At 71.1% G+C, this 230686-nt stretch carries 180 protein-coding genes, 20 pseudogenes and 1 riboswitch (2 of these 201 only partly in view); of the genes and pseudogenes, 114 read left to right on the top strand and 86 right to left on the bottom strand.

The window, feature by feature from the left end:
• Positions 1–529, bottom strand: the 5' portion of a protein-coding gene (locus ACQEV2_RS40260) for a glycosyl hydrolase family 95 catalytic domain-containing protein (RefSeq protein ID WP_433053496.1). The gene continues 1808 nt to the left of window position 1, outside the view; 529 of the gene's 2337 nt are visible here — the first part of the coding sequence; it begins with the start codon at positions 527–529; the stop codon falls past the left edge of the window.
• A gap of 289 nt (positions 530–818) precedes the next feature.
• Between ACQEV2_RS40260 and ACQEV2_RS40255 the strand changes: the two genes are divergently transcribed.
• Together ACQEV2_RS40255 and ACQEV2_RS40250 are read left to right on the top strand one after the other, a co-directional pair.
• Positions 819–1979 (top strand): S1 family peptidase, encoded by a 1161-nt coding sequence (locus tag ACQEV2_RS40255; protein ID WP_433053494.1) that lies wholly within the window; start codon positions 819–821, stop codon positions 1977–1979.
• A 106-nt stretch (positions 1980–2085) separates the two neighbouring features.
• The gene (locus ACQEV2_RS40250) at positions 2086–2415 is read left to right on the top strand and encodes an antibiotic biosynthesis monooxygenase family protein (protein WP_433053493.1); all 330 of its coding nucleotides are present in this window, start codon (positions 2086–2088) and stop codon (positions 2413–2415) included.
• A gap of 34 nt (positions 2416–2449) precedes the next feature.
• On the opposite strand, the gene ACQEV2_RS40245 is transcribed toward ACQEV2_RS40250, so the two are convergent.
• Both ACQEV2_RS40245 and ACQEV2_RS40240 read right to left on the bottom strand, forming a co-directional pair.
• Positions 2450–3232: a DUF817 domain-containing protein gene (locus ACQEV2_RS40245; RefSeq protein ID WP_433053491.1), complete on the bottom strand. Its 783-nt coding sequence runs from the start codon at positions 3230–3232 to the stop codon at positions 2450–2452.
• A 140-nt stretch (positions 3233–3372) separates the two neighbouring features.
• Positions 3373–3759, bottom strand: coding sequence for a hypothetical protein (locus ACQEV2_RS40240; protein ID WP_433055166.1), 387 nt, complete (start codon positions 3757–3759; stop codon positions 3373–3375).
• A gap of 307 nt (positions 3760–4066) precedes the next feature.
• Between ACQEV2_RS40240 and ACQEV2_RS40235 the strand changes: the two genes are divergently transcribed.
• Entirely contained in the window at positions 4067–5881 is a 1815-nt protein-coding gene (locus ACQEV2_RS40235) for an ABC transporter ATP-binding protein (RefSeq protein ID WP_433053488.1), read from the top strand.
• Between the two features lie 55 nt (positions 5882–5936).
• Here the strand turns inward: ACQEV2_RS40235 and ACQEV2_RS40230 are convergent.
• Together ACQEV2_RS40230 and ACQEV2_RS40225 are read right to left on the bottom strand one after the other, a co-directional pair.
• Positions 5937–7018 (bottom strand): annotated as a pseudogene (locus ACQEV2_RS40230) (sugar ABC transporter substrate-binding protein).
• Entirely contained in the window at positions 7015–9546 is a 2532-nt protein-coding gene (locus ACQEV2_RS40225; protein WP_433053485.1) for a SpoIIE family protein phosphatase, read from the bottom strand. Before ACQEV2_RS40225 ends, ACQEV2_RS40230 begins: the two are co-directional and overlap by 4 nt.
• Positions 9547–9796: 250 nt before the next feature.
• On the opposite strand from ACQEV2_RS40225, the pseudogene ACQEV2_RS40220 reads away from it, so the two are divergent.
• The 3 genes and pseudogenes from ACQEV2_RS40220 to ACQEV2_RS40210 all read left to right on the top strand — a co-directional run bounded on the left by ACQEV2_RS40220 (position 9797) and on the right by ACQEV2_RS40210 (position 12983).
• Positions 9797–10884: pseudogene (locus ACQEV2_RS40220) on the top strand (substrate-binding domain-containing protein).
• Between the two features lie 39 nt (positions 10885–10923).
• Positions 10924–11706 carry an ATP-binding cassette domain-containing protein gene (locus tag ACQEV2_RS40215; protein ID WP_433053482.1) on the top strand — a complete coding sequence of 261 codons (783 nt, stop codon included), beginning with the start codon at positions 10924–10926 and terminating at the stop codon, positions 11704–11706.
• A 5-nt stretch (positions 11707–11711) separates the two neighbouring features.
• Positions 11712–12983 carry a sugar ABC transporter permease gene (locus ACQEV2_RS40210; protein WP_433053479.1) on the top strand — a complete coding sequence of 424 codons (1272 nt, stop codon included), beginning with the start codon at positions 11712–11714 and terminating at the stop codon, positions 12981–12983.
• Between the two features lie 56 nt (positions 12984–13039).
• On the opposite strand, the gene ACQEV2_RS40205 is transcribed toward ACQEV2_RS40210, so the two are convergent.
• Positions 13040–14722 carry a tetratricopeptide repeat protein gene (locus ACQEV2_RS40205; RefSeq protein WP_433053476.1) on the bottom strand — a complete coding sequence of 561 codons (1683 nt, stop codon included), beginning with the start codon at positions 14720–14722 and terminating at the stop codon, positions 13040–13042.
• Positions 14723–15070: 348 nt separating this feature from the next.
• Here ACQEV2_RS40205 and ACQEV2_RS40200 point away from each other — a divergent pair, with 348 nt between their 5' ends.
• From ACQEV2_RS40200 to ACQEV2_RS40190, 3 genes are all read left to right on the top strand, one after another.
• Complete coding sequence (locus ACQEV2_RS40200) at positions 15071–17599, top strand: SpoIIE family protein phosphatase (RefSeq protein ID WP_433053473.1); 2529 nt, start codon at positions 15071–15073, stop codon at positions 17597–17599.
• Between the two features lie 189 nt (positions 17600–17788).
• Positions 17789–20566 (top strand): SpoIIE family protein phosphatase, encoded by a 2778-nt coding sequence (locus ACQEV2_RS40195; protein ID WP_433053470.1) that lies wholly within the window; start codon positions 17789–17791, stop codon positions 20564–20566.
• A 148-nt stretch (positions 20567–20714) separates the two neighbouring features.
• Entirely contained in the window at positions 20715–22079 is a 1365-nt protein-coding gene (locus tag ACQEV2_RS40190) for an FAD-dependent oxidoreductase (protein ID WP_433053467.1), read from the top strand.
• Between the two features lie 143 nt (positions 22080–22222).
• Here ACQEV2_RS40190 and ACQEV2_RS40185 read toward each other — a convergent pair whose 3' ends face one another.
• Entirely contained in the window at positions 22223–23095 is an 873-nt protein-coding gene (locus tag ACQEV2_RS40185; protein WP_433053464.1) for an alpha/beta fold hydrolase, read from the bottom strand.
• Positions 23096–23180: 85 nt separating this feature from the next.
• Between ACQEV2_RS40185 and ACQEV2_RS40180 the strand changes: the two genes are divergently transcribed.
• The 3 genes from ACQEV2_RS40180 (at position 23181) to ACQEV2_RS40170 (ending at position 26733) form a co-directional block, all read left to right on the top strand.
• A complete protein-coding gene (locus ACQEV2_RS40180; protein ID WP_433053461.1) occupies positions 23181–23738 on the top strand; it encodes a CGNR zinc finger domain-containing protein in 558 nt (185 codons plus the stop codon).
• A 27-nt stretch (positions 23739–23765) separates the two neighbouring features.
• Complete coding sequence (locus tag ACQEV2_RS40175) at positions 23766–23975, top strand: hypothetical protein (protein WP_433053458.1); 210 nt, start codon at positions 23766–23768, stop codon at positions 23973–23975.
• A 415-nt stretch (positions 23976–24390) separates the two neighbouring features.
• Positions 24391–26733: a hypothetical protein gene (locus ACQEV2_RS40170; RefSeq protein WP_433053456.1), complete on the top strand. Its 2343-nt coding sequence runs from the start codon at positions 24391–24393 to the stop codon at positions 26731–26733.
• 66 nt (positions 26734–26799) lie between these two features.
• Here the strand turns inward: ACQEV2_RS40170 and ACQEV2_RS40165 are convergent, their stop codons facing one another.
• Complete coding sequence (locus ACQEV2_RS40165; protein WP_433053453.1) at positions 26800–27543, bottom strand: methyltransferase domain-containing protein; 744 nt, start codon at positions 27541–27543, stop codon at positions 26800–26802.
• Positions 27544–27646: 103 nt separating this feature from the next.
• Here ACQEV2_RS40165 and ACQEV2_RS40160 point away from each other — a divergent pair.
• The 6 genes and pseudogenes from ACQEV2_RS40160 to tgmB all read left to right on the top strand — a co-directional run bounded on the left by ACQEV2_RS40160 (position 27647) and on the right by tgmB (position 32292).
• Positions 27647–28410, top strand: a pseudogene (locus ACQEV2_RS40160) (DUF1152 domain-containing protein).
• Positions 28411–28512: 102 nt separating this feature from the next.
• A complete protein-coding gene (locus ACQEV2_RS40155; protein ID WP_433053450.1) occupies positions 28513–29010 on the top strand; it encodes a lamin tail domain-containing protein in 498 nt (165 codons plus the stop codon).
• Positions 29011–29232: 222 nt separating this feature from the next.
• The gene (locus ACQEV2_RS40150) at positions 29233–30408 is read left to right on the top strand and encodes a hypothetical protein (RefSeq protein WP_433053447.1); all 1176 of its coding nucleotides are present in this window, start codon (positions 29233–29235) and stop codon (positions 30406–30408) included.
• Positions 30409–30694: 286 nt separating this feature from the next.
• Complete coding sequence (locus ACQEV2_RS40145; protein ID WP_433053444.1) at positions 30695–30991, top strand: DUF1232 domain-containing protein; 297 nt, start codon at positions 30695–30697, stop codon at positions 30989–30991.
• A gap of 118 nt (positions 30992–31109) precedes the next feature.
• On the top strand, positions 31110–31301 hold the full coding sequence (gene tgmA / locus ACQEV2_RS40140) for a putative ATP-grasp-modified RiPP (protein ID WP_433053441.1): 192 nt from the start codon (positions 31110–31112) through the stop codon (positions 31299–31301).
• 16 nt (positions 31302–31317) lie between these two features.
• Positions 31318–32292 (top strand): ATP-grasp ribosomal peptide maturase, encoded by a 975-nt coding sequence (gene tgmB / locus ACQEV2_RS40135; protein ID WP_433053438.1) that lies wholly within the window; start codon positions 31318–31320, stop codon positions 32290–32292.
• 6 nt (positions 32293–32298) lie between these two features.
• On the opposite strand, the gene ACQEV2_RS40130 is transcribed toward tgmB, so the two are convergent.
• Positions 32299–32526, bottom strand: a complete 228-nt coding sequence (locus tag ACQEV2_RS40130; RefSeq protein ID WP_433053436.1) for a hypothetical protein — start codon at positions 32524–32526, stop codon at positions 32299–32301.
• Positions 32527–32696: 170 nt separating this feature from the next.
• The gene (locus ACQEV2_RS40125; RefSeq protein ID WP_433053433.1) at positions 32697–33158 is read right to left on the bottom strand and encodes a DUF2269 family protein; all 462 of its coding nucleotides are present in this window, start codon (positions 33156–33158) and stop codon (positions 32697–32699) included.
• Positions 33159–33378: 220 nt separating this feature from the next.
• Here ACQEV2_RS40125 and ACQEV2_RS40120 point away from each other — a divergent pair, with 220 nt between their 5' ends.
• Together ACQEV2_RS40120 and ACQEV2_RS40115 are read left to right on the top strand one after the other, a co-directional pair.
• A complete protein-coding gene (locus ACQEV2_RS40120) occupies positions 33379–34347 on the top strand; it encodes a GlxA family transcriptional regulator (protein WP_433053430.1) in 969 nt (322 codons plus the stop codon).
• Positions 34348–34461: 114 nt separating this feature from the next.
• Positions 34462–34809, top strand: a complete 348-nt coding sequence (locus ACQEV2_RS40115; RefSeq protein WP_433053427.1) for a hypothetical protein — start codon at positions 34462–34464, stop codon at positions 34807–34809.
• A 111-nt stretch (positions 34810–34920) separates the two neighbouring features.
• On the opposite strand, the pseudogene ACQEV2_RS40110 reads toward ACQEV2_RS40115, so the two are convergent.
• Both ACQEV2_RS40110 and ACQEV2_RS40105 read right to left on the bottom strand, forming a co-directional pair.
• Positions 34921–35313: pseudogene (locus ACQEV2_RS40110) on the bottom strand (ATP-binding cassette domain-containing protein); the annotation flags it as partial.
• 14 nt (positions 35314–35327) lie between these two features.
• Positions 35328–36185 carry an aldo/keto reductase gene (locus ACQEV2_RS40105; RefSeq protein WP_433053424.1) on the bottom strand — a complete coding sequence of 286 codons (858 nt, stop codon included), beginning with the start codon at positions 36183–36185 and terminating at the stop codon, positions 35328–35330.
• Positions 36186–36419: 234 nt separating this feature from the next.
• On the opposite strand from ACQEV2_RS40105, the gene ACQEV2_RS40100 reads away from it, so the two are divergent.
• Positions 36420–37307: a Gfo/Idh/MocA family protein gene (locus ACQEV2_RS40100; RefSeq protein WP_433053421.1), complete on the top strand. Its 888-nt coding sequence runs from the start codon at positions 36420–36422 to the stop codon at positions 37305–37307.
• Positions 37308–37464: 157 nt separating this feature from the next.
• Here ACQEV2_RS40100 and ACQEV2_RS40095 read toward each other — a convergent pair whose 3' ends face one another.
• Positions 37465–38409 (bottom strand): RNA polymerase sigma-70 factor, encoded by a 945-nt coding sequence (locus ACQEV2_RS40095; protein WP_433053418.1) that lies wholly within the window; start codon positions 38407–38409, stop codon positions 37465–37467.
• A gap of 193 nt (positions 38410–38602) precedes the next feature.
• On the opposite strand from ACQEV2_RS40095, the gene ACQEV2_RS40090 reads away from it, so the two are divergent.
• The gene (locus ACQEV2_RS40090; protein ID WP_433053415.1) at positions 38603–39088 is read left to right on the top strand and encodes a carboxymuconolactone decarboxylase family protein; all 486 of its coding nucleotides are present in this window, start codon (positions 38603–38605) and stop codon (positions 39086–39088) included.
• Between the two features lie 20 nt (positions 39089–39108).
• On the opposite strand, the pseudogene ACQEV2_RS40085 reads toward ACQEV2_RS40090, so the two are convergent.
• Both ACQEV2_RS40085 and ACQEV2_RS40080 read right to left on the bottom strand, forming a co-directional pair.
• Positions 39109–39434: pseudogene (locus ACQEV2_RS40085) on the bottom strand (hypothetical protein).
• A 132-nt stretch (positions 39435–39566) separates the two neighbouring features.
• Positions 39567–40463 carry a GNAT family N-acetyltransferase gene (locus tag ACQEV2_RS40080; protein ID WP_433053412.1) on the bottom strand — a complete coding sequence of 299 codons (897 nt, stop codon included), beginning with the start codon at positions 40461–40463 and terminating at the stop codon, positions 39567–39569.
• Positions 40464–40985: 522 nt separating this feature from the next.
• Here ACQEV2_RS40080 and ACQEV2_RS40075 point away from each other — a divergent pair.
• A pseudogene (locus ACQEV2_RS40075) lies at positions 40986–42193 on the top strand (beta-1,3-glucanase family protein).
• A gap of 257 nt (positions 42194–42450) precedes the next feature.
• Positions 42451–42657, top strand: a complete 207-nt coding sequence (locus tag ACQEV2_RS40070) for a hypothetical protein (protein ID WP_433055163.1) — start codon at positions 42451–42453, stop codon at positions 42655–42657.
• Positions 42658–42848: 191 nt separating this feature from the next.
• Here the strand turns inward: ACQEV2_RS40070 and ACQEV2_RS40065 are convergent.
• Positions 42849–43990: pseudogene (locus ACQEV2_RS40065) on the bottom strand (sulfite oxidase).
• Positions 43991–44177: 187 nt separating this feature from the next.
• On the opposite strand from ACQEV2_RS40065, the gene sthA reads away from it, so the two are divergent.
• Entirely contained in the window at positions 44178–45581 is a 1404-nt protein-coding gene (sthA, locus tag ACQEV2_RS40060) for a Si-specific NAD(P)(+) transhydrogenase (RefSeq protein ID WP_433053409.1), read from the top strand.
• 10 nt (positions 45582–45591) lie between these two features.
• On the opposite strand, the gene ACQEV2_RS40055 is transcribed toward sthA, so the two are convergent.
• On the bottom strand, positions 45592–46095 hold the full coding sequence (locus tag ACQEV2_RS40055) for a DUF5709 domain-containing protein (RefSeq protein ID WP_433053406.1): 504 nt from the start codon (positions 46093–46095) through the stop codon (positions 45592–45594).
• A 313-nt stretch (positions 46096–46408) separates the two neighbouring features.
• On the opposite strand from ACQEV2_RS40055, the gene ACQEV2_RS40050 reads away from it, so the two are divergent.
• Positions 46409–47881, top strand: coding sequence for an APC family permease (locus tag ACQEV2_RS40050; RefSeq protein WP_433053403.1), 1473 nt, complete (start codon positions 46409–46411; stop codon positions 47879–47881).
• Between the two features lie 11 nt (positions 47882–47892).
• A pseudogene (locus tag ACQEV2_RS40045) lies at positions 47893–48840 on the top strand (hypothetical protein); the annotation flags it as partial.
• 118 nt (positions 48841–48958) lie between these two features.
• Here ACQEV2_RS40045 and prcB read toward each other — a convergent pair.
• The 3 genes from prcB to ACQEV2_RS40030 all read right to left on the bottom strand — a co-directional run bounded on the left by prcB (position 48959) and on the right by ACQEV2_RS40030 (position 52521).
• Positions 48959–49813, bottom strand: a complete 855-nt coding sequence (gene prcB / locus ACQEV2_RS40040; protein WP_433053400.1) for a proteasome subunit beta — start codon at positions 49811–49813, stop codon at positions 48959–48961.
• Positions 49814–49888: 75 nt separating this feature from the next.
• Positions 49889–51028, bottom strand: coding sequence for a lysylphosphatidylglycerol synthase domain-containing protein (locus ACQEV2_RS40035; RefSeq protein WP_433053397.1), 1140 nt, complete (start codon positions 51026–51028; stop codon positions 49889–49891).
• Entirely contained in the window at positions 51025–52521 is a 1497-nt protein-coding gene (locus ACQEV2_RS40030; protein WP_433053394.1) for a hypothetical protein, read from the bottom strand. The genes ACQEV2_RS40035 and ACQEV2_RS40030 overlap by 4 nt, the downstream gene beginning before the upstream one ends.
• Before the next feature lie 219 nt (positions 52522–52740).
• On the opposite strand from ACQEV2_RS40030, the gene ACQEV2_RS40025 reads away from it, so the two are divergent.
• The gene (locus tag ACQEV2_RS40025; RefSeq protein WP_433053391.1) at positions 52741–53418 is read left to right on the top strand and encodes a nucleoside/nucleotide kinase family protein; all 678 of its coding nucleotides are present in this window, start codon (positions 52741–52743) and stop codon (positions 53416–53418) included.
• A gap of 85 nt (positions 53419–53503) precedes the next feature.
• Here ACQEV2_RS40025 and ACQEV2_RS40020 read toward each other — a convergent pair whose 3' ends face one another.
• The 6 genes from ACQEV2_RS40020 to ACQEV2_RS39995 form a co-directional block, all read right to left on the bottom strand.
• Positions 53504–55336, bottom strand: a complete 1833-nt coding sequence (locus ACQEV2_RS40020; RefSeq protein WP_433053388.1) for a hypothetical protein — start codon at positions 55334–55336, stop codon at positions 53504–53506.
• Positions 55337–55406: 70 nt separating this feature from the next.
• On the bottom strand, positions 55407–57125 hold the full coding sequence (locus ACQEV2_RS40015) for a hypothetical protein (RefSeq protein ID WP_433053385.1): 1719 nt from the start codon (positions 57123–57125) through the stop codon (positions 55407–55409).
• A 2-nt stretch (positions 57126–57127) separates the two neighbouring features.
• A complete protein-coding gene (locus tag ACQEV2_RS40010) occupies positions 57128–58030 on the bottom strand; it encodes a carbohydrate ABC transporter permease (protein WP_433053382.1) in 903 nt (300 codons plus the stop codon).
• Complete coding sequence (locus ACQEV2_RS40005; protein WP_433053379.1) at positions 58027–58938, bottom strand: carbohydrate ABC transporter permease; 912 nt, start codon at positions 58936–58938, stop codon at positions 58027–58029. Before ACQEV2_RS40005 ends, ACQEV2_RS40010 begins: the two co-directional genes overlap by 4 nt.
• A gap of 124 nt (positions 58939–59062) precedes the next feature.
• Positions 59063–60385 (bottom strand): extracellular solute-binding protein, encoded by a 1323-nt coding sequence (locus ACQEV2_RS40000; RefSeq protein ID WP_433053376.1) that lies wholly within the window; start codon positions 60383–60385, stop codon positions 59063–59065.
• 274 nt (positions 60386–60659) lie between these two features.
• The gene (locus ACQEV2_RS39995) at positions 60660–61781 is read right to left on the bottom strand and encodes an ROK family transcriptional regulator (protein ID WP_433053374.1); all 1122 of its coding nucleotides are present in this window, start codon (positions 61779–61781) and stop codon (positions 60660–60662) included.
• 570 nt (positions 61782–62351) lie between these two features.
• Between ACQEV2_RS39995 and ACQEV2_RS39990 the strand changes: the two genes are divergently transcribed.
• The 5 genes and pseudogenes from ACQEV2_RS39990 to ACQEV2_RS39970 all read left to right on the top strand — a co-directional run bounded on the left by ACQEV2_RS39990 (position 62352) and on the right by ACQEV2_RS39970 (position 68977).
• Positions 62352–63251 (top strand): N-acetylglucosamine kinase, encoded by a 900-nt coding sequence (locus tag ACQEV2_RS39990; RefSeq protein ID WP_433053372.1) that lies wholly within the window; start codon positions 62352–62354, stop codon positions 63249–63251.
• Positions 63252–63451: 200 nt separating this feature from the next.
• Positions 63452–65373, top strand: a pseudogene (locus ACQEV2_RS39985) (phosphatase PAP2 family protein).
• 283 nt (positions 65374–65656) lie between these two features.
• Positions 65657–67207: a phospholipid carrier-dependent glycosyltransferase gene (locus ACQEV2_RS39980; protein ID WP_433055160.1), complete on the top strand. Its 1551-nt coding sequence runs from the start codon at positions 65657–65659 to the stop codon at positions 67205–67207.
• Between the two features lie 81 nt (positions 67208–67288).
• Entirely contained in the window at positions 67289–68212 is a 924-nt protein-coding gene (locus ACQEV2_RS39975; RefSeq protein WP_433053369.1) for a MurR/RpiR family transcriptional regulator, read from the top strand.
• Between the two features lie 390 nt (positions 68213–68602).
• Positions 68603–68977 carry a hypothetical protein gene (locus tag ACQEV2_RS39970; RefSeq protein WP_433053366.1) on the top strand — a complete coding sequence of 125 codons (375 nt, stop codon included), beginning with the start codon at positions 68603–68605 and terminating at the stop codon, positions 68975–68977.
• Between the two features lie 70 nt (positions 68978–69047).
• On the opposite strand, the gene ACQEV2_RS39965 is transcribed toward ACQEV2_RS39970, so the two are convergent.
• Positions 69048–69833: a cellulose binding domain-containing protein gene (locus ACQEV2_RS39965; protein WP_433053364.1), complete on the bottom strand. Its 786-nt coding sequence runs from the start codon at positions 69831–69833 to the stop codon at positions 69048–69050.
• Between the two features lie 197 nt (positions 69834–70030).
• On the opposite strand from ACQEV2_RS39965, the pseudogene ACQEV2_RS39960 reads away from it, so the two are divergent.
• A pseudogene (locus ACQEV2_RS39960) lies at positions 70031–71250 on the top strand (twin-arginine translocation signal domain-containing protein); the annotation flags it as partial.
• A 212-nt stretch (positions 71251–71462) separates the two neighbouring features.
• Here ACQEV2_RS39960 and ACQEV2_RS39955 read toward each other — a convergent pair.
• Positions 71463–71939: a hypothetical protein gene (locus ACQEV2_RS39955; protein WP_433053361.1), complete on the bottom strand. Its 477-nt coding sequence runs from the start codon at positions 71937–71939 to the stop codon at positions 71463–71465.
• Entirely contained in the window at positions 71936–80503 is an 8568-nt protein-coding gene (locus ACQEV2_RS39950) for a DNRLRE domain-containing protein (protein WP_433053358.1), read from the bottom strand. Before ACQEV2_RS39950 ends, ACQEV2_RS39955 begins: the two co-directional genes overlap by 4 nt.
• A 355-nt stretch (positions 80504–80858) precedes the next feature.
• On the opposite strand from ACQEV2_RS39950, the gene ACQEV2_RS39945 reads away from it, so the two are divergent.
• Positions 80859–81398, top strand: coding sequence for a hypothetical protein (locus ACQEV2_RS39945; protein WP_433053355.1), 540 nt, complete (start codon positions 80859–80861; stop codon positions 81396–81398).
• 137 nt (positions 81399–81535) lie between these two features.
• Here ACQEV2_RS39945 and ACQEV2_RS39940 read toward each other — a convergent pair.
• The 4 genes and pseudogenes from ACQEV2_RS39940 to ACQEV2_RS39925 all read right to left on the bottom strand — a co-directional run.
• A pseudogene (locus ACQEV2_RS39940) lies at positions 81536–81646 on the bottom strand (carbohydrate ABC transporter permease); the annotation flags it as partial.
• Positions 81647–81759: 113 nt separating this feature from the next.
• Positions 81760–82851 (bottom strand): substrate-binding domain-containing protein, encoded by a 1092-nt coding sequence (locus ACQEV2_RS39935; RefSeq protein ID WP_433053352.1) that lies wholly within the window; start codon positions 82849–82851, stop codon positions 81760–81762.
• 137 nt (positions 82852–82988) lie between these two features.
• Positions 82989–84215, bottom strand: coding sequence for a helix-turn-helix domain-containing protein (locus tag ACQEV2_RS39930; RefSeq protein ID WP_433055157.1), 1227 nt, complete (start codon positions 84213–84215; stop codon positions 82989–82991).
• 6 nt (positions 84216–84221) lie between these two features.
• Positions 84222–84410 carry a hypothetical protein gene (locus ACQEV2_RS39925; protein ID WP_433053349.1) on the bottom strand — a complete coding sequence of 63 codons (189 nt, stop codon included), beginning with the start codon at positions 84408–84410 and terminating at the stop codon, positions 84222–84224.
• A 222-nt stretch (positions 84411–84632) separates the two neighbouring features.
• Here ACQEV2_RS39925 and ACQEV2_RS39920 point away from each other — a divergent pair, with 222 nt between their 5' ends.
• From ACQEV2_RS39920 to ACQEV2_RS39875, 10 genes and pseudogenes are all read left to right on the top strand, one after another.
• Complete coding sequence (locus tag ACQEV2_RS39920; protein ID WP_433053347.1) at positions 84633–85628, top strand: DUF3068 domain-containing protein; 996 nt, start codon at positions 84633–84635, stop codon at positions 85626–85628.
• Between the two features lie 272 nt (positions 85629–85900).
• A pseudogene (locus ACQEV2_RS39915) lies at positions 85901–87222 on the top strand (glycosyltransferase family 4 protein).
• A complete protein-coding gene (locus ACQEV2_RS39910; protein ID WP_433053344.1) occupies positions 87215–87988 on the top strand; it encodes a class I SAM-dependent methyltransferase in 774 nt (257 codons plus the stop codon). Before ACQEV2_RS39915 ends, ACQEV2_RS39910 begins: the two are co-directional and overlap by 8 nt.
• Positions 87985–92280 (top strand): alpha-(1->3)-arabinofuranosyltransferase domain-containing protein, encoded by a 4296-nt coding sequence (locus ACQEV2_RS39905; protein WP_433053341.1) that lies wholly within the window; start codon positions 87985–87987, stop codon positions 92278–92280. The genes ACQEV2_RS39910 and ACQEV2_RS39905 overlap by 4 nt, the downstream gene beginning before the upstream one ends.
• A complete protein-coding gene (locus tag ACQEV2_RS39900) occupies positions 92277–93635 on the top strand; it encodes a condensation protein (protein WP_433053338.1) in 1359 nt (452 codons plus the stop codon). Before ACQEV2_RS39905 ends, ACQEV2_RS39900 begins: the two co-directional genes overlap by 4 nt.
• Positions 93632–94390 (top strand): class I SAM-dependent methyltransferase, encoded by a 759-nt coding sequence (locus tag ACQEV2_RS39895; RefSeq protein ID WP_433053336.1) that lies wholly within the window; start codon positions 93632–93634, stop codon positions 94388–94390. Before ACQEV2_RS39900 ends, ACQEV2_RS39895 begins: the two co-directional genes overlap by 4 nt.
• Positions 94391–94394: 4 nt before the next feature.
• A complete protein-coding gene (locus tag ACQEV2_RS39890) occupies positions 94395–95303 on the top strand; it encodes a DMT family transporter (protein ID WP_433053333.1) in 909 nt (302 codons plus the stop codon).
• Positions 95300–95512, top strand: a complete 213-nt coding sequence (locus tag ACQEV2_RS39885) for a Trm112 family protein (RefSeq protein ID WP_433053330.1) — start codon at positions 95300–95302, stop codon at positions 95510–95512. The genes ACQEV2_RS39890 and ACQEV2_RS39885 overlap by 4 nt, the downstream gene beginning before the upstream one ends.
• 37 nt (positions 95513–95549) lie before the next feature.
• The gene (locus ACQEV2_RS39880; RefSeq protein ID WP_433053327.1) at positions 95550–96290 is read left to right on the top strand and encodes a TetR family transcriptional regulator; all 741 of its coding nucleotides are present in this window, start codon (positions 95550–95552) and stop codon (positions 96288–96290) included.
• Between the two features lie 181 nt (positions 96291–96471).
• Positions 96472–96885: a Zn-ribbon domain-containing OB-fold protein gene (locus ACQEV2_RS39875; protein ID WP_433053324.1), complete on the top strand. Its 414-nt coding sequence runs from the start codon at positions 96472–96474 to the stop codon at positions 96883–96885.
• Here the strand turns inward: ACQEV2_RS39875 and ACQEV2_RS39870 are convergent.
• A pseudogene (locus ACQEV2_RS39870) lies at positions 96867–98267 on the bottom strand (Gfo/Idh/MocA family protein). The gene ACQEV2_RS39875 and the pseudogene ACQEV2_RS39870 overlap by 19 nt on opposite strands.
• A gap of 154 nt (positions 98268–98421) precedes the next feature.
• On the opposite strand from ACQEV2_RS39870, the gene ACQEV2_RS39865 reads away from it, so the two are divergent.
• The gene (locus ACQEV2_RS39865) at positions 98422–101187 is read left to right on the top strand and encodes an alpha/beta hydrolase family protein (RefSeq protein ID WP_433053321.1); all 2766 of its coding nucleotides are present in this window, start codon (positions 98422–98424) and stop codon (positions 101185–101187) included.
• Between the two features lie 27 nt (positions 101188–101214).
• Here ACQEV2_RS39865 and ACQEV2_RS39860 read toward each other — a convergent pair whose 3' ends face one another.
• Both ACQEV2_RS39860 and ACQEV2_RS39855 read right to left on the bottom strand, forming a co-directional pair.
• A complete protein-coding gene (locus ACQEV2_RS39860; RefSeq protein WP_433053318.1) occupies positions 101215–101601 on the bottom strand; it encodes a PPOX class F420-dependent oxidoreductase in 387 nt (128 codons plus the stop codon).
• 82 nt (positions 101602–101683) lie between these two features.
• A complete protein-coding gene (locus ACQEV2_RS39855) occupies positions 101684–102868 on the bottom strand; it encodes a MalY/PatB family protein (protein ID WP_433053315.1) in 1185 nt (394 codons plus the stop codon).
• 24 nt (positions 102869–102892) lie between these two features.
• Here ACQEV2_RS39855 and ACQEV2_RS39850 point away from each other — a divergent pair, with 24 nt between their 5' ends.
• Positions 102893–103918, top strand: coding sequence for a hypothetical protein (locus ACQEV2_RS39850; RefSeq protein WP_433053312.1), 1026 nt, complete (start codon positions 102893–102895; stop codon positions 103916–103918).
• A 96-nt stretch (positions 103919–104014) separates the two neighbouring features.
• On the top strand, positions 104015–105388 hold the full coding sequence (locus tag ACQEV2_RS39845; RefSeq protein WP_433053309.1) for a S1 family peptidase: 1374 nt from the start codon (positions 104015–104017) through the stop codon (positions 105386–105388).
• A 289-nt stretch (positions 105389–105677) separates the two neighbouring features.
• Here ACQEV2_RS39845 and ACQEV2_RS39840 read toward each other — a convergent pair whose 3' ends face one another.
• Positions 105678–105863, bottom strand: a complete 186-nt coding sequence (locus tag ACQEV2_RS39840; RefSeq protein WP_433053307.1) for a hypothetical protein — start codon at positions 105861–105863, stop codon at positions 105678–105680.
• Between the two features lie 100 nt (positions 105864–105963).
• Positions 105964–107124 (bottom strand): ROK family protein, encoded by a 1161-nt coding sequence (locus ACQEV2_RS39835; protein ID WP_433053304.1) that lies wholly within the window; start codon positions 107122–107124, stop codon positions 105964–105966.
• A gap of 170 nt (positions 107125–107294) precedes the next feature.
• On the opposite strand from ACQEV2_RS39835, the gene ACQEV2_RS39830 reads away from it, so the two are divergent.
• From ACQEV2_RS39830 to ACQEV2_RS39815, 4 genes are read left to right on the top strand one after another with little or no spacing between them, the layout of a single operon-like run.
• Entirely contained in the window at positions 107295–108260 is a 966-nt protein-coding gene (locus ACQEV2_RS39830) for a carbohydrate ABC transporter permease (protein ID WP_433053301.1), read from the top strand.
• Positions 108261–108278: 18 nt separating this feature from the next.
• Entirely contained in the window at positions 108279–109196 is a 918-nt protein-coding gene (locus tag ACQEV2_RS39825) for a carbohydrate ABC transporter permease (protein WP_433053298.1), read from the top strand.
• Between the two features lie 10 nt (positions 109197–109206).
• Positions 109207–110556 carry an ABC transporter substrate-binding protein gene (locus tag ACQEV2_RS39820; RefSeq protein ID WP_433053295.1) on the top strand — a complete coding sequence of 450 codons (1350 nt, stop codon included), beginning with the start codon at positions 109207–109209 and terminating at the stop codon, positions 110554–110556.
• A 29-nt stretch (positions 110557–110585) separates the two neighbouring features.
• Positions 110586–111788: a Gfo/Idh/MocA family protein gene (locus tag ACQEV2_RS39815; RefSeq protein WP_433053292.1), complete on the top strand. Its 1203-nt coding sequence runs from the start codon at positions 110586–110588 to the stop codon at positions 111786–111788.
• Between the two features lie 32 nt (positions 111789–111820).
• Here ACQEV2_RS39815 and ACQEV2_RS39810 read toward each other — a convergent pair whose 3' ends face one another.
• Positions 111821–112522, bottom strand: a complete 702-nt coding sequence (locus ACQEV2_RS39810) for a L,D-transpeptidase family protein (protein WP_433053289.1) — start codon at positions 112520–112522, stop codon at positions 111821–111823.
• Between the two features lie 149 nt (positions 112523–112671).
• Complete coding sequence (locus ACQEV2_RS39805) at positions 112672–113469, bottom strand: SDR family NAD(P)-dependent oxidoreductase (RefSeq protein WP_433053286.1); 798 nt, start codon at positions 113467–113469, stop codon at positions 112672–112674.
• Positions 113470–113519: 50 nt separating this feature from the next.
• Here ACQEV2_RS39805 and ACQEV2_RS39800 point away from each other — a divergent pair, with 50 nt between their 5' ends.
• A complete protein-coding gene (locus ACQEV2_RS39800; RefSeq protein ID WP_433053284.1) occupies positions 113520–114068 on the top strand; it encodes a hypothetical protein in 549 nt (182 codons plus the stop codon).
• Here the strand turns inward: ACQEV2_RS39800 and ACQEV2_RS39795 are convergent.
• The 4 genes from ACQEV2_RS39795 to ACQEV2_RS39780 all read right to left on the bottom strand — a co-directional run bounded on the left by ACQEV2_RS39795 (position 114059) and on the right by ACQEV2_RS39780 (position 117240).
• A complete protein-coding gene (locus ACQEV2_RS39795) occupies positions 114059–114973 on the bottom strand; it encodes an SDR family oxidoreductase (RefSeq protein ID WP_433053281.1) in 915 nt (304 codons plus the stop codon). The genes ACQEV2_RS39800 and ACQEV2_RS39795 overlap by 10 nt on opposite strands.
• Before the next feature lie 123 nt (positions 114974–115096).
• Positions 115097–115471 carry a DUF4180 domain-containing protein gene (locus tag ACQEV2_RS39790; RefSeq protein WP_433053278.1) on the bottom strand — a complete coding sequence of 125 codons (375 nt, stop codon included), beginning with the start codon at positions 115469–115471 and terminating at the stop codon, positions 115097–115099.
• Between the two features lie 51 nt (positions 115472–115522).
• Entirely contained in the window at positions 115523–116152 is a 630-nt protein-coding gene (locus tag ACQEV2_RS39785) for an MBL fold metallo-hydrolase (protein WP_433053275.1), read from the bottom strand.
• Positions 116152–117240 (bottom strand): S-(hydroxymethyl)mycothiol dehydrogenase, encoded by a 1089-nt coding sequence (locus ACQEV2_RS39780; RefSeq protein WP_433053272.1) that lies wholly within the window; start codon positions 117238–117240, stop codon positions 116152–116154. Before ACQEV2_RS39780 ends, ACQEV2_RS39785 begins: the two co-directional genes overlap by 1 nt.
• 240 nt (positions 117241–117480) lie before the next feature.
• Between ACQEV2_RS39780 and ACQEV2_RS39775 the strand changes: the two are divergent.
• From ACQEV2_RS39775 to ACQEV2_RS39765, 3 genes and pseudogenes are all read left to right on the top strand, one after another.
• Positions 117481–118818 (top strand): annotated as a pseudogene (locus tag ACQEV2_RS39775) (MBL fold metallo-hydrolase); the annotation flags it as partial.
• Between the two features lie 3 nt (positions 118819–118821).
• A complete protein-coding gene (locus tag ACQEV2_RS39770; RefSeq protein ID WP_433055154.1) occupies positions 118822–119154 on the top strand; it encodes a rhodanese-like domain-containing protein in 333 nt (110 codons plus the stop codon).
• 192 nt (positions 119155–119346) lie between these two features.
• On the top strand, positions 119347–120096 hold the full coding sequence (locus tag ACQEV2_RS39765; protein WP_433053269.1) for a sulfite exporter TauE/SafE family protein: 750 nt from the start codon (positions 119347–119349) through the stop codon (positions 120094–120096).
• A gap of 18 nt (positions 120097–120114) precedes the next feature.
• Here the strand turns inward: ACQEV2_RS39765 and ACQEV2_RS39760 are convergent, their stop codons facing one another.
• Entirely contained in the window at positions 120115–120402 is a 288-nt protein-coding gene (locus tag ACQEV2_RS39760; protein ID WP_433053266.1) for a metal-sensitive transcriptional regulator, read from the bottom strand.
• Between the two features lie 65 nt (positions 120403–120467).
• Here ACQEV2_RS39760 and ACQEV2_RS39755 point away from each other — a divergent pair, with 65 nt between their 5' ends.
• Both ACQEV2_RS39755 and ACQEV2_RS39750 read left to right on the top strand, forming a co-directional pair.
• Positions 120468–121061 (top strand): rhodanese-like domain-containing protein, encoded by a 594-nt coding sequence (locus ACQEV2_RS39755; RefSeq protein ID WP_433053263.1) that lies wholly within the window; start codon positions 120468–120470, stop codon positions 121059–121061.
• 338 nt (positions 121062–121399) lie between these two features.
• Positions 121400–123154, top strand: a complete 1755-nt coding sequence (locus tag ACQEV2_RS39750; RefSeq protein ID WP_433053260.1) for an ABC transporter ATP-binding protein — start codon at positions 121400–121402, stop codon at positions 123152–123154.
• A 245-nt stretch (positions 123155–123399) separates the two neighbouring features.
• On the opposite strand, the gene ACQEV2_RS39745 is transcribed toward ACQEV2_RS39750, so the two are convergent.
• Positions 123400–123657, bottom strand: a complete 258-nt coding sequence (locus ACQEV2_RS39745; protein ID WP_433053257.1) for a hypothetical protein — start codon at positions 123655–123657, stop codon at positions 123400–123402.
• 170 nt (positions 123658–123827) lie between these two features.
• Here ACQEV2_RS39745 and ACQEV2_RS39740 point away from each other — a divergent pair, with 170 nt between their 5' ends.
• Positions 123828–124193: a nuclear transport factor 2 family protein gene (locus tag ACQEV2_RS39740; RefSeq protein ID WP_433053254.1), complete on the top strand. Its 366-nt coding sequence runs from the start codon at positions 123828–123830 to the stop codon at positions 124191–124193.
• A gap of 81 nt (positions 124194–124274) precedes the next feature.
• Here the strand turns inward: ACQEV2_RS39740 and ACQEV2_RS39735 are convergent, their stop codons facing one another.
• The gene (locus tag ACQEV2_RS39735; RefSeq protein ID WP_433055151.1) at positions 124275–125447 is read right to left on the bottom strand and encodes an alanine--tRNA ligase-related protein; all 1173 of its coding nucleotides are present in this window, start codon (positions 125445–125447) and stop codon (positions 124275–124277) included.
• 373 nt (positions 125448–125820) lie between these two features.
• On the opposite strand from ACQEV2_RS39735, the gene ACQEV2_RS39730 reads away from it, so the two are divergent.
• From ACQEV2_RS39730 to ACQEV2_RS39720, 3 genes are all read left to right on the top strand, one after another.
• Positions 125821–126891 carry a YihY/virulence factor BrkB family protein gene (locus tag ACQEV2_RS39730; protein ID WP_433053251.1) on the top strand — a complete coding sequence of 357 codons (1071 nt, stop codon included), beginning with the start codon at positions 125821–125823 and terminating at the stop codon, positions 126889–126891.
• A gap of 181 nt (positions 126892–127072) precedes the next feature.
• On the top strand, positions 127073–127339 hold the full coding sequence (locus ACQEV2_RS39725; RefSeq protein ID WP_433053248.1) for a DUF4235 domain-containing protein: 267 nt from the start codon (positions 127073–127075) through the stop codon (positions 127337–127339).
• A gap of 63 nt (positions 127340–127402) precedes the next feature.
• Positions 127403–127486: riboswitch (ZMP/ZTP riboswitch) on the top strand.
• An 18-nt stretch (positions 127487–127504) separates the two neighbouring features.
• On the top strand, positions 127505–128353 hold the full coding sequence (locus ACQEV2_RS39720; protein ID WP_433053245.1) for a bifunctional 5,10-methylenetetrahydrofolate dehydrogenase/5,10-methenyltetrahydrofolate cyclohydrolase: 849 nt from the start codon (positions 127505–127507) through the stop codon (positions 128351–128353).
• 12 nt (positions 128354–128365) lie between these two features.
• Here the strand turns inward: ACQEV2_RS39720 and ACQEV2_RS39715 are convergent, their stop codons facing one another.
• Entirely contained in the window at positions 128366–129355 is a 990-nt protein-coding gene (locus ACQEV2_RS39715) for a CU044_5270 family protein (protein WP_433053242.1), read from the bottom strand.
• Positions 129348–129881 (bottom strand): RNA polymerase sigma factor, encoded by a 534-nt coding sequence (locus ACQEV2_RS39710; RefSeq protein WP_433053239.1) that lies wholly within the window; start codon positions 129879–129881, stop codon positions 129348–129350. The genes ACQEV2_RS39715 and ACQEV2_RS39710 overlap by 8 nt, the downstream gene beginning before the upstream one ends.
• Positions 129882–129987: 106 nt before the next feature.
• Here ACQEV2_RS39710 and ctaD point away from each other — a divergent pair, with 106 nt between their 5' ends.
• Entirely contained in the window at positions 129988–131634 is a 1647-nt protein-coding gene (gene ctaD, locus ACQEV2_RS39705; protein ID WP_433053236.1) for an aa3-type cytochrome oxidase subunit I, read from the top strand.
• Complete coding sequence (locus ACQEV2_RS39700) at positions 131631–131966, top strand: hypothetical protein (RefSeq protein WP_433053233.1); 336 nt, start codon at positions 131631–131633, stop codon at positions 131964–131966. Before ctaD ends, ACQEV2_RS39700 begins: the two co-directional genes overlap by 4 nt.
• Here ACQEV2_RS39700 and ACQEV2_RS39695 read toward each other — a convergent pair.
• On the bottom strand, positions 131963–133927 hold the full coding sequence (locus ACQEV2_RS39695; protein ID WP_433053230.1) for a ricin-type beta-trefoil lectin domain protein: 1965 nt from the start codon (positions 133925–133927) through the stop codon (positions 131963–131965). The two genes, ACQEV2_RS39700 and ACQEV2_RS39695, sit on opposite strands and share 4 nt — an antisense overlap.
• A gap of 198 nt (positions 133928–134125) precedes the next feature.
• Here ACQEV2_RS39695 and ACQEV2_RS39690 point away from each other — a divergent pair, with 198 nt between their 5' ends.
• Both ACQEV2_RS39690 and ACQEV2_RS39685 read left to right on the top strand, forming a co-directional pair.
• Complete coding sequence (locus ACQEV2_RS39690) at positions 134126–135334, top strand: glycosyltransferase (RefSeq protein WP_433055148.1); 1209 nt, start codon at positions 134126–134128, stop codon at positions 135332–135334.
• Between the two features lie 112 nt (positions 135335–135446).
• A complete protein-coding gene (locus tag ACQEV2_RS39685) occupies positions 135447–135776 on the top strand; it encodes a PepSY domain-containing protein (protein ID WP_433053227.1) in 330 nt (109 codons plus the stop codon).
• Positions 135777–135806: 30 nt separating this feature from the next.
• Here the strand turns inward: ACQEV2_RS39685 and ACQEV2_RS39680 are convergent, their stop codons facing one another.
• Positions 135807–136469 carry a TetR/AcrR family transcriptional regulator gene (locus ACQEV2_RS39680; RefSeq protein WP_433053224.1) on the bottom strand — a complete coding sequence of 221 codons (663 nt, stop codon included), beginning with the start codon at positions 136467–136469 and terminating at the stop codon, positions 135807–135809.
• A 182-nt stretch (positions 136470–136651) separates the two neighbouring features.
• Between ACQEV2_RS39680 and ACQEV2_RS39675 the strand changes: the two genes are divergently transcribed.
• Positions 136652–137911: a YncE family protein gene (locus ACQEV2_RS39675; protein WP_433053221.1), complete on the top strand. Its 1260-nt coding sequence runs from the start codon at positions 136652–136654 to the stop codon at positions 137909–137911.
• Here the strand turns inward: ACQEV2_RS39675 and ACQEV2_RS39670 are convergent.
• The 4 genes and pseudogenes from ACQEV2_RS39670 to ACQEV2_RS39655 all read right to left on the bottom strand — a co-directional run.
• A pseudogene (locus tag ACQEV2_RS39670) lies at positions 137912–138346 on the bottom strand (glycosyltransferase); the annotation flags it as partial.
• A gap of 218 nt (positions 138347–138564) precedes the next feature.
• Positions 138565–138711 (bottom strand): annotated as a pseudogene (locus ACQEV2_RS39665) (MerR family DNA-binding transcriptional regulator); the annotation flags it as partial.
• A 64-nt stretch (positions 138712–138775) separates the two neighbouring features.
• On the bottom strand, positions 138776–140635 hold the full coding sequence (locus ACQEV2_RS39660) for a cellulase family glycosylhydrolase (RefSeq protein WP_433053218.1): 1860 nt from the start codon (positions 140633–140635) through the stop codon (positions 138776–138778).
• Between the two features lie 72 nt (positions 140636–140707).
• Entirely contained in the window at positions 140708–142714 is a 2007-nt protein-coding gene (locus ACQEV2_RS39655; RefSeq protein WP_433053215.1) for a GTP-binding protein, read from the bottom strand.
• A 276-nt stretch (positions 142715–142990) separates the two neighbouring features.
• Between ACQEV2_RS39655 and ltnD the strand changes: the two genes are divergently transcribed.
• The 7 genes and pseudogenes from ltnD to ACQEV2_RS39620 all read left to right on the top strand — a co-directional run bounded on the left by ltnD (position 142991) and on the right by ACQEV2_RS39620 (position 149747).
• Positions 142991–143908: an L-threonate dehydrogenase gene (ltnD, locus tag ACQEV2_RS39650; protein ID WP_433053213.1), complete on the top strand. Its 918-nt coding sequence runs from the start codon at positions 142991–142993 to the stop codon at positions 143906–143908.
• Between the two features lies 1 nt (position 143909).
• The gene (gene otnK, locus ACQEV2_RS39645; protein ID WP_433053210.1) at positions 143910–145190 is read left to right on the top strand and encodes a 3-oxo-tetronate kinase; all 1281 of its coding nucleotides are present in this window, start codon (positions 143910–143912) and stop codon (positions 145188–145190) included.
• Complete coding sequence (locus tag ACQEV2_RS39640) at positions 145187–146008, top strand: class II aldolase/adducin family protein (RefSeq protein WP_433053208.1); 822 nt, start codon at positions 145187–145189, stop codon at positions 146006–146008. Before otnK ends, ACQEV2_RS39640 begins: the two co-directional genes overlap by 4 nt.
• A pseudogene (gene otnI / locus ACQEV2_RS39635) lies at positions 145978–146748 on the top strand (2-oxo-tetronate isomerase); the annotation flags it as partial. The gene ACQEV2_RS39640 and the pseudogene otnI, both read left to right, overlap by 31 nt.
• 29 nt (positions 146749–146777) lie before the next feature.
• On the top strand, positions 146778–147824 hold the full coding sequence (gene denD, locus ACQEV2_RS39630; protein ID WP_433053205.1) for a D-erythronate dehydrogenase: 1047 nt from the start codon (positions 146778–146780) through the stop codon (positions 147822–147824).
• Between the two features lie 10 nt (positions 147825–147834).
• Positions 147835–148587, top strand: a complete 753-nt coding sequence (locus ACQEV2_RS39625; protein WP_433053202.1) for a FadR/GntR family transcriptional regulator — start codon at positions 147835–147837, stop codon at positions 148585–148587.
• Between the two features lie 59 nt (positions 148588–148646).
• Positions 148647–149747, top strand: coding sequence for an XdhC family protein (locus ACQEV2_RS39620; RefSeq protein WP_433053200.1), 1101 nt, complete (start codon positions 148647–148649; stop codon positions 149745–149747).
• A gap of 438 nt (positions 149748–150185) precedes the next feature.
• Here ACQEV2_RS39620 and ACQEV2_RS39615 read toward each other — a convergent pair whose 3' ends face one another.
• Entirely contained in the window at positions 150186–150686 is a 501-nt protein-coding gene (locus ACQEV2_RS39615) for a metallophosphoesterase family protein (RefSeq protein ID WP_433053197.1), read from the bottom strand.
• A gap of 180 nt (positions 150687–150866) precedes the next feature.
• Here ACQEV2_RS39615 and ACQEV2_RS39610 point away from each other — a divergent pair, with 180 nt between their 5' ends.
• Both ACQEV2_RS39610 and rfbC read left to right on the top strand, forming a co-directional pair.
• Positions 150867–152831 carry a glycosyltransferase family 2 protein gene (locus ACQEV2_RS39610; RefSeq protein ID WP_433053194.1) on the top strand — a complete coding sequence of 655 codons (1965 nt, stop codon included), beginning with the start codon at positions 150867–150869 and terminating at the stop codon, positions 152829–152831.
• 4 nt (positions 152832–152835) lie between these two features.
• Positions 152836–153429 (top strand): dTDP-4-dehydrorhamnose 3,5-epimerase, encoded by a 594-nt coding sequence (rfbC, locus tag ACQEV2_RS39605; protein WP_433053191.1) that lies wholly within the window; start codon positions 152836–152838, stop codon positions 153427–153429.
• 75 nt (positions 153430–153504) lie between these two features.
• Here the strand turns inward: rfbC and ACQEV2_RS39600 are convergent, their stop codons facing one another.
• The 5 genes from ACQEV2_RS39600 to ACQEV2_RS39580 form a co-directional block, all read right to left on the bottom strand.
• Entirely contained in the window at positions 153505–154311 is an 807-nt protein-coding gene (locus ACQEV2_RS39600; RefSeq protein ID WP_433053188.1) for a class I SAM-dependent methyltransferase, read from the bottom strand.
• The gene (gene rfbD, locus ACQEV2_RS39595; protein ID WP_433053185.1) at positions 154298–155179 is read right to left on the bottom strand and encodes a dTDP-4-dehydrorhamnose reductase; all 882 of its coding nucleotides are present in this window, start codon (positions 155177–155179) and stop codon (positions 154298–154300) included. The genes ACQEV2_RS39600 and rfbD overlap by 14 nt, the downstream gene beginning before the upstream one ends.
• Positions 155176–156165 carry a dTDP-glucose 4,6-dehydratase gene (gene rfbB, locus ACQEV2_RS39590; protein WP_433053182.1) on the bottom strand — a complete coding sequence of 330 codons (990 nt, stop codon included), beginning with the start codon at positions 156163–156165 and terminating at the stop codon, positions 155176–155178. Before rfbB ends, rfbD begins: the two co-directional genes overlap by 4 nt.
• A complete protein-coding gene (locus ACQEV2_RS39585; protein ID WP_433055145.1) occupies positions 156162–157229 on the bottom strand; it encodes a glucose-1-phosphate thymidylyltransferase in 1068 nt (355 codons plus the stop codon). Before ACQEV2_RS39585 ends, rfbB begins: the two co-directional genes overlap by 4 nt.
• Positions 157230–157324: 95 nt before the next feature.
• A complete protein-coding gene (locus ACQEV2_RS39580; protein WP_433053179.1) occupies positions 157325–159778 on the bottom strand; it encodes a SpoIIE family protein phosphatase in 2454 nt (817 codons plus the stop codon).
• A gap of 187 nt (positions 159779–159965) precedes the next feature.
• On the opposite strand from ACQEV2_RS39580, the gene lanKC reads away from it, so the two are divergent.
• The 5 genes from lanKC to ACQEV2_RS39555 all read left to right on the top strand — a co-directional run bounded on the left by lanKC (position 159966) and on the right by ACQEV2_RS39555 (position 166574).
• Positions 159966–162572 (top strand): class III lanthionine synthetase LanKC, encoded by a 2607-nt coding sequence (lanKC, locus tag ACQEV2_RS39575; protein WP_433053176.1) that lies wholly within the window; start codon positions 159966–159968, stop codon positions 162570–162572.
• 61 nt (positions 162573–162633) lie between these two features.
• Positions 162634–162750, top strand: a complete 117-nt coding sequence (locus ACQEV2_RS39570) for a SapB/AmfS family lanthipeptide (RefSeq protein WP_433053173.1) — start codon at positions 162634–162636, stop codon at positions 162748–162750.
• A 118-nt stretch (positions 162751–162868) separates the two neighbouring features.
• Positions 162869–164560 (top strand): ABC transporter ATP-binding protein, encoded by a 1692-nt coding sequence (locus ACQEV2_RS39565; RefSeq protein ID WP_433053170.1) that lies wholly within the window; start codon positions 162869–162871, stop codon positions 164558–164560.
• Positions 164557–164700 carry a hypothetical protein gene (locus ACQEV2_RS39560; protein WP_433053167.1) on the top strand — a complete coding sequence of 48 codons (144 nt, stop codon included), beginning with the start codon at positions 164557–164559 and terminating at the stop codon, positions 164698–164700. The genes ACQEV2_RS39565 and ACQEV2_RS39560 overlap by 4 nt, the downstream gene beginning before the upstream one ends.
• Positions 164697–166574, top strand: coding sequence for an ATP-binding cassette domain-containing protein (locus ACQEV2_RS39555; protein ID WP_433053164.1), 1878 nt, complete (start codon positions 164697–164699; stop codon positions 166572–166574). The genes ACQEV2_RS39560 and ACQEV2_RS39555 overlap by 4 nt, the downstream gene beginning before the upstream one ends.
• A 203-nt stretch (positions 166575–166777) precedes the next feature.
• Here the strand turns inward: ACQEV2_RS39555 and ACQEV2_RS39550 are convergent, their stop codons facing one another.
• Positions 166778–167386, bottom strand: a complete 609-nt coding sequence (locus tag ACQEV2_RS39550) for a LuxR C-terminal-related transcriptional regulator (protein ID WP_433055142.1) — start codon at positions 167384–167386, stop codon at positions 166778–166780.
• A 359-nt stretch (positions 167387–167745) separates the two neighbouring features.
• Between ACQEV2_RS39550 and ACQEV2_RS39545 the strand changes: the two genes are divergently transcribed.
• A complete protein-coding gene (locus ACQEV2_RS39545; protein WP_433053161.1) occupies positions 167746–169896 on the top strand; it encodes a SpoIIE family protein phosphatase in 2151 nt (716 codons plus the stop codon).
• A 97-nt stretch (positions 169897–169993) separates the two neighbouring features.
• Here ACQEV2_RS39545 and ACQEV2_RS39540 read toward each other — a convergent pair whose 3' ends face one another.
• Entirely contained in the window at positions 169994–171355 is a 1362-nt protein-coding gene (locus tag ACQEV2_RS39540) for a S1 family peptidase (protein WP_433053158.1), read from the bottom strand.
• A 187-nt stretch (positions 171356–171542) separates the two neighbouring features.
• On the opposite strand from ACQEV2_RS39540, the gene ACQEV2_RS39535 reads away from it, so the two are divergent.
• From ACQEV2_RS39535 to ACQEV2_RS39515, 5 genes are all read left to right on the top strand, one after another.
• A complete protein-coding gene (locus ACQEV2_RS39535; RefSeq protein WP_433053155.1) occupies positions 171543–171956 on the top strand; it encodes a PaaI family thioesterase in 414 nt (137 codons plus the stop codon).
• Positions 171957–172431: 475 nt separating this feature from the next.
• A complete protein-coding gene (locus ACQEV2_RS39530; protein ID WP_215153194.1) occupies positions 172432–172647 on the top strand; it encodes a type A2 lantipeptide in 216 nt (71 codons plus the stop codon).
• A gap of 141 nt (positions 172648–172788) precedes the next feature.
• A complete protein-coding gene (locus ACQEV2_RS39525; RefSeq protein ID WP_433053152.1) occupies positions 172789–173595 on the top strand; it encodes an HlyD family efflux transporter periplasmic adaptor subunit in 807 nt (268 codons plus the stop codon).
• Positions 173592–175814: an NHLP family bacteriocin export ABC transporter peptidase/permease/ATPase subunit gene (locus ACQEV2_RS39520; RefSeq protein WP_433053149.1), complete on the top strand. Its 2223-nt coding sequence runs from the start codon at positions 173592–173594 to the stop codon at positions 175812–175814. Before ACQEV2_RS39525 ends, ACQEV2_RS39520 begins: the two co-directional genes overlap by 4 nt.
• A gap of 1 nt (position 175815) precedes the next feature.
• Complete coding sequence (locus tag ACQEV2_RS39515) at positions 175816–178635, top strand: NHLP bacteriocin export ABC transporter permease/ATPase subunit (protein WP_433053146.1); 2820 nt, start codon at positions 175816–175818, stop codon at positions 178633–178635.
• Positions 178636–178798: 163 nt separating this feature from the next.
• Here the strand turns inward: ACQEV2_RS39515 and ACQEV2_RS39510 are convergent, their stop codons facing one another.
• A complete protein-coding gene (locus ACQEV2_RS39510) occupies positions 178799–179329 on the bottom strand; it encodes an SRPBCC family protein (RefSeq protein WP_433053143.1) in 531 nt (176 codons plus the stop codon).
• A gap of 5 nt (positions 179330–179334) precedes the next feature.
• Positions 179335–179676 carry an ArsR/SmtB family transcription factor gene (locus ACQEV2_RS39505; protein WP_433053140.1) on the bottom strand — a complete coding sequence of 114 codons (342 nt, stop codon included), beginning with the start codon at positions 179674–179676 and terminating at the stop codon, positions 179335–179337.
• A gap of 168 nt (positions 179677–179844) precedes the next feature.
• On the opposite strand from ACQEV2_RS39505, the gene ACQEV2_RS39500 reads away from it, so the two are divergent.
• The 6 genes from ACQEV2_RS39500 (at position 179845) to ACQEV2_RS39475 (ending at position 184954) form a co-directional block, all read left to right on the top strand.
• The gene (locus tag ACQEV2_RS39500) at positions 179845–181347 is read left to right on the top strand and encodes an MFS transporter (protein ID WP_433053137.1); all 1503 of its coding nucleotides are present in this window, start codon (positions 179845–179847) and stop codon (positions 181345–181347) included.
• A gap of 190 nt (positions 181348–181537) precedes the next feature.
• Entirely contained in the window at positions 181538–182605 is a 1068-nt protein-coding gene (locus tag ACQEV2_RS39495; RefSeq protein WP_433053134.1) for a Ppx/GppA family phosphatase, read from the top strand.
• 19 nt (positions 182606–182624) lie between these two features.
• Positions 182625–182807 (top strand): hypothetical protein, encoded by a 183-nt coding sequence (locus ACQEV2_RS39490; protein ID WP_433053131.1) that lies wholly within the window; start codon positions 182625–182627, stop codon positions 182805–182807.
• A 244-nt stretch (positions 182808–183051) separates the two neighbouring features.
• Complete coding sequence (locus tag ACQEV2_RS39485) at positions 183052–184083, top strand: iron-containing redox enzyme family protein (RefSeq protein ID WP_433053128.1); 1032 nt, start codon at positions 183052–183054, stop codon at positions 184081–184083.
• On the top strand, positions 184084–184767 hold the full coding sequence (locus tag ACQEV2_RS39480) for a HemK2/MTQ2 family protein methyltransferase (RefSeq protein ID WP_433053125.1): 684 nt from the start codon (positions 184084–184086) through the stop codon (positions 184765–184767).
• A complete protein-coding gene (locus tag ACQEV2_RS39475; RefSeq protein WP_398809336.1) occupies positions 184748–184954 on the top strand; it encodes a CDGSH iron-sulfur domain-containing protein in 207 nt (68 codons plus the stop codon). The genes ACQEV2_RS39480 and ACQEV2_RS39475 overlap by 20 nt, the downstream gene beginning before the upstream one ends.
• A 24-nt stretch (positions 184955–184978) precedes the next feature.
• Here ACQEV2_RS39475 and ACQEV2_RS39470 read toward each other — a convergent pair whose 3' ends face one another.
• Complete coding sequence (locus ACQEV2_RS39470) at positions 184979–186067, bottom strand: amidinotransferase (protein WP_433053122.1); 1089 nt, start codon at positions 186065–186067, stop codon at positions 184979–184981.
• Positions 186068–186292: 225 nt separating this feature from the next.
• On the opposite strand from ACQEV2_RS39470, the gene ACQEV2_RS39465 reads away from it, so the two are divergent.
• Positions 186293–186715 (top strand): STAS domain-containing protein, encoded by a 423-nt coding sequence (locus ACQEV2_RS39465; RefSeq protein ID WP_433053119.1) that lies wholly within the window; start codon positions 186293–186295, stop codon positions 186713–186715.
• A 158-nt stretch (positions 186716–186873) separates the two neighbouring features.
• Here the strand turns inward: ACQEV2_RS39465 and ACQEV2_RS39460 are convergent, their stop codons facing one another.
• Positions 186874–187308, bottom strand: a complete 435-nt coding sequence (locus tag ACQEV2_RS39460) for a protease inhibitor (RefSeq protein WP_433053116.1) — start codon at positions 187306–187308, stop codon at positions 186874–186876.
• A 338-nt stretch (positions 187309–187646) separates the two neighbouring features.
• Here ACQEV2_RS39460 and ACQEV2_RS39455 point away from each other — a divergent pair, with 338 nt between their 5' ends.
• The 5 genes from ACQEV2_RS39455 to ACQEV2_RS39435 all read left to right on the top strand — a co-directional run bounded on the left by ACQEV2_RS39455 (position 187647) and on the right by ACQEV2_RS39435 (position 192938).
• Positions 187647–188198: a hypothetical protein gene (locus ACQEV2_RS39455; protein WP_433053113.1), complete on the top strand. Its 552-nt coding sequence runs from the start codon at positions 187647–187649 to the stop codon at positions 188196–188198.
• A 278-nt stretch (positions 188199–188476) separates the two neighbouring features.
• Positions 188477–190030 carry a purine-cytosine permease family protein gene (locus ACQEV2_RS39450; protein ID WP_433053110.1) on the top strand — a complete coding sequence of 518 codons (1554 nt, stop codon included), beginning with the start codon at positions 188477–188479 and terminating at the stop codon, positions 190028–190030.
• Positions 190027–190719 carry an alpha/beta fold hydrolase gene (locus ACQEV2_RS39445; RefSeq protein ID WP_433053107.1) on the top strand — a complete coding sequence of 231 codons (693 nt, stop codon included), beginning with the start codon at positions 190027–190029 and terminating at the stop codon, positions 190717–190719. Before ACQEV2_RS39450 ends, ACQEV2_RS39445 begins: the two co-directional genes overlap by 4 nt.
• A gap of 75 nt (positions 190720–190794) precedes the next feature.
• On the top strand, positions 190795–191964 hold the full coding sequence (locus ACQEV2_RS39440; RefSeq protein ID WP_433053104.1) for a lactate 2-monooxygenase: 1170 nt from the start codon (positions 190795–190797) through the stop codon (positions 191962–191964).
• A complete protein-coding gene (locus tag ACQEV2_RS39435) occupies positions 191961–192938 on the top strand; it encodes a 2-hydroxyacid dehydrogenase (protein WP_433053101.1) in 978 nt (325 codons plus the stop codon). Before ACQEV2_RS39440 ends, ACQEV2_RS39435 begins: the two co-directional genes overlap by 4 nt.
• A gap of 71 nt (positions 192939–193009) precedes the next feature.
• Here ACQEV2_RS39435 and ACQEV2_RS39430 read toward each other — a convergent pair whose 3' ends face one another.
• From ACQEV2_RS39430 to ACQEV2_RS39420, 3 genes are all read right to left on the bottom strand, one after another.
• Positions 193010–194620, bottom strand: a complete 1611-nt coding sequence (locus ACQEV2_RS39430; RefSeq protein WP_433053098.1) for an RICIN domain-containing protein — start codon at positions 194618–194620, stop codon at positions 193010–193012.
• Positions 194621–195145: 525 nt separating this feature from the next.
• Positions 195146–195523 (bottom strand): toxin Doc, encoded by a 378-nt coding sequence (locus ACQEV2_RS39425; protein ID WP_433053095.1) that lies wholly within the window; start codon positions 195521–195523, stop codon positions 195146–195148.
• Between the two features lie 3 nt (positions 195524–195526).
• Positions 195527–195772, bottom strand: coding sequence for a hypothetical protein (locus ACQEV2_RS39420; RefSeq protein WP_030845137.1), 246 nt, complete (start codon positions 195770–195772; stop codon positions 195527–195529).
• 207 nt (positions 195773–195979) lie between these two features.
• On the opposite strand from ACQEV2_RS39420, the gene ACQEV2_RS39415 reads away from it, so the two are divergent.
• The 3 genes from ACQEV2_RS39415 (at position 195980) to ACQEV2_RS39405 (ending at position 199298) form a co-directional block, all read left to right on the top strand.
• Complete coding sequence (locus ACQEV2_RS39415) at positions 195980–196909, top strand: sigma-70 family RNA polymerase sigma factor (protein ID WP_433053092.1); 930 nt, start codon at positions 195980–195982, stop codon at positions 196907–196909.
• Positions 196906–198378 carry a cytochrome bc1 complex cytochrome b subunit gene (qcrB, locus tag ACQEV2_RS39410; protein WP_433053089.1) on the top strand — a complete coding sequence of 491 codons (1473 nt, stop codon included), beginning with the start codon at positions 196906–196908 and terminating at the stop codon, positions 198376–198378. Before ACQEV2_RS39415 ends, qcrB begins: the two co-directional genes overlap by 4 nt.
• Positions 198379–198509: 131 nt before the next feature.
• On the top strand, positions 198510–199298 hold the full coding sequence (locus ACQEV2_RS39405) for a carboxypeptidase-like regulatory domain-containing protein (RefSeq protein ID WP_433053086.1): 789 nt from the start codon (positions 198510–198512) through the stop codon (positions 199296–199298).
• Positions 199299–199374: 76 nt separating this feature from the next.
• Here the strand turns inward: ACQEV2_RS39405 and ACQEV2_RS39400 are convergent, their stop codons facing one another.
• Both ACQEV2_RS39400 and ACQEV2_RS39395 read right to left on the bottom strand, forming a co-directional pair.
• Positions 199375–201618, bottom strand: coding sequence for a glycoside hydrolase family 9 protein (locus tag ACQEV2_RS39400; RefSeq protein WP_433053083.1), 2244 nt, complete (start codon positions 201616–201618; stop codon positions 199375–199377).
• Between the two features lie 143 nt (positions 201619–201761).
• Positions 201762–204865: pseudogene (locus tag ACQEV2_RS39395) on the bottom strand (glycoside hydrolase family 2 TIM barrel-domain containing protein).
• A gap of 190 nt (positions 204866–205055) precedes the next feature.
• Between ACQEV2_RS39395 and ACQEV2_RS39390 the strand changes: the two are divergent.
• Together ACQEV2_RS39390 and ACQEV2_RS39385 are read left to right on the top strand one after the other, a co-directional pair.
• Positions 205056–207449 (top strand): SpoIIE family protein phosphatase, encoded by a 2394-nt coding sequence (locus ACQEV2_RS39390; protein ID WP_433053080.1) that lies wholly within the window; start codon positions 205056–205058, stop codon positions 207447–207449.
• 34 nt (positions 207450–207483) lie between these two features.
• Complete coding sequence (locus ACQEV2_RS39385; protein WP_433053077.1) at positions 207484–208152, top strand: DUF4232 domain-containing protein; 669 nt, start codon at positions 207484–207486, stop codon at positions 208150–208152.
• Between the two features lie 7 nt (positions 208153–208159).
• Here ACQEV2_RS39385 and ACQEV2_RS39380 read toward each other — a convergent pair.
• Together ACQEV2_RS39380 and ACQEV2_RS39375 are read right to left on the bottom strand one after the other, a co-directional pair.
• Positions 208160–210381: pseudogene (locus ACQEV2_RS39380) on the bottom strand (ricin-type beta-trefoil lectin domain protein).
• Between the two features lie 322 nt (positions 210382–210703).
• Complete coding sequence (locus ACQEV2_RS39375; RefSeq protein WP_433053074.1) at positions 210704–211624, bottom strand: helix-turn-helix domain-containing protein; 921 nt, start codon at positions 211622–211624, stop codon at positions 210704–210706.
• 63 nt (positions 211625–211687) lie between these two features.
• Between ACQEV2_RS39375 and ACQEV2_RS39370 the strand changes: the two genes are divergently transcribed.
• Entirely contained in the window at positions 211688–212509 is an 822-nt protein-coding gene (locus tag ACQEV2_RS39370; RefSeq protein ID WP_433053071.1) for a phytanoyl-CoA dioxygenase family protein, read from the top strand.
• 15 nt (positions 212510–212524) lie between these two features.
• On the opposite strand, the gene ACQEV2_RS39365 is transcribed toward ACQEV2_RS39370, so the two are convergent.
• Complete coding sequence (locus ACQEV2_RS39365; protein ID WP_433053068.1) at positions 212525–213493, bottom strand: aldo/keto reductase; 969 nt, start codon at positions 213491–213493, stop codon at positions 212525–212527.
• A gap of 71 nt (positions 213494–213564) precedes the next feature.
• Entirely contained in the window at positions 213565–213801 is a 237-nt protein-coding gene (locus tag ACQEV2_RS39360; RefSeq protein ID WP_433053065.1) for a hypothetical protein, read from the bottom strand.
• 54 nt (positions 213802–213855) lie between these two features.
• Here ACQEV2_RS39360 and ACQEV2_RS39355 point away from each other — a divergent pair.
• Positions 213856–214086: pseudogene (locus tag ACQEV2_RS39355) on the top strand (hypothetical protein); the annotation flags it as partial.
• Between the two features lie 103 nt (positions 214087–214189).
• Here ACQEV2_RS39355 and ACQEV2_RS39350 read toward each other — a convergent pair.
• Complete coding sequence (locus ACQEV2_RS39350) at positions 214190–214708, bottom strand: flavoprotein (protein ID WP_433053062.1); 519 nt, start codon at positions 214706–214708, stop codon at positions 214190–214192.
• A 9-nt stretch (positions 214709–214717) separates the two neighbouring features.
• Positions 214718–215176, bottom strand: a complete 459-nt coding sequence (locus ACQEV2_RS39345; protein WP_433053059.1) for a nuclear transport factor 2 family protein — start codon at positions 215174–215176, stop codon at positions 214718–214720.
• A gap of 121 nt (positions 215177–215297) precedes the next feature.
• Here ACQEV2_RS39345 and ACQEV2_RS39340 point away from each other — a divergent pair, with 121 nt between their 5' ends.
• The gene (locus tag ACQEV2_RS39340) at positions 215298–215849 is read left to right on the top strand and encodes a TetR/AcrR family transcriptional regulator (RefSeq protein ID WP_433053056.1); all 552 of its coding nucleotides are present in this window, start codon (positions 215298–215300) and stop codon (positions 215847–215849) included.
• A 573-nt stretch (positions 215850–216422) separates the two neighbouring features.
• On the opposite strand, the gene ACQEV2_RS39335 is transcribed toward ACQEV2_RS39340, so the two are convergent.
• Both ACQEV2_RS39335 and ACQEV2_RS39330 read right to left on the bottom strand, forming a co-directional pair.
• A complete protein-coding gene (locus ACQEV2_RS39335; RefSeq protein ID WP_433053053.1) occupies positions 216423–216623 on the bottom strand; it encodes a ferredoxin in 201 nt (66 codons plus the stop codon).
• A 78-nt stretch (positions 216624–216701) separates the two neighbouring features.
• A complete protein-coding gene (locus ACQEV2_RS39330) occupies positions 216702–217916 on the bottom strand; it encodes a cytochrome P450 (RefSeq protein ID WP_433053050.1) in 1215 nt (404 codons plus the stop codon).
• A gap of 309 nt (positions 217917–218225) precedes the next feature.
• Here ACQEV2_RS39330 and ACQEV2_RS39325 point away from each other — a divergent pair, with 309 nt between their 5' ends.
• Both ACQEV2_RS39325 and ACQEV2_RS39320 read left to right on the top strand, forming a co-directional pair.
• The gene (locus tag ACQEV2_RS39325) at positions 218226–218864 is read left to right on the top strand and encodes a LysE family transporter (RefSeq protein ID WP_433053047.1); all 639 of its coding nucleotides are present in this window, start codon (positions 218226–218228) and stop codon (positions 218862–218864) included.
• Positions 218865–218930: 66 nt separating this feature from the next.
• Entirely contained in the window at positions 218931–219380 is a 450-nt protein-coding gene (locus tag ACQEV2_RS39320; RefSeq protein ID WP_433053044.1) for a nitroreductase family deazaflavin-dependent oxidoreductase, read from the top strand.
• A gap of 64 nt (positions 219381–219444) precedes the next feature.
• Here the strand turns inward: ACQEV2_RS39320 and ACQEV2_RS39315 are convergent, their stop codons facing one another.
• Positions 219445–220416 (bottom strand): cation diffusion facilitator family transporter, encoded by a 972-nt coding sequence (locus ACQEV2_RS39315; RefSeq protein WP_433053042.1) that lies wholly within the window; start codon positions 220414–220416, stop codon positions 219445–219447.
• A gap of 134 nt (positions 220417–220550) precedes the next feature.
• Between ACQEV2_RS39315 and ACQEV2_RS39310 the strand changes: the two genes are divergently transcribed.
• On the top strand, positions 220551–221564 hold the full coding sequence (locus ACQEV2_RS39310) for a glutathione S-transferase family protein (RefSeq protein WP_433053039.1): 1014 nt from the start codon (positions 220551–220553) through the stop codon (positions 221562–221564).
• 17 nt (positions 221565–221581) lie between these two features.
• Positions 221582–221887, top strand: coding sequence for a DUF4235 domain-containing protein (locus ACQEV2_RS39305; protein WP_433053036.1), 306 nt, complete (start codon positions 221582–221584; stop codon positions 221885–221887).
• 142 nt (positions 221888–222029) lie between these two features.
• On the opposite strand, the gene ACQEV2_RS39300 is transcribed toward ACQEV2_RS39305, so the two are convergent.
• From ACQEV2_RS39300 to ACQEV2_RS39290, 3 genes are all read right to left on the bottom strand, one after another.
• Positions 222030–222422 carry a VOC family protein gene (locus ACQEV2_RS39300; protein WP_433053033.1) on the bottom strand — a complete coding sequence of 131 codons (393 nt, stop codon included), beginning with the start codon at positions 222420–222422 and terminating at the stop codon, positions 222030–222032.
• Positions 222423–222502: 80 nt separating this feature from the next.
• A complete protein-coding gene (locus ACQEV2_RS39295) occupies positions 222503–222967 on the bottom strand; it encodes a pyridoxamine 5'-phosphate oxidase family protein (protein WP_433053030.1) in 465 nt (154 codons plus the stop codon).
• A gap of 15 nt (positions 222968–222982) precedes the next feature.
• The gene (locus ACQEV2_RS39290; protein WP_433053027.1) at positions 222983–223741 is read right to left on the bottom strand and encodes a TetR/AcrR family transcriptional regulator; all 759 of its coding nucleotides are present in this window, start codon (positions 223739–223741) and stop codon (positions 222983–222985) included.
• A gap of 125 nt (positions 223742–223866) precedes the next feature.
• Between ACQEV2_RS39290 and ACQEV2_RS39285 the strand changes: the two genes are divergently transcribed.
• The 3 genes from ACQEV2_RS39285 to ACQEV2_RS39275 all read left to right on the top strand — a co-directional run bounded on the left by ACQEV2_RS39285 (position 223867) and on the right by ACQEV2_RS39275 (position 229097).
• Positions 223867–225372, top strand: a complete 1506-nt coding sequence (locus ACQEV2_RS39285) for an APC family permease (protein WP_433053024.1) — start codon at positions 223867–223869, stop codon at positions 225370–225372.
• A 31-nt stretch (positions 225373–225403) separates the two neighbouring features.
• Positions 225404–227038 (top strand): amidohydrolase, encoded by a 1635-nt coding sequence (locus ACQEV2_RS39280; RefSeq protein WP_433053021.1) that lies wholly within the window; start codon positions 225404–225406, stop codon positions 227036–227038.
• A 328-nt stretch (positions 227039–227366) separates the two neighbouring features.
• The gene (locus ACQEV2_RS39275) at positions 227367–229097 is read left to right on the top strand and encodes a hypothetical protein (RefSeq protein WP_433053018.1); all 1731 of its coding nucleotides are present in this window, start codon (positions 227367–227369) and stop codon (positions 229095–229097) included.
• Positions 229098–229157: 60 nt separating this feature from the next.
• On the opposite strand, the gene ACQEV2_RS39270 is transcribed toward ACQEV2_RS39275, so the two are convergent.
• Positions 229158–230405 (bottom strand): cytochrome P450, encoded by a 1248-nt coding sequence (locus ACQEV2_RS39270; RefSeq protein WP_433053015.1) that lies wholly within the window; start codon positions 230403–230405, stop codon positions 229158–229160.
• A protein-coding gene (locus ACQEV2_RS39265) for a GTP-binding protein (RefSeq protein WP_433053012.1) crosses the window boundary here: on the bottom strand, positions 230402–230686 show its 3' end. The gene runs 321 nt beyond the window's last position; only the last 285 of its 606 coding nucleotides appear in the window; its start codon lies beyond the right edge, outside the window; its stop codon occupies positions 230402–230404. Before ACQEV2_RS39265 ends, ACQEV2_RS39270 begins: the two co-directional genes overlap by 4 nt.

The following is a 230686-nucleotide window of genomic DNA, read 5'->3' as shown; positions in this document are numbered from 1 at the left end:
GGGTGAGGGTGCCCGCGGTGGTGTTGATCGTGCCGGTGAGCTCGGCGTTCCACAGGCTCAGCCGCCAGTCGACAGCGGTGATGGTGCCGACCGGTGCGAGCGTCAAGTGCCCTACCGGCAGGCGGCAGGTGCCCCAGCCGCTGCCGAACTGCGGCCGGTGGTCCTGGACGCGGCCGTGCTGGACGGTGAAGCGGATGCGGTTCGCGCCCGGCTCTTGGTAGATCATGCTGCCCAGCAGGCCGTCGCCGAGGAAGGGGCCCTCGTACCAGCGGGTGGGCAGCCTGGTCCAGAGCAGGTCCTGGCCGTGCAGGAATCCTGCCCAGGCGCCGTCCGTGGCCATGGTGTCGCGGAGTCTCCACGGGGATCTGCGGGCGCCGGCCACGGGATCGCCGGCCGCGGCCGGCGCCGCCCGTAAGGATTCCTCCGCGTGGGCCGTCCCGGGCAGTGCCGCCGCTGCCACACCGCCCAGCGCGGTGCCGAGTGCGGCTCTGCGGGGTATCGGCAGGCGTTGCTCCGGCTGTGAGGTCATCGTCGCCCTCCAGACCTAACGGGTCCTCAATACATCGGGTGTATAGGGGAACGTAGGCACCGCTCGCGTACATGTCAATGGGCAGAGGGGCTGATGCATCCGATGTATGGGAGTGCCGCACACCCCCTCGGCTGCGGCGTCGGCAGCCACATCGGCCGGCAGTTCAGCCCCGCGCTGGTATGGACCTGACACGCCGTCACAGCTAAGCTCTGCCCAACCCCGAATGAGAGCGCTCTCAGATTGCGGTTGTTCCACCCCCACCTTGCTGGAACGACGAAGGGCAACTCCCTTGAGACGCATCAGACTCAAGCACGCAGGCCTCGCCGTGCTCCTCGTGCTCGGCGGCTGGACCGCGAGCGGAACCGGGCCCGCCGCGGCTAGCGACTCCGGCGCGGCGACCGGCTCCGAAGCGGCCTCCGCCGGGCTGCTCCAGGCGATGCAGCGGGACCTCGGCCTGTCGAAGCAGCAGGCCGAGGCGCGGCTGGCCGCGGAGCGCACGGCCATGGGCATCACGGCGAAGGCACGCAAGGCCGCCGGATCCGCCTACGGCGGCTCGTGGTTCGACGCGGAGAGCGAGCGGCTGACCGTGGCGGTCACCTCGGACGCTCCGCCCGCGACCGTACGGAAGGTCCGGGCCACCGGAGCGGCGGTGCGCACCGTCACGCACAGCGCACGCGAGCTCGACGCGGCCAAGGCCCGCATCGACCGCATCTCCGCGCCTTCGGGCGTGAGCAGCTGGCACGTCGATCCGGCGGCCAACACGGTCGTCGTGAACGTCGTCCGCGACAGTCAGGCTGACAACGATGTCCGGCGCTTCGTCTCCCGCGCCCGGGCTGCCGGGCCCGTCACCGTCGCGACGGTCTCCGCCGCCCCGCGCACGTTCGCGGCGGGAACGGTCGGCGGCGACCCCTACTACACGGGCAACGTCCGCTGTTCCATAGGCTTCTCGGTGCACGGCGGATTCGTCACCGCGGGACACTGCGGTCAGCCGGGGGCCGGTGTCCGGGGCTGGGACGGCAGCTATGTCGGCGCCTTCCAGGGCTCCTCGTTCCCGGGCAACGACTACGCATGGGTGAGTGTCGGCAGCGGCTGGTGGACCGTTCCGGTGGTCCTCGGCTGGGGCACGGTCCCGGACCGGCTCGTGCGCGGCTCGGCCGAGGCGCCCGTCGGTACCTCCGTGTGCCGCTCCGGCTCCACGACGCACTGGCACTGCGGGACCGTGCTGGCCAAGAACGAGACGGTCAACTACAGCCAGGGCGCGGTGCACCAGATGACCAAGACCAGCGTGTGCGCCGAACCCGGGGACTCCGGAGGCTCCTTCATCAGTGGTGACCAGGCACAAGGAGTCACCTCGGGAGGCTGGGGCAACTGCTCGGGCGGCGGGGAGACCTGGTTCCAGCCCGTCAACGAGATCCTCAACCGCTACGGGCTGACCCTGCACACGGCCTGATCACGTCGGCGCCCCCGGCGACGGGGGCGCCGGTCACCACCGACCCCGCCGCCTGACAGCCGAGTCGCTGTCGGGCGGCCGGTCGTCGTGCGGCAGGATGAGGGCCATGAGCGTAGTCAAGATCAACGTACTGACCGTCCCCGCCGAGCAGCGCGAGACGCTCGAGAAGCGGTTCGCCTCCCGTGCGCACGCCGTGGAGAACTCCGACGGGTTCGAGTGGTTCGAGCTCCTGCGGCCGGTCGAGGGCACCGACACCTACCTTGTCTACACGCGGTGGCGGGACGAGGAGTCCTTCCAGGCCTGGATGGAGGGCCCCATGAAGACGGCCCACCAGGGCGGCGGCGCGGAGAGCGGCGAGCGTCCCAAGCCGGCGGCCAGCGGGTCCACGCTGTGGTCCTTCGAGGTCGTGCAGCAGGCGGGGCCCACGAGCAAGTGAGCAGGGTGACCGGCCGGGGAGCCTCCCTGGCCGGTCACAGCCCTTGCCCGGCACGGGTACGGCCCCGTTGCCGCGGACGGGTCACCGCGGCGAGGACGAAGGTGACGCTGATCAGCAGGGACCAGGCGCCGAACTTGTCCACTCCCACCGGCTCCCAGCCGTGGAGCTGGTAGGGGTAGCGCCAGGCACCCAGGTAGGTGGCGAGGTTCTCCGCGACCCAGAGGAAGAACCCGATCAGGACGAACGACAGCGCCAGCGGCATCCGGCGGCGCACACCGCGGACCGTGTAGTGGACCCAACTGCCCGCGGTGACGGCCAGGAGCAGGCCGGCCAGGAGCCAGCGCACGTCGGGCAGCCAGTGGTGGCTGAAGAAGTTGATGTAGATGCCCGCGGCCACGACCGCGGTCGCACGTGGCCGGTAGCGGACCAGTTCCAGGTCGAACAGGTGCCAGGCGCGGCAGACGTAGCTGCCGACCGCCGCGTAGAGGAACCCGCCGTACAGCGGGACGCCCGCGAACTTCAGCACGGCGGGTTCCGGGTAGCTCCACGAGCCGAGGGACACCTTCACCACTTCGAACGCCAGGCCGATGACATGGCACAGGCCGATGACGGCGATGTCCCGGCCGTTCTCCCAGCCACGCAGCCAGAACACAAACGTGAGCAGCACACCGTAGGCGACGAGCAGGTCGTAGCGGGCCACGGGCAGGCCGGGCAGCAGCGTGGACGCGGCCACGCCGGACAGGAGGGCGATGGCGAAGGCGCAGGACCGGGTCTGTGTCCAGGCGAAGTCGAGCAGCTGACGGAGCGATGAGGCCATGGGGCGGGTGTTGGTTGTGGTGAGCATGATGTTCTGAAGGACGTGACCTTGGCCTGCTCGGTTCGTCGGTACGGCGGAGGAACCTGATCGTCCATGGCGCCGTCGGCATCTGGGATGCGGTCCTGCAGTGACCGCCGGGGTCAGCCGTCCGCGCGGGTGCGCTGCCGCTCGTGGCGGAGAGCCGCAGCCGTGGCCAGCGCGCCGAGCCCCTCCCACAGGCCCACGCCGAGGAATCCGGACGGGGCACGGCCGCCGATCACCGCGAGGGTGAAGACCGTGCAGGTCAGCAGGCGGAAGGGCACGGTCCAGCGGAAGAACGCCTTCCAGTCGGAGAGGGCGGCCAGGACGTAGTACACGCCCATGTTGAGCGCCGCCATGGAGGAAGCCGTCAGAAAGACGAGTGTGTGGTCGCCCTCCGCACGCCGGGAGTCCCCCACCCGGGTGAACCCCATGAGGGTGAGCAGGGCGTCCGGGGCGACGAGCCCGACCACCCCCGTCGCGGCGGCGAGGATGCCGAACACGGCCATGGTCCAGCCGGACGGCGAACGGGGCAGAAGTGGCACGAAGTCCTCCGCGAGCCTGGGGAGTTGGGGCTGTGGTGTCCCTGCATACCGTGCGCGACCGGTGCGGTGAAGGCAGGGGTGCGGGACCGGTGACCGAGACCGTGCCGGCCTGGTCCCGAGGCCGTTTCCCGGCCGGAAAACACTTGGACTGCGCGGTCGCCGTCGCGGGACACTTCCGCACTCGAACCCGAACTCACACGGCCGTCGCCGGCGATGCCCCCTGCCCGCGGTGACGCGTGGCGGGCTGCCGCAGAACACACACAGGGTTGGGATGGAAACGCCTCAATCGCGCAAGGTTCAGCCGGGCAAACGCTCGGTTCTTCTCGCACTTCGTTACTACGGACGGGAGTTGGCCCGACTCCGGTGGCTGACGTTACCCGCGATGCTGCTCTCGGCGGTGGGCAACATCGGCATCAACTACATCGCACCGCTGATCGTCGCCAAGCTCGTCGGCGACATCGCCGACGACAAGGACGTCACCGTCGGCTCGGCAATGCCGTACGTCATCGGCTTCGTCGGTGTCCTGCTGCTGGCGGAGACGCTGTGGCGCATCGCCCTGCACTGCCTGAACCGTCTCGACGCCCTCGGCATCGAGCACCTGTACGTGATCGGGATGGACGAGCTGTTCGCCAAGGACGCCGCGTTCTTCCACGACAACTTCGCCGGGTCGCTGACCAAGCGCGTCCTGAGCTTCGCCACCCGTTTCGAGCAGTTCGTCGACACGCTGACGTTCCAGATCGTGGGCAGCTTCGTGCCGCTGGCGTTCGGGACGGTGGTGCTGTGGCGCTACGAACCGCTGTTCGTGGTGGGGCTGCTGGTGATGATCGCCGTGACGGCGGTGTGCGTGGTGCCTCTCATCCGGCGCCGCCAGGCCCTCGTCGACGAGCGTGAGGAGGCGATCGCCCGGGTGTCGGGGCATGTCGCCGACAGCCTGATGAACATGGACACGGTGCGGGCGTTCGCCGCCGAGGGGCGTGAGGCCGCCGAGCACCGCTCCCGGGTCGCGGCCTCGCGGCGGCTGACGCTGCGGTCGTGGGACTACGGCAATCTGCGCATCGACACGCTGGTCGCGCCGATGTCGGTGCTGACCAACGCGCTGGGGCTGCTGCTCGCGGTCACGCTCGGCGGGGGCGCGCACGGCGTGGAGGCGATCGTGGTGGCCTTCACCTACTACTCCAACGCGACGCGGATCATGTTCGAGTTCAACCAGATCTACCGTCGGCTGGAGAGCTCGATGACGGAGGCCGCCCAGTTCACCGAACTGCTGCTGACGCCGCCGACCGTGGTCGACCCGCCGTCGCCGGAGCCGCTGCTGCCCGGGGCCGCCGACGTCCGTTTCGAGCAGGTGGTCTTCGCTCACGCCGGTGGCCGGCCCCTGTTCGAGGGCCTCGACCTGGACGTGCCCGCCGGGTCGAGGATCGGCCTCGTGGGCCGCTCCGGCGGCGGCAAGACCACCCTCACCAGGCTGTTGCTGCGGATGACGGACATCGACGCCGGGCGGATCCTGATCGGAGGTCAGGACATCAGCCGGCTGCGCCAGGCGGACCTGCGCAGTCTGATCGCCTATGTGCCGCAGGACCCGGCGATGTTCCACCGCACGCTGCGGGACAACATCGCGTTCGCCCGGCCGGACGCCACCGATGCCGAGATCCGGCGCGCGGCCGAGGCGGCGCACGTCACGGAGTTCGCCGACGCGCTGCCGCACGGCTTCGACACCATGGTGGGCGAGCGCGGCGTCAAGCTGTCCGGCGGTCAGCGCCAGCGGGTCGCCCTCGCCCGGGCGATCCTGCGGGACGCCCCGGTCCTGCTGCTCGACGAGGCGACCAGCGCGCTGGACTCCGAGAGCGAGATCCTCGTCCAGGAGGCACTGTGGCGGCTGATGGAGGGGCGGACGGCGCTCGTGGTGGCGCACCGGCTCAGCACGGTCGCCGGCATGGACCGGCTCGTGGTCCTGGACCGCGGGCGGATCGTCGAGCAGGGCACCCATGACGAACTGCTCGCGGCGGAGGGCGCCTACGCGAAGCTGTGGCAGCACCAGTCGGGCGGTTTCCTGGACGACAGCCCTGCGCAGGCCGAGTTGACCTGAACCGGGCTCCCCGGGCGGGCGGACGCGTTCGCCCGCCCGCCCAAGGGTCCGCCTGTCACGAGGAGAGTCCCGCCCGGGCGCAGGCCGGCCGGAGCTTGCGGGGGCAGATCTGCTCGACGGTGTACACACCGTCCTTGACGAGCGTCTCCTTGATGGTGCCGACCGTCACCGTTCTCGGAGTGAGCAGCACGGCCGGGATGTCCTCGGTGGTGGCGCTGTCGATCGTCGTCGTGGCCGTCGTGTCGCGGATGTCCTCGCCACGCCCCAGGGCGACGGCCATGTCGGCGGCTGCGGCGGCTTCCGCCGTGAACGGTTTGTACACCGTCATGTACTGCTCGCCGCTGACGAGGCGCCGCACGGCGTCGAGGTTGGCGTCCTGACCGGTGACGGGGGCAGGTTCCTGACACCGGCCTTCTTGAGAGCGGAAATGGCGCCTGCGGCGATGTCGTCGTTGGCTGCCAGGACGCCGTCGATCCGGTTCGGGCCCAGGGCCGCGATGGCGGCGGACATGTCGGCGCGGGCGTTGTCGGCGCTCCAGGCCTCGATGTCGTACGACCTGGCGATCTTCAGCTTGCCCGTGATGACGGACAGCGCGCCCCTGCGGAACCACCCGGCGTTGGCGCTGGTCGGGTCGCCGTTCATCATGACGACGTTTCCGCCGCTCGTCATGGCCTCGAGGAGCGCCTCGCCCTGGAGCCTGCCGACCTGCGCGCCGTCGAAACTGACATAGCCCGAGATCGGTCCTTCGGCGAGCCGGTCATAGGCGACGACCGAAGCACCCGCTCTGCGTGCCTCCTGGACCGAGGAGCGCATCGCCTTGCTGTCGGCGGGGTCGAGGATCAGGACCCTGGCCCCCTTGGTGATCATGGAGACCATCTGCTGTCGTTGCCTCGCCGCGTCGCCCTCGGCGTTGGCGTACTGGACGGTGCAGCGAGGACACAGCTCCTTCAGCCGCTGCTCGATCAGCGGCTTGTCCCACTTCTCCCAGCGAGGAGTCACCCGGTTCGGGAGCAGCAGGCCGATCGTGAAACCGTCCGAGCCCGTCTCGTCGCCTCCCCCGCAGGCAGTCAGGGAAACCGTCATGAGTCCCGCGACGAGCCCCGCGACGACGTGCCGCATCCGGGTGCGGGCCCTCATGGCGAGCCCTCCCGGTCCGTTCCGGGCGCCGAGCCCGCGAGGGCCGGCTCGCGGCGTGGCACGCGGATCTCGCTCCACACCTGCTTGCCGCCGGCCACCGGCACGGAGCCGAAGGACTCCGACATCGCCTCGACCAGCAGCAGGCCCCGCCCGCCGGTCGACTCCCAGTCGACGATCACCGGCTTGGCGGGCGCCCGCGGAGAGGCGTCGCTCACGCTGACGCGCACGCGATCCCCGCGGAGTATCAGGTCGAGGCGGACCGGGCCCTGCGTGTGCACCAGGGCGTTGGTGACCAGTTCGGACACGACCAGCAGCACCGCGTCGGCGGCCTCTCCGACCTGCCACCGGCGCAGCGTGCGCGAGGTGAACCGGCGGGCGTGCATGACGGCGTCGGGCAGCCGCCACACCACCCAGCCGGCCCGGATCGGACGGGCCGTCATGCCGTCGTAGCGCAGCAGCAGCAGCGCGACGTCGTCCTCACGACGGCCGGCGTCGCCGAGCAGTTGGTCGGCCATCCGCCCGGGGTCGGTCGGGTCGGCCGTGGCGAGCGCGGCGCGGGTGCGGTCCATCCCCTCGTCCAGGGGCAGGTCGGCGGCTTCGACCAGGCCGTCGGTGACCAGGGCGAGCACCGTGCCGGGGGCCAGGGCCACCGCGGTCATGGGGAACTCGGCCTCGGCGAGCACGCCGAGCGGGAGCCCTCCCTCGACCTGAATCTCCTCGGTGGTGCCGTCGGGGTGACGGAGCAGCGGAGAGAGGTGCCCGGCCCGGACGAACAAGGCGTTGCCCTCCTCCATGTCCAGTTCGACATAGCAGCAGGTGGCGAACAGATCGGTCTCCATGCCGACGAGCAGCCGGTTGGCGTGGGAGACGACCACGTCCGGCGGGTGTCCCTCCACCGCGTAGGCCCGCACCGCGGTGCGCATCTGTCCCATGATCGTCGCGGCTCCCGCGCTGTGCCCCTGTACGTCTCCGATGACCAGGGCCACCCGGTCCTCGGAGATGACGATGACGTCGTACCAGTCGCCGCCGACCTGGAGTCCGCGCCGGGCGGGCAGATAGCGGGCGACGGCCGTACCGCCGGGCAGTTCGGGCAGGCGCCGGGGCAGCAGGCTGCGCTGGAGCATCGTCGCGAGCTCCTGCTCGGCGTCGTAGGCGTGCGCACGCTCCAGGGCCTGCCCGATCAGCGCCGCGGTCGCGGTGAGCACGGACCGCTCCTCGGTGGCGAACTCGTGCGGCTGGTCCCAGCCGACCAGGCACACGCCGACGACCCCGCCCTTGGCGGGCAGCGGCAGGACGGCCAGGCCTCCGGCGCCGATGCCCGCGAGCCCCGGTTCGAAGGCCGTGCCGGCGGGCCACAGATCCATACGGCCGTCCCGCAGCGCCAGCTGGAGGGTGGGCAGGGCGCGGACGGGGGCGTCGGGCCATTCCGAGCGCCACTCGGAACGCCAGGTCTGCGGCCAGGCGGCGGGCTGCGGCGGATCGAGCACGATGACCACCAGCCGGTCCTCGCGCAGTTCGGCGAGCGCCACGCGGTCGGCGGCCAGCGGTTCGCGCAGCGCGGTGACCACCACTCGGCCGACGTCCTGGACCGTTGCGGCGTCGTCGAGTGCGGCGGTCAGCCACTGGATGCGGGACACGTCGTCGGAGCTCCGGCGCTGCACCGAGGTCGCCGTCACGACGCCCAGCACCTGCTGCGGCCGGTCGTCGGAGCCGGCCACCACCCGGCACGTCAGACTCAGCCAGCGCACCTCACCCGTGAGGTGGCGGACCCGGAACTCCAGCTCCCGGCGTGCGAACGCGGGCGTGGACGGCTCCAGGACCGACATCAGGGCGTGCATGTCCTCCGGGAGGGCGTTCGCCAGCAGGGTGTCCGCCTTGCCGTCGAAGTCGTCCGGTGTGATGCCGACCAGTTCGAGCAGCATCTCGTCCGCGTCGATCACGCCGGTGTCCGGCACCAGGACGAAGGAGCCGACGCGCAGCGCGCGCAGGGCGAGACCCAGCAGCGACGACGGTGCGGGGTGGTCGGTCCCGGCCCGGAGGAGGTCGGCGACCGCGTCGGCGTACCGCTCCAGGAAGCGCTGCTGGCCGGCCTCGAACCCGTCGGCGGAGACGCCCACGACGACGAGGCAGCCCAGCCGTCTGCCCTCCGCCCTGAGGGGCAACGCACCGAGGGACGTCTGTGCCGCCGGTGGTGCCGGCCCGTCTTCGAAGGAGGCGAGGGCCGCGGGGTTCAGCCACAGCGGCCGGTCGGTGCGGAAGGCCTGCGCGGCGGGTGAGCCGCCGGACAGGGGCAGTTGCTCCGGCAGGTCGTACCGGGAGACGGCGGCCCCGGCCGTCTCCACCAAACGCAGGTCCTCCTCCCCCGCCCCGGGCACATAGACAGCCGCCACCGCCGCTCCGGCGAACGTCAGGGCCCGCTCCCCCGGTGCGCCCTCTCGCGCCGGAGGCGGTGAACCGGTGCTCGCAGCCCCGGCCTCCGAGGCCGGGAGCTGCGAGACGCCGGCCCGGGCACGGCCGTCATGACGCATGTCCGCACCTTCCTCCTGCCCGGGCCACAGGTGCCGACAGACTGAGATCGGGGGGCTCAGCTACCAGCGTCTCATATGCGGGCAAAGCCGACAGATCAGCACTGTTTCCGCTCCAGCTGGACCCCGTGTCGGCCGAGTTCGCAGTTCACCGCGGCCGGTGTCACACTTACCGCATAGTCGTCTTGCCGCATTTCTTGCAGTATGTCCGGGCGGATGCCCGGCGCCGACATCGCGGCTGGAGGTCCCTCGCATGAAGGCCTGCGTACGGGGGGCGGTCGCCGCCGTGACCGCGGCCGCCACGGCCGCTGCGCTCGCTGCCTGCGGGGAGGACGGCGGCAACGACTCCGGCGGGGGCAACCAGACCAGGATCGGAGTGCTGCTTCCGGACTCCACCACGGCCCGCTGGGAGACGAACGACAGGCCGCTGCTCGACCGGCAGATCAAGAAGCTCTGCGCGGACTGCGAGGTCGACCACGCCAACGCCAAGAACGATGTGGCCATCCAGCAGGCCCAGATGGACTCGATGATCGCCGAGGGCGTCGACGCCATTCTGCTCGTCGCCGTCAACGCCAGGTCACTGCGCCCCACGGTCGCCAAGGCGGCGGAGGCGGGCATCCCCGTCATCGCCTACGACCGCCTCGCCGAGGGCCCCATCTCGGGTTACGCCTCCTTCGACGGCGAGGAGGTCGGCAGGCTCCAGGGCAGGGCGCTGCTGACGGCCATGGGCGCCGGGGCGGCCGGCGCCCGGATCGTGATGATGAACGGCGACCCCACCGACCCCAACGCGGTGTCGTTCAAGAAGGGCGCCCTGTCCGAGCTGGAGGGCAAGGTCGACATCGCCAAGGCGTACGACACCCGTCAGTGGAGGACGGAGATCGCCAACATGAACATGTCGGGCGCCATCTCCGCCCTCGGCGCCGACAGCATCGACGGGGTCTACGCCGCCAACGACGGCCTCGCGGCCGGCAGCATCACCGCTCTCAAGGCCAACAAGGTCGACCCGCTGCCCCCATAACCGGGCAGGACGCCGAACTCGGCGCCGTGCAGCGCATCCTCGCCGACGAGCAGTACATGACCGTCTACAAGCCCTTCGCTCCCGAGGCCTCCGCCGGAGCCGCACTCGCCGTGGCCGCGGCCCGCGGCGAGAACCTCGACCGGGTCGCCAAGGACCAGGTGAGGACCAGCACGGGGAGCACCGTCCCGGCCGTCCTGCTCACCCCGGTGTCGGTGACCGTCGACACCATCGAGGACACCGTGGTGAAGGACGGTGTGTACACGATCGAGCAGATCTGCACCCCGCAACTCGACGCCGCCTGCGCCAGGGCCGGACTCACCTGACCGGCCGGTTCCGGGCGCCGGACCGGTCGTGGGAAGGAGATGGTCTTCGTGCCGAGTCCCCCCTTGCTGACGCTGCGCGGCGTGTGCAAGCGCTTCGGGGCCGTCGAGGTCCTCACCGACATCGAGCTGGAGATCCGCGCGGGCCAGGTGGTCGCGCTGCTGGGCGACAACGGGGCCGGCAAGTCCACCCTGGTCAAGGTGATCTCCGGAGTCACCCCGGCGGACAAGGGCGTCATCGAGTGGGAGGGCCGGCCCGTCCACATCCGGCGCCCGCACGATGCCCGGGACCTCGGCATCGCCACCGTCTACCAGGACCTCGCGCTCTGCGGGAACCTCGACGTCGTGGGCAATCTCTTCCTCGGCCGGGAGATCCGCAGGTTCGGGTTCCTCGACGAGGTCGAGATGGAGCGCCGCACCAGTCACCTGCTGGAGCGTCTGACCAGGGGGGTCCCCGATCTGCGCGCGCCCGTCGTCTCCCTGTCCAGCGGGCAGCGGCAGACGGTCGCCATCGCCCGCTCGCTCCTCGGCGAACCGCGCGTCCTCCTCCTGGACGAACCGACCGCAGCGCTGGGATTCGAGCAGACCAGCGAGGTCCTGGACCTCGTGGACCAGCTGCGCGACCGGGGCCTGGGAGTGCTTCTCATCAGCCACAACATGGGCGATGTCAAGGCTCTCGCGGACCGCGCCGCCGTGCTGCGGCTCGGCCGCAACAACGGCTTCTTCGATGTGAACACCGCGTCGCAGGAACAGATCATCGCCTCCATCACCGGCGCCACGGAGAACGTGCCCCGCCGGATGGCCCATCGGGAGGCAGGGTGGTGAAAGGCATGCACAGCGGGGCGGACCGCACGCGAACCGCGCCCTCCGCGCCGACCGCCGAGGCCCGCCGACCGCCCCGCGCGGCGGCCCTCGCCCAGTTCGTGGAGAGCGGCATCGCCGTCCTGCGGCGCAAGCTGAGCGCCGGCGAACTGGGCTCGCTCCCGGTCGTCCTGGTCCTCGCCGCCGTCTGGATCACCTTCCAGTCCCTCAACGCCAGCTTCCTGTCACCGCGGAACCTGTCCAACCTCAGCGTGGACATCGTGGGCACGGGCCTGATCGCGGTCGGCATCGTCTTCGTCCTGCTGATCGGGGAGCTGGACCTGTCGGTCGGCTCCATCAGCGGCCTCGCCGCCGCGGTCTTCGCCGTGCTGAACGTGAACAACGGCGTGCCGGAATGGCTCGCCCTGATCATCGCGGTCCTCGCCGGCACCGTGGCGGGAACCGTCCAGGGCTATTCCGTCGCCAAGACCCGCGTGCCCGCCTTCGTCGTCACCCTGGCGGGGCTGCTGACCTGGAACGGCCTGATGCTGTACATCCTCGGGACCAGCGGCACCGTCAACCTCGACGAGAACGGGCTGGTCGCCAAACTGACCAGCCACTACTTCAGCCACGACGCCGCCGCCTACGGCCTGGCGGCGGTCGGCACGGGCCTGGTCTTCGTCGTGACCTACCAGGACAGGCTGCGGCGCAAGGCCGTGGGCATGCCGCACCGCACGCTCCGGGGCATCATCGTGCGTACGGCAGCCCTCGCGGCGGTCGCCTTCACCGCCGCATACCTGCTGAACCGGTTCCAGGGCCTGCCGCTCGCCCTGCTGATCTTCCTCGTGGTGGTCGCCGGCCTCGACATCATGCTGCGCCGCACCCACTACGGGCGGCAGGTCTACGCCCTCGGCGGCAGCATCGAGGCGGCCCGCCGCGCCAGCCTCAGCGTGATCAAGGTGCAGACCGCGGTGCTCGCCGTCTCCGGCACCATGGCCGCGCTCGGCGGCCTGTTCCTGGCCTCGCGCATCACCTCGGTGAGTCAGGGCGCGGGCTCGGGCCTGCTGCTCCTCAACGCCATCGCGGCGGCCGTCATCGGGGGCACCAGCCTGTTCGGCGGACGCGGCACGACCTGGTCCGCGGTGCTGGGCATGCTGGTCATCCAGTCGATCGCCTCGGGCATGGTCATCACGGACACCCCCACCGCCGTCCAGTTCATGATCACGGGCGGGGTGCTCTTCGCCGCCGTGGTCATCGACGCACTGGCGCGACGCTCGCAGGAGGCCCACGGGCGGGCGTGACCGGGGGCGCCGAGTCTGCGCTCGCGTCGGCGTCCCGAAGTCATCGCGGCCGCCTTTCACTCGGCGCAGCAACCGTCCCCACCTGCGGCCGCTCGGGCGGTGTCGAGCCGGCAGAAGCAGGACGCCTCGACCGGTACGTCCGCCAGCGCGGCGGCGAACCTCAGCTGCTGGGCCACCATCTGCGCCTCCCCGGTCCGGCCCAGGCGCATCAGGCACTCGTGGAGGCCGTGCAGGGACCAGACGTTGCCGGGATGCTGCAAGGCGCGTGGGAGCGAGCCGTCGAGGCCGAGGTCGGCGCGGTAGACCGCCTCGGCCTCCTCGACACGCCCCTGTTCGAGCAGCAGGGCGCCATAGGCGTGCCGGGTGGGCTGCATCCAGCCCCACGGTTCGTCGTAGGGAAGGTTGTCGTCCAGCTCGATGGAGCGTTCCAGGGCGGCGAAGGCGGCGTCGTGGTTGCCCTTGCGGTACTCCAGTTCGCCGTCGAGCATCGCCGAGGCGATCCCGAGGATGTCGGCGCAGGTGTTGTTGAAGAGCATGCGGGTCTCGGGGACCCGGGCGACCGCCTCGTGGAACAGCCGGCGTTCCGCCTCCGCCTCCCGGACGCGACGGGTCGCGGACAGGGCGACGCCGCGGGCGTAGTGCAGCATCGCGGTCGTCACGCAGTACAGCTCCGGATCGGTGGGCAGCGGCAGCTCCAGGATGTCGTCCCAGCGGCCGAAGCGGATCAGGACGTGGACCCGCATGGCGAGGAAGGCCTCGAGCCAGTCGGCCATGGGCGGGCTCGGCACGCGCAGCAGGTCCTCCGGGATGGACGCCTCGAGCTGCGCCGCGGTCTCGAGGGCGACCTGGGACTGGCCGAGGAACATCGCGCCGTAGATCTTGAAGTGGTAGTTGTGCGAGCGGTACAGGGTGTAGAAGTTCATCGCCCCGGCTCGGGCGTGGTACTTCTCGTCCGCCTCGATCGCCCTGGTGTTGTCGGAGACCACCCGCCGGTAGTCGCCGCACAGCACCTCCACGTGCGAGGGCATGTGATGCAGGTGCCCCGCGTCCGGCACGAGGCCGCGCAGGCGGTCCGCGACGGACAGGGCCGCCTCGGGTGTCGGGGACATCTCCATCAGGTGGATGTACATGTGGACCACGCCCAGGTGGCCGCGTCCCGCGTCGGTGGCGAGGGCACGCTCGAGGACGGCCCTGGCCTCCACCGTGCGCGCGCCGTCGGCCGGTTCGCCGCTCCTGAGGTCCCACAGCTGCCAGGGAGTGAGGTTCATCAGGGCGTCGGCGTACAGGGTGGCGATGTCCGGGTCGTCGGGGGCGAGCTCGTAGACCGCGCGCATGCTGTCGGCGTACGGCGCGTTCCAGATCGAGCAGTCCTCCACGGCCTTCGCCTGCGGGTAGCGGGCGCGCAGTGCGGCGATCAGCGCCTGTTCGACGGGAGCGGCGGTCTGCGCCTTCCGGTGCGCCAGCTCCACGGCCGCGTGGGTACGGTCGACGGTGCGGGCCAGATCCTGGTCGTCGAAGAACTCCCAGGGCTTGTTGTAGTTCGGGCCGAGCGCGTAGGCGATGCCCCAGTGGGCCATGGCGCAGTCGGGGTCCGCCGCGGCGGCGGCCTCGAAGCAGGCGACGGCCTCCTCGTGGTGGAAGGCGTACGTCCACGTCAGCCCGCGGTCGAACCAGAGCTGGGCCCGGTCGGAGGACGTGGTCACGGGGCGGGTGTGGGTGCCGAGGTCGTAGTACTCCATGCGTCTGTCTCCTGCCTGTCCTGCGCCCGCCGGTCTGTTCCCGAGTCTTCCCGAGGGCACCCGCCTTGCCGACCGCTGTGCTGCCGTGTCGGGCCGGATGTCCGGAACGCACCCGGTCACGGCGACCGATCCGGGCCGGTGGTGGCGACCGGGTCTCACACCGAGAACGGGAGGGGCTGGCGCACGGTTTCGGCTTCCGGCCCATCCCTGGTCGCCGTGGTGCCGGCGGACGCGTCGGACGCCGGGCCCGCACCCCCCTGGTCAAGCCGCCCCAGGTGCGGGCAAGGTGCGTCGTGGCGCATTCTTGCTGTGTCGCACGCGTGATGGCGTACGGACGAGGTAGGGCCGATGACTGGGAGCGCCGAAGGCGCAGAGCGGACGCCCGGCAGGCTGGCGGCGCTGCTGATCGATGCCTCGGCGGAGGCGATCAGCGCGGCGGGTGGCCACGCGGGCGGGGTCTACCTGCGCTCACGCACGCCCGGGCTGTTGCGGCTGGCCGTGCTGGAGGGGTTGCCGGGGCCGCTGTTCACACCGTGGTGGCGGCTGCACGTGGACCGGCCGTTCCCCGTCGCGGACGCCTATCGGCTCGGCGTCGAGGTGGTGCTGCCGAACGCGACGGAGACCATGCGCCGCTATCCGCAGTTCGCGGCCGGTCTGCCGTTCCAGTTCGGGTCCCTGCACGTCCCCGTCGCGGGTGGCTCGACCGTGTTCGGTGTGCTGAGCGTGCTGCGGCCCTCGGCCTCGGACTCCACCGAGCTGCTGTCCGCGCGCGAACGCATGGCACGGCTGGCCGAGGAGCTGGGGGCGGAGCTGGAGAAGCTCGCTGACGGGGACGCGTCGGTGGTGTCCTGGGAGGGCGGGCCGGTGTGTGTCCGGCCGCCCGCCGGCCGCCCTCCCTCGGGGCGCCTCGGACGGTTCTCCTGGGATCCGGCGACGGGTGCCGTGACGGCGGACGAGCGGCTGAACCTCGTCCTGGGCCGGGCCGCGGGGGAAGCCGACGGCACGGTGGAGGGGTTCGCGCAGGCCCTCGCTCCCGGTGACGCGGAGCCGATCCTGGCGGCGCTGCGCGAGGCGGCCGGGGGCCGGTCACCGGCGCTGCCGCTGTACGCGCACGGCGCGGACGGTGCGCTGCGGCTGGTCGAGGTCTGGGGGCCGTACGACGACCCGGCTCGCTCCGGGGCGGCGACCGTACGGGGTGTCGTCCTCGATCCGGGGCCGAGCACGGTGGCGGACGCGGCGGCCGATCTGCTGCCGGACGGCGTGTTCTGCCTGGACCGGCTGGGTGCGGTCGTCTACGCGAATCCGCGGGCGGCCGCGCTGCTGCGCCGGCCCCGTACCGAGCTGCTGGGCCGGCCGCTGTGGGAGGGCGTGCCGTGGCTGAACCAGCCCGCCGTCGAGGATCATCTGCGCGGGGCGCTGCTGTCTCCGGAACCGGTGCACTTCCATGTCCGAAGACCGTCCACCCATGAGCCGGAGCCCGCTGCCGCCCCCCCGTTCGGGGGCGACTGGCTGGCCCTGTCCGTCTATCCCGGTCCGGACTTCCTGACCTGCACGCTCCGTCCGGGGCATCGGATGGCCGACAGCCCGTCCGGCCTCCCGGACGCGCACGCCTCGCCGGAACCGGTCGGCGCGCCGTCGCTCTCTCCTCTGTACCGCCCCATCGTGCTCGCCATCGCGCTGACGGAGGCGGTCACGGCGCGTCAGGTGTCCGCCGTGGTGATGCGGGAACTGCTGCCCGCGTTCGGCGGCCGCCGGCTGGCCATCTACCTGCTGCAGGAGCGGCATCTGTATCTGGCCTGGGAGACCGGCTTCCCCAAAGGGTTCCTCGCCCCCTTCGAGGGCGTGGGGCTGGATGCCCGGCTGCCCGGCGTCGAGACGCTGACCAGCGGCCGCCCGCTGTTCTTCGACTCGATGCAGCAGCTCGCCGACGCCTACCCGGGCATCGCGCTGGACGCGACGGAGGGCGCCCGCGCCTTCCTGCCCCTGATCGCCTCCGGGCGTTCCGTCGGCTCCTGCATCCTCGGCTTCGACCGGCCGCGCAGCTTCAGCACCGAGGAACGTACGGTGCTGACCGCCATGGCCGGGCTGATCGCGCACGCCATGGAGAAGGCCCGGCGCTACGAGAGCGAGGCCGCGCTGGCCCGGGGCCTGCAGCAGGCACTGCTCCCACGGCGGCTGTCGCAGCATCCGCTGATGGAGACCGCCGGACGCTATCTGCCCGGCACGCAGGGCATGGAGGTGGGCGGCGACTGGTACGACGTGGCCGCCGCCGGGGACGGGATGGCCCTGGTGATCGGCGATGTGCAGGGGCACGGAGTGCAGGCCGCGGCGACCATGGGCCAGCTGCGCACCGCCGTCCGGGCGTTCGCCGTCGGCGACCGGCCGCCCGACGAGGTCATGAGCGGCACCAACCGTCTGCTCATCGACCTCGACTCCGGCCTGTTCGCGAGCTGCTGCTACATCCGGCTGGATCCGGCGACCGGCCTCGCGCAGGCGGCCGTGGCCGGGCACCTGCCGCCGCTGCTGCGCCGCCCGGACGGCCGTACGCAGGTCGTCGACCTGCCCGGCGGTGTGGTGCTCGGCGTGGACCCACAGGCCCGGTATCCGGTGGCGGAGCTGCGGATGGAGCCCGGCTCCGTCCTGGCGCTGTACACCGACGGGCTGGTCGAGCGGCCCGGTACCGACATCGACGACGGCATCAGCGCGTTGCGGGTGGCGCTGGCCCGGGCCGGTGCCCCCGCCGCCCGTGCGGGCGCGCGGTCGCTGGCGGGCGTGGCCGACAGGCTCACCGCGAGGGCCCGGCACACCCCGGACCGCCCCGACGACATCGCCCTGCTGCTCGCCACGCGGCGTGCCGCGCCGCCGCACCGGAAGTGAGGGTGCCCGGGTCGCGCGCGGGAGCCCTGCTCCGGCGGCGCAGCCGTCGTGGTAACCCCGCCGCGGGCACGGGAGTTGCCGAAAGTCGCCGTACCCCTTCTGTGATCGTCGTGTGGGAGAAGGAGCGGGTCCTGTCACGGTCTGTGACGTCTCTCGCCTCCTGAGGCGCGGCAGTGTAGACATGGGCACATGGTCCGACTCGTGGGTCGATCCGGGGCCCGGTCGGCCCGTCGTCCCAGCGGTCTGCGCGCACGGTCTGCGCCAGACCGCTTCCGTGGCGTGTCCGAACGGAGAACACCGTCCGCTGCGCTCGCCGAGCGGCAGCGCAAGGGCCGGCTCTCCAGGCTGCGGTCGGCGGTGGGCGGGCGCAGCGTCGCCGGGCAGGTGTTCCTGCTGCAGGTGGTGATCGTGCTGCTGCTGGTCGTCGCCGCCGTGGTGGCACTCGTGCTGCAGGTGCGGTACGACACCACACAGGAGGCCCGCAACCGTTCGGTGGCCGTCGCCGAGGCGTTCGCCAACGCGCCGGGCACCCGGGAGGCGCTCGACAGCCCGGATCCCACCGCGGTACTGCAACCGCGGGCCGAGGCGGCTCGCGAGGCGACAGGCGTGGACTTCATCGTCGTCATGAACACCGACGGGATCCGCTACACCCACCCCAAGCCGGACCGCATCGGGAAGAAGTTCGTCGGGACGCTCGCGCCCGCCCTGGCGGGGCGCGTGGTGACCGAGGAGATCACCGGCACCATCGGGCCGCTGGTGCAGGCCGTGGTGCCCGTCAAGGACCCCGACGGGCGGGTCGTCGGGCTGGTGTCGGCCGGGGTCACCAAGGCGACCGTGGGCGGTACGGCGGACCGTCAGCTGCCGCTCCTGCTGACCGCCGCCGCGGTGGCGCTCGCCCTGTCCACGGCGGGCACGGCGCTGGTCAGCGGGCGGCTGCTACGGCAGACGCACGGCCTCGGCCCGGACGAGATGACCCGCATGTACGAGCACCACGACGCCGTGCTGCACGCCGTTCGGGAGGGCGTGATCATCGTCGGCGACGAGGGGAGGCTGCTGCTCGCCAACGACGAGGCGCACCGGCTGCTCGACCTGCCCGAGGACGCCGAGGGCCGCCGGGTGCTCGACCTCGGCCTCTCCCCGGACACCGCCGAACTGCTGGACTCCGGCAGGACGGCCACCGACGAGGTGCACCTGGTCAAGGACCGGCTGCTGGCGGTCAACCAGCGCCCCACCCACCTCAGGGGCCGGCCGTCCGGCAGCGTCGCGACGCTCCGCGACTCGACGGAGCTGCGGGCTCTGTCCGGCCGGGCCGAGGAGGCCCGCGAGCGGCTGAACATGCTGTACGACGCCGGGGTGGGCATCGGCACCAGCCTGGACGTCACCCGCACCTCCGAGGAACTGGCGGAGCTGGCGGTGCCGCGGTTCGCGGACTACGCCACGGTCGACCTGTTCGACGCGGTGCTGGCCGGCGGGCATCCGGAGGCGGCGACCCGGCTGCGGCGCACGGCCAGCAGCGGGATACGCAAGGACGCGCCGCTGTATCCGGTGGGCGAGCAGATCCGGTTCGTCGACTCCTCGCCGCAGGGCCGTGCGTTGTACGGCGAGCAGGCCGTCATCGAGCCACGGCTGGGCGAGGCTCCGGGCTGGCGCGCCCAGGATCTGGAGCGGTCGGCGCAGGTCGTGGAGTTCGGCATCCACTCACTGATCGCGGTACCGCTCAGGGCGGGGTCCCTGGTGCTGGGCGTGGTCAGCTTCTGGCGGTCGCAGAAGACGGAACCCTTCGACGCCGACGAGGTCGCGCTCGCCGAGGAACTGGTCGCCCGGGCCGCGGTGTCCATCGACAACGCCCGCCGGTACACCCGTGAGCACAGCATGGCGGTGACCCTGCAGCGCAGCCTGCTGCCCCGCAGCCTGCCGGAGCAGAACGCCCTGGACATCGCCTACCGGTACCTGCCGGCGCAGGCCGGCGTGGGCGGGGACTGGTTCGACGTGCTGCCGCTGTCCGGTGCCCGCGTCGCGCTGGTGGTGGGCGACGTCGTCGGCCACGGGCTGCACGCGGCGGCCACCATGGGCCGGTTGCGTACGGCCGTGCACAACTTCTCCGCCCTGGACCTGCCGCCGGACGAACTGCTCGCGCTCCTCGACGAGCTGGTCGCCCGCATCGACCAGGACGAGGCGCAGGAGGGCGACAGCGCTCCGGTGACCGGCGCGACCTGTCTGTACGCGATCTACGACCCGGTGTCCCGGCGGTGCACCGTCGCCCGCGCCGGCCATCCGCCGCCGGCGCTGATCCGGCCGGACGGCACCGTCGCGTTCCCCGACGTGCCCGCCGGTCCCCCGCTGGGCCTGGGCGGGCTGCCGTTCGAGACGGCCGAGCTGGAGCTGGCGGAGGACAGCCGGCTCGTGCTCTACACGGACGGGCTCGTGGAGGACCGCGAACACGACATCGACGAGGGTCTGGAGCAGCTGCGCGCCGCGCTGGCCCGGGCCGGCCGGACCCCGGAGGAGACCTGCCAGGCCGTCCTGGACGCCCGGCTCCGGGACCGGCCGGGCGACGACATCGCGCTGATCGTGGCCCGCACGCAGGCGCTCGGGCCCGACCAGGTCGCCGAGTGGCAGGTGCCCTCCGACCCGGCGGCCGTCGCCCAGGTGCGCTCCGCCGTGACGCGGACGCTCGAGGGGTGGGGGCTGGAGGAACTGCAGTTCACGACGGAGCTGATCCTCAGTGAGCTGGTCACCAACGCGATCCGGTACGGCGGTGACAACATCCGCGTCCGCATGCTGCGCGACCGCAGCCTGATCTGCGAGGTCTTCGACAGCAGCAGCACCTCGCCGCATCTGCGCTACGCCACCATGACGGACGAGGGCGGCCGCGGCCTGTTCCTGGTCGCGCAGCTCGCCGACCGCTGGGGCACCCGGTACCTGCCCGCGGGCAAGGTGATCTGGGCCGAACAGCCGGTGCCCTGAGGCGACTTTGGGCTGCGGGGTCACCGAGAGCGTCTGCTCATAGATCACGCTTATGAGCTCATAGGCCGGACCCGCGTACCGACTTAGGCTTGCCTTAGTTTAGGCTTCCCGTCGAGTCGATCTATCGCCGCTCGAAGGGAACCTGATCATGCCCCGCCCCCTGCGGGTAGCCATCGTCGGAGCCGGCCCCGCCGGGATCTACGCCGCCGACGCCCTGCTCAAATCCGAGGTGGCCGCCGAACCCGGTGTGTCCATCGACCTCTTCGAGCGCATGCCGGCGCCGTTCGGACTGATCCGTTACGGCGTCGCCCCCGACCACCCCCGCATCAAGGGCATCATCACGGCCCTCCACCAGGTGCTCGACAAGCCGCAGATCCGCCTCTTCGGCAACGTCGACTACCCGAACGACATCAGCCTGGACGACCTGCGGGCGTTCTACGACGCCGTGATCTTCTCGACGGGCGCGATGGCCGACCGCGAGCTGCGCATACCCGGCATCGACCTCGACGGGTCGTACGGCGCCGCCGACTTCGTCTCCTGGTACGACGGCCACCCGGACGTGCCGCGCACCTGGCCGCTCGATGCCGAGAAGGTCGCCGTGCTCGGCGTCGGCAATGTCGCCCTGGACGTGGCCCGCATCCTGGCCAAGACGGCGGACGAGCTGCTGCCGACGGAGATCCCGCCGAACGTCTACGACGGTCTGAAGGCCAACAAGGCGCTGGAGATCCACGTGTTCGGCCGCCGCGGCCCGGCGCAGGCGAAGTTCTCCCCGATGGAGCTGCGCGAGCTGGACCACTCCCCCAACATCGAGGTCATCGTCGACCCCGAGGACATCGACTACGACGAGGGCTCGATCGAGACCCGGCGCGGCAACAAGCAGGCCGACATGGTCGCCAAGACCCTGGAGAACTGGGCGATCCGCGACGTCGGCGACCGGCCGCACAAGCTCTTCCTGCACTTCTTCGAGTCGCCCACCGAGATCCTCGGCGAGGACGGCAAGGTCGTCGGCCTGCGCACCGAGCGCACGGCCCTCGACGGCACCGGCAACGTCAAGGGCACCGGCGAGTTCAAGGACTGGGACGTCACCGCGGTCTACCGCGCGGTCGGCTACCTGTCCGACAAACTCCCCAAGCTGCCCTGGGACATCGAGACCGGCACCGTCCCGGACGAGGGCGGCCGGGTCATCCAGGAGTCCGGCGAGCACCTGCAGTCGACGTACGTCACCGGCTGGATCCGGCGCGGCCCGGTCGGCCTCATCGGCCACACCAAGGGCGACGCGAACGAGACGGTGGCCAACCTGCTTGACGACTTCACCAACGGCCGTCTGCAGACGCCCGGTTCGCCCGAGCCGGAGGCCGTGGAGGCGTTCCTCGCCGAGCGCGAGGTCCGCTTCACCACCTGGGACGGCTGGTACAAGCTGGACGCCGCCGAGAAGGCGCTGGGCGAGCCGCAGGGCCGTGAGCGCGTGAAGATCGTCGAGCGCGAGGACATGCTCCGGGAGAGCGGCGCGTAAGCACACTGGCGAGCACCGAGAGGGCCGGGGATGTCATCCCCGGCCCTCTCCCGTGTCGGCGCGCGCAGGCGGATGGACCGCACATCGCCAGGACCCGTCCGGGCTCGCCCTCGCCCGCCTGAGGCTGGACCGCCTGCTCGCCCTCACTTCCACGTGCGGTCCAGGAAGTCGGCGATCAGCGGGGCGATCTCCGGCAGATGGGTCTCCAGTGCGAAGTGGCCGGTGTCGAGGAGGCGGAGTTCGGCGTCGGGCAGGTCGCGCAGGTAGGAGCGTGCGCCGGCCTCGGTGAAGAAGGGGTCGCCGGTCCCCCAGGTGATGAGGGTGGGCGGGGTGTGCCGGCGCAGCCACGCCTGCCAGTGGGCGTAGCGCTCGACGTTGGAACGGTAGTCGAAGAGCAGTGCCTGCTGAGCCTCCTTGCGGCCCGGCAGGTCGAGGAAGTGCTGGTCGAGGGTCCAGCCGTCCGGGGCGACGAGGTCGGGGCTGGTGACGCCGGTCTCGTACTGGCCGCGGGTGCCGTCGAGAGTGAGCAGGCCCTGGATGGCGTCCTGGGCGCCAGGGGTGTCGGGGGTCAGGCCGATGAGTCCGCGGGCAGAGTCCGACAGGCCCTCCTCGTAGGCGTTGCCGTTCTGCACGACCAGCCCGGCGATCCACTCGGGGTGGCGCTCGGCGATGCGGAGGCCGACGGGGGCGCCGAAGTCGAAGACGTACATCACGAACTTCTCGAGTCCGATGCGCCGGACGAACCCTTCGGTGATGCCGGCGAGTTTGTCGAACGAGTAGGTGAAGCCGTCCGGGACCTGGGTGTGCCCGAAGCCCGGGTAGTCCGGGGCGATCAGCCGGTAGTGCGAGCCCAGCACGTCGATGAGGCTGCGGAACTGGTGGGAACCGGACGGAAAGCCGTGCAGGAGCAGCAGTACTGGGGCGTCGGCCCGGTCAGGGAGGGACTCCCGGTAGAAGACGCGGACGCCGTCGACCTCGACGTGGCGATGGAGAGCGCGGGTGGCTGGCGCAAGCATGCCTAATCCTTTGATCGCCGATTGATGCATTAGGTATAACCGCCGCCGATCTAACGCGTCAAGGCGCCCATATAGCATTAGCTCTATGAGTGATCTCGTACCGCTGACCGGGGAACCGCTGGCGCTGGACCTGGTCAACACCCGTACCTCCGTCGGCGACGCGCTCACGACGCCACGCGACCTGCGGGCCTGGTGGGCCCTGCAGGCCGACCGCCTCCCGGACGAGGTGCCGCAGGAGGTCACCGCGGCTGACCTGACCGCCGTGCGGGCGGTACGGGAGCACATCGCCCGGGCCCTCGACCACCTGCTCCTGGGCGACGAGCCCATGGCCACAGACCTGGAGGCGCTCAACCAGACGCAGCGTGCCGCGCCGGCGATCGACGAACTGGCGTGGGACGGCTCGACGGTGACCGCCACGCGTCGACGCGACGGCTCACCGGGCCGACGCCTGGCCGCCTGCCTCGCGGAGGCCGCCGCCGAACTGCTGGCCGACCCGGCCGTCACCAGGATCCGCAAGTGCGAGGCCGACGACTGCGTGATGCTCTTCCTGCCCACTCATCCGCGCCGCCGCTGGTGCTCGGCCGCCCGCTGCGGCAACCGAATGCGCGTTGCCCGCCACTACCAGCGCCACAAGGCCGGATGACCGGACGAGCCGCCACCGTGCCGCCGGGTGAACGCCAACGCAGCGGAACGCCTCGACGCGATCCTCGCCACGCTGGTCACAGCCTGCCGCGTCCTGGCCGACGAGTTGCGCCCCTTCATCCCCGACGCCGCCGCGCGGATCGCGGGGCAAGTGACTCCCGTCGAGGAGAGTCTGCCGTCCGCGAACCCGCTCTTCCCCCGCCTCCAGGAAGCCGGGCCGCGAGGGGGCCATGCCTGAGACTCGCCCCCGGATGGGCTCGCTGCCGATGCTGACACGGCGGACAGGCATTGTCCGTAGTCCGCGCGGCCTGCGGATGCTGTCCCGTCTACCGGCCTCACTGAGCATGTGAGGAGATGCGCGCTTTCCGCCTATGGCGGGTGAGTCGCCGACGGTACTTTCGACACCCGCCGATCGCCCGGAGCCCGGACGAGTGCGGATGACCCAAGGGGGGACTGTCATGACGACCGCCTTGTACGCCCGGGAGACCCTCGAACTCTCTGACGCAACTCAGCAGCGCCTGCTGCGGTTCGCTCGGCTCCGCGGGCTCGTGTCAGGGGACACTCTCGTCATCGCCGTACACACACTCACCGCCGTTCCGAACTACGTCTTCGACCTCCGCGATCCGGCTGAGCCCTCCTACCTGTTGAACCCCGTGTTGATCGTGGACAGCTGCGACGCTCGGGGGCTCACCGTCGACATGGCTGGTTCACCTGCTGACCGGCCGGCTGAGGCCGGCCACCCCGGGCGCTCGGCACAGGTCTACGCCCGGGTTCTGCGGCAAGCCCTCACGGTTCGGGCCGATGGCGGAGCCGGCAACGCCGGCCTCGACGGCAAACCCGGTGTCGATGAGATCGTCACCATCGAGATCGACGACCGGGGCAAACCGCACCGTGAGTACGAGCCCCCGACGCCAGGGGAACCAGGCGGGACGGGTGCAGCGGGCGGGGCGGGCGGCGTGGCGAGGGTCTTCTGGGCGGACGGCGTACCCGCACAGGTCACGGCGTCCGGGGGCGCCGGGGGTTCGGGGGGCAAGGGCGGAAAGGGAGGCAAGGGAGCCCCCACCGCGCAGGGCCGGCAGCGGCCCGGGGCGCCGGACGGACCCGACGGCCAGCCCGGACCTACCGGCCTTGCGGGCACCGCCCTCGCCGAACAGCTGCCCGCCGACAAGCTCTGGGCAAAAGCCCGTGAAGAGCGGGGCAATGACCTGCTCACCGCGGCAAGCCAGTGGGTCCGTACCGCGGCGTTCCGTTACCGGCAGGTCCGCGGAACTCCCACCTCGGCCGAGGCGGACACGATCCTCGAACTCCTGCAGCTGGCCGCGGCCGCCGATCCCCTGCGCACGGATGCACCCGCCCTCAAGGCCCAGTTCCTCAACGGCGACAACTTTCTGGGCCTCGCCCGCAATCTCGATGTCGTCGCCGACTTCGAACGCTTCCGGGCGCGACTCGAATCCGACCGCCCCTGGATCGAAGGACTGTTCACCGACGCCAAGGCGCTGCTGACCGCGACCAGCGCTGCCGGGCTCACCGAAGCTCAACTGCAGGTGCAACTGGCAACCCTGGACTTCACCATGAGGATCCTGGAGGCGTCGCAAGCCGATGCACAATTCGCCCTGACGGTCGCAACGGCAGAGCAGAAGGCGGCCGAGGCACGATGGTCCGCGGCGCTCCAAGAGGCCCGGGATCGCAAGGCCGAGTTGGAAGAGCCCATCGACTGGGGCGGGGTCGTCGTGGTGGGCCTGTTCGCGCTCGTTGGGCTGATCGCCAGCGCATACCTGGGCGAGCACGCGGGCAAGATCATCGGCTCGATACCCGACCTGATGACGCTCGGCAACGTCAACTTCAGTGGCTCCGAAGCCGAGACGAAGGTCCTCAAGGAGGCCATCACGGCCGGAGGAGAGCTCTCGAAAATCCGTGCGTCAGGGGCGAAGGACGCAGCAGGCCACCAGAAGAACGGGCAGATCGACATCGACGCCTGGGCGGCCAAGGGTGTTCCCGTGCTCATCAGCTTCGCGAAGTTCGTCAAGGACATCGACGAGGCAACCGGCGACGCGGAACTCAAACAACTGGTCAAGGACCTGGCCCTGCGCCTGCAGGAGTCGCTTGCGGCGAAGGCCCGGGTGGCGTCGGCCCAGCGCCAGCTGGAGATCGCCACCCTGCGCACACAAGGCGTGATGCAGCAGCGCGCATCCTACGCACAGCTGCACGCTCAAGCCCGGTCCGATGCCAAACTTCTGCGCGAGACGGCGTTGTCGCTGTTGTCCGCGGTGCGCCACTACGGCGACATCTTCCTCGACTGCCAGGTCCGCGCAGCGCGCGCCGTCGAAATCTACACGCGCGCGGACCAGTCGGCGGCGCTGCGTCTGGACCGCTGGCACGTGCACCCCGACACCGAGCTCGACTTCGAGCAGAACCTCATCGACCCCGCCGAATACCAGAGCCGGCTCCTGGCCACCACCACCGAACTGACCGTCGTCGCGCTGGCGGCCGCCTTCGACGCCTACGACCTGTCGGGCTTCAAGGACGACGTGCACTACGTCACCATCGATGACCCGGCTCAACTGGCCGCCTTCCGTCAGCAACTGGCCGTCGCCGTCGTGGTCGACAACCGCGATCTGGCCGGAACCCGCTGGGAGGCGAAGACCATAGCGGCGTCCGTGACCCTCTTCGGCGTGACCGCGGCGACACCGACCTTCCCCGTCGTGGTGACCCACGGTCCGCGGTGCACCGAGCGTCTCGAGAACGGCACCGAAGTCACCCAGTATCTGCAGCCGCAGAGCACATTCGTACAGGTGGCGGTACGGGACGAAACCGCCGCCGGAGCAGCGGCGCCGCCCACCGGTAACCGGCCGACGGAGTTCTGGCGCCGCAGCGTCGCCACGGAATGGCTGCTGTCCATCGAACCGGGCGTTGCCCAGGCACGCCAGGTCGATCTCAGCGGCCTCACCAAGATCCGACTGGCTCTCTCTTACATGGCGAAGACTCCACGGCCCTGAGAGATCGCCCGTCACCAGGCCGGCCGCCGCTCCCGGCCGGCCGCCGTTCCCGGGCGGCGCACGTGGTCAGTGGTCGGTCACGAGCAGCCGGTAACCGACATCCATGGTGTCGAGCGTGCGCAGCTCGGCATAACGCCTGTGCCAGCGGCCGGTCTTCAGGTCGTCCGCGAGCCGGGTCAGCCCCGGCGTGAGCGCGTCGTCCCCGGTCTGGGCCAGCATGGAGATCCCGGCGCGCACGTACGGGTCGAGGTACGCGTGCGGACGGCGCCAGTATGCGGCTCCGAAGCCGTCGGCGCAGTCGTGGGGGACGTGGACCGGTTCCTGGCGTCCGCCGCCGAGCAGGTCGATCAGCTGGTCCGTGGGAACAGCGCGGGTGTCGTCGTACGCGGCTGCCTCGGGGAGGTAGTCGCGTACGAGCCAGAACCGCTCGCGGAAGATGTGCTGGTCCCACGTCAGGACGACGATACGGCGGCGGGCAACCCTGCGCAGTTCTCCGATTCCGGCCCTCAAGTCGGCCCAGTGGTGGACGGTCAGCAAGGCCATGACGGCATCGGCGGCGTTGTCGCGCAGCGGGAGATGTTCCGCGACGGCCGCCACCGCTGGGGCCGCTCCCGGCGAACGCTGGGTGATCATGACCAGGCTGGGTTCGACCGCGAGGACCGTCTGCGGTGGTTCGTACGAGCCGCTGCCCGCTCCGACGTTGACCACGTGTTCGGCGTCCCCGAGGGCGGCATGGATCTGCGCGGCGATCCGCGGATCAGGCCGTCGGGTCCGGGCATACGTCACACCGAGCGCGTCATAGGTGGCCACGGCAGCAAGTATGCGAGGCAGGCGCGGTCACAACCTCGCTGTCCGGAGAAATCCGCGATGCGAGCGGTGGCGGGGAGCGGTGATCGCCGCCTGGCGTCCCCGGGTGTTCTCACTTCTGGAGGCTCCTTTCCTCACCCGGCTGCGCGATGCGCGGCGGGTCCTCGTCGCCGGTGCGGGCGGCGGTTTCGACGTGTACGCCGGTGTCCCGCTCGCCCTCGCGCAGCGGCTCGGCCGACAGGGACTGCCGGACACGGTGTACGCGTTCCCACTCACCGGCGTCCGGCCGCTCAGGGCCGCCTACCATGCGCTTCTGGCGCATCTGGGCGGCGTGGACGCCATCGTGCTGGTCGACGGCGGGACCGGCATCCTGATGCGCGGTGACGAGAACGGCCTGGGCACACCGGAGGAGGACATGGCCGGCCTCGCCGCCGTGGCCGGGCTCGACGAGGTTCCCGTGCGGCTGGTGGCGTGTCTCGGCTTCGGGGTGGACGCCTGTCACGGAGTCAGCCAATCCCTGGTGCTGGAGAACCTCGCCGCGCTGGACCGCGAGGGCGGCTACCTCGGCGTCTTCTCGCTGCCGCGCGACAGCCGCGAGGGGCGCCTCTGTCTCGACGCGGTGGAGCACGCCCAGCGAAGCATGCCGGACCACCCGAGCATCGTGCAGGGTTCCGTCGCCGCAGCCGTACGGGGCGAATTCGGCGACGTACGGTTCACCGAGCGAGCGTCGACGCGCCCGCCCTCGCCCGGCGCAATCTCTGTCTCGACCGGCTCGAGAACAGCGCGCTCATGCGCCGGATCAGCTCCGTCATCGCGGAGTTCCGCGACGAGCTGACCCATCAGCGGCCACCGCGGGCCTACCGCCACTGACCCGTCCGCGTCTCACATTTCGGTGAAGTCGCCCCAGCACGCGCATGCGATGCCTACACTCCTGATCTTCACAGAAGCTCCACACAGGGGGGATGTTTCTCCATGCGCATACGCCATTTCGCCACAACCGCCGTCGCTGTCGGCGCGCTCGCCGCACTGTCCGCCGTACCGGCCCAGGCCACCGAGTACTCGTCCGCGCTGAAGATCAAGGGCATCCAGTACGACGCCCCCGGCCGCGACTCCAACAGCTGCTCCACCGGCAACACCGACGAGGAATACCTGACGATCAAGAACTACTCGTCGAGCACGACCGTGAACCTCAAGGGTTACGTCGTGAGGGACGCCAGCAGCACCAACAAATTCGTCTTCACCGCGAACCACTATCTGCAGCCCGGGGACTACGTGAAGCTCCGGGGCGGCCACGGCACCGACTCCGACAGCGGGAACGTCGTGTACCGCGACAACTGCAACTTCATGTGGAACAACGACAAGGACACCATCAAGCTTTACAAGCCCTCGGGCGCCGGCGCCGACCTGCACTCGTACACCAAGAGCGGCAGCGACCCGGACGGGAACGGCTACATCACGTACCACGGCTGACCGTTCGCAGGCCGCGCGTGAGCAGGACCCGCCCCAATGCGGATGGTGGGCGGGTCCTGCTCACCGAGTCATTGTCATGACCGGACGTGGTCCGGGCCACGAGTGAGCGGCAGTTGAGCTGTGCGGAGCGTGCACACCCCGTGTGCGGACCCCCGCCTGATCGGCATCCACCTGCGGCGACGATACTGGTACGCGCACGTGCCCCCGGCCACAGATGGACTCATGCCCAGCTCCCCCAGCGCCCGCCCCACGACCCCGCCCTCGGTGTGGTTGGCCCGTGGCCGCCACCTCGGCCCCGCTGCGGAAGACGTACTCCGGCTCAGTCTGCGGCAGCTCAAGGACAGCGGGGTCATCGACGACTTCCTGGACGACTCGCCGGAGGCGCCCGAGGCAGAGGGCGCCCGGCAGCAGATCTTCGAGGCCCGGTGGCGGGTCGCCGGGTCGGTGACCGTGCGGGCCCGGCTGACCGTCGAGCCGGGCTCCGACGACGGGCAGGAGTGGGTGCTGGCCGCGGAGGCGGAGGCCCCGTGGGACCCGCGGTGGCCCTCGCCGGCCGCGATGTTCTGGCCCGAGGAGCCGGACGCGGCCTGGGACCATGAGGCGGTCACGGACCTGCGCCTGCGGGACATCAACCCGCTCCCGTCGGACGACAAGGCCGTACGGCGCGTGTTGCGGGACGCCGCCCGCGACGGCTGGAGCATCCATGTCGTCGTCCACGAGGCCATGACCCCGGACCGGCGCGGCCGCGTTCCCCTGGCCGGGATGCTGCCGCCGAGCCTGCGGCACCGCGTGGTCGAGCACCGGGCCGCGCCGAGTCAGCTGCGCGTCGTGAACTGGGCCCTGCGGGACTTCGACGTGCAGGTGCCGCGCGGAGGAGCCGTGGTGCTGCCCGGGACTCCCGTGCCGTCGGACTACGACGTGGACGACTTCGCCGTCCGCACCGTCTTCCTCGACGGCTCGGAGCCGGCCGAGCTCATCCATGCCGTGACGCGCTTCGCCGCGCTGCGGCGACCGCTGCCGGACGGCGGCGAGGAGGCCGTCACCGCCCTGCGGGAGGACTGGCGGCTGCTGACGCTGGAGGAGGAGCTCGCCCGTGAGCGCAAGCTCGTGGCGATGTACGCCGAGGCGCTCGAGGCGATGACGAAGTCCCGCGACCTGTACCGGGAGGCGGCCGAGCAGGCGCACGCGGCGCTGGCCGCCTATCGGGAGTCCGCCGACACCGTGAGCGGGGCGTCGCCCCGGCCACCGGCGGACCCGCCGGCGTCCCCCCTTCAGCAGCTGACCCGGACCTTCGAGCGCCTCAAGAGCTCCGCCCGGTCCCGCAAGCCCGCCTCCGAGGCGGACGGCGCGGGGGAAGGCAGCGCCGTCGAGGAGCAGCCGGAGTCGTCGGACCGCTAGCGGGGGCGGAAGAAGCACGGGAACCGCCTGTGGGCTCGTGCGCCGGGGTGCGTACGGCGGCTGCGAAGGACTCGTACAGGGCGCGTACTGCGTCGAGTGGGTTCCGTCCAGTGCAGGTGTGGACGGTTGACGCACCTGCCCAGGCAGGTGGCCGGGCCGATTGCGCGTCTTCCGTCCTGACGGGTGACGGGATGCCTCTGGTGACCGCCGTCATGCAATGCGTTCGCCGCAAGAGGGAATCCGACCAGCAGTGCGTGTGGTGCGCACCCCCGCAGAAGGAGGGTCCGTGGAGTCGACCACCACACTGATCGTCACCGCCGTGGCCCTCGCGGCCGTCCTGCTCGCCGTGGCCGTCTGGGTGCTTGTGCGGCTCGTGCGCACACGGCGCATGATGCAGCGCGCCGGGCTGCCGACCGGGCCGCACTGGGTGTTCTGGGGCGCTCTGCTGTACTTCGTGCTGCCGGCCGATCTGGTGCCCGATCCGGTGTATCTGGACGACATCGGCGTGCTCCTGCTGGCACTGCGTACCCTGCGCCGTTCCCCCGAGACCGGACCGCCCGACGCCGTCGATTACAGAAAGTAAGGAAACCAACCACGCGTTCGATTCGTTTAAGTAAGTGGAAACCAAAGGGCGTCGACGGACCGAGGGGCGGCGCCGGGTGACCAGGCTCGTTCGGAGCAGCACCTGTGAGGGAGAGACGATGCAACCGTTCGCGCTCAACTATGCACGGCCGGCAGCGGAGTTGGAGGCCACCGCTCCGTACGTCTATGACTCCGGTCTGCAGTTGAACGTGCTGCGTGACGGGCGGATAGCCGCTTGTGATCTTGCGCTGTTGCGGGAGCTGGGGACCACGACATCCACGGCGGGCTCGAAGACTCACTTCGACGACTGAACACAGGCCGACGTCGATGACCGTCTTGATTCTGACCAGCGAAGTGGATGTGACGGCGGACATGGTGGTCGTGCACCTGAACGCCTCCGGCGTCCCGGTGGTCCGGCTCGACCCCGCCGACCTGACCGGTGGGGTCGCCCTGTCGGGCGAGTATGTGCACGGTGCCTTCCGCGGTCATCTGTCGGCCGCGGGACGGCTGGTGAGCATCGGCGGGCTGCGGTCCGTCTGGATGCGCAGGCCCGGGACCCCCGCCGCCCGGGCGGCCGCGCCGTCGGCCTGGCTGGCGGAGGAGGCCGGGCAGGCGCTCTACGGCATGCTGCGCGGCTGTGACGCCCGCTGGATGAACCACCCCGACGCGGCCCGCCGGGCCCGTTACAAGCCCTGGCAGTTGCGGCTGGCCCAGCGCTGCGGTCTGCCCGTGCCGGCCACGTTGATCACGACGTTCCCGCAGGCCGCCCGAGAGTTCGCCGAGCGGTACCCCGATCTGGTGGTCAAGCCGGTGTCCGGCGCGCATCCGCAGGATCCGCCCCGGGCGGTGCCGACCAGCAGGGTGGCCCCGGACGCGGACTTCTCAGCGGTCGCGTTCGGTCCCACCCTTCTGCAACGGCGCGTCGCCAAACGGGCCGACATCCGTCTCACCGCGGTGGGCGAGCGGCTGCTGGCCGCCCGCAGGACCGCCGAAGCCGACGCCGAGGTGGACGTCCGCTTCGACGGATCCGGGGCGCCGTGGCGTCCCGTCGAGGTCGCGCCCCGCGTCGCCGCGGCCGTCCGCGCCTATCTGCGGGAGGCCGAACTCGCCTACGGTGCCTTCGACTTCGTCGAGGACGCGGACGGGACCTGGTGGTTCCTGGAGTGCAACCAGTCGGGGCAGTTCGGATTCATCGAGGTCGATACGGGGCAGCCGATCGCCCGCACCATCGCCGAGTGGCTCGCCCTGCCCGCTTCCGGGCAGGAGTCGCATGTCAACGGGGCGAGCGCGAAGGTCGTCTGAGCGGGCTCAGCGCTGCGGGGGGCCGGGCGGCAGGGCGCTGCGCTGCCATGTCGGGGGCGGGGTCGTGGGACGTCCGGTGGGAAGTCCGGGAGCGGGCGCGTGGCCGCCGGACAGCAGCGGCTGCATGGCGAACTCCACTTCCCTGCTGACGCGTTCGGCCTCCCTGCGCACCTGGGTGGGGATGTCGCCGCGCTCCGCGATGAGCCGGTCGTAAATGGGGGAATCCTGGAACACCCGTCAACGCGCCTTTCCTGTCGTGGCCCTGTGTGCATATGGGCACGGCTGTCGAGTCTAGGCGCCGACGCACACTGAAGTACGAATTCTGCCAGAGCGCTTGACGGCACTTGACGGCAGACGACCACGGACTGCCGCCCCGCCGTGTGCCCGTGGGCCCCTCCCCCGGTTCAGGCGCCCGTCGTCGAGCCCGGCCGGACGATCATCAGGACGGTGACGGTGGTCCACAGAAGGTTGAAGATGCCTGTGAACATGGCGAGTTGCACCGTGGCCGAGCGTTCGACGGACTTCTCGGCGTTCAGTTGGTCGAGGAGTTCCTCCTGGCGGGGCAGGACGAAGGCGACCAGGATTCCGGCGGCCGCGGCGGTCAGTGCGATGGACGCGATGAGCCAGCCGCTGCCCAGGACGTCCATCGCCAGGGCGGTGGCCAGACCGAAGACGGGCACCGACACTCCGATGCCCGCGTAGACGCGGCAGATGCGGTGCAGGAGCCGGACGGTGCCCACCGCCACCGCAGCGTCCGCCGCGGGGACGCGGCGCGCCGCCGGCGGGAACATGCTGGCCGCGACGGTGACGGGACCGACGGCGACGATGGCGGCCAGGACGTGAAGAGTGAGCAGGATCTTGGTCATCTGGGGGTGTCGGTCTCCGTGTCGGCGCGGCGATCAAGGGCCCCGGCTCGCTTGCCCGGGGCGGCCCGGCCCACGTTAGGGATCTCCCAGCTGATCGCCCAGAGGCTGAAATGACAGCTTCCAACGGATTCTCGCCAACAGTGTGCGCAGTGCTCTGCAGCACCTCACTCCTGAGACCTGGGCTTCTGGGAGTGGCGGGAATCCGCCTAAGGTGGCGCTCATGCACACCGTCGCGATCCTGGTCCTCGACAACGTGGTGCCGTTCGACATGGCGACGCCCTTCCAGATGTTCGGCTGGACGCGGCTGCCGGACGGCCGCCGGCCTTACCGAGTCCGGCTGTGCGCCGAGTCGTCGGAGGTGCCGACGGAGGGCTTCGCCCTGCGGATCGACCGGGGGCTCGACGCGCTGGCGGACGCGGACACGGTCATCGTGCCGGGCTGCGACGAGACCGGGCCGCCCTCTCCCCGCGTGGTGGCGGCCCTTCAGGAGGCGGCGCAGGCCGGCACACGGATCGCGTCAGTGTGCGTGGGCGCCTTCGTCCTGGCCGAGGCCGGACTGCTGGACGGGCTGCGCGCCACCACCCACTGGATGGCCACCGACGAACTGGCCCGGCGCTTCCCGCGCATCGACGTGCAGCCGGATGTGCTGTACGTCGACAACGGCCAGATCCTCACCTCCGCCGGAGCCGCCGCGGGACTGGACATGTGCCTGCACATGATCCGGCGGGACCTGGGGTCGGCCGTCGCCGCGCACACCGCGCGCATGTCCGTCGTACCCCTGGAACGGGAGGGCGGGCAGGCGCAGTTCATCGTGCACGAGCACCCGCCGGTGCCGCGCGGCTCGGCGCTCGAACCCCTCCTGGAGTGGATCGAGGACAACCTGGCCCGGGAGATCACCCTGGCGGAGATGGCGCAGCACTCGGGCATGAGCGAGCGCACCCTCAGCCGCCGCTTCCGTGAGCAGACCGGCACGACTCCGCTGCAGTGGCTGCTGCGGACACGTGTGCGGCGTGCCCAGTATCTGCTGGAGAACAGCGACCACCCGATCGAACGGATCGCGCGCCAGGCGGGGTTCGGCTCGCCGACGGCGTTCCGTGACCGTTTCCGCCGGGTGGTCGGCACCACGCCGTACGCCTACCGCTCGGCGTTCCGGGGGCAGACCGCGGTCCTCGCCCAGGACAGGCCCTAGTCATTACCGGTGGAGGGCCGCCGTCAGTCACGGTGGAATAAATCACCCGAGTCCCCACGGGCAGTCAGCAGTTGGACAAGGTGTGTCGATCCTCCCGAAGGACGGTGTACACCCATGAATCACTACAGTCGCCTCCTCTGCGCCCTCTACGTCGCCACGAGCGCGGGCCTCGCCTGGACCTCGGTTCTCGAGGTCCGGTACGGCCCCGCGTGGGCCGCGTGTCTGTTCGCCGCCGCCAGTCTCGTTCCGATCATCGCCGTCGTACGGGAGACCGTGATCGGCGAACAGCGGCGGTGGCTCCTGGAGTTGGTCGCACAGGCAGGGCGCGGTGGCGATGCCGCCGAGGCGATCGTCCGGGCGGAGCTCGACTCGGCCTGCTGCGAGCGCTGGTGGACGAGCCTCGGCAGCCAGCACGACGTGACCTGCCGACACGGGATGCCGCGCAGCAGCAGCGCCGCGTGAACACCCATGAGGTCGCTGTCATCAAGGCCGGGTGACCACGCACCGCGGAAGGCGAGGGCCGACGTACGGCCCGTACCTTCCGCGTGCGCAGCCCCGGCGGACGCCGCCGCGTCAGGCGACCTGCCCGCTGTGCAGGGCGGCATACGCCCCGTTCCGGCGCAGGAGTTCCTCGTGTGTGCCGATCTCCTGGATCCGGCCGTCTCCCATCACCACGATCCGGTCCGCGCCCCGCACGGTGGACAGGCGGTGCGCCACCACGAAGGTGGTCCGACCGTGCAGCAGCCGGGCGAGCGCCTGCTGGACGAGCGCCTCCGACCGGGTGTCCAGGGCCGAGGTCGCCTCGTCGAGGACCAGCACTCTCGGGTCCCGGATCAGGGCCCGGGCGATGGCCAGGCGCTGCCGCTGCCCACCGGACAGCCGTGCGCCGCGCTCGCCGACCAGGGTGTCCAGGCCCTGCGGCAGCCGGTCGACGAACTCCAGCGCGTTCGCGTCGCGCAGCGCCGATTCTCGAAAGAGTTTCAGACTGCGTCCAGCTCCGCGATCTCCCCGGCGCTGAGCACGAGGTCGGTCGCGGCGAGCGAGTCCAGGATCGTCTCCGGCCGGCTCGCGCCAGGGATCGGCACGACGACCGGCGACTTGGCGAGCATCCACGCCAGGCACACCCGCTGCGGGCTCACCCCGTGGGCCTCGGCGACCCGGGCGAACGGGGCGTAGGCGGAGCCCAGTTCACGTGCCCGGGAGATGCCGCCGAGCGGACTCCAGGGCAGGAACGCGATGCCGAGGTCGTCGCACAGGCGCAGCTCCGGCTCGCTGGAGCGGAACGCCGGGGAGAACTGGTTCTGCACGGAGACCAGCCGGCCGCCGAGGATCTCGTTCGCCTGCCTGATCTGGTCGGGGTTCGCGTTGGAGATCCCGGCCATGCGGATCTTGCCCTCGTCGAGCAGGTCGCGTACGGCGCCGACCGACTCGGCGTAGGGCACGCGCGGGTCGGGGCGGTGGAACTGGTAGAGCCCGATGGCCTCCACGCCGAGCCGGCGCAGGGACGCCTCGCATGCCTCCTTGAGGTGCCGGGGACTGCCGTCCAGCGTCCAGCTGCCGTCGCCGGGGCGCAGATGGCCGCCCTTGGTGGCGACCAGGACGTCCTTGCCCCGGTCGTGGGAGGCGAGGGCCTTGGCGATCAGGGTCTCGTTGTGACCGACCTCGTCCGCGTCCCGGTGGTAGGCGTCCGCGGTGTCGATCAAGGTCACGCCGGCGTCGAGCGCGGCGTGGAGCGTGGCGAGAGAGCGTGCCTCGTCCGGGCGCCCCTCGATCGACATGGGCATCGCGCCCAGACCGATCGCGCTGACCTCGACGTCACCGATGCGGCGGGTGTGCATGGGCTCGTGACCTCTTTCCGGCTGTCTCTCGGGAAACGTGCAGGGAACGGCACTTCGTGCCGGACGTACACCAGCGTGGCTGTACGGCCGCTGGAGGTCCAATAGAAGAAAGAGAACGCATTCAGCGACGGCACCACTGAATCTCCGGTGCTGAGACGGGCCACCTGTCCCCTTGCGCGGCCTCCCCGTTGATGGGCACGCTCATCCTCGACCAGCACAGTGAGAGGCGGCGGCATGCGCATCGGACTGCTCGGCACCGGCCCCTGGGCCCAGATGGCCTATGCTCCCGCCCTGAGCCGGCACGGCGAGCTGGAGTTCGCGGGAGTGTGGGGCCGACGTGCCGCCGCCGCCAAGGAGTTGGCCGACAGCCACGGCGTGCGCGCCTACGACGACGTCGACACCCTCCTCGGCGACGTGGACGCCGTCGCCGTGGCCCTGCCGCCCGCCGTCCAGGCCGACTTGGCGGTGCGGGCCGCGCGGGCGGGGTGCCATCTGCTGCTGGACAAGCCGCTGGCGCTGACGGTGGAGGAGGGCCGGGCCGTCGTCGAAGCCGTCGAGGAGGCCGGGGTGGCCTCGGTCGTCTTCTTCACCGCCCGTTTCCAGCCGGATGTCGAGGCGTGGATCGCCGAACAGGCAGCCGTCGAGGGCTGGTTCACGGGCCGGGCGGAGTGGCTCGGCGCGGTGTTCAGCGGTGACGGAAGCCCGTTCGCGGACTCGCCGTGGCGGCGAGAGAAGGGCGCGCTGTGGGACGTGGGGCCGCACGCGCTGTCCGTGCTGCTGCCGGTCCTGGGTGACGCGCGGCGCGTGACGGCGGCCGCGCCGGGCCCCGGCGACACCGTCCATCTGGTCCTCGAGCACATCGGCGGCTCGTCGAGCACGCTCGCCCTGAGCCTCACGGCGCCGCCCGCGGCGGCGGGGGCCGCGGTGGAGCTGCGGGGCGCGGCCGGGGTGACGCGGCTCCCGGAGAGCACCGAGAGCGCGGTGTCCGCCCTGATCCGCGCCGGCGACGCCCTGCGCGCCGCCTCCCGCACCGGGCACGCGCACGCGTGCGACGCGGCGTTCGGCCTTCGGGTCACCGAGATACTGGCTGCGGCCGAAGGGATGTTGAACGGCGGAGCCTGACGGCGCAGCCACCCACGGGCTTCTGGAGAAGGTCCGCGCGGTGCACCGCCATGCGCTGCGGCTCGGGATGTCTTCGCGGGCCGGTGCTCGCCGGCCGGTGCTCGCCGGCCGGTGCTCGCCGGCCGGTGTTCGGGGGCCGGTGTTCGGGGGCCCGGTGTCACCGGTGCAGGACGGTCTCGCGCTGCATGTGCGACAGCTTCTCGGGGTTGCGCACGGCGTAGAGCCCGGTGATGAGGCCGTCGTCGATGCGTACCGCCAGGACGGTGTCGATCTCGCCGTCGAGCCGGAGAACCAGCGCCGGGCAGCCGTTCACCTGCGCCGGTTGCAGCGGGGCCTCGGCGGCGATGCTGGCCAGCCGGGAGGCGGCGAGTACGGCGGCCACGCTGTCGGCGCCGACCACGGGCGACAGCGTGGCCTGCACGACTCCCCCGCCGTCGCCCAGGAAGACGACATCCGGCGCGAGGATGTCGAGCAGGCTTTGCAAGTCGCCCGTTTCGACCGCCCGTTGGAAAGCCCCCAGTGCCTGTCGGGTCTCGGCCGGCGAAACGACTCCGCGGGGACGGCGCGCGGCGACATGCGAGCGGGCCCGGTGGGCGATCTGGCGGACCGCGGCCTGGGACTTGTCGACGGCTTCGGCGATCTCGTCGTAGCCGAGGTCGAACACCTCACGCAGGACGAACACCGCACGCTCGGTCGGCGTGAGCGTCTCCAGCACCAGCAGCATCGCCAGCGAGACGCTGTCGGCCAGCTCCACGTCCTCGGCCACGTCGGGAGCGGTCAGCAGCGGCTCCGGCAGCCAGGGGCCTACGTAGGTCTCCTTGCGGCGGCCGAGCGTACGCAGCCGGAGCAGCGCCTGACGGGTGGTGATCCGGACCAGGTACGCGCGCTGATTCCGTACGGCATCGAGGTCCACGTCCGCCCAGCGCAGCCAGGTCTCCTGGAGGACGTCCTCCGCGTCGGCGGCCGAGCCGAGCATCTCGTAGGCGACGGTGAAGAGCAGGTTGCGGTGGGCGACGAAAGCCACCGTGGCGCGGTCCGGGCGATCGCCTCGCCGCCCTCCCTCACCGCGAGCTCCGGGCGCGGTTTGCGACGTGCCGGCCATGGGTGGTTCCTCCGCCCTCTCGACGTTGTCACCCAGCAGACACCGGCCGCCGCCGTCCTGTGACATCGCGGCGTTGTGCGGCTCGTCACGCGACCGGCGCGTCACGGCGATCGGGCTGCCGGCATCCCGTGTTCGTCAGGACGCCGCGCGGCCGACCCGCACGGCGCACCATCCCTCGCACAAGGACGAAGCCATGGAACCCCGATTCAACATGCTCGCCAACGAGGTCGGCTCCAGGATCGCCAAGCGGACCTACAACGTCAGCCTGGTGATCGCGCAGTCGTCGCTGCCCAAGATCACCCAGGAGTTGGTCAGTCTCCGCGCCAGCCAGATCAACGGCTGCGGATTCTGCGTCGACGTCCACAGCAAGGAGGCGGCAGCGGCCGGTGAAACCTCGCTCCGGCTCAGCCTCGTCGCCACCTGGCGCCATGCCACGGTGTTCACGGAAGCCGAGCAGGCCGCGCTGGCACTCGCCGAGGAAGGCACCCGACTCGCCGACGCCCACCAGGGGGTGTCCGACGCGACCTGGGCGCAGGTGCGCAAGCACTACGACGAGGACCAGATCGCCGCGCTGGTCGGCCTGGTCGCCATGATCAACGCGTCCAACCGGTTCGGCGTGATCCTCAACAACCAGGGCGGTTCCTACGAACCCGGCCAGTTCGCCGCCATGACCAACTGACCGCCGGACCGGACGCACCGTCAGTCCTCGAACAGTTCCTCGCTCCACCGGAACCAGGCCCTGTCGCCCTCGATGTGCAGCAGGAACTCGGCGACAGGGCCGTCCGGTGAGGACAGCGAGACCCGTCTTCGGATCTCGTCGTAGGACGCCTCCCACGCCTCCCATATGTCCTCGGGGTCCCGCTCCAGCAGGGCGAGTTCACGGGCGAACAGGTCGCGGACCGCGTCGTACCCCGGGCCGGGCGTGAGCGGCCCGACAGCCACGGGAAGTCGGCCTCGTCGATCAGGATCTCCCCGACCGGCTCGTCACCGCCGCGCACCCGCCAGGCCTCACCGTCGAAACCCATGCCCCCACCTCCGCGCCCGCTGTCGATCCCACCGCCGACCAGCATGCCACCCGGCACTGACAGGCGGCCCGGACCCGAGGCCGGACCGCCCACCCTGTGCTGCCTCTCGGTGCTACTCCTCGCTACTCCGCGCTAGGACCGGCCCGCCGCATGGAAGTTGATGCGTTCCTTGACGACGGGGAAGCCCGCCTTGGCGAAGTTCGCGGCCATGGGGAAGTTGCCCTGGTCCGTCGCTCCGGTGACGAACTCCGCGCCCTGCTGGACGAGGAAGTGGGTGCAGTCCGCGAGGAGGTCGTAGGCGTAGCCGTGGCCGCGCTGTTCCGGGACGACTCCGATGAAGCCGATGGTCGGGCCCGAGGGGTTGTGTGCCGGGATGTGGATGCCGGCGAGGTCGCCGTCCGGGGTGTGCGCGACCTGCCACCACTCCCGTGGGGACGGGCACCAGTGGAAGAAGTCGAGTTCCTCCTGGGCGGCGCGGTCGAGGCCGCCCTCCTCGATGGCCCGCAGCGCATGGGCGTCGAGGGTGACGGAATGGATGCGGCGCAGTGCGTCGAAGAAGACCGCGTCGTCGGGTTCGGGGCGAAAGCGCAGGCGTCCGGGGCGCTCGGGCAGGCCGCGCTCGGGGGTCCAGCGGTACAGGAAGCGTTCCACCAGGAGGTCGTATCCGGCGGCACGTGCGGCGCCGAAGCGTGCCTCGGCGGCGGCTTTCAGACCCGGCTCGTCGCGCCAGCCGCCGGGCAGGTTGATCTCGAGTTCGACCTGCCAGGGGGCGGAGCGCAGCAGTTCGGCGCCGGCCTCCTCCTCGCCCTCGGCCACGTCGAACCAGTTGATGTTGATGGGTTCCGAGTCGTCGGGGCCGCCCCACCAGGCGCCGCGGGCGACGACCGTGCCGTCACGCAGGGCCACCCGCTGCCACTCGGGGCGGAACCGGGTCCGCCGGTGCCCCTCACGGGCGCCGAGCGGGTCGGGGTGGGCGTCGAAGAGATGGGCGTCGCTCGCGGAGAGCGCGCGGATGACCAGGTCGGTCACGGATTCCTCCGGGATACAGGCTGCTTGGAGCGCTCCCGGTCAGATCGTGAGAAGCACGCCGGGGCAACGGAAGAGGGAGCGCTGGAAAGGTGTGAATCGCACGGCACTCGCCTCCTTCCGTCCGTCTCAGGGCGTGAAGCCACACAGTACGTGATCTTTCGCAGGGGCGTCCACGGAATTTCCCGGCTCCGGGAGGCTGGGCTCGGCGTGGTCGGGAGCACGGTCGGGAGCACGGTGGGAGTGCCGGTCGGGAGCGCTCTCAGGGGCCCGTACGCCTTAAGTGAGCCTTAGGTCAGGGTTAAGCGGTCGTAGCCATTCCGTGGTCTTTCAAGTTCCCGCAGTTCACAGGGATTTGGGGTCCTCGCAGACCCGTTGGCTCACGCGGGGGCCGTGCGTAGCATCGGGGCCCGTCGGTGGCGGTGACGCTAGGGCCCGAGAGCGCTCTCAGATCGTCCGCTAGCCAGTGCGTCTCCCCACCGCGCAGCACCAGTACCCGCACACGTACTCCGGGAGACCCCCCACATGACATCCCGCCATCAGCGCCATCTCGGCCGACGCAGGCTCCTGTTCGCCCTCGGCGGCGCGGCCGTGGCCGCGCCCGCTGTCGCCGCCGTCGCCCCGTACGCCCTCGCGGGCACGCCCTCCGACGGCGGCCCGCGAGCCGCGGCGGACTCGCTGCCGCTCACGATCGTCAACGACAGCGGCTCCTTCGACAACGCGAGCGTCCACGTGTACATCGTCGGCAACCAGGACGGCAGGCAGGTACGCGTCACGCCCGACGGCACCCTCGCGCCGATCGCCCTGTCGGACAACGGCCCCGACGGCTTCACCGACTACGCCATCGGCCTGTCCGGCAGCGGCGAGACCCGGCTGTCCCTCCCCCGGATGTCCGGCCGGATCTATGTGGCACTCGGCCAGAAGCTGAAGTTCAAGGCCGTCACGGACGGCAACGGCAACGCGGCGCTGCAGTACCCGGCGGGCTGGGTCACGTCGGACCCCAACTACCCGGTGCTGCACGACTGTGCGGAGTTCACCTTCAACGCCGCCGGCATGTTCTGCAACACCACCATGGTCGACATGTTCAGCGTGCCGCTGAGCATCCGGCTGACCGGCGCCAAGGACCAGACGACGGGCACGCTGCGCGCCGGCGGACGTGCGGCCGCGTTCGCCGCGGTCCGCGAGGTCGGGGAGTTCGCCCGGCTCGTCGTGGACGACACGCGCATCATCGCCCCGGGGCACGGTCTGGACGCCGGCCTGTTCGCCAAGGACTACTTCGCGCCGTACATCGACGAGGTGTGGAGCACGTACACCGGGCGGGACCTCACCGTCACCACCAATGCGGGCACGTTCACGGGGCGGGTGCGCGGGGAGCGGTTCACGTTCGACGGGCCCGCCCAGGTGTCCTTCGCCAAGCCGTCCACCCGGGACGTGCTGTTCTGCGACGGCAGCCTCGCCGCCCCAACGACGGCACGAGCGGGCCGGTCGCCGCCGTTCTCGGCGCCGGATTCAACCGCTCGACGCTGATCAGCCATCCGGCTCAGCCGACGACCGACGCCGCCGCCTTCTACGGGACCGCCCTGACCAACCACTACGCCAAGGCGATGCACGCGGCCACCCAGGACGGCAAGGCGTACGGCTTCGCCTTCGACGACGTGGCCGACTTCGCGTCGTACATCCAGGACACGGCGCCGACGGGGATCCGGCTGACCCTCACGCCGTTCGAGGGCTGACGCGAGCCGATCCGCCCGGGCAGGTGCACGTCCCTGCCCGGGCGCGTGTCTGTCCCTGCCGGCGCGGGTGCCGGTCCGGGCCGCGGGCGGTTTCCCTCCGGGGCAGAGAGGTACCCCGGATGTCCAGGGGCCGACAGGTGCACAGCAGGGTTCTTCCGCCTCCGGATGCAGGGTCCGCTCCGGCGTTGAATGGTGATAACAGACCCGATGACCGCACCGGGCCCGAAGAAGTGATCCGGATCCGAGGAGCAGAGATGATGCCGACGTCCCAGCCCGAAGCCTCCGGGCCGTCCGGGGAGCGCGCCACCCCGGACGCCCTGCTCCACGCCCGCACCGGCACCGAGGTGTCCCCCGAGGACATCGTGCTTGCCTCAGGCAAGGACATCACGCCACGCAACCTGGAATGGGCCAAGCGCAAGCTGGAGGCAGAGGGTCCCTCCGCCCTCGACAAGCTGCTGCCCTAGCCGAGCCGGCCACGATCTGCATGGGTTGCCCTCGGGTGCGGGCGGCACCCGAGGCGGCCGCTTCCCCTGCCCGCGGACTCACCGGGCCAGGGCCGCGACGCCGGGCTGTTTCGAAGGACAGCCCTAGATGTCCATGGCTGATCCGAAGGCAGGCCTTAGATGTCCCTAGATGTGCCGGCCGGGGACGTTGGTCACGGGCGACGCGCCTGGGCCCCGTCCTCGTCCGGGCACAGCACCGGCACCCGCTGCACGAGGTTGTTGGCGAAGCCCCCGCGGTTCCACCGCTGGACCAGCGGCTGGGTGTGCCCTTCGGCGTCGGTGGCCCGCGCACTGAGCACATGCTCGCCCGGGGGCGCCGTCCAGCTGTGCCGCCAGCGGCGCCACGCCCACCGGTGACCGGAGTCCGGCTCCAGCCCGACCTCCTGCCAGGTGCGCCCCGCGTCCGTGCTGACCTCGACGCGGGTCACCGGTGCCTGCCCGGACCAGGCACGCCCCTCCAGGGCCACGGGGCCGGGCCGGACGACACGGGCCCGGGACATGAAGTCCGGGAAGCCGGGTGGGACCAGCAGGGCGCGGGGCGCGATACGGGTCACCGGCTCGCCCTCGTCCTCGGGGTGCCGGCGCAGCCGGTAGGCGACGGCTTGCTGGAAACCGGTGAACGGTACGTCCGTGACCGTCACCTCGCGCAACCACTTCACGTGTGCCATGCCGTACCAGCCGGGCACGACCAGCCGTAGGGGACGGCCGTGCTGCGGGGGCAGCGGGGCGCCGTTCATCGCGTACGCCACCAGCACCTCGGGATCGGTGCCCGTGGCCACGTCCCGGGGGAGCGCGCGCCGGTAGTCCTGCTCGACGCCGCGCTCGACCCCGTGATCGGCGCCGGTGAAGACCACGTCGACCGCGTCGGGCTCGGCTCCTGCCTCGGCGAGCAGCAGGCGCAGGGGTACGCCCGTCCACTCGGCGGTGCCGACAGCCTCGACGAGCCAGGGCTGGCTGACCGGCCGGGGGTCAGCAGGGCCCGGCCGTTGCCCGCGCACTCCAGCGTGACCCGGGTGGTGATCTGCGGGAACGCCCGCAGGTCGGCCAGGTCCAGGCGCAGCGGACGGCGGACGCGGCCGCCAAGGGTCAGGTGCCAGGGGGTGTCGTCGGGGACGTACGGGATGTCGTAGTGGGTCAGGACGTAGTGCAGGCCCGGCGGGGTGAGCTCGTATCGCAGGGCTTCGAGCGGGAGGCCGTGGTTGCGGGTCGCGAGCGCCAGTTCGTCCCGGCCGATGCCCTCCTCCGGGGCGGCCAGCCGGGCCGGTGCGCTCGCGTCCGCGAGTCGAGGACCCATAGCCGCATTATCGCCCGATATCCACGCATTGGAGACGCTCCGACCGCAATCGCCCGGGACGGCCATGAGCACATCGGCGTCGGCAGGACGGAAGCACAACTTCCCTGCGTCCTCCGGCACTTCACACCGGCAATGGTTTTCCGCTCACCCTTTCGTCAAGGGTCCCGCGGCTGTCAGACTCCGGAAGGTGCCCGACTTCGACATGCTCGTCATCGGATCCGGTCCTGGTGGCCAGAAGGCCGCCATCGCCGCGGCCAAGCTGGGCCGCCGGGTCGCCGTCGTCGACCGCCCCGACATGGTCGGCGGCGTCTCCATCCACACCGGCACCATCCCCTCCAAGACCATGCGCGAGGCCGTGCTGTACCTGACCGGCCTCACCCAGCGCGATCTGTACGGACAGAGCTACCGGCTGAAGGAGGACATCACCGTCGCCGACCTGACCGCCCGCACCCAGCACGTGGTCGGCCGTGAGGTGGACGTCATCCGCAGTCAGCTGGCCCGCAACCACGTCACCCTCTACGCCGGGACCGGCCGCTTCGTCGACCCCCACACCGTCGCGCTGCGCGAGGTCACCGGCCATGAACGGCTGCTGACCGCCGAGCACATCGTCATCGCCACCGGCACCCGGCCCGCACGGCCCGACAGTGTGGAGTTCGACGGGCGGACGATCATGGACTCGGACAACGTCCTCACGCTGGAACGGGTGCCGCGCTCCATGGTCATCGTCGGCGCCGGTGTGATCGGCATGGAGTACGCCTCCATGTTCGCCGCGCTCGGCAGCAAGGTCACCGTGGTGGAGAAGCGCGCCGGGATGCTCGACCTGTGCGACGTCGAGGTGATCGAGTCGCTCAAGTACCACCTGCGGGACCTCGCCGTGACGTTCCGCTTCGGGGAGACCGTCGCAGCGGTCGAGCGGCATCCCCGGGGGACGCTGACCGTTCTGGAGAGCGGCAAGAAGATCCCCGCCGACGCGGTGATGTACTCGGCCGGCCGGCAGGGGCTCACCGACGAGCTGGACCTGGACAAGGCCGGGCTGACCGCGAACGCGCGCGGCCGGATCACGGTCGACGAGCACTACCGCACCGAGGTGCCGCACATCTACGCCGTCGGCGACGTCATCGGCTTCCCGGCACTGGCCGCCACCTCGATGGAACAGGGGCGGGCGGCGGCCTACCACGCCTGCGGGGAGCCCGTCGGCCGGATGCACAACCTCCAGCCGATCGGCATCTACACCATCCCCGAGATCAGCTTCGTCGGGCGGACCGAGGACCAGCTCACCGAGGACCGGGTGCCGTTCGAGGTCGGCATCTCCCGCTACCGCGAGCTGGCCCGCGGGCAGATCATCGGCGACTCGCACGGGATGCTGAAACTGCTGGTCTCCCCCGAGGACCGCACGTTGCTCGGTGTGCACTGCTTCGGCACGGGGGCCACGGAGCTCATCCACATCGGGCAGTCGGTGATGGGCTGCGGCGGAACCGTCGACTACCTGGTCGACGCGGTGTTCAACTACCCGACGCTCGCGGAGTCGTACAAGGTCGCGGCGCTGGACGCCACGAACAGGCTGCGGCAGATCGACCACATCGGCGACTGAGGCCCTTGCGTCAGGTCTCCTGGTCGCCCTCCGGCAGCCGGGTGTCGTCCTCGATGACGTGCATCGCGGCCTCCTCCGCGCCGGCCGCGCCGGCGTCGACACCCTTGTCGAAGGCGATCTCCTCCTTCGTGGTGTCGGGGTGGGCCCCTTCGTCCGGGGCGACCAGGCGTCCGGCTCGCTCGGCGCCCGCCTCGGGGTCGACGGGCTCACCCTCGCCGCCCGGCAGGTCACCCACACCGTCACTGACGGGCTCGGCCACATCGGGGACCTCCTGGGCGAGCCGCTCGTCGAGGGTCTCGCCGTCGCGCTGTTCGGCGGCCGTGACACCGTGCTTGGTCACGCCGAGCGGCTTCTCCGGCGGGGAGTAGCCCTCGTCGAGGGTGTCGTCGTAGGTCCGCTCGTCGACGGCGTCCTGCAGGTCGAGCGGCGCCGCGTCCTGCTGCTCCTCGTTGCTTCCGGTGGGCTGGTACGCGTCGTCCGCCATCGGCTCGGAGGGCGTGCGTTCGGTCCCCATGGCTGCCTCCCTCACTCGCGCGTGTCGGCTGGTTCGGCTCGTGCATGTCCTGAACCGCGTTTCCCGTTACGCGCGCTCCAACCCCGGAAGATTGCACCGCTCTTGAAGGCTCAATGAGTGGGGCTATCATCACTCGCACACACGGCGTGACCGTACGGCAACGCAACGGCGTACCGTATCCGCCACCCCTTTGTGCCGCCCCTGACCCGAGGTCATCCCCTCTCCGGTTCGTGGCGTCGTTCCACCCCCCACACCCTTACGCCGTCGGGGCCGGTCGGCCCTCGCGTCGTGCAAGACGGAAAGCAGCGCATCCATGGGCAACAGCAGGGGCAGAGGGCTGCAGGCCAATGTCCTCGGTATGTTCGACACGGTGGTGATGGCGGTCGCGGGCAGCGCTCCGGCGTACTCGATCGCCGCGACCACGGCGGTCCTCGTCGGGGCAGTGGGCCTGGCCAGTCCGGCCGCGCTGCTGTACTGCGCGATACCGATGCTGGGCATCGCGCTGGCCTTCAGCTATCTGAGCCGGATCGACGTGAACGCGGGCGCCAGTTACTCCTGGGTGGGGCGTACCCTGCACCCCTTTCTGGGTTTCATCAGCGGCTGGGCACTGGTGATCTCGGCGACCATCTTCATGGTGGCCGGTTCCCTGCCGGCCGGGTCGATGACGCTCGCCCTCTTCGACGAGGAACTCGCGGACAGTACCGGGCTGTCCACGCTGGTCGGCGCCGGCTGGTTCCTGATCATGCTGTTCGTGGTGCTGGGCGGCGCGCGCCTCACGGTCCGGGCGCAGCTCGTGCTGTCCGGGGTCGAGCTGGCCATACTGGCCCTGTTCGCCGTCCTCGCCCTCTTCCACTCGGGCAGTGCCCGGGCGTTCGACTGGTCCTGGCTCGGCTTCGGGCACTTCGACGGGGTGACGGGCTTCGCCTCGGGGGCGCTGATCGCCGCGTTCTACTACTGGGGCTGGGACGTCACCAGCAACCTCAGTGAGGAGACCCGCAACAGCCGTCGTACGACGGGTCTCGCGGGCCTGATCGGGGTGGGCATCGTGTTCCTGCTGTTCGAGGTGTTCACCATCGCGGTGAACGTCATCCTGTCCTCGAAGCAGATCCAGGACAACGACGCCAATGTGCTGGCCGTGCTCGGTGAGGAGGTGTGGCCGGGCTGGGGCGGCAAGTTGCTGGTCGTGGCGGTGATGCTGTCCACCGTCGCCACCCTGGAGACCACGCTCATCCAGGTCACGCGCTCGCTGTTCGCGATGGGCCGGGACCGTACGATGCCGTCCGCGCTGGGCCGTGTGCACCGGCGGTGGAACACCCCGTGGGTGGCGATCGCGGTGGTCGGCGTGGTGGCGCTGGCGATGTTCATCGCCTCCAACGCCCTGGGCACGGTGGGCGAGATCCTCTCCGACGCCATCTCGGCGATCGGGCTGCAGATCGCCGTCTACTACGGGCTGACAGGTCTCGCCGTGGTCGTCGCCTACCGCAGGATGCTGCTGAAGTCGGTGGCCAACTTCGTGCTCGGCGGTCTGTGGCCATTGTTCGGCGCCCTGTTCATGTTCTGGATCTTCGTCGAGTCGCTGGGCGAGCTGAGCCGTTCGGCGGTCGCGATCGGCATCGGCGGCCTCGCGGCCGGGCTGGTCCCGATGCTGTGGTACTGGCGGCAGGGCAGCGACTACTACCGGCCGGCCAAGCTGGACGCCGCGCGGACCGTCGAGGCGGACTACGTTCCTGCCGGCGCCGACGGCCCGGACTCCCTTGTCCACGAGGGTCTTCCCACCGACTTCTGAGGGAGGCCCCGATGGCGAAAGGCAGTTCCAGACGCGACTTCGCTCCCGACTTCGACCCCGACTGCGGGGACGCGCCCCTCACTTGTGCCCGCCAGGACATCGTCATCGGCCGCTGGCAGGGGCTGCGGGAGCTGCTGCGGGCCACCGGTCCCGACTGGCTGGTCCGCGGCCACCGGGTCCGGCTGCTCGCGCAGGCCTGTGCGGGCAGTTCGACGGTGGAGTCGTGGCTGGCCGCCGAGCCGCACAGCGCCGACGCGCTGGTGCTGCGGGCGGCCACGGAGACGACCCGGGCCTTCAATCTGGCCATCGCCGCGGGCCGGGGCGTGCCGATCGACACCCAGCGCATCGACGCCGCGGTGCTGTCGTGCCTGAAGGCCGCCGACGCGTACCCGGACGACCCGACGCCGTGGATCTCGCTGATCTCCGCCGCCCGGCTGTATCCGTCGGGTGTACGACGGCAGGAACTGGGCCGCTGGTGGGACGAGTTGCACCAGCGCGACCCGTACAGCGTGGAGGGGCATCTGCAGGTGCTGCACTACTACTCCTCGCGCTGGCACGGCACCCACGGCCTGATGTACGACTTCGCCCGCGACGCGGCCGGGGTCGCACCGCCCGGCTGCCCGCTGCCGGTGCTCGTGCAGTACGCCCGGGTCGAGGAGTTCCGCTACGCCCTGGACGCGGCCAAGGGCCGGCACGCCTCCCTGCGGCTCGGCCAGCACTGGAGTCACGACGGCGCCGTCAGCGACGTACGCCGCACCTGGGAGCGCTGGATCACCAACCGCACCCCCGACGACGTGGCCCCCGGCGAGCTGCGCGACGTCAACTACCTGGCACACGCGGCCTGTTACGCCGGGGTCCACGACATCGCCGCTTCCCTGTTCCGGATGCTGGGGCGCCGAGCCACGCGGGCCCCGTGGGCGTACACCGGCGATCCGGAGAAGCAGTTCGTCAGGTGGCGGGGGAGGTGGGGCTGCGGGGGTGACCGGCTCACCGGCCGTCCACTTCTCCTCGATCCGGCCGATCCGCCACACCAGCGGGCGGAAGATCCTCACCATGGAAGGGGAAAGTCCAGGGTGATCAGGGCGCGGCGTTCGGGCCGTCCGGGCGGCTGTGGCGCTGCTCGACCATCTCGCGGCTCAGTTCCTCCGTCTCCGGCTCGGGCAGCCGCTCGAAGCCGTCCTCGGTGATCACCGAAACGGTGGGGAAGATACGGCGGTTGATGTCCGGTCCGCCGGTCGCCGAGTCGTCGTCCGCCGCGTCGTACAGCGCGTGCAGCGCGGCCAGCGCCGCCTCGTGCCGGGACATCCCCACCCGGAACAGCTTCTTCAGAGCGCCGCGGGCGTACGGCGATCCGGAGCCCTCGGCGTGGAAGTCGTACTTCTCGTACGGTCCGCCGGTGACCTCGAAGTCGAAGATGCGGCCTCGCGCGCCCTCGGGGGCCTTGACGTCGTAACCGGCGAGGAGCGGTACGACGGCGAGGCCCTGCATGGCCTGGCCGAGGTTCTGCCGGATCATGCCGGCGAGCCGGGACGCCTTCGCCTTGAGGGTCATGGGGATGCCCTCGATCTTCTCGAAGTGCTTCAGCTCGACCTGGTAGAGCTTCACCATGTCCAGCGCGAGTCCGACGGTGCCGGCGAAGGCGACCGCGGTGTAGTCGTCCGCGGGGTGGACCTTCTCCAGGTCGCGCTGGGCGATGAGGTTGCCCATGGTGGCCCTGCGGTCGCCGGCGATCAGCACACCGTCGCGGTAGGTGAGGGCCAGCACCGTGGTGCCGTGCGGGAAGCGGTCGGGTGCGGCGCGGACGCCGTCCGGGAAGGGGCGGCGCATGGGCAGCAGGGCAGGGCGGTGTGCCGCCAGGAACTCGGTGAAGGACGAGGTCCCCGGAGTGAAGAACTCCTCCCCCAGCCGCCCTTCGTGCTCACTGCTCGCCATGGCACTCCCCCTCCTGCGTCCGGCCGACAACCGGACTCCTACCTGAACCGGCCGACCGGGAAACGCCTTTGGCGCTCACAGTGCCCGGCGCCGGACGAGCACCGCGAGCACCAGCAGCCCGGGAAGGAGCGGCAGCCACACCGTGAGCAGCCGGTAGCCGAGCACGGCGGAGGCGGCCGCCGCAGCCGGGGCGCCGACGGCGGTGAGGGCGAGGGCGAGCGCGGCGTCGAGGGAGCCGAACCCGCCGGGTGTGGGCAGCAGGGCGGCCGCGGTGCCGGCGGCGAGGTAGAGCAGCGCCACCAGGGCGGGCGGGAGGGGCAGGGCGACCGCGCGGGTGACGGCGACGAGCGCGGCGCAGTGCAGCGTCACGAAGGCCAGTGAGCCGCCCCAGAGGGCCGCCGCCCTCGCCGGCCGCGCGTGCACGGCCGCGAGGTACGCCCGCACCGCCGCCAGGCCCGGTCGGTGAGGTCCCGTCGTCCGCCAGAAGGGCGGGCCCGGTCGGCGGCGATGGGGGCACCCCCGCACGAGCCGGGCGAAACCGGTTCGCGCGTGAGGGAGCGTGCGATCGCAAGGCTCCGAAGCGCCCACATGGCGCGCGTCCATGCCGGGCGTCGCCCGGCGGGCGGGAATTCGACGACAGGGCCTGTGGGCCCGCCGGCACCGGCCCCAAAGCGTTCCAGTGAGCAGGGCGGCCGCGGCGACGGTCACGGCGCACACGGCGACGAGGTATCCCCCGCCGACGTGCGGGAGATGCAGCACTCCGGGGTGGGCCGCGACGAGTACGGCGATCAGGGTGCCGCGCACGCTCGCGCCGGCCGCGCCCTTGACCGCGACCGCGGTGGCCGCGGCGGCGAGCGGTATGCCGCAGCGCATCAGGAAGCGCAGGTTCACCGCGCCCGCGCCGAGGCCGGCGGGCAGTACATGGTTGGCGGCGGAGGCGCCGAACTGGGCCGCCACGAGCCGCCCCGGGGGGAGCCGGTGGGGCACCGCGCCCTGCTGGGCGAGCGCCGAGCACGGCCACGTCAGCAGGGTGGCCGCGGCGCCCACCAGCAGCCAGCCCTGGTCGGCGACGGTCAGCCGGACCACGCCGGTTTCGAGCACCGGCCAGTGGCGCCGGGCCAGCCAGACCACGGCCACGAGGACGGCGAGCGTGAAGGCGCTGTGCCAGTAGGCCCGTCTGCGCGGGCGCCCGTCGAGGACCTGCTCCGGCGTCACTCCGCTCCGCCTGCGCGCGGCGCCGGGGCGATGCGGACCTCCAGGCCGTCGAGGCGGTGCAGCTCCCAGTCGCGGGCGTACCGCGGCGGTGTGCCACCGGGGGCGGTGAGGGCGCCGACCGGGACGCTGCGGGCGGTCCGCAGGATCTCGGCGCTCGTGGTGTTGGCGTTGTGGCCGCGGGTCGCGCCGGACGAGCAGCCGGTGTAGTAGGCGACGGGGATGGCCTCGTGGCCGGTGAGCAGACAGGGCGGCCGTACGCCCAGGCGGTGCAGTTCGGCGGCCGAGCGGGCCCAGTCCTGGCGGTTGGCGGTGGTGCGGTCCACGGCGCGGTCCAGGACGGCGTACTGCACGGCCAGATGTCCGGCCAGCCCGAACGCGATCACGCCGGCGACGGCGGGGCGCCATCGGCCGTAGCGCGTTTTGACCAGGTGGCGCAGCGCGTCCGCGACCGGGACGGCGAGGAGTGCGTAGGCGGGCAGGAGGAAGCGGGGCGCCGCGTATCCGATCATGAACAGGTACGGGAAGGCGGCCGTCGCGGCGCAGAGCAGCGGAACCAGGGTCCGGGTGGTGCGGCCGGCGAGGATCGCGACCGCCAGACCGAGGGCGGCGAGCAGGGGCAGGACGAACCACCAGGCGTAGACGACCGGGTGGGGCATCTCGCCGTTGCAGGGCCGGCACAGGGTGCTGCCGACCAGGCTGCGCAGCTGGTCGTCGACGGCGAGGTTCCAGCCCAGGTCGCCCTGGATACGGGAGGCCTCGTTCAGCCGCTCCCGCAGACCGCCGTAGCCGACGATCGCCTCGATCACCCACTCGACACCCCCGGCCACGAGGCCCGCCGCGAGGGCGGCCCCGAGCCGCCAGTGCCGTACCGCCACCGCGAGGACGAGCAGTGGCAGCGCGACCCATACGGCGTCCGTGGGCCGCATCCACGCCATCAGCGCGGCGCCGGCGAGGACGCCCCACAGGGCCCGTCGGTCGAAGGGGTCCTCGCGGGCGCGCAGGAAGCAGCCGACGCAGATCAGGGCGCCGAACGCGACCCAGAGGTTGGGCATGGCCTGCGGGCCGTAGAAGAGGGTCATCCACAGGGTGGCGAACAGGGCGCCCGCACCGGCGAGGACACGGGCCGGGAACAGTCCGCGCCAGGCGCGCAGGGCCAGGTACAGGGCCAGTCCGGACAGGACCGCGAGATAGACACGCAGCAGTGTCGTGGACGACGACCAGGAGGCGACGGGCCACACCAGCAGGGAGACGCCACGCGCGCGTGGGGCGCTGAAGAAGGCGGCCGGAGCCTCGGTGCCGACCTGGCTGACGTACACCACCTCGTCCCAGCCGAGGCCGATCCAGGGCCGCACGAGGAGGAGTTGGGCGAGGGTGAAGGCGCCGGCCACCGCCGCGAGCAGGCCGTCGCCGCCGGCCCGTCGCGACCTGCCGGACACGAGCGCCTCGTCGCGCCGTCCCCTGCCGACGAGCACGGGCTTCGTGCCGTAGGTCATCGTCCGCCCCTCACCCCTACGCGTCGTAGGGCTTCTCAGCCCCACAACCCGGCGAGTGGGCGGCGGGGAACCGGGAAACACCGAAAACACGGACAAACTAACCCGCAAGGGATGAGGGTGCAGCGCGAAGTTCGGCCAAGAGCCTGACGTGAGCCGACCGTCTTCTCGCGCTGGGCACTGTTGACGCCCGCCCGCCGACCGGGTGACACACTCTGCTGTGTGACCCTGACCTTCGACGACCTCCTCACCCGGGCACGGTCCCTCTCCCGGGACGGCCGCCGCGCCGTCCTCGGGATCGCCGGCAGCCCCGGCGCGGGCAAGACGACGCTCGCCGAGCACCTCGTGCGGGAGCTGAACGGTGCCGGGGAGCCGTGGGTCGCGCATGTGCCCATGGACGGCTTCCACCTCGCCGACGTCGAGCTGGACCGGCTCGGCCGACGGGACCGCAAGGGCGCGCCGGACACCTTCGACGCGGCGGGGTACGCGGCCCTGCTGCGGCGCCTGCACGAAGAGACCGGCGACACCGTGCACGCGCCCGGCTTCGAGCGGGTGCTCGAGCAGCCGATCGCGGGCGCCATCGCGGTGGAGCCGACGGCCCGGCTGGTCGTGACCGAGGGCAACTACCTGCTGCTGGACACCGGCGCGTGGGCGCGGGTCGGGCCGCAGCTGGACGAGGTGTGGTTCTGCGAGCTCGACGAACCGGAGCGGCTCCGGCGGCTGATCGCCCGGCACGAGCAGTTCGGCAAGACCCACGACCAGGCGGTGACCTGGGTCCTGCGCTCCGACCAGCGCAACGCGCAACTGGTCGCCTCGACGCGGGACAAGGCCGATCTAGTGGTGCCGGGCGCGGCGCTGCCCGTCCCGCAGGAGCCGCCGGCCGCCCGTGCGGACGCATGACGGCAGGGGTGGACATCACGGTTCCGGCCGTGCACCCATACCTGCCCCGGCCGCCAACCCATGACTGCCCGGCCGGGCCCGCCGTCTACCCGGCCCGCAGGGTCAGCTCCGGCTCTCCCTGCGCACCGCCCGCTGGCTCGCCGATCACCGCGGTGAAGGCCTCGGTCCGGACCGTCAGGCCGGAACCGTCGTATGTGAACGTGGGCGCGAACGGCCCTGTCGGTCCGTAACGTACGGCGAAGACGTGCAGGTCCTCCGGGGCGCCGGGGGCCGGGTCGGCCTCCAGGGCCGTCGAGCTGACCAGGTGACGCCAGCCTTCGTCGGGGTTGCCGTAGCCGCGGGGGTCGGCCGCCAGGGCGAAGGCCGCCTCTTCCTGGGTCCGGTCGGCGCGGGCGTCGAAGTGGTCCGGGCCGTCTGACTCCGGGTGGGTGAGGCGGAGTTCACCTGCGGCCGTGATCTGGCCCTCCGCGGTCCTGCGCACCCGGTCGCCGTCGTCGGTGGCGTACGGCAGGCCGGCGAGCAGGTACGGCGTTCCGGGGAGCCGTTCCACCGCGACGGTGATCCACAGACTGGTGCCGTCGGTGACGTACAGGGACTGCACATGGCGCAGGACGTGGTCGCGGCCGACGACCGGCTTGGTGACCAGCTTGGCCGTGAGGCCGTCGGCGATCACGTCGCGCACGCGGACCTCGCCCATGGGGCGGCAGAACAGGAAGCCGTCCGTGACCGGGCCGAATCCGTGCTGCCGGTTCACCGCCGCCGGCAGGTAGTACGTCCCCGCCGCCTCGACCAGCGACGGCGTCATACGGCTGTCGAAGGCCACCGAGACCGTGCCCGCACGGAGTTGGTGACGGGCGGGGACCGGCGACGGGCTGCGGTGCCAGGGGGTGGTGTCCTGGATCTGCCAGACCAGCATCCAGGCGAAGTGACCGTCGATGCCGCCGTCCGCCTTGACCGCGTGCCGGCCCCACCGGGTGTCGCCCCGGTAGCGGCCCAGGTCGGAGCCGATCCGGGCGCTGAAGTAGCGCAGGCCGAGCACCGACTCGAAGCCGGAGTGCTGCTCGCTGTAGCGCGGCCCGCCGTTGTCGAAGCCGCCGTTCGTCAGACGGGCGTCGATGTAGCGGGCGAGCGCGTCGCCGTCCTCGGCGAAGATCTCCTCGCCGCTGATCCGGTGGGCCTGGGCGAGGAAGGACAGGGAGATCGGGCCGTAGTTGTTGTCGTACGCGCCGCCGTGCTCGGGGGGCAGCAGGGCGCCCCGGTCCGCAACTCGACGGGCCCGGATCTCGTCGAGGTACAGGGCGATCGCCCGCGCGCGCACCGACTCGCCCTGCTCCGGCGAGAGATGGCGGGCCAGCATCAACCCGCCGACGACACAGCCGATGGCCTGGTTGCCCGCCTCCTGCGGGTTGAAGAAGGTCGCCTCGGTCAGCCAGCGCCAGTAGCCCTGCGCCACCTGCAGGAGTTCGGCGCGCTGCTCGTCCTCGACGAGGCCGTCGGCCAGATCCAGCACGTCGACCGCCTGGAGCAGCGCCCACACCGTGCTCGGCCAGTCGCCGATGGGGTGGGCGCCTGCCTCAAGCACGTAACGGGCGTACGGCAGCCCTGTGCCGCGTGCCTTGAGGTTCGGGTAGCCGGGATTGTCCTCGGTGTACACCCGCTCGCGCAGATGGAAGGCGAGGCTGCGGCGCACCGCCTCCGGCAGTCGCGGGTCCTTTCCGCGCTGCCAGGCCAGGGCGAGCAGGGAGGTGATGCCGAGGGACGTGTCGCCGATGTCGTCGCCGCAGTCCGGGTGCTCCAGGTTGCCCTGCGGCGTGAGCCGGGTCAGGGCCTCCTCGGCGACACCGGCGAGGACGGCGTCGTACGCCTCCGGGGTGTCGGGGAGGTCGTGCAGGGCGCCGAGCTGGCGAGGGAGGTGCACGCGACGGGGCGGTAGGTGCACGGTGATCAGCCCTTCATGCCTGAGGTGGCCATGGTGCGGGTCGTCGGGGTCACACCGCAGGTCCGGGCCGGCGGGCGCGCAGTGCGACGGTCATAGTGTGCGGGCCATGTCCACCGATGTAGACGCGATTCCCGGTCATGGCATCGGTGCCGCCCACCACCGTGTAGTCCTGACCCGGGTCGTACCGCAGGACGTCGCTCCGGTCCGGCCCGGCAAGCGGTTCGCCGGCCTCGACGTCGGCCTCGATCCGGATCTCGTCGTCACCGGCCCGGTAGGTCATCGGCCCGGTCGTCAGGCACCAGCGCCCGTCGCCGATCGCTACGGCGCCCTCCGGCACGCCGCCCGGCCGGAAGGTCAGTTCGAGGGCCCAGGGCACCCGTGGTCCGCTGATGTCGATCCGCAGGTCGGCGCCGTCCTCCCGCAGGTCCACCTCGACGCGGGTGGTGTGGGAGACCTCGTCCCGGGGCCGGTCCGGGAAGGCCATCGCGGCCGAGAAGCGTCCCTCGTCCACCAGCCGGTAGACGCCGTCGTCCCGCCTCTGGTCCGTCGGGAGCGGCTGGTAGTAGGCGGCCGTGAGGGTCTCGGTGAGCCGGTACCGGTTGTCGGCGAGCTGTTGCATGCCGGCGGCGCGGAACGGGCCCATGTCGAAGAACCCCCGCGAGAGGCGGACCGCGTCGAGGACTGCGTCGCCGGCGAACAGGCGCAGGAAGGTGGGGTTGCAGGCGAGGCCCGAGCGGATGCGCCGGTGCTCGGGCACGTCGGAGCCGCCGTACAGCACCGTGTGCGCGGTGGCCGAGGCGCGTGCGGCGAGGCGTGCGGTGGTGAGGTACCGGTCGCGCGGGAGTGTCTCCGCGGCCGGGGCCGGCAGGGCGCGGCACAGGTCCGGGGTGAGGAGGGTCTGGGCGAGCAAGTCGGGGTCGTCGATGCCGCCGACGGCCGCCAGCCGTGCCGCCCGGGCGAAGTCACCCCGGCCGGTGCGGATCGCGAGCAGCCGGTAGTGCGGCAGGTAGGGCGCCAGCGGGAACGGGCGGTTCTGGTCCTGCCGTCGCGAGTGGACGGTCTCCAGCGTGCCGTCCGGCCTGATGAGGTCCAGGGTCGTGGCGAGGTTGCGTTCGACGGCGTCCAGCAGGTCGGCGCGGCCGAGCACGTCGGCCAGCAGCAGCAGCGAAGGGTTGGACACGTGGGCCGCGTAGTTGGCGCTCCGTTCCGAGTACAGGCCCTCCGCGTCGATGTCGACGCCCTCGGAGAGCCACTCCTCGATGCGGTCGAGCAGCCGGTCGTCCGGGAACGACCGGTGCAGCCGGGCCAGCGCCGCGCACAGCTCCCAGCGGTGGTTCGGGGTGTGCACCCCCCCGGTCAGGAGACTGCCGGTGGCGGCGTGGGCGATCTCGGCGAGCGCGGCCGTGATCTCGCGCAGTTCGGGCCCCGCGCCGACGGCGAGGACGTGCGCGTCGCACACGTCGTTGACGGTGAACGCGGAGTCCGGCGGTGACTGCACGTTGTCGCCGCCGGCGAAGAGGCCGGTGGGTGTCTGCGCGGCCCGCAGGGCGGCGAGGTGGGTCATCGCAGCGGCGATGACCTGCCTGCTGCCGTGCAGTGCCGAGTCCGTGGAACGGTAGGCCGCGACCAGGGTCTTCACACGGCGCGCCAGACCACGGTGCGGCACATCGGCGGGTTCCTCGTCGGGGTCGGCCGCCAGCGGGGCGGCCAGCCGGTCGGCGGCGCGGGCCGCCGCGCGGACGAACTCGTGGTCGAGCGGGGTGGGCAAGGTCAGTCCTTCAGTCCGGCATTGATGTCGGCGTTCATGACGTAACGCTGGAACACCAGGAAGACGACGATCAGCGGAATCATGGAGATGACCGAACCCCCGAGCACCACCGACCAGTTGATGTTCTGCGCCCCGACGAGGCTCTGGATACCGATCTGCACGGTGAACTTCTCGGGGTCGTTGAGCATCAGCAGCGGCCAGATGTAGTCGTTCCACCGCCACTGGAACGACAGGATGGCGAGCGTCAGCATGATGGGCCGGGAGATCGGCACCATGATCCTCAGGAAGATCGACAGCTCACGCGCGCCGTCGATGCGGGCGGCCTCGATGAGCTCGTCGGGGACCGTCAGGAAGAACTGGCGGAACATGAAGCACCCGGTCGCGGTGAGCACGGCCGGGAGGATGATGCCGGCGAGCGAGTTGTAGAGGCCGAGGTCGCGGACCACCAGGAACTGCGGGGCGAGCATGACCTCGGACGGCAGCATCGTGGTGGCCAGGATGCCGACGAAGAAGACCTTGAGCCACTTGTTGTCGTACTTCGCCAGCGCGTACCCCGTGCAGCAGCTGACCCCCACCGTGAGGATCGTCGCGATCACACACACGATGGTCGTGTTGATGAAGTACTGGGAGAAGTTGGCGCTGTCCCACGCCGCCTTGTAACCCGACACGGTGGGGTTGTGCGGAAACATCGTCAGCGGAAGGGAGAACAGGTCTCCCGCCGGTTTGAAGGAGCTGAGGACGAACCACAGCACCGGAATCCCGTAGAGCGCCGCCAGGACCCACAGCAGGGTCGTCGCGGGCACCGCGCGCCGAAGCCCACCGCTGGCCGCGCCGCTGAGCCGCTTCTTGGGAACAGCCCGTCCGGGCCCGGAGTCGACCTTGCGCGGCATGTCTGTGGTTGTCATCGGTTCTCCACCCGCCGGTTGACCATCAGCTGGACGATCGCGACGGCCATCAGGATGAGCATGAGCACGAACGACGCGGCGCTCGCGTAGCCGATCTGGCCCGATTTGAAGCCGGTTTGGTAGATGTACTGGACGAGCAGGTTGTTCGACGTTCCGGGTCCGCCGTTGTTGAGGGAGGCGAACAGCGGATATTCCTTCATCCCGTGGATCGTGTTGAGCAGGATGACGATGAAGGAAGTCGGCGCGATGCTCGGCAGGGTGATGCTGATGAACTGGCGCCACGGACCGGCGCCGTCGAGCGCGGCCGCCTCGTAGTACGACGTCGGTACGTTCTTGATCGCCGCGATGAACAGCAGCATGGAGAAGCCCGTCCAGGCCCAGGATGCCGCCACCACGACCACCAGCAGCGACAGGTCCGCGTTCGACTGCCACGGCACGGCGCTTCCGCCGACCTTCTCGATGAGGTAGTTGACCAGTCCGAAGTTCTCACCGAACAGCCACCGCCACAGGACACCCACGACGATGGGCGACAGAAGCCACGGGATGAAGAAGAAGACGCGGGCGACCGACGCGCCCTTGGCGTGCTTGCTCACCAGCACGTTGGCGATGAGCAGCGACAACACGAAGTTCAGCGGAACGAAGAGCACGGTGTACAGCAGCGTCCGGGTCAGCGCGCCGTAGAAGGTGGAGTCCCCGAACAGGTTGCTGTAGTTGTCCAGCCCGACGAACTGGAACGCCCCTACGCCCGTGTAGTTCGTGAAGGAGTAGACGAGCCCGATCACCGCCGGCCAGAGGAAGAACAGCGCGAAGAGCACGACATTGGCCGCGATGAGGACGAGCGGCGCGACGGTGTACTTACTGCGTCTCCTGGGCGGGCTCGCGGACACGTCCGAGGCGCGTTTTGTCATCTTCCTGACTCCGTGCTGGTGGAATGGGTTCCTGTGGGCTCAGGCCATGAGCCCGGCATCACGTGGGGTCCCAAGGCCCGGGCGGCGGTGTCTCGACCCCGCCGCCCGGGCCTTGGGCCTACGATCAGCCGCCGACCTGCTGGTTGTAGCCGTCCACGATGTTCTGCAGGGCCTTGTCGGCCGACTGCTGGCCGTTGATCGCCTTGCCGAGCTCCGTCTTGGTCGGGTCCTCGGTGAGGCTCTTGCCCTTCAGCACCCAGTTCGTCTGCGCGGTGTTGAAGTAGCCGGAGATCGGGGCGTAGAGCGGGATCGACTCGTTGTACAGCTTGAACGCCGCCTGCGCCGCCTCGGACTTGAAGGGGTACTTCGGGTTCAGACCGCTCTCGACCGGCAGGAACCCGGACGCCTCGCACAGCGCCTGGTAGTGGGCCGGCTCGTACAGCCAGGACAGGAACTTCTTCGCGGCGGTGGCCGCGTCGGCGTTGTTGTTGAAGCCCACCGTCATGCCGCCGCTGTTGACGTCGCTGGCCTGCACCGGCTGGGCAGGAGTCGGGACGCTCGCCCACTCGAACTTCTTGATGCTCTCCGCGAAGGCGGGAACCTGCCACACGCCGGACCAGTAGGCGACGACGTCACCGCTCTGGAACATGGCCGACGGGTCGGCGCCGCTGGTCCACACCGACTTCGGCATGGTCTTGTCGTCGTTCCATCCGACGAAGGTGTTCACGGCCTTCTTGGTCGCCGCGTCCACCGAGAACTTGCCGGAGTCGTCCGCGTGGACGTACTTCCCGCCCATCTCGTACACCATGGCGCGCAGCCGGGACGGCGACTGGTCGAACGTCAGGGAGTACTTGGCGCCGGTCTTCTCCCGGACCTCGTTCGCCGCCTTGATGAACTCGGTCCAGGTCCAGGTCTTCTGGGGCGAGGTCGGGTAGGAGACGCCGGCCTTCTCGAAGAGCGACTTGTTGATGAACATGCCGGACGCGGTGACGTCCGAGGGGATGGACAGCACCTTCCCGGAAGAGTCCTTGGCCACGAAGTTGCCGTTGATCTTGTTGCTCTTGTTGTTGGCGATGTCCTTGAGGTCGATCAGCTTGTTCGACCAGATCGGGTCCAGCTTCGGCACTGCCGCCACGTCGGGCAGGGAGTTCGCCTGCGCGGCGTTGCGCAGCTTCGCGTCGTAGCCGTCGTAGGGGATGTTGACGAGCTTGACCTTGACGCCGGTTTCCTTCTCGTACTGCGCCACCATCTTCTTCCAGCCCGCGTCCTGCCCCGGAACCGTGGAGATCCAGAACGTCAGCGACTTGGAGGTCCCGCCCGAGTCGGATCCCCCGCCGCAGGCGGAGAGCAGAAGGGCACCTGCCGTGGCCACGGCAGCGAGGGGAACCACGCGGCGTATGCCGCCGCGGCCGAGTCGGCGGGAGCGCCGCACACCCACAGTGGTCATCTTCGATCCCTTTTCGTCGTAGGGGACGGAGCACGGCGCCGATCGAGGCGGCACTGGTGCATTTTGCAGAAAATTTCGCATTCCGGGGGCGCGGCCTCGCCCGGCCGCGTCGCCCTGACGGGTGGGGTCCCCGGCCATGAGGGCCGTCGTCGCACAAGCACGCCCTCGTGCGGCTGCCGTACTTCGCGTACGAGCGGGAGGCTCACCCGGAGTCGGCGTCCCGGCCGACTCAGAAAGCGCTTGTCCGGACATTGGCAGATCGAGTCGGAAGCCGTCAATCCTTCGCCCCCGCGGCCTCGGTCACGGTTTGGACTCCTCGGGATACCGCGAGCCGGGCGGCGCCCACGACGGTGCCGAGCTCGCCGACCGTGCTGCTGACGACTTCGGTGGGCCAGCTCAGCCGGGCCAGCTCGGCCCGCACACCGGGCAGGATCTGCGGGTCCGCGCCGGTGCTGCCGCCGAGGACGATCAGCCCCGGGTCCAGTACGGCGGTCACGGCGGCGGCGAGACGGCCGACGTCGGTGGCATGGCGGCCGATCACGGCGCGGGCCGCCGCCCGGCCCTCCCCGGCCAGGGCGAAGAGCTGCTCGGCGGTGCGGGGGCAGGGCCCGTCCTCGTCCGGCCAGGCCTCGGCCGCCCGCCGCAGGAGCGAGCGGGCGCCGATGTACTCCTCCAGGGCCTCGTGGCGCGGCTCGCGGCCGTCGTCCCAGGGGTAGGGCAGCCGGGCCAGCTCACCGGCGGCGCCGTTGGCTCCGCGCAGCACCTGACCGCCGATCACGATGCCGAGGCCGATACCGACGCCGATCCGCAGGTAGCCGAAGGTGCGCCGGCCGCGCGCGGCGCCCTCGTGCAGTTCGGCGAGCGCGGCGCAGTTGACGTTGTTCTCGAGGTGGACGGGAACGCCCGGCGGCAGGGCGACGGCCATGGCGTCGAAGACGGGGCCGGCTTTGGCCGTGGCGGGGCGCATGCGGGCGCCCTCCTTCTCGCGTGCGGTGACGTCGCCGACGGCTACGACGACGGTGCGCAGCGGGGCGCCGGCGGGCAGCGCGACGAGCGCCTCGCGCACCACGTCGGCGGCCTCCTCCCGGGTCCCGGTGGCCTGGGCGAGAAGGGTGCCGTCCAGGGCGCAGCCACGCACCCGGGTCAAGGCGGGACCGAGGTCCACGGCGAGCACCGCCCCGGCGGCGGGCCCGAGACCGTAGACGGCGGCGGTACGGCCCGTGCCGCCGGAGGCGGTGCCGGAGTGGGCAGCCAGCCGGGCGCTCTCCAACTCCGCGACGGCGGCGGACACGGTGGGCTTGGACAGGCCCGCCAGGCTCGCGAGCTGCGGCCGGGTCGCGCTGCCGGCCGCGGCCAGCACGGCGAACACCGCACGCGCGCTCTCGCTCAGGTCCATGCTCTCCCCAGGTGGTGCTGCGGCGGCCGGGCGCCGCCGAGGAAGTCCGGCGACGCTCCCGCGCCGCCCGGCACGCAGTCTCGCCGCACCGGCCGAGGCCCCAGTGGCTCTCCCCTGGTCTCACCTTCGTTCGACCGGGGCACCCCCACCGAGAACCTTCGTCCGCACGCCGAGAGCACGCACCGAACGACACGGGACGCCCCCGTCCTTCCCCGGCGCCAACAAGGCCGCCAAGGTCGTTCGGCATCGGGTTTCCGCGCCTCTTGACGCGCACCCTACTTCGTTAGTTAACTTCCTAACGAAGTGCACGGTACTCGCCTGCCGTGTTCCGCACGAGGCCCGTCCCGGGGCTTCCCGATACCTCTACGCCCGTTCCCTGAACGAAGTCCGCGACTGTTCCGGCAACGCCCCGAAGGGGCGCTGGGCTGCGCTCAATATGCGGCTCTGCCGCGCGAGCGCGACCACCCGATGGGGCCGCGCACAAATGACGCCACAGCGCGGCACGTCCAGCGGAGCGCTTGGCACGGTTCGCCCGCCGTCATCGCGCTGCGCAACGACGAAAGAGGACCCGTGCAGGAAACGACGCCACTCGTGGTCGGTATCGACGTGGGCGGCACCAAGACACATCTCCGCGCCCGCGCCGGGGACGCGCTGATCGCCGATCACGTCCGGGCGAGCAGTGGCTGGCGGCCGCACGACCCCGTGGCCGCCGCCGGCTGGCTGGCCGCGCTGGTCGCCGACGCCCTGCCCACGGGTGCCCGCCCGTCCGCGCTGGCCCTGGGTGGGCACGCCTGTGAGACGCCTCGCCAGTGCGCCCAGATCCGTACCGCGCTGCAACTCCACTTCGACGCGCCCGCACTGGTCGTCGGCGACGCCGAACTCCTCGTCCCCGCCGCCGGATTGGACAAGGGCGTCGGTCTGGTCGCCGGCACCGGTTCTGTCGCCGTCGGCCGGCTGGCCGACGGCAGCCCGGTGCAGATCGGCGGCTGGGGCGCGGTGCTCGGCGACGAGGGCGGCTCGGCCGGTCTCGTCCGCGAGGCCGCACGGGCCGTGTGGGCGGCACACGACTGCGGAGCAGAGCCGGACGCCCTGGCGCTCGGTCTCCTCGACGCGTTCGGGGTCGCCGAAGTGCCCGCGCTCGGCGCGGCGCTGGAGGGCGCCACCGACGTCTCCGCGGAGTGGGGCCGGCATGCGCCGGTCGTGTTCGCGGCCGCGGAGGCCGGTTCGGCGCTCGCCCGTGCGGTCATCGCCGAGGGCGGCCGTTCACTGGCGGCACTCGTCGCGCGGCTCGCCGCGCGCGGGGTCACCGTGGACGACGTCGTGGTGGCCGGCAGCACCGTTCTCGCCCAGCCCGTCCTATACGAGGCCTTCGCCTCCGCTCTCGCCGAGAGTGTGCCGGGGGCCCGGCCACGGCCGCTCCGACTGCCGCCGGTGGAGGGGGCGGTGGCGCTCGCCCGTTCACTTCTGTGACACCTGCCGGACGCCGGGACATCCCGAGTCCGACACAACTCGCCCGTAGATCTTCGCTCGTACGACTCGATCCCCTGCGCTTCTGCTCCACGTGCGCCTTTGCTTCGTGTGCGCCGTGTGCGTCATGCACACCAGACGGTCGAGTCGATCATTTCGATCTCCTCGCGGCCGTACGGCCGAAGAGCTCAAGAGAGGGACTCATGCCGTCAACCGCCGGCCGTCACGCCACCTCCGCCATGAACAGAAGGCGCTTTCTGATCACGTCCGTCGGCAGTGGGGCGGCCCTGGTGGCCGTCCCCGCCGTCGCCGGCTGGCTTCCTTCCGCGGACGCCAAGGCCGCTGTGAACGCCGCCGCGTTCGTCGACGACTACAAGACGAACGTCGTCGCTAACCAGACGCCCGAGACCAATGCGGTGGTCCGCATCCTCGGCGGCTTCGCGAAGGTGTGGAAGACCGGCGGCGCCTGGAACACCGGCACGCCGCTGACGCCCGAGGTGCTGCGCGCCAACATGCGCTACTGCGCCCGGATCACCGCCGCGCGCACGGACGCCCAGGCGAAGGAATCGTTCATCGTCGACCGCCAGCACCAGAGTTACTCGGTGATCGCCGGACTCGGTCCGCTCGCCGACTTGTACAAGTCGGGGGCCAAGGCGGTCACTTCGATCACCAGCGCGCCGGACGGTACCCCTGCCGGGAAGATCAGCGACGCCCTGCCCGCGGACGCCCCGGCAGGATCGGCGATCGGCGCGGGCTCGTACGACTCGGAGCTCGGCAAGGTGGCCAGGCTGGTCGACACCGTGCGCGGCCCCTTCGCCTCCGGCAACCCGGCCAAGTTCGCCTTCCAGTACCCGCGTCCGTGGCGCATGAACGAGGACAGCGAGGTCGTCGACACCGGCAAGAAAGACGCGCTCGGCTTCCCCGTCTACGAGTCGGAGGTGGTGGTCGCCCCGCAGCTGCTGCGCCAGCGCGGCGAGAACGCGGCCGAGGACGGCGGCTTCCCGAGCGGGCACACCAATGCCCTGCACCTGGCGGCCCTGGCGTACGCCTACGCCGTTCCGGAGCGTTTCCAGGAGCTGGTGACCCGCGCCTTCGAGCTCAGCCACACCCGCATCGTGGCGGGCATGCACTCCACGGTCGACGTCATCGGCGGCCGCATCATGGCCACGGCCCTGGCCGCCGCCGCCCTCGTCGACCCGGCCAACGCCGAGCTCAAGGCCGCGGCTCGCGCGCAGGCCCTGGCGTACTTCACGCAGCGGACCGGCACGACGGCCGACACCCTGTACGCGTACGCCCACTCGGCCGGCACCGACGGCGACCCGTACACCGACCGGGACGCCAACGCCCGCACGGTCAAGCCCAAGCTGACCTACGTACTGACCCGCACCGGCCGCGACGAGCCGCTCACCGTGCCGAAGGGCGCCGAGGCGCTGCTGGAGACGCGCCAGCCGTATCTGACCGCGGACCAGCGCCGCGAGGTGCTGCGGACGACCGCGCTGCCCGCCGGGTACGTCCTGCTGGACGGCTTCGAGCAGTGGGGGCGCCTCAACCTGTTCGCCGCGGCGGACGGTTACGGCGCCTTCGACTCCGACGTGACCGTCACGCTGGACGCGGCGACGGGGGCTTCGGCGCGGCCGACACCTGGCGCAACGACATCCGCGGCGAGGGCGGTCTGACCAAGCGCGGCACCGGCACGCTCATGCTGACGGGGCACAACCGCTACCACGGCGGCACGGTGGTCGAGGGCGGCGTGCTGGTCGCCGGGTCGGCGGGCGCGCTCGGTCAGGGCGATGTACGGGTCGTGGGCGGCACGCTCCGCGCCGACAAGGTCCTGCGGGTGCGCGGTTCTTACGTCCAGGAGGGCGAGACGAGCCTGGAGCTGCTACTGCGCAAGAACCACGGTCCGGCGCTGGAAGTGTCCCGCCGGGTCGTGCTGGGCCGGGGCAGCGTGCTGTCGCTGCGCCTCGACGACGAGCGCCCGCCGGTCGCGGGGACCACGGTTCCCGTCATCGAGGCGTCGCGGCTGCGCGGCCAGTTCGACCGGGTGGAGCTGAACTCCGACGCGCTGCTGGCCGTACCCGTCTACACGACGGAAGGTCTGTCGGTACGACTCCTCAAGCGGTGACGGCGTCCCCGGCGGGTGCTGGCAGAGTAGGCCCATGGGCCGGCTCTGCCCCAGCACCCGCCGCCGTGGGGTCGACGGCGCCGCGGAGCGGATGATGGCGCTCGAACAGCACTCGGCCCCGGCCCCTCAGGCGTTCCCTCATGAGCCTGAGGCCTCCGGCACGTCCGACACGCCCAGCACGCCCGGCACGCCGGGCACACGCGGCACGTCCGGCAGTCGGCCCTGGCCGCGGTCCGCCCGCCGCCTGCTCGTGCCGCTCCTCGTGGCCGTGCTGCTCGGCCAGATGGCTGTCGCGATGGTGACGACGGCCGTGCAGCAGACGCCGACGATCGACGAACCCGTGTACGTGGGCACGGCGGCCGAGTATCTGCACGAGCGCCGGCTGCGTCACAACCCGGAGCATCCGCCGCTGGGAAAGCTGGTCATCGGCGTCGGAGTGGCGCTGGCCGACCCGCACGTCGATCCCTCCTTCAGCGGCGATCAGGGCCAGTTGGGTCGGCATCTGCTGTACGAATCCGGGAACGACCCGTGGCGGCTGATGCTGTTCGCCCGACTGCCCGTGATCGTTTTGACGCTTCTGTTCGGACTGATCGTTTTCGCCTTCACCCGTGAACTGGCCGGTGCGGCGGGCGGTTTGGCGGCGCTCGGCCTGTACGCCTTCTCCCCCGACGTCATCGCGCACGGCTCGCTGGCCACGCTGGATGTACCGGCGGCCGGGTTCGTGCTGACGTCGGTCTGGCTGCTGTGGCGGGCCCGCCGCCGGCCGCGGTGGTACGTGCCGCTCGCCGGGGTGGCGCTCGGTGCGGCCCTGGCGACGAAGATGAGCACGCTGGCGGCCGTCCCGGTACTGATGGCGCTCGCGGGCCTGTCGGTGTGGTGCGGGAGGTCGTCCGGCGAACCCCGGCGCGGGGCGCTCGTGCGCGCGGCTGCGGGCGCCGGTGTCGTGGCGCTGGCCGCGATCGCGGTCGTATGGCTGTCGTATCTGGTGGTCGATCCGCGGCTGCGCTGGGCGCCGGAGCAGTCGGTGCCCGTCGTGCACGGGCTGCGGGGACTGGCCGTGGATCTGCTGCCGTTCCCGGAGGCGTACCGGGACGGGATGCGGATCCAGTTCGGCTTCGAGAACTACCCGTGGCAGGGCTTTCTGTTCGGCCGTCTTTACACCGGGTCGCTCTGGTACTACCTGCCGGCCGCGCTGCTGGTGAAGACGCCGCTCGGCATGCTCGCCCTGTGGGTGGCGGGTGTCGTTTCGCTGCTCGCCGTACGGCGGCTGCTGCCGGTGGCGCCTTATCTGCTGGTGCCCACGGGCTTGCTGCTGGCCGCGGCCATGCTCGGGTCGCGGGACTTCGGCACGCGGTACGCCGTCTTCGTGCCGATGTTCCTGGCGGTGGCGGCGGGGTGTGCGGTCGCTCTGCGATGGCGGTGGGCGCCGGTCGCGGTGGGGGTGCTGACGCTGTTCGTCGCGGTCAGTTCGCTGCGGACGTACCCCTACTACCTGCCGTACTCCAACGAGGCGTTCGGCGGTCCGGAGAAGACACATCTGCGGTTGCACGACTCCAACGTGGACTGGGGTCAGGACCTCGGACGGCTGGCCGACCGGCTGCGCGAGCGGTACCGGGGCGAGCGGGTCTGGCTCGTGTACAAGGGCAGCGGGGTGCCGTCCGCTTACGGCATCCGGGCCGCCGATCCGCGCAAGGTGCCCGTCCGCGAGGTGCGCGGGCTGCTGGTCATGTCGGACTCCTCGGTGGCCAAGGCGACCGGACGATTGGCCGAGTTGATCGAGACCAGTCGTTCGATCGATACGGTCGGCCATTCGATCACGATCTATCGCCGTTGAGCGTTGCCGCTCGGAGCAGCCTCGGTGGCCACAGTGTGTGAGCTATGTTGAAGCACTGTGGGAGACAAAGGAGGCGCACCGGTGTCATCGCCCCAGCAGGCACGTGCGCAGGCATCCGCGATCACCTCGGGAAAGACGGCCCCGGAGGCCGAGGCATCCCCGACTTCCCAGCTCAGGGCGCTCTTCGACCAGCCGAGGCTGTCGCCGGGGCAGCGGCGCATCGCCCAGTACCTGATCGAGCACATCACCGAGGCCGCGTTCCTTTCGATCACCGATCTGGCGGAGCGGGTCGGCGTGAGCCAGCCGTCGGTGACGCGTTTCGCCGCGGCGGTCGGCTTCAGCGGTTACCCCGCGCTACGGGAGAAGCTCCAGTCGATCGCCCTGGGCACCCTCGCCGGGGGCCCGGCGGCGGCCGAGGAGAACGGCGCCAACGAACTGCAGGCCGCGGTGGACGCCGAGATCGAGAACCTGGAGAACCTGCGGCGCGACTTCGCCGACCCCGATCAGGTGATCGACATCGGCCGCAAACTCTCCCAGTCGACCCCGCTGACCATCCTCGGGCTGCGCATCTCGGCGTCCCTCGCCGAGTACTTCGCCTACGCGGCTCGCCGTATCCACCCGGACGTGCGGCTGGTGACCCGGGGCGGCAGCGTCGCCTACGACGCGCTGCTGCAGTCGCGCGAGGCCGGCGGCACCTGGGTGTTGGCGTTCTCCATGCCCCGGCACGCCCAGGAGACGCTCACGGCCGTACGGGTCGCGCGCAGCGCCGGGCTGCGGGTCGCCCTGGTCACCGACCTGGCGCTCGGGCCGGTGGCCGACACCGCCGACGTCGTCTTCGCCACCGGCACCGGCTCCCGGCTGGTCTTCGACTCCTACGCGGCGCCCGGCGTGATGGCCGCCGCGCTGCTGCAGGCCATGACCGACGCCGACCCGGAGCGGACGCAGGCGCGGCTGGAGGAGTACGAGCAGATCTCCGACCAGCACCAGTTCTTCCTCCGGGACTGATCCTCCGTACCGCCCGCCTCACGGGCTCAGTCCACCCCGTTCAAAACAGGCCACAGGGGAATCATTCAGATCAAATCACGCATGAATGTTTTCATGCTTCTTGCAAAGCGGACGGCATATATAAATACTTCACACCGCACCACCCGCCCGCGGAAAGGTAGCCGGTCCGTTCATGCGCACGTCACCCCATCCGCCGTGCGAACGCCGTCTGGTTTCCCGGGCCCCTTCGCGAACAGCCGTGGCCGCCGTCTCCTACCCGCGTCGGCGCTCGGGCTGTTCGGTCGGGCATCGCATGCGCGAGCGCCCGTGGCGGCGGCCCCGGTCATCCCCTAGGCCGGGGCCGCCCCGACCCCGTCGGACACCCCGAACGACGCCGCACACCCGGAAGCGATGACCATGCCCCTGACGACCACGCGCATCAGCCCGGACTGGCCGTGCCAGGTCAAGACCCCCGGTTCCTACGACTGGGAACGCTCCGCGGCCAAGTGGCTGCGGGAGCTGGTGCCGGCCCGCTACGGCAGTTACCCGGCGCTGATCCGCCACCCCGTGCTGCTCGCGCGCCACGCTCAGATCCAGGTCCAGAACGAGATCCGGGTCGCGCGCACCGCGTTGCAGACCGCGCGGGCCGACCTGCCGTCGCTCGGCATGCCCGAGTCGGTCATCGAGCACACCATCAAGCTGTACGCGGCGGAGGTCATGCAACTGCAGCACATCGCCCGCAGCGTGCGCGCGGTGTCCCAGGCGCTGGTCGACCACGGGCGCTGACCCGTCGCGCTTCAGTCGTCGCCAGGACGCCTCAGCCGTCGGCAGGACGCTCAGTCGGTGTCAGGACGCATCAGTCGTCGTCAGAGCCCTCGGCCGTCGCCGCGCAGCTGACCTGCGCCGACGGAGCATCGGTCGCCGAAGTGTAGGCGAGGAAGCCGAACTTGACGGTCGCACCGGGCTCAAGCCTGCCGTTCCACGACGCGTTGGCGATGGTGGCCCTGCCGTCCGCGGACCTGGTGAGGGTGCCGTCCCAGACCTGGGTGAGGCGGGCGCCGTCGGCCGGTACGACCGTCGCGGTCCAGCCCGAGGCGGCGGAGGCGGGCGCGTTGGTCACGGTCACCTCGCCCTGGTAGCCGCCCTGCCAGGAGGAGACGGTCCGGAAGGACGCGGTGCAGGCGGCAGGGCCACCCGGATCGCCGGAACCGGGGCCGTCCGAGGCAGTCGGATTGGGCTCGGCCGATGCGGACGAGGTCGCGGAGGGAGCCGGTGTCCGGGCCGCTGCGCCGTCACCGCGGCCGGGGAGCAGGAGAGCCCCGCCGAAGCCGATGACCGCGGCCGCCGTCACGGCGACCACCACGGCGGTGCGGCGAAATTTTGGGCCGGACACGGCCGCACCGGGGCGGGCGCCGCCGCGCGGCGGACTCTTCCCGTCCTCGGCGACGGGCGGCAGCTCCTGTGTCGCCTCCTCGGTGCCGGGCAGGGCTGCGGGCAGGGCCACGGTCTCGTAGCCGCCCTTGTTCTCCTCCCACTCCTTGAACAGTTCCGCCAGGGCGTCGGTGCGGCGTGGGCGCAGGACGCGGATCGGCTCCAGGGCCGGGCCTTCGTCGGGCTGCGCAGGATCGGGCCGTGTGGGCACACCGCTCTCCTTCCGTCCCGTCTGCACGGGCTTCGCCATTCCCCCGAGGAGTCATACGGGGCTACCGTCCAGCCGGTTCAGCGGAACGCCTGAGCATGCGAGCCGACCGACTTTGCCTCTCCCGTCAAACGATCGATACGCTCAACTCGGCATCTCCTCTTGAGCGTTTGAGCATTCCGCTGCTAGAAAGCGCCGTCATGACGACTCGTTGGTCTCGTCGCGGCTTTCTGACCGCAAGCACCGGCACCGCTGTCGCGCTCGGCCTGCCCGTCCGGGCGAGCGCCGTGTCTCCGTCCGCCGTACCGGCCGCGGAGGCGGACGAGTTCGCAAGCCTGCGGGCCAAGTGGCGCACGCTCGTCCTGGGCGAGGGGTTCAACCCCACCACGGAACCGTTCAGAAGCCGGCTCGCCGAACTGGGCAGCACTGCGAGCCAGTTGCGGTCCTCCATGACCCCGGCGGCCGGCTCCCTGTGGCCGGACCTGGTGTACGCCGACCCGGAGCCCGACACCGACCAGGAGTCGTACGGCTACTCCGGCAACATGAACGCCAGCTACAGCCGGCTCAATACGCTCGCACAGGCCTACTCCCAGCAGGGCACAGGTCTGACCGGCGACATCGGGCTCAAGGACGCGATCCTCACCGGGCTGGACCACCTCCACTCCGAGGTCTACAACGCGGGTCAGACCCGCTACGGCAACTGGTACAGCTGGCAGATCGGCGCACCGCAGGCGCTGCTCGACGTCTGTGTGCTGATGTACGACCACCTGCCGACGGAGCGAATCGCCGACTGCGTCGCCGCGGTGGACCACTTCCTGCCCGACTCGGCCGTGTCCAGTTACACCGGGAACAGTACCGGCGCCAACCGGGTCGACCTGTGCCGGGTGCTGGCCCTGCGCGGGATCGTGGGCGCGAACTCCGCCAAGGTCGCCCTGGCGCGCGACGCCCTCTCCCCCGTCTTCCCGTACGTCACCAGTGGCGACGGGCTCTACACAGACGGGTCGTTCATCCAGCACACCACCGTGCCGTACACGGGCTCGTACGGATCGGTCCTGCTCGGCGGGCTCGGGATGCTGTTCGCGCTGCTGGCCGGGTCGAGCTGGGAGGTCACCGACGCGAACCGGCAGATCGTGTTCGACGCGGTGGAGAAGGCGTGGGCGCCGTTCCTCTACAACGGCTGGTGATGGACGGTGTGTCGGGCCGGGCGATCAGCCGTGGTCTGTCCGCGTCCGACACGAAACAGATCCAGCAGGACGATCACCTGCGTGGCCATCCGATCCTCGCGTCGATCGTTCTGCTCGGACAGGGCGCGAGTGCGGCGGAGAACGCTCGCTGGCGCGGTCTGGTGAAGGGCTGGCTGCAACGGGACTACTACAGCCCGCCGATGAGCAATCCGACGATCGGGTGTGCCAGCCGCGCAGGTTCTCGCCGTTGCTGAAGCTCACCTTCGCAGACCTGAGCACCACCGGGGGCGTCACGCAGAAGATCACCGTCCGGCTGGGGTGAGCGCCCGGCCGGACGGTGCTGCGGCACATCGGATCTCCGCGCGAACCTGAGCGCCGCCCCGGCCGGAAGGCCGGGGCGGCGCATGTCCGTCATGGAGGCGGGTTCCCCATGCCCAGGCTGAGAGCCTCAGACGTAGGGCATGAAGGTCGCCACGAACAGGTCCTCGTCGCGACCTTGCGCTGCTTTCTCGAACTCCTCACAGACCTCTGACCGATCGAGGCAGTCGAAATCCTCGTAGGTCTGCACCGTCACCCCGTACTTGGGGCGGTCTGCGGGAGTGTCCCCGGACAGGACCAGCGGACCGACACCGCCCGCGCGTGTGCTCCAGCCTGCCGACCGGAGTGCACCTTCGATGTCCTCGACGGGATCACCGTCCGAGGAAACGGAGAGGAGGGCGTACGAGTCCTCCCAGTCATTTCCTGGACTCGAGGCGTGCCCCTCGGCCACGATGCGCACATGTCCGGAGGCGGCAGACTTGACCACGTCGGCCGGCACACCGGGCAGTTCCATCCACTCGCGGATGAGCACCCAGGCGGTCACCAGCACGACGGCGATCGCTGCCGCCACGGCCAGGCGGAGCGCCGTTGTCCGTTGCCGAATCATCCACAATCCCTTGCGATGTTGGAGCAGATGCCGCCCGGATCCCCGAACTGGGTGGTCGGCAGCGACGTCAGCCCGAACAGCTCGGACATGGACTGCCCGGTCCCGGACAGATATGCCATGTTCGCGTCGAACCGCGCCGATCGCCTGGACAGGATGGGACTGGACTGCACCAGGGTGTCACCCGGAACGCGCAGGCGGGCCGCCTGGTCGTCGCTGAGTGAGTACCCAATGTACGCCTGCTTGCTGTTGGCTCCCGAGCCGGTGGCCAGCTTCAGCTTCAGGACCGCCACAGAGACCGCGAACTCCTCGTTCACGGACAGCGCCTGACGGATGGCGTCGAGCGATGTGTCCTTGAACTCGTCGTATCCGGCGTCCACCAGAACCTGGCGAGCGGTCGCGGACTTCATCTGGACGGGACCGACACTCGGATCCTTGTCGCGAAGGCGGTCCGTCCAGATACCCAGAGCGGAGATCGACGACTTCGCGAGGTCGGCCAGCGGGCCCGGCCACGTGGTGTAGAACGGCTGCTCCTGCATGAGCAGGGCGACGACCAGCTTCTGGTCGACACCGTACTTCTTGGCGTAGGCGATGCCCCAGGCGACGGTCTGGCTGCTCAGCTTCTTCGCATCGCCCTCGCTTCCGCCGTAACTGCCCGTGCCGGCGGCCGGATCCAGATCGGCGCTGCGCTCGACGTAGTCGACGTCCCAGCCGCCCGCGCTGTTCATCCGGCAGGTGTACCCGGACTCGTTGCACTCGATCGGACGGTGACCGTCGTACTCGATGAACGTGGACGGGTTGCCGCCGCCGAACGCGTAGCGGTTCCCGGTGAACGGGTCGACTCCGAGGCCCATGTCGGCCAGGGCACCGTTGTAGTTGTCCCGGCTGGTGAAGCGGTTCAGGCCCGGGTTGTAGTCGCGGAAGCCCATGTCGTAGGTGCCGGACTGGGCGTCCCAGCGCTTGGCGTTGTAGCGGTAGGGGTTGTACGCCTCCTTGGTCGGGTCGGCCGCGTCGGGCTTGTCGATGCCGGTGAACTCGGTGTCGTCGTCGGAACCGTAGGCGGTGTAGCCGTAGGTCGCCTTGGTGTCGCCGTTGTCGTCCGTGAGGGTCTCGACGTCGGTGTGGCTGTTGTAGCCGTAGTAGCCGTCCTCGGTCGTGCCGTCGCTGTTGTGCTTGATCTGCGACAGGCGCTCGCCCCACGGGCTGTACTGGTAGGACTTGGTGAGGGTGCCGGCCACCTTCTCGTCCAGGACCTCGTTGGACAGGCCCAGGTAGGAGAAGTCGGTGGTCTTGCCGTCGACCGTCTTCGACGCGGTGCGGTCCAGCGGGTCGAAGGTGTACTTCGTCGTCTTCAGCGCGCCGTTTTCGTCCGTCTTCTGGGACTCCACGACGTGGTCGAAGCCGTCGTACACGCTCCGCTCGATGACCTGGCCCCCGGACGTCACCGACTCCTGGCGGCCGAACGGGTCGTAGTTGTACTTCGCCGTGGAGGTGCCGGCGGTGGCGCGCAGCAGCCGGTTGCGGTCGTACTCGTACTGGGTGGTGACGTTGTCGACCGTCTGGCTGATGACGTTGGCGTTGTCGTCGTGGATGTACGTCTCCGTCTGCGCGCCGTTGCCGGTCTTGACCGACTTCTTGAGCCGGTCGGCCGGGTCGTAGCTGTAGTCGGTGGTGGATTCGAGGTAGGCCGCGTGGTTGTCGGCGTTCATCTTCTTCGCCACGTCCTGCGCCTTGTTGCCGTTGGCGTCATAGGCGTAGGTGTGGGAGGAGACGAGGGTGTCGTTGGGCTTCTTCTCGGTCGACGTCTTCAGCGCGGCGTCGAGGTAGTAGGTGTAGTCGACGGTGTTGCCGTTGGCCTTGGTCTCCTTCAGCTTCAGACCGCGGTCGGTGTACGTGTACGACGTCACCTTCGGTGAAGAGTCCGTGGCCGACTTGCCGACGGACACCGTCTTGACCAGCTCGCGCAGGTCGTAGGTGTACTTGGAGAACTGGTCGGGGTGAGTGATCGTCTCCGGCTGGCCGTTGGCGTCGTACGTGTACGACGTGGCCTTCTTCTCGGCGCCGGCCAGCGACTCGGTGACCTTCTGGACCTGGTTGAGGCCCGTGTAGGCGACCGTGTAGGCGTCGATCTTCGCCGTCGACGAGGTGTCGTCGATCTTGGTCAGGTTGCCGTTGAGGTCGTAGGTGTAGGCGAAGTTGTTCTTCTCGGTGTCGGCCGGGTCGCCGGTGGTGTCACGCACCAGCTTGACGCCATCCGCCACGACCGTGCCGCCGCTGTTCTGGAACAGCTGGAGCTTGGCCGCGTTGCCCTGCTTGAAGGCGTACGAGCCCAGCGACACCCAGGTGCCCTGGTTCCCGGTGGCGTTCTGGTCGATCGTCTTGTCGGTGGTGCCCGTGGCGTGGGTGACCGTGTACTTCGCCGCGGTCGCCGCGCCGGTGACCTTCGGGAACTTCACATACGCGGTGTACGTGCCGTCCTTCGGGATGTTCAGCGTCCACGTGTACGCGTCCGTGCCCGCGCCCGCCGCATGTGTGCGGTGGTCGTAGCCGTGCTGACCGGCGAGGTTCCCGGCAGTCCAGGTTCCCGTCGAGGACGTGTTCTGGGTGTCGGAGTTGTCGACCAGGACCACCGACAGGCCGACCGGGACGCCGTCGTCCGCGCGGGACTTCAGCGAGCCGTCGGGGTAGTACGACCACGTCATCGTGCGGTTCGAGGAACCGCCCGCCGAGGTCAGGGTGCGCTTGGTCTGCTGACCCAGTTCGTTGTAGTCGTAGGTCGTGGCGATGTCCCACGGGTCCGTGGCCGACTCCACCCAGCCGTTGTCGAAGTAGGAGTACGTCGTGTCGTTGCGGACCGACTCACCCTCCGACGGTGGCAGCGACGTCTTCGCCACCCGGCCGACCTTGTCGTACACGGTCTGCGTGTAGACGTTGGGGTCGTTGTACCGCGAGTCCGCCGGGTCGTACGGCTGGTACCGCTTGACCGGACGGTTCAGCTCGTCGTACTCGGTACGGGCCGTGAACGCCGTCGTCGTGCCCGCCGCGACAGCCCGCGGGCTGATCACCTTGGTGACGTTGCCGACCTGGTCGTACTCGTACTTCGTCGACCGGGTCGTGCTGCCGTCGTGCGGGACCTTGACCTCGGTCTTCTTGCCGCGCTCGTCGTAGGTGACGGTCGTGGTGTTGTTCTCCGCGTCCACGCTCGACGTGATCAGCGAGTCCTTGTCGTAGAACCGCTTGTTCGTCTTGCCGGCCGCGTCCGTGACCACGGTGACCCGGTGGTTCAGGTCGTAGTCGGTCTTGGTGGTGTAGTCGGTGGTGTCGGCGGTCGCGTTCTTCTTCGGGGAGATGACCTTGGTGACGTTGCCGACGTTGTCGTACTCGTAACCGACCTTGTCACCCCGTGCGTTGACCACGGAGGTGAGCTGGTAGATCTCGTTGTAGTGGTGGGTGGTGACGTAGTCGGTCAGGTCCGTCCTCGTGTCCGTGCCCTTGGGCTCGGTCGTCGTCCTCAGGTTGCCGACCTTGTCGTAGGTGTACGTCGTCGTGCGCGGGTCGGTGAGGTTGTTCGCCGGCGCCGTCGCCGAGGTCACCTGGTCCGCGTCGTCGTACACCGCGGTGGAGACGGCCCCGTTGGGCGCGGTCGCCTTGGTGATGTTGTCGTTGGCGTCGTACTCCGGGGCCGGGGTGGTGATCAGGACTCCGGTGTCCTGCTTCTTCGGCACCGTCCTGGTCTTCGGCCGCCCGAAGGTGTCGTACGTCTGCGTGGTCACCTTCTGGTTGGCGTCGATGACCTGCTCGACCTGGCCGCGCTCGTCGTAGGCGAACGTCGTCGTGAAGGACTTGGCGTCCGTGATCTTGTTCGGGTAACCGGTCGGGCCGAAGTCGCTGAACGTGGTCGGATGGCCGTTGGCGTCCGTCGCCTTGGTCAGCCGGCCGTAGGCGTCGTAGTCGTACGACGTCGTGTAGTCACCCGTGGTCGCGGTGGACACGCCCTTGGGGTCGGTGACCGTCTTGAGGTTGCCGAAGGTGTCGTAGCCGAACTGCCAGGCGCGGTTCTCGGGCGAGGTCTTGCGGAACAGGTCGGCGGCGTAGCCGTCGGCGCGGGTCTGGTACTCGTACTTCGCCGCGTTCGCCGGCCACTTGGACGGGTCGGACACACACGTGGTCGTCTGATCCGGGACCCCGCCCTTGTTGTTCTCCGCGTCGCGCTGCCAGAGCGGGTAGCCCGTCTTCTGGTCGTAGCAGTACGCGGTCTTGGCGCCGTTGGCCTCCTCCAAGTAGGTCACGTTGTTGTCGGAGTCCCAGCTCATCTTCGACGTCTGGGACTTGGCGTTGGTGGTTTGCACCGGGCGGCCGAAGTCGTCGGTGACGTACTTCGTCGCATGCGACTCGGCGTCGGTGACCGTGGTGTCGGTGAACTTCGTGTTGGTCGGGTTCACCGCGTACGCGAAGCCGGTGGTGCCGTCGAGCCGGTCGGTGACCGTCTTCGTCCACCAGTGGTACTTGGGGTCGTCACCGGCCTGCGGGGCGTAGTACGCCAGGTCCGTGTCATGGCCGCGGGGGTCGCTGACAGTGACCAGCTTGACGTTCTTGTTGCCCTGCGTGGCGTCGTAGGTGAAGCGGAACACCTTCGGCTGGGTGGAGCCCGCGCCATCGGTGAGCTTGGTCAGCAGCCCCTGGTCGGAGTACTCGAAGGTGAGCTTGCGCGCCGAGATGTCCGTGATCGACTTGACGTGGTCGGCGATCTTCGGGCTGGTCGCCTCGGCCTTGGAGTAGTACTCCACGGTGAGCGACTGCCGGTTGGCCGGGTCGGTGATGTAGGTGAGGAACTTGACCGGCTTGTTGTTGGACTTGCGCTCCACGTACGTGTACGTCTGCGTGTTGCCGTTCTTGTCGACCACCGAGGTCAGGTAGCCGTCACAGCCGAAGAGGAAGCGGGTGCCGTCCGGGCGCAGCAGCGTCCAGGCGTCGGGCTCCGGGTCCTTGTCCGGGGTGCAGTCCAGACCCGCCTTCATCGACAGCCGGTAGTGGACGCCCGCGGGGGCCTTCCAGGTGCCGTCGGCCTGCTTGGTGAAGACGTGCGTGGTGCCGTCACCGTCCGGGAGCCGGATCTCGGTCGGGTGGGGGTTGGGGTGGAAGTCCAGCGGGGCGCCGAGCCGGGTCGGTCCGGCGAGCTGGGCCGACCAGCCGCCGCCGAGGACGGTGTCGCTGGTGTCGAGGGAGTTGTAGGCGAAGCGGGCGAAGGTGGTCAGGCCGCGTCCGGGGTTGGTGAACGCGTTGTACGACCACACGCTGTTGCCGGCGGCGAGGTTGTTCATCACCGTCGAGCCGGCGCCGGTGTTCTTGCCTGTGTAGGAGTAGAACTTCTCCAGACCCAGGCTGTTGGAGGTGGGGTCCTCCACCGCCACGTTCTGCTTCAGGCCCGGGATGCCGCCGGTGCCGGCCGACAGCCAGGTGCCCGCGGTCTTGTCGAACAGGTCCCAGGTCAGCACGTAGTCGGTGCGCTTGTTGCCGTTGTCGCTGTTGATCGGCGTGTTGACCTCTGCCTGGAGGGTGACCGTCTCGCCGGGTGCCACGTCCTCGGGCAGCACGGTCCGCACCTGGTTGCCGCCGGTGGTCGCGTCGGTGCCGTCGGGCAGGGCCCAGGTGTACGACAGCACGTCGTCGGCCGCCGTCCAGGTGGCGTCGGTGGTGTTGGTGAGGGTGAACTCGACGGTGTAGGTGGAGTTCGGGGTCATCCGCGCGGGGGTCTTCGGCGCGTAGTACGTCGACTCGGTGGTGGAGTCGATGTAGGAGACGACCATGCGCGGGCGCAGCTTCTTCTCGCTCGCCTCGGAGGACAGGAACACGGTGCGTTCCTGCTTGACCGACTCGTCGGCCGTCTTCAGCAGAACGCCCTGGTTCGAGCCGGGCGTGGTGACCCAGTTCTGCACCAGGGAGGTGGCGTTCCAGTCGTGGCGGGCGGGGTCGTTGCTCAGCGCGGGCACGGTGTCGGCGACGGTGGAGCCGAAGTCACCACCGGCGGTGGTCCAGTTGGTGGTCGCGTTCGCCTTCACCCAGGTCGCCGACGCCTCGTCGAAGTCCCGGGTCAGGGGCCGCAGCTGGTAGACCGCGCCGGTGTTCTCCGTCGTGGTCTGGGTGCCCCACAGCCTGAGGGTGGCGTCCAGTACGCGGGCGCTGGAGGGGATGCCCAGGGCGGGGAACTTCAGCGCGGCGCGAGTGGTGCCGTACGTGGGCGAGTTGTTGCCCACGGCCAGCCAGTTCTGCGCCACCCCGTCTGTGAGGGTGTCGTGCGGGGTGGTGGACTCCGTCTGGGACAGGGTGGTGTCCTGGCCCGCCTCGACGATCTTCGTGGTGCGGCCAGCCTTGGGCAGCCGCACGAGCTGCGTGGGCGCGCCGATGACCTGACCGTCCGCGGTCTTGACCGCGATCATGTAGTAGTACGCCCGCCCGAACGGGTCCGCGCTGTCCGCCGCGGTCGGTGTGGCGGAGGTGTCGGTGTACTGCGTCGCCGACTTGGACACGGGGGCGACCAGGGTCGCCGCCGAGGGCGTGAAGGTCTGGTAGATGGACCGGTGCACTTGGTACTCGACGATGTCGTCGCCGGTCGCGGCGGAGGGGTCGGTGTAGTCCGTCCACTTCAGCTCGGCGCCGGTGTCGTGGATCGTCGTCGGCGCCTCCAGCTCTACACCCGGGCGGCCGTAGGTCAGCACGAGGCGGGGGTAGTTGGCGCTCTCGCCGCCGTAGCCGTACTCGCTGCCCTCGTAGCGCGGGCCGCCCTTGGGGGCGTTCGCGGACTCGTCGGCGGCCTTCACGACGAAGCCGTGGTTGGAGTTCGTCCCGTCGATCCAGGACTGGACCGTTTTGGTCACCGGGAAGGAGTGCCAGACGTTGACCTCGGAGGGCTGCTTGGTGACCACGCCGCCCTTGGTGAACCGCACCGCGTCCGCGATCACGGATGTCGTCGTCGAGGCCGGACCGTCACCGAGGACGATCTTCCCGGCGGTGCCCGCCTTGAACGGGTGCGTGCCCAGCGTCTTCCACACGCCGGCCGAGCCGGCCTGTTGGTTGACGGTGTACGCCTTCGACCCGCCGTTGTAGGTCAGCGTGTAGGGCGCGTTCGTCGCCCGGTCCGAGGCGGGCACGTAGTGCACCTGGACCTGGTAGTCGCCGTCCTCGGGAAGGTTGGGCTGCCAGGTGTAGGTGTTCCCCGCCACCGAGTCCCGGTTGTACAGGTAGTCCTGGTTCACCGCGTACTGCGTGTACGCCGTGTTCCCCGACGCCGGCCACGAACCGGACGCGGCCGTGGTGCCCGCGTCGCCGTCGTCCACCTGCACCGACGTGCCCGACAGCTCACCGGTGATGCCGTTGGCGGAGTTCCAGGTGGCGCTGTCCTCACGCCAGTCGGAGGTGGCCCGGTGCGCCTCCAGGTGCACCTCGGTGTCCCCGGCGGTGTGCGTCTGGTCGTAGTACAGCTTCAGCTCGGCCGCGTCCAGCTTCGTGCCCGCCGGCACCCCGGTCAGCGGGAACTTCAGCAGCGCCCGCGAGCTGCCGGTGCTGGTGTTGCCCACCGACAGACGCCAGTTGGTGTCGTAGTTCGACCCCGGGCCGTCCGAGGAGATCATCACGTCCTGCGCCGTGGCAGGCGTCGGAGCGATCTGGATCGTGGGGTCGATGGTGACCGGATACTGCCGCTGCGGCGAGGCCAGCCACTTCTCGTCCGGTACGACCGTGAGCTTCCAACCCTTGCCGTCCCGGGCGAGCTTCTGCGTCACGGCGGTGGAGTACGCCGTGCCGTACGGCGACTGGGCGTCCTTCTTCGCGTCCGCCATGAACGGCGCGGGAATGACGAGGACCGGCTGGGTGCCTTCCCCGTAGAACGCGATCGAGCCGTTCCGGTCCGCCTTCGGGGTCAGCCCGTCGGTGTCCAGCGCGAAGACGAACTTCACGGGCCCGTCGGGGCGTTGGGCCAGGGTGATGTTCTCCTTCACCCGGCCCGCACCGACCTCGTAGGACAGGTCGGCGCCGGAGACCGCGTCGCGGTAGGTGACCGTGTCCCCCTTGGCGACCGGCTTCAGCGAGGCCGCCCCGGCACCCTCCAGGCCGAGCGTCACCGTGTGACCGTCGGCGGACCGCACGCGCACCAGCCGGTCGGCGTCGGCGCCGAACCAGCTGTGCAGCGCGTTGCTGGTGTTGGCGAACTCGAATCCGGCCCGGCCGGACTCCTTCACTCGGACATCGATGTCGTGCCAGGACTTGCCCGCGCGGTAAGCGGTCGGCATGGCCGACACCTCGGCCTGCACCCGCCCGTCGGACAACTGCCAGAAGCGGGTGTTCGCCGTGCGCCGCCCGGTCAGCTCCTTGACCCGCTTCGGCTTCGACGCCACCTTGCCCTTCGGCAGCTTCTGCCGCTCGGCAACCCCCGCCTCATCGTGCGAGGACGGCTTGTCCCATTCCTTCTCGTCGTCCGCGAACCAGCTTTTGACGCTGTCGACGAGACCCTCGCCGCCACCGTCGGAACCGTTCGCGGCATAAGCCACCTGGGGCAGCAGTGAACTCGTCACCGCCGTCACCACAAGGCACGCCAGCACCCTGCCCAATCTTGGACTCACGCCAAACCTTTCCATCAACCGTCGTCGAAATCCACCGGTAATTCCCCGGCCGGCCCGAGGGACTGGCCGAGCGCATACGCAGTGGCGGCCGGAGGTCTAGTCACCAAACTGACGTCGAGTCAAGTGCATGGACATATCTACGACTTGATACCGAGCAACCTACAAACAGGGCCATACGGACGTGACTTGATGTCCGTTATATCCGCTCACTGGAAAAGGAGTGACGTCGTGGGTTATAACCTCGCCCGACCTCAGTCCGCGCGAGCTGAGCACATCGGTGATTCACCTGTCGAGGAGGGGGAAATCAATGGGCCACAACAGCTCGAATTCCGACGAGCGATCCGGCTCCGAAGGGCGGGAGCAGTCCGGAAAGCAGCCAAGGGACGGGGAATCCGCCGCCAAGGCCGGCCGCCCGGACCGTGCGGGGGTGATCACGGCCGCCGTGGCGCTCGCCGCGTGCAGCGGACTCGTGCTGTACGGGGTGCTCTCCCCGGGCGGTGAGGAGAAGAAGAAGCGCGAGGTGCCCACCGCCTCCGTCACCTACGAGGTGACCGGCACCGGCACCGCCGACATCAGCTACCAGGCGCGCAGCGAGTCCGGGAAGGCCACCGTCGTGAGGGCGGCCGCCCTGCCCTGGCGCAAGACCGTGCCGGTCCCGCTCGGCCGCAACCCCGTCGTGAGCATCGTGCTCGGCGAGCGCGGCGGCCTGGCACGCTGCGCCGTCGCCGTGCAGGGCCGGCACCTGCAGAGCGCCACCGCGAGCGGCGGCTTCGGACGCGCCACATGCACCGGGACGCTGCCCAGCCCGAGCCCGAGCGGAGACCCGGGCGCTGCCGCCGCGGGCTGACCTGCTCTCCGTCACGGACAGGGTGGCGGTGCTCCTCCGGTCTCAGGTGTGCATGCAGATGGAACCCGAGTAGCGGCGCCCGCACGCCTGGTGGCCAGGTCGGCGACGTACAGGAGGCGGGGTCGGGCGGGTGGCACGGAAGAGAAGACGCGGGCGAGGTGGACGCCGAAGGGGTTGACCAGGGCGGGCAGGAGCAGCACCCAGTAGGTGTTGACAACGCCGGCCTTCGTGGCGAGCAGGTACATCGACGGGCTTGCCGTCCGCGGCGGTTCCGGTCGGGTCGCCGTCACCGCTGCCGCCGCGAGCGGTGGCAAGCTGGCGGTGGCGGTGGCGCGAAACAATCAAAACGATCGTCGATCGATCACTCGGTGATCGGTTTGCCGCCGCAGGACGAGCGGATCCTCAACTCCGGGAGCAGGTCGAGGTGTTGTCGCGGTCCGGGCTGCTGCCCCCTCCGGCGTTCGGCCAGCCGCTGCAGCAGCAGCCCGGCGGCCAGCTCGCCCACCGAGCGCGTGGGCGGCGCGACGGCGGTGAGCGGTACGTCGGAGAGGCCGGCGACCTCGTCCTCGTAGGCGATCAATGCCAGGTCGTCCGGGACCCGGATGCCGCACGCCTGCAGCCGCGGCACCAGCACGATCGCGTCCTCGTCGCTGTGCACCAGCGCGGCGGTGACGCCACGCTTCTTCACCGCCTCGACGAGATAGTCGACGCTGGCCTCGTAGTCGCCGTGCTCGCGCACGGTCGGGGCGCCCTTGTCCACGTCGAGGCCCAGCGCCCGCACGGCCGCCTGATAGCCGGCGGTGATCTGAGTGGCGTGCGGGCCCTCCTGCAGGACGGCGGTGATCTTGCGGTGCCCGAGCGACGCGAAGTGGCCGACGGCGACGGCGGCGCCGTGGGCACGGTCGGAGCGCACGCGGTCGAGCACCGCGACGGGGTTTCCGGGCGGGGCCAGGCGCTCGACCAGGACGGCGGGCACGTCGTGCTCCAGCAACCACTTCTCCTGGCCGTTCTCGGGGACGCCGCCGAACCAGCTGGGCGCGACGAGCAGTCCCTGCGCACCACCGGACAGAAGATGCTCGGCCTGGACGGGGTCCTCGGCGTCGACGTATCCGGACACGCCGAGCACCAGGCGGCCGCCCTGAGCCGCCACCGCCTCGCGGGCGCCGCGGACGATGTCGGCGAAGACGTAGTTCGTGGTCGGGACGATCATTCCGATCACCGCGCCCTCGGCGCTCTCCGGCCGCTCCCCCACCTCTACGGCCGCGTCCCCCGGCCACACCACCGCGCCGTGCAGCCGCCGCACCCGGCCCTGCGCGGCGAGCGCCTCCACATCACGCCTCAGGGTGACCGCCGAGACGCCGAGTTCCGCCGCGAGTTCGGAGACCCGGAGGCTGCCCCGCTCCCGGACGATTTCGAGCACCCGCTCATGACGCTGGTCGACGTGCAGTCGCATCGGTTCCCCCTGGGGCAAGGCCGGTCGAACGATTCCCGGGCCCGCGCGGAACGTGATCCCGAGGCCGCACACTCTACGCCCACAATCATATCGATCGTTTGCGATCAATACGATCACCGAGTCGCTCGCCATGCCGGTCAGGGGTTCGGATCGGCGAGCTCTCCGCGCAACCGGCGCGTTCTCAGGACCAGTTCGAGTTCGAAGCGGCGATCGGGGTCGTCCAGGTCATCGCCCCACAGGTCCTTGATCTGCCGCAGGCGGTTGCGCACCGTCTGGGGATGGACACCGAGCCGGGCCGCCACCTCGGGAGCGCCGCCCTGGGTCTCCAGCCAGGCGAGCAGCGTCTCGGCCAGGCGGCGGGCCTGCTCCGGGCCCACCGCGGTCAGCTGGGCGAGCCGACGACGCGCAAGGTCGTCGATCAGTTTCTCGGCGGGGAGCAGCACGAGTGCCTCGGCGTGTTCGCTGCACCGCAGGAGGCGGCTGTGCGGAAGCAGGCCCTCCTGAATCATCCGCGCGGCCGCTGTCGCCCACTGCAGTGACGTGGCGGCCTGCGTCACGGGGACGCTGGGGCCGATGGCTCCGGACCAGCCGCGCATGGCCCGGTGCAGCCGCTCCACGCGGCCGGGTGACTCGGGATCCGGAAGCACGAGCCGGGGCTGTTCGCCGTCCATGTCGAGCAGGACCTCGTCGCCCAGGGCGGGCGTGAGGAGTTGCCGGTCGGGACGGAGCAGGACGGCGACGGCCACCTCGTCGGGCAGCGGCCAGTCGACGGCGGCGGCCCGTTCGGCGAGGGCGGCGAGGGCGGCGGACGGGTCGGTGCGGTGCTCGGTGAGGAGGAGGTCGACCAGCAGGCGCTGGCGACGGATGCGCTCCCCGGCCTGGCCGGCGGCGACCTCGGCGTATCCGTGCACGGAGTGGGACACGAGCTCGTCGAGGTACTCGAACGCGGACTCGGCGAGTTCGTACATCGCGGGCGGCGGGATCTCGACCTTCTGTCCGATCTCGGCGAGGCTGCGCCAGGCCAGCCGTACGTTCAGCCGGTAGATCGCCTGCAGGGAGTCCAGGCGACGTCCCGCGAGCGCCTGATTGCGTCCGAACTCCCGGAAGACCTCGGGGAGTTCACGGGGTCGTTCGATGTCGGTGGTCAGCTGCCCCACGAAGTTCTCCAGGGCGAGCCGGATCGCCAGGAGTGCCTTCGGCTCGCCCATGGCGTCGGTCGTCAGCTCGAGGTTCGGGAACTCCTGACGCATGGCCTGCAGGATGTCGCGCGCGATGTCCGGCACCTGCTGCAGGGCTAGGTCGGCGAACCGCCGCACCTGGTCGGGCGGCACCTTGTGCCAGGCGGGGGGTGCGGGCACGGGCAGCACCTCCTAGCGCTCCCCGGTCTGTGTGGGCGGCGCGGGCGCGGACCGGTCACCGGCCGGCTCGGGGAAGGTGACGAGCGGCACGTTCGGCTGCTCGGGAGTGGTGTTGAGGGCGGCGACGAGGCCGAAGGCGGCTCCCGTGGCCAGGGCGGCGGAGAGCGCGGACGTCAGCAGGGCGGCGAGGGTTCTGGGCATGGGGACGAGGAGCCTCTCGGTCGATGAGGTTGTCACCCAGCGTTCCGGCCCGGTCCGGCACGGATCAGTATTAAGTCGGTGTTGACACCGGGTCAAGAGCGGCCTAATTTCGCCGGTCATAACTACTTACTCCCCGGTAGGCCATCTTCGCCCCGGGTGACCCGGACTGTCCAGCGCACGGCCGCGCAGTCCGTTTCTTTCCGCTGCCACCGGAGTGCCCCCATGCGCCGTACAGCTTCCGTTCTGCCACTGATTGTGCTCGGTTTGGGCGTGTTCGCTCTGGTTTTCGGCCAGCTGCTCGACCGGTATGTGGAGCCACGGGTCAAACGCACTCCGGTGGATGTCGTGACGGACTCGGTCCTCACCGGGACCGGCAGCTACTTCGACACCGGCGCCCTGGAGACCGTTCACGGAAAACGGATCACGATCACCCGCCGGATCGTGGGCGATGTGGCCGCCGCCGAGCGCAGCGGGAACGCGGTGTGGAACGTCTCCACGCAGATCGACACCCCCGCCACCCTGCCGCTGCGGGACCCGCACAGGTCGCTGCAGTGGACGACCGAGCGCTGGGTCACGGACCGGCGGACCAACCTGCCGGTGCACTGCTGTGGTGAGCAGCCGTCGTTCCGGGGCGACGCCTATCTGAAGTTCCCGTTCGATGTGCAGAAGCGCACCTACCGCTGGTGGGACGGCGTGTTGGGCGCAGCCGTACCGCTGAAGTTCTCGGGGACCGAGAAGGTGCTCGGGCACGAGGGCTACCGCTTCACCGCGGCTGTGCCGCCCAGGCGGACGGGTGTCACCCGTGAGGTGCCCGGCGCACTGGTGGGACGGCCGAAGCAGCGGCAGGTGACGGCCGAGGAGTGGTATGCCAACGCCCGGATCGAGCTGGTGGTGGAGCGGCGCACGGGCCGGATCATGAACGCCCGTATCGCGCCGAAGATCACGCTGCGCGCGCCCGGCGCCCGGTACGACGCGGTCACGCTGCTGGCGAGCGACAGGCTGGAGTTCACCGATGCGACCCGGCGCACCCAGGTGTCCCAGACGGCGCGCGACAGCCGCCGGCTGGAGGTGCTGGGCGAGACCGCGCCCACGCTCTCCACGGTCGCGGGCGGCATGCTCGCCGCCGCCGGGCTGGCGTTGCTGGTCCGTGCGCGGCGGCGGCAGGCGGCGGTGGCGGAGGACGCACAGGGGGTCTACAGCACTCACACAGGTGACTGATCCAGGCGCTCGACCAGGGACAAATTGTCACCTGCGTGCGTAGCCAGATCGAACACTCCATCCGAAAACTTACGTTACCAATCAGTACACCCGTGTTCTCCCGTAACCGGCACAACCGTCACACAACGTCCCCGCCCAGCGTGTCTCCCCGGACGCCCGGCTCCCCACCCCCCGCATCCGACGAGGTGGAGCAACGATGCCCCAGCACGCTTCCTCCCTGGTCTCCGGCCAGGAGGGCCTCGCCCCCGCTCATCCCAGCAACGCTCGCCGCCGTGCCCACAGCACCGAGGCCACCGTCTCCGGCTCGTCCCCGTACCCGCGCCGGATCGTCTTCCTCGCCCGCCGCGACCTGGACAACCCCGCCGCCGGCGGCTCCGAACTGCTCGTCGACCGCCTGGCCGACGGACTCACGGCCGAGGGCCACCAGGTCACGCTGCTGTGCGGCGGCCCGGCGGCCTACCGCGACTACCGTGTGGTGTCGGCGGGCGGCGACGCCGGTCATTTCCTGCGCGCCAGGCGGGCGTTCGCCCGTCAGGTCGGCGACTGCGACCTCCTGGTGGAGGTGTGCAACGGCATGCCGTACCTGGCACCGCTGTGGCACAAGGGCCCGACGCTGTGCCTGGTGAACCACGTACACACCGACCTGTGGGACATGCGTTACCCGGGCCCCATGGCCCGGCTCGGCCGCAGGCTGGAGCACTGGGCGCTGGCCGGCCCGCACCGCGCCGGCCTGACGCTCGCCGTTTCCGACTCCACCGCCGCAGCACTGCGCGCCCTCGGTGTCCGGCCGGAGCGGATCAGGGTGGTCCACAACGGCGTCGACGCCCCCGGACCGCTGCTGCCCAAGGCCCCCGAGCCGCTGTTCGTCGCGGTGGGGCGGCTGGTCGAGTACAAGCGGATCGATCTGCTGCTGCGGCTGTGGGAGCGGGTGCGTCCGGTCACCGGCGGTCGGCTCGTCATCGTCGGCGACGGCCCCGAGCGTGAGCGGCTGCAGGCCATGGCCGGGCCCGACGTGGTGTTCACCGGCCGCGTCTCGGAGGCGGAGAAGCACCGGCTGCTGTGCCGGGCGTGGCTGCTGCTGCATCCGTCCTTGGTGGAGGGCTGGGGCCTGGTGGTCACCGAGGCGGCAGCGCGCGGCACTCCGGCCGTCGGCTTCGACATCCCCGGCCTGCGGGACTCCGTCGTACACGGGGTGACGGGTGTGCTGGCCGGGGGCGAGAGCTCGTTCGCCGCGGCCTGGTGCACCCTCGCGCTCAGCCCGGAGCGCCGCAGCGTCATGGGCCGTGCCGCCGAGGCGCGCGCCGAGCACTTCCGGTGGAGCAGCACGGTCCGGCAGTTCCGGGAGGTGGCCGCAGAGGCCTGGCGCACGGCACCGCCCACGGAGACCTGGCGCACAACACCGCCCACGGAGACCTGGCACACGGCACGGCCCACAGAGGACTGCCGCCCGGCACGGCCCGCCCCGGGCGGCCCCACCGCGGCGCCCGGACTGCCTCTCCCTCGCGTCGCCCCCGGACCGGCCTTCCCCTCGACGGCCGCCGGACCACTGCCCCCGGCCGCCCCACCGGCGCACGAGGTGACCGCACATGACTGAGGTCGGCGAACGTCCGCTCAGGGACCCGTCCCTGAGCCGGTCGCTCACGCTGTTCAGAGCCTTCATGCGGGAGCAGAGCGACCCCGACCGCTGCTACTCGCTGCTGGCGCGCGACGCGGTCGCCCAGGTGGCCCGCCACATGGATCTGCGGGGCCGGATCGTCCTCGACGTCGGCGGCGGCCCGGGCCACTTCACCGAGGAGTTCCGCCGCCGGGGCGCCCACGCCTACCTCTTCGAGCCCGATCCGCGCGAGTTGAGGGCACGGGGCCGACCGCCGGAGGGTGCGGTGGTCGCCGACGGCTATCTGCTGCCGGTGCCCGACGACGTCGCGGACGTGTGCTTCTCCTCCAACGTGCTGGAGCACGTGGCGGATCCGCAGACGTTCCTCAGCGAGATGGTCCGGGTGACCCGGCCCGGCGGGCTGATCTACGTCTCCTTCACCAACTGGCTGTCCCCCTGGGGCGGCCACGAGACCGCGCCCTGGCACTACCTCGGAGCGGTCCGGGCACGCGCCCGCTACCGGCGACGGACCGGCCGCGCGGCCAAGCACACCGTCGGCGAGAACCTCTTCCCCCTCCACATCGGCCCCACGCTGCGGTACGTCCGCACCCGCGAGGACGTGCGCATCGTCTCTGCACGCTCCCGCTACTGGCCCTTCCTCCCCGGCGCCATCACCCGGATTCCCGGCCTGAGAGAGATCGCCACCTGGAATCTCCTGCTGATCCTGCGTACCGGCCAGGCACCTGCTAGCGAGGCACGCTCATGAGCACCACCGTCCAGGCACCCGCGCACGCCGCCCCCGCGCCCCCGCCGACGGCCCAGCCCGCGCAACGACGCGGGCGACGCCTGCTGTTCGGCTTCTGGGCGGCCGTGCTGACGGCCTTCCTCGCAGTGTCCCCGGGGAAGATGACCTTCGAGACGAAGCTCGGTGTGGCCGCCGATCCGCTGCGCTTCCTCGGCGACCTCGGTCAGCTGTGGCACGACCGGGCGGGCTTCGGGGGCATCTCCGACCAGTACGTCGGTTACGCCTTCCCGATGCTGCCGTACTACGCCCTGACGGACCTGCTGCACGTGCCGGTGTGGCTGGCCGAGCGCCTGTGGCTGTCGATCGTCGTGACGACGGCGTTCTGGGGTGCGCTGCGGCTGGCGGAGCGGCTGGGCGTCGGTTCGTCCGGGACCCGGCTGCTGGGCGCGGTGGCGTACGCGCTGTGGCCCACGTTCACCATCGTCGTCGGCTCGACGTCCGCCGCCGCGCTGCCCGGGGCCCTGCTGCCCTGGGTGCTGCTGCCCCTGACCTCCGCGACGCTGAGCCCGCGCCTCGCCGCCGCCCGTTCCGCGCTGCTCGTGCCATTCATGGGAGGGGTCAACGCCGCCTCAACTCTGGCCTCCCTTCTGCCGGTCGGCCTGTATCTGCTCAGCCGGCCGAAGGGCCCCCGGCGCCGCGTGCTGCTGGCCTGGGGGCTGCCGGGTGTGGTGCTGGCGACGGCCTGGTGGACGGTGCCGCTGCTCCTTCTGCGCGTGTACGGCGAGGACTTCATGCCGTACGTCGAGCAGGCGGACACCACCACCGCCACCATGTCCGCGACCGAACTGCTGCGCGGCGCGGGCAACTGGGTGGCGTACCTCAACTTCGGCGAGGCCTGGCTGCCGGCGGGCTGGACCGTCGCCGCGTCCGTCGTCACGGTGCTCGGCTCGGCGTTCGCCGCCGCCCTGGGCCTGGCGGGTCTGGCCCGCCGGGACATCCCCGAGCGGCGCTGGCTCCTGCTGACCGTGCTGGCCGTCGCACTCGTCGCCCTCGCCGGATACGGCGGCACCCTCGGCGCACCCTTCCACGACACCGTGCAGGGGTGGCTCGACGGCGCGCTGCGGCCGTTCCGCAACATCTACAAGTTCCAGCCGGGACTCGCCCTCGCGCTCGCCCTCGGCCTCTCCCACCTGACGGCGGTGATCGCCGAGCGCCGCGACTCCCGGGCATCGCGCGGTCGCCGCTACGTTCCGCTGGTCGCCGCCCTGCTCGTCCTGCCGGGTCTGGCATGGCCGTACGTGAACGGCACCGTCCTGCAGCCGGGCGCGTTCACCAAGCTGCCCGCGCACTGGGAGCAGGCCGCCGACTGGCTGGACGAGCACGCCGCGGACAGCCGTGCCCTCGTCGTACCGGCCACCGCGCACGGCATCCACACCTGGGGTTCCCCCGTCGACCAGCCCTTCGACGTCCTGGCGAAGACCCCGTGGGCGCAACGGGACTTCGTGCCGTTCGGCACCGCGGGCTCGCGGCGGGCGCTGGACGCGGTCGAGCAGGCGCTGCTGTCCGGCGGTGAGGTGCCGGGTCTCAAGGCGTACCTGGCGCGGGCCGGGTTGCACGAGGTGGTCGTGCGCAACGACCTCGACCCCGACCAGATCGGCTACGTGCCGCCGCAGACGGTCCGGCGGACCCTGGAGGCCTCCGGCTACCGCAAGGCCGCCGGCTTCGGCCCGCTCGTGACCGCCGGACGCATCCCCGCCGGCACGCCCGTCCAGGTGCAGGGCCTCTACCCGCGCCTGCGGGCGGTCGAGATCTACGAGCCCGAAGGCGCCGACGAGCGGCCGGGGCGCGTCGGGATCGCCGCGGCCGGGGACACGGCCGTCGTGAGCGGCGGCCCCGAAGCCCTGCTCCAACTGTCCGCCGACCCCGCGCTGCGCGACCGGCCGGCCGTTCTGGCAGGGGACGCCCATCCCGGAGTCGACATCCCCGCGGTCAAGGCCGAGGCCGACGGGCTGCGCCGCGCCGACACCCGCTTCGGCCTGGTCAACTCCAACACCTCGTACACATACACCGCGACGGAGCGGAATCCGTCCGGCAGTCCCCAGAACCCGGGCGAGCAGCCGAAGCAGATCCTTCCCGTGCGGGGCACCGGCCATCAGACGACGGCCGTGCTGCGCGGTGCGGCATCGGTGACCGCGTCGAGCAGCGGGAACTGGCTGTTCCATCTGCCGCAGTACGACCCGGTGAACGCCTTCGACGGCGATCCGAACACGGCTTGGGCCGAAGGCAGCCCGGGTGAACCGTCCGGGCAGTGGCTGCGGGTGGACTTCTCCCGGCCCTTGAAGGTGCCCTCGTCGCTCCAGCTGACTCCCCTCCCCGCGGACGCCACGCGGCCCGCCCCCACGCGGGTGCGGATCGAGACGGACCGGGGGTCGGTCGACAGCACGCTGCGGCCGGACGGTGAACGGCAGTCGGTGCGCTCCCCCGAGGGCCGGGCGAAGTGGCTGAAGATCGGCATCCTGGACGCCGAGGCCGCGCGCCCCGGGCTGTCCGGCGCCGGATTCTCCGAGGTGTCCGTGCCGGGTCTGAAGGTGACCCGGCTGCTGGCCCTGCCGACCGACGCCGAGCGCACCGACGCCGACGCGCAGGTGTACTCGCTGCACCGCGGCACCGATCCGGGCGGGCTCGCTCCGGCCTCGGCGGAAGCGGGACTGCACCGGCAGTTCCACACGCGGGGCGACACGAGCGCGTACGGCGTGTCGGCGCGGGCCGTGGCCGTACCCGGTGGGGAACTGGACCGCCTGCTGGACCGCGTCGCGCCGGAGCAGCGCCGGAAGATCACGGTGTCCGCCGACTCCACCAGCCGTACCGGCATCACGCTCGGCGCGCGGAATCTGGTCGACGGCGACCTGACGACGGCCTGGATCGCCGGGGACCGGCCCGTGATCCATCTGCGCTGGCCGGGCGAGAGGAAGATCGACGAGATCGTCCTCGGGGCGGCGGGCGGCCTGTCGTCCCGCCCCGAACAGGTGCGGATCAGCTCGCCGCACGGCACGGCGACGGCCGAGGTGGACTCCGACGGACTCGCGCGGTTCGACGCGATCACCACGGACCGCCTCGACATCACGGTGACCGAGACCGCGCCCCTGACCCTCTACAACCCCGTGGCCGATGAACGGCTCCAGCTCCCCGTGGGCCTGAGCGAGGTGTACGTGCCCGCACTCGCCGACCTTCGTGTGCCGCAGCCGAAGCCGGACGCCCGCTTCTCGCTGCCGTGCGGGCAGGGCCCGGCGCTCGACGTGGACGGGACGCCGCATCCGACGAAGGCCTCCGGGCTCGTCCGCGATTTGACGGAACGTCGGCCGGTGAAGGTGGAGCTGTGCGGAGACGAGGCGAAGGACGGCAGCCTGGAACTGGCCTCCGGCAGGCACCGCGTGGAGGCCGCCGACACCGGGCCGCTCGCCCTCACGGACGTCACCCTGTCCCGGGGCGAGCCGCGTGCCCTCTCCGGTGCCGCGGACCGCGAGGTCACCGTACGGAAGTGGAGCGGCGACAGCCGGGCGGTCGCCGTGTCCGCCGGGTCGGGCGAGGCGGCGTACCTGCGGACGTACGAGAACGTCAACGACGGCTGGAATGCCACGCTGAACGGCGAGGAGCTCACCCCCGTCCGGCTCGACGGCTGGCAGCAGGCCTGGCTGATTCCGGCCGGGAAGGCGGGCACCGTACGCATGGAGTACGAGCCCGCGGGGCTGTACCGGGCCGGGCTGATCGGCGGGACCGTCGGTGTCGCCGCGCTGGTGGCACTCGCCTTTGTGGGCCGGCGACGTACCGCTCGAAGCACCGCCGGGGACATGGGAGTTCCACCGGCGCCCGGTCCGGTTCTCGGCATCGTGGCGCTGACCGCGGTCGTGGCGCTGGTGGCGGGCCCGCTCGCGGTGGTGGTCCCCGTGCTCGCGCTGGTGGCCCGGCTGCGGCCCGGCGCCCTGGTGCCGGTCGCGGCGGCGGCGATGGCGGGGGCTGGCATCGCCGCGGCGACGGGAGCGGGCGCACCGGTTTCCGCCGACCGTGGCGCGTTCGGCGTGGTCGCGCAGGTGCTGGCGTTCGTGGCCCTGTCCGCGGCCGTGGTGACGACCGGCGCGGGCGGCCCGGGCATGCGCGGCGGCGAGATACCAGGCGGGCCGGGAAGCCGCGGCGGCCCTGGAGCGGGTGGGCCGGGAACCGGCGTCGGCCCTGGAGCGGGCAGGCGGGGAAGCCGCAGCGGCCCTGGAGCAGGCGGGCCGGAAACCGGCGTCGGCGGGAGAGGCGGTGCGCGGTGACCGCGCTCCCGGCCGACCCCGGCTTCAGGCGCGGCGGAGTTCCGGTCGGGGCACGGCTGGCGTTCCCGACCGTCGACGAGGTGTCCCGGCACTTCCTCAGCGACGACGAGCCGGAGACCGTCCACATCGAGGTCCATCTGCCCGGCCGGCCGGACCCGCGCCGGCTGCGGGAGGCCTTCCACCGGGCGCTGCTCCTCCACCCCCGGATCCTCGTACGTCAGGCGCCGCACCGCTGGTACCGGCGGTCCTACGAGTGGGAGCTGACCGGCACACCGGACGTGGACCCGGTGAGCTTCGCCGGGCCGGGGCCCGACGCGCTGGCCCGTGCCCGCGCCCGGGCGCTCTCCGTGTGCCCGCCGCTGTACCGGTCGCCGCCCGTGCGCCTGGAGGTGGTCACGGTGACCGCCGTACGGTCCGTCCTGCTGCTCACCCTCCACCACACCGCGCTCGACGCGCCGGCCGGGTTGCGGGTACTGGCCACGACGGCCGCGCTCTACGGCGGGGAGGGCACGGCCGTGGAAGGGAGCGCCCCCCAACGCCGGGCGCCCGCCGGGCAGCACGGCGACGGCCGTGTCCGCTGGGCCCGGCCCGCACGGCTGGCCCGCGTCACCGCTGCCCGGCCGACGCGCGCAGGCAGTGCGGCGAACGGGATGCTGCTGAGGGAACTACCGCTCCCGCAACCGGATCCGGCCGCTCCGTGGACCGTCAACGACCGGCTGCTGGTCGCCGCCTCCCTGACGGTGGGCCGCTGGAACCACACCCATGGCCGACCCGACCGGCCGGTGCGGATCACCGTGCCCGTGGACGACCGTCCCCGCGGCATGGCGATGCCCATCGGGAACGGGACGCGACTCGTCGAGGTGCCGGTGACGCCGGAGGACCGTTCCGACGCACCGCTGCTCCTGGGCAGGCATCCCGACCCCGCGGCCGTGACGCGGCTGCTGCACACCACCGCGCGGCGCACCCGGACGCTGACGGCACATCGGCGGGCACCGCTCGGAGCGGGGGCGGACCTGCTGACAGCGCCCGTGCTTCCGGTCGGGGTGCGCGGCGCGCTCACTCGGGGGGTGCGCCGGGCCGCCGCCCCGTGGACGTCGACGCTGCTGCTCAGCAACCTCGGGCGGGTTCCGTATCCGCTGGACTTCGGCGATGCCGGGCGGGCCCGTGCCGTGTGGTTCTCCGCGCCCGCGCGCATGCCGCGCGGTCTGAGCCTGTCGGCCGCCTCCACCGGCGGCCGACTGCAGGTGGCGCTGCGCTGGTCGCACGCCCTCCTCGACGACCCGGCCGGCGCCGCCCTGGCCCGGCTCTTCGAGGAGTGTCTCGCCCTGACGTACGGCCTTCGGAGCGCCCCATGACCACCTCCCTCACGACCGCCCACGCCCCCGCGGCCGCTCCGGGACTGCGTGACTTCTACGAGGACCCGGCCGTCCCGGTCGCCTCCGGTGAGGACCGCAGCCGGCGGCAGGCTCGCATGCTGGCCCGTGCGCTCGGTCCCGTACGGCCGGGCCGCCCGCCCGCCGTCGTGCTCGACGTGGGGTGCGGGGACGGGTCGGCGGCGGCGGTCGCCTCGCGTGTCCTCGACGGGCACCGGATCGTGGGCGTCGACTGGTCGCAGGACGCGCTGCGCCGGGCGGCGCGGCGGCTGCCGCAGGTGGTGCGGGGCGAACTGTCCGGCGGCGGGCTTCCGTTCGCGTCCGGTGGTGCGGACGCGGTGCTGTTCAGCGAGGTCGTCGAGCACCTCGTCGACCCCGACGGCGCCCTCGACGAGCTGCGCCGGGTGCTGCGGCCGGGGGGTCATCTGATGCTCTCCACACCGAACCTCGCCGCCTGGTACAACCGGGCGCTGCTGCTCGGCGGCGTCCAGCCCGTGTTCTCGGAGGTGAGCCTGCGCCGGGTGCACGGCAGACCGGGCAGCCAAGTGGTGGGCCATCTGCGGCTGTTCACGGCGCGTGCGCTGCGGGAGTTCGTGGCGGCGTCCGGCTTCGAGGTCGTACGGCTGGAGGGCGCCCCCTTCCACGGGGTTCCGCGTCCGCTGCGCCCGCTGGACCGGCTGGCGTGCCGGCTGCCGTCCCTGGCCTCCATCCTCCTCGTTCACGCGCGCAGGAGGTAGCACGATGGTCTGGGGAGTGGCCGCGGCGCTGCTGGCGAACGTCCTGTACAGCACCGGGTTCGTGCTGGAGAAGCGGGCGCTGGCCGCTCTGCCGCCGCTACGCGCCGGACGGCCGGGCCGGGCGGTGCTCCTGCTCGCCGGCAGCCCGCTGTGGCTGGGTGGCGCGCTGGCACTGGCGCTGGGTTTCGCCGCTCAGCTGGCCGTCTACCGGGTGCTGCCGCTCGCGGCCGCGCAAGGGCTGTTCGTCTCCGGGCTGGGGCTGCTGCTCCTGCTCTCCTCGGTGGTGCTCGGCGAGCGGCTGACGGCCGCGGAGCGGCGGGGTGTCGCCGTCATCGGTGTGGCGCTGCTGCTGATGGTGGCCTCACTGCGCGACGGCACCGAACCGATCGCCCGCACCGCTGAGGCCGGCCCCCTGCTCGCCCTGTGCCTTCCGGCGCTCGCCCTCGGTCTGGGGCTGTACGGCGCGGCCGAGCGGCGGGCCCGGCGTCGGCACCGGCCGACGCCGACGGGTGTGGTGTACGCCGTGGCGATCGGGCTGCTGTACGGGGTGAGTTCGCTCGCGATCAAGGGCGTGTCCGGACACCTCACCACCGCACCGGGGCTCGCCGACGCCGTACCGGCCCTGCTCACCTCCCCCCACCCCTACCTGCTGCTCCTCACCGGAGCCTTCGGCCTCGTGCTCTCGCAGACCGCCCTGCAGCGCTGCCGGGCCTCGCTGATCGTGCCCGTGTGCACCACCGTCACCTGTGTGTTCAGCGTGGCGGGCGGCACGGTCGCGTTCGGCGAACCGCTCCCCGAGGACCCGCTGCGGCTCGTCCTGCGCCTGGGCGGCACCGCGCTCGCCCTGGCCGTCGTCCTCACCCTGCCGCGGCACCACGCCGACCGTCCCGCCCACGAAGGGAACCGCCCATGAGGCCCGACGACCCGCTGCTGAAGATCCTGGTCTGCCCGCTCGACAAGGGTCCGCTGATCCTGGACGCAGAGGGCTGCGCGCTCTACAACCCCCGGCTCCGGCGCCGCTATCCCTTGATCGACGGCATCCCGCAACTCCTTCCCGGTTCCGGCGAGCCGGTTTCCGACGAGGAACTGGCTGCACTCAGTACCCTGCCGACAGCGCACTGAGTGCCATCAGCTCCGTTCTGGTGCTACGTTCCCGTCCATGAGCTCCAGCAACGCATCACCCGGCCGCGACGAGAAGTCGGAGGCCGGGGCGGCACGGCCCCCGATGCGGGAGGCGCTGATCGCGGCGGCCTTCCAGCTGTTCCTGGAGCGGGGTTACGAGCAGACCACCGTCGACGACATCGTGGCCCTGGCCGGTGTCGGCAGGCGGTCGTTCTTCCGCTACTTCCCGTCCAAGGAGGACGTGGTCTTCCCCGACCACGAACGGTGCCTCGCCGACATGACGGCTTTCCTGGCCGCGAGCGACGAGGAGCACGAGCCGGTGCGGCGGGTGTGCGACGCGGCCCGGCTGGTGCTGCGCATGTACGCGGAGAACCCGACCTTCTCGGTACAGCGCTACCAACTCACCAAGAAGGTGCCGGGCCTGCGCGCGTACGAGCTGTCGGTGGTGTGGCGCTACGAGCGTGCCCTGGCCGACTATCTGCGCGGGCGCTTCGCCGGCCGGCGCGACGGAACCCTGCAGGCCGATGTGATCGCCGCCGCCGTGGTCGCCGCGCACAACAACGCGCTGCGTTCTTGGCTGCGGTCGGACGGGCAGGACGACGCGAGCGCCGCGGTGGACCACGCGCTGGGCTATGTGCAGTCCGCCTTCGGTGTCACCCCTCCCCCGCTCCCCGCCCCTGACGGGCCCGCCGACGACGTGGTGGTCGTCGTGTCCCGGCGCGGCGCACCGCTGTGGCGGGTGGTCCAGGAGATCGAGACCACGCTCGGCCGCGACTGACCCGCGCCGACGCGCCAGGCCTTCCCACAAGATCCGCAAATCAAGGGAACGCAGTGCCTTTACGAGTGGCACTCAGTGCCATACTCTGTGGTCCGTGCACGGTGGCACAGCGACCGGGCACGTGCGTGCACGGACGACCCGCGCACGTGGGATTCCGGCCGAGCGCAGGGAGTTGAACAGCGTGTACCACCACTCAGGAAGCGTTGCTCGTCCGACCACCGGCTTTGCGGCCGGCCTCCTCGAACCCACGGCCCCGGACACCGAGGCCATGCTCTTCCAGCGCTGCACCTGGTGCGGCACCGCCATGTACCACCGGCTGCTGTGTCCGGTCTGTCAGGGCAGTGACCTGCGCACGGAGCGCAGCGAGGGCGTGGGGACGGTCCGCCACTCCACGGTGGTGCACCGCAACACCCCCGCCGCGCGCAATGTGTCGCTGGTCGAGATGGCCGAGGGGTTCGTCGTACGCGGCCGGGTCATGGGCCCGCCCATCGGCATCCACAGCGGGGACCGGGTCCGGCTGTCCACGGCGAAGGACCCGGTCCGGGGCGAGCCGGTGTTCCAGCTGATAGACGAGCCCTACCGGGCCTGGACCTGAGCCGGCGACTCCGGACCGCCCGAGCGCTCCCGGACACCGGGAACCAACTCCCGTACGTCGACGGGCCGTCCCGTCTCGAAGCACTGGTTGGCGGCGAGCCCGACGGCCAGCGCCAGCGCACCGTCGCGTTCGGTGGCCGTGGGGTGTGACACCGTACGCGCCGCCATCCCCGCGTCGGCCGGGTGCGCGGGATCGACGGGACCGAAGAGGGCGTCGAGCATGCGCGGGTCTCCCCCGCCGTGCGCCTCGTGGGAGGTCACGAGCGGAACCTCCACCGGAGGCCGCCACAGCGGGCGCAGCGTGAGCCGTACGCCGCCCGCATGCTCGGCGGCCGTGTCCCCGTGCAGTGCCCCCTCGGCGGCGCTGATCCGGGTCCGGGGCGACTACCAGCGGCTCTCCTCCACGTCGAGTTCCAGCCGTCCGGCGCTGCCGTTGAACATCACCCGGTAGCCGTCCCACGGGGAGTACGCGGTGAGGTGGTACGTCATCGTCGCGCCCCCGGCGTACCGCACGAGAACGGCCATGTCGTCCTCGATGGTGACGGGCCCGTCGAAGACGTTGCGGTCGCGGACGTACCCGTCGTCCTGCTCGGCGTCGAGGTAAAGGGCGCGCAGGGTGTCGTCGGCCGCCAGGTCGAGGGCGAAGGGGTCGTCGGCGGCCTGGTCGGCGCCGTGGGCGCGGTCGTAGTTCCGGCGCAGCCCGTGCCGTTCGCCCGCCGCGCGGCCGTAGAAACCGAGCCGCCCGAAGCCGAAGACGTCCCTCGGCTCGTCCGCGAGCCATCAGTTGACCAGATCGAAGTGGTGGCCGGCCTTGTGCACCATCAGGCCGCCGCTGTGCCGCTTCTCCCGGTGCCAGCGGCGGAAGTAGTCGGCGCCGTGGCGTACGTCGAGCAGCCACTCGAAGTGGACGGAGAGGACCTCGCCGATCGCGCCGTCGGCGAGCAACTCGCGGACCTTCTCGTGCACGGGGTTGAAGCGGTAGTTGAAGGCGACGGTGAGAGAGCTGCCGGTGTCCCGCACAGTGTCGAGGATGCGGGCGCAGCGCTCCGCGTCGACGGTCATCGGCTTCTCGGTGACCACCCGGCAGCCCGCCTCCAGGGCCGGGACGATGTAGCGGTCGTGCTCGGCGTCGACGGTGGTGACGACGACCTCGTCGATGTCCTCCTCGGCGAGCAACTCGGTGAAGCGGTCCGGCTCCCACTGGGTGGCGGCGGGTTCGCCGGCCTCCGCCAGCAGCCGGTTGTGGAAGGCCATGCGGGTGGGGCTGGGGTCGCACAGGGCGGCAACCCGGTGGTCGCGGCGTTCGGCGAGGGCGCGGGTGAACGTCCGGGCGCGGTGGCCGGTGCCGACAATGGCGGCGCGTTGACGGGGAGTTCGGCTCATTGGGGTGGCCTTTCCCGCCGGCCGCTCACCCAGTCCTGAATCGTTCTCTCCCCTCGCTGTTCCCTCCCTTCACAGGCAACGCACAAGCACCGCCTTCCGTCCTCCCGGAGTGAGGGCCCCGGGGCCGTCCCGGGGCGAGGGGAAGGAGGGGCACGTGATCCGTGCCCGGCGCATATGGGCCACCGCGGTGGCGTTATTCGCGGTCGTGGGGGCGTCGCCAGGGTGGGCTCAGGCTCAACAGGCGTACGAGATACGGCCGTCGGCGGACCCGGCCGACGGGAGTGACGGTCTGCCGGACGACTGGAGCGTCACCGGCGAGGGCACCGCGCGGAAGCTGGTGTGGCGGTCCGACGAACGGGTGCCCATGGGCGACGCCCGGGTCGAGTTCTACGCCGGCGACCGCCTGCTCGGCCGCCCCGCCCCGGCGAAGGACGGGCGCACGTTCCGGCTCGGCCTCGACGGGGTCCGCCTGGAGTCCGTACGGGACCTTCAAGTGCGGGCCGCGGGGCGCCGGTTGGACGCGCCCGACACCGCCTCGGGCGGGCGCTCGGCGGTGACGGTTCCGAGGCAGCTGCCGGCGAACCAGGTCGACCCCGGCAAACCGGGTGGGTACCGCACCGTCACGGGCGAGTACGACCTCGCTCCCGTACGGCTGCCCGGATTCCCGCAGCCGGTCGAGATGCGGGCTGTCGTCGTGGCGCCGAAGGATGCCGACGGCCGCCGTCCGCTCGCCCTGTTCCTGCACGGCCGCCACTTCACCTGTTACACACCGCAGGGCGAGATCACCGGCGACTGGCCCTGCGCCGCCGGTGCCAAGCCGGTGCCGAGCCACCGGGGTTATCTGCGCGACCAGCGGCTACTGGCCTCCCAGGGCTATGTGACGGTGTCGATCTCCGCCAACGGCATCAACGGCCAGGACTGGCAGGCCGAGGACGGCGGCGCACAGGCCCGTTCCTCGCTCGTACGGCAGCATCTCGCCCGCTGGGCCGACTGGACCGCCCACCCGGACACGGCACCCGCGGCCGTACGGAAGGCACCGAAGGCCGACATGTCCCGGGTGCTGCTGGTGGGGCACTCGCGCGGCGGCGAGGGCGTCAACCGGGCCGCGATGGACAGCCTTTACCCGCCGCCCGCGGACCAGGACGGCTCGCACGGCCCGGTGCGCTGGCACATTCGCGGCACCGTCCTCATCGGCCCGACGATCTTCGGCCAGAACCCCGTCGCTGATGTGCCGTCGATGACGATCCTGCCGGGCTGTGACGGCGACGTCTCCGATCTCCAGGGCGAGGTGTACGTCGACGGCACCCGCCGGGTCAGCCGCGGCGCCGCGCTGCACAGCGCGGTGTACATGGTCGGCGCCAACCACAACTTCTTCAACAGCGAGTGGACTCCGGGGCAGGCCGAGGCGCCCGCCGACGACGACTTCTGGAACGACGAGGAGCAGCGCGACCCGGTCTGCTCCCCCGGCACCCGCACCCGGCTGACCGCCGACCAGCAGCACAAGGCCGGTGCCACCTACATCGCGGCGGCGGCACGGCTGTTCGTCGCCGGGGACGACCGGGTCCGCCCGCTGCTCGACGGCTCGGGCCGCCGTGCCCCCTCGGCCGATCCCGCGCACGTCCTCACCCATGCGGTCGGTGCGCGGCGCGGCGCCGGGTTCCTGCCGGACGGCAAGGTCACGGTGAGCGGAGGCAGGCTGTGCTCGGCGGTGGATCCCACCGCGGCCAAGGCCTGTCTGTCGTCGGAGACGGCCGGCGTCTCACCGCACTTCGCGCAGTGGGAGACCGACCGCGAGCCCGGCCGCAGCGCGGTCGCGCTGAAGTGGTCGGCCGCGGGGTCCGCCGCACGGGTGAGCCCCGACCGGCCGCTGTCCCTCAAGGGCGCCAAGGCGCTGGCGCTGCGGGTCATCGTGCCGCCGAACACCTCCGGAACGCAGTTGGACGTCTCCGTCACCGACACCGCCGGACGGCACCGGACCCTCGGCCGCGTCACGGTCGACGGGCTGCCGGGGTCGGACCGGACGGCCTCGTACTGGGCGCGCGAGGTGCGTGTGCCGATCGGGGCCGACGACGCGGCCGCGCTCGACCTCAAGCACATCAAGTCCCTGGAGATGACGCCGCGCACGCGGTCCGGGCGGGCCTGGCTGATGGACGCCTGGGCGTGGCGGCCGGGCACGCCGGCCGTGCGAGAGGCTCCGCTGCCCCGGGTCGACATCGGCCGACTGACCGTCAAGGAAGGGGACTCGGGCGTACGGACCTACCAGGTGCCGGTCCGGGTGTCGGGGCAGGGCAGCGGGCAGGTGCGGCTGTTCGTCGCCGACCCGGTCACGGGCAGGGTCACGGACCGGCTGGTGACCGTCCGGCCGGGCGCACACTCCATTGACGTACCGGTGAAGGTCGAGGGCAACACCCGCTACGGCTACGACTCCGACCACGGCGTGTTCGTGAAGGCGGTCCGTACCGCCGTGGTCGGCGCCCACCGCGGCGGGGTGACCGTGGAGAACGACGACCCGATGCCGTCGATCTCCGTGACCCCCCTCGCCGACCGGGTGACCGAGGGGCAGCCGCTGAAGTGGCGGCTGACTCTGTCCGCGGTGGCCGACGCGGAGGTTGGCGCGGCGTACGCCGTGGTGCCGGTCACCAACGGCCGGGAACTGTCGACGAAGGACGTCGACCCGCGCTGGCTCGAGGAGAACACCGGCGCGTCCCCTGATCCGGAGCGGCCGTTGTCCAAGGTGGACGGCTTCTACATCTGGGTGAACGTCCCGGAGGGCCACACGACCGCGGAGCTGCGGATCCCGACGGTCAAGGACCACGTGGCCGAGCCGGCCGAGTCGGTGCGCTTCCAGGCGGCCGACGACTCCGGTGAGCCGCTGCCCGGGGCGCCGGTCATGACGGGCACGGTGCTGGACGCGCCGTGACCCCTGCGCGGACGCATCCGGCTCCGGTCAGGGCGTCAGGGTGATCCGTATGCCGACTGTGCCGTTCGCACCGCGGCGCAGTCGGCTGCCGAGGAGCGTGAGGCGGCCGGTGATCCCGTACTTGCGGGCGATGAGCCGGCGGTAGCGGACGCTGGTCGCCTCGTCGCAGATCTCGGCGGTTGCCGGGACCTGCTCACCGGTGGGCCTGCCCCGCAGGTCACAGGGGCCGACGAGGACATCGCCGCGGGCCCGGATGCGCTTGACCTTCCAGGAGTCGGCGACCGTCCACACGCCCAGCGCGTCCCCGTCGCGGACCACCCAGACCGGCGTGGGGACGCCGGTGCCGTTCTTGCGGTAGCTGGTGATGAGCAGGTACTTGCCCGCGCCGAGCCGGTCGAGCGTCGTGTCGTCCATGGCGCGAAGTGTAGGCAGCGGGGTGGGGGCACTGTTCGGTGCCCCCACCCCGCTGTCCGTCCAGCCGCACGCCCGATGCGGCTCAGTCGAGTGCCGCAGCCATCCGCCGTACGGCTTCCGTGATCAGCTCGGGCGACGTGGCCAGGTTCAGCCGTACGTGCCCCCGTCCACCGCTGCCGAACGGGATCCCCGAGTTGAGCGCGACCCGGCCGCGCTCCAGGAAGACGTCCGCCGGGTCGACGCCGTCGCCGAGGCCCAGGGCGCGGCAGTCGAGCCAGGCGAGGTAGGTGGCCCCGCCCGGGCGGTAGGTGATCGCCGGGAGGTGCTCGGCCAGCAGGTCCGCGAGCAGGCGCCGGTTGTCGTCGAGGCCGGCGAGCAGGGCGTCGAGCCAGGCGGTGCCGTCGCGCAGGGCGGCGGTGTGGGCGATGATGCCGAGGTGGCTGGGACCGTGGCTGACCTCTTCGGGCAGGCGGGCCAGGTCGGCGGCGGCCGCGGGTCCGGCGATGGCGAGGGCGGCCTTGAGGCCGGCCAGGTTCCAGGCCTTCGACGCCGACATCAGCGACAGCCCGCTCTCGCCGCCCGGGACGCTCAGATACGGCACGAACGTGATGCCGCCCGCGGTGAGCGGTGCGTGGATCTCGTCGGCGACCACGCGCACGCCGTGGCGGTCGGCGAGGGCGGCCACCGCGGAGAGTTCGTCGGCGGTGTGCGCGGTGCCGGTCGGGTTGTGGGGGCTGCACAGCAGGAAGGCGGCGCGTCGGCCGCCGGTGGTCGCCCGCCGAAAGGTTTCGTCCAGGGTGTCGAGGTCGATGCGCAGATCCGGGCCCAGCGGGGCCTCGATGACCCGACGGTCCATGTGCTCGACGAACTGGTAGAACGGCGGATACACGGGTGAGTTCACGACGACCGGATCGCCCGGTCCGGTGACCAGTTTGAGCATTTCGACCACACCGAGCATCACGTCGGGAACGATCGCCGTGCGCTCGACGGCGAGCCCGTCCCAGCCCCACCGTTTGCCGGCGAAGTCGGCGAGCGCCTCGGCGTAGCCGGTGCCCGCCGGGTAGCCGGTGTCGCCGAGGGCGAGGGCGTCGGTGAGCGCACGGACGATCGGCTCGGCGAGCGGCACGTCCATCTCGGCCACCCACAGCGGCAGCACGTCGTCGGGGTAGGTGCGCCACTTCATGCTCGTACGACATCGCAGGCGGTCGAGGGTCAGGGCGCGAAAAGGATTTGGTTCACCGGACGTTTCGTGCGGGATCCTGGTCATGGGCACAAGATAGGGGGCTGTGCGGTGGCCGGGAACGGCGAGGACGGGGAGCGGGCGGTGACGGGCGGCGGATTTCTCGAAGTGGCCTGTGACGAGTCGGGGTCGGACGGTGAGAATCTCACCGGCGGGAACACCGATGTGTTCGCGCATGCCAGTGTGCGGCTGCCCGTGGAAACGGCCGCCGCCTATGTGCAGGAGATCCGGGACCGGATTCGTTCGCCCGCGGAGGAGTACAAGGCGAACCATCTGCTGCGGGAGAAGCACCGGGCGGTGCTGGAATGGCTGCTCGCCCCCGCGGGGCCGATCCATGGAAACGCCCAGGTGCATCTGATCGAGAAGGCGTACTTCGTCGTCGACCGTGCCGTCGACCTGCTGCTCGGCGACGCCACCGAGGCTATCGGCCTGTACCGGGCGGGCCGGCGGGATTTCGGCGACGCGCTCTGGCGGGAATTCCTGGCGGCGGCCAACCAATTGCTCCGGTTCAGAAACGGCGGTGAGCCCGGGGAACCCATCGACGCGTTCTTCCGTGCGGTGCAGGCGCTGCGGTGCGCGGATTGCCGTCCGGAAGTGGCGGAAACACTGCACCGGCTCGCGGCGTCCCGCTCGCGCGCCGATTCCTATCGGGCGCGGCTGCTGGACGGGCCGCCCCTCATTCCCGTTCTCAACCCGCTGCTGCCCGCCATCGTCGGAACGGCCGCGCACTGGAGTGCCTCAGAACGGTCCGGGCGATCCGTGCGTCTAGTCCACGACCGGCAGAACATGCTGACGCCGGAACGCATCGCCTGGATCGAGGAGACGGCCCGGCGGGCCGGGATCGGCTTCGCCGGGCTGCGGCTGGTGCACTCACGGCTCGATCCACGGGTGCAGATCGCCGACTATCTCGCCGGGATCGCCCGCAAGATCGCCTCCGACGAGCTGAACGGGCACGGCGATCCGGCTCTCACCTCGCTCCTGCGTCCGTACGTGGATCCGGCGTCCGTGTGGGGCGACGAGCGCAGCCGGCCCCTGCTCGGACAGGAGCCGGCACCAGAACGGTCATCTGTGCGGTGAACACCGGCGGGCCGGGCCACGTATGGAGAGAGGGTGCTCAACTCCGGGAGGGCCCCGCGGCGTTCACGCCGCGCTGTACTGGTTCGGGAGCCATGCATGAGGCACGCACGACGACGTCTCGTCCGGCGAGTGACACGGCTGGCGGCCGTCGGCGGACTCCTCCTCGGAGGAACGATGGTCACACGCGCCGTGGCGAGCGAACCCCCCGACGCTTCCGCCGTCCCGCGCACCTACGCCGCTTCGGCGGCCGGTACCGGCAGCGATCTCGTCTCACGTCTGGGCACGTCCCGCACCGCGGGCAGCTGGCTCGGTGCCGACGGGAAGCCGGTCGTCGCGGTCACCGACGAGGAAGCGGCCGCCGAGGTGCGCAAGGCCGGTGCCGAGGCGAAGATGGTCGACCACAGCATGGACGAGCTGAAGTCGGCCACGTCGACGCTGCGTTCGGCGCCGCGGGTCGCCGGTACGGCGTGGGTCATGGACTACCGGTCCAACGAGGTGGTCGTACGGGGCGACAGCACCGTCTCGGCCGCCGACTGGTCCCGGATGACGCAGGTCGCGCAGGACATCGGCGGCTTCGTCCGCATGGAGCGCACCGAGGGCACGTTCACGACGCGGCTCAACGGCGCGCTGCCGCTGCTGTCGACCGCCGGGCGCTGTTCGGCGGGTTTCAACGTCACCGACGGAAAACGCGACTTCATCCTCACGGCCGGGCACTGCGGGCCGAACGGTTCCCTGTGGTTCGCCGACAACCGGGGCACCCAGCAGATCGGCCAGACCGTTCAGCAGAACTTTCCCGGCGGGGACTTCTCCCTGGTGGAGTACGCGGGCGGGGACGCGGGCGCCGGGGCCGACGTGGTGTCCATCGGGGACGGCAAGGGCGTGCGGATCACCGGCGCGGCGGATCCTGCCGTCGGGCAGCGGGTGTTCCGCAGCGGCAGCACGAGCGGGCTGCGCGACGGCGAGGTGACGGCGCTCAACGCCACGGTCAACTACCCCGAGGGGACGGTCACGGGACTCATCGAGACGAACGTGTGCGCCGAACCCGGGGACAGCGGCGGTCCGATGTTCTCCGAGGGGATCGCGCTGGGGGTGACGTCGGGGGGCAGCGGCGACTGCAACGCGGGCGGGACGACGTTCTTCCAGCCCGTGACCAAGGCGCTGGCCGCGCTCGACGTCAAGCTGCTCGTGGCGGCGCAGAACGGCTCGGGTCAGCAGGGCGCCTCACCGGCACCGTCCGCATCCGCGTCACAGAACGCGATCTCGCCCGGGGACGCGTCGCCGGGTTCGTCGGCCCCGATCACGGGCGTGACCGCCTCGACGCTGCTGTCGCGGCTCGCGGATCCGAAGAACGTCGGCCCCGGTCTGCTGGTCATCGCGGGCAGCCTGGTCGCGTTGGTGGCGGCCCGGTACATCCGCGCGGAACAGGATCGCAAGGCGTACCAGCGCTACTACTCGGCGACGTGGGGCTGACCGGGCCGGCTCGTCACTCCGCGTCACCCCAGACCAGCAGCACGGTGGCCGCCGGCGTGCCGGTCAACCCGATCGCAGGGCGCCCGGTGAGGTGCTCGTGAAGGAGGAGAAACCCGAGGATGACGGGTCCACTGCGGCGCCATCGTGGCTGGTCGCACAGTTTCCCGCGCCCCTTAGGGGCGCTGCAGCACCCGTGAACAAACACGACGGACGTGACGGCGCTCACGGGCACGGCGGTGGGGCGGACGGAACCGGCTGGAACGAGGAGGGTGGCCGTCGAGCCGAGTGCTCAGGCCGCCTTCTCCGGCTGGAAGGCCGCGGCGGCCCACTCCAGGACGAGGCGCTGGTACTCCTCGCGCTGCTCGACGCTCAGTGTCCCGCCCGACCGGCGCCACAGGGCCCGGATCTCCTCGTTGACCTCGTCAGCCGAGCGATCGGAGGCGAATTCAACAGTGGTGGACATGCTGTGAAGCATACGGTTCCAGAGGTGAAGGCGCTGTGAGTAAGCACACTCAATGCGGGCATATCGGACCGTGTTGCTGATCACGTCCATCTGTCCCTGCGGGTCGCCGAGTTCAGGCGTCCGCGGCCCCCAGCACCAGCACCTGGATCGCCAGGACGGCCGCGCCACGGGCCCAGTCGTGAAAGTCGGACACCTTGGTCTCCAGGTCGATCGGCGCCGCCAGCGGGTGCCGGTGGGCCCGGATGGTCTCGGCCACGGTCTTGCCGGCGACGTCCATCAGCCCCACCCCCTCGCCGGCGAGAAGGATCTTCTGCGGCAGCACGAAGTTGCCGATCTGGGCGACCAGGGTGCCGAGGGCGCGGGCCGCCTCCTCGACGACCCGGGCGGACATCGGCTCTCCTGCCGTGGCGAGCTCCAGGATCTCCTCGTACGTCCGGTCACGGCCCGTGGCTGCCTGCACCTGGTAGCGGATGTTGGGGATGGTCAGCAGTGAGACGGCGCTGCCGCGCGCCCCGTCGGGGGTGAGCGGGCCGTTGGGGTTCACGATCCAGTGGCGGCCGAAGCCGCGGTCCTCCTCGGCGTACGGCACCCGCTTGCCGCCCAGGACCAGGCCGTATCCGATACCGGCGCCGATGGTGAGCACCACGAAGCGGTCGAGGCCGCGCCCGGCGCCGAACCAGGTCTCGGCCTCGACGAGGGCGGCGACGTCGTTCTCGACGACGACCGGCAATCCCGTGCGCTCCTCGACGAGCTCGGCGAGCGGGACGTCGCTCCACTGCAGGAACGGGGACTCCCCGACCACCGCACGGTCCTCGACGAGACCGCCCACGCCGATGCCGATGCCGGCGAGCCGGGGGTGGGCGCCGGCGAGTTCGTCGGTCATCTCCCCCAGCACATCCACGACTTCTGCGGGGTCGTGAGTGGTGAGCGGGCGGTTGTAACGCGCGACGATCTCGCTCCTGAGGGTGGTCACGACGCCGTAGACCATGTCCTCGGTGATCTTGAAGCCGGCGAAGGAGCGGGATTCGGCGACGACGTCCAGCGGCTGGGACGGACGGCCCTGACGCACCTCGGCCGGGGCGCCCGCCTCGGGGACCTCGACGAGGAGACCCGATTCGATCAGTGGCTTGGTCAGCCGGGTGAGACTGCCCGCGGACAGGTTGAGCCGCCGGGCGAGTTCGGTGCGCGACAGGGGGCCACCGAGGAGCACCTCGATCGCCACGGCGCGTTCACCGGGGCTGAGGGGAAGCCAGCTGGCGGCTACTGGGGTCATGGTCGACAGACTCCCACATTATTTTTTTCTTCACAGAAACAACCAGGCCAGTGTAGGGCCATCGACACGGCCTGCAGAAGATGTTTGCGCACCGCTTGACGCATGGATTGTTTCGCGTCAAAAGTAAGTCCCGCCCGAGGACGAGCCGCCACATGCGAGGGAGTCTCCCGATGACCATCGCCTCCAGCAGCCCTCCGTCGCGCCTGCCACTGAGCGGCGCCGCGGGGGCGAAGACCAAGCCGAGGACACGCCGGAGCGTGGCCGGAGAGAGCAGCGGGGACGGACGTCTCGCCGCGGTGTTCATCGCACCGGCACTGCTCGGTTTCACGGTGTTCCTGCTGTGGCCGACGCTGCGGGGCGTCTACCTGAGCTTCACCCGCTACAACCTGCTCACACCGGCGGAGTGGGTGGGCCTCGACAACTACGTGCGCATGGTCAACGACCCCATCTTCTGGGACTCGCTGACGGTCACCGTCGAGTACGTGGTGATCAACATCGGGGTGCAGACGGTGGCGGCGCTCGCCATCGCGGTGCTGTTGCAGCGGCTGACGCAGTCGGCGGTCCTGCGGGGCATCGTGCTCACGCCGTATCTGATGTCGAACGTCGTCGCCGGCATCGTCTGGCTCTGGATCCTGGACACCCAGCTCGGCATCGGCAACGAGATCATCTCGGCGCTCGGTTTCGACCGCATCCCGTTCCTGGGGGACGAGACATGGGCGATCCCGACGATCGCGCTGATCAACGTGTGGCGGCACGTCGGCTACACCGCACTGCTGCTGTTCGCCGGCCTGCAGGCCATCCCGAACGACATGTACGAGGCCGCGAGGGTGGACGGCGCGAGCGAGTGGCGGATGTTCTGGCGGATCACGATGCCGCTGCTGCGGCCGGTCCTGGCGGTCGTTCTGATCATGACGGTGATCGGTTCGTTCCAGGTGTTCGACACGGTCGCCGTGACGACCGGCGGCGGACCCGCGAACGCGACCAACGTGCTCCAGTTCTCCATCTACGGCGCCGCCTTCGGCCGCTTCCAGTTCGGCTACGCCTCGGCAATGTCCGTCGCCCTGCTCGTCGTGCTGAGCGTGATCACCTTCGTCCAGTACCGGCTCACCCGGGCCGGCCAGAGCGACCTCGGCTGACGGAAAGGAGCGACCGACATGGCTGCCGTGACATCGACGACGACCGTACGGCCCATCAGGCGCCGGCCCTCCCTCGGCCGGATCGTGGCCTGGGCGGTGATGGCCGCGATCGTGCTCATCACCCTGCTGCCGTTCTACTGGATCCTGCGCACCTCGCTGTCCACCAACACCACGCTCGCCGCCCACCCCGGCGATCCCCTGCCCGTGGACCTCACGACCGGCGGCTTCGAACGCGCCCTGGGTCTGCAGTCCACCGAGGAGGCGATCGCCCAGGGCGGCTCGGGGGGCGGGCTGAAGTTCTGGCGTTATCTGCTCAACTCCGTGGTCGTCTCGACGCTGATCACCGTCTGCCAGATCTTCTTCTCCTCCATGGCCGCGTACGCCTTCGCCCGGCTGAGGTGGCGTGGCCGGGAGAAGGTGTTCGGGCTGTTCCTGGCGGGGCTCATGGTGCCCGCGATCTTCACCCTGCTGCCGAACTTCGTCCTCATCAAGCAACTCGGCCTGGTGGACTCACTGTTGGGCATCGCCCTGCCGACGATGTTCATGACGCCGTTCGCGGTGTTCTTCCTGCGGCAGTTCTTCATGAACGTCCCCCGGGAGGTCGAGGAGGCCGCCCTGCTGGACGGCGCCGGGAAGATCCGCATCTTCTTCCGGGTGATGCTGCCGATGGCGTCCACGCCCATCCTGACCCTGGGCGTGCTGACGTACATCACCTCCTGGAACGACTACTTCTGGCCGCTGATGGTGTCCTACAGCGACAGCTCCCGCGTGCTGACCGTGGCGCTGGCCATCTTCCGGGCACAGACCCCGCAGACCGGCTACGACTGGTCGGGCCTGATGGCCGCCACGCTCATCGCCGCGCTCCCGATGCTCGTGCTGTTCGGCTTCTTCGCACGCCGCATCGTCAGCTCCATCAGCTTCACCGGGATCAAGTAAGGGGACCGGAATGCGAATTCGGATGCGTACGGTCTCGGCGCTGACCGGGGCGCTCGCGCTGTCCCTGGTGACCGGCTGCGCGCAGGGCGACTCCGTGTCGACGGGCGCGGACACGGTGACGTACTGGCTGTGGGACGCCAACCAGCTGCCCGCCTACCAGGCCTGTGCGAAGGGCTTCGAGAGGGCCAACCCGGGCCTGAAGGTGAAGATCACGCAGATGGGCTGGGACGACTACTGGACCAAGCTGACCGCGAGCTTCATCGCGGGCACCCAGCCGGACGTCTTCACCGACCACGTCCAGAAGTTCGGCCAGTTCGCCGATCTGAAGGTGCTCGAACCGCTGGACGACATCGGCGTCAACCCCGCCGACTACCAGGCCGGCCTTGCGGACGCCTGGATCGGCCAGGACGGGCACCGCTACGGCGCCCCGAAGGACTGGGACACGGTCGCCCTCTTCTACAACAAGAAGCTGGCGCGGCAGGCCGGGCTGACCGCCGACCAGCTGAACAGCCTTTCCTGGAACCCGAAGGAGGGGGGCACCTTCGAAAAGGCCATCGCCCATCTCACCGTCGACGTCAACGGCAGGCGCGGCGACGAGCCCGGCTTCGACAAGAACCACGTCAAGGTCTACGGCCTCGCCACCAACGGCGCGGGATACGGCGACGGGCAGACGCAATGGAGTCCCTTCACCGGCTCCGCAGGCTGGAGTTACACCGACGAGAAACGGTGGGGCACCAAGTACCAGTACGACAGCAAGACCTTCCAGTCCGTGATCAAGTGGTACTTCGGCCTGGCGAAGAAGGGATACCTCGCCCCGCTCACGGTCTACAGCGCCGGCGCCAACCAGGCCAACGCGCAGGTCGCCGCGGGCAAGGCGGCGATGGCCTTCGACGGCGCCTGGATGATCTCGACGTACTACGGGTTCAAGGGCCTCGACATCGGCACCGCCTTCACCCCCGTCGGCCCGACGGGCAAGCGCGCCACGATGATGAACGGTCTCGCCGACTCCGTCACCAAGAACGCCCGCAACAAGGAGGGCGCTCTGAAGTGGGTGAAGTACCTGTCGTCCGACGAGTGCCAGAAGACGGTGGGCGGTTACGGCATCGTCTTCCCGGCCACGCCCGACGGCACGGCGGCCGCGGTGGCCGCGTACAAGAAGAAGGGCATCGACGTCACGGCGTTCACCAGGCCGGTGGCCGACAAGAAGGACTTCACCACCTTCACGTACCCGATCACCAACTACGCGGCCGACATGAACGCACTCATGAACCCCGCGATGCAGGACATCTACGGGGGCGGCAAACCCGTGAGCAGCCTCGACCAGACCGCCGACCAGATCAACCTGATCCTCTCGCAGTGATCTCTCGACCAGTGAAGGGCATTCCCCCTATGACGTTCTCCCTCGGCATCGTGGGTGCCGGCCAGTTCTCCGGCCAGTTCGCCACGCTGTTCCAGGCCCACCCCGGTGTCAGCGACGTGTACGTCACCGATCTGCTGCCCGAGCGGGCCGAGCAGCTCGCCGACGCACAGGGACTGGCCGGCACCTTCCCGTCGTACGAGGCCATGCTGGAGTCGAAGGCCGTCGACGCGGTCGCGATCTTCACCCAGCGCTGGACCCACGGCCCCCTGGTCCTTCAGGGCCTGAACGCGGGCAAGCACGTCTACTCCGCCGTCCCGATGGCGATCACCACGGAGGAGATCGCGGCGGTCATCGACGCGGTCAAGGCGACCGGGCTGACGTACATGATGGGCGAGACCAGCCAGTACAACCCGGCGACCGTGCACGCGCGCAACCAGATCGCCGAGGGTGCCTTCGGGCGGCTCTTCTACGCCGAGGGCGACTACGTCCACGACATGGACCTCGGGTTCTACGAGGCGTACCAGTACAGCGGCGGCGAGAACTGGAAGGCGACCGCCAGCTATCCCCCGCTGCTGTACCCGACGCACTCGGTGGGCGGTGTGCTGGGTGCCTGGCAGACGCACGCGGTGAGCGTGTCGGCGATCGGGGTCGTCGACGACCGGGGCGACGGTGTCTTCGACAAGGAGGTCAGCCAGTTCGACAACGACTTCTCCAACGCCACCGCGCTGTTCGAGGTCGCGGGCGGCGGCTCGTTCCGTACGAACGAGTTCCGGCGGGTCGGCTATCCCTCGCACATACGGGAGTCGCGTTTCCGCTTCTTCGGCACCGAGGCGAGCATGGAACAGCTGGCCACGGTCGCCCTGTGGCAGGACAAGAAGGGCGTCAAGGACATCAGCGAGCTCCTCGAGCCCAAGCCCACCATGTCTCCTGACGACCCGTCACTCCAGCACATCGCGCCGGAGCTGCGGGCCGCCTTCACCTCGGGTTCGGCGCCGGTGCACGACCGCTCGCGGCTGCCCCGGGAGTTCGACAACCTGCACAACGGTCACGAGGGCAGCCATCACTTCCTGGTCGACGACTTCGTGACCGCGGTCAACAGCCGCACCCTGCCGTCGGTGAACGCGTGGGTGGCGGCCCGCTACACCCTGCCGGGCATCGTCGCGCACGAGTCCGCGCGGCAGGGCGGGGTCAGGCTGGAGATCCCGGACTTCGGGGACGCCCCCGAGGTGTGACGTTTCCCCGCTAGCCGGGTGCCTGCGCTGGGTCAGGTGCCCGGCTTGCGGCCGTACACGTAGACGTCGTCGCCCTTCTTCAGCAGCGACCAGTACTTCTTCGCGTCGGTCTTGGTCATGTTGACGCAGCCGTGCGAGCCGGGCGGGTTCCACATGCTGACGCCGACCGAGTGGAAGGCCTGGCCGCCGTCGAAGAACTGGCTGTAGGGCATCGGCACGTCGTAGATGGTCGAGACGTGGTCGATGTTGCGCCAGTAGATCTTCTTCAGGCCGGTGCGCGTCTCGTAGCCGTTGCGGCCGGTGCGGACCGGGACCGGCCCGTAGACCAGCCTGTCGCCGTCCTGGATCCAGCTCAGCTGGAGCGTGAGGTTCACGCAGGCGATGCGGCCCTTGTTGACGGGGCACTTGCCGTCCTTGTTGGGCTTGTTGCCGACGGCCTTCTGCTTGTTCATCAGGTCCATCACGCCCCAGGTGACGGGGCCCGCGTAGCCGGCGTTCGGGGTGATGCCGTGCTTGGTCTGGAAGGCCTGGATGGCCTTGCAGTCGGCGGCGGACTGCTTGCCGTCGACCGGTCGGCCGAGGAACTTCTCCACCTGCTTCTGATACGGGCCGGTCTGGGTCGTACAGCTCGGGGCCGCCTGCGCCGGTGCGGCGGCGAGCGTGAGTGTGAGCGGTGCGACGAGTCCGCCGGTGATGCCGAGTGCGACGGCTCGCCGTCTGCGTATGTCCCCCATGGCCGGGCCTTCCCCTTGCGTGGTCGTGTGGACTTCTGCCAGGTAGACCCGTGTGCGGGGGTATGGGTTGTGGCCCGGGCCGGGCTGTGACCGAACGGTGAAATTTCGCCGGCCGAGAGGCCGTGGCGAGCTGGGGGAAGCCGGGCGCCTCAGGTGTCGCCGGAGCGGCGGACAGCGGCCCGGAACCCGGTGTGGACGGCGGTGAGGCCGCCGTCGACGGTGAGGGTCGTGCCGGTGATCCATCCCGCGTCGCGGGACGCGAGGAAGGCGACCGCGGCGGCGATGTCCTCGGGTTCACCGACCCGGCCCAGGGGATACAGGGCGCGGACCGCGTCGAGTTCCGCGTCCCGTCCCTCCCAGGCCGAGGTGCGCACCGTGCCCGGCGTCACCAGGTTGACGCGGACTCCGCGGGCGGCGGCGTGGCCGGCGAGCGTGCGGGTGAGGGAGCCGAGGCCGGCCTTGGCAGCGCTGTAGGCGTGGTTGCCGAAGTCCTGGAGGCCGTTGACGGAGCCGATGTTCACGATGGCTCCGCGCCCGGTGGCGGCCAGGTGGGGAAGCGCGGCACGGCAGCAGCGGTAGGTGCCGGTGAGGGTGATGTCGAGGTCCCGGGCCCAGGCCTCGTCCGTGCCGTCCTCGAAGAGCGGGGTGTCGGGTGTGCAGGAGGCGGCGCTGTTGACCAGGACGTCGAGCGAGCCGAAGGCGTCGACGGCATGGGCGACGGCCGCCTCGACGGACGCGCGGTCGGCGACGTCGCACGCCGACGCCTGCGCCGCGAGCCCCAGCTCCCGCAGCTTCGACGCGGTCCTCTCGGCCTCGGGCCCGTCCCTGTCGGTCACCAGGACGCGCGCCCCTTCCTCGGCGAGGCGGCGTGCGGTGGCCGCGCCGATGCCGCGGGCCGCGCCGGTGATGAGGACTGCGTGACCTGCGAAGCGCGTTGTGTCCGTCATGGACCGAACCGTAGTGCGGGAGCGATCATCCGGGCAGATAGCGTGCGTCCATGTCCGCGTTCATTCAGCAACTCCCCGCGCTCATCGGTGTCGTGATCGGCGCGCTCGGTTCGTATGTGGTGGTCGTGCGGGGCGACCGGATGAGGTTCCGGCGTGAGCAGGCGGCGCGTTGGGAGGAGCGTCGGCTCACGGTGTACGCCGACTATGCGCAGTCGGTGAAGAAGACGGTCACGGTGACGTACCGCGTCGCTGCCGCGGCCGGCGTCGATCCGCACCCGGATCCCCTGTCCCTCGCGGAGGCCCAGCCGCTGCTGGCCGAGGCAACCACCGCCCGGGACCCCTCGGGCGAGGCTCTGATCATGCTGGGCAGCCGTACGGTGGTCGAGAAGGCGCGGGTCTGGGTCGTGGCGGCGATGGAGATGGAGCGGTTCGTGCGCGAGGGCCGGGACGACCGTGATGCCTGGCAGGCCCTGCTGGAACGGCAGCGCGCCGGACGCGAGGCCTACTACGCCGCCGTAGGCGACGATCTGGGCCTGCCACCGGGCCACTCGGCGCGCTGGCCGCTCCCGGCGGAGAACCCGGTACCGCCTCAGCGGTAACCCGTCGTGTCCGCCGGCTTCCCGGCGTCCTGGACCTCGACGAGGTACCGCCAGGCGTCGGGGCGGCTGCCGTCGAGGTCCGTGAAGCCGTAGACCTGCGCGAGCTGCCCGCTGGAGAGGGACGCGCCGTTCCAGCGGGCCACGTCGGGGTCGGCGGCGAGGGCGGCGACGGCGCGGCCCACGTAGCGCGGCGTCTCGGAGATGGCGAAGTGCGGGACGCGGGCGAGGGCGTCGCGCCAGTTGTCCTCCCGCACTCCGAAGGCGTCGAGCATCATCTCCGAGCGCAGCCAGCCCGGGGTCAGCGCGACGGCGGTGGCGCCGCGGGGGCCGAGTTCGTGGCCCAGGGCGAAGGCCATGCGCAGGACGGACGCCTTGGCGAGGTCGTAGAAGAAGGAGTTGCGGTAGTGGCCGCGGTTGTACTCCGCGGTGCCGTCGGTCATCTCGATCACCAGTCCGCCGGGGTGGCGCAGGAGCAGGGGCAGGGCGTGGTGGTTGGTGACGGCATGGGTCTCGACCGCGAGGCGGAGCAGCCTGAGGCCCTTGTCGAGGTCGTGCTCCCAGACGGGGCTGTCCCAGGCGAACAGCTTCTCGCCGCCCCAGATGTCGTTGACGAGGATGTCGAGACGGCCCTGTTCCTCCGCGATGCGGTCGACGAGCGCGCGGACCTGCGCCGGGTCGAGGTGGTCGGTGGGTACGGCGATGCCGAGGCCGCCGGCCTCGGTGACCAGGTCGGCGGTGTCCTCGATCGTCTCGGGGCGGTCGTACTCGGAGCGGCGGCCGCGCGTGCTGCGCCCCGTCACGTAGACCGTGGCGCCGGCCGCGCCGAGCTCCACGGCAATGCCGCGTCCGGCTCCCCGTGTCGCCCCGGCGACGAGCGCGACCTTGTCCTTCAGCGGCTGTGACATGTCCGGCCTCCCGACCCTCTGCGAGCGATGTCGTCATCGAGGGTGCCGGGTAAGCCGGACATCTTCTGTCGTCTTTCTGGCGTCTCTTACGGGTGGGTCACCCGTACGGGTCCTACGAGTGGGTCACCCGGCCGGGCGCAGTTTCGCGTCGAGGTCGTCGTAGGTCGGCAGGAACCAGATGTGGCCGCCGTTGTTGGTCTCGTGGACGAAGTCGCGCAGGGCGGTGCTCTCGGCGATGTGGTGGGAGACGTCACCGACGACCGCGAGGCGCAGCCGGTAGTTCACGAACTTCTGCATGACCGCCCCCGCGACACCCGACCGCAGCTGGAAGAACTCGTCGGCGACCCGGCCCACGGGAACCGCGACCAGTTCGGCGTCCTGCCCGAAGGCATCGCCGATCAGATCGAGCGCCGCGCGCTCGCCGTCCAGGGGCGGGCCGTCGGGGGCGCAGCGCAGGACGCGTACGTCATGCAGGGTCACGAGCGTGTTGGTGGTCATGGGGCGCGATCGTACGGCCGCGCCCCGCCCCCGACCACGGGTTTTCCGGTCTCAGTGGCCGCGGGCGATCCACTCCTCGAGGTGCGGCGCCTCGGCTCCGATGGTGGTCGGGTCGCCGTGGCCGGTGAGGACCTTGGTCTCGGGCGGGAGGGTGAGCAGGCGGGCACGGATGGAGTCGATGATCGTCGGGAAGTGGGAGTAGGAGCGGCCGGTGGCGCCGGGACCGCCCTGGAAGAGGGTGTCGCCGGTGAAGACGGCGCCCAGGCCGGGGTCGTGCAGGCACACCGCGCCCGGCGCGTGGCCCGGGGTGTGCAGGACGGTCAGGTCGGCGCCCGCGGCCTCGATGATCTGGCCGTCCACGAGATGGGCGTCGGGGTCGCGGTCCGGATGGGTCTGCTTCCACAGCGGCAGGTCGTCGGGGTGGAGCCAGATCGTGGCGCCGGTGCGGTCGGCGAGATCGGGCGCGGCGTCGATGTGGTCGTTGTGGGCGTGGGTGCACACGATCGCGGTGAGGCGCCGGTCGCCGACCGCCTCGGCGATGGCGTCGGCGTCGTGGGCGGCGTCGATGACGATCACCTCGTGGTCGTCTCCGACGAGCCACACGTTGTTGTCGACGTCCCAGGTGCCGCCGTCGAGCGTGAACTGCCCGGAGGTGACGAGGCGTTCGATGCGGGCGGCCATCACAGCATCACCACCGAACGCAGGACGTCGCCGTGGTGCATGCGCTCGAAGGCCTTCTCCACGTCGGTGAGTTCGATGGTCTCGGTGACGAACGCCTCGAGGTCCAGGCGGCCTTGGAGATGCAGGTCGATGAGCATCGGGAAGTCGCGCGAGGGGAGGCAGTCGCCGTACCAGGAGGACTTCAGCGCGCCGCCGCGGCCGAAGACGTCCAGCAGCGGCAGTTCCAGCTTCATCTCCGGGGTGGGCACGCCGACCAGGACGACCGTGCCGGCGAGGTCGCGGGCGTAGAACGCCTGCTTGTACGTCTCCGGGCGGCCGACCGCCTCGATGACGACATCGGCGCCGAACCCGCCGGTCAGCTCCCGGATCGCCTCGACCGGGTCGGTCTGCCGGGAGTTGACGGTGTGCGTGGCGCCCATGGTGCGGGCCGTCTCCAGCTTGCGGTCGTCGATGTCCACCGCGATGATCCTCGCCGCCCCGGCCAGGCGTGACCCGGCGATCGCGGCGTCCCCGACCCCGCCGCAGCCGATCACCGCGACGGTGTCGCCGCGGCCGACGTTGCCGGTGTTGATCGCCGCGCCGATCCCGGCCATCACTCCGCAGCCCAGCAGGCCCGCGACCTGCGGCGCCACCGAGGCGTCCACCTTGGTGCACTGCCCGGCCGCCACCAGCGTCTTCTCCGCGAACGCGCCGATGCCCAGCGCGGGGGACAGCTCCTGCCCGGTCGAGGCGAGGGTCATCCTCTGCTTCGCGTTGTGGGTGTCGAAGCAGTACCACGGCCGCCCCCGCAGACAGGCACGGCACTGGCCGCACACCGCACGCCAGTTGAGGACGACGAAGTCGCCGGGGGCGACATCGGTGACCCCCTCCCCCACCGACTCCACGACACCCGCGGCCTCGTGCCCCAGCAGGAACGGGAAGTCGTCGCTGATGCCGCCCTGCTTGTAGTGCAGGTCGGTGTGGCACACACCGCACGCCTGCACCTTCACCACGGCCTCACCCGGACCCGGATCGGGCACCACGATCGTCTCCACCCGCACCGGCTCGTCCTTGCCCGGTGCGATCACGCCGCGAACTTCCTGCGCCATGGTGCTCCACCCTTCCCTCGGCGGCTCTCGGTCCCACTTCCGACCCTAGATGTGACTGATCGGTAAAGGGCTGGGTCACAGCTCATGACCTCACCTTCCGGCCACCGTCCCGAACCTTCCGGCCACGGCCGCCGAAATACCCCGGGAGATACCCCCTGGGGTACCTCTGCTATGTTTGCCATATACCCCCGGGGGTAATTCGCCGAGGGTTCACGAGGTGACCAGGAGAGGAGCACTGCCGTGTACTTCGTCGACACCATCGACGTGCCGGGGCTCGGCAACCGCAGCTATCTGGCGGGCGATGCGCACAGCGCCGCGGTGGTCGATCCGCCCAGGGACATCGACCGGGTGATCGCGGCCGCCGCGCGGCGGGGTGTGCGCATCACCCATGTCGCCGAGACCCATGTGCACAACGACTATGTGACCGGCGGCCTTGAACTGGCCCGGATCACGGGTGCCGCCTATCTCGTGCCGGCCGCGGCGCGGGTCGGGTACGAGCGGGTGCCGGTCGCCGACGGGGACCGTACGCGGATCGGGGACGGCCTGGTGCTGCGCGCCCTGGCCACTCCCGGGCACACCCCGCACCACACCTCGTACGTGCTGGAGGAGAGCGGCCGCGCGGTGGCCGTCTTCACCGGCGGCTCCCTGCTGATCGGCACGGTGGGGCGGCCCGATCTCGTCGAGCCGCGGCTGACGGGGCGGCTGGCGCGGGCGCAGTACGACTCCGCGCACCGGCTGGCCGCCGAGTTGCCGGACGAGACGGCGGTGCTGCCGACGCACGGTTTCGGCAGTTTCTGCTCCGCCACCCGGACGGCGGACCAGGCGGCAACGACGATCGGGCGTGAGCGTGCCGTCAACGAGGCCCTGGTGAAGGACGTCGACACGTTCGTCGCCGAGCTGCTCGCCGGGCTGGACGACATCCCCGCGTACTACGCGCACATGGGTCCGGTGAACGCGCGCGGCCCGGCACCGGTGGACCTGACCCCGCCCCGTCCGGCCGGCGCCGAGGACATCGCGGCGCGGCTCGCCGCCGGGGAGTGGGTGGTGGATCTGCGCAACCGGGTCGCGTTCGCCGAGGGACATGTCGCCGGCTCGCTCAACTTCGAGGCGGAGGGGCAGCTCGCCACCTATCTGGCCTGGCTGCTGCCGTGGGGCAAGCCGGTCACCCTGCTCGCCGCGACCCCGGCCCAACTGTCCGACGCCCAGCGGGAACTGGTCCGGGTCGGCATCGACCGGCCGGCCGCCGCGGCGACCGGTTCACCCGCCGACTGGATACGGCGGGGCGAGCGGCCGCGCTCCTTCCCGCGCGGCACCTTCGCCGAACTGGCCGCGCAGGTCGGCGTCGTGGTCCTGGACGTGCGGCGCGACTCCGAACGCCACGCCGGTCACATCAGGGGCTCGGTGCACATTCCGCTGCATCAGCTGCGCGACCGTCTCGCGGAGATACCGGACGGCACCGTGTGGGTGCACTGCGCCGGCGGTATGCGGGCCGCCATCGCCGCCTCGCTGCTCGATGCGGCGGGACGTGACGTCGTCGCCGTCGACGACGGGTTCGCGGCGGCACACGATGCCGGGCTGCCCATGGCCCGCATCACCGCGACCGAGGCCCATGAGCGGGCACGCGCGGACGCCGTACTGGTGGACGTGCGCGAACCCGGCGAATGGGCCACGGGGCACGCTCCGGGCGCCGTACTCGCGCCCCTGTCGTCGCTGACGTCGGGTGAGCTGCTCCCGCCGGCCGCGCGGGGACGCCCGGTCGTCGCGATCTGCCGCTCCGGCAAGCGCTCCCGCGAGGCGGCGGCCCTGCTCGCGGCACGCGGCACGGATGTCGTGGACGTCATCGGCGGGATGCGGGCCTGGGCCGATGCGGGGCTTCCGGTCGTGGCGGAGCCGGGCGCGTGCGATGGCGAGTGAGGGCATGCGCGGCGTCCGGGAACCGAGGCGAGACTTCCGGTGCTGGCGCAGCCGAGGGCGTGCGATGGCGAGTGAGGGTATGCGCGGAGTCCGGGAGTCGGCAACCGGAGCCGCCTCGGCTCTTCCCCTCGGCCCCGCCCGGCCGCTCGGCCCGAACCACCTCGCCGTGCCCCATCCCCCGGGCCGTCTCCGGTGAGCGCCCTGGTCCTCGGTCTGCTCGCCGGTGCCGTCACCGGGCTCGCGCTCGGGGCGCTGGGAGGTGGTGGCAGTGTGCTGGCCGTGCCCGCGTTGATGTATCTGCTCGGCTTCACGCCGGCCGCGGCCGCCACCGCGAGTCTGGTCGTCGTCACCGTCACCTCCGTGACCGCGCTGGGCGTGCACGCCCGTGAGGGCACGGTGCGGTGGCGCGCCGGGGCGCTGTTCGCGGCGGCCGGCCTGGTGCCCGCGGCAGTCGGCGGCGCCGTGTCGGGGCGGCTGCCTCCCGGGCTGCTCACGGGGGCGTTCGCGGTGATCGCCGCCGTCGCCGTGCTGCGCATGCTCCGGCCGTCGGCCGCCGTACGGCACGACAACGTGCCGGTGCGTCCCGGTCGGGTCGTTCAGGCCGGAGCGGGACTCGGTGCGGTGACCGGGCTGCTCGGGGTGGGCGGCGGCTTCCTCGCCGTACCGGCGCTGGTGAACGTGGTGGGGCTGCGCATGCGGGCCGCCGTGGGCACGAGTCTGCTGGTCATCACCGTCAACTCACTGGTAGCGCTGGCGGCTCGGGCGGGTTCCGCCGCGCCGGTCGACTGGACCGCCGTCACGCCGTTCGCCGCGGCTGCGGTGCTCGGCGCCTGGGACGGCAAGCGGCTCGCCGGGAAGGTCTCCGGAGGCACGCTGCAGCGGCTCTTCGCGTACGTCCTGCTGGCGGTGGCCCTGTTCATGCTGGTCGACGCCGTCGTATGACCCCCACGGCCATACCTCTCAGGCCAGCGACAGAAACAGCTTCTCCAGCCGTGCCTTCATCTGCTCCGTCGTCTCGCCGCTCCGTTCGCCCTTCTGGGCATCGGTGAGGCACTGCTGGAGCCCGGTCGCGATGATCGCGAAGCCGGCCCGGTCGAGAGCCCGGGAGGCGGCGGCGAGCTGGGTGACGACGTCCTCGCAGTCGCGGCCCTCCTCGATCATCTTGATCACTCCGGAGATCTGCCCCTGCGCCCGGCGCAGGCGGTTCAGCACCGACTTGAGGTCATCGCCCTCGAACTGCAGCTCCACGATCACTCCTCTGCATACCCTTGGGGGTATTTTACCTCCTCCCCTTCGAAAGGATCTCACTTCCCGTGAACCCACCCGTTGAGCCCCTCGCCCTCGACGCCGACGAGGCCCGCACCCGCCTGCCCCGCCTGACCGTCATCGACGTGCGCACGCCGGGTGAGTACGCCGCCGGACATCTGCCCGACGCCCTCAACATCCCCTTGGACCGGCTCGACAGCGCCCTTCCCGTGCTCCGCCAGCTCCCCGGCGAACTGCTGGTCGTCTGCGCCTCCGGCGCCCGCTCGGAGCGGGCCTGCCGCAGCCTCGCCGAGCACGGCATACGGGCCATGACCCTGACGGGCGGCACTCAGGGCTGGGCAGGGCGCGGGCACGAACTGCGCCGGCCTGCGCCGGGCAAGCGCGCCGTCTGGGCCATGGAGCGCCAGGTGCGCTTCGCCGCGGGCGCGATCGTCCTGGTCGGCCTGGCCCTCGGACTGCTGCACCCGGCCTGGCAGTTGCTCTCCGCGGGGATCGCGGGCGGGCTGGTGTTCTCGGCCCTCACCGACACCTGCGGCATGGCCGCCCTGCTGTCGAAGCTGCCGTACAACCGCTCACACCCCGCCGACCTCGAAGCGACCCTGGCCGCTCTGGCCGAGCGCGGACAGTCTCCTGTCACCTGAGGAACGTCCGGATCACCTGAAGAACGTCCAGCTCACCTGAGGAACTCCCGGACGGCCCGGGCGAGGTCCGCCTCGTCCAGGCCCTCCGCACCGCCCAGGGTCAGCAGTCGGTGCGGTACGTGCACCAGCGTCTCGGCGACGTGCCGCCCGCCAGGCCGGGTTGCCCGGGTGTGACCAGCACGTCGAGCCGGGGCCGGGCGAGGTCCTGACCGGCATGCTCGACGACTGCCACGCGGAGCCGATCGGCCGATCGTGTTCTCCGTCGCCCGAAACCGGCGAGCCCCGCACGGACGGGCCGACGTAGCCTGAGTGCTCCCGACCGACTCCGAAGGAGCGCCGTGAGCACTGACCGGACGCCGACCGACCAGCCCGCGTGGCGGCTGCTCCTCGGATACGTACGGCCGCATCGGTGGGCCCTCCTGGCCGGGGCCGTGCTGTCGCTGGTCACGGGGGCCACCGGCCTCCTCCTTCCGCTGGTGGCACGGGAGTTGATCGACGACCTGTCCCACGACCGGGCCATCACCGGGGCGCTGCTGCTCATGTCCGGGCTGGTCGTGGCCAACGCGGCGGTGGGCGCGCTGGGTTCGTACGTGCTGCGGCGCACCGCGGAGTCGGTGGTGCTCGGCGCGCGGCGTGCCCTGTCGTCGTATCTGCTGCGGCTGCGCATCACGGCGGTGGACCGCAGTGAGCCGGGCGACCTGATGGCCCGCATCACCTCGGACACGACGCTGTTGCGCGAGGTCACGACCGACTCGCTGGTGGGCCTCGGCACAGGCGGGCTCACGCTGCTGGCGACGGTGGTGATGATGGGGCTGGTGGATCCGGTGCTGCTGTCGGTCACGCTCGCCGTGATCCTGGGCGCCGGCACGGTCCTCGGCGTGATCGTGCCGCGCATCAACCGGGCCAGCCGGCAGGCGCAGAACGCGGTCGGCGTGATGGGGGCCTCGCTGGAGCGGATCCTCGGCGCGCTGCGCACGGTGAAGGCCTCCGGCGCCGAGCACCGGGAGGAGCGGACGCTGCACGAGGCGGCCGAGGAGTCGTGGCGGCAGAGCGTACGGGCCGCCAAGTGGTCGGCGGCGGCGGGCAACACGGCCGGGCTCGCCATGCAGATCGCCTTCATCACGGTGCTCGCGGTGGGCGGGGCACGGGTGGCGACGGGAGCGATCGACGTCGGCACGCTGGTCGCGTTCCTGCTCTACGTCTTCTATCTGATGTCGCCGATCCAGCAGGTCGTCGGCGCGATCACGCAGTACCAGACCGGCGCGGCGGCCCTCGCCCGCATCCAGGAGGCGCTGCGGCTGCCCGCCGAACCGGCCGCCGCCCCCGCGCCGTTGCCCACGGCCGGGGCGGAGCCCGCCGCGCTGGCCTTCGAGGACGTGCGCTTCCGCTATGCCGACGATCTGCCGTACGTCCACCACGGGGTGACGTTCGCCGTGCCCGCGCAGGGCATGACGGCGTTCGTCGGGCCGTCGGGCGCGGGCAAGACCACCGTCTTCTCCCTCATCGAGCGGTTCTACGACCCCGAGGCCGGGACCATCACCCTCGACGGGCGGGACCTGGCGGACTGGGAGCTGTCCCGGCTGCGGTCCGCCATCGGCTATGTGGAACAGGACGCCCCCGTCCTGTCGGGTTCGCTGCGGGACAATCTGCTGCTGGGCAATCCCGACGCGGACGACGACGCGCTCGCCCGGGTGCTGAAGACGACCCGCCTCGACGGTCTGATCGCGCGGCTGCCCGACGGTCTGGACACGCTCGTCGGGCACCGCGGCACCAAGCTGTCCGGCGGCGAGCGGCAGCGCGTCGCCATCGCCCGCGCCCTGCTGCGCCGCCCCCGCCTGCTGCTGCTCGACGAGGCCACCTCGCAGCTGGACGCGGTCAACGAGGCGGCGCTGCGCGACACCGTCGCCGACGTCGCCCGGACGACCACGGTTCTGGTCGTCGCGCACCGGCTGTCGACGGTGACGATGGCCGACCGGATCGTGGTGATGGACGCGGGCCGGGTGCGCGCGGTGGGGACGCATCGCGAACTCGTCGCGGAGGATCCGCTCTACGCCGAGCTGGCGGCGACGCAGTTCCTGGCGACCGCCGAGTGACGTCACGACCGTAGGGAAGCCGGCTCAACTCTCCGGTCCGCGCAGCCGTTCGTACGCCACCGAGGTGCTCGCCGTGAAGCTCAGGGAAACGTCCCCCACCACGACTTCCCGAGGCACCCGAGGCCGGGCTTCTACTTCCTGTCACCGTCGGCCGACGCCGCTGCGTAGCGGGCACGTCACGCTCCGCACGCACGAAGGGCCGCCCGGCACGATCCGGGCGGCCCTTCCTCCTGCGGGTCGGTGGCCTATCGGCGACCCAGTTGCGCCGGGCGCAGCTCGTTGAGCTGGTTGAGGTGGCCGAGCTGCTGCGACACCCGCGGGACCCGGTGCTTGTGCTGCTCGGGGATGCCGGTCTGGGCGAGCGAGTCGAGGGTGGCGATCGGGTTCAGCTGCGGGCCCACGGGCCGGGTGTCCGTGTGGTGCGCGTTCGCCAGCGGAGCGGCGAGGCCCGTGAGACCGGCGGCCAGGCCAACGGCGGCTGCGATACGTCGTGTTGACATCATGCTTTCAGCAACGCGGGCGGCCCGCCGCCGGACACGGCCGTCCCGCGGCTCTCACCCGTCAGGCCGAGCGCTCCGGTTGCGCTTGCCGACTCCGGTGGGGCGGAGGAGGCTCTTCAGGAGAGGCCTCGCGGCCGTCCCTCGTCCTGCCGCGGGCCTTCGAGGAGGTCACCATGGGCACTGCCACCAGCCCGTCGTTCGACACCGAAACACTGCGCCGGGGCATAGAAGGACAGACCCCGGACACGCTTCTGTCGCTGTACGCGGACGACGCGGAACTGCGCGTCGTGAACCGCAACGCCCAGCCCAGCCACCCCAAGGTGCTGCACGGCCGCAATGAGATCGCCGAGATGCTCAACGACGTCTACAGCCGCGACATGACGCACAAGCTGGAGGGATGCGTCGTCCAGGGTGATCGCGCGGCCTACAGCGAGTCCTGCGAGTACACGGACGGGGTGCGCGTCCTGTCCGAGTCGATGGTCACGCTGCGGGACGGCAAGATCTCCCAGCAGATCATGATCGAGGCGTGGGACGAGTAGGAGGACAGTCACCCACAGCGCCGCGAAGGGAGCCTCCGAAGGCCCGGGCCGCCTCGTGGCCGGCTCGGGCCTTCTCGGCCGTCAGGGCGTGCGGAGCGTCGTGACGAGGTCGCGGGGCAGTCCGTGGGTGTCGTGGAGGTAGCGGTAGTCCTCGTCGCTCAGCGGGCCCTCGAACCGCGGCCTGCCCAGCACACGGCGGCCTCGCTCCAGGAGCCTGCGGAAGCGCCGTTCCTCGTCCAGCAGCACCTCGCGCACCAGGCCCGTTCCGCAGGGCCGGCGGAAGTGGTCCAGCGTGTGCCCGACGACCTCGCCGGGCAGGTCGGAGAGCGTGCGCGAGGGGTCGTCGCGCCACAGCGTGGTGAGGACGCGGCGGATCAGCCGGCGCAGGACGTAGCCGCGTCCGGTGGGGGACGGCCGTACGCCGTCGCCGATGACCACGATGCCGGACCGCAGGTGGTCGCAGACGAGTCGGGTCGACGTCCCGTCCAGGTCCCACAGCGGCGGCAGCAGCCGCATCCAGGGTTCGAACAGGTCACTGTCGTAGACGGAGTCGTGGCCCTGGAGGACGGTCACGAGTCGCTCCAGCCCCATGCCCGTGTCGACACTGGGTCGTCGGAGGGGCTGGAGGCTGCCGTCCTCGTGCCGGCGGTAGCGCATGCTCACGTGGTTCCAGACCTCGACCCACCGTGGGTCGGTGGTGGGGCTGCCCTGGGGCGGGGTGCCGGGGCCGCCGGTCCAGACGAAGATCTCCGAGTCGGGGCCGCACAGTCCGACGGGGTCGTGGGACCACCAGTTCTCGTCCCGGGTGGACTCCACGGGCAGCCCCAACTCCCGCCAGGTGCCCAGCGATTCACTGTCGGGGCCGACCTGGCCGTCGCCCCCGAAGACGGTGACGTACATCCGCTCCGGCGGAATGCCGAACCCGTCGCGCAGCAGCTCGTAGCCCCAACGCAGGCTCTGTGAATGCCCGTAGTCGCCCAGGGACCACGAGCCGAGCATCTCGAACACCGTGAGATGGGTCCGGTCGCCGACTTCGTCGAGGTCGGTGGTGCGCAGACAGCGCTGGACGCTGGTCAGGCGCGGTCCGCGTGGATGGGGGCGGCCTTCCAGGTAGGGGGTGAGCGGGTGCATGCCCGAGGTGGTGAACAGCACCCGGTCGGAGGGCGGAGGCAGGAGTGTGCCGCCGGTGAGGAGCTCGTGTCCGCGCTCGCGGAAGAAGTCGGTGAAGGTGCGGACGATCCGGTCTGTGGTCATGGTCGTGTTCATCGCGGTTTCCTTCGGGTCATGGGGACCGGAAAGAGCCGCGGAAGAGAGTGCGACCAGGGGGAAGGCACTCACCGGCGGTCCGTTTCCGGCCGCCGGGAGGGGTGGGATCAGGCGTCGGCAGCCGAGGAGCTGGTCGCTCGCGCGGCTGCGGTGTGGGTGTGCCTGATGACCTTCATGGAATCGACGCTAACAGTCCGCCCCCCGGGTGTGCCCCGGGTTTTCATGGCGGCAACTGATCGGCCGGCCGCGGACCGGACCGGGTCGGGTCGGGGCGGGGCGGGTCGGGGCGAGGCGGGGTCCTGTCGGGTCGGCCCTCGTGCATCTCGCGCGTGAGCAGTGCGGGGCCGGATACCCGGGGGCCATGACTCGACTTCGCAAATCCAGGCGCCAGGATCACGGGGCGGGGAGCAGTCCGCCTCCGGAGTCGGCCTCCGAGGCCTCGCAGGAGCGGTTCGGTCCGGATCCGCAAGTGGAGGAGCGGGCCCCCGACACACCGACCGAGCTGCCCGAACGGTCGTGGCGGGCGGCGCTGAAGGGCACGCTGCGGGAGTTCAAGGACGACGAGCTGACCGATCGCGCGGCGGCCCTGACCTACTACGGCGTGCTGTCGCTCTTCCCCGCCCTGCTGGTGCTGGTCTCCTTGCTCGGGCTGGCCGGCAAGTCGGCCACCGACGAGGTCCTGGACAACATCAAGCGGCTGTCGCCGGGCGAGGCCCGGGACATCCTCACGCGCGCGGTCGAGCAGTTGCAGGGCAACGGCGGTCTCGGCTCCGTCATGGCCGTCGTCGGTCTGGCCCTGGCGGTGTGGTCGGCCTCCGGCTATGTCGCGGCCTTCATCCGCACCGCCAACGCCGTCTACGACATGCCCGAGGGGCGCCCGGTGTGGAAGGTCCTCCCGGTCCGGCTCGGCGTGACCGTCGTGCTCATGGCGCTGGCCGTGATCAGCGCGCTGATCGTCGTCTTCACCGGCGCGCTGGCCGGGCAGGTCGGCGGGACACTCGGCGTCGGCGACACGGCGCTGACCGTCTGGGCCTTCGCCAAGTGGCCCGTCCTGGTCGTCCTGGTGACCACCATGATCGCGATCCTGTACTGGGCGACCCCGAACGCCAGGATCCGCGGCTTCCGGTGGATCACTCCGGGCAGCTTCCTCGCCCTGGTGATCTGGATGATCGCTTCCGCTGGCTTCGCGCTCTACGTCGCCAACTTCGCCTCGTACAACAAGACCTACGGCACCATGGCGGGCGTGATCGTCTTCCTGGTGTGGCTGTGGGTCGGCAATCTGGCCATCCTGCTCGGCCTGGAGTTCGACGCGGAGGCGGCACGGCAGCGTGCGATCGCCGGCGGGCACCCGCCCGACGAGGAGCCCTACGTCACCCCGCGCGACACCCGCACCTGGGACGAACAGGACCGGCGCCGTCTTCGCGGCCCGTGACGGCGCCGCGCGGTACGGGAGGGCGGCGCCCGGGTACCCGGCGTGTCAGCTGTGCGTCCCCTCCGCGAACCGCGACGCAAAGGCACAAGAGAAGGTGACCGCCACGCGGCGCACGGCAGGACGCCCGAGCCGGTACGGGCGCGGATCGACCGCGGCCTGCTGACCGCAGAGGAGCCCACCGATGAAAGCCTCCAAGATCGCCTACAAGCCCGTGGGTCTCGCCCTCGGCGCCGTCAGCGGCATGCTGGCCGGCGCGGCCTTCAAGCAGACCTGGAAGATGCTCGGCCACGACAAGGACGCTCCGGACGCCACCGACGAGGAGCGCGACTGGCGGGAGGTCCTGACGGCCGCGACCCTCCAGGGCGCCATCTTCGCGGGCGTCAAAGCCGCCGTGGACCGCGCGGGAGCCACCGCCACGCGCCGCCTGACCGGCGCCTGGCCCGGCTGAGGGCGCCGATGTGCCCGGCCCGGGGCCGCAGGTCCGGGCCGCGCACCGCCTCCGTTAGGGTGGGCCATGGGCCGTGACTGGCGCTGAGGTGGAGCACCACCGGGGAGCGGCCTCGCAGAGTCGATGCCGTGCGCCTGGGCGAACCGATCAGCCCAGGAGTGGATCATGACTCAGGCACGGCTCATGGAGGGCACCGCCCTCGCCCGGCGGATCGTCGAGGAGAGCGCCAAGCGCGCTGCCGACATCACCGAGCGCACCGGCACCGCGCCCTGCCTCGCGACCGTACTGGTCGGCGAGGACCCCGCGTCCGTGACGTACGTCCGCATGAAGCAGAACCGGTGCCGCGCCGCGGGCATCACCTCCCGCCACGTGCCGCTGCCCGCCGACACCACCACCGAGCAACTCGTGGGCACCCTCCACGACTTGTCCGCCGATGCCGGCGTGCACGGCATCCTGCTTCAGCACCCGATGGGCCCGCACATCGACGAGCGGGCCGCGTTCGAGGCCATCGCGCCGGAGAAGGACGTCGACGGTGTCACCTTCGCCTCCTTCGCGGCGATGAGCTTCGGACTGCCGGGATTCGTGTCCTGCACGCCCGGCGGCATCATGCGGCTCCTCGACGAGTACGACGTCGACCCGGCCGGCAAGCGCGCCGTGGTCGTCGGCCGCAGCGCGATCCTCGGCAAGCCGGCGGGCATGCTGCTCCTCGCCCGCGACGCGACGGTGACGTACTGCCATTCGCGCACGGCGGATCTGTCGGCGGCCGTCCGGGAGGCGGACATCGTCGTCGCGGCCGTGGGGCGGCCGCGGCTGATCCGGGGTCAGGACATCAAGCCCGGAGCCGTGGTGATCGACGCCGGGTACAACCCCGGCAACATCGGCGACGTCGACTTCGACTCCGCCGTGGAGCGAGCCTCGCTCATCACCCCGGTGCCGGGCGGCGTCGGTCCGATGACGATCGCCACGCTGCTGGAGCAGACCGTGGACGCGGCGGCCCGGCAGCTCGGGGTGTGAGCCTGCGGGAGGTCAGCGCATCCAGGCGCTGTACTCCATGACGTCCCCCGCCTTCACGCCGTACTCGGGCTGGTCCGTGGTGAAGGTGGTCTCCAGGCCGAGGACCGTGCCGGTGGCGGGGTCCAGGATCAGCATGCGGCGGGTGACGGAGGCGTCGTACACGTACGCCTGCCCGCGCCTGCCCAGCCGGTCCGTCACCTGGCCGGCGGGCCGCAACCGCTCGGCGTCGGCCAGGAGTCGCGTCAGCGCGGCGGTCTCGCGGGCGCCGAGCGTCCAGTGGTCGAGCAGGATCTTCGTGGCGTCGAGGAGTTCGGCGGTGGTCAGCGGCTTGCTGTGGTCCGACAGGTAGGGGCGCTCCGCTTCCTCCAGGTAGTCGTGCAGCCGTACGGCGTCGTGCGGCGGCCGGGACTCGGGCGGGGCGTCGCTCCAACTCGGCGGATAGGTCTGCCTGCTGATGACGTGCCCGTCCTCGACCAGGCGCGGCTCGCCGTCCGTCTCCCTGAGAACCGGGCGGCCCGGATGGCGCGGGTCGGTCGCCACCACGAGCTCCGTGTGGCTGTCGTCGGCGTTCCAGCGCACGATGCGTTCCTCGGGGAGGGTGATCGGCGGCTTGCCGTCGCTCATGCCGAGGCTCCACGACTGCACGTGGGTGCCTTTGCGCAGGGCGGGCGAGCCGTCGGCCGCGGCCGCTCGGGCGCGTTCGGCCATCGTCCGCAGGGACACCGGGGTGGAGTCGGCCTGCACGACGAGCGGGCGGGGTGCGGCGAGGGCGGGCGCGGTGGTCTGGCCGGTGAACAGCAGTGCCGACACGAGCGCGGCGACCACGGCCGTGGCCGCGAGGCCCCATGCCAGTCGTGTACGGCGGCGGGGCGCGGCCGGGCGGTCGTTCAGCAGCCGGTCGAGGCCGCGCTCGGCGGTGTGGTCCAGCGGTCCGTCGCCGAAGTGGGGGCCATCGGCCGGCACCGGGTTGGCGCGGCGCAGGAGTTCGAGTTCGTCAGCCATGGCCGTGTTCCTTCGCTGCGGTCGCTGGGCTCATACGGTCGATCTGCGCTCTCAGGCGGCGGCGCGCCCGGTGCAGCCGCATCGCCGCGGCCCGGCTGCCGCAGCCGAGGACGACGGCTATCTCGTCGATGCCGAGCTCCTCCCACGCCGTCAGGCGCAGCACCTCCTGGTCGGCCGGGGAGAGCCGGGCGAGCGCCTCGTGCACCCAGGCACCCGGTGACTCGGCGTCGGGGCCGGCGTCGATGTGTCGGCCGTGCGCCGTGTCGTCGTTGCCGAGCCGGTCGACCAGCCGTCGCCGGCGCCCGTAGCCGCGTACCGCGTTCGCCAGGCAGTTGCGTGCCACGCCGTACAGCCAGGGCAGCGGGGCGGCCGGGAGGTCGTCCCGGCGCCGCCAGGCGACGGTGAACACCTCCGCCACCACTTCCTCGACCTCACTCATGTGCCCGTCCAGCCGCCGCGCGACATAGCGGCTGACCGCCCAGTAGTGCTCGCGATAGGCAGCGGCGAAGATCTCGTCGTTGCTCATGTTCCGTTCGTGTCCGGCACCCGCCGGATCGTCACACCCGCTTTCCGTGATTCTTGTCGCGTCCTGCGAGTGTGACGTCCGGTGGGCGGGCGGACACAGGCGGGGCGTGAAGAGGATCAGAAGCGCCCATGCGGTCGACACAGTCAAGACCGTCAAGACCGTCCAGTGGCTGACCAGCACCGATCACAAGACGATCGGAACGCTCTACTTGGTCACGTCGTTCGCGTTCTTCGTGATCGGTGGCGTGATGGCGCTGCTGATGCGTGCCGAGCTGGCCCGTCCGGGCCTGCAGATCATGTCGAACGAGCAGTTCAACCAGGCGTTCACGATGCACGGCACGATCATGCTGCTGATGTTCGCGACGCCGCTGTTCGCCGGCTTCGCGAACTGGATCATGCCGCTGCAGATCGGCGCGCCGGACGTGGCCTTCCCCCGGCTGAACATGTTCGCCTACTGGCTGTACCTGTTCGGCTCGCTCATCGCTGTCGGGGGCTTCCTCACCCCGCAGGGCGCCGCCGACTTCGGCTGGTTCGCCTACAGCCCGCTGTCGGACGCGGTCCGCTCCCCGGGCATCGGCGCCGACATGTGGATCATGGGCCTGGCCTTCTCCGGCTTCGGCACCATCCTCGGCTCGGTCAACTTCATCACCACGATCATCTGCATGCGCGCCCCCGGCATGACCATGTTCCGCATGCCGATCTTCACCTGGAACGTGCTGCTGACCGGTGTGCTGGTCCTGCTCGCCTTCCCGGTGCTGGCCGCCGCGCTGTTCGCGCTGGAGGCGGACCGCAAGTTCGGCGCGCACATCTTCGACTCCGCCAACGGCGGAGCCCTGCTGTGGCAGCACCTCTTCTGGTTCTTCGGCCATCCAGAGGTGTACATCATCGCGCTGCCGTTCTTCGGCATCATCAGTGAGGTCATCCCGGTCTTCTCCCGCAAGCCGATGTTCGGCTACATGGGTCTGATCGCGGCGACCATCGCCATCGCGGGTCTGTCCGTGACGGTGTGGGCGCACCACATGTACGTCACCGGCGGTGTGCTGCTGCCGTTCTTCGCCTTCATGACGTTCCTCATCGCCGTCCCCACCGGCGTGAAGTTCTTCAACTGGATCGGCACCATGTGGAACGGCTCGCTGAGCTTCGAGACACCCATGCTCTGGGCCTTCGGATTTCTGATCACGTTCGTGTTCGGCGGTCTGACCGGCGTCATGCTCGCCTCACCGCCGCTGGACTTCCCGACGTCCGACACGTATTTCGTCGTCGCCCACTTCCACTACGTCATCTTCGGCACCGTCGTCTTCGCGATGTTCTCCGGATTTCACTTCTGGTGGCCGAAGTTCACCGGCAGGATGCTCGACGAGCGCCTCGGCAAGATGACGTTCTGGACGCTGTTCATCGGCTTCCACGGCACGTTCCTGGTCCAGCACTGGCTGGGCGTGAACGGAATGCAGCGCCGGATTCCCGACTATCTGGCGGTGGAAGGTCTGACGCCCCTCAACACGCTGTCCACGGTCTTCTCGTTCGTGCTCGGGCTGTCGCTCCTGCCGTTCTTCTACAACATCTGGAAGACCGCGAAATACGGGGAGAAGGTCGAAGCCGACGACCCGTGGGGCTACGGCCGCTCCCTGGAGTGGGCGACGTCCTGCCCGCCGCCGCGGCACAACTTCCTCACCCTGCCGCGGATCCGCTCCGAATCCCCGGCGTTCGACCTGCACCACGCCCCAGTGCCGGAGAGGGAGTTGACGACTCTGTGAGCATCACGGACAAATTCCTGAACGACATCGAGGGACATCTGCTGCTCGCCGCGACCCGCGAGGAAGGCCGTACGGCTGCCGCGCGTTTCAGCGCGCCGCTGCACTGGCTGACGGATGCTCAACGGGGTGAGGTGGAGCGGCGGTTCGAGGCGGAATACCTCGCACTCGCCCGCGCCTCCTGGCAGCGCACGGCGGTGCGTGCCGGGAGTCTGCGGGACGAGTACGAGGCGGCCTATCGCGGCCTGCGGCGCCGTCTGCTGGCCGGCTGGCTGCTGACCGGCGCCCTGGCTCTCGGTTTCCTTGGCGTGTGCCTAGGCCCGGTCCTGCGCTAGCTCACCGTCCACTTCTGGTTGTCCTGGCCGTTGCACGCCCAGAGCACCAGCTTGGTGCCGTTGGCCGTGGCCGCGCCGTACGCGTCCAGGCACAGTCCGGCGTTCACATTGGTGGTCGTGCCGTCGCTGTTGAGGTTCCACTTCTGGTTGGTCTGGCCGTTGCAGTCCCAGATGACGACGCGGGTGCCGTTGGTGGTGCCGCGGTTGTAGGCGTCCAGGCACTTGTTGCCGTAGACCACGAGCTCCTTGCGGATGCTGTTGTACTGCCACACCTGGTTCTGGCCGCCGTTGCAGCCCCACAGCTGGACGTCGGTGCCGTTGACGATGGTGTTGTCGTTGATGTCCGCACAGCGGCCGGACCCGGTACCCGTGATCAGCGTGCCGTTCTTGCCGGGCAGCGGCCGGACGACTATGCCTTCGAGGGTCGGGGCGCCGGAGAAGGAGATCGTGTTGGCGCTGCCCTTGGCCAGGGAGACGTGGACGGAGATGTTGCCCGGGCTGGAGCCGGTCGGCGGGAAGGAGACCTTGGTGGAGGTCTGGCCGTTGACGGTGAGCGTGGCCGTGCGGGCGGTGGTCGTGTTGTTGGTGTAGGACACCTCGACCGTCTTCAGACCGGCGCTTCCGGCGACCACGCCGGAGAAGCTCGACGTGCCGTTGTACGTGCTCGCCGCCTGCTCGGTGCCGCCGGTGACGGTGAGCAGCACGGAGCCGTTCGCCGGGACGCTGGTGGTGTAACTCGTGCCGGTGGTGGCGACGTTCTGGCGGGCCCACAGGTCCCGGACGGTCGCGGTGGCGTTCGTCAGGCCGAGGTCGGACCAGCGGACGGTCATGTTCTGGGCGGACGACGTGCGGTTGAGGAGGACGACGGCACGGTTGCCGCTGCCGGCGAGGACCTTGCCGTACACCTGGATACCGGTGGTGTCCTCGGCGACCTTGACGCCCTGGAGGCCGCGCGGGTCCTGGTCGACGGCGATGACCTCCGGGTTCTTGAGGATGTTCACCGTCTCGGTGGTCAGGGTGGTGAGGTCGAGGCCGGCGAGGAGCGGGGCGCCGGAGATCGCCCACAGGTTCATGTGGCTGCGGTTCTGGGCGGCCGTCAGGCCCGTCATCCCGACGACCATCATGTCCGGGTCGTTGTAGAAGCCGGTGTGCTGGGCCGTGGGGTGGATGTTCCGGTCGAAGTTGGTCAGCACCTCGCTGTAGGACGGGGTGTTGCCGTGGAAGAAGATGTCCGTGTTCGTCCGCCACATGGGGCCCATGCCCGGCGCCCAGTTCCATGGGTTCTGCCTGCCCCAGTTGCACAGGGAGAGGGCGAGCGGACGGCCGGTGGTCGCGGTCGCCTTGGCGGCGGCGTCGCTGATCGCCTGGTAGGTCGTCTTCGGGTCGAGGCCCTCGGCGTCGCCGCCGCACCAGTCGACCTTCACGAAGTCGAAGCCCCACCGCGAGAACTGGAGCATGTCCTGCCCGTAGTGGCCCTCACTGCCCGAACCGGGCGCGGCCGGGCGGCCGGTGGGGAAGTAGTAGCCGCAGCCGTCCTTGCCGGCGTCGGTGTAGATGCCGGCCTTGAGTCCCTTGCTGTGGATGTAGTCGGCGATGGCCTTCATGCCGCCCGGCCACTCCGTCTCGTCGACGGTGATGTTGCCGGCGCTGTCGCGGGTGCCCTGCCACCAGCCCTCGTCGATGTTGATGTACTCGTAGCCGGCCTCGGGCAGACCCGCCGCCACGAACGCGTCGACCTGCTGCTTGATGACGTTGTAGTCGACCTTCGCCGCGAAGGCGTTCCAGGACGCCCAGCCCATGGGCGCGGCGGGCACCGGTATCTGACGGGTCGTCGTCGCCGCCAGAGCCGGGGCGGGTCCGGCGAACAGCAGGGCGGCCGACGCGGCGAGCAGCAGGGCGAGGGCGCGTGCGACCGCGGATCTGCAGCGGCGTACGAGAGGCATGCGGGGCGGGGGGTACATGCGGCTCCTAAGTGCGGGAGGAACACTCAGATCGTTCGCGATTTCGAACATGATTCGGAAAATCGAACGCGTGGCGCTGAAAGTAGAGCCACGAGGGAGTGAAGTCAACGGCCGGGACTTGAAGTCGCCCATTCCCCCGGACCGTTGGCGCACAGAGCAGTCCTCGCCGCCATACTGGCCGATGTGCGCGTAGCAATCATGACGGCGGGCTCCCGGGGAGACGTCGCCCCCTACACCGGTCTCGGGCACGCCCTCTCCGCGGCCGGACACGAGGTCACCCTGGTCACGCACGGCCGCTTCGAGCGGCTCGTGGCCGGGTCGGGCGTACGCTTCCACCCGCTCCCCGTGGACCCACGGGCGGAGCTGGAGTCCGAGCGCGGGCAAAGCCTGCATCGGAGCGCGACCGGCGTCGGCAAGCTCATGCGCGTGGTGGCGATGGCGCGGGCCCTGGCCGGCCGGATGACGGACGACATGCTGACGGCGGCCCGGGACAGTGACGTCCTGCTCCTGGCAGCCTCCACCGCACCGCTGGGTCAGGCCATCGCCGAGGGCCTCGCCCTGCCCAGCATCGAGCTCCCCCTGCAACCGCTCGCTCCCACCCGGGAGTTCGGGCCGCCGATGCTCGGAGGCCGCTCCTGGGGAGGCCTCGGCAACCGTGTGGCCGGGCACGGCGTGAACCTGGCCATCGAGCGTGTCTTCTCGGCGGCCGTACCGGAAGTGCGGGCGAAGCTCGGGCCGGCGCGCCGCGCGGCGCCCGGCACACGAAGGGGCCGCGTGCTCCACGGTTTCAGTCCCCTGGTGGTGCCCCGGCCGCGGGACTGGCGGCCCGATTTGGAAGTGGCGGGTTACTGGTGGCCGTACGACGGTGAGGCTCATCTCCCGTCCGAGCTGCGGGACTTCCTGGACGCGGGCCCGCCACCGGTCTTCGTGGGCCTCGGCAGCGCGACCGTGCCCGACCCGGCGGGGCTGAGCGCCGAGGTCGTGGGCGCCCTGCGCCGGGCCGGGCTGCGCGGGGTGATCCAGCGGGGCTGGGGCGGCCTCGAGGCCGACGGGGACGACGTCCTGACCATCGGCGACGTACCGCACTCCGCGCTGTTCCCGCGGATGGCCGCGGTGGTCCACCACTGCGGTGCGGGCACGACCGCGGCCGGGCTGCGCGCCGGGGTGCCCGCCGTTCCCGTGCCGGTCCAGTTCGACGAGGGGTTCTGGGCCGCTCGCCTGTTCGCGCTCGGCGTGGCACCCCGGGCCCTGCCACTGCGGACGTGCACCGCCGAGGCACTGGCGGCGGCCCTGCGGCAGGCGACCGCCGACCCGTCCTACGGCCGTCGGGCTCGGGCTCTGGCCGACGGACTCCGTGCCGAGGATGGTGCGGCTCCCGTCGTCGATGCGGTGAACCGGCTCGCCTGAATCGCCGTTCAGCTTCGTTCAGCCTGCGTTCAGCGAACGGATCGCATGCTGGAACCGCAGGTCGGACCGCACGACAGGGCAGGTCCCGCACCGCGCGGCACAGGGAGTGGACATGAAGCGCAAGGGCAAGTGGATCGTCGCAGGCGTGATCTCGGCCGCGCTCGTCGGCGGCGGCACCGGACTCGCCGTGGCCACCGCCGGTGGGGACGACGACTCCACCGAGAAACCGATCACGGGGGTCGCGCTGGAGAAGGCGAGCGCCGCCGCGCTGGCGCACATGGGTGGCGGCAAGGTCACGGACACCGAGCTCGGCGACGAGGACGGGTACTACGAGGTCGAGGTCACCCTCAAGGGCAAGCAGAGCGACGTCCACCTTGACAAGGACTTCAAGGTCATCAGCACCGAGGCGGACAGCGAGAACGAGAAGAACGACCAGGACTGACCCTCCCGGGCGCCGGGAGCAACGACCTGCTCAGGCCCCCGTGAGCCGCGGGTCCGCCGGCTGGAGGATGCCGAGGAGGAGGCGGACGAGTTCGTCGACGACCTCGTCGAGGGTCGCGTCCACCCATCCCGCGCTCCAGTCGTGCAGCAGCCCGTTGACGCTGCCGATGAACGCGGTCACGGCGAGGCGGTAGTCGCGGGGCGCCGCCTCCCCGCGGGCGACGGCGGCCGCCACCTCGGCGCAGACGAGGTCGATCCACTGGGCGCGGCGGGCGAGGCGCTGCTCCTCCAGGCGCGGGCTGACCCCGACGATCTCGACGAAGGTGATGCGGATGCGGCGCGGGTCGGCGGTGACGTTCGCGGCGTACGCGCGGAAGATCGCGGTGGCGCGTTCGGCGAGCGGGAGGTCGGCCGCGTCGGCCGCCACGGCCAGGACGGCCTCCTGCGCCCACTCGTTGACCTGGAGGTGGAGGGCGGCCAGGACGTCCTCCAGGGTGCGGAACTCCTCGTAGAACTGACGGGTCGACAGACCCGCGGCCTCGCTCAGCGCCGCGACGGTCGTGCCCCGGTAGCCGGGGCTGTCGCCGAACAGCTGGAGCGCCGCGTCCAGGAAGCGGCGACGCCGCTCGGCCTGTCGTTCCTCGGCCGACTTGCCGCCGTAGCGACCGGTGGGCGCCCTGAGCCTGCCCGCCACGCTGTCCTCCCACCGCCTCGCCGACCCGACGGCCAATTTTGTCGTGTCCGCGGTCTTGTGGAGAAGGGCACCCCTTCCTTACTTTGCAGTAAGTTGATTCTGAAAGCGCTTGTGTTCAGATCCATCGCGCTGTTCTTGGCATGCCCCACTCATGACGCCCACCTCAGAGGAAGGGAGCAGTCATGCCTGCCATCAGACCCAGGCACCTGTTCTCCGCAGCCGCCGCCCTCGCCCTGACCGTGACCGCCCCCGCGACCACCGCCACCGCCACCGCAGCCGACTCCTCCGCCGCCGCGCTGCGTGAGGTGCTCTTCGTCGGCAACAACTGGGACGGCACCGCCGAAGTCATCAAGTCCTCCGGCGACTTCGCGAAGATCGGCCGTGTCGATGTCATCCCCGACAAGGACGAGCGGATGGCGGAGATCAACGCCGATCCGATCAAGTGGATCTACTTCATCGCGATCCGCAACAGCGTCGGCGAGGGCCACGACCAGTTCGTCGACGACATGTACTCCACACCTGACGGCACTTCGATGGTCGTCTCCCGGCCGAGCTTCGCCGACGTCGTGTCCATCGACCTGACCACGGGTGCCATCAACTGGCGCTTCCCCGTGTCCGGTTACCGCGCCGACCACATGGCGGTCTCCCCCGACGGCAAGCGGGTCGCTGTGTCGGCCTCGACGTCCAACACCGTGCATGTGCTGGACATCGTCACGGGCAAGGAACTGGGCAAATTCGCGACCGGCGACAAGCCGCACGAGAACATCTTCACGCAGGACGGCAAGTACATCTACAACATGGCGATCGGCGACGTGAACACGCAGACCGACGCCCCGTGGCTGGACTGGACGAAGGGCGACCGGCGGATCACGGTCGTCGACGCGACGACGTACCGGCAGGTCAAGGTCATCGACATGCGCCGGCGCCTGGACGCGATCGGTCTGACGGACTACTCCGACGCGGTCCGGCCCGCCGTGTTCTCGTCGGACGAGTCGAAGCTGTATTTCCAGGTGTCGTTCTTCAACGGCTTCTTCGAGTACGACCTGGCCACCGACAAGATCACCCGCACGAAGACGCTGCCGAAGAACCCGGCGACCAGCGACGACCGCACCACCTTCGTCAACGACTCGCGCCACCACGGCATCTCGATGAGCCCCGACGGCAGCAAGCTGTGCGTCGCCGGCACGATGGACGACTACGCCACGGTTGTCAACCGCACCACCCTCCAGGAGGGCCCGCTCGTCACCGCCTCCAAGCCCTACTGGGCCACGGTCAGCGGTGACGGCAAGTCCTGCGTGGTCTCCGAGAGCGGCACCGACCAGGTCACGGCGATCGACTTCGCCACGGGCCGCAAGACGGTGTCCGTCCCGGTCGGCGACCACCCGCAGCGGGTCCGGCTGGCCCATGTACCGGCCAACTGGACGAGTCCGTCGGCCGGTTGATCAACCCAGGGCCTTGAGCACGGCGTCCACACCGTCCTCGGTCGCCATCCGCCGCGCGGCGACCGAGGCGGCACGGGCGTACGTCTGCTGCCGTACGACCTGACTCAGCGCGTCGGCGAGCCGCTCGGCCGTGAGGGACGCGCACGGGATGGGTGCGATGGCGGCGCCGATGGACGTCAGCCGGCCCGCCCAGAACGGCTGGTCCGCCGCCACCGGCACCGGGATCGCGGGCACTCCGGCGCGCAGGGCTGCCGCCGCGGTGCCCGCCCCGGCGTGAAGAACCACCGCGGCCACCCTCGGGAACAGCAGCGCGTGCGGTACGTCGCCGATCGTCAGGACGTCGTCGCCGTCAGCCGCGAGCCCGGCGCTGCCCGCCTGCACGATGCCGCGCAGCCCCGCAGGCCGCAACGCCGTGACGGCGATCTCGTCGCGGCGGACCGCTCCGAGCCCTGTGTACGGCGCGACGTCGCCGCGTGATCCGGCGGCGGCGATCAGGACCCTCATCCGTCCTCCTCACGGTGGGCCCGGCGGGCCACGTTCGCGTGGACGGCCTTGCGGAGATAGGCGTCGAGGCCGGGCCGCTGCCGCGACGGCGGTACGACGAGCGCGAAGGCGCGCGGATCGGCGGTGAAGTCGTCCGCGATGCGCCAGTGCAGCCGGGCCAGGTCGGCGTCGCCGTACAGCCGGTAACCGGCGCCGCTGCGGCCACTGGGCGAGAGGAGCCCCGCCCGGTCGTAGTGGTGCAGCGGGCGCACGGTCACCACGGTGAAGGCCGCGACCTGCCCCACGGAGTAGCTCATTCACCTGCCCTTTCGTCGGGCTACAGCGTGCAGCCTGACGTAAGGGCAGGGTCAAACGCGGCTCCTATCCGGCGTTCTGTGCGGCCCAGGCGGAGAGTTCGGACTTGGCCGCGTTGAGCAGGGCGCTCGAGGGGGCGGTCGTCCCGTTGGTCACCAGGGCGTAGTGCAGGACCCCGGAGTCGGTGTCGGTGAGCAACAGGCGGCGGCTGCTCGTGCCACCGGGTTCGGCCGCCACACCGACCGGCGTGGTCGAGGTGTACGACGGCGGCGCGTACACCGTGCCCAGGTCGGAGACCACGGTCGTGGACCCGCTCGGGAAGGACGCCGGAAGGTGCAGTTCGGTCGGTGCCGTGCCGTTGTTGGAGCGCCACAGCAGCAGCCCGTACTGGCCCGATCCCACCAGCCGCGCGACGTTCGGCAGTGAGCTGGGCACCGGGTTCCAGGTCAGGGTCGTCGAGCCGTCCCGGGAGCGATCCTCGTAGGTGAAGGCGACCGTCGTACCCGAGGTGGCGCTGGGGTAGATCCGGTCCAGCAGGCGGGCGTCCTGCCGCAGCGTCGGTGTGCCTGCGTCGTCGAGGCGTACGGCGGACAGGTCCTCGCCGTTCCAGGCGTCGCCGTCGGTCTGCACCTTGTCGGGGTTGTCGTTCATCAGCTCGTGGTGGCGGCCGTGGTAGATGTCCCACTGCCACTGGGAGCCCGAGAGGACGGGACCGGAGCCCGCCGGGTCGGACCACCAGTTCGCGCCCTTCACGCGGGAGTCGAGGGCCTGATACATCGCCTTGTAGACCGTCGGCGCCTTGTCGGAGACGGATCCGGTGAGCGGGTGCCCGAACTCGCTGATGATCGCGGCCGTGCCGGTGGCGGAGGCGCGGTCGCGGACGGTCCCGAAGTCGCCCACGTACTGTCCGTCCGCCGCCTTGCCCCACATGAAGACGCCGGATATGGCCTTCTGGTCGTAGAAGTGGGTGTTGAAGACGTAACGCGGGCCGAGCGTGCCGGCGTCCAGCAGTCCGCCCTCCTGCTTCTGGAAGTCGAGGTTGGCGTTCCAGAAGAGGTTCGGTTCGACGAAGGCCGGCTTGGCCTGCCAGCCCGCCGCGTCCATACGGGCGCGGAACTTGACGTAGAACGGCCACAGCACGTCCTTCTCCCACGCCCGGCTGCTCTGGCCGGAGTCGTAGCTGCCCGCGTGCGGCTCGTTCCACGGGTCGAACCCGACGACGCCCGCGAACTGGGCGGCGGTGAGGTTCTGCTTGACGTACGTCATCGTCTTCTGGGCGGTGTCGAGGAAGGCGTCCTGGAGGCCGTACTCGTTGTGCCAGAAGTCGTACGTCGACTGCTTCACGGCCTCGTTCGACGTGATGTTCTGGCCCCAGAACGGGCAGATCCCGCAGTACTCGTCGGGATAGTCACCGAGGTCGACCGCCCACTTGGGGGCGCCGTCGCCGGTGTACCAGCTGTCCGGGTCGAACAGCCAGCGGGAGTAGAGGTCCTGGTGGAAGTCGGGGTACACGCGGATCCCGGCGTCCAGGAACGCGCGCATCTGGTCGGTGGCCTTGGCCAGGTAGGCGGTGTCCACCTGGCCGCGCACGGGCTCCGCGTAGGCCCAGGAGAGCAGGAAACGCACGGAGTTGCCGCCGCCCAGCGCGCGCAGCGCGGTCGCGGACTTCTTCGCGTCGGCGGTCGACGCGAAGGGCAGACCGTTGTTCTCCTTCAGTTTCGTCTCGCCGGAGACGTTGTAGCCGCGCAGCACGACCTCGCGGCCGTGGCCGTCGACGAAGCGGCCGTTCTGCACGGTGAGGGGTGTTTCGTCGAACCAGAGGGAGTCGGGGAGGGTGGCGGCGGTGGCGGGAGTGGGGCCCGCCACCGTCAGGGATCCGAAGAGGACGACCAGGACAACCAGCAGACGCGTCCGGATATTCGGCATGTCCACTACAGTCCGGCGATATCAGGACACCGTCAACACCACTGACTCTGGAGTAAGTTCGTCTCGGCCACCTCAACCGCCCACTCTGCGCGTCAGGTTCAACAGGTACTCCTTCCGGTTCAGCGGGTTGAGGTCGGTGCGGCGGCGCTCCGGGACCGTGCCGCGCGGGGCGGGCGCGTAGTGGTCGAAGGCGCTCTCCAGCTCGCCCTCGCCGCGCGTCAGCCCCGGCAGTTGCTGCTCCAGTTCGTGCACGTGGGCCGCGGGCACCGAGCCCTCCAGCGAGCAGGTCGTACCACGTGTCTCCGTGGTCTGCGGCACCGCACGCAGCCTGGCCAGCACCGGCAGCAGAGCCGCCAGGGTGTCGGTCGGGGCCTCGATGCGGAAGCGGTGCAGGGGCTCGTGGACCTGGGTGCCGGCCCGGCGCAGGGCCTCGATCAGGACCAGCGGGGTCAGACCGCGGAAGTCGTAGCCGGTGCTGGACATGCTCTTGTCGAAGCCCTGGTGGGCGTGGCTCTGCCGGGGCGAGTAGCCGGAGTGGGTCATGGTGACGGTGCAGTCGGGGATCTGCCAGCCGTACAGCCCCTGGCCGAGGGTCTCGCGGACCGTGTCCTCGACGGCCTTGAAGAAGGCGTACGGCATGGAGCCCAGCTCCACCTCCAGACGGAACTCCACGCCGGATCCGGGCGGCTCGGGGTCGACGCGCAGGCCGACCGTGGCGAGGAAGGGGTTGCCGTCCTTCTTGTTGAACTCGACCGCCGCGCCCGAGCCGACCGGCCGCTCGACGCACAGCGGTGTCGTCTCGCGGAAGGTGACGTGGACGCCGAACTCGTCGGCGAGCGTGGCTTGAATGACCTCCTTCTGCACCTCGCCGTAGAGGGAGACGAAGGTCTCCTGCCGTACCTCGTCGTGGCGCAGGTCGATCAGCGGGTCCTGCTCGGCGAGCCGGGTGAGGGCGCGGTGCAGGGCCCGCCGGTCGGCGCCGTCGGCCGGGACGACGACCGTTTCGAGGGTGGGCGGGGCGAAGAAGTGCCCGTACGCCTTGCGGGGTTCGCCAATCGCGTCACCGATCCTGATGTCGGCCAGACCCCAGAGCTTGGCGATCCGGCCCGCCGTCACGAGGTCGTCCCTGACATCCGTGCCCTGGTCGAAGACGCTGATCGCGGTGACCCTGCCCTCCGTGCGGGTTTCACCGTCGGCTCGGGTTTCACCATCGGCGCGGGCCTCGCCGAAGGGGATCCGGTCGCGGGTGCGCAGAGTGCCGGAGAACATCCGCGCGTACGCGACCTTCTCCCCCGCCGGGCCCCGCTCCACCTTGAAGACGGTGCCCGAGACCGGCGCGTCGGGGTCGCCGCCCGCGGCGGGCAACAGCTCCCTGATGCCGCCGATCAGCGCGCCGACACCCGCGCCCGTGATGGCGGAGCCGGCGTACACGGGGTGGACCAGCGCCTGCCGGGTCTGCTCGGCGAGGGCAGCGCGGAGACGGCCGTACGAGACCGTGCCCTCGAGGTACGCCGCGAGCAGCTCGTCGTCGTGATCGGCGAGGATGTCGAGTGCCGAGGGTGCGAGGCCGGGGACGAAGCGGGCGTCGCGGGTGCCGGGGGCGCCGACTGTCCCCATCGGCACGACGGCCGCCGTCAGCCGCTCAGAGACGGCCCGCAGGACGGCGTCGTACCGCGCCCCTCGTCGGTCGATCTTGTTGACGAAGACGAGCGTGGGGATGCGCAGCCGCTGCAGCGTGCGCATCAGGACACACGTCTGGGGCTGCACGCCCTCCACGGCCGAGACGACCAGCACGGCCCCGTCGAGCACGCCGAGCACCCGCTCCACCTCGGCGATGAAGTCCGGGTGGCCTGGGGTGTCGATGAGGTTGACCGTCACGTCGTCGAGGGCGAAGGAGACGACGGCGGACTTGATGGTGATGCCGCGCTTCCGCTCCAGCGCGAGGGAATCGGTCTGCGTGTTCCCGGCGTCGACGCTGCCGATCTCGTCGATCACGCCGGCCGAGTGCAGGAGGCGCTCGGTCAGGCTGGTCTTACCTGCGTCGACATGGGCGAGAATTCCGAGGTTGAGCAAGTGCACGAAGCGTCATGTCCTTCGATGAGGGGGTCGTTCCTTCCTGCGGGGACATGAACGCAGTGCGCATTGCTTCTCCTGGATCTCTTGGTGACCGGTTCCATGAAAGTGCAGCAGACCGGTCGTCGCGCGGGCAACGGATTAACGCCCGGACGCCGACTCCTCCTCTATGTGATGGACGTCACAACACCTCAATCGATGTCCTCAGGTCATCGTATGACCTGATCTCCCGCGGAGAAGTTGAGTTGAGCCGACGCTCTGACGACACAGAGGAGGATGGGCATGAACGACCAGAACAAGCCCGCACGGCCGCGTGTAGGCGTGGTGGGACTGGGAGCCATGGGTCTCGGGATGGCCCAGAGCCTGCGTACCGCGGGCTACGACGTCGCGGTCCACGACCTGCGACCGGACGTGGCCGCTTCCTTCGCGCGGGACGGCGGGACGGCGTTCGCCTCCTGCGGCGAGCTGGCGGCCGCGGTGGACGTCCTGGTCGGCGTGGTGGTCAATGCGGCGCAGGTCGAGTCCGTGCTGTTCGGTGCCGACGGGGCGGCGGACCGGCTCCACCCGGGCGCCGTCTTCGTGATGTGTTCCACGGTCGACCCGGGCTGGTCCGCCGAGCTCGAGGAACGTCTGGCCGAGCAGGACGTGCTCTATCTGGACGCTCCCGTCTCGGGTGGCGCCGCGCGCGCGGCGGCCGGCGAGCTCACGATGATGACGTCGGGCTCCACCGCTGCGTACTCCGTCGCCGACCCGGTGCTGGAGGCCATGAGCAGCACCGTCTACCGCCTGGGCGACCGTGCCGGGCTGGGCTCGAAGGTCAAGATCGTCAATCAGCTGCTCGCGGGCGTGCATATCGCCGCGGCGGCCGAGGCGATGGCCCTCGGCATCAAGGCCGGTGTTCCCGCCGAGGCGCTCTACGAGGTCATCACGCACAGCGCCGGCAACTCATGGATGTTCGAGAACCGCATGGCGCACGTGCTCGCCGGTGACTACACGCCCCTGTCCGCGGTCGACATCTTCGTCAAGGACCTGGGGCTCGTACTGGACGCCGCCAGGCCGGAGCGGTTCCCGCTCCCCCTCGCCGCGACCGCCCACCAGATGTTCCTCCAGGCGTCGGCGTCCGGACTGGGGGCCGAGGACGACAGCGCGGTCATCAAGATCTTCCCGGGCGTCGACCTGCCCAAGCCGGTGGAGGCCTGACATGGGAATCCGCCTCGGGTGCATCGCCGACGACTTCACCGGCGCCACCGACCTGGCCAACAACCTGGTGCGCGCGGGCATGCGTGTGGTCCAGCTGATCGACGTGCCGCCTGCCGGCGCCGAGCGGGCGGTGGACGCGGACGCCGTCGTCATCGCCCTCAAGTCGCGGACCGTCCCGGCCGCCGACGCCGTCGAGGCGTCCCTTCGAGCACTGGACCGGCTGCGGTCCATGGGCGCCGAGCAGGTCTACTTCAAGTACTGCTCCACCTTCGACTCGACCCCGGCCGGCAACATCGGTCCGGTCACCGAGGCCCTGATGGACGCACTGGGCACCGACTTCACGGTCGCTACGCCCGCGTTCCCGGACAACGGACGCACGGTCTTCAAAGGCCATCTCTTCGTCGGCGACGTGCTGCTCGCCGACAGCGGCATGCGCCACCACCCGCTCACCCCGATGACCGACTCCAACCTGGTCTCCGTCCTCGGCGCGCAGACCACGCGAGCGGTCGGCCTCATCCACCACACCGTCGTCGCCGAGGGAGCCGAGGCGATCCGGGCCCGCATCGATGCCCTGCGCGAGGACGGCTTCGGGATCGCCATCGTCGACGCCGTCTCCAACGACGACCTCGTGCGCCTGGCCGCGGCGGTCCGGGGGCTGCCCCTGGTGACCGCCGGCTCGGGCCTGGCGATCGGTCTGCCCGCGAACTGGGGGTTCAAGCCGTCCCGCGCCGCCGCGCAGCTGCCCCCTCCCGACGGCCACAGAGCCATCGTCTCGGGATCGGTCTCGGCCGCCACGAACCGTCAGGTCCTTGAGTATCTGCGCAGCGGCCGGCCCGCGTTCAGCGTGGATCCGTTGCGCGTGGCGGCCGGTGAAGACGTGGTCGGGCAGGCCCTGGCCTTCGCCGCCGCGCACTTGGGCGACGGGCCGGTCCTCGTCTACTCCACCGAGTCGGCCGATACGGTCCGTACCGTTCAGGGCAGGCTCGGTGCCGCCGAGGCCGGTGAGCTCGTGGAGCGGACCCTGGCACGCGTCGCACAGGGGCTGGTGGAACGGGGCGTCCGCCGGCTCGTCGTCGCGGGTGGCGAGACCTCGGGGGCGGTCGTCCAGGCGCTCGGCCTCACGGGGCTGCGGATCGGACCGCAGATCGATCCCGGTGTGCCGTGGTGCGCGGCGGTCCTTCCTGGCGGAGAGACGCTCCACATCACGCTCAAGTCCGGCAACTTCGGCGGCCCCGACTTCTTCACCTCCGCGTTCGACCTCCTGGACGAGGAGGCCGTATGACGCGGCAGCGGGGCACCACCGCGGAGGCAGCACCCGACGGGGCCGTCGACGAGGCGCGCAACGAGATCGTCCGCGTGGGCACGAGCCTGTTCGCCCGGGGCTACGTCCATGCCGGCGCCGGCAATATCAGTGCCAAGGTCGGCGACTGCCATCTGATCACTGCCACCGACGCCGCCCTGGGGTTCCTCGAACCCGACCGCCTCGCACTGGTCGACGCCGGCGGCGAGCAGATCGCGGGCGACCGGGCCAGCAAGACCCTGACGCTCGAGTCCACCGGCATCGAGGGCAACCTCGCGATCGGCGTGCTCAGCGCCGTGCCGTTCCTGGCCGCACTCGTCACGACGAACCTGTTCGGACGTTCCGCGGACAGGCGCCGCGAGCGCCGCTGGCACCTGGTCGTCCCGAGCCTGATGGGCGCCGTCGGCTTCTCGCTGGCGGCCGGCTGGGCCGGGTCGACCGCGCTGCCCCTGGCCGCACTGTCCTTCGCCGCGGCCGGGGTGCTGACCCTGCGCGCCGCTGTTCTGGTCGCTGCCCACCGCGTTCCTCGGCGGTACGGCCGCCGCGGTCGGCCTCGCCGCGATCAACTCGGTGGGCAACCTCGCCGGCTTCGCCAGCCCTTACATGATCGGCGCGCTGAAGGACGCCACCGGCTCGACGTCGCTGCCGATGTACGTCCTGGCGCTCGGCCTCGTCGTCGGTGCCGCCGCGGTGCTCATCACCGACAAGCAGGTCGTCAACCGCTGACCGGGCCCGTCCTGGTCCGACGTATCCCAACACAGGAGCCGGCATGCCGAGGTTCGCAGCGAACCTGTCCATGATGTACACCGAGCACGACTTCCCCGACCGCTTCGCCGCGGCCTCGGCGGACGGCTTCACCGCCGTCGAATACCTCTTCCCCTATGCCTACGACGCCACCGAGCTGCGTCACCGACTCGACGGCCACGGCCTCCGGCAGGTGCTCTTCAACGCACCTCCCGGGGCATGGGAGTCCGGAGAGCGTGGCATCGCGGCCCTGCCCGGCCGCGAGGCGGAGGTCCGCTCCGGGATCGCCCGGGCTCTGGAGTACGCCGCTGTGCTGGACTGCCCGCGGTTGCACGTGATGGCCGGGCTCGTGCCGCCGGACGCGACGCCGAAGGAGCTGGCCGAGCACCGGGACACCTACCTGTCCAACCTCGCCTGGGCCGCGGAGCGAGCCGCCACGGTGGGCGTCGACATCCTGATCGAGCCGATCAACGGCCGTGACATGCCGGGGTACTTCCTGTCCCGGCAGGCGGAGGCCCACGCGGTGGTGCAGGACGTGGGAGCCCCGAATCTCAAGGTGCAGCTCGACCTCTACCACTGCCAGATCGTCGAAGGCGACCTCACCACCACCCTGCGCCGCGACCTGCCGACCGGCCGGGTCGGTCATCTGCAGATCGCGGGGGTGCCCGACCGCCACGAGCCCGACCGCGGCGAACTCAACGTGAAGCATCTGTTCCGCGTGGTCGACGACCTGGGCTTCGACGGGTGGATCGGCTGCGAGTACGTCCCCCGTGCCGGCACGAGCGAGGGTCTCGGCTGGCTGAACGACTACCGAGGAGACAGCGCATGGGGATCGCCATCACGGGCGGCTTCGGCTTCCTGGGACGACAGCTCACCAGCACCCTGCTCAGGACGCGGACGTTTCGCGGCGCACCGATCGATCGCCTGGTGCTCGCCGACCGGTTCGTACCGTCCGAGTCGCAGTCGGCGTCCGACCCCCTCGTGGAGATCGCGCGGGGCGACCTGACCGACCGCCTCGACGAGGTGTTCGCGGAGCCGGTGGACGTGCTGATCCACCTCGCCGCCGCCGTCTCGGCCGAGTGCGAGGCCGACTTCGACCTCGGCATGACCGCCAACCTGGACACCACCCGCGCCCTCCTGGAAGCCGCCCGGGCCCAGTCGGCTGCCGGTGGACCGACGCCGCGCGTGGTGTTCTCCAGCAGCGTGGCGGTCTACGGCTCCGACCCGGCGTTGCCCCTGCCGTCCGTGGTCAGCGAGTCGACCCTGCCCACGCCACAGTCGAGCTACGGGATCCAGAAACTCGTCTGCGAGCAGCTGGTCGCGGACTACACCCGCCGCGGTTTCGTCGACGGACGTGTCGCCCGCCTGATGACCGTGTCGGTGCGGCCGGGCAAGCCGAACGCGGCCGCATCCGGCTTCCTGTCCGGCATCATCCGCGAGCCGCTCGCGGGCCTCCCGGCGATCTGCCCCGTGCGTCCCGACCTGCGGGTGGCGCTGGCCTCGCCACGGCGCACGGTCGAGGCGATCCTGCGCATCGCGGAAGTCGAACGCGGCACCGGGCGGGGCCGGCTCGACGGCGGGCTGCCGGTCAACCTTCCGGCACTCACGGTCTCGGTCGCCGAGATGCTGGCCACGCTGCGGCAGGTGGCCGGCGATGCCGTGGCCGATCTGGTCACGATCGCGCCCGATCGTGACATCGAGGCCATCGTGGGCTCGTGGCCTTCCGTCTTCGACAATACGCGCGCCGCCGCGCTGGGGCTGGAGCCCGACCCGAGCTTCGCCTCGGTGGTACGGGACTACCTCACCGACCACCCCGACGCAGTCCTGGCCGACCCACCGCTCGCGGCGGGACAGCCGGACCTGGATCTATAGACTGAAAACCATGTTTTCCAAGGTGCCCGGTCCCGTCCGGCTCGCGGATCAGGTCGCCGCAACGCTCTCCGAGGAGATCGAGTCGGGGCGGCTGGCCGAGGGCGACCGACTGCCGACCGAGGTCGAGCTGGTCAAGCAACTGGGCGTCAGTCGCACGGTGGTGCGCGAGGCCCTCTCCAGGCTGCGCAACGCGGGCCTCGTCGAACCGCGCCAAGGGATCGGCGTGTTCGTCCTGCCACGGCGCACACGCCCGCTCGACCTCGAAGCCGAGAGCGCCGACACCGAAGCAAAGGTGCTGCAGATCGTGGAGGTACGCCGCGCCATGGAGGGCGAGGCGGCCTCTCTCGCAGCCACCCGGGCAACGCCCCGCGACCTCGCGCGGATGCGTGAGGCACTGGACACGATCGACTCGGCGGTCGCGGCCGGCGGCGACGGCGTGGACGAGGACCTCGCCTTCCACCGGTCCATCGCCGAGTCGACCGGAAACACGGTGATGGTCTCCACGGTGCGGTACCTGGGCGACGTGCTGCGCAGCGGCATCCGCGTCACGCGCGCGAACGAGGCCCGCCGGGACGACTTCATCGAGGCGGTCCGGCAGGAGCACCACGCCATCCTTGCCGCCATCGAGGCAGGCGACGCCCGAGCGGCACGCACCGCCGCGCGCCGCCACATGAAACACGCCGCCGCCCGGCTCCGGGACACGGACGACCGGTTCTGGACCGAGACCGAGGACCTCGAGGTGGATCTCGACGCTCCTCCCTGACCTGCAAAAATACAAGTCGGAAGGTCATCGGCGGACCACACCAGAAAGTACCCACGAGTATGCGTGACATTCTCCCGGTGGTCGGCGGCTGGTACGCGGCCCGAACGCCGTTCGGGCTCGCGACGGTGGTCGCCACGAGCCGCAGCGCCCCGCGCGATCCTGGGGCCGCGATGGCCGTGGGACCGGACGACGAGGTCGTGGGCAGCGTGTCCGGGGGCTGTGTCGAAGGGGCCGTGTTCGAGCTCGCGCAGGAGGTGGTGGCGAGCGGGGAGGCGCGGCTGGAGACCTTCGGGTACAGCGACGAGGACGCGTTCGCGGTCGGGCTCACCTGCGGCGGTGAGATCACGTTGCTCGTGCGGCCCGTGACGGCCGAGAGCGATCCGGCGTTCGGCGAGGTCGCGGCGTCGGTCGCCGCGGGCCGCCCGGTCACGGTGGCGACGGTGACCGATGGACCAGCTCCGCGCGGGGCGACCCTCGCCGTGTGGCCGGACCGGGTCGCCGGCACGCTCGGCGCGCCCGGCCTGGACGTGGCCGTCACCGCCGACGCACGCGGCGAACTCGCCCTCGGCGCCACGGGCCTCAGGCACTACGGCCCGCACGGTGAGCGCCGCGAGGACGCGGTCACCGTCTTCCTGCACTCCTTCGCGCCACCGCCCCGCATGCTGGTCTTCGGCGCGATCGACTACGCGGCCGCCGTCGCCCGCATCGGCGACTTCCTCGGCTACCGGGTCACCGTGTGCGACGCACGTCCGGTCTTCGCCACGCCGAAACGCTTCCCGGAGGGCGTGGAGGTGGTCGTGGACTGGCCGCACCGCTACCTGAGCGGCACCGACACCGACGAGCGCACCGTGATCTGCGTGCTCACCCACGACCCGAAGTTCGACGTGCCGCTGCTCGAGGAGGCACTGCGGCGCCCGGCGGCGTACATCGGGGCGATGGGCAGCCGCCGTACGCACGACGACCGGATGAAGCGGCTGGTCGAAGCCGGGCTCGGCGAGGGCGAGTTGGCCCGGCTGCGCTCTCCGGTCGGGCTGGACCTCGGGGCCCGGACGCCCGAGGAGGTCGCCGTGTCCGTCGCCGCGGAGATCGTCGCGCTGCGGTGGGGCGGCACGGGCGCCCCGCTGACGGCCACGGCGGGCGCGATCCATCCATCGTCGTAGCGGCCGGTCGGAGGACGGCGGCCCGCCGGGGGCGACGGCGGCCCAAGGTCAGCCGACGGAGCCGCACCATCTGTTCCGCACGCGACAGGCGACGATCGCCCAAGAATGACTCGAATCCGGGTTTAGGGCGCGCACGGAGGGGTAGGCGCGCCACAACGGAGGCCTACGTGGCCCCCGAACCTCACCTCGGAGTGGGAAGGAGGTCCGTGAAAGCGCATTACTCGCAGCGCCCGGGCCGCTTCCCTGCGTACGGAGCGGCCCGGACTTTGTTGCGGCGCATCCCCGGTTGATGCGCCTTGCCTTCGGGCAGGACGCGCCGGCCAGCCCGGCCCGTGCCTGCACCTGGCCGATGAACGCGTCGTGCTGCATGACCTCACCCCCTTGTGGCCGCTCTCCGGACGTCCCGGGCGCCCGGCGCCGAAGGTCCGAAACCGGCCGTCAGCGCGGTGGCAGCCGGTGCAGTTCCACGTCCGTGAGGCGGCCCTCGCCCACGGTGGCGGTCATGTAGGTGCAGTGGGGCTGACGGCGGCGGTCGGTCGGGGAGCCGGGGTTGAGCAGGCGCAGGCCCGAGGGGGCGGTGGTGTCCCAGGGGATGTGGCTGTGGCCGAAGACCAGGACGTCCAGATCGGGGAAGCGGGCGGCGCAGCGCGCCTCACGGCCCTGGGCGGGGCCGGTCTCGTGGACCACGCCGAAGCGCAGGCCGCCGAGTTCGACGTACGCCACCTCGGGGAGCCGGGCGCGCAGATCCGGCCCGTCGTTGTTGCCGTACACGCCGACGAGCCGGGCGCAGCGGCGCTCCAGCAGGTCGAGTGTGGCCGCGTCGACCCAGTCCCCGGCGTGGAACACGACGTCGGCGCACGGGAGTTCGGCGAGGAGCCGGGCGGGCAGTTCCTTGGCGCGTTTGGGCAGGTGGGTGTCGCTCATCAACAGCAGGCGCACCTTGTCAGGCTACCCGCGGGAGAGGACTTCGTCCGAGGTCGGCGGGTGTGGGTGACGGTGTCGGCCGGGCGTGGGGACCGTGGTTGAGCGGTGGACAAAACCGGTGACGTGGTTAGGATTTGGCCACGAGCGCCGTAATCTGACGCAAACGCACAGCGACCCCTAGGGGGCTGGACCCGGATGCCGGTCAAGGTCAGCGTCGTCGTTCCCGTGTACAACCCCGGGGTCTATGTCGAGGACTGCATCGAGTCACTGCTCAGACAGTCGCTGCCCCCGGACGAGTACGAAGTGATCTTCGTCGACGACGGTTCCACCGACGACACGCCGGCCCGGCTCGACGCGCTCGCCGCCACGGATCCCCGGGTGACCGTCGTGCACCAGGAGAACTCCGGCTGGTCCGGCAAGCCCCGCAACGTCGGCATCGCCGCCTCCCGCGGCGAGTACGTGATGTTCGTCGACAACGACGACTACCTCGGCGACGAGGCCCTCGAGCGGATGTACGGCTACGGCGTGGCCAACGCCGCGGACGTCGTGGTCGGCAAGATGGCCGGCAAGGGCCGGTCGGTGCCGGTGGAGCTGTTCCGCCGCAACCACCCGCGGGCCACCGTCGAGAACGCGCCGCTGATCGACAGCCTCACCCCGCACAAGATGTTCCGCCGCGCCTTCCTCGACGACATCGGTCTGCGCTTCCCCGAGGGCAGGCGGCGCCTGGAGGACCACGTCTTCGTCACGGAGGCGTATCTGCGCGCGAGCAACGTCTCGGTGATCGGCGACTACGTCTGCTACTACCACGTCCGGCGGGACGACGCCTCGAACGCCGGTTTCCAGCGCTTCGATCCGGGCGGTTATTTCAAGAACCTCCGGGAGGCCCTGGACGTCGTCGAGCGGTACACCGAGCCGGGCCCGCTGCGTGACCGGCTCTTCCGGCGGTGGCTGCGGGTCGAGATGGTCGAGCGGATGCGCGGGCGGCGTTTCCTCGCGATGCCGGCGGACTGGCGACGGGAGCTGTTCGAGGAGATCCACCAGGTCGTGGTGGAGCGCTTCGGACCCGATGTGGCGGCCGGGCTCCAGCCGACGCAGCAGGTCGTCGCCGCGCTGATCACGGCGGGCCGGTACGACGACGTCGAGGCCTTCGCCGAGTGGGAGGCCGGCATCGCCCTCACGGCCGTCCCCGAACACGTGGCCTGGGAGGACGGCACGCTGCGGGTCGGTTTCACCGCCGAGTACACGTCCGCCGGTGAGCCGATGACCTTCGCCGCCGATCCGGCCCCTACTCCGCTGGACGGCCCGCCCGAGGACCTGGCCGCGGCCCTCGCCTGGGTGGGCGCCGACACCGTCGCCCGGTTCGGCCAGGCCACCGCGGACCTGCTGCTGCGTGAGCGCGCCAGTGGCGCCCAGTACTTCCAGCAGGTGGAGTTCGCCCGGGAGGAGATGCCGGAACCCGGCGCTGACGGCCGCGTCCGCCTGCTCCTGCGCGCGACCGCCGCCGTGGACCCCGCCACCCTCACCAGCGACGGTCTGTGGGACGCCTTCGTCCGCGTCAAGCTGGGCGGCTGGACCAAGGAGTGCCGCCTCGGCCCCACCCCGCGCGGGGACCGCCCCGCCCCGTACGCCGGCATGGTCGGCGGCCACGTGGTCCTGCCGTACTGGACCGCACCGCACGCGAACCTCGCCCTGGACGTCGACCGGGCCACCCACCGCCTCGGCCTGGACGCCCTCACACCGGACGACGTCACGATCGTGGCCGACCGGCTGCGCGCACCGCTCCCCCTCCACGTCCCCGACGCCGGCACCGGCACCGGCACCGGCACCGAAGTGTCACTCCGCCTCACCTCGTCCGGCACCACCCACGACGTGTCCGCCACGCTGTCCCCACACGGGCCCGGGGCACTGCTGGAGGCGGTGCTCCCCCTCGGCGAGCTGGGAAGAGCGACCTGGCGGGCAGCACTCGGCACGCCCGGGCCGCGCTTCCTCACGCTGCCGTTCGCCCTACGGGCCGGGGCCGGCGGAATGCGGGCGGTGCGGGCTCCCCACGCCGGCACCCTACGGCGGTTGGTCCGCAGGGCACGGCGCCGACTCGGCACGGTCCTGGGCCGTACGGAGGCCCGGCTCCGGGCCCGGGCCGCCCGGGCCCGGAGGAGGTGACGGCATGCGATCCCTCGGCATCGAAGGCGCCTGGGCGCTGGAGCCCAAGGTCTTCCCGGACGACCGGGGCACCTTCCACGAGTGGTACCGCGGCACGGAGTTCCGCGAGGCCACCGGCTACGACCTCTCCCTGGCACAGGCCAACTGCTCGGTCTCCCACCGGGGCGTACTCCGCGGCGTCCACTTCTCCGACGTACCGCCCGGCCAGGCCAAGTACATCACCTGCGTGCGCGGCGCCGTCCTCGACGTGGTCGTCGACATCCGCGTCGGCTCCCCCACGTTCGGCCGCTGGGAGGCACTGCGCCTGGACGACACCGACCACCACGCCGTGTTCCTCGCGGAGGGCCTCGGCCACGCCTTCATGGCGCTGACGGACGACGCCACGGTGGTCTACCTGTGCTCGACGGGCTACGCACCGGAGCGCGAGCACGGCGTGCACCCGCTCGACCCGGACCTGGCCATCGCCTGGCCCGACCACATCCCACCGGTGCTCTCACCGAAGGACGCGCAGGCACCGTCGCTGCCCGAGGCAGAGCGGGCAGGCATGCTCCCCTCGTACGAGGCCTGCACCGCCCTCTATGACCAGCTACGCCACTGACGGCGGCGGCAACGCCCCGAAGGGGCGCGGGGAACTGCGCGACCAGCCACAACGGCGCCGCAGCCGCCAAGCGGCTTATCGCGGTACCCCGGAAGAGCGCTCAACGGCCCGCCGCAGCGCCTCCCAGCCCCGAGACCGCCCGACACCCAACCGGCGAGCCCGCGCCAACGGCCTCCAGAAGTCCGCCCCCAACAGCGCCTCCGGCGCCACCGCCCCCGCCCGGTCCAGAATCGTCTCCGGCACCTTCTGCGGATCGGGCACCTCATACTCGGCCACGATCTCGTCGTACCGATCGCGCAGCACCGTACTGCGAGGATCGGCGCCGAACACCACGAGCTGCCCGGTCGGCTGCGTGTCGACGAGAACGGTCACCAGGTCAGGGCGATAGCGGCCGAGGATCTCGGCGATCTTGTACACGTCACCGGTCCACGCCCCGGTGTGCCGGTCCCGCGCCGCCTCGTCGACGTTGCGCGGCAGCATGTCGTCGAAGACGATCACGCTGGTCCAGTCGGAATGCCGTTCGATGTTCATGAAGTCGCGCAGCGCGTACTCGAACAGGTGCATGCCGTCGATGAACGACAGGTCGAGGACGGTCCGCCGCCAGTACCCGAGCGGACTGCGCCCGCGGCGCAGGTTGCGCAGGGGATGACGCCCGCCCTTGAGGTGGATGAGCGGGTTGTCGCGGGCGAAGAAGTCGTCGCTGGTGGCCTTGACCAGGTGGACGTCGCAGCGGATCTCCGTGACGACCTTGAAGGCGGGGTCGACGGCGATGCTGGGGACGCGGGAGAGTCTGAGGCTGCGGCCGTCGTTGACGCCGATCTCCAGGTAGTTGCGGTTGCCGCTGACCTTGTGCAGCTCCTTGAGGAATTCATGGCGTTTCACGAAGGGTCTCCTTGCGGATCCGGGGCAGTGCTTCGTGCAGGGCGGTGCGCCAGTCGCGCGCTCGCGCGAGGCCGAGCCGCTGCAGGCGGCCATGCCCGAGGACGCTGTACGCGGGGCGGGGCGTCGGCCGGGGGAAGTCCTCGCTGGTGACCGGCCGCACCCGGTCGGCGTCGGCGCCGAGCAGCCGGAACACCTCACGGGCCAGCTCGTACCAGGTGGCCTCACCGGAGTTGGTGGCGTGCAGGACGCCGGTCGCGTCCACGCCGACGCGCGGGCCGAGGTCGGCGATCGTCGCGGCGACATCGGCGGTCCAGGTGGGCTGACCGCGCTGGTCGTCGACGACGTCGACGGTGTCGCGGCTCGCCTCCAGCCCGATCATCGTGCGGACGAAGCTGCGGCCGTGGACGCCGTAGAGCCAGGCGGTGCGCACGACGGTGCTCGCGGCCGGGAGTTCGTCCAGCACGCCCCGCTCGCCTGCCAGTTTGGTGCGGCCGTAGGCGGTGCGGGGGGCGGGGGGATGGTCCTCGGAGTAGGGGGTGTGGGCGTCCCCGGCGAAGACGTAGTCGGTGGAGAGGTGGATCAGACGGGCCTCGTGCGCGGCGCAGGCCCGGGCGAGGAGGCGGGGGCCGTCGCCGTTGACGCGCAGGGCCCGTTCCTCGTCCTTCTCGGCGTCGTCCACGGCCGTGTACGCGGCGCAGTTGACGACCACGTCGGGGTGGTGTGCGGCGAGGGCGTGGTCGACGGCTCCGGGGCTGGTGATGTCGAGGGCGGCGTGGTCGAGGCCGGTCACCTGCTCGCCGCGGGCGAGGAGTTCCTCGACCGTGTCGCGGCCGAGCATGCCGCCCGCGCCGGTGACCAGCCACCTCATCCGTGCTCCTCGTCGACGCGCCGCTTGAGGGGTTCCCACCAGGCGCGGTGGTCGCGGTACCAGGCGACGGTGGCGGCGAGGCCCGACGCGAAGTCGTGACGCGGGCGGTAGCCGAGTTCGGTGCGAGCCTTGGTCCAGTCGACGGAGTAGCGCAGGTCGTGGCCCTTGCGGTCCTCGACGTGCCGCACCTGGCCCCAGTCGGCTCCGCAGCCATCGAGCAGCAGCGCGGTGAGGTCCTTGTTGCTCAACTCGGTGCCGCCGCCGATGTTGTAGATCTCGCCGGGGCGGCCCTTGGTGCGGACGAGTTCGACGCCGTGGCAGTGGTCGTCGACGTGCAGCCAGTCGCGGACGTTGAGGCCTTCGCCGTAGAGCGGGACCTGCTCGCCGTCGAGGAGGTTGGTGATGAAGAGCGGGACGACCTTCTCGGGGAACTGGTGCGGGCCGTAGTTGTTGGAGCAGCGGGTGACGCGGACGTCCAGGCCGTGGGTGCGGTGGTAGGCGAGGGCGAGCAGGTCGGAGGAGGCCTTGGAGGCGGAGTACGGCGAACTGGGCCGCAGGGTGTCCTCCTCGGTCGCCGAGCCCGTCGTGACGGAGCCGTAGACCTCGTCCGTCGATATGTGCACGAAGGGTTCGACGCCGTAGCGCAGGGCCGCGTCCAGCAGGGTCTGGGTGCCGACCACGTTGGTGAGGACGAAGTCGTCCGCGCCCGCGATCGAGCGGTCCACATGGGACTCGGCGGCGAAGTGCACGACCTGGTCGGCCTCGGCCATCAGCTTGTCGACGAGTTCGGCGTCCCGGATGTCGCCGTGCACGAACTCCAGCCGGGGATGGCCGAGTTCGAGGTTGTCCAGGGTGCCGGCGTAGGTGAGCTTGTCGAGCACCGTGACCCGTGGCGCGTCCGGCGCTCCGGGTGCGTCGCGGGCGAGCAGGTTGCGGACATAGGTCGAGCCGATGAAGCCGGCGGCGCCGGTGACGAGAAGGTTCATGAGTGGATCTGCACCTTGCTGTGGTCTCCGAGGACGAGGCGGTGGGCGCTGGGCACGCTCGGCGCGGGGGTGACCTGGACGTGCCGGCCGATGAGGGAGGACTCGATGCGGCCGACGCCGTCGATGGAGGAGTCCCGCAGCACGATGGAGAACTCCAACTCGCTGTCGGTGATACGGCAGTTCTCCGCGATGGAGGTGAAGGGGCCGACGTAGGAGTCCTCGACGAGGGTGCCCGAGCCGACGACGGCGGGGCCGACTATGCGCGAGTTGACGATGCGCGCCCCCTCCTCGACGACCACCCGGCCGATGGTCTCCGACGCGTCGTCGACGTCGCCGTCGATGCGGCGCGGGAGGCTCTCCAGGACGGTGCGGTTGACCTCCAGCATGTCGGTGACGTTCCCGGTGTCCTTCCAGTAGCCCTTGATGACCGTGCAGCGCACGTCGGCGTGGGAGTCGATCAGGTGCTGGATGGCGTGGGTGATCTCCAACTCGCCGCGCCAGGACGGTGTGATGGCGCGGACCGCGTCATGGATCGCGGGCGTGAAGAGATAGACGCCGACCAGGGCGAGGTCGCTCTTGGGGTGCTGGGGTTTCTCCTCCAGGCCGATGACCTGGCCGGTTTCGTCGAGTTCGGCGACGCCGAAGGAGCGCGGGTCCTGGACGCGGGTGAGCAGGATCTGGGCGTCGGGGCGGTTGCTGCGGAACTCGTCGACGAGGCCGGTGATTCCGCCGACGATGAAGTTGTCGCCGAGGTACATCACGAAGTCGTCGTCGCCGAGGTAGTCGCGGGCGATGAGGACGGCGTGGGCCAGTCCGAGCGGCCGTTCCTGGGGGATGTAGGTGATGTCCAGGCCGAACTTGGTTCCGTCGCCGACCGCGTCCTGGATTTCCGCGGCGGTGTCGCCGACGATCACGCCGACCTCGGTGATGCCGGCCTCGGCGATGGATTCCAGCCCGTAGAAGAGCACGGCCTTGTTGGCAACCGGTACGAGCTGTTTGGCCGAAGTGTGCGTGATCGGCCGCAGGCGCGTACCGGCGCCGCCGGACAGCACTAGAGCCTTCATCTGCTTCACCATAGCCCGGATCCCGCCGATTTGACGGTGCCGGGATTGGCTTGTTCGTCACTGCCGGGCCGCCGGACGTTCACCGGAATCCGGCCTCACCGGCCCAACGCGATCTCGCTCCACACCTGTTTTCCGCCACTGACCGGCACCGTTCCCCAGGTCGCGGAAACGGCCTCCACCAGGAGGATGCCGCGGCCGCCGGTGGCCTCCCAGCTGATGCTGGTGGGCTTGACCGGCGTACGGGGCGAGGCGTCGGCGACGGCGACACGCATCCGGTCGTGGACGAGGGTGAGGTCGAGGCGGACCCGGCCGTCGGTGTGCACGAGGGCGTTGGTGACGAGTTCGCTGACGACGAGCAGAACGGCGTCCATGTCCTCGCGCGGCACGCCCCAGGCGCGCAGGGTGCGCCGGGTGAAGCGGCGGGCGTGGCCGACGGCTTCCGGGACGCGCCAGACCGTCCAGGTCTCGCGCAGCGGGCGTACGGCCATGCCGTCGTAGCGCATCAGGAGCAGGGCGATGTCGTCGCTGCGGCGCGCGCCGACGAGCAGGGCGTCGGCGACGAGGCCGAGGTGGGCGGGGTCGGAGAGGCTGAGTTGGTGGGCGAGCCGGTCCATGCCGTCGTCGATGTCGGCGTCGGCGGACTCCACGAGGCCGTCGGTGGTGAGGGCGATGACGGTGCCGGGCTGGAGCCGCAGCGGGCTCATCGGGAAGTCGGCCTGCCGCATCACGCCGAGCGGCGGGCCGCCCTCCGCCTCCGCGATCTCCGTGCCGCCGTCCGGGTGGCGCAGCACGGGCGGGAGGTGGCCGGCGCGTACGCACCAGGCGGAGCCCTCCTCCAGGTCGACGTCGACGTAGGCGCAGGTGGCGAAGAGGTCGGTCTCCATGTCCATGAGGAGGCGGTTGGCGTGGTGGACGACCACGTCCGGCGGGTGCCCCTCGGCGGCGTAGGCGCGCAGGGCGGTGCGCATCTGGCCCATGAGGGTGGCGGCGGCCGCGCTGTGGCCCTGGACGTCGCCGATGACGAGGGCCACGTGGTTGTCGGGCAGTGGGATCACGTCGTACCAGTCGCCGCCGACCTCCAGGCCGGCCGTGGTGGGCAGATAGCGGGCGACGGCCTCCGCGCCGGGCAGCCGGGGCAGGCGGCGCGGCAGCAGCTGGCGCTGGAGCATGCCGACGAGTTCGTGTTCGGCGTCGAAGGCGTGGGCGCGCAGCAGGGCCTGTCCGGCGAGGCCGGCGGAGGCGGTGAGCAGGGCGCGTTCGTCGGGGCCGAAGTCGTGCGGGGCGTCCCAGCCGATCAGGCAGGCGCCGGCCATCCGGCCGCCGGCGGGCAGGGGCAGGACGGCCAGGCCGCCGGGGCCGACGTCGGCGAGGGCGGGTTCCAGCGGGGTGCCGGCCGGCCAGATCTGGGCACGGCCCTCGCGCAGGGCGGAGGCGAGGGTGGGCATGGCGCGCACGGGTGCGTCGGGCCACTCGGTACGCCACTCCAGGCGCCACAGCTCCGGCCAGGACTCCGGTTCGGGCGGGTCGAGGACGGTGACGACGAGGCGGTCGTTCTCCAGCTCGGCGAGTGCGATGCGGTCGGCGCGCAGCGGCTTGCGCAGGGCGGTGACCACGGCGTGGCTGACGTCCCGGACGGTGCCGGCGGTGGCGAGGGCGGCGGCGAGGCGCTGGACGCGGGCCACGTCGGTGATCTCGGCGCGCAGGGTGGAGGCGTCGGCGACGGTGCCGACGAGGCGGGCGGGGTTGCCCTCGCCGCCGGGCAGGAGGCGGCCGCTGAGCCTGAGCCACCTGGGCGGGCCGGCGGGCTGCAGGACCCGGAACTCCAGCTCGCGGTCGCCGATGGACATGTGGTCGGCCTCGACGACGGACATCAGCGACGGCAGGTCCTCCGGCACGGTCAGGCCGAGCAGCGTCTCCACCTTGCCGTCGAAGTCGGCCGGGCCGAGGCCGAACAGCGCCAGGATGTCGTCGCCGACGTCGACGCGGCCGGTATCCATGGCGAGGGTGAACGCATTGGCGGGCAGTTCGCCGCGCTCGGTGACCGGGAGCCGGCCGGGGAAGGCGACGGCCTCGGCGACCAGTTCGAGGCAGGCCCGGTCGTCGGTGTCGAAGCCGCCGGGGTTCTCGGTGACGGCCAGCAGACAGCCGCCGCCGTCGCCGTGGGCGGGGAGGGCGGCCAGGTGGAAGTCCCGCGACGGCGACCGGCGCGACTCCGCCGAGTCGGCGAGCTCCTCGGGGGCGCGCCACACGGGCCGGGCGGTGCGGTGGGCGTCGGCGACCGGGGACCGTCCGGTCAGGGCGTAGCCGTCGCGCAGGCCGTACAGAGCCCGTGGCACGCCGGCGGACTCGATCAGGCACAGCAGCTCGCCGTCCTCGCTGGGCATGTAGACGGCCGCGAAGGAGGCCCTGCCGAAGACGAGCGCCTGCTCCAGGACCCGGCGCAGCCGGTCGGGTGAGTCCGGCTCGACGGAAAGCGCCTTCAGGGCGCTCTCGGCACGCGGACGCCTCGTCCTGCGTCCCGCAGCGCCCTCACTGACCACGTCCGCCATTACAGCGCTTGTGGGCCACCTGCGCAGCCCCTGTGACCGTTCGACGGAGTGTTGACGTGGGCAGTGCTCGAAACCCTCCGAACAGTTCTTGACGCATGCGTTCCGCACGGCGATCTCGTGACAGCCATGACTGTCCCTGCCCGCGGGCCCGCTGGAAGTCTCGGCATCGGGCCAAGGAGGGGGAGGCATGGACAAGCGGTACGAGGTGTACGCGCTCGCCGACCGGCATTTCTACGAGTCGCCCGACCGCATCTCAGCCGGGGCGCAGGGCAGCGAGCAGCTTTACGAGACGGCGCGGCGCGCGGTGCCGGAGGGCTGGGACGCGGCGCGGATCGGTGACTGGCTGGCGTTCACGCCGCTCGGCGCGGACGGGGCGCCGGTGCCCGGTCCGGCCCAGGGCTGGAAGATCCATGCCTCGGCCACCCGGGCGAACGCGGAGCGGATCGCGGCGATCGTGTGGGACTACTGCGTGCCCCGCCGTATCCCGTTCAAGTTCGTGCCGGGCCCGCATCTGCTGCATCTGCGCAACACCAAGTACGCCGCCCGTGACAGCAGCGGCAAGTTCGTCACGATCTACCCGGCCGACGAGGAGCAGCTGCATCTGGTGCTGCGTGAGCTCGGCCGGCTCCTGGAGGGCTTCGAGGGGCCGTACATCCTCACCGATCTGCGGTGGGGCGACGGGCCGCTCTACGTCCGCTACGGCGCTTTCGCGCGCACCTTCGTGGTCGACGAGCGGGGCTCGCTCGTGCCGGCGGTGGTGGACGGCGAGGGCAGGCGGGTGCCGGACCGGCGGGCGCCGTCGTTCCAGGTGCCCGAGTGGGTGACGCTGCCGGCCTTCCTGGAGCCGCATTTGGCGGCGCGGAACACCACGACGGTGGGCGACCTGCCGTACCGCATCGAGAAGGCGCTGCACTTCTCCAACGGCGGCGGGGTGTACGTGGGCACCGACACCCGGGACGGGCGCCGGGTCGTGCTGAAGGAGGGGCGCCCGCATGCGGGGCTGGCGGCCGACGGGGCGGACGCTATCGCGCGTCTGGAGCGGGAGAAGGCAGCTCTGGAGCAGGCGGCGGGGACGGGGGTGGTGCCGGAGGTGCGGGACTGGTTCACGCTCGGCGACCACCGGTTCCTCGTGATGGATTTTCTTCCGGGCCGCCCGCTGAACTCGTACTTCGCCGAGCGGCATCCGCTGCTCACCCCGGATCCCGATCCGAAGGCGGTGGCCGAGTACACGGCGTGGGCGGTGCGCATCCACGGGGCGGTTCAGCGGGCGGTCGAGGCGGTGCACGCACGCGGGATCGCCTTCAACGACCTGCATGTCTTCAACATCATGGTGGGCCCCGACGAGGAGTCGGTGTCCCTGCTCGACTTCGAGGCGGCGGCGCCGATCTCCGAACAGGGCCGGCAGGTGGTCGCCCACCCCGGCTTCTTCGCCCCGCCGGACCGTACCGGTGCCGACGTCGACCGCTATGCGCTGGCGTGTCTGCGGCTCGCCCTGTTCCTGCCGGTCACCACGCTGTTCGTGGTCGACCGCGGCAAGGCGGCCCATCTCGCCGAGGTGATCGCGGAGCAGTTCCCGGACGTGCCCCGGGAGTTCCTGGACGAGGCGGTCGCGGAGATCACGCGTGGCGCCCCGGTGCCCGCGCCGTCGTTCGTGGTGCCCGGGGACTGGCCGTACAGCCGCGACTCGATGGTCAAGGCGCTGCTCGCCTCGGCGACGCCGGAGCGCGACGACCGGCTCTTCCCCGGTGACATCACGCAGTTCTCCGACGGCGGCGGCCTCGGCCTCGCACACGGTGCGGCGGGGGTGCTGTACGCGCTGGACGCGGTCGGTGCCGAGCGGTACGAGGAGGGCGAGCGCTGGCTGCTGGCCCGGACCGCGCCGCCGCCGACGGGCACGCCGCTTGGCCTGTACGACGGTCTCGCGGGCGTCGCCCATGTCCTGGACCGGCTCGGCCACCGGCAGCGCGCCCTGGACCTGGTCGAGGGGATCCTCGCGGAACGGTGGCAGAACCTGTCCTCCGACCTGCACGGCGGACTGGCGGGACTCGGCCTGGTACTCGGCGAGTTGGCGGACAGGACCGGCGAGACCCAGCTGCGGGACCGTGCCGCCGAGGTCGCCGACATCCTCGTACGACGACTCGCGCAGCCGCCCGCGGACACGCCTCAGCGACGCCGGGCCGGGCTGCTGCGCGGTGCGAGCGGTCCCGCGCTGTTCTTGCTGCGACAGTACGAACGCACCGGTGAGCCGCGGCTGTTGGATGCGGCGGGCGTGGCGTTGCGCCGGGACCTGGAGTGCTGCATGACGCACCCGACCGGCTCGCTGGAGGTCGACGAGGGCTGGCGCACGCTGCCGTATCTCGGCGACGGCAGCGCGGGCGTCGGGATGGTCCTGGACGACTACCTCGCTCACGTCGCCGAGCCGGACGCGGAGTTCGAGCGGGCCCGCGCCGGGATCCTGACCGCGGCCACGAGTCGCTTCTATGTGCAGCCCGGTCTCTTCCAGGGCCGCGCAGGGATGATCCTGCACCTCGCCCGCACCACCACGCCGGGAGCGACCGGTGAACGGCTCGCCGAGCAGATCGCCGGGCTCGGCTGGTTCGCGATGGACTACCAGGGCCAACTGGCCTTCCCAGGGCACCAGATGATGCGGCTGTCGATGGACCTGGGCACCGGAACGGCAGGGTGCCTGCTCGCGCTGGGCGCGGCCCACGCGGCCCCCGGCGACGCGGCCGCCGCACACCTGCCGTTCCTGCCGCCGCTCGGGCGGCCCCCACAGCGCGGTTCCGCGAACTGACGGAGCCGTGACCCAACCCCGTCCCCACGGGTGGACGACACCGATAAGGAAGGAATGCGACATGGCACTTCTCGACCTGCAGACGATGGAGTCCGAGGACCGCACCGAGGGCGGCGGCCCCAGCACCCTCAGCCTGCTGTCCTGCGTCAGCGCCGCGAGCCTCACGCTCTGTCTCTGACGAGCACCGTGTGGCCATGGCTCCGGGCGGTCCGCTCCCGCGAGGGAGGGGCCGCCCGGGGTCGTACACACGGTCCCGACACGGGTCCCGCACAAGCGAGGGTGAGGTCCGCAGCCGTATGACACCAGCCGTCAGGACACTCCCCGGGCAGCTCGGTCCGGCCCCGGCCCGCTGTCTGGCCCTGTGCCTGGTGAGCACGGCCGCGACCGGCGCCGGGCTGCTGCTGCCCGCCGCGCTGGGCCACACCCTGGATCTACTGCTGACGCGGGCGCCGGCGACCCGCTGGGTGCTGTACTGCGCCGCGATCGTCGTGCTGCTCGCCCTGTTCGACGCGTGCGAGACCGTGCTGCGCGGCACGGTCGACGCCCGCACCACCGCCTGGCTGCGCCGGCGCCTGACCGGGCATGTCCTGGCCGTGGGCCCGCGCGCCGCCGCCCGCTTCGGGCCCGGAGACCTCGTCGCCCGGCTCGTCGGCAACGCCGCCCAGGCCGGCACCGCGCCGACCGCCCGCGCCGCGCTGCTCGCCGCCCTCGCCGGACCGGCCGGCGGCATCGTCGCCCTCGCGCTGATCGACCCTTGGCTCGCGGCCGTGCTGCTGGCCGGAACGCCGGTGCTGGCCCTGCTGCTGAGGGCCTTCGCCCGCGACACCAGGGACTGCGTGGCCCGGTACCAGGCGGCGCAGGGGCGGATCGCGCAGGCCCTCTCGGAAGCCGTCCGCGGGCACCGCACCATCGAGGCGGCGGGTACGGCCGACCGGGAGACGGCACGGATCCTGCGCTCGTTGCCCGAGCTGTCCGAGGCCGGGCACCGCATGTGGCGGGTGCAGGGGCGGGCCGCGGGCCAGTCCGTGGCCGTGGCCCCGCTGCTCCAGCTCGGCGTCGTCGCCGTGGCCGGGGTGCTGCTGGCCCGGCACCGGCTGACGGTGGGCGAGGTGCTCGCGGCCTCCCGGTACGCGGTCCTCGCCACCGGGGTCGGCGTGCTGGTCGGACAGCTCGCCGGGCTGGCCCGGGCCCGTGCGGCCACGGGGCGCCTCGACGAGGTCCTGGCGGAGCCCACGCCCGGCTACGGCGAGCGCGGCTTGCCACCCGGTCCGGGCCGGCTGGAGCTGCGCGGGGTGACCGCCCGGCGCGGTGGACGTGCCGTGCTCGACGGAGTCGATCTCGTGGTGCCCGGCGGGACGACACTGGCCGTCGTGGGCCGCTCAGGGGCGGGCAAGTCCCTCCTCGCCGCGATCGCCGGACGGCTGGCCGAGCCGGACGCGGGGGAGGTGCTGCTCGACGAAGTCCCCCTGCGTGACCTCACCCACGACGCACTGCGCCGGGCCATCGGCTACGCCTTCGAACGACCCGCCCTGCTGGGCGGCACGATCGAGGAGGAGATCGCCCTCGCCCTTCCGGCCCCCTCCCCCGCCCGCATCCGCAGGGCGGCCCGTACGGCCCACGCGGACGACTTCGTGCGCCGCCTGCCCCGGGGTTACGCCACCGCCGTCGCCGATGCCCCGTGCTCCGGCGGCGAGTCCCAACGCCTCGGCCTCGCCCGGGCCTTCGCCCACGGCGGCCGTCTGCTCATCCTCGACGACGCCCTCTCCAGCCTCGACACGGTGACCGAGGCCCGCATCACGGCAGCCCTCGTCGACGACGCCGAGCACAGCGCCACCCGCCTCCTGATCGCCCACCGCGCCGCCACGGCCGCCCGCGCGGACGCGGTGGCCTGGCTGGACGGGGGGCGGGTGCGGGCGGTGGGGCGGCACGCGGAGCTGTGGCAACTGCCGGAATACCGGGTGGTGTTCGCGGGCGGGGAGCAGCCATGACCGAGGCCATCCACCGGCGCGGACCGCGCTTCCGGCCGGATCTGGCGGACCGGTGGCAGGTGCGGGCCGCGCGGCGGCACGCGGAACCGTGGGAACTCCCCGAATACCTGGCAGTGTTCGCCAACGAGGAGCAGGAATGACCGACGGCATCCAGCAGCGCGGGCTGCGCTTCCTGCGGAGCCGGTGGCGGGTCGTGGTGCGGCTGGGCGGCTGGTCCGTGCTGGAGACCGGGCAGACCTTTCTCACCGGGTTCGCACTCGCCCGTTCCCTGGACGACGGGTTTCTGGCCGGGCGTCCCGAGGCCGGGCTCGTCTGGCTCGGGGTGGCCGGACTCGGTGTGCTCGTCGGGGCGTACGGCACCGCGCGGGTGTACGGCGCGGTCGCCGCGCTGGCCGAACCGCTGCGGGACCGGCTGGTCACCCGGGTCGTCTCACGCGGGGTGCGGGAGGCGGACGCCGGGGCGCTGTCCGGGCTGACCCAGCAGGTCGAGATCGCGCGGGACACCTTCGCCGGGCTCGTGATGGTGTCGCGTTCGTTCGTGTTCACCGCGGTCGGTGCCGTCGTGGGCCTGGTGTCGCTCGACCCGCTGCTCCTGCTGGTCGTCGTGCCTCCGCTCGCCGCGGGCCTGGGCCTGTTCGCGGCGACACTGCGCCCGCTGGCCCGCCGGCAGGAGGCGTTCCTCGTCGCCGACGAGGCGCTGGCCGACGATCTGGGCGCCGTCTGCCCGGGGCTGCGGGACATCACGGCGGCCGGTGCGGAGGAACGGGTCGCCGCCACCACGCGGACCCGTGTCGACGCCGAGCTGCGGGCCGCCTGCTCCCTCGCCCGCTGGGGTGTCCTGCGCGTGGCCTCCCTCGCCCTCGGCGGCCACCTCCCGATCCTGCTCCTCCTCACCTGCGCACCCTGGCTCCTCGACCGCGGAGTCACCCCCGGAGCCCTGGTCGGCGCCCTCGCCTACGTCACCCAGTCCCTGCTCCCCGCCCTGCACAACCTGGTCCACGGCTTGGGCACGAGCGGCTCCCGGCTGGCGGTGGTGCTGCGGCGGTTGACCCGTGAGGCGTCCTCCAGGGCAGAGGCCGCGGCAGGGGCAGGGACAAAGGCCGAGGCTGTGGCAGGGACAGGGGCCGTGGCAGAGGGAGGGGCCGTGGCGGAAACCGAGGCAGGAGCCGGGGCCAAAGCAGGGGATGAGGCCGGGCCCGGGCCGGGCGACGAGGCCAAGGTCGGAGCCCGCCCTGCCCACCCGTCCGACGCGCCCGCCGGCCCGCCCGCCCTCTCCCTCACCTCCGTCACCTTCGCCTACGGCCCCGCCGCGACCGCCGTCATCGACGACCTGGACCTCACGCTCCCGCCCGGCGCCCACCTGGCCGTCGTCGGCCCGAGCGGCATCGGGAAGTCGACGCTCACCGCACTGGTCGCCGGGCTGCTGGAACCGGCCCGTGGCACCGTCCGGCTCTGCGGGCACCCGGTGCCCGGGCCGGAGGCCGCCGCGCTGCGGGTGCTGATCCCGCAGGAGGCGTACGTGTTCACCGGCACGCTCGCCGAGAACCTCGGGCACCTGCGGCCGGACCCCGTGCCCGAGGCGGAGCTGCTCGCCGCCGCCGAGGCGGTGGGGTTCCTGCCGCTGCTCGAGGCGCTCGGCGGGCCGGCCGCGACGGTGGATCCGGCGGCACTGTCGGCGGGCGAGCGGCAGCTCGTCGCACTGACGCGCGCCTATCTGTCGCGCGCCCCCCTCGCCCTGCTCGACGAGGCGACCTGCCACCTGGACCCACGGGCCGAGGAGCGCGCGGAGCGAGCCTTCGCCGACCGGCCGGGCGGCACCCTGGTCGTCGTCGCGCACCGCATCAGCTCGGCCCGCCGCGCCGACCGCGTGCTGGTCATGGACGGCCGGCGTACGGCGTACGGCACCCACGACGACCTCCTGCGCCGCTCACCGTCGTACCGCGCTCTCGTGGGCGACTGGACGCCCGTGCCGTCAGAGACACCCGTCCAGTCGGACACCCCCATCCCGTCATAGACCCTCGCCCGTCAGACGCGCCCGCCCCGTCATAGACCCCCACCCCTCACACACACCCGCGGCACCCACGACGGCCTCCTGCGCCGCTCACCGTCGTACCGCGCTCTCGTGGGCGACCGGACGCCCGTGCCGTCAGAGACACCCGTCCAGTCGGACACGCCCGTCCCGTCATAGCCCCCCGCCCGCCACACACACCCGCCCCATCAGAGCCAGCCCTCCCCTTGGGAGATCCGGATCGCGTCGATCCGGTTCCGCGCACCGGTCTTGCGAGTGATGGCCGCCATGTAGTTGCGCACGGTCCCGTGGGACAGGTGCAGGCTCCCCGCGATCTCCGCCACCGAGGCTCCCTCGGCGGCGAGGGATAACACGCTCAGCTCCCGCCGGGTCAGCGGCATCTCGGCGGCCTTGAGGAAGCCGAAGCCCAGCGAGTCGTCGACGAAACGTTCCCCCTCGGCGACGCGCCGGATCCCGTGCACGAGGTTCTCGGGCGAGCCCTCCTTGTCCACATAGCCGAGCGCCCCGGCCTCGGCGGCCCGCTTCAGCAGACCCGGTCTGTTCGCGCTGGCCAGCACGAGCAGCCGCGGCGGTGTCCGGCCCGCCTCACGGGCGCAGAGGTCGCCGAGCGGCGGGATGCCGTAGGCGTCCGAGCAGTCGAGGTCGGCCGCGCAGACGTCCGGACGCACGGATCGCAGACGGCCGGACGCACCCTGCCACGGGGCGTCGAACACCCCGAGGTCCGGTTCCTGGCGCAACCACTCCGCCAGGACCGACCTGACCAGACACGCGTCGTGCACCAGAAGCACCCGGATCACTGTCCGTCCTCTCAGCTCGTCGTACACCGGCACCGGTTCCTCGGTGAGGAGCGCGTGCCCCATTGTTGGCGTCCGGCACCGCCACCGGGCGCGAAGAATCGGCCATCAGGGGGCGCGGGGGCGCACGCGCGGCGCCCGTACGCCGCCGCACGCTTCGACTGCGGGGGCATGCTCCGGGGGCAAGGGGGTACGCCGCGGATCTCGCCGTGCCGGGGGTACCTGTGCGCCTCCGCACGGCCCCGCGCCGGTGTCGAGGAGCGCTCGCCGTGCGCGAAGGGGCGTGAGGGGGGAGATTTGAGCCCTGGGGCCCGGCGCGCGCGAGCGGCGCGGGTCGCCTCGGGACGCGCCCGTGCGAGGAGGTGGTCGGCGTGTCCGACGGGCAGACGTCCGCCCAGGCACCGGCGGCCGCACGGACGCGGGTCGGCCGGCCCCTGCTGTCGCTGGCGCTGGCGTCGATGATGGACGAGGTGAACGCCCACTCCGGTGCCGTCTATCTGCTGGCGGCCGACGAGCCCGTGCTGGAGATGGCGGTGATGGCGGGGCTGCCCCGGGCGTTCGCGGCGCCGTGGGAGCGAGTGGGGCTCAGCGCGCCGATCCCGGTCGCGGAGGCGGTGCGTGAGCGGCGGCTCGTCTGGGTCGCGGGCGAGGAGGACATGGCGGCCCGGTATCCGCGGATCGCCGTCGTGCTGCCCTATCCGTTCGCGCTGGCCGCGCTTCCCGTGGCCACCGAGTCCACCGCGTACGGTGCGATCTTCGTGACCTGGCCCGGTTCGCATCCCCCGGAACTGTCGGACCGGGACCGGGGACACCTCACGGCCGCCTGCCGACGCCTCGCGGTACGGCTGGAGCGCGCGTTGGAGGACAGCCGCCCGCCGCTTCCCGAGCCCGATCTGCTGGCCGGGCCGGCGTTCAGCGGCGCGGCCGGCACGCTCGGCACGGTGGAGGCGGCGCGGATGGTGTCGCGGCTGCCGTACGGGCTGTGCTCGCTCGACCTGCACGGCCGGATCAGCTTCGCCAACCCGGCGGCGGCCGAGCTGATCGGCGTCCCAGCGAGCCGGCTGCTCGGCAACCAGCTGTGGGCGTCGGTGCCGTGGCTGAACGACCCGGTGTACGAGGACCGTTACCGGGCCGCGCTGATGAGCCAGCAGACGACGTCGTTCGTGGCGCTGCGTCCGCCCGGCGACTGGCTGTCGTTCCGTATGTATCCCAGTACGACCGGCCTGAGCGTGCGCATCAGCAGGGCCCGCGCGGTGGCCGAGATGGTCCGCAGCGGGCCACGCCCGAGCGACGCGCCGGCCCGGTTGGTGACCATCTCCCAGGTGCTGAGCCTGGCCGGTGCGCTCACCGAGGCGGCCGGCGTGCAGGACGTGGTGCAGCTGGTCGCGGACGAGATCGTCCCGGCCGTCGGCAGCCAGGCGCTGGTCGTCCTCGGATCGCGGGCGGGGCGGCTGCATGTGCTCGGGCACCGCGGCTATCCGGATCCGCAGATCGTGGAGCGGTTCGACGGCATGCCGCTGACCGAGCAGACCCCGGGCACCCACGCCCTGACCACCGGGGTGCCCGCGTTCTTCGACTCCCGGCAGGAGCTGGAACGCCTGTATCCGCTCCGTGAGGCCACCCCGGACGGCTTCTCGGCCTGGGCGTATCTGCCGCTGATCGCCTCCGGTCGGCCGGTCGGCACCTGTGTGCTCGCCTACGCCGAGCCGCATCCCTTCCCGGCGGACGAACGCGCGGTCCTGACGAGCCTGGGCGGGCTGATCGCGCAGGCGCTGGAGCGGGCCCAGCTCTACGACGCCAAGCACCAGTTGGCGCACGGCCTGCAGGCCGCCCTGCTCCCCCACTCACTGCCGACGCTGCCCGGGATCGACGCGGCCGCACGCTATCTCCCCGCCATGCAGGGCATGGAGATCGGCGGCGACTTCTACGACCTGGTGCCGACGGAGCAGGGTCTGACCGCGGCGGTGATCGGGGACGTGCAGGGCCACAATGTCACCGCGGCCGGCCTGATGGGCCAGATCCGCACCGCCGTACGGGCGTACACGACCGTCGGTCAGGCACCCGAGGAGGTCATGCGCAGCACCAACCGGCTGCTGCTCGACCTCGGTTCCGACCTGTTCGCCAGCTGCCTGTACCTGCGCCTCGACCCGGCACACGGGCGGGCGGTGATGGCCCGCGCCGGGCACCCTCCGCCGCTGCTGAGACGACCGGACGGACGGGTGCGGGTGCTCGACCTCGCCGGTGGGCCGCTGCTGGGCATCGACGGCTCGCCCACCTATCCGACGACGGAGGTCGACCTCGCGCCCGGCTCCGTGCTCGTCCTCTACACCGACGGGCTGATCGAGTCGCCCGGCGTCGACATCGAGGACGCGCTCGCCGACCTCGGCCAGGTGCTCGCCGAGGCCGGTGAGCGGCCGTTGGACGAGCTGGCCGACCTGCTCGTCCAGCACAGCGCGTCGATGCGGGAACGGGTGGACGACGTGGCGCTGCTGTTGTTGCGGGCGCTGGGGTGACGGCTCCGGCTCCGCACACGCCAGTGGTCCGGCCCCCGCCGGAGGACCGGACCACGTGCGTGCGGATCACCTCGATCCGTGCGTCGGTGTGGGTAGGTCAGTTCCCGACGCCGTTGCCGATGATCTCGCCGAGGCCGTTGCCCGTGCCGTCGGCGTTGCCGTTGCCGACCTCCTCACCGGCTCCGGCCTCCTGACCGGCTCCGGCTTCCTCACCGGCTCCGGCCTCTTCACCGGCTCCCGCCTCTTCACCGGCTCCGGCTTCCTCACCGGCTCCCGCCTCTTCACCAGCGCCTGCCTCGTCACCGGCTCCGGCCTCGTCGCCCGCGCCCGCGCCGCCCGCGGCGTCGCCCAGGGTCGCGCCGACCGCCTCCAGGGCGGTGGTCACCGGCTGGAAGAACGTCTCTCCGCCGACCGTGCAGTCGCCGCTGCCGCCGGAGGTGAGGCCGATCGCCAGCCCGTCCTGGGTGAACAGGGAGCCGCCGCTGTCGCCGGGCTCGGCGCAGACGTCGGTCTGGATGAGCCCGGTGACGGTGCCCTCCGGGTAGTTGACGGTGGCGTCGAGCCCCGTGACCTGGCCGTCGTTCAGCCCGGTGGTGCTGCCCATCCGGAAGACCTGCAGACCGACCTCGGCGTCCGCGGCCTGGCTGATCGCGAGGGTCTGGTCGCCGGTGTTGACCTCGCTCGGCGCCTCGGTCGCCGGGTCGTCGTACTTGACCAGCGCGAAGTCGCCGGCGCCGGGGAAGGTGGCCTGGTCGACGGTGGCGATCGGCTGGCCGCCCTCGGTGTCCGACCACTGCTCGGCCGCGACTCCGCAGTGACCGGCGGTCAGGAAGGCGGGGGTGCCGTCGCCGGCGGTGACGTTGAAGCCCGCGGAGCAGCGTGCGCCGCCGGCGAAGATGGCGTCGCCGCCGGAGAGGAACGTCTTGAAGGTGCCGGCCGACTTCTTGATGGTCGCCATGCCGGAGCCGAGGCTCTGGACGGTCGACTCCAGCTGGTCCCAGTTGTCGCCGGTGACCGTGCTGTCGGCGGTGACGAGAATCTTGTTCGTTCTGGGGTCGACGGCCCACGCGGTGCCCGGGATGGTCGCCTCGGACTTCAGGGTCTGCGCGCCGGCCTCGAGCTCGTCCAGGCTGTTCTCGACCTCACGGACCTTCGCGCCCGCCTTCTTCGCCTGGACGATGACGTTGTTGTCGTCGCCGTTCACCACGTTGACGACGAGCTGCTGGCTCTCGGCGTCGTAGTACGAACCGGCGAAGGCGTCGCCGAGCAGTCCCGCGAGCTGCGAGGCGAGATCCGAGGCGTCGGCCGCCTTCAGGGTCTTGGGGGCAGCGGCGGCGCCGTCCGACGCGCCGTCCTGGGACGCGTTGGCGTTCGGCAAAAGGATCGCGGCCGCTCCGAGCGCCACCACGCTGCCCGCGGCTATCGCGGCCTTGCGCTTCGGAATTCGCTTGTGACTCAAACTTCTCGACCTCCTGGGGGACGGGGTCTGTGCCGCCTTTGTTCGGCAGCTGTTCGGGGCGCCTGGTTGGCAGTTGGTACGCACGGGTCCGGTGGGGCGTTCAATTCCGTTTGCACGTGCCCCGTTCGCACCAACGAATCGGCCAAGGAGCGCACCCGAAGGTCCGGCGGCGGGAAGAATCCCCCATATGACGATGACCACCGCCGAAGCCGACAAGATCCTCTCCGCCAACTTCGCCCCCTGGGTGCTCCAACTCAGCCTGTCCGTCGAGGCGGTGGAGGACCGGCGCGCCGTCCTGCGAATGCCCTGGTCGGACACGCTGGCCCGGGAGGGCGGTGCCCTGTCGGGGCAGGCGCTGATGGCCGCCGCCGACACCGCGACCGTGATCGCCGTGTCGGCGGCGCGCGGGGCGTACGGGCCGATGACGACGGTGCAGCAATCGACGTCTTTTCAGCGCGCGGTGATCGGTTCGGATGTCCTGATCGAAGCGGTCGTGACCAAGCTGGGCCGCCGGATGGCCTTCGCCGACATCACGATGACCGACGAGGCGTCGGGAGACATCGCGGCCCGGGCGAGCACGGTGTACGCGCTTCTGGGCTGACACGATCCGCTACCGGTCGGTAGCAGTCGGTTGTGAACACCGATCGGAATCCTGGCTTCAGCGAATCTGCACATTCAATACTCAACGAAGTCACCGTGGGCCGGGGTTCTCCACAGGGTGCTACCGACGGTCACCCCCTTGGGGCCGGAGTGTCGGATTCGCCGCCGCATCGACCCGTGCCGCCCCGAGCGGACGCAACAGCTCGTCGGAGCCGATGCTGTGACGCTTGTGAAGAAGTCGCCGACGAGACGTGCACGCGTCTGCACGGATCGATGCCTCTGGGGCTCAAGTGCCCTGGTGAGGCCGCCGTTTGATTGGAAGCCCCCGCCCGCAGCGTGCTTTGATCCATCGCACCGCGGGGGCCGCGAACGGCTTCCGGAAACGGGCGCCGGGCGCTCGCGGTCGCGGCCGTCATCTGTCCCCAGAGGGGGCCGCTCCCCCTTATGAGATATCCATTAGGAAGGGAAGTTCCATCATGAACTCCACCCCCCAGGTTGAGACCGTCGAGATCTCCGACGCCGAGCTCGACAACGTCTCCGGCGGCCTGCAGGTCAACGCCGTGAACGGTGCCCTCGACGCTGTCAACGGCATTGCCCCGGTTTCCGGCCTGGTCGACACGGTCGTCGGCACCGTGGAGGGTGTCACCGGCCTGAACACCGCCCCGGTCTCGAACCTGGTCGCCGGTCTCTGATCGCGCCTTCGTACCGCTGAGTCCCGGAGCCGTTCCCCGGCTCCGGGACTTACGGGTGCCGCAAGACAAATCCCGGCACCGCTGGCAACACGACCGGCCCATGCGCCGGTCTCCGCTCATCCTCAGGTGAGGGAAAGTTCCGTGCAGTTCCGCCAACAGGCCCTCGCCAAGCTCCAGTCACCGGAGGAGCTCGACCTCCCGGTGCGCTTCGCCCGCCCGCAGGGCTGGCTGGTGCTCTCCGTGACGCTGGTCGTCATGGCCGCCGCGTCCGTGTGGGCGGTGACCGGATCGGTCGCCTCCACGGTGAGCGCGCCCGCCATCCTCACGCACGGCCAAGGCAGTTACGTCCTGCAGAGCCCGGTCGCCGGGCAGGTCACCGCGGTCCTCGCCGAGCAGGGCGCGCGGCTCCCGGCGAACTCCCCCGTACTGAAGGTCCGTACGGCCAAGGGCGAGACGGTCGTCCGTACCGTCGCCGCGGGCCGGGTCACCGCGCTCGCCGCCACCATCGGGCAGATCATCTCCACCGGCGCGAACGTCGCCGCCGTGGAGAAGGTCGCCCACGCCAAGGACCCGCTGTACGCCACGGTGTACGTCCCCGCCGAGAACGCGGCCTCCATACCCGACAAGGCCGCCGTGGACCTCACCGTCTCCTCCGTGCCCACCCAGGAATACGGCGTCCTGCGCGGCCATGTGAAGTCGGTGGACCGCTCCGCGCAGTCGGCGCAGCAGATCGCCGCGTACCTCGGGGACAACCAGCTGGGCGAGCAGTTCACCAAGGACGGCAGGCCGGTGGCCGTGACGGTGAAGCTGGACCGGAACTCGAGCACGAAGAGCGGCTACAAGTGGTCGTCCGCGGACGGGCCGCCGTTCGACCTCACCTCCATGACCACGGCCAACGCCTCGATCCGGCTGACCGATCAGCGTCCCGTCGATTGGCTGCTGCCGTGAGCGCCGCACAGGAGACCCGCAGCCGGCGCCGCGCCGCCCCGCCGAAGCGCCCCGTGCCCAAGGGCAGGGCGAAGACCGTCCGCACGCCCACCGTGCTCCAGATGGAGGCCGTGGAGTGCGGCGCCGCCTCCCTCGCGATGGTCCTCGGCCACTACGGCCGCCATGTCCCGCTGGAGGAGCTGCGCATCGCCTGCGGTGTCTCCCGCGACGGCTCGCGGGCCAGCAACCTGCTGAAGGCCGCCCGCAGCTACGGCCTCACGGCCAAGGGCATGCAGATGGACACGGCCGCCCTCGCCGAGGTGAAGACGCCGGCCATCCTGTTCTGGGAGTTCAACCACTACGTCGTCTACGACGGCATGGGCCGCCGCTTCGGCCGCCGGGGCGTGTACATCAACGACCCCGCCAAGGGCCGCCGCTTCGTGCCCATGGAGGACTTCGACGGCAGCTTCACCGGCGTCGTGCTGGTGATGGAGCCCGGCGAGGGCTTCAGCAAGGGCGGGCGCAAGCCGGGTGTGCTCGGCGCGATGCCGGCCCGGCTGCGCGGCACCGCGGGCACGATGCCCGCCGCGGTGCTGGCGAGCCTGCTCCTGGTGCTGGTGGGCGCTGCGGTGCCCGCGCTGAGCCGCACCTACATCGACATGTTCCTGATCGGCGGGCAGACGTCCCTGCTCAGCGTGCTGTTCACGTCGATGGGCACCTGTGTCCTGTTCACGGTCGTGCTGACCTGGCTGCAGCAGGCGAACCTGCTGCGTGGCCGCATCATCTCCTCGACCCTCTCCAGCGCCCGCTTCCTGCGCCATCTGCTGCGGCTGCCGGTGACGTTCTTCTCCCAGCGCAGCCCGGCCGACCTGGTGCAGCGCCTCCAGTCGAACGACGCCGTGGCCGAGACGCTGGCCCGCGACCTCGCGGCGGCGGGCGTGGACGCGGTGGTCGTCGTCCTGTACGCGATCCTCCTCTACACGTACGACCCCCAGCTCACGTTCGTCGGCATCGGCGTCGCGCTGCTGAACGTCGTCGCCATGCGGGTCGTCATCCGGCTGCGGGCCACCCGTACGGCGAAGCTGCGCGCGGACAGCGCCCGGCTCACCAACACCGCCTACACCGGTCTGCAGCTGATCGAGACGATGAAGGCGACCGGCGGCGAGGACGGCTACTTCCGCAAGTGGGCCGGACAGCACGCCACCACGCTGGAGGAGCAGCAGCGCCTCGGCGTGCCGAGCGCCTGGCTGGGCGTGGTCGCGCCCACGCTCGCCACGCTCAACAGCGCGCTCATCCTCTGGATCGGCGGCATGCGCGCGGTCGAAGGTGGCATATCCGTCGGCCTGCTGGTGGCCTTCCAGGCCCTGGTCACCCGCTTCACCGCCCCGATCACCCGGCTGAACGGTGTCGCGGGCCGCATCCAGGACTTCGCCGCCGACGTGGCCCGTCTGAAGGACGTCGAGAACTTCCAGGCCGACCCGCTCTACGGCCGCCCCGGTGCCGGTGACTCGACGCGCCGGCTGCACGGCCATGTCGAGCTGCAGAACATCACCTTCGGCTACAACCCGCTCGACAAGCCGCTGCTCACCGGATTCGACCTGACCGTGGGCCCGGGCCAGCAGGTGGCGCTGGTCGGCGGCTCGGGCAGCGGCAAGTCCACGGTGTCCCGGCTGATCTCGGGTCTGTACGCCCCCTGGGAGGGCGTCATCCGCATCGACGACCAGCGCATCGAGGACATCCCGCGCGGTGCGCTCGCGGCGTCCGTGTCCTTCGTGGACCAGGAGGTGTTCCTCTTCGAGGGGACGGTCCGCGACAACGTGGCGCTGTGGGACCCGTCGATCCCGGACGACGCGGTGGTGGACGCGCTGCGCGACGCGGCGCTGTACGACGTGGTCATGCGCCGCCCCGGCGGCATCCACAGCAAGGTCGAGCAGGACGGCCGCAACTTCTCGGGCGGGCAGCGCCAGCGCCTGGAGATCGCGCGGGCGTTGGTGCGCCGCCCCAGCATCCTCGTCCTCGACGAGGTGACGAGCGCGCTGGACGCCGAGACCGAGCTGGTCGTGATGGACAACCTGCGCAAGCGAGGCTGCGCCTGTGTGGTGATCGCGCACCGGCTCAGCACCGTGCGCGACAGCGACGAGATCGTCGTACTCCAGCACGGCACGATCGTGGAACGCGGGCGGCACGAGGAGCTGGTGGCGCGCGGCGGCGCGTACGCGGCGCTGGTCAGGGAGCGGTGAGATGACGTCCGTCCACGAGGGTGACCTCGTCCTCAACGCGCTCGGGCAGATGGGCACGCCCATCGACTGCACGGGGTTCAACCGCCTCGACCTCGAAGGCCCGCAGGTGCTGTGGCTGGTCGCGTCCGGCGCGGTGGACCTGTTCGCGGTGGACGCCGGGCAGCAGGGCCACTGGCACCATCTCGGCCGTCTGGAGGCGGGCTCGCTGCTGCTCGGTCCGGTCGCCGGACCGCAGCACACGCTGGTGGCGCGCCCGCTCAGGGACTGCGTGGTGCACCGCATCGGGCTGCGCGAGCTGTACCAGCCCGCGAACACGCAGACCTGGTCCTACGACGAGTACGGCAACCCGCAGTACGTCCCTCCGACGACGAGCCCGCTGGAGTACGCGCTCGCCCTGGGTGTCGGCCGCAGCCTCTCCATCCTCTTCCAGGCGCCGATGGCGACCGAGGGGTCGGCCGCCGAGGTGACCGACGACGACGTCTTCTGGATGCAGGTGCCGCCGGGGAGTGTGCAGTACGGCTCGCTGTACGGCGCGGAGGCGGCCGCCGACCTGCTGATGGACCCGGCGGTCTGGCAGTCCATGGTCGACCAGCAGTACCGGCTGCTGACGACGCTGGACCGCTGGATCGAGCAGCTGGAGCGCACCCACGAGACGCGCACGGCCGAGGGCATCAAGGCGGGCGAGGCGGTACGCGCGCAGGCCGACCGGACGCTGCTGGCGTCCATCGGCAAGCGCAGCGACAAGCGGACGACGGCCGCCGACGCGGACGCCAGCTACGCGGCCTGCAAGCTGGTCGCCCAGGCGGCCGGGATCACGCTGGCCGAGCCCGCGCAGAGCGGTACCGAGAGCGACCGGCTCGACCCGGTCGAGCGGGTGGCCATCGCGTCACGCGTGCGCACCCGGGCCGTCCGGCTGGACGGGCGGTGGTGGCGGGACAACGTAGGGCCGCTGGTGGGCCATCGGGCGCTGTCCGGTGCGCCGGTGGCGCTGCTGTGGCGGCGCGGAGGCTATGTCGCCGTCCATCCGTCGACCGGCCGTGAGACGCCGATCGAGAAGGCCAACGCGGAGGAGTTCGAGCCGCGTGCGGTGATGTTCTACCGCCCGCTGCCCGACCGCGCGCTGAGCCCGCTCAGGTTGCTGCGGTTCAGCATGCGGGGCACGGGCGGCGATCTGACGAACCTGCTGATCAGCGGCCTGGTGACGGTGGCGATCGGCGCGCTGGTGCCGATCGCGACCGGCAAGGTGCTCGGCGAGTTCGTGCCGAAGGCCCAGACCGAGCTGATCGTGCAGTTCTGTCTGGCCGTGATGATCAGCAGCGTCGTGGCCGCGGCCTTCATGCTGCTGCAGAACCTGACGATCCTGCGCCTGGAGGGCCGTATCGAGGCGACGCTCCAACCGGCCCTGTGGGACCGGCTGCTGCGGCTGCCCACGAAGTTCTTCACCGAGCGCTCCACCGGTGAGCTGGCGAGCCAGGCCATGGGCATCAGCGCGATCCGCCGTCTGATGGCCGGCGTCGGCCCCGTCGTCGCGCAGTCGGTGACGGTGGGCGCGATGAACCTGTCCCTGCTGTTCTGGTACAGCGTGCCGATGGCGCTGGCGGCGATCTGCATGCTCGTCGTGATCGCGGCCGTGTTCCTGGGGCTGGGGCTGTGGCAGGTGCGCTGGCAGCGGCGGCTGGTGGTGCTCAGCAACAAGCTCAACAACCAGTCCTTCCAGACGCTGCGCGGGCTGCCGAAGCTGCGTGTCGCGGCGGCCGAGAACTACGCGTACGCGGCCTGGGCGGACCGGTTCGCGCGCAGCCGTGAGCTCCAGCAGAAGGTGGGGCGGATCAAGAATCTCACCACGGTGCTGGGTGCGGTGTATCTGCCGCTGTGCACGCTGCTGATGTTCATGCTGCTGGCGGGTCCGGCGCGCGGGTCGATGTCGGCGGCGGCGTTCCTGACCTTCAACACGTCGGTGACGATGCTGCTCACCTCGGTGACCCAGCTGACCGGTGCGTTCGTGTCGGTGGTGGCCGCGCTGCCGCTGTTCGAGGAGATCAAGCCGGTGCTGGAAGCGACGCCGGAGGTGCGCACGGCGAGCACCCGGCCGGGCCCGCTGACGGGATCGATCGAGGCGCGCCGCCTGTCCTTCCGGTACTCCGACGACGGTCCGCTCGTCCTCGACGACGTGTCCTTCGACGTCCGGCCGGGCGAGTTCGTGGCGATCGTCGGCCCGAGTGGCTGCGGCAAGTCGACGCTGCTGCGGCTGTTGATCGGCTTCGACAAGCCGGTCTCCGGCAGTGTGCTGTACGACGGCCAGGACCTGGCGGCGCTCGACCAGTCGGCCGTGCGCCGGCAGTGCGGGGTCGTGCTGCAGCATGCGCAGCCGTTCACCGGCTCTATCCTCGACGTCATCTGCGGCACCGAGCCGTACACGCCGGAGGAGGCGATGGCGGCGGCCGAGATGGCGGGGCTCGCCGAGGACATCAAGCGGATGCCGATGGGGCTGCACACGATCGTCTCGGGCAGCGGCGCCATCTCCGGCGGTCAGCGGCAACGCCTGATGATCGCCCAGGCGTTGATCCGCCGCCCGCGCATCCTGTTCTTCGACGAGGCGACCAGCGCCCTCGACAACGAGACCCAGCGCACGGTCATCGAGTCCACCAAGGCCCTCAACGCCACCCGCATCGTCATCGCGCACCGCCTGTCCACGGTGCTGGACGCCGATCGCGTGATCGTGATGGAGGACGGCAAGGTCGCCCAGCAGGGCCCGCCCGCACAGCTCCTGGCGGACACGAACGGGCGGCTGCACGAGCTGGTGCGACGCCAGATGGCGTGACCGGGCCGGCCGGCTCCCGCCCACGCCGCGGTGGCCGGCTGCACCGGCCGGCCCTACGAGGTGAACAACCCGCGGCACCGGCAGCACATCACCAAGGCATCCAAGATCCTCATGCTGAACTCGGCATGGCGTCGCACGGCAGGCGGGAATTGAACGAAAGGGCCTAGGCGTCGAGGCCAGGGACCGGGGCGCCGGAGGGGACGCCGGCGGCCACATAGCCGTCGTAGAACTCCTTCCAGGGCGCTCCGGCGCCGGCGTGCGGCCCCTCGAAGCGCTCCCCGCGCGCGTGCGCGTCGAGGGCGGCCAGGCAGACCTCCCAGCCGGCGCTGTTGCGGGCGGCGGTGCTGTCGGCGCCGAGCACGTTGGTGAGCGTGAAGCGGGTGCGCTTGTCGTCCAGGGCCTCCAGGTCGAAGTGCAGCTCGTCGCCGCCCCACTCGAACGACAGGTGGCGCGGCTCGTCGACGGCGATCACGCGGCCCGTGGAGTCCTCCATGTTCGGATCGCCGCCGAACTTGATCGCGCCGCCGGGGCGCAGGTCGATCTCGGCGCGGGACGGGAACCAGTGGGCCAGTTCGTCGGCGTCGGTCACGAACCGCCAGACGCGCTCGACGGGATGGTCGTAGGTACGGCTGAAGCGGACGGCCGGGCGGCCGTCGTCCAGGGTCACATAGCTGCCGGTGAGGTCGGCGGTCATGGGGATCAGTCCTTCGTGGCGGGTTCCTCGGGACGGTCCGGCGCCTCGTCGAGTCGACGGCCCAGCTTGTCCAGACTGGCGTTCCACAGCCTGCGGTACGGGGCCAGCCAGGCGTCGAGTTCGGCGATGGGTGCGGGGTGGAGGGCGTAGACGCGGCGCTGCGCGTCCTGCCGGACCCGCACCAGGCCGGCCTCCCTCAGCACTTTCAGATGCTTGGAGGTGCTCGGCTGGCTCAGCCCGCATGCCTCCACGATCTCCCCGACGGGTCGGGGCCGCTCCAGGAGCAGCGCGACGATGGCCCGTCGGTGCGGATCGGCGAGGGCGGTCCAGAGCGAGGCGTCGGCCATGAGCCCAATATGCCTCCTTGGTTATATGCCGGTCAAGGAATACACCCCTCGCACCCCATCGAAACGTTGCCGTTTCGCTCATGGAGGCCTAGGCTCTTCGAAGTGAACGAAACAGTTTCGTTTACTTCCGCGTTACTTCATCCCGGCTGTCCCTGGAGTTGAATCCCGATGCCCGAGAAGACCCTGACCGGCAGCGCCCGTGAGGGTGCGGTCGAGGCCCCGCCGACGGCCTCGTCCAAGCGATGGTGGATCCTCGCGATCATCGCCGTCGCCCAGCTCATGGTGGTGCTCGACGCCACCATCGTGAACATCGCCCTGCCCTCGGCCCAGGCCGACCTCGGCTTCTCCGACGGCAACCGGCAGTGGATCGTCACCGCCTACGCGCTGGCCTTCGCGTCCCTGCTGCTGCTCGGCGGCCGCATAGCCGACCTGTTCGGCCGCAAGCCCGCCTTCCTCATCGGCGTCGCCGGCTTCGCGGGCGCGTCCGTACTGGGCGGCGCCGCGACCGGCTTCGAGATGCTGGTCGTCGCGCGCGCCCTGCAGGGCGCCTTCGGCGCGCTGCTCGCGCCTGCCGCGCTCTCGCTGCTCAACACCACGTTCACCGACGCCCGTGAGCGGGCCAGGGCGTTCAGCGTGTACGGCGCCATCGCCGGCGCCGGTGGCGCGGTGGGGCTGCTGCTCGGCGGCATCCTGACCGACGCCCTCGACTGGCGCTGGACGCTGTTCGTCAACGTGCCGATCGCCGCGCTCGCCCTGGTCGGCGGCTGGCTGCTGCTGAGCAACCACCGCGACGCCGCGAACTCCAAGCTGGACGTGCCGGGCACGCTCCTGGTCGCCGGCGGTCTGTTCGGGCTGGTCTACGGCTTCTCCAACGCCGAGACGCACGACTGGGGTTCGCCTCAGAGCTGGGGCTACCTGCTCGCGGGCGGCGTTCTGCTGGCGGCCTTCGCCTGGTGGCAGACCCGGGCCCCGCACCCGCTGCTGCCGCTGCGGATCCTGCTCGACCGCAACAGGGGCGCCTCGTTCCTGGCCGTCCTGGTCTCCGGTGCGGGCATGTTCGGCGTGTTCCTCTTCCTCACCTACTACCTGCAGCTGAACCTGGGCTTCAGCCCGACGAAGACCGGCGTGGCGTTCCTGCCGATGGTGGGCGCTCTGATGGTGGCGGCCCAGCTCGGCACCACGGTCCTGCTGCCGCGGATGGGCCCGAAAGCCCTGGTCCCGCTGGGCTTCGGGATCGCGACGGCCGGCATGGCCTGGCTGACCGGGATCGGGGTCGGCTCGTCGTACGTGAGCGCGGTGCTCCCGCAGCTGATCGTGATCGGCGCCGGTCTCGGCCTGGTGATGCCGACGACGATGCAACTGGCCACCGGCGGAGTGGCCGCCGAGGACGCGGGCGTCGCCTCCGCGACCGTCAACGCCATGCAGCAGGCGGGCGGTTCGATCGGTACGGCGCTGTTGAACACGCTCGCGGCGAGCGCCGCGGCCGACTATCTCGCCGGCAAGGACGCCACCAGCAGGATGGTGCAGGCCCAGGCGACGATCGAGAGCTACACCACCGCTTTCTGGTGGTCGGCGGGCTTCTTCGCCGCGGGCGCGTTGATCGCCTTCCTGCTCTTCCGCCGCGGGGTGCCCGAGGAGGACGCCTCCGCCGCACCGGTCGTCCACATGTGATCGACTTGATCCGCCGAGGCACGAGGGGCCGCCGTCCGCAGGGAGACGGCGGCCCCTGCGCGCTGCCATGGGCCGTATGCCCTGTACGAGCGCCACCGGCGTGCGGTGCGGGGCCGGTTGCCCCGGCATGCACCAGAGCGCGGCGGCTGATCCTGTTGGCCCGGTCCGAAAAACGGGTACTCACGGGCCCATGCGAATCAGCGTGGTGGATGTGGGGTCGAACACGGTCCGGCTGGTGGTGGCCGACGCGGAGGACGGTGCACCGCTACCGGTTCACACCGCGAAATGGCGGCTGAGGCTGTCGGAGCAGGTGAAGCCCGGGGGAAGCATCCCGGAGGAGGCCGTCGAGCGGCTCGTCGGCGCGGTCGCCGAGGCGAGCCGCACCGCCGCCCGCTGGGGCGCGGCCGAACCGATGGCGTTCGCGACGGCCGTGGTGCGCGCCGCCCCGAACCGTACGGAGGTGCTGCGCGCCGTCCGGGACCGGACGGGAGTGGACCTGTGCACCATGCCGGGCGAACTCGAGGCCGAGCTGACGTTTCTGGGAGCGCGGCAGTGGATGGGGTGGCGGTCGGGGCCGCTCGCGCTGCTGGACATCGGGGGCGGTTCCCTCGAAGTGGCCTTCGGGCGCGGCCGGTTGCCGGGCTTCGTGGCCTCGCTGCCGCTCGGCGCGGGACGGCTCACCCATGAGTTCTTCGCCGGGGAGGACCCGCCCCCGCCGGAACGGGTGCGGGCGCTGCGCCGCAAGGTCCGCCATCAGCTGCGGGACGTGGCGGCCCGGATCCGCTGGGAGGGGCCTCGCACCGCGGTGGCCACCTCGCGCACCTTCCAGCAGCTGGGCCGACTGTGCGGGGCGCCGCCCGGGCGCCACGGCCCGTTCATGGAACGGCGGTTGGCCCGCTCGGACCTGCGCGAGGCGGTGACCCGGCTGGCCGCGCTGCCCGCCGCCGAACGTTCCCGCCTCCCCGGCATCTCCGCACCACGGGCCGCGCAGAGCCTGGCCGGCGCGGTCGTCGGGCACACGGCGATGAAGCTGACCGGTCTGCGGACGGTCACCATCTGCCCCTGGGCGATCCGCGAGGGAGTCCTGCTGCGGCAGATACAGGACGGCCCGTCCTGGTGGGCGGAACTGACCCAGCTGGACGAGGAGGCCGCTCCCCCGGAGCCGGTGCCGCTGCGCCTCGCGGCGGCGGCCGGTCAGACGGAGGCGGCGACGAGCCGACGGAGGGCCGGCGATCGCGATCGCGACCGCGCCCGCTGAACGACGGAAGGAGACAGCCATGGCCGACCACGACAAGCGGCACCGGCAAGAGCCCGAGACCGCCGCCGAAGAGGTCCTGCGCGAGTTCGCCGACGCAGAGCACCGCATCCGGGACTCCGCCGAACAGCGCAGGCGCAGGGGCGAGGCGGGCGAGGCCATCACCCCCAACACGCGCGCCCAGGAGGAGTCCGAGGGAGAGTGACCGGGCGCGCGCCCTGGCCGTGCGTGTCCGGTGAACCGTCCTGCCCGGGCGGCGTCCCGGACGCCCGGCCAGGGGGCGGGGCGAGTGCCGCCCCAGGTGCATGACTGCCCGCAGCCACGCCGTCATCGGCGCGTTGCCGCGATGGCCTGCCCGAGCTCGGCCGGCGCACCCGAGATCTCGCCGCGGGCGTCCGCCCGGTTCCACGCTCACGGGTGGCCCGGCACCCCACGGGTACTCGGCCGCCATGACACACGACGTCCGCATGGCACGCAGCGGCGCGGAACCCCGGCTGCCGTCCGCCCGGGGCCGCCTCTCCGCCGCCCTCGAGGAGTATCTGCGGGGTACGGGCCCGCCGCTCAGGCACGAGGACGTCGCGGGTGCGCCCGTCTACGGCGACGACCTCCAGCTGGCCCTCTACCTCTGCTACGAACTGCACTACCGCGGTTTCGCCGGGGTGTCCGAGGCCCTCGAATGGGACCCGGACCTGCTGCGCGGCCGCGCGGCGCTGGAGCACCGTTTCCTGACCGCCCTGCGCGCGGACGCCCCCGGCCACGACAGCGTCGAGGACTCGCTGGCCGACCTCCTGGTCGAACCCGTCGACGGCACCGGCGTCAGCCACTACCTGTGCACCGAGGGCGAGTTGTGGCAGCTGCGCGAGTACGCGGCCCAGCGCTCCCTGTACCACCTCAAGGAAGCGGACCCGCACGCCTGGGTGCTGCCGCGGCTGTGGGGCAGGGCCAAGGCCGGCATGGCGGCGGTGGAGTTCGACGAGTTCGGCGGCGGCCGCCCCGACCGCGTCCACGCCCGCCTCTTCGCCGACCTGATGACCGACCTCGACCTGGACACGACATACGGGCACTATCTCGACGAGGCGACCGCGGAGGCCCTGGCCACGGTCAACCTGATGTCCCTGCTCGGCCTGCACCGGGAGCTGCGCGGCGCACTCGTCGGTCATTTCGCGGCGGTCGAGATCACCTCGTCACCGGCCTCCCGGCGACTGGCCGAGGCGATGCGCCGCACGGGCGCCGGGCCCGCCGCCGAGCACTTCTACGACGAGCATGTCGAGGCGGACGCGGTGCACGAGCAGGTCGTACGCCACGACGTCATCGGCGGTCTCCTCGCCGAGGAGCCGCATCTCGCCCCCGACGTCGCGTTCGGCATCGACGTCACCGGGTTTCTGGAGGACCGCTTCGCCGACCGGCTGCTCGGCGCCTGGCGCGCGGGACGGTCGTCGCTGCGCACACCTCTTCGGCCCGGAATCTCCATTATTTCCTGAATGCCGGGGTACCCGGGCGCCGTGAAACCACTGGTGCCACCGGGTGTCTACAGTCCTCAGGAGGACACCGACCTGCTGGTCGATGCCCTGCTCGACGAGCCGCTGCCGGACGGCGCGGACGTCCTCGACGTGGGAACGGGCTCGGGCGCACTGGCGCTCGAGGCCGCGCGGCGCGGCACACATGTGACCGCGGTGGACGTCTCCTGGCGGGCGGTGTACACGGCACGGCTGAACGCCTGGCTGGCCCGGCTGCCGGTCCGCATCCGGCACGGCAACCTCTTCGCCCCGGTGCGGGGACAGTCGTTCGATCTCATCCTCGCCAATCCGCCGTATGTGCCCGCGCCCGACACGGGCCGCGCGCCGCACGGTGCGGCGCGGTCCTGGGACGCGGGCCGGGACGGACGGCTCGTCCTCGACCGGATCTGCCGGGAGGCCCCCGCCCTGCTGCGGCCCGGCGGTGTTCTGCTGGTCGTGCACTCGGAGCTCAGCCGGCCCGGCCGGACGCTGGCACACCTGCGCGACGCGGGGCTCAAGGCATCCGTGACCCGGCGCCGTGTGATCCCCTTCGGCCCCGTGCTGCGCTCGCGCGAGGCCTGGCTGCGCAAGCGCGGCCTGCTGTCCGCTTCGGATCAGTCGGTTCCGAGGGAAGAGCTGGTGGTCGTCCGTGCCGAACTCCCCGTCTGACGAGCCGCGCCGCATCAAGGTCCAGCGTCAGGGCCCCCTGTTGGTCGAGGGCCCGGTCGAGGTGGAACTGGAGGACGGCACGCTCGTCTCCTCCGACCGCTTCCGCGTCGCCCTGTGCACCTGCCGCCGCAGCCGCCGCTACCCCTGGTGCGACACCAGCCATCGCGAGCGCGCGAAGGATCGGTGAGCCTGCCAGTGGATCGACGAGCGCTCAGTCGAAATACGATTCGAGCGTGCCGCGGCGCCGGAGGTCGAGCGTCGCACAGTGGAACGAGCCGCCGAACGGCGCGTAGTGCAGCAGGTCGCACGGGATCGGCTCGAACCCCCACTGCTCGAGCGCGCGCAGCATGCCGGTGTGGTGGCGCTCGGCGATCACGCGCTTCTCGTCGACCATGAGCACGTTCATGCTGAGCCATTTGCCGCACATCGAGGTGACTCTGAGCAGACGGTCGTCGATCGGGTCCGGCTCGGGAGCGACCAGGATGTCCCACGAGTCCAGGACGCCGGGCAGGCGGTCGGGGTCTATGTATGCGGGATTGATAAGGGCCTTGCCGGGCGCAAGCAGTACGAAAGTCGTGTCGATGTGCATGGGCGTGCGGCACCGGCTCTCGATCTCGTGGATCCGATAGCCGGGTCCAAGGTGGCGGCGCAGCCACTCGATGCCCATCCGATTGGTGACGTTGCTTCGCGTGACGAACAGATCACGACCCGCACGCACGAAATCCGCGGCATCGAAGACCGGCTCGAACTCCGTCAGGACGTAGCGCATGGGCTCGCCGGGCGCGGGTGCGCGGAAACCCGGCTCGAACAGCGCGTCCGTGAGCTGTGGTTTCGGTGCCGCCGTCCAGCGCGCACCGCGCCGGAAGCAGTCCTTCAGGATCTCGCGATAGGCGTGGGTCTCGAAATACCGGCACGGCCACGCCATCGGGGTCTCGATGATCTCGTCGCCGATCACGAGCAGGCTGTCACGGGGACAGGTGTTGCAGAAACCGCGCGACGACCAGTGGGGGGTTCCGAACCGCCGCCTGTGGTCAACCGCCTCCGGGCGCCTGACCGTGACGCCGAGGGACCGAAGGAGCGCGATGAACTCCTCGAGTTCGTGCTGCGCTCGCTCGATCAGCACGCGTGGATATCTGAAGCCGCCGGCAAGTCCCAGCAACCGCCCCGCCCATGGCGGGACATTGCAGGTCACGACCGGATGGCGGGAGGGGATCGTCGCGCCGTCGAGGCGCCCGACGACGATGTCCTCCAGCGGGTCCCACTCATTGTGCGAATTGACGGGCGAAGCAAGGGGTTCCACAGTGCTGCCGGGTACCCCGCAGCCGCTTGATCACTCAGTGTGGTGACTGGCAGCGGTCAGTCCGACGACCCGCTGCCATGACGACACAGCCCAGGAGTCAATCCTTCTGGGCGTAATTCATCAGGTCGGGTGAACCGCATCTTGCCCGCGGCGCGGCAGGGATGCTCACGCTCGCCCCCGGGTAACTACCCGGATCAAGTGCGCCCCTGCAGAGGTGGAGCGGACATGACGCCGGACGCCGACGACCGCGCCCCCTATCCGACCGAGGACCTGGCCGCGAGCACCTCCCGGTCCACGCCACCCCCGGCGAACGCTCATGCCCGCACCCGCAGATGCGGCGCGTTCACGGTGGTCGAGGTCATGGGTGAGATCGATCTGGCCACGGAGGCGCTACTCACCGAGCATCTGAACGCGGCGACCGCGAGGGCGGAGCCGGATGTGCTGGTCGATCTGCGGCGGGCCGACTTCTTCGACTGCTCGGGCCTGCGCGTCCTGTGCCGGGCCGAGACACGGGCCAGAGACCACGGCGGCCGTCTGCGCCTCGTGGCGGACGCTCCGCGGATCCGGCGACTGCTGCGCGGTGCCGACCTGCTGGGTCGCTTTCCCCTCCTGCCCGGGATCCCCCGGGATGTGCCGGACAGGCCCTAGCGGTGCGAGGTGTCGGCCGGGCGGCCCCACTCCGCCCGGCCGACCCCCGGTGCGAGATCGCGGGGCCCCTCGGCAGCACACACACTCCCCAATCTGCGTGCCTCTGCCGAACTGCACGGGGCCGTACGATCCCGGTCCTTAGAACGCGAAGAGGCTCGTCAGAACGCGAAGAGGCTCGTCGCGTAGGAGCTCTTCACGCACTCGTTGGAGAAGGTGCGCTCATAAGAGACGCGCTTGCCCTGCCAGACGCCGTCGACCGTGACCAGCACGGGGTCGTACTGCTTGGTGCACAGCATGCCGTCCGTCGCCTTGAGCGCATCGAAGTCCCCGCCGACGCCGCGCAGTTCGGCACAGGCCGAAGCGGCGTCCGGGTGCGTGCCGGAGGGCGTCGGGGCACAGCTCAGCGTGACCGCACGGACCGGGGTGGCCGTCGCGGCGTCGTCGCCGTAGGCCACGGTGAGCACCAGGGCCGAGGGTGCGTAGAGCGAGGCGGGGGCGGCGTCCTGGGCGGCCAGGGCGGATCCGGTGAGAGGTCCGCAGACGGCGGTGGCCGTGAGGCCGAGGGTCGCTGCCCAGCGCGCGGTGTTCCGCATTGTGTGCATCCTTCCGCTCGAGTTGAGGGTGTGCCGGCTCCGGCGCGATCGGTGCCGGAGCGACGAGCGGGAGTCTGCCGAGTCCGCCGCCGAAACTCACATCGACACCACCGGTTTCAGTAACCTTGCGTATTGAATCAGTGGCGTGAAGTAACGGACTTCGAACGTTCCAACGCCGGAACTTGGCGGCTCTTGATCGTTCCAAGTCGTCGAGTGGCCGGATTTCGCACACTGATTAATAGGCCTGAAACATTCCGCTTGGGCCCTCGGGTTGAGCTCTCAGCTGACTCGCCCCCTCGGCTCTTGCATCCCCAGGCCGGTGGAGTAATGGTCATTACATGATTACCAGCGAGCAACGAGAGAAACTGCGCGGCTGGTTCGCCGGCCGCCTCCCCGACGACCTCTTCGAGGAACTGACCGAGGTGACGGTCGACCGCGAGGAGATCACCGTGATCGGCCGCATCCCCGCACCCCAGCTGGCCGAGGACGTCTCGGCCGCCGAGCGCGAGGCGGCCGTGGAGGGCCGGATCCAGGAGTTCCGGGAGCGCACCCGGGAGACCAGGATCGGGGTGGCCCGCGAGGCGGAGCACCGGTTCCGCCGGAAGGTCTCCTGGGGCGTGGAGTGCGGTGGCGAGCGCGCCCTGTTCACGCACATCGCCGCCCCGGTGATGACCCGGCTGCGTCAGCCCGAGCGGCAGGTCCTCGACACCCTGATCGCCGGCGGCGTCGCCCGCAGCCGCAGCGACGCCCTCGCCTGGTGCGTACGGCTGGTGCAGCGGCACACGGACGACTGGCTCACCGAACTGCGCGAGTCCCTGGAGAACGTGCAGCGGGTGCGGGCACAGGGGCCGGACGCGGAACCGGCGGACGGGCCCACGGACAGCGACTGATGGAGGTTTCGTCCACACTCGGCACCGAAGATGGATGAACCGTCCTCTGGTGCGGATCTTGCACGCCGCCGTACCGTCTGCAGATCCCGAGAGGACGGCATCCGCGCTGCCCGCACACCCCAGCGGCAGGCCCCGGCCGTCGCCCCCGCCGCGCCACAACGCGCTCCACCGCCCCGTCCCCGCTGGAGCCCCTCTTGTCCTCGCAGCCCGCGCGGCCTCCACAGCCGACGCAGTCCTCGCAGCCCGCGCAGTCCGAACCCCCCTCCCCCACCCCCTCCTTGACCGAGGTCGAGACCCACGGCGTCGACCGCATCCCCGACGCCGAGCGCACCGCGACCCCGCTCGATCTGTTCCGCCTCGCCTTCGGCGGCGCCAACACCTTCTCCACCTGCGTCCTGGGTGCCTTCCCGATCCTGTTCGGCCTCTCCTTCTGGCAGGGCCTCGCGGCCACGCTGCTCGGGGTCGTCGCGGGCGCGCTGATCCTGTGCCCGATGGCGGTGTTCGGACCGGTCAACGGCACCAACAACGCCGTCTCGTCCTCCGCCCACCTGGGCGTGCACGGCCGCGTGGTCGGCTCGTTCCTCTCCCTGCTGACGGCCGTCGCGTTCTTCTCCATCTCCGTCTGGAGCTCCGGCGATGCCCTGGTCGGCGGCGCACACCGGCTCTTCGGCCTGACGCGCGGCAACCTGTCGTACGTCGTCGCGTACGCCCTGTTCGCCGGGCTGGTCCTCGCGGTGTGCGTGTACGGCTTCCGGTTCATGCTGTTCGTCAACAAGATCGCCGTACTGTCGGCGAGCGTGCTGTTCCTGCTCGGCGCGATCGCCTTCGCCGGGGACTTCGACCCGTCGTACGCGGGCGTCTTCACGGACTCCGCGGACGCGGCGACCCGGTCGCTGTTCTGGCCGTCATTCATCGGCGCGGCCCTGATCGTGCTGTCCAACCCCGTCTCGTTCGGGGCGTTCCTCGGTGACTGGTCGCGCTACATCCCGGCGAGCACCCCGCGCCGCAAGGTGATCGGCGCCGCGTTCCTGTCGCAGATCGCGACGCTGCTGCCGTTCGTCTTCGGCCTGGCGACCGCGAGCATCATCGCCACGAAGGCTCCGGAGTACGTCGATCCGGCGGCACCGGACTTCGTCGGCGGGCTGCTGGCGATCTCGCCCGGCTGGTACTTCCTGCCGGTGTGTCTGCTGGCGCTGATCGGCGGCATGGCGACGGGCACGACCGCGTTGTACGGGACCGGGCTCGACTTCTCCTCGGTCTTCCCGCGGCTCTCGCGCGTGCAGGCGACGCTGCTGGTCGGCGCGTTGTCGATCGTGTTCATCTTCGTCGGCCGGTTCGGACTCGACCTGGTGCAGTCCATCTCGACCTTCGCGACCATGATCATCACCTGCACCACGCCGTGGATGGTCGTCATGATGCTGGGTTACTGGACGCGGCGCGGCTGGTATGACCCCGATGCCCTGCAGGTCTTCAACCGCCGGCAGCGCGGCGGCCGTTACTGGTTCGCGCACGGCTGGAACTGGCGGGGCATGACCGCCTGGTGGGTGGCGGCGCTGATCGGCGTGCTGTTCACGAACATCCCGGGGCAGTTCGTGGGCCCGCTGGGCGATCTGGCGGACGGCGTGGACATCAGCCTGCCCCTGTCGCTGGCCGTCGCCGCCGTTCTGTTCCTGGCACTGCTACGGCTGTTTCCCGAGCCGCGGGCGGTGTACGGGCCCGAGGGGGCGCGGCTGGCGCGCACGGTGGAGATGCCGGTGCCGCCGATCAGCGGGCCGGGCGCGAAGGGCGACGACGAGCCGTTGTCAGACCCGTCCGCTACGTTGCGAGCATGACCAACTTCGTACTGGTGGCAGGTGCTTGGCTCGGAGCATGGGCGTGGGACGAGGTGGCGGCCGATCTGCGCTCGGCCGGGCACGAGGTCCATCCGCTGACGCTGTCGGGCCTCGCCGAGAAGCAAGGTGTTCCCGCCGGGCAGCAGACCCACGTCCAGGACATCGTGGGCGAGGTCGAGCGCCTCGATCTGCGGGACGTCGTCCTCGTGGGGCACAGTTACGGCGGCGTGCCGGTCGGACAGGCCGCCGAGCAGATAGGGGACCGGCTGACCCGCGTCGTGTTCGTCGACGCCATGGTCCCCGTGGACGGAGAGTCGTCCCTCTCGGGCTGGCCGAGCGACGAGGTGGGGGAGGCGATCGCGGCGACCGGCTTCTGGCCGCCCCTCGCCGCCGAAGACTGCGCGGGGCAGGGCCTGACGGACGAACAGATCGCCCGGTTCGTGACGGGCTCGACCCCGCACCCGGGTGCCACGGCGACCGAACCGGCCGTGCTCACGGGCGACCTCGGCGAACTGCCGGCGACGTACATCAAGTGCCTGCTCGACGGCGACGAACCGATGCCGGCGGTGGCCGAACTCCTCAAGAGCGACCGCTGGGAGCTGGTGACCATGGACACCGGCCACTGGCCGATGTTCTCCCAGCCGCACGAACTGGCCCGCATCCTGCACGACTCAACGACCGGAACCTGACCCGGCCCCCACCTCCTACCGGTCGGTATGGTCTGCCTACAGCGCGTTCTCAGTGACGAGAGGCGGGGCGTACGCATGGGCAAGCACTGGGCGGACTTCCAGTACGAGATCTATCTGAACGGGATGACGGGTGCCGTACCCCGGCTGCCCACCGATCTGACCCGGCTGGAGGAGCTGACCGAGCAGCGCCTCGGCCCTGGTCCCGTCGGCTACGTGGCGGGCAGCGCGGGCGACGGCAGCACCGCCCGCGCCAACCGGGCGGCCCTGCGGCGGCGCCGGATCGTCCCGCGCATGCTGCGGGACGTGCACGAACGGGATCTGTCCGTGGAGGTGCTGGGCCGCGCTCTGCCCGCTCCGCTGGCGCTGGCCCCGGTCGGGGTGCTGTCGATCATGCACCCCGACGCCGAGTGCGCGGCCGCCCGGGCCGCCGCCGCACAGGGCGTGCCGTACATCCTGTCCTCGGCCTCCAGCACCCCCATGGAGCAGGTCGCGGAGGCGATGGGGGACGCCGAGCGCTGGTTCCAGCTGTACTGGCCGAAGGACCCGGAGGTGGCCCGGAGTTTCCTGAACCGGGCGAAGGCGGCCGGGTTCACCGCGCTCGTCGTCACCCTGGACACGCCCATGCTGGCCTGGCGGCCACGCGACCTCGACCAGGCTTATCTGCCGTTCCTGCACGGCGTGGGCACCGCCAACTACTTCTCCGACCCGGCGTTCCGGGCGGGCCTGGCCAAGCCGGTGCAGGAGGATCCGAACGCGGCCGTCATGCACTTCGTCGGCATGTTCGCGGACCCCGCGAAGACCTGGCCGGACCTGGCGTTCCTGCGGGAGAACTGGGACGGCCCGATCGTCCTGAAGGGCATCCTGCACCCGGACGACGCCCGCGCGGCCGCCGACGCCGGGATGGACGGGGTGGTCGTCTCCAACCACGGCGGCCGCCAGGTGGCCGGATCCATCGGGGCTGCGGACGCCCTGCCCCGGGTCGTGGAGGCGGTCGGCGACCGGCTGACGGTGCTGTTCGACAGCGGCATCCGCACCGGCGACGACGTCTTCAAGGCGCTCGCCCTCGGCGCGCGGGCGGTGCTCGTGGGACGGCCGTACGTGTACGGGCTCGGCCTCGACGGACAGGCGGGCGTCGAGCACGTCATCCGCTGTCTGCTCGCCGAACTCGATCTCACCCTCGCCCTGTCCGGGCACGCCACCCCCGCCACGATCGGCCCCGCCGATCTCACCGAGGAATCCGCATGACCGCCACCAAGAACATCCTCGCCGTCCTCTCGCCGCACGTGGGCGGCCGTGACATCGGTGCCGGCCTCGCCACGCTCTTCCCTCAGGGCACGAAGGTCACCGTCGTCGAGGCGGCCGACGAGGACCCGGCCGCCCTGCGCTCCGCGCACGTCGTCATCACCGCGCTCGCCCCGGTGACCGCGGAACACCTCGCCGCCGCACCGGAGTTGGAGCTGGTGCAGTGCGCGAGCCACGGCTTCGAGTACGTCGACGTGGACACGGCGCGCGAGCGTGGAGTACGCGTGTGCAACATCGGCTCCAGCGGAGCCGAGGCGCAGAACGTGGCCGAGCAGACCTTCGCCCTCATGCTCGCCCTGGCCAAACAGCTCGTCCCCGCGCACACCGCGCTCGTCGAGGCCGACTGGGCCCTCCCCCGGCTGCAGCACTCGCTGACCGAACTGTGCGGCAAGACGCTCGGCATAGTGGGCCTGGGCCAGATCGGGCGGCAAGTCGCCCGCCGCGCGGTCGCGTTCGACATGAACGTCGTCTATGCCGGTCGACGCCGGCTGCCACCGGAGACGGAGGCCGAGTTCGGCGGTGCCCGCCATCTCCCGCTGGACGAACTGCTGCGCACCGCCGACTACATCTCCCTGCACGCCCCGCTGACCGACGGGACCCGGCACCTGCTGAACGCCGAGCGGCTGGCACTCCTCAAGCCCACGGCGTTCGTGATCAACACGGCGCGGGGTGCCCTGATCGACCAGGACGCCCTCGCGGACGCACTGGAGAAGGGCACCCTGGCCGGGGCGGGCATCGACGTCTTCGACCCCGAACCGCCCACCCCGGCCCTGCGCCTGCTCCGCGCCCCGAACGTGGTGCTCTCCCCCCACGCCGGCGGCGTCACCCGCGAAACCCTCGTCCGCATCGCCCTCGCCGCGGTCCAGAACGTGACCGCCTTCCTGTCCGGCGGAACGCCCCAGGACGTCGTGAACTAGGGCCTGTTCGGCGGAACATGCGGACGTCACGGGGCCCGGCAGCCCACCGCGTCCGCAGTTCCGCCACAGGGCTACGCCTTCTCCTCCCCCCACCGCACAGCCCGCGCCCCCGGCTTCCCCGTCTCCCCGCTCGACAGTGACCCGGGACTCGCCGAGGTCGCCGGATCGGCCGACCAGCGCTGTGCGTCGGAGCCGTCGCGGACCTTGACGACGATGTCGGCGCCCGCGTCGGAGGTGGTGGCGGCCAGGGCGAGTCGCTCGTCCCAGCGGGGCAGCAACTCGCCCTGCACGGTGAGGTCGTAGCGCACGTCGTCGGCCCGCTTCGATTCGTCGTCGGCGCACTTGCCGAGGATGACCACACCGGCGTCGACGTGCGAGTCCAGGCACAGGTCGGGGTCCGCCACGCTGCGCAGCAGGCCGTCCTTCTCGTACGACCACTGCTGGGTGTCGTCGGCCGAGCACTCGGCCAGCTCGGTCCCTGCACCGGCCTTCGGCTCGCCCCGGACGTCGAGGCACAGGTCGGCGGCCCCGTTGCGCAGCCTGGACTGCAGCGGTGCGGTGGGCAGCTGGGCCGTGCCGGGCGGTGCGGAGGACACGGCGGGCGGCGTCTGGGATCCGGTGCCGGTGGCGGAGGCGGCCGGGTCGACCCCGTCGTCGTCCGACAGCAGACCGGCGGCGAGCATGGCCGCGATCAGCCCGGCGGAGACCAGGCCCACTCCCGTGAGCAGGGTCCGGGGGGACCGGGGCCCGCCCGGCATCCGTCTCTCCTGTGCGGGGACGCGCGGCAGGAGACGGCGTCGTCCTCGGCCGTGCCGGGCCGCACCGCGCGTGCTCGCCCCGCTGCTCCGAGTACGGCCCGGACGCGTCTCCAGATAGCGGCGCGCGCCCCAGCCGAGTACCGCCTCGGCGATGAGGACTCCCAACCCGCCCTCGAAATAACTCAGTTGTTCGGCGGCGTTACGGCAGTAGCGGCACTCCGTCAGATGCTGCTGGACATCCGGCAGCAGTGCCCCGCCCCGGCGAATCGGGACGTCGAGGAGACGGTTGTAGAACCGGCAATCCTTCGTAGGCGCGAGTTCCCGATGGGCATGTACACAACCTTCGCGGAATTTATCACGCGCTTGTTCGAGCGCGGCCGAGGCGGTAACGGTATCCATGCCCAGCAGCCCGGCGGGGACGCTTAACGGCTCGGCCTCCACCTCGGTATGCCAGAGCAGACATCGAGCAAGTCCCGGAAGCGCCTGGAATGACCGATCGGCGAGCTTTCGATTTTCGGGCGTCATCGACTTCGCCGTACGCATACCGCGACCGCCCGCGGGCTTCGCCAGCTCCGGCAGAGCACCCGCTATTCGGTCCTCGGCCGACCAGTGCCGGACCGTGTCCCGGACGGCGACGAGGAGCCTGGGCCGTAACGCGGCAGCCGGTTCGCCCAGCGCCAGACGGTCGAGGACCTGATGGAAGGCGGCGGCGGTGACCATGTCGGCGACGTCCGCGGGGGAGGCGAGACAGATCACCGCGTATTCATGGACCGGTTGCCAGTGCCGCGCCATGAGCAGCGCGACGGACGGAGCGGCCTCGCCGTCCGGACGGCCCCGCAGCCGGGCGGCGAGGCCTTCGTCGGATTCCTCGGGAACCCCGCCGGGCGGGGGGTAAGGAGGGCGAGGGGGGTGGGGGGTGGGCACTGAACGGATTCCTTCCCACGCGCATGGCACAGAAGTTCTGATCGCCGAAAAGGACCGAGCGGCTTGGTGTGTACCTCTTCGACGCGAGCGCGGGGAGCACGAATTCACCGACGGCCGTCCGTCCCGGTGCCGCAGGGAACGAATGAGCCCCGGCCTTTTCCCACCCCCCACGGGTACTTCACCCTTGCACAGCGCACTCATGACCAACAAGGCACTTGGGCAACATCCGCACCTTTGAAAGAAAGTCAGATATGGCCGCAACTCGCCGCACGCGCGCGAGCTTTCGTCATTCCATGCGCCCCGTGTGAAACTCACGCACGCGCCGGAGCACCACGCACGCTCCCCGGCGCACGCGCCGGCGTAGTCCACTGGAAGCGGCCCTCTCGGAAGGCCCCGTGCAGGACGGCGGCTCTCCTGCGCGTCCGGGCCGCCGACCCCGTTCCTCCCGTCCTCGGTCGGCGGCCCCGAGGGCCCACGGAACGGGGTCCGCCCGACCGGCGGTCATCCGAGCCGAACCCGGGGACGTCAGATCTGCCAGGAACGCAGCCGGTCGGCTGCGCCGTACACGTCGGTCTTGCCGGAGATCAGGTCACGGGCGAGGTCGACGAGGGCGCCGTAGGGCGGGTCGATGCCGACGCCGCTGACGAACATGTAGGCGACCGCGGAGGCGCAGGCGAAGCGGGCGTTGGCCGAGGGAAGCGGCTTGAGCAGGGCGAGGGTGTGCAGCAGCGCGGCGGCCCGCCAGGCCGGGTCGGAGTCGACGCCCAGACGGGGCGGATCCACGCGATGGCGGGCGACGGCGGCGACCAACGCGGAGAAGTCGTTGATCGTGGGCTGGTCCGGCAGGACCTCTTCGTGACGCTGGAGCAACCAGGGCACGTCGATATGGATCACGGGTGCCATGGGTCAGGCAGCCCGTCCCTCGCCCTTGGCGGGCGGTTCGTCGTCGGGAAAGGCGGCCGCGAACTCGTCCGCGTGCGTCGCGAAGAACCGGCGGAACGCCTCGGCGCCCTCCTGCAGCGCCCGGTGCCGAGCTATGTCGGCCGCGGCGGCCTCGCGCACGAGCGCCTTCATCGACGTACCGCGTTCCTTGGCGATCTGCCGCAAGTCCTCTAGCTCGCGGTCGCTGAACTCCACGTTGAGAGCTGGCATGCCCCTCACGGTACCGCTCGGGTACTTACGCGTAAATACCTGCAGGTCAAGTGTGATGCACGACGGTACCGAGGGGTGCGGAACACACCGCCGGACGCGAGGCCGCTCGCCGGTCTTCCCGAGACGTAGGTCACATTCGACCCCGGGATGTCACATTCCTGCCCCCGCCGGGCCTCGCAGTAGTGAGCGCGCATGGGAGGCCCGCGTATGTCCGACATCCCCGTACCCGTCACCGACGACGCGACCGGCGTCTTCGTCGAGCATCGTGAGCTGATGTTCGGCGTCGTCTACAACATGCTCGGCAGCGTCGCCGACACCGAGGACGTCCTCCAGGAGACCTGGCTGTCGTGGACGGCGCGGGGCGGGGGTGCGCCGCTCGACCGGATCATGAACCCGCGGGCGTACCTCGTGCGGATCGCGGTGAACCACGCGCTGGCGCGCCGGGCCGCGATCAGCCGCCGCCAGGAGACGTACGTCGGCCCGTGGCTGCCCGAGCCGCTGGTCGCGGACGGCGAGGGGGCCGGCGCCGACGATCCGGCGCTGCGCACGGAGTCCGTGTCGCTGGCGATGCTGGTCGTCCTGGAGTCGCTGACGCCGCTGGAACGCGCGGTGTTCGTGCTGCACGAGGTGTTCGGGTACCCCCACAAGGAGATCGCGGAGATCATCGACCGCAGCCCGGCGGCCGTACGGCAGCTGGCGCATCGGGCCCGGGAGCATGTGCATGCGCGGCGGCCGCTGTACGAGGCGCATCCGCGGGTGCGGCGGGAGGCCACGGAGCGGTTCGTGCGGGCGGCGCTGGGCGGGGACATCGCCGCGCTGCTGGAGATCCTCGCGCCGGACGTGACGGTGTGGACGGACGCCGGCGGCAAGCGGAAGCGGGCGGGGGGAATGCGTCCGGTGCACGGCCGGGACAAGGTGCTCCGGCTCCTCGGCTCGTACGCGAACCGGGGCCGTGGGGGCCACCTGGACCTGCGGTACCGGCGCGTCAACGGGGACGACGCGGTGCTGCTGTTCGACGGCGAGGAGCCGTACGCCGTCATGGTCTTGGACCTGACGCCGGACGGCGACCGGGTGTCCGGTGTCTATGTCGTGAGCAACCCCGACAAGCTCACCCACGTGCACAGGGAGGACGCATGAGCGCCCGGGAGCTGCCCGGGCCCGGCCGGGGCGAGCGGGTCGCGGACTGGTTCGACGGCCGGCTCGGCATCCATTCCCTGGGCCGGAAGTACCTGCGCAAGGTCTTCCCGGACCACTGGTCCTTCCTGCTGGGCGAGATCTGCCTGTACAGCTTCGTCGTCCTGATCCTGACCGGCGTGTACCTGACCTTCTTCTTCCATCCCTCGATGAACGAGGTGACGTACCACGGCAGTTACCTCCCGCTCAACGGCGTCCGCATGTCCGAGGCGTACGCCTCCACGCTGGACATCAGCTTCGAGGTGCGGGGCGGGCTGCTGATCCGGCAGCTGCACCACTGGGCGGCGCTCGTCTTCGTCGCCGGGATGCTCACGCACATGATGCGGCACTTCTTCACGGGGTCGTTCCGCAAGCCGCGCGAGATCAACTGGCTGTTCGGCTGGGCCCTGCTGTTCCTCGGCCTGTTCGAGGGCCTGTTCGGCTACTCGCTGCCCGACGACCTGCTGTCGGGGACGGGCCTGAGGTTCGTGAACGGCGCGTTGCTCTCCGTCCCGATCGTCGGGACGTATCTGTCGATGTTCCTGTTCGGCGGGGAGTTCCCGGGCCATGACATCGTGGCCCGCTTCTACTCGCTGCACATCCTGGTGATCCCGGGCATCATGGCGGCGCTGGTCGTGGCGCACGTCCTGCTGGTCGTGTACCACAAGCACACCCAGTTCGCGGGCCCCGGACGCACCGAACACAATGTCGTCGGCGCCCCGTTCATGCCGGTCTACCTGGCGAAGGCGGGAGGCTTCTTCTTCCTGGTCTTCGGTGCCCTCACCCTGCTCGCGGCGGTGGCGTCGATCAACCCGGTCTGGTCGTACGGCCCTTACCGCGCCGACCAGGTCTCCACCGGCGCCCAGCCCGACTGGTACCTGGGCTTCGCCGAGGGGCTGGTCCGCATCATGCCGGGCTGGGAGATCACTCTGTGGGGTCACACGCTCGTCCTCGGGGTGCTGATCCCGGTCGTGGTCTTTCCGCTCCTGCTGGTCTTCATCGGCGTGTATCCCTTCCTGGAGGCCCGGATCACGGGCGACAAGCGCGAACACCACCTCCTCGACCGCCCCCGCAACCGTCCGGTCCGCACGGGCATCGGCGCGGCCTGGATCAGCCTGTACCTGATCCTCCTGGCAGGCGGCGGCAACGACATCGTGGCGACGCGGCTGCATCTGTCGATCAACACGGTGACGTGGGCGGTGCGCATCGCGGTGTTCGTGGTCCCGGCGATCGTCTTCGTCGTCACCCGCAGGATCTGCCGGGGACTGCAACTCCGTGACAGGGAATGGGTGGCGCACGGCCGGGCGACCGGAGTGATCAAGCGGCTGCCGCATGGCGAGTACGTCGAGGTGCACCGGCCTCTGAGCCGGGCCGAACTGCACACGCTGACCGCTCACGAGCGACCCGCGGAACTCGTGGAGCGCGAGCCGTAGGGAACCGGCGGGCGATCCACCGCCGAACGCCAGGTGTATTGCCCGTGCATTCCTGACGGCGCTTACAACCCCCTGTGGTGCCCCTGTGTCACATCCCACGACAACAGGTCCCACCACCTCACGGAGTTCACGTGCACATGCGCTTACCGGCCGCCCGACCGACCGTCGTCGCCGCCCTCGCGCTGGCCGCCACCGCCGTCGTCGTACCGCCCGCCCACGCGGCGGACGGCGACGACTACCTGGTCACGCTCACCAGCAGCACCGCCACGACCGACTACAGGAACCGCACGGTCGACCTGACCGGCACGTTGACCCGCGCCGACGGCACCCCCGTCGCGGACGCGCCGGTCCAGCTCGAGGAATCGGTTCTCTACAACACCTGGAACCCCTGGGGCGATCCCATCGACCCCACCGAGTGGGAGACCCGTAGCGTGGCCACCGTCCGCACGGACGCGGAGGGGCGGTTCACCGTCGAGGACGTGCCCGCGGACCGCGTGGACGACCGGCCCAGCCCCTACCTCTTCCCGCGCCACCAGGTGATGTTCCGGGCGATCTACGACACCGACCCCACCGACTTCCACATGGCCTTCGCGGACACCACGGTCAAGGTGCAGCCCGTCACCAGCGTCATCTCGTACCGGGTCAACAGGACCACGGTGCGCGAGGGCGACACGCTCATCGTGAAGGGCAGGGTCGCCTGGCCCGCCGGGCACGGCCCGATCGCCGGCACCCGGGTGTTCCTGCGGACGTACTTCGAGAGCGCGTACAACGCGCAGACCACCACCGACGCCCGCGGCAACTTCACGGTCCGCGCCAAGATCCGGGACTACGACAACGAGTTCGCGATCTTCTCCGCGCCCAAGGACTACTACATCGCGGGCGCGAGCAAGGACCTGCCCGTCAAGAACGTCACCCCGTAACCAAGGCACCGGGCGCCGCGGGAGGCCCGCTGCCGCACTCCTCGGCAGCGGGACTCCGCCGGTTGTCGCCCCCTCGTCAGCCCTGGTCGGCCACGAAGGAGGCCATCCGGGTCAGGGCGGAGTTCCAGTTGATGGTGTGCTCGTTCGTCGACCAGGACTGGATGTCGTCGATGTAGCAGAACTGGCCGACGCAGCCCTTGAGTTTGCTCTGGGCGTAGGGATCCTGGATGCCCGAGTTCGGCCCGCCGGCGAGCGTGCCGGCCGGCGGGTTCGGCTGGCTGGGGTCGAGCTGGTGGGCGTACCAACGGGCGTGCTGATTGTGGGAGTTGACCTCTCCGTAGCCGGTCACGTACGAGATGTTCAGCGCGTTGCGGCCGAGGAGGTAGTCCATGCTCTGCAGCGCGCCGTCACGGTACTTGGAGCTGCCGGTGATGTCGTACGCGGTGGCGATGACGACGGCGTTGTGCAGGACCTGGTGGTTGGAGCCCCAGTCGTAGAGGTTGCCCTCGGGGGCGTACGGCATCCCGTACGGCTGTGACTTCAGCGTGGTCAGGTAGCGGTCGGCGCCCTTGATGACGGACTGGCGCACCTTGTCCCGACCGGGCAGCCTGCTCGGCACGGTGGCGAGGTCCAGCCGCGCCGCCGCCGCGGTCCTGGCCCAGTCGTAGCCGATGGGGATGAAGACGTCGGCCGTGTGGACCGGGGAATTGAGGACGTGGTCCGCGAACCCCTTCTCGCCGGTGCTGAGATACAGCTCCGCCGCGGCCCAGTAGAACTCGTCGGTGACGTTGTTGTCGGCGTAGGTGCCGCCGCCGATGCCGTCGCTCTCGGAGGCGTACCGGGCGGGGTGTGCGAGCGCCGCCGACCAGGCCGTGCGTGCGGCCGCCAGGCTCTTCGCCGCGAACTCCTTGTCGTACGGCTTGTACAGGCGCGCCGCCTGCGCTGCCGTCGCCGCCAGATTCAGGGTCGCCGCGGTGGACGGCGGATGCAGTTCGCGCTTCTGGGGGTCGTCGCTCGGCAGCAGCGGCAGCCCCGTCCACTGCTCGTCGTGGATCTTGTGGTGTGCCATGCCGGCCAGCGGCTGTCCCACGGGCACCTGCATCTTCAGCAGGAACTCCAGTTCCCAGCGGACCTCGTCGAGGATGTCCGGCACCTTGTTGCCGCTCTCCGGGATGGCGAGCGTGCCGTCGCCCAGCTTCTCCGACTCGCCGCTGCGGGCCAGCAGTTCGCGTTCGTAGGTGCTCAGCAGCTCCCACACGGAGATGCCGCCGTTGACGACGTACTTGCCGTGGTCGCCGGCGTCGTACCAGCCGCCCGTGACGTCGAGCTTGTAGTCGCACACGCCCGGCTGGCACGGCACGGCGCCGTCGCCCTGGTTCGGCGCGACGTCGACGTGTCCGGCGGGGCGGGCATAGCCCGGGCGCAGGTCGTCGCGGATCGCGATGCCGCTGCGCTGGGTGTAGTAGTACTTGACGGCGTCCAGGCGCAGCCGCTCGTAGGCGGCCGTGCCGATGTCGAAGGGACGGCTCGCCTCACCGTCGGCGATCAGCGTGAAGTCCTTGCCCTGCTTGCGGTAGGCGCCGAAGTCGATGGAGTGGACGTTCTGCGCGGAGGAGACATCGGTGCCGCGCGGCACGGTCCAGCCCTGGGCGACCACGGCCCCGGACGCGTCCTTCAGCTGCCAGGGCAGCTTCCCGGTGGCGTCGGTGACCAGCGTGGCGTTCTTCGGCCCAGCGGGCAGATAAGCGACCTGGTTCACCCGCACGCGCGGCCCGGTGTCCGGCTCGTAGACCTCGGGCGGAACACCGCCCAGCAGCGAGGCGTTGTCCATGCAGAAGCGCCATGCGTCCGCGCTGCCGCCGAGCTGGAAGGCGACCTGGCCCTGAGGCGTGTCGACGGGCGAGGTGAAGGTGTACGAGTAGGAGTTGCCGGAGACGCTCAGCTGCGGCGTCACCTCGAAGTAGGTGTCGTACGGCGCCGCCGACAGGCCGACGATCGCCCGCACGACATGTCCCTGGGGCGTGCCGTTCGCGGTGAAGGAGAACCGGTACGACTCCCCCTTCACCAGGGCGATGTCGTTCTGCCCGACCGCCGCGTCCCAGCGGTTGGCGGTACCGCCGGGCACCTCGGCGCACAGCTGCCCGCCGGACAGGCCCGCGGTGACGTTGCTCGTCGCCCACCACGGCTCGGTGCTGGTGTCGAACGTGCCGTTCTTGAGCTGCTCGACCTCGTCGGCGCCGGCCGGTGCGGCCGGGAGTGCGATAAGTCCCGCCGCCAGCAGGGCCGTCAGGGACAACAGGGTGGTTCTGCGTCGTTTCACGTCTGGGCTCCTCGGGGGAGGTACGGGTGACGCTCGCGGTGGGAGCGCTCCCAGATGCGGACGCAGCCATGCTTGTTGGCGACATGACACCCCGTCAACGGTCTGGACGAGAATGGTTCCCGCCCGGACCGTCGATCACCGGCTCAGCTCGCGGGCACCTCCAGCTTGCTGATCCGCACCGCACCGCGGGCCTCCCCCGGATGAGCGCTGGTCAGCGTGAGCCGCACCCGGGAGCCGCGTACGGCGTCGAAGGTGAGGACGGTCGGCGCGTCCGAGGCGGTGGCCCAGTCGACGGCCGCCTTTTCGACCGGCACGTATCGATCCCCGTCCCAGACCTCGGCCACGACCGACGCGGGCAGGGTGTGGGTCGCATCCACGGTGAAGGAGACCTCGACCCGGTCAAGGGTCCGCACCCGCCCGAAGTCCACGCAGACCCAGTCCTCGGGCCGGGCTCCGTCGAAGGCGGGCAGCAGGGCCGTGGCCGCCTTGAGGAAGCCGTTGGACCAGCCGGTGGCCGGGTCGCCGTCGAGCATCGCGGCCGGGAGGGTGTCCGGACGGCCGGAGTAACTGGCGTCCGCGTGCGGGCAGTTCGGCGGCGCCGGGTGGTCCGGCTCCAACACCGCGGCCGGAGTGAGGGCGGCCGAGCGGACGGGGGTCGTCCGCACGGTCACGCTGCCGGTCCGCAGCCCCTCGGCCCGTGCGGTCACCTTCAGGGAGCCCGCCTTCGTGCCGGACCGCACGATCGCCAGCGCCTTGCCATGGAAGGCCGTACGGGTACTGGCCTGATAGCGCTCGGCGCTCTCCTCCCGTCCGTTGTCGAGCCCGGCGAGCGAGCCGCCGGTCACCTCGAAGGAGATCAGGTCCTCGGCGTCGGGCAGCACCACACCGCGGGCGTCGACGATCTCGGCGGTCACGAAGACCAGTGAACGGCCGTCCGCGGCAAGGGACTTGCGGTCGGCGGTCAGGCGCACGGACTTGGGCTCCCCGGCCGTGCGCAGCACGTCGGTGGCGACCACCTTGCCGTCCCTGCGGGCCACCGCCTTCAACTCCCCCGGCTGGTAAGGCACTTTCCAGGTGAGGTGGAGTTTGCCCGCGCTGCCGTTCGGGCTGGTGTAGCTGCCGGGTAGGGACCGTCGGTGAAGGTCTTGTCGTCGCCGGTCGCCTCGGTGGCCTCCAGGTAGACCCGGCCGTCGACGGTCGTCTTGCTGTCGAACGTCCGCGTGCCGAGGGACTTCCTGTTGAGGAAGAGCTCGACCGTGTCGACGTTGGAGTACGCCCACACCTCGACCGTGTCGTCCTCCGCGTGGTTCCAGGTCATCGGCAGCAGGTGGACCATCGGTTCGCTGATCCACTGACTCTGGAACAGGTAGTACATGTCCTTCGGGAAGCCGGCCGTGTCGACCGCGCCGAAGAAGGACGCCTTGACCGGGAAGACGTCGTACGGCGTGGGCTCGCCGATGTAGTCGATGCCGGACCACAGGAACTGCCCGGCGAACCACTTCCGGTCCCGGTCCTTCTTGTGGCCGTACTCGCCGCTCATGGTCCAGGAGGCGAGGTTGTTGTCGTAGGACGAGGTCGCCCGCTTGCCCGGCGTGTAATTCTCGCCGGTGTTCAGGTGCTCGGGTTCCTGGTACGTCCCGCGCGTCGAGGTCTCCGACGACGACTCGGACTCGAAGAGGAACAGATGTGGGTACGCCGCGTGCAGTTGGTCCACCGACTTGGCGGTGTTGTAGTTGAGGCCAAGGCCGTCCAGCTTGGCCAGCATCAGATCGGCGGCCGAGCCCTTGGTGGGCAGGCGGCGGTACTTGTCGGAGCCGATGACCAGCGGGCGGGTGTCGTCGGCGGCCTTGATGGCGTCGATGATCCGGTCGGCCATGGCGAGCCCGGCGGTGGAGGTGGAGTCGGGGACCTCGTTGCCGATGGACCACATCAGCACGGCGGGCGAGTTGCGGGCCGCGAGCACCATCTCGGTGGCGTCCTTCTCGGCCCACTCGTCGAAGAACCGGCCGTAGTCGTAGCGCGTCTTGCCGGTCCGCCAGCAGTCGAACGCCTCCACCAGCATCACGATGCCCAGCTCCTCGCAGACCTGGATCATCTCTGGCGAGGGCGGGTTGTGGGAGGTGCGGAAGGCGTTGACGCCCATCGACTTCATGATGGTCATCTGCCGTCGGATCGCGTCGATGCTGACGGCGGCGCCCAGTGCGCCCAGGTCGTGGTGGAGGTCGACGCCCTTGATCTTGTGGTACTCGCCGTTGAGGTGGAAGCCCTCGTCCGGGTCGAAGCGGAAGGTGCGGAAGCCGAAGGTGGTGCGGTAGGTGTCGGTCGTCCGGCCGCCGAAGCGCAGTTCGGTCTTCAGGGTGTAGCGGTGGTGCGGGGTCGCGAAGTCCCACACCTTCGGCTCGGGGACCGTGAGTTCATGGGTCTCGGTGGCCTTGTCGGTGACGGGGACCGTGGAGGACGTACGGGCGACGGTACGCCCCCTGGGATCGACGATCCGCGAGACGATCTCGACGTCCGCGCCACCGCCGGAGGCGTTCACCACCGAGGTCCGTATCCGTACGGCGCCCCGCTCCCCGGTGATTTCGGGCGTCGTGATGTACGTACCCCAGCGCTCCACGTGCACCGGGTCGGTGACGACGAGGCGGGCCTCGCGGTAGATGCCGCTGCCCGAGTACCAGCGGCTGCTGGGCAGCCGGTTCTGCACTTTGACCGCGAGCACGTTCTCGGTGCTGCCGTCGGTGTGCACCAGATCGGTGAGGTCGGAGGCGAAGCCGGTGTAGCCGTAGGGGTGGCGGCCGGCCTCCTTGCCGTTGCAGTAGACGTACGAGTCCATGTAGACCCCGTCGAACTCCACCGATATCCGCTTGCCCGCCAGGGCGGGCGGCAGGGTGAAGGCGAGGCGGTACCAGCCGAGGCCGCCGGGGAAGAAGCCGGTGCCGCTGGTGGTGCCGTGCTCGGTGGTCGGGGCGAACTCGATGCTCCAGTCGTGCGGCACCGCGACCTCGCGCCAGCCCGAGTCGTCGTAGCCGGGCTCGGCTGCAGCTGTGTACGCGCCGGTCCGGTCGGTGATGCCGCCGGGGTTCACCAGGGCGAAGCGCCAGCCGTCGCGCAGCGGGACGGTGTGGCGTCCGGACGCGCCACCGGCGGCGGCGAGTTCCGCGGCCCGCGCCGTCGGTGTGCTCAGCAGCGCTCCGGCCGCCGGGGCGGCCGTGGAGGCGAGCAGTAACGATCTTCGAGTGACTGTCATGACGGCTCTCCCTCATCAGGGCGCAGAAGTACTCACAACTGATCGTGAACAAACAGATTCTGACGTGGTGGCACGCGGAACAGTCAAGGGTGCGCCCGAGGGTTCCGATACGTGGGAGTCCCCGAACCACTAGGCTGGAGCCCAAGTGTCACGCTTGTTCACCGTGAGTGTGCGCGTTGGAGTGGCGACCATGAGCCCGGAGTATCCGTTCGACGAGGCCGCGACGGCCCGGGCGGTCATCGACGCCGACGGCGTGCTCGTCGAGTGGAACGCCGGAGCCGAGCGGCTGCTGGGCCACCCGGCCGCCGAGGTCCTGGGGCGCCCCGCCGTGGAACTGCTGGCCGACGAGAGGGCGGGCCGGTCCGGCGCCCCGTCGGGCGACCGCTGGGACGGCATCCTCACCCTGCGCCATCGCGACGGCGGCACCGTGGCCGTGTGGCTGCTCGCCCACCGGGTGCGGCCGCAGGACGAGGGCCCCGACCAGTGGCTCGTGGTCACGCCGCTGGAGGGGGACGGCCCCCGGCTGCCCGGCGATCCGCTGGACAACATCGGGCTCCTCGAGTCGCCCTGTGCCATCGCCATCTATGACGAGCGGCTCCGGCTGCGCAGGATCAACGGCGTCATGGCGGAGGTCCTCCAGCTCTCCGAGGAGCAGGTGCGCGGGCTGCGCGCGCCCGAACTGACCGGCAGACGTCAGAGCGTCGACATCGAGCAGCAGCTCCTGCGCGTGCTCACCACGGGCCGGGGCACCGACGTACGGACGTACGTCCCGGTCGGCGGCGACCGGACGAACGCCTGGCTGGCCCGCATGGCCCCGATCACCGACGCCAAGGGGCGGGTGCGCGGCGTGTCCGTCGCCGCGCACGACTTCACCGAGCAGTACCTGGCCCGGGAGCGGCTGCAGCTGGTGAACGAGGCCAGCGTGCGCATCGGCACCACCCTCGACGTCTCTCGCACGGCCCAGGAGTTGGCGGACATCTGTGTCCCCGCGCTGGCCGACTTCGTGAGCGTCGACCTGCTGGACCCTCCGGAGGACGGCGGTGACCTGCCCGCCGGCCGGCTGACCGCCCCCATCGGCCTGCGTCGGACCGCCGCCCGATCCGTCAACGCGGGCAGCCCGGAAGCCGTGGTCAAGCCGGGACACGTGGACATGTATCCCGCGCCCTCACCCCAGGCCGATGCGCTGCTGGCGGGCCACACTCTCGTGGCCTCGGCGTCGACCGGTGACCTCGCTCCGTGGCTCTCCTGGGATCCGGTACGCGCCGAGCGGATCAAGGAGTACGGCATCCACACCACGATGTCCGTTCCGATCCAGGCCCGTGGCACCACCCTCGGCGTCGCCGTGCTCACCCGGTTCAAGAATCCCGAGCCGTTCACGCCCGACGACGTGCTGCTGGCCGAGGAGATCACGGCCCGCGCGGCCGTCTGCATCGACAACGCCCGCCGCTACTCCCGGGAACGCGAGACTGCCCTGGCCCTGCAGCGCAGCCTGCTCCCCCGGTCCCTGCCGCGCACCGCCGCGCTCGAAGCGGCCTCCCGCTACCTCCCGGCCGCGCGGTCAGGGGTGGGCGGCGACTGGTTCGACGTGATCCCGCTGTCCGGACTGCGGGTCGCGATGGTCGTCGGGGACGTCGTCGGCCACGGCATCCAGGCCTCGGCCACCATGGGCCGGCTGCGCACCGCCGTGCGCACGCTGGCCGACATCGACCTCGCCCCCGACGAACTGCTCACCCACCTCGACGACCTGGTCGTTCGGCTGTCCGAGGAGACGGGCCACGAAGGCAGCCCCGGCGAGGTCGGCGCCACCTGTCTGTACGCGGTGTACGACCCGGTGTCCCGGCGCTGCACGCTGGCCCGGGCCGGGCACCCCTCGCCGGTCATGATCCCGCCGGGCGGGGCGCCGGAGGAGATCGCGTTGCCCGCCGGGCCGCCGCTGGGCCTGGGCGGGCTGCCGTTCGAGTCCGCCGAGATCGAACTCCGCGAGGGCACGGTCCTCTCCTTCTACACCGACGGCCTGATCGAGACCCGTGAGCGCGATGTCGACGCCAGCCACGCGCTGCTGCGCGACGCGCTGGCGGCCGATTCCGACTCGCTGGAGGAGACCTGCGACCACGTCCTGCGCGTCCTGCTACCGCCGGGCGGCGCCGCCGACGACGTGGCGCTGCTGCTGGCCCGCACCCAAGGGCTGCCCGCCTCCCGGGTCGCGACCTGGGACATCCCGGCGGACCCGGCGCTCGTCGCGCCCATCCGCAAACAGGTCGTGGAGCAGCTCGGCACCTGGAGTCTTACCCAAGCGTCGTTCACCGTCGAGCTGGTGGTGAGCGAGCTGGTGACGAACGCCATCCGCTACGGCATCCACCCCATCCGGCTCCGGCTGATCCATGACGCGGCCACGCTGATCTGCGAGGTCTCCGACACCAGCCACACGGCACCGCATCTGCGGCGCGCCAAGATCTTCGACGAGGGCGGCCGCGGACTGCTGCTGGTCGCCCAGCTGACCCAGCGGTGGGGCAGCCGGCACACGGCGGACGGCAAGACGATCTGGGCGGAGATCGGGCTCGTCGCCGAGGGGGACGAGGGGTGAGTACTCCGCCGGAAAAGGGGGAGTCGTGACAGACATGGGACGTGTACGGACACTCCATGCCTTACACCGAGCGACTCCCGTCGTGAGTGCCGTTGCGCTGCTGAGCCTGCTGGCCGCATGCGACAACAGCGCCGATTCCACGGGCGCCGTACAGACACCGACCGGCACGAACAGCCGTACGACCGAGTCGGTCACGGTCGGCCCCCAGAGCCCCCCGACCGCGCCGGGCACGACCGGACCAGCCCCGTCCGGCACCGGCAGCCGTACGAGCGAACCGGCCGCCACCACCCGCTGTCACACCTCCGAGCTGCGCGCGTCCATCGGCCGCCCCAGTCCGGGGGCCGGGCAGCGGAACTTCCCGATCGTGCTGACCAACACGGCCGACCGCACCTGCACCGTCCGCGGCTACCCCGGTGCCGCCTTCGTGGACGCGTCCGGCAAGCAGCTCGGCCCGGACCCGAAGCGCTCCCCCGACACGCGTGCGACCGTCTCGCTGGCTCCGGGCCGGAGTGCCTGGGCGGGGCTGAGCTTCGCCAGTCCCGAGATCAGCGGCGCCCGTACGGCCGTGCCGCAGGCGCTGCTCGTGACGCCGCCGGACGAGCGGGATTCGCTGAAGGTGGCGTGGACGTACGGTGAGGTGCCCGTGGCCGGAAACGAGTCGTCGGTGCGTCTGACGGTGTTTCAGCCCGGCACCGGCGGCTGACCGGCGGTCAGCGGCGACCGTCACCGCCGTATCCGTAGCCGTAGCCCCCGTAACCGCCGTAGCCTCCGTACCCGCCGGAACCCCCGTATCCGCCGTCGCCCCAGCCGTCCTGGCCGTCCCCTGAGCAGTAGTACGGGTAGGCGGAGCACGGATCGGTCGGGTACGGGCTCGTAGGCGTCGGCTGCGCGGTCGACGGGGTCGCGGACGGCGTCGGAGTGGGGGTCTTCGACGGCTCAGCGGTAGGGGTCGGGCTCGGCGTGGGTGTCCTCGGTGTGTCGGACTCGTCGACCTCCGCGCCCCAGTTGACCACCTCCATCTGGAGCTCCGTCCTCGACGTGTCGATCACCCACTGCTGGGCGTCACTCTCGTCGTCACGGGTCTTGAGGACCAGGGCGCCCGAACCGTCGGTGGCGGCGGGGCTGAGGGCCAGGTCCTGGTCGAAGCGCGGCACGAGCGTGCCCTGGAGGGTGAAGTCGTAGCGGACGTTCTTGGTGTCGGAATCGGAGGCACCCGTGCACGGGGCCAGCCGGACCGAGTAGCCGAGATGGGAGTCGAGGCAGAGATCGGGGTTCGTGGCACTGCGCAACAGTCCGTCGGTCTCGTACGACCACTGCTGGCCGTCCGCCTCGGAGCATGCGGTGAGTTCGGTCTCCGCGTTCTTGACGGCCTTCCCGCCGACGATGCCGACGCACAGCCCGGACCCGAGGTTGTGCAGCCGGCCCCGCAGATCGCCCTTCGCGGCCTCGGCCGCGCCCGCCCAGGACGGGTTGGCGGGGGTGGAGCCGGGCTCGGAGCCGGGCGTTTCGGTGGGGCGGTCTCCGGCGGCCGGAGCGGAGCTGTCTCCGGAGCCGAGGGCGGACCAGACGACGAGCGGGAGGACGACGAGGGCGCTGACGGTCGCGACGGCCGCGGTGAGGTTACGGCGCCGGGCGGCACGGCGGGCGGCCTTGAGGGCCGAGCGGCCGGAGCAGGTGCGGGTGCCGCCCGGGCCGGTGGCGGTGGGGTCGCCGGGGCGGGAAGCTGCGGCGGGGCCGGTGCGCGGGGCGGCACGGCGGGCGGCGCGGCGTGCGCTGCGGGGGCCCGGCACGGCGGGCGAGGAGGCCGCGTCCGCAGCGGAGAAGGGCTCACCGGCGGGGGCAGGAGGGAAGGGCCCGCCCGGGGGGCAGCCGTCCCTCCCATGGCGGCGAGCGCCTCACCTCCGGGTGAGAAGGACTCGGCGGCAGAGGTGGGCCGTTCGCCCGCAGGGACCTCTCCCGCAGGAGCCCCTTCCGCAGGGCCGCCTCCTGCGGGAACAGACACCGCGCCGTCGGCGAAGAAGGACTCGCCCGCGATCGCCGCCGCCGGGTCCGGCGCCTTCTCCGCGGGCTCCTCGGCCCGGCGCACTCTCGACTCCAGATAGGCGCCCGCGCCCCAGCCGAGCACCGCTTCGGCCAGGGCGACGCCGAGCCCGGCATTGAAGAAGTTCAGCTGCTCGGCGGCGTCGCTGCAGTGCCCGCAGCGGTTCAGGTGGTCACGCAGGTCGGGGTCGATGTCGACGCCGCCGCGCCGGTAGGTGACGTCCAGCATCCGCAGGTAGCGCCGGCACTCCTGCTCGGGGGCGAGTTCGCGGTGGACCTGGAGGCACTCCTCGCGCAACCGCTCGTGGGCGCGGCCCAGTTCGATGCGGGCGGACTCCTCGTCGAGGCCCAGGAGTCCGGCCGGTACGGCCAGGGGTTCCGCCTCGACCTCGGTGTGCCACAGCAGGCAGCGGGCCGACTGGGGAAGCCGCTGGAAGGCCCCGGTCAGCAGCCGGCGGTTCGCCGGCGGCAGCAGTCGGGCGGCGGCGCGCTCGGCACCGTCCGCCTCGGACCGCAGCTCGGGGTGGAGCAGCTCCTGTCTGCGGTCGGCGTCCCACTCGGCCGCGATGCGCCGCACCGTGACGAGCAGTTGAGGGCGCCATGCGGCCGTTGGTCCGGTCTGCCGCAGTGTTTCGCCGAAAAGCCGGGTGAATGCCGCGGTGGTGAGCATTCCCGCGGACCGGGTGTCCACGGTGCACAGTCGCGCGTAGGCGAAGCCCGCTTCCCAGTGCCGGTCGAGGAGTTCACCCACGGGATGGAGCGCCGGTGTCGCCCCCGTCCACCTCTTGAGTTCGGCGCTCAGTTGAGCGTCGGTCGATTCGAAGAGACGGGCGTCGAGAGGGGAATTCGACTGGCCAGCGTCATGCACGGTGGCATTCCTCCGGAGGGGCATGCAGCATTGAAGGTCCATACCAAGGGGTATGCTCCGGGCGCGGCTCTTGTGAAGCGTGGGGCGCATGGGAGCGAGGCACACCTTTGCACAGGTCAGGGACAGGGAACAAGGGATTCCGGATTTTTGTGCATTGCGTGCTCGGCGATCGGTAATTGACGAACGGTCAATAACTGTCGCGGCCATTGCGGCGTATCCACGAAGACAATTGGAAACGGTATTCAGTCAGCACCCTGCGAGCTCTCGCCGAAACCATTGACGGGCCGTACTCCCGCTTTTTTGCCTGGTCATACGGGCGCTTGTGCCTTCACCGCACCTTCACAGGTCATGCGCCAACCATTGAACCGCCCGCCCGGTACGCCCCGGGCGGCATCCCGTACCGTTCGCGGAACACCCGGTTGAAGTGAAACGGGCTGGCGAACCCCGAGGCGGCGGCAACGCGTTCCACGGACAGATCCGTGCTCTCCAGCAGCCGGGCGGCCTGCAGCAGACGCGCCTCACGCAGCGCGCGCATCGGTGACTGTCCGGTCTGCTGGGTGAAGAGGTGGGCGAACCGGGAGGGCGAGAGCGCGACATGTCCGGCGAGCGACCGGACGGTGTGCGGGGCCGCCGGGTCGGCGGTGATGAGCGCCTGCGCCCGGCGTACCCGCGCATCGACACCGGGGCGGGGCTGGGGTGTCCGCGCGGTGGCGGCGGTGAGCAGGACGACCTCCTCCAGTGAGCAAAGGGCGAGTTCGCGGGCCGCGGTGCCGTGCGCCACGGCGACCGCATCGTCCCCCGGCACCCTGTCGGGCGGCGCCTCCGTCCCCGTCCAGCGGGCGTCGGCGAGCATCCGGCGAAACGCCGCCTCGACACGGACGTACACCGACTCCGGGGTCGGTGTGACGACGTACATCCCCTCGCCGGTGTCGTACGGACGCAGCCAGGACCGCCAGGAGGGGCGGGCCCGGCAGTGCACCCACCAGAACTGCCAGTGCCGTGCGCCCCGTTCGACGCCGTAGCCGTGCGGGGCGCCCGGCGCGAGCACCACCAGGTCCCCAGCCCCCGCCCCCGTCTCGGCGCCGCCGTGCCGGAGTCGGCCCTGCCCGCCGGTCGTCCAGGTGAACAGCCAGCTGTCCGCGCCGCGCGGCCGCTCGATCCGGTACCCAGGCGGCTGGTCGAAATACCCGACCACCACCAGCCCCGGCGGCGGGGCGGGAACGCCCGGTGCAGCAGTCTCGGGCAATCCGTCAGCGCTCACGGTCATCCTCCTGGAATGCGCGTCTGCCTAGCGTTGTGGGGCGAGGACACCTGACCGAGGAGTGGACGCATGACAGCCACGGAGATCGGCGCCACCGGCGCACCCATCCTGCCCGAGACCGGGCTCCGCCAGTTCCGCGAGGACGGCTTCACGGTCGTACGCGGGCTGTTCGGGTCCGACGAGATCGACCGGCTCCGCGACCGGTTCGCGGCGCTGCACGCGGCCGGGCCGGTGCGCGGGCATTTCGAGCCGCGTCCCACGGACCCGGACCCTCTGCGCGCGTATCCGCGGGTGATGCAGCCGCACGAGATCGACGAGTTGTCGCTGCGGGTGCTGCTCGATCCTCGGTTGCGCGGTGTGCTGGAGACGCTGCTCGGGGAGGAGGTGCTGGCGGCGCAGAGCATGTTCTACTTCAAGCCGCCGGGGGCGCGGGGGCAGGCGTTGCACCAGGACAACTTCTATCTGCGGGTGGAGCCGGGTACGTGTGTGGCGGCGTGGATCGCCTGCGATGTGATCGACCGCGACAACGGGGGGCTCGAAGTCGTTCCCGGTACGCACGACATGGACCTGTTCTGCCCGGAGACGGCGGACGCCGAGGTGTCCTTCGCACGGGAGTACGTCCCGCCGCCGCCCGGCCTGGCGGCCGTGCCCGTCGACATGGAGCCGGGCGACGTGCTGTTCTTCAACGGCAGCCTGGTGCACGGCTCGCAGCCCAACCGGACGGCGGACCGTTTCCGCCGCTCCTTCATCGGCCACTACGTGGGCCGTTCGGCCGAGCGGATCGGCGAGTACTACCGCACGCTGACGATGAACGGCGACCGCGTCCCGCTGCCGCACAGCGAGGGCGCGGGGCCGTGCGGCACGGAGTTCGAGCCGCACGGGCCGCACTGAGCGGGACCGTCGGGATCAGTGACCGATGACCGGGTGCGGCGCATAGGGCTCCTGGAGTTCCTCCAATTCCTTCTCGGTGAGCTCCAGTTCGACCGCCGCCGCCGCGTCCTCGATGTGGTGCGGCTTGGCGGCGCCGATGATCGGGGCCGTCACCGTGTCCTGGTGCAGCAGCCAGGCGAGGGCGATCAGGGCGCGCGGGACGCCGCGTTCGCCGGCGACGCGGGTGACGGCCTCGACGACAACCCGGTCGCTGTCGACGTACAGCCGGCTGCCGAAGTTGTCGCCCGCGCTGCGTTCGGTGACCGTTCCCCAGTCCCGGGTGAGCCGGCCGCGCGCGAGCGGGCTCCAGGGGAGCACGCCGACGCCCTGGTCCGCGCAGAGCGGCAGCATCTCGCGCTCTTCCTCGCGGTAGAGGAGGTTGTAGTAGTTCTGCATCGAGACGAACTTGGTCCAGCCGTGCCGCTCGGCCGTGTACTGCATCTTGGAGAACTGCCAGGCGTACATCGAACTCGCCCCGATGTAGCGCACCTTGCCCGCCTTGACGAGGTCGTGCAGGGCCTCCATGGTCTCCTCGACCGGGGTGTGCGGGTCGAAGCGGTGGATCTGGTACAGGTCGACGTAGTCCGTGCCGAGGCGGCTGAGGCTGTGGTCGATCTCCGTCATGATCGCCTTGCGGGACAGACCGGCGCCGTTGGGTCCGGGCCGCATCCGGCCGTTCACCTTCGTCGCGAGAACGACCTCGTCGCGGCGGGCGAAGTCGCGCAGCGCCTTGCCGACGATCTCCTCGCTGGTGCCGTCGGAGTAGACGTTGGCGGTGTCGAAGAAGTTGATCCCGGCCTCCAGCGCCTGCCGGATCAGCGGCCGTGACGCCTCCTCGTCGAGGGTCCACTCGTGCACGCCGCGGTCCGGGAGCCCGTAGGTCATGCAGCCCAGACAGATCCGCGACACGTCCAGGCCCGTCGAACCGAGCTTCACGTACTGCATCGTTGCTGCTCCTGCCTTCGGGGTGGGGTACCAGGGGGAGCGTACGTGGTCTGCTCCACCGACCCCTGTTTTCACGCCGCGCTCGCCGAATCAAGCCGGATCAGCAGCACACCGGGCGGGCGCGGCAAGTGCCGTACGGGCAGCTCGCGTTCGGTCTTCCCGCCTCGGCGCCACACCGGGACATACGAGGGACCGCTCGGCGCCCGTATCCCGAGGGCCGGCCACTCGTCCGTCCAACCCGGCAGGCCGAGCGGCCAGAACGGAACCACCTTCGGGAGGTCCCCGCGGATCGTCTTGTACGTGCTCACCGCGTCCCCCCCAGGGCACGCTGACGGTCCAAGATCCGGTTCAGGTGGCCGGACAACAACCGCGTCGCGCTGACGGCCCGGCACGCCGCCGTCCGCTCCCTCGACGTCTCGGGAAGCGGCTCGACCACCGGCACGCTCTCCTACGAGGCCACCTCGGCCACCCTCGCGGGCGGCGCCGAACTGGTCGACTCCGCGTACGCGCCCGCCGGTTCCTACATCGGCACGCTCGGCAACAGCCCCGCAAGCACGGTCGCGTTCACGGTGGCCGCACCCCGCGCGGGCCGCAAGTCCCGCACCAGGGCACTCGACCGCATCGAACTGGGCCGAGTAGCCGGCTGACGATCCCGTCCCGGCCGCTGGTGGCCCGCGATCCCCTGCCGGGAGGGCGTCACCGTCCCACCAGATCCAGCGCGCGCTCCCACCCGAACTCCTCGCCCTCCGCGCCCTGGTACGGATAACCGAACCGCACACCCATCCCCCGCAGCCGTATCAGACTGTCCTGATAGGCGGGATGGCCGGCCAGCGCGTCGGAGACGCAGGTCAGGACGCCGATCGGGATGCCCTGGCCGGACACCTCGCACAGCGTCGCCACGGCGAGGGTGTCGGCGATGCCGGCCGCCCACTTGTTGATCGTGTTGAACGTGGCCGGGGCGACCACGACCGCGTCCGGCTCCGGGAAGGGCCGCGGGTCGCCCGGGCGGCGCCAGGCGGAGCGGATCGGATACCCCGTCTGCGCCTCCACGGCGGCCGTGTCGAAGAAGCCGTTCATGGCCGTCGGCGTCGCGATGACCCCGACCTGCCACTCCCGTTCCTGGGCGGCGGTGATCAGCTTGCCGACGTCCGCGGCGATGCCGGCGGCGCAGACGACGACGTAGAGGAAGGGCGGTGTCTCGTCCTGTTCGGTCACGCCGGAACCCTACTGAAGCGGGAAGGACGCTCCCCGCTCCGCCTCGGGCCGCGGGCCGTGGATCCGGCGCTCCTTCTCCTCGATCGCCACGTCGTTGATGCTCGCCTCGCGCCGGGTCATCAGCCCGTGCTCGTCGAACTCCCACAACTCGTTGCCGTACGACCGCCACCACTGCCCTTCGGTGTCCCGGCACTCGTACTGGAAGCGGACCGCGATGCGGTTGCCGTCGAAGGCCCACAAGTCCTTGCGCAGCGCGTATTCCTGTTCGCGCGCCCACTTCGCGGTGAGGAACTCGACGATCTCGGCGCGCCCGGTGACGAAGGTGTCGCGGTTGCGCCACACCGAGTCCTGCGAGTAGGCGAGCGCCACCTTGTGCGGGTCGCGGGTGTTCCAGGCGTCTTCGGCGGCCTGCACCTTCTGTGCGGCGGTCTCACGCGTGAACGGCGGCAGGGGCGGGCGGTGGGTCATGGCGTCCTCCGGTTGGCGGGACAGCGGCAAGAACAGCGGCAAGAACATCGGAGAACGAGCGTTCTCCGCTCGCCTGCTACCGTAGGAGAATGCTCGTTCTCGCGTCAAGGAGAGGTCGTCCATGGACAGCGCAACCGCCCGGGAGCAAGCACTGGACGCCGCGGAGAGGCTGTTCTACGGGCGCGGCATCCAGTCCGTCGGCATGGACGACATCCGGGGCGCGTCCGGGGTCTCGCTCAAGCGGCTCTATCAGCTCTTCCCGGCGAAGGAGCAGCTGGTCGAGGCGTATCTGGAGCGACGCGACGTGCGCTGGCGCGGACGGCTCGCGGCGCATGTGGAGCGGCAGGCCGACCCCGAGCGGCGGATCCTGGCCGTCTTCGACTGGCTGGAGGAGTGGTTCCGCGAGGAGGACTTCCGCGGCTGCGCCTGGATCAACGCGTACGGCGAGCTGGGCGCCCGCTCGGACCGGGTGGCGGACCAGGTACGGGCGCACAAGCGGGCGTTCCGCGACCAGCTCGCCTCACTGGTGGCCGGGGCGGGACTGCCCGACGCGCTCACCGGGCCGCTGTATCTGCTGGCCGAGGGCGCCATGGTCACGGCGGGCATCACGGGCGATGCGCGGCCGGCGGCCGAGGCTCGAGAGGCGGCGCGGGCGCTGCTGGCGACGCGCTGAGGTCGGGCCGCGACGGGCTCCGGACCGGCGAGTCGGGGCAGGGCGTCCATGCGGGTCAGCTCGGCGGCGACGAGGTGGAGGTGCTACGGCGTCACGCCGAGGTGGGCGAAGCATGCCCTCAGGTACGGCGTCCGGAGAAGCTCGCCGGCCGGGCCCGGCGCAAGGTGCGGGGCCCGGCCGCGGTGCGGGCGCCGAGCTGGACCGGCACCGGCACCAGCAGGTCGTCGAGGCGTTCCTTGCCGCCGCGCGGGCGGTGACCTGGGCGCGCTGCTCGATCTGCCGGCCCCCGACATCGTGCGCCGGGCCGCCCCCGCCTCCCTGCCGCCGGGCGTGGCGGCGGGGCTGCGGGGTGCGTGGGCGGTGGCTGAGGGCACGGTGCTTCTGCGCAACCGGGCGCGGTTCGCGGTGACGGCGCTCGTGGGCGACGACGCGGGCTTGGTCGTCGCCCCTCGCGGACGGCTGCTGTCCGCCGTCACCGTCACCGTGGAAGGCGGGCGGATCAGCTCCTACGAGGTGATCGCCGCCCCGCCCGGCTGCGCACCCTCGGCCTGGCGGTGCTCGACGTGCCCGGCGTCAGCTCCCCGTCTCGGACACGGTGATGGCGCTGACCGGACAGGCCCGGGCGGCCTCCCGCACCATCGGGTCGCCGCCGCCGTCCTCCCGGCCGGGGATCAGGGCGCTGAAGCCGTCGTCGTCCTGGGTGAAGACGGACGGGGCGGCGAGGGCGCACTGGCCGGCACCGATGCAGAGGTCGTGGTCGATGTCGATGCGCATGTCCGACGCTTCGCGGTTCTCGCCGGTTTCATGCGTTTTGCTTGTTTCATTCGTTTTGTTGTCCATGACCGGAGCCTCTTACCAGGTCACGGGGAGTTCCAGCATCCCCTGGATCGTGTCGCCGGGTTTGAAAGGGATTTCCTCCGCCGGGACGGCCAGGCGCAGGGTCGGCAGCCGGGTGAAGAGGGCGTGCAGGGCGATCTCCAGCTCGGCGCGGGCCAGGTTCTGGCCGAGGCACTGGTGGATGCCGAAACCGAAGGCGACGTGGTGGCGGGCCGGGCGGCGCCAGTCCAGGATGTCGGGGTCGGCGTAGACGGACTCGTCGCGGTTGATGACGGAGGTCGCGAAGAGCACTCCCTCGCCGGCCCGGATCGTCACCGCCCCCTCCACCTCGATGTCCTCGGCAGCGACCCGCAGCAGCCCGTCGGCGATCGACAGCATCCGCATGAGCTCCTCGACGGCGGCGGGCAGCAGCCCCGGATTCGCGCGCAACTCGGCCAGGCGGTCGGGGTGTTGGAGAAGGGTGAAGGTGCCGAGGGAGATCATGTTGGCGGTCGTCTCATGCCCGGCGACCAGCAGAATGGTCGCGAGGGCGATGACCTCCTCCTGGTCCAGCTCGCCGTCGCGCAGCTGCTGGTGGACGAGTTCGTCCAGGACCCCGTCGCCGGGCTCCGGCTCTTTCTGTTTCCGGTCGATCAGCTCGGCGAAGTAGGCGTCCAGCCGGTCGCGGGCGTCCATGGTGTCGGCGGCCGTGGGGCCGCGCAGAAGACTCCGTGACTGCCCCTCGAAGAACTCGTGGTCCTCATAGGGGACGCCCAGCAGGGCACAGATGACCATCGAGGGCACCGGCAGGGCGAAGGCTCTCACCAGCTCGGCGGGCGCCCCCCGATCGATCATCGCGTCCAGCCGCTCGTCCACGATCCGCTGGATCTGCGGGCGCAGCTCGGCCGCACGCCTGAGGGTGAAACTGGGGACCATCATCCGCCGCTGGACGCGGTGTTCGGGGTCGTCGGTGCCCAGCAGCGCGCCCTTGCGGTTGCGGAGCCCCGCGAACCGCGCGGTGGGCGAGGGGAAGTCGGGCCGGGTGCGATCGGAGGACAGCCGCGGGTCGGCCAGCAGGGTGCGGGCGAGAGAGTGGCCGGTGACCAGCCAGGCCGGGCGGCCGTCGTACAGGGTGATGCGGGCCAGCGGGCGGGAGTCGCGCAGGGGGTCGTAGGCCGTGGGCGGGTGGTACGGAGGACAGGTGCGGTTCTGAGGGAAGGCGACGGTGTGCGATTCCGTCATGTCCGTCATGGAAGACCTCGCAGACGAAGAGTGCGTCGTGCCGATCTTCATTAGATGCCTGGGGCACCTAATGGGCGACGCGAAGTTCGGCCAGATCGGGCGCTCCGGCAATATGGCCGGAGAACGTCGCACAGGAGTCCGGGCGCGGGGAGCAGGAGACCCGTCGTCCCGCGAAATTCGCTTGTCGGCGGGCAGCCGCCCCCCGCAGAATCCGGCCATGTCTACGACCACCGCCTTCCTGCCGCCGACCGTCGCCGTTGTCGCCGCGCGGTCCCAGCAGCAGCCCGGCCGACCGTGGAGTCCGACGCTTCCCACGTCGTGACCGCCGCGCTCGTCGCGGGGCTGCTCGCGGGCTACGGCATCGCCGTCCCGGTCGGCGCGGTCGCGACCTACCTCGTCTCCCTCACCGCCCGTACGTCCCTGCGGACCGGGGTCTGCGCCGCGCTCGGCGTCGCGACCGCCGACGGGCTCTACGCCCTCGTCGCCACCCTCGGCGGCTCAGCACTCGCCGCCGCGCTGCGTCCGATGCTGGTGCCGCTGCGCTGGGCGTCCGCCCTGGTGCTGGCGGCCCTCGCGGTACGCGGCGCGGTCACCGCCGTACGCCACTACCGCGACCACCGCCTCGCCACCCGCTCCACGCCCCCTCCCCCGGGCCCGGCGCGCGCCTATCTGGCGCTGCTCGGCATCACGCTGCTCAACCCGACCACCGTGATCTACTTCGCGGCCCTCGTCCTCGGCACCCGCGCGACGGACGCCGTACCGCTCCTGGAGCAGGGCGTGTTCGTGCTGGCCGCGTTCGCCGCGTCGGCGAGCTGGCAGCTGCTGCTCGTCGGCGGCGGGGCGCTGCTGGGGCGGGTGCTGACGGGGCATCGGGGGCGGTTGGTGACGGCGCTGGTGTCGAGTGGGGTGATCCTGGCGTTGGCCGTAAGGATGCTGGTGCAGCCGGCGGCAGGATGAATCCGGCGCCTGCCGGTGTTGAAGAGCGCTGTCCGTCAGCACCGACACGACGATGGGACCGATGCCATGCCTCTTGAAGGCGAGTACGAGCCCAGCCCGACCAAATGGGTACGCGACCAGGTGGAGTTGTACGAGAGCTCCGGCGGCACCCAGGGCACGACCCTCATGAACACCGGGATGCCGGTGATCCTGCTCACGACGCGAGGCGCCAGGAGCGGCAAGATCCGCAAGACGCCGCTGATGCGGGTCGAGCACGAGGGACGTTATGCCGCGGTGGCCTCGCTGGGCGGCGCGCCCCAGCATCCTGTCTGGTACCACAACGTCAAGGCCGATCCGCATGTGGAGCTCCAGGACGGGCCCGTGAAGCGGGACATGAAGGCCCGCGAGGTCACCGGCGCGGAGAAGGCCGAGTGGTGGGAGCGTGCCGTCGCGGCGTATCCGGCGTACGCGGACTACCAGAAGAAGACGGAGCGGGTGATCCCGGTCTTCGTGCTGGAGCCGTTCGACGGGGACTGACCGAGGCTCCGAAAACTTTTTCTCCCCGGGACGCATGAACCGGTGTTCGCCGGGCACACGTGCGTCAGGCCCCGCCGCGCTCCCCCGTCGCGGCGGGGCTTCCCTCTGCCTCGCGCGCGGAGCGTTCCGTGACGTCGAGGAAGATCTGGTCCGCCTCGGCGACGGTGTGGCCGATGGACCGCTTGATGCGGACGGCGACCTCTTCGACCTGTTCGCTGTCGAGGCCGGGCACCAGATCGACCCGGGCCGCCACCAGGGCGGTCTCCAGGCCCGTCTTCATCGTGAACAGCGCCTCCACGCTGTCGATCTCCGGCTGCGCCTGCAGCAGGGCACGGATCCGGGCGTCCGCCTCGGGGTCGGCGGCCTGCCCGATGAGCTGGTCGCGGGCGTCGCGTCCCAGTCGGTAGGCGACGTAGACCAGGAGCACGCCGATCGCCAGTGAGGCGGACGCCTCCCACACGACCTGCCCGGTGACCATGTGCAGCACCATGCCGGTCATGGCCAGGGTCACGCCCAGCACCGCCGTGGCGTCCTCGGCGAGGACCGTGCGCAGGGCCGGGTCGCGCAGACCGCTCGCGAGGCCGCCCTCCCGGCGGACCTGGTGCAGTGCCCGGACGAGTGACAGGCCCTCGGCGAGGAAGGCGACCCCGAGCACGACGATGCCCGCCACATAGCCGCCGAACTTCTCCTCGCTGCCGCCGTGCAGCGCGTCGAAGCCCTGGAAGAAGGAGAAACAGCCGCCCATCACGAAAATGCCGACGGCCGCGAGCAGCGACCAGAAGAAGCGTTCCTTGCCGTAGCCGAAGGGATGACGGGCGTCGGCGGGGCGGCGGCTGCGGCGCAGCGCGGCCAGCAGGAACACCTCGTTCATGCTGTCCGCGACGGAGTGCGCCGCCTCCGACAGCAGTGCGGGTGACTGGGCGACAACGCCGCCGACCGCCTTGGCGACGGCGATGACGAGGTTGGCCGCGAGGGCCACCAGGACGGTGACGCGGGTCCTTCGGTCGGTCTTCGGTTCCTCGGTCGTCCGGCTCACCTGTCACCGACTGCCCCGGTCGGTGCGGATCACACCGTGCGGTCGGCGCAAAACGGGGGACCCGTGAGATCGGGGAACCGAGTTCGGGGAACACGGTGTACGGCAGAGAGCGTGGGGCGGAAAGGAGCGCGGTCATGAGCGGCGGGGGCAACACCGCCTACGGCCGGAAGTCGTTCCAGCGGTCGAAGGCCCACTTCACGGACCGGATCACCGCGGACGGCCGGGACGGTTGGCCGGTGGAGGCGGGCCGCTACCGGCTGGTGGTCAGCCGTGCCTGTCCGTGGGCGAGCCGGGCGGTGATCTCGCGGCGGCTGCTCGGCCTGGAGGACGCCTTGTCGATGGCGATCGCCGACCCGATCCAGGACGACCGCAGCTGGCGCTTCACCCTGGACCCGGACGACCGCGATCCGGTGCTCGGCATCCGTTTCCTCAGCGAGGCCTACGACCGGCGGGAGACGGACTACCCGGGCGGCGTCAGCGTGCCCGCGCTCGTGGACGTGCCCAGCGGCGAACTCGTCACCAACGACTACCAGCGGATCACGCTCGACCTCGCCACCGAGTGGACTGCCCTGCACCGCGACGGGGCGCCCGATCTCTACCCGGAGGCGCTGCGCGACGAAATCGACGCCGTCATGGCGGACGTCTTCGAGGACGTGAACAACGGTGTGTACCGGGCGGGTTTCGCCACCGGCCAGGAGGAGTACGAGGGGGCGTGCGCGCGGCTCTTCCGGCGCCTGGAGCTGCTGGCGGAGCGGCTGTCCGGACAGCGGTACCTGGTCGGCGACACGATCACCGAGGCCGACATCCGGCTGTTCACCACGCTGGTCCGCTTCGACGCCGTGTATCACGGCCACTTCAAGTGCAATCGCTGGAAGCTGACGGAGAATCAGGTCCTGTGGGCGTACGCCCGCGACCTTTATCAGACGCCGGGATTCGGTGACACCGTCGACTTCGACCACATCAAGCGGCACTACTACCGGGTGCACAGGGGCATCAACCCGACCGGCATCGTCCCCCTCGGGCCTGATCTGTCGGGCTGGCTCACGCCGCACGGCCGGGAGGAGCTGGGCGGCAGGCCGTTCGGTGACGGGACACCGCCCGGACCGGTTCCGCAGACCGAGGAAGTCCCCGCTCAGGGGCGGCCCTGACTACCAAGGAGGCGCACGTGTCCAAGAAGACCAAGAAGCTGAAACTCCCCCTCGCCTACAAGCCCCTGGGATTCGCACTCGGCTGGTCGAGCGGCTGGCTGGCGGGGCTCGCCTTCCGCAAGACGTGGATGGCGGTACGGCACGAGGAGGACGCCCCCGACGCGCTGGACCGGGACCGCGGCTGGGGGGAGATCCTGCTGGCGGCGGCGATCCAGGGCGCTATTTTCGCGGTGGCGCGCAGCTTGGCGGACCGCACGGGCGCGAAGGCCATCGAGCGCTCGACGGGTGTGTGGCCGGGCGGCGAGAAGGGCGGGCGGGACTGAGAGCACGTGTGGGAGACCGGCCGGAGCCTTCGGGGCACCGGCCGGAGCCTTGGGAGCCCAGCGCTCCGGCCGGAGCCTTCGGAGCCCTGCGCCCCAGCTGAACCCCCCTCGGGGCCCCGGGCCCCGGCCGGAACCGAGGGGTTCAGCCCTGCTTCGGCGCCGTGGGGGCGACGCGGCGCAGGGTGAAGGAGTGGCCGGCCGGGTCGGCGTAGCCGCGTTCCTCGTAGGGGCCGGGGGCGTCCTTCGCGTCCATGGGCCGGCCGCCGAGCCCGACGATCCTGCGTTCCGCCTCGTCCAGGTCCTCCACGACGAAGTCGAGGTGGGCCTGGAGGGAGTTCTCGGGACGCGGCCAGCTCGGCGGGGTGGCGTTCATGTCGCGGCGGAAGGCGAGCCGGGTGCCGTCGGCGCCCCTGATCTCCACACGGTTGGCGGTCGCCTCCGTCTGCTCGGCCTCCAGCAGTTCCCGGTAGAACACGGCGAGCTTCTCCGGCTCGGCACAGTCGAGCACCACGAAGCCCGCTTTCACCAGTGGCATGACTCCTCCGAAGGGTCCGGGGCGCGGGACGGTCCTGCCCCGCCGCCCTGTATCCCTCCGGGTGTCCCGGCCAGGCCGTTTCAGTCCGCGACCAGCCACGCTCCGTCCCGCATCAGCTCCCGCCCGTCCAGTTCGTCGGCCTCGCGCCAGGCCTGCACCCGGTGCGGACGGACGCGGAAGTACAGGTAGGGCGTACGGAGTTGGCGCGGGTCGAAGCCGGTTTTGGCCGCGAAGCGGTCGGCCTCGCCTTCGGGCAGCTGGGAGGGGGCGAGCGTGTCGACCGTGCCCTCGATCATGACGACGTCGCGGGTCGGTCCGATGCCGAGGCGCGCTCTGCCGGTCGTCCTCAGGTTCCGGCCCGTCGGGCTGTTGGCCGGCGTGGCCAGCAGCAGGGTCGAGCCATCCCAGAGGAACGACAGCGGGACGAGATACGGCACGCCCCCGTCGACCTCGGCCGTGGCGACCCACGCGTCCTCGTCGTGCTCCAGACGGTGCAGGGTGTCCTTCTTGCGCTGCTCGGCGGAGCGTGCGGGCGGCGTGGTCATCGGCGAACGGCCTCCTCACGGGGCGGTGTTGACGGACGGGTCCAGTGTGACCGTCGGGTGCCCGTCCCGGGGCCCGATCTCCGCCAGCCGAGCCGATGCGGCGCTGAGCAGCAGGTCCAGGGCCGCCGGATACGAACTGTGAGTCATCTCGGCCACGAGATGGCGGGCCGTGGCGGCGATGTGCGGGTGGGTGTCGGCGGGCAGTCGCGCGTACGTCGCGCGCCAGACGGCCGCCTCCGCCTGCCGTGCGGCCTTCGGCATCGCCGCGCTCGCCGAGTCGAGGGCGCCGTGGGCGAGGGCCTGGTCGACGAACGCGTGGTAGATCCGCACCGCCTCGGCGTCGGGGAAACCGGCGCGGCGCAGCACGCCGAGGATGGTCTCGACGGCCTGGATCTCGTACGCCCGCCCGGTCACCCGGTAGGAGCTGAGCACGGCCGCCCGCGGGTGTGCCAGGGCCCCCGCGTGCATCCGCAGGCCGAGGTCGCGCAGGTCGGCGCGCCAGTCGCCGGTGGGGCGCCAGGTGCGCAGCGTACGGCCGATGAGCTCGTCGGCGATGGCCAGCATCAGGTCGTCGGTGTGCCGGAAGTACCGGTACAGCGAGCTGGGGTCGGCGCCGAGGGCTCGGCCGAGGCGGCGCACCGAGAGGGCGTCGGCGCCGTGCTCCTCGATCAGTCTGAGGGCCGTCTCGACGATCAGCTCCTCGGACAGGACGACGCCCTGCTTGGTGGGGCGCCTGCGCTGCCGGGCGGCGGGCGGGACGACGCGCTCGCTCATGGACTGCCTCCCTCGGGCCAGGTCCCCGCACCTTATGACAACACCGTTGACCTGTTAACCTCCCGGACAGTTTCATGTCCGCTCATCGGGGCCGCCCAGGCCCCCGGTGCGAGCGGAGACGGGCCATGTCCGACAAGCAGTCCCCCAGCGTCGACCCGCCAGCGCGGCCCGAGCTGCGCAAGTCGCTCGGTGTCCTGGACGGCGTCGCCATCGCCGCCTCCAGCACCGCCGCGACCACCAGCATCGGCATCGGCCTCGGTGTGACGGCCGGGGTGGTCGGCCTGCACCTGCCGGCGATCATGCTGCTGGCGTTCCTGCCGGTCCTGGGCATCGCGGGCGCCTACTCCCGGCTCAACAAGGTCGAGCCCAACGCGGGCAACGGCTATGTGTGGGTGGGCCGTTCGCTGACGCCCTGGCTGGGCTTCATGGTCGGCTGGGTGAACATCGTGGCCGTGGTGGCGTTCCTCGCGTACACCACGGCGGTGACCGGCTCCGCCCTGCTGCAGCTGGCGGGGGACGCCGGGCTGCACCGCGTGGGCGGCCTCGCGCTGGACCCGGGTTCCACCGCGCAGACGACGGCCGTCGGCATCCTGGTGCTGGTGGCGGTCACGCTGACCGCCGTGACCGGCATCCGCACCGCCGCGCGGCTCCAGGCCGGGCTGCTGGTCTTCGAGTACGTCGTCCTGCTGGGCTTCTGCGGCTACGGCATCGTCACCGGCCCGCACGACTTCAGCCTGAGCTGGTTCGACCCGTTCGCGATCCCGTCGGCGACGGCGCTCGCACAGGGGCTGCTCCTGTCCGTGTTCTGCTACTGGGGCTTCGAGTCGGCGTTCAGCGTCAACGAGGAGGTGCGCGACCCGCGCGACGCGTCCCGGGCCGGGATCACCACCCTGTTCACCATGCTGGCGCTGTTCCTGCTCGGCTCGGTGGCCTTCCAACGCGTCCTGTCCGAGGAGGAGTTGGTCGGCCACGGTGCCGAGGGCCTGGCCTTCTTCGGCGAGCGCCTGGCATCCCAGCCGTGGGCGGCGCTCCCCCTGATCGCCCTGATGTTCTCGGCCGTCGCGTCGCTGCAGGCCGGCGTGATCCCCACGGCCCGGGCGATGTTCGCGATGAGCCGGGACCGTACGCTCGGCCCGGTGTGGTCCAAGGTCAGCCCCCGGTACGGGACTCCGGCCGCCGGCACGGTGCTGATCGGCACGCTGGCGGCCATGGTCGCGGCGCTCGCGCTGGTCATCCCGCGACTGGCCGACATGATCATGGCGACGGTGAGCGCCGTGGGCATCGTCGTCGCCCTCTCGTACGCCCTCACGGCCATCGCGGCGGCGGTGCGGTTCCGCTCGCTGCTGCGCGAGGACTGGCGGCAAGGCGTCAGGGCGGTGGTGTTGCCCGCGCTGAGTGCCGCGGTCCTGCTCGGCCTCGGCGGCTACCTCGGCTGGTCGTTCGCCACCTCCGCCGATCACTTCGAAGCCAGCGCCGACAACGGCTGGTTCCTGCTCGTCACTCCCCTGGCGATGATCGCGTCCGGCTTCGTCGCCGCCGCGTGGGCCAGGTGGGTGCGCAGGTCGCCGTACTTCCGCACCGGCAAGGGCACCGACGCCGACGCGCCCCAGCTTCTCGCGACCTCCCGATAGCCCCCCTCAACCCCCTACCAGGAAACGGACCATGCACGCAGATCTCCTCTTCACCGGCGGCCCCGTCCTCACGCCCGAGGGCCGCACCGCGACCGCCGTGGCCGTCACTGGCGACCGCATCACGGCCGTAGGACGGGAGGAGGTGCACGATCTCGCCGGACCGCGGACCGAGGTGGTGGACCTCGCGGGACGGCTGCTGCTGCCCGGCTTCCAGGACGCGCACGTGCATCCGGTGCCGGCGGGGCTGGAGCTGACCCAGTGCGACCTGACGGGAGCGCGGACGGCGGACGAGACGCTCGCCGCGGTGCGGGCGTACGCCGACGCGCACCCCGAGCGGGAGTGGATCACGGGCGGCGGCTGGTCGATGGAGGCCTTCGAGGGCGGTACGCCGACGAAGGAGCTGCTGGACGCGCTGGTGCCCGACCGGCCGGTGTATCTGCCCAACCGTGACCATCACGGCGCCTGGGTCAACAGCCGTGCCCTCGCCCTCGCGGGCATCACGCGCGACACGCCCGACCCGGCCGACGGGCGGATCGACCGGGACGCCTCCGGCGCGCCGAGCGGCACCCTGCAGGAGGGGGCGATGCAGCTCGTGGGACGGCTCACCCCGCCGGCCGCACCGGCCGACCGCGTGGCGGCCCTGCTGCACGCCCAGCGGCATCTGCACGCGCTGGGCATCACCGCTTGGCAGGACGCGCTGGTCGGGGAGTTCCTCGGCATGGACGACCCGTCGGAGGCGTATCTGGCGGCAGCGCGGGACGGTTCGCTGACCGCGCGTGTCGTCGGCGCGCTGTGGTGGGACCGGGAGCGCGGCTCGGAGCAGATTCCCGAACTGGCCGAGCGGCGCGCGGCGTTGAGCCACGGCCGCTTCCGTGCGGGCAGTGTGAAGCTGATGCTGGACGGTGTCGCCGAGACCGGCACGGCGGCACTGCTGGACCCCTACCTCGACAAGTGCGGCTGCGCCACCGCCAACCGGGGCACCGCATTCATCGACGCCACTCAACTGCCCAAGTACGTCACGGAGTTGGACGCGCTCGGCTTCCAGTGCCACTTCCACGCGCTGGGCGACCGGGCCGTACGGGAGGCGCTGGACGCGATCGAGGCCGCGCGGGCCGCGAACGGGCCGAGCGACACGCGGCCCCACCTGGCCCATCTCCAGGTCGTCCACCCCACCGACGTGCCGCGCTTCGCCCAACTCGGGGCGACGGCGAACATCCAGCCGCTGTGGGCCGCGCACGAACCGCAGATGGACGAGCTGACGATCCCCTTCCTGGGGCCCGAACGGGCCGCGTGGCAGTACCCGTTCCGTGCCCTGCTGCGCTCCGGCGCCCGGCTCGCGGCCGGCAGCGACTGGCCCGTGAGCAGCCCGGACCCGCTCCAGGGAATCCACGTCGCGGTCAACCGCGTGGCACCGGACGGCGGCGACACGCCGGTGTTCCTGCCCGGCGAACGGATCGGACTCGCCGAGGCGCTCGCCGCCTACACGGCGGGCTCGGCGTATGTGAACCACCTGGACGACACGGGTGAGGTGCGCGCGGGTGCGCTGGCGGACCTCGTGGTCCTGGACCGCGATCCGTTCGACGGGCCGGTCGAGGCGATCGCGGAAACCCGTGTATCTCTCACTTACGTCGGGGGCGCGCGAGTATACGCAGCTCAAGGGGCTTGAGCAGTAACGGACATCACGGTCCGGTTACGCGTAGATCATTTACGGTCTGGGCAGTCTCGTACCGCTTTCCGGTTCAACTTTCGTATCACGAAACCCAGTTCGAGTGCGCGGGCGGTCAAGGTGACCGCCCGCACGCACGGGCGGGGGGACTTTGCGCTGCCGTCTCCCGAAAGGAAACGCATGCCGCGATCGAGAACTGGGCGGGCACAGGGCGGTTCGTCCTCGAAGCAGCAGGTGGGCGACCCGCTCCCCTTTCTCGGACACGACCGGCCAACGACCACGGCCGATCGATTCCGTTGCCAGGACCACAGCTTGAAGGGAGACCGGTGTGAAATCTCGAGTCGTAGGCGGGGGTCCGGAGATATCCACCGACAGCTTGCTCCCGGCGCAGCCAAGCGCCCAGCTCCAGCCGACGGAGGCGGGGAACGCCCTGGCCCACCTCTTCGCGCAACACATCAATGGGTGCGCCGATGAGTACCGAGATCGCCAGAACGCCGCTCAGCAGCGGCTGGACGCACTCGGCTCCCCCCACTCCAGCACCGCGCTGCATGTGAAGGGAGCCCTCAACCTGGCGCCGCGCGCGTTCCTCCCGCCCGACGAAGAGGGCAACGCCAGGTTGAGGCGACTCGATGCCAGCCTGCGCGTGATCGAAGCGGCCTTCCCCCAAGTCAGCACCGATATCGAGGTCTGCCGACTGACCTGCATGATGCTGGAAGGGGCCTGGAGGAGCCGGGCGCTCACCCCGCCGCGCGAGGAGGAGCAGGCAACCGTCTGCGCCTGCCCTCTGTGCCGTCGGCTGCCCTCGCCCCCCGCACGCACACTGGCTGACTACGGTTGGCGGCAGAGCGCCGGTCGTCCCCTCACCGTCAAGACCTGGCCGTACCACCGGGAACTCGACAGCGTCCTGACCGGTGGCTGGGTCCTGGCCCGGCAGCTGAACGACCTTGAACGAGACCTCGGCTACCGCCACCGCTTCGAGGACGACATCCTGCTCTTCCACGAATACAAGCGCGTGATCGACACCATAGACACCACGCACCTCACCCAGCTCATCGAAGGCCGCTTGGCCGAGAATTTCAGCACCAACACCGCACGGGCCCTCGTCTGCGGACTCTACGCAGCCCATAAGCGATCCGTGGACGAGTACTGGCTCCAACAGCATCACGCGGGCAGCGTCGTACTCCCCCAGACCAACCCACTCAGCCAGAGCACCTACTCACTCCTGCAGATGATGGACTGCCTGTTCTGGCACGTCTCGCCCGACACCGAACTCTGGCAGGAAGAACACCTCGCCTCCCTGCTGCTGTGCCGCGTCGTCGACGACATGGTCGACGTACGAGCCGACGCCCTCACCGGCGAGATCAGCAACTTCTGGCTCGCCGACATGCCCTCCCACACCAAGGCCCTCTACGCTGCCAGCGCCATCGCCCTCATCAAGTACGGCTGCCTGCCCGAGGCGCATCCCCCGATGTGGAACACCTGGCTGATGCCCAGCACCATCGTCTGGTTGGGGCTCACGGGCCGCCACGCCCTGTGGTTCGACGGCATCACCCAGAGCCTCCCCCCGGCCCAGGACTGCCCACTGTGCGACCTTCAGCCCAACGCATGCACCGGCATCCTCACCCACGGCACCACCCTCACCATCGCCCCGCGGCCCACCGCGCCGACTCTGAGCGCCCGGACCGCCGAGCTGTCCGCTCGCTGCCGAGCCGAATACCCCGGGACCTGGCCCCTCTTCGACGTCGAGCTCCATGCCTTCGAAGCACTGCACGGCCCCTGGCACGGCAACACCGACAGCACATGGGAGATCCTGCGCCGCACGTACATCGCCGCCGTGGAGGCAGCCGGCGCCGCACCGTCCACGGCCCGCGCTCGTGATGTCCAGCAAGACTCCGGCGCAGTCGGATCCGAGTTCTTCTACGCCCTGCACGACCCTCAGACCGGGAGGGAGGACATCGCACTGCTCGCCTACATGTTCGGCTGTGCCCACCCGCATTTCCTCTGGAACGCCACGGGATACCGTCCCACGGACCTCGCAGGCGACTGGCTCGACGGCTGACGCCTCACTCCTCGCCGCTGCCCGGCCGGGTGACCCGGCCGGGCAGCGGCGTCTCAGGGCCTATACCGGGAACTCGACCGGCAGGCTGTCCAGCTGGGACATCCATGTGGACGCGGTCGAGGTCAGCTCCTCCGGCGGCACGGCCAGGCGCAGGCCCGGCAGACGGTGCAGCAGGACGTCCACCGCGATCTCGATGATGGCCATCCCGATGTTCTGCCCGGGGCACTCGTGCGGGCCCGAGCCGAACGCCAGGTGTGCCTGGTTGCCGTGCACGGAGACACCCGGGTCGGGCCGGATCTCGGGGTCGAGGTTGCCCGGGGCGAGACCGAGCACGAGCAGGTCGCCCTCCTCGATGCGGTGCCCGCCCAGTTCGACATCGCTGGCGGCGAAGCGCCCCGGCAGGACGGCCAGCGGCGGAGAGTTCCACATGGCCTCCTCCACCACCGCCGAGATGTTCAGCTGACCGCTGATCAGCCCGGAGAGCCGGGAGACGTCGGTCAGGACCAGCTCCAGCACCCGGGCCAGCAGGTTGGTCGTGACGTGCGCGGCGATCAGCACCGCGCGCAGGTGGGCCACGACCTCGTCGTGGTCGAGCGCCGCGTGATGCTCCAGCAGGCCGGTGGCGAGGTCGGAGCCGGGTTCGGACCGCCTGCGCTCGGCGAGTTCACCGAAGATCTCCCTGATCACGCCGTCGTGCATGACGGCGTCCTCGCCGCCCTTCATCACCTGGGCGCAGGACTCGACCAGGCGACGCCCCTCCGCCTCGGCAAGCCCCAGAACGCGGGCGATCACGAGCATCGGCAGATAGTCGGCGTAGTCCGCCACCAGATCGGCGCGGCCGGAGTCCGCGAACGCGTCGATCTGCTTGTTGGCGAAGTGCGTGGCGTGGCGCCGGACACCGCGGCCGGCCGCGGACTGCAGCCCGTCGCTGACGGCACCGCGCAGTCGGCGGTGAGCCTCGCCGTCCTGGGACACACAGTCGGGGCGCCAGGCGAGCATCGGAACCAGCGGAGAGTCGTCCGCGATCCGGCCCTCACGCCAGTCCCGCCAGATCCGCGCGTCCCGGGCGAACTGGGTGGGATTGTCGAGCACCCGCCGGCTGTCCCGGTAGCCCAGTACCAGCCAGGCGGGGATGTCGCCCTCCAGCAGCACCGGCGCGACCGAGCCGTGCTCCTTGCGCAGCCGCTCGTAGATGCCGCGCGGGTCGGTCGCCGCCTCGGGCCCGTACAGCCGGACCGGTTCTGCCGAACCGTGCGCGACCGGGCAGCCGCGGGGGGCGTCGGGACTGTTGAGGTTCTTGTCGTTCATCGGGGCTCCAGGGCGACGGCGGAGCGTTCCTTCAAGTGACGCATCAGGGTGATCAGTACGTCACGGCTGGAGGCCCGGTCGCGCGCGTCGCAGACCACGATCGGGGTGTGGGGGGAGATGTCCAGGGCGTCCCGTATCTCCTCGATGGGATGCTCCTTGGAGTCGGGGAAGACGTTCAGGGCGATGACGAAGGGCACCTCCTGGCGTTCCATCTCCTCGATCGCACGGAAGCTGGAGGCGAGCCTGCGGGTGTCCACCAGGACGACCGCGCCGAGCGCGCC

It is taken from the genome of Streptomyces sp. CA-251387, from assembly GCF_050936625.1.
Classification (GTDB): domain Bacteria; phylum Actinomycetota; class Actinomycetes; order Streptomycetales; family Streptomycetaceae; genus Streptomyces.
Note: the sequence above shows the minus strand (reverse complement) of the source record. Positions and strands in the feature narration are given on the sequence as shown.

Excerpts from the sequence above, each read along its gene's own strand:
- ACQEV2_RS40225 (WP_433053485.1), bottom strand. The coding sequence starts at position 9,546 with ATGCGTCATGACGGCCGTGCCCGGGCCGGCGTCTCGCAGCTCCCGGCC.
- ACQEV2_RS39555 (WP_433053164.1), top strand. The coding sequence starts at position 164,697 with ATGACCGACGGCATCCAGCAGCGCGGGCTGCGCTTCCTGCGGAGCCGG.
- ACQEV2_RS39485 (WP_433053128.1), top strand. The coding sequence starts at position 183,052 with ATGACACACGACGTCCGCATGGCACGCAGCGGCGCGGAACCCCGGCTG.
- ACQEV2_RS39945 (WP_433053355.1), top strand. The coding sequence starts at position 80,859 with ATGGGCCACAACAGCTCGAATTCCGACGAGCGATCCGGCTCCGAAGGG.
- ACQEV2_RS40050 (WP_433053403.1), top strand. The coding sequence starts at position 46,409 with ATGGGCAACAGCAGGGGCAGAGGGCTGCAGGCCAATGTCCTCGGTATG.
- rfbC (WP_433053191.1), top strand. The coding sequence starts at position 152,836 with ATGCGATCCCTCGGCATCGAAGGCGCCTGGGCGCTGGAGCCCAAGGTC.
- ACQEV2_RS39455 (WP_433053113.1), top strand. The coding sequence starts at position 187,647 with ATGATTACCAGCGAGCAACGAGAGAAACTGCGCGGCTGGTTCGCCGGC.
- ACQEV2_RS39565 (WP_433053170.1), top strand. The coding sequence starts at position 162,869 with ATGACACCAGCCGTCAGGACACTCCCCGGGCAGCTCGGTCCGGCCCCG.
- denD (WP_433053205.1), top strand. The coding sequence starts at position 146,778 with ATGGGGATCGCCATCACGGGCGGCTTCGGCTTCCTGGGACGACAGCTC.
- ACQEV2_RS40205 (WP_433053476.1), bottom strand. The coding sequence starts at position 14,722 with ATGGAGTACTACGACCTCGGCACCCACACCCGCCCCGTGACCACGTCC.
- ACQEV2_RS39710 (WP_433053239.1), bottom strand. The coding sequence starts at position 129,881 with ATGAGCAACGACGAGATCTTCGCCGCTGCCTATCGCGAGCACTACTGG.
- ACQEV2_RS39785 (WP_433053275.1), bottom strand. The coding sequence starts at position 116,152 with ATGGCCGCCCGCATCGAACGCCTCGTCACCTCCGGGCAGTTCACGCTC.
- ACQEV2_RS39805 (WP_433053286.1), bottom strand. The coding sequence starts at position 113,469 with ATGACGGACACAACGCGCTTCGCAGGTCACGCAGTCCTCATCACCGGC.
- ACQEV2_RS39810 (WP_433053289.1), bottom strand. The coding sequence starts at position 112,522 with ATGGGGGACATACGCAGACGGCGAGCCGTCGCACTCGGCATCACCGGC.
- ACQEV2_RS39845 (WP_433053309.1), top strand. The coding sequence starts at position 104,015 with ATGAGGCACGCACGACGACGTCTCGTCCGGCGAGTGACACGGCTGGCG.
- ACQEV2_RS39835 (WP_433053304.1), bottom strand. The coding sequence starts at position 107,124 with ATGACCCCAGTAGCCGCCAGCTGGCTTCCCCTCAGCCCCGGTGAACGC.
- ACQEV2_RS40185 (WP_433053464.1), bottom strand. The coding sequence starts at position 23,095 with ATGCTTGCGCCAGCCACCCGCGCTCTCCATCGCCACGTCGAGGTCGAC.
- ACQEV2_RS39880 (WP_433053327.1), top strand. The coding sequence starts at position 95,550 with ATGAGCTCCAGCAACGCATCACCCGGCCGCGACGAGAAGTCGGAGGCC.
- ACQEV2_RS39895 (WP_433053336.1), top strand. The coding sequence starts at position 93,632 with ATGACCACCTCCCTCACGACCGCCCACGCCCCCGCGGCCGCTCCGGGA.
- ACQEV2_RS39585 (WP_433055145.1), bottom strand. The coding sequence starts at position 157,229 with ATGAAGGCTCTAGTGCTGTCCGGCGGCGCCGGTACGCGCCTGCGGCCG.
- ACQEV2_RS39675 (WP_433053221.1), top strand. The coding sequence starts at position 136,652 with ATGCCTGCCATCAGACCCAGGCACCTGTTCTCCGCAGCCGCCGCCCTC.
- ACQEV2_RS39685 (WP_433053227.1), top strand. The coding sequence starts at position 135,447 with ATGAAGCGCAAGGGCAAGTGGATCGTCGCAGGCGTGATCTCGGCCGCG.
- ACQEV2_RS40005 (WP_433053379.1), bottom strand. The coding sequence starts at position 58,938 with ATGACAAAACGCGCCTCGGACGTGTCCGCGAGCCCGCCCAGGAGACGC.
- ACQEV2_RS39425 (WP_433053095.1), bottom strand. The coding sequence starts at position 195,523 with ATGGCACCCGTGATCCATATCGACGTGCCCTGGTTGCTCCAGCGTCAC.
- ACQEV2_RS40150 (WP_433053447.1), top strand. The coding sequence starts at position 29,233 with ATGCCCAGCTCCCCCAGCGCCCGCCCCACGACCCCGCCCTCGGTGTGG.
- ACQEV2_RS40155 (WP_433053450.1), top strand. The coding sequence starts at position 28,513 with ATGCGCATACGCCATTTCGCCACAACCGCCGTCGCTGTCGGCGCGCTC.
- ACQEV2_RS39500 (WP_433053137.1), top strand. The coding sequence starts at position 179,845 with ATGCCCGAGAAGACCCTGACCGGCAGCGCCCGTGAGGGTGCGGTCGAG.
- ACQEV2_RS39290 (WP_433053027.1), bottom strand. The coding sequence starts at position 223,741 with ATGAGCGAGCGCGTCGTCCCGCCCGCCGCCCGGCAGCGCAGGCGCCCC.
- ACQEV2_RS40055 (WP_433053406.1), bottom strand. The coding sequence starts at position 46,095 with ATGGGGACCGAACGCACGCCCTCCGAGCCGATGGCGGACGACGCGTAC.
- ACQEV2_RS39330 (WP_433053050.1), bottom strand. The coding sequence starts at position 217,916 with ATGACGGACATGACGGAATCGCACACCGTCGCCTTCCCTCAGAACCGC.
- ACQEV2_RS39280 (WP_433053021.1), top strand. The coding sequence starts at position 225,404 with ATGCACGCAGATCTCCTCTTCACCGGCGGCCCCGTCCTCACGCCCGAG.
- ACQEV2_RS39345 (WP_433053059.1), bottom strand. The coding sequence starts at position 215,176 with ATGACCCACCGCCCGCCCCTGCCGCCGTTCACGCGTGAGACCGCCGCA.
- ACQEV2_RS40210 (WP_433053479.1), top strand. The coding sequence starts at position 11,712 with ATGCACAGCGGGGCGGACCGCACGCGAACCGCGCCCTCCGCGCCGACC.
- ACQEV2_RS40180 (WP_433053461.1), top strand. The coding sequence starts at position 23,181 with ATGAGTGATCTCGTACCGCTGACCGGGGAACCGCTGGCGCTGGACCTG.
- ACQEV2_RS39530 (WP_215153194.1), top strand. The coding sequence starts at position 172,432 with ATGAACTCCACCCCCCAGGTTGAGACCGTCGAGATCTCCGACGCCGAG.
- ACQEV2_RS39385 (WP_433053077.1), top strand. The coding sequence starts at position 207,484 with ATGGGACGTGTACGGACACTCCATGCCTTACACCGAGCGACTCCCGTC.
- ACQEV2_RS39890 (WP_433053333.1), top strand. The coding sequence starts at position 94,395 with ATGGTCTGGGGAGTGGCCGCGGCGCTGCTGGCGAACGTCCTGTACAGC.
- ACQEV2_RS39375 (WP_433053074.1), bottom strand. The coding sequence starts at position 211,624 with ATGACCGTGAGCGCTGACGGATTGCCCGAGACTGCTGCACCGGGCGTT.
- tgmA (WP_433053441.1), top strand. The coding sequence starts at position 31,110 with ATGCAACCGTTCGCGCTCAACTATGCACGGCCGGCAGCGGAGTTGGAG.
- ACQEV2_RS40100 (WP_433053421.1), top strand. The coding sequence starts at position 36,420 with ATGCGCATCGGACTGCTCGGCACCGGCCCCTGGGCCCAGATGGCCTAT.
- ACQEV2_RS39310 (WP_433053039.1), top strand. The coding sequence starts at position 220,551 with ATGAGCGGCGGGGGCAACACCGCCTACGGCCGGAAGTCGTTCCAGCGG.
- ACQEV2_RS39435 (WP_433053101.1), top strand. The coding sequence starts at position 191,961 with ATGACCGCCACCAAGAACATCCTCGCCGTCCTCTCGCCGCACGTGGGC.
- ACQEV2_RS39820 (WP_433053295.1), top strand. The coding sequence starts at position 109,207 with ATGCGAATTCGGATGCGTACGGTCTCGGCGCTGACCGGGGCGCTCGCG.
- ACQEV2_RS40235 (WP_433053488.1), top strand. The coding sequence starts at position 4,067 with ATGGAAACGCCTCAATCGCGCAAGGTTCAGCCGGGCAAACGCTCGGTT.
- ACQEV2_RS40030 (WP_433053394.1), bottom strand. The coding sequence starts at position 52,521 with ATGACCTACGGCACGAAGCCCGTGCTCGTCGGCAGGGGACGGCGCGAC.
- ACQEV2_RS40120 (WP_433053430.1), top strand. The coding sequence starts at position 33,379 with ATGCACACCGTCGCGATCCTGGTCCTCGACAACGTGGTGCCGTTCGAC.
- ACQEV2_RS39855 (WP_433053315.1), bottom strand. The coding sequence starts at position 102,868 with ATGACCAGGATCCCGCACGAAACGTCCGGTGAACCAAATCCTTTTCGC.
- ACQEV2_RS39625 (WP_433053202.1), top strand. The coding sequence starts at position 147,835 with ATGTTTTCCAAGGTGCCCGGTCCCGTCCGGCTCGCGGATCAGGTCGCC.
- ACQEV2_RS39515 (WP_433053146.1), top strand. The coding sequence starts at position 175,816 with ATGACGTCCGTCCACGAGGGTGACCTCGTCCTCAACGCGCTCGGGCAG.
- rfbD (WP_433053185.1), bottom strand. The coding sequence starts at position 155,179 with ATGAGGTGGCTGGTCACCGGCGCGGGCGGCATGCTCGGCCGCGACACG.
- ACQEV2_RS40200 (WP_433053473.1), top strand. The coding sequence starts at position 15,071 with ATGACTGGGAGCGCCGAAGGCGCAGAGCGGACGCCCGGCAGGCTGGCG.
- rfbB (WP_433053182.1), bottom strand. The coding sequence starts at position 156,165 with ATGAACCTTCTCGTCACCGGCGCCGCCGGCTTCATCGGCTCGACCTAT.
- ACQEV2_RS39580 (WP_433053179.1), bottom strand. The coding sequence starts at position 159,778 with ATGGCGGACGTGGTCAGTGAGGGCGCTGCGGGACGCAGGACGAGGCGT.
- ACQEV2_RS39925 (WP_433053349.1), bottom strand. The coding sequence starts at position 84,410 with ATGCCCAGAACCCTCGCCGCCCTGCTGACGTCCGCGCTCTCCGCCGCC.
- ACQEV2_RS39285 (WP_433053024.1), top strand. The coding sequence starts at position 223,867 with ATGTCCGACAAGCAGTCCCCCAGCGTCGACCCGCCAGCGCGGCCCGAG.
- ACQEV2_RS39660 (WP_433053218.1), bottom strand. The coding sequence starts at position 140,635 with ATGCCGAATATCCGGACGCGTCTGCTGGTTGTCCTGGTCGTCCTCTTC.
- ACQEV2_RS39570 (WP_433053173.1), top strand. The coding sequence starts at position 162,634 with ATGGCACTTCTCGACCTGCAGACGATGGAGTCCGAGGACCGCACCGAG.
- ACQEV2_RS39495 (WP_433053134.1), top strand. The coding sequence starts at position 181,538 with ATGCGAATCAGCGTGGTGGATGTGGGGTCGAACACGGTCCGGCTGGTG.
- lanKC (WP_433053176.1), top strand. The coding sequence starts at position 159,966 with ATGGACAAGCGGTACGAGGTGTACGCGCTCGCCGACCGGCATTTCTAC.
- ACQEV2_RS39560 (WP_433053167.1), top strand. The coding sequence starts at position 164,557 with ATGACCGAGGCCATCCACCGGCGCGGACCGCGCTTCCGGCCGGATCTG.
- ACQEV2_RS39445 (WP_433053107.1), top strand. The coding sequence starts at position 190,027 with ATGACCAACTTCGTACTGGTGGCAGGTGCTTGGCTCGGAGCATGGGCG.
- ACQEV2_RS39715 (WP_433053242.1), bottom strand. The coding sequence starts at position 129,355 with ATGGCTGACGAACTCGAACTCCTGCGCCGCGCCAACCCGGTGCCGGCC.
- ACQEV2_RS39510 (WP_433053143.1), bottom strand. The coding sequence starts at position 179,329 with ATGACCGCCGACCTCACCGGCAGCTATGTGACCCTGGACGACGGCCGC.
- ACQEV2_RS39920 (WP_433053347.1), top strand. The coding sequence starts at position 84,633 with ATGCGCCGTACAGCTTCCGTTCTGCCACTGATTGTGCTCGGTTTGGGC.
- ACQEV2_RS39825 (WP_433053298.1), top strand. The coding sequence starts at position 108,279 with ATGGCTGCCGTGACATCGACGACGACCGTACGGCCCATCAGGCGCCGG.
- ACQEV2_RS39795 (WP_433053281.1), bottom strand. The coding sequence starts at position 114,973 with ATGTCACAGCCGCTGAAGGACAAGGTCGCGCTCGTCGCCGGGGCGACA.
- ACQEV2_RS39730 (WP_433053251.1), top strand. The coding sequence starts at position 125,821 with ATGACTCGACTTCGCAAATCCAGGCGCCAGGATCACGGGGCGGGGAGC.
- ACQEV2_RS39420 (WP_030845137.1), bottom strand. The coding sequence starts at position 195,772 with ATGCCAGCTCTCAACGTGGAGTTCAGCGACCGCGAGCTAGAGGACTTG.
- ACQEV2_RS39460 (WP_433053116.1), bottom strand. The coding sequence starts at position 187,308 with ATGCGGAACACCGCGCGCTGGGCAGCGACCCTCGGCCTCACGGCCACC.
- ACQEV2_RS40000 (WP_433053376.1), bottom strand. The coding sequence starts at position 60,385 with ATGACCACTGTGGGTGTGCGGCGCTCCCGCCGACTCGGCCGCGGCGGC.
- ACQEV2_RS39610 (WP_433053194.1), top strand. The coding sequence starts at position 150,867 with ATGCCGGTCAAGGTCAGCGTCGTCGTTCCCGTGTACAACCCCGGGGTC.
- ACQEV2_RS39770 (WP_433055154.1), top strand. The coding sequence starts at position 118,822 with ATGGCCCGCATCACCGCGACCGAGGCCCATGAGCGGGCACGCGCGGAC.
- ACQEV2_RS39735 (WP_433055151.1), bottom strand. The coding sequence starts at position 125,447 with ATGACCACAGACCGGATCGTCCGCACCTTCACCGACTTCTTCCGCGAG.
- ACQEV2_RS40105 (WP_433053424.1), bottom strand. The coding sequence starts at position 36,185 with ATGCACACCCGCCGCATCGGTGACGTCGAGGTCAGCGCGATCGGTCTG.
- ACQEV2_RS39695 (WP_433053230.1), bottom strand. The coding sequence starts at position 133,927 with ATGTACCCCCCGCCCCGCATGCCTCTCGTACGCCGCTGCAGATCCGCG.
- ACQEV2_RS39505 (WP_433053140.1), bottom strand. The coding sequence starts at position 179,676 with ATGGCCGACGCCTCGCTCTGGACCGCCCTCGCCGATCCGCACCGACGG.
- ACQEV2_RS39465 (WP_433053119.1), top strand. The coding sequence starts at position 186,293 with ATGACGCCGGACGCCGACGACCGCGCCCCCTATCCGACCGAGGACCTG.
- ACQEV2_RS40250 (WP_433053493.1), top strand. The coding sequence starts at position 2,086 with ATGAGCGTAGTCAAGATCAACGTACTGACCGTCCCCGCCGAGCAGCGC.
- ACQEV2_RS39720 (WP_433053245.1), top strand. The coding sequence starts at position 127,505 with ATGACTCAGGCACGGCTCATGGAGGGCACCGCCCTCGCCCGGCGGATC.
- ACQEV2_RS39840 (WP_433053307.1), bottom strand. The coding sequence starts at position 105,863 with ATGCTTCACAGCATGTCCACCACTGTTGAATTCGCCTCCGATCGCTCG.
- ACQEV2_RS39980 (WP_433055160.1), top strand. The coding sequence starts at position 65,657 with ATGGCTGTCGCGATGGTGACGACGGCCGTGCAGCAGACGCCGACGATC.
- ACQEV2_RS39780 (WP_433053272.1), bottom strand. The coding sequence starts at position 117,240 with ATGGCGCAGGAAGTTCGCGGCGTGATCGCACCGGGCAAGGACGAGCCG.
- ltnD (WP_433053213.1), top strand. The coding sequence starts at position 142,991 with ATGAACGACCAGAACAAGCCCGCACGGCCGCGTGTAGGCGTGGTGGGA.
- ACQEV2_RS40010 (WP_433053382.1), bottom strand. The coding sequence starts at position 58,030 with ATGACAACCACAGACATGCCGCGCAAGGTCGACTCCGGGCCCGGACGG.
- ACQEV2_RS39415 (WP_433053092.1), top strand. The coding sequence starts at position 195,980 with ATGTCCGACATCCCCGTACCCGTCACCGACGACGCGACCGGCGTCTTC.
- ACQEV2_RS39440 (WP_433053104.1), top strand. The coding sequence starts at position 190,795 with ATGGGCAAGCACTGGGCGGACTTCCAGTACGAGATCTATCTGAACGGG.
- ACQEV2_RS39955 (WP_433053361.1), bottom strand. The coding sequence starts at position 71,939 with ATGATTCGGCAACGGACAACGGCGCTCCGCCTGGCCGTGGCGGCAGCG.
- ACQEV2_RS39690 (WP_433055148.1), top strand. The coding sequence starts at position 134,126 with ATGACGGCGGGCTCCCGGGGAGACGTCGCCCCCTACACCGGTCTCGGG.
- ACQEV2_RS39300 (WP_433053033.1), bottom strand. The coding sequence starts at position 222,422 with ATGCCACTGGTGAAAGCGGGCTTCGTGGTGCTCGACTGTGCCGAGCCG.
- ACQEV2_RS39535 (WP_433053155.1), top strand. The coding sequence starts at position 171,543 with ATGACGATGACCACCGCCGAAGCCGACAAGATCCTCTCCGCCAACTTC.
- ACQEV2_RS39295 (WP_433053030.1), bottom strand. The coding sequence starts at position 222,967 with ATGACCACGCCGCCCGCACGCTCCGCCGAGCAGCGCAAGAAGGACACC.
- ACQEV2_RS39725 (WP_433053248.1), top strand. The coding sequence starts at position 127,073 with ATGAAAGCCTCCAAGATCGCCTACAAGCCCGTGGGTCTCGCCCTCGGC.
- ACQEV2_RS40095 (WP_433053418.1), bottom strand. The coding sequence starts at position 38,409 with ATGGCCGGCACGTCGCAAACCGCGCCCGGAGCTCGCGGTGAGGGAGGG.
- ACQEV2_RS39370 (WP_433053071.1), top strand. The coding sequence starts at position 211,688 with ATGACAGCCACGGAGATCGGCGCCACCGGCGCACCCATCCTGCCCGAG.
- ACQEV2_RS40215 (WP_433053482.1), top strand. The coding sequence starts at position 10,924 with ATGGTCTTCGTGCCGAGTCCCCCCTTGCTGACGCTGCGCGGCGTGTGC.
- ACQEV2_RS40240 (WP_433055166.1), bottom strand. The coding sequence starts at position 3,759 with ATGGCCGTGTTCGGCATCCTCGCCGCCGCGACGGGGGTGGTCGGGCTC.
- qcrB (WP_433053089.1), top strand. The coding sequence starts at position 196,906 with ATGAGCGCCCGGGAGCTGCCCGGGCCCGGCCGGGGCGAGCGGGTCGCG.
- ACQEV2_RS39830 (WP_433053301.1), top strand. The coding sequence starts at position 107,295 with ATGACCATCGCCTCCAGCAGCCCTCCGTCGCGCCTGCCACTGAGCGGC.
- ACQEV2_RS39935 (WP_433053352.1), bottom strand. The coding sequence starts at position 82,851 with ATGCGACTGCACGTCGACCAGCGTCATGAGCGGGTGCTCGAAATCGTC.
- ACQEV2_RS39790 (WP_433053278.1), bottom strand. The coding sequence starts at position 115,471 with ATGACCACCAACACGCTCGTGACCCTGCATGACGTACGCGTCCTGCGC.
- ACQEV2_RS39740 (WP_433053254.1), top strand. The coding sequence starts at position 123,828 with ATGGGCACTGCCACCAGCCCGTCGTTCGACACCGAAACACTGCGCCGG.
- ACQEV2_RS39390 (WP_433053080.1), top strand. The coding sequence starts at position 205,056 with ATGAGCCCGGAGTATCCGTTCGACGAGGCCGCGACGGCCCGGGCGGTC.
- ACQEV2_RS39270 (WP_433053015.1), bottom strand. The coding sequence starts at position 230,405 with ATGAACGACAAGAACCTCAACAGTCCCGACGCCCCCCGCGGCTGCCCG.
- ACQEV2_RS39905 (WP_433053341.1), top strand. The coding sequence starts at position 87,985 with ATGAGCACCACCGTCCAGGCACCCGCGCACGCCGCCCCCGCGCCCCCG.
- ACQEV2_RS39995 (WP_433053374.1), bottom strand. The coding sequence starts at position 61,781 with ATGGACCTGAGCGAGAGCGCGCGTGCGGTGTTCGCCGTGCTGGCCGCG.
- ACQEV2_RS40115 (WP_433053427.1), top strand. The coding sequence starts at position 34,462 with ATGAATCACTACAGTCGCCTCCTCTGCGCCCTCTACGTCGCCACGAGC.
- ACQEV2_RS40190 (WP_433053467.1), top strand. The coding sequence starts at position 20,715 with ATGCCCCGCCCCCTGCGGGTAGCCATCGTCGGAGCCGGCCCCGCCGGG.
- ACQEV2_RS39885 (WP_433053330.1), top strand. The coding sequence starts at position 95,300 with ATGAGGCCCGACGACCCGCTGCTGAAGATCCTGGTCTGCCCGCTCGAC.
- ACQEV2_RS39800 (WP_433053284.1), top strand. The coding sequence starts at position 113,520 with ATGTCCGCGTTCATTCAGCAACTCCCCGCGCTCATCGGTGTCGTGATC.
- ACQEV2_RS40090 (WP_433053415.1), top strand. The coding sequence starts at position 38,603 with ATGGAACCCCGATTCAACATGCTCGCCAACGAGGTCGGCTCCAGGATC.
- ACQEV2_RS39910 (WP_433053344.1), top strand. The coding sequence starts at position 87,215 with ATGACTGAGGTCGGCGAACGTCCGCTCAGGGACCCGTCCCTGAGCCGG.
- ACQEV2_RS39815 (WP_433053292.1), top strand. The coding sequence starts at position 110,586 with ATGACGTTCTCCCTCGGCATCGTGGGTGCCGGCCAGTTCTCCGGCCAG.
- ACQEV2_RS39335 (WP_433053053.1), bottom strand. The coding sequence starts at position 216,623 with ATGCGCATCGACATCGACCACGACCTCTGCATCGGTGCCGGCCAGTGC.
- otnK (WP_433053210.1), top strand. The coding sequence starts at position 143,910 with ATGGGAATCCGCCTCGGGTGCATCGCCGACGACTTCACCGGCGCCACC.
- ACQEV2_RS39480 (WP_433053125.1), top strand. The coding sequence starts at position 184,084 with ATGCCGGGGTACCCGGGCGCCGTGAAACCACTGGTGCCACCGGGTGTC.
- ACQEV2_RS39340 (WP_433053056.1), top strand. The coding sequence starts at position 215,298 with ATGGACAGCGCAACCGCCCGGGAGCAAGCACTGGACGCCGCGGAGAGG.
- ACQEV2_RS39745 (WP_433053257.1), bottom strand. The coding sequence starts at position 123,657 with ATGATGTCAACACGACGTATCGCAGCCGCCGTTGGCCTGGCCGCCGGT.
- ACQEV2_RS40125 (WP_433053433.1), bottom strand. The coding sequence starts at position 33,158 with ATGACCAAGATCCTGCTCACTCTTCACGTCCTGGCCGCCATCGTCGCC.
- ACQEV2_RS40070 (WP_433055163.1), top strand. The coding sequence starts at position 42,451 with ATGCCGACGTCCCAGCCCGAAGCCTCCGGGCCGTCCGGGGAGCGCGCC.
- ACQEV2_RS39490 (WP_433053131.1), top strand. The coding sequence starts at position 182,625 with ATGGCCGACCACGACAAGCGGCACCGGCAAGAGCCCGAGACCGCCGCC.
- ACQEV2_RS40195 (WP_433053470.1), top strand. The coding sequence starts at position 17,789 with ATGGTCCGACTCGTGGGTCGATCCGGGGCCCGGTCGGCCCGTCGTCCC.
- ACQEV2_RS39320 (WP_433053044.1), top strand. The coding sequence starts at position 218,931 with ATGCCTCTTGAAGGCGAGTACGAGCCCAGCCCGACCAAATGGGTACGC.
- ACQEV2_RS40245 (WP_433053491.1), bottom strand. The coding sequence starts at position 3,232 with ATGGCCTCATCGCTCCGTCAGCTGCTCGACTTCGCCTGGACACAGACC.
- tgmB (WP_433053438.1), top strand. The coding sequence starts at position 31,318 with ATGACCGTCTTGATTCTGACCAGCGAAGTGGATGTGACGGCGGACATG.
- ACQEV2_RS39365 (WP_433053068.1), bottom strand. The coding sequence starts at position 213,493 with ATGCAGTACGTGAAGCTCGGTTCGACGGGCCTGGACGTGTCGCGGATC.
- prcB (WP_433053400.1), bottom strand. The coding sequence starts at position 49,813 with ATGGCGAGCAGTGAGCACGAAGGGCGGCTGGGGGAGGAGTTCTTCACT.
- ACQEV2_RS39640 (WP_433053208.1), top strand. The coding sequence starts at position 145,187 with ATGACGCGGCAGCGGGGCACCACCGCGGAGGCAGCACCCGACGGGGCC.
- ACQEV2_RS39620 (WP_433053200.1), top strand. The coding sequence starts at position 148,647 with ATGCGTGACATTCTCCCGGTGGTCGGCGGCTGGTACGCGGCCCGAACG.
- ACQEV2_RS39860 (WP_433053318.1), bottom strand. The coding sequence starts at position 101,601 with ATGGACGACACGACGCTCGACCGGCTCGGCGCGGGCAAGTACCTGCTC.
- ACQEV2_RS39970 (WP_433053366.1), top strand. The coding sequence starts at position 68,603 with ATGACCATGCCCCTGACGACCACGCGCATCAGCCCGGACTGGCCGTGC.